Source organism: Salinivibrio sp. MA351, assembly GCF_001996065.1.
Classification (GTDB): domain Bacteria; phylum Pseudomonadota; class Gammaproteobacteria; order Enterobacterales; family Vibrionaceae; genus Salinivibrio; species Salinivibrio costicola.
The window spans coordinates 54,251-237,199 of the sequence record NZ_MUFG01000003.1 but is presented as its reverse complement, the minus strand read 5'-3'; the positions used below and the strand labels follow the sequence as shown (position 1 = coordinate 237,199).

General features: G+C 50.9%; 177 protein-coding genes, 3 tRNA genes, 2 rRNA genes, 3 pseudogenes and 1 riboswitch (1 of these 186 running past the window's edge). Of the genes and pseudogenes, 116 read left to right on the top strand and 69 right to left on the bottom strand.

The genetic code is table 11. The annotated features are described in order from the left end of the window. The 13 genes from BZG78_RS03660 to BZG78_RS03600 form a co-directional block, all read left to right on the top strand. Positions 1–134 (top strand): 23S ribosomal RNA (locus tag BZG78_RS03660); the annotation flags it as partial. Between the two features lie 115 nt (positions 135–249). After that, positions 250–365, top strand: a 5S ribosomal RNA gene (gene rrf, locus BZG78_RS03655). A 59-nt stretch (positions 366–424) separates the two neighbouring features. Further along, positions 425–501: transfer RNA gene (locus tag BZG78_RS03650), tRNA-Asp, on the top strand. Positions 502–623: 122 nt separating this feature from the next. Continuing rightward, positions 624–700 (top strand) — tRNA-Asp (locus BZG78_RS03645). Between the two features lie 145 nt (positions 701–845). Next, positions 846–922, top strand: a tRNA-Trp gene (locus BZG78_RS03640). Positions 923–1,066: 144 nt separating this feature from the next. Next, positions 1,067–1,447 carry a fluoride efflux transporter CrcB gene (gene crcB / locus BZG78_RS03635; RefSeq protein WP_021022180.1) on the top strand — a complete coding sequence of 127 codons (381 nt, stop codon included), beginning with the start codon at positions 1,067–1,069 and terminating at the stop codon, positions 1,445–1,447. A 55-nt stretch (positions 1,448–1,502) separates the two neighbouring features. Then, positions 1,503–1,602: riboswitch (TPP riboswitch) on the top strand. A gap of 94 nt (positions 1,603–1,696) precedes the next feature. Then, positions 1,697–3,673, top strand: coding sequence for a phosphomethylpyrimidine synthase ThiC (gene thiC, locus BZG78_RS03630; RefSeq protein ID WP_077660410.1), 1,977 nt, complete (start codon positions 1,697–1,699; stop codon positions 3,671–3,673). Then, a complete protein-coding gene (thiE, locus tag BZG78_RS03625) occupies positions 3,670–4,338 on the top strand; it encodes a thiamine phosphate synthase (RefSeq protein WP_077660409.1) in 669 nt (222 codons plus the stop codon). Before thiC ends, thiE begins: the two co-directional genes overlap by 4 nt. Continuing rightward, positions 4,322–5,089 carry a HesA/MoeB/ThiF family protein gene (locus BZG78_RS03620; RefSeq protein ID WP_077660408.1) on the top strand — a complete coding sequence of 256 codons (768 nt, stop codon included), beginning with the start codon at positions 4,322–4,324 and terminating at the stop codon, positions 5,087–5,089. The genes thiE and BZG78_RS03620 overlap by 17 nt, the downstream gene beginning before the upstream one ends. Then, positions 5,073–5,270, top strand: coding sequence for a sulfur carrier protein ThiS (thiS, locus tag BZG78_RS03615; RefSeq protein WP_077461846.1), 198 nt, complete (start codon positions 5,073–5,075; stop codon positions 5,268–5,270). The genes BZG78_RS03620 and thiS overlap by 17 nt, the downstream gene beginning before the upstream one ends. Before the next feature lie 2 nt (positions 5,271–5,272). Continuing rightward, a complete protein-coding gene (locus BZG78_RS03610; RefSeq protein ID WP_077660407.1) occupies positions 5,273–6,046 on the top strand; it encodes a thiazole synthase in 774 nt (257 codons plus the stop codon). Beyond that, the gene (gene thiH / locus BZG78_RS03605; RefSeq protein ID WP_077660406.1) at positions 6,046–7,197 is read left to right on the top strand and encodes a 2-iminoacetate synthase ThiH; all 1,152 of its coding nucleotides are present in this window, start codon (positions 6,046–6,048) and stop codon (positions 7,195–7,197) included. The genes BZG78_RS03610 and thiH overlap by 1 nt, the downstream gene beginning before the upstream one ends. A 13-nt stretch (positions 7,198–7,210) precedes the next feature. Then, on the top strand, positions 7,211–7,441 hold the full coding sequence (locus tag BZG78_RS03600; RefSeq protein WP_077660405.1) for a glutaredoxin family protein: 231 nt from the start codon (positions 7,211–7,213) through the stop codon (positions 7,439–7,441). Positions 7,442–7,495: 54 nt separating this feature from the next. Here BZG78_RS03600 and BZG78_RS03595 read toward each other — a convergent pair whose 3' ends face one another. Next, positions 7,496–9,283, bottom strand: coding sequence for an aminopeptidase P family protein (locus BZG78_RS03595; protein WP_077660404.1), 1,788 nt, complete (start codon positions 9,281–9,283; stop codon positions 7,496–7,498). A 63-nt stretch (positions 9,284–9,346) separates the two neighbouring features. Further along, positions 9,347–10,327 (bottom strand): LysR family transcriptional regulator, encoded by a 981-nt coding sequence (locus tag BZG78_RS03590; protein WP_077660403.1) that lies wholly within the window; start codon positions 10,325–10,327, stop codon positions 9,347–9,349. Positions 10,328–10,425: 98 nt separating this feature from the next. Here BZG78_RS03590 and BZG78_RS03585 point away from each other — a divergent pair, with 98 nt between their 5' ends. Both BZG78_RS03585 and BZG78_RS03580 read left to right on the top strand, forming a co-directional pair. Then, complete coding sequence (locus tag BZG78_RS03585; RefSeq protein ID WP_077660402.1) at positions 10,426–11,631, top strand: multidrug effflux MFS transporter; 1,206 nt, start codon at positions 10,426–10,428, stop codon at positions 11,629–11,631. A 206-nt stretch (positions 11,632–11,837) separates the two neighbouring features. Beyond that, positions 11,838–12,131, top strand: a complete 294-nt coding sequence (locus BZG78_RS03580) for a hypothetical protein (RefSeq protein WP_021022191.1) — start codon at positions 11,838–11,840, stop codon at positions 12,129–12,131. A gap of 83 nt (positions 12,132–12,214) precedes the next feature. On the opposite strand, the gene BZG78_RS03575 is transcribed toward BZG78_RS03580, so the two are convergent. Beyond that, complete coding sequence (locus BZG78_RS03575) at positions 12,215–13,120, bottom strand: DMT family transporter (RefSeq protein WP_021022192.1); 906 nt, start codon at positions 13,118–13,120, stop codon at positions 12,215–12,217. A 295-nt stretch (positions 13,121–13,415) separates the two neighbouring features. Between BZG78_RS03575 and rmuC the strand changes: the two are divergent. The 9 genes and pseudogenes from rmuC to hemB form a co-directional block, all read left to right on the top strand. Then, positions 13,416–14,789: pseudogene (gene rmuC, locus BZG78_RS03570) on the top strand (DNA recombination protein RmuC); the annotation flags it as partial. Positions 14,790–14,864: 75 nt separating this feature from the next. Then, positions 14,865–15,632: a bifunctional demethylmenaquinone methyltransferase/2-methoxy-6-polyprenyl-1,4-benzoquinol methylase UbiE gene (gene ubiE, locus BZG78_RS03565; protein WP_077461854.1), complete on the top strand. Its 768-nt coding sequence runs from the start codon at positions 14,865–14,867 to the stop codon at positions 15,630–15,632. A gap of 9 nt (positions 15,633–15,641) precedes the next feature. Continuing rightward, positions 15,642–16,256: an SCP2 domain-containing protein gene (locus BZG78_RS03560; protein ID WP_077461855.1), complete on the top strand. Its 615-nt coding sequence runs from the start codon at positions 15,642–15,644 to the stop codon at positions 16,254–16,256. Continuing rightward, the gene (ubiB, locus tag BZG78_RS03555; RefSeq protein WP_077660401.1) at positions 16,253–17,899 is read left to right on the top strand and encodes a ubiquinone biosynthesis regulatory protein kinase UbiB; all 1,647 of its coding nucleotides are present in this window, start codon (positions 16,253–16,255) and stop codon (positions 17,897–17,899) included. Before BZG78_RS03560 ends, ubiB begins: the two co-directional genes overlap by 4 nt. A gap of 53 nt (positions 17,900–17,952) precedes the next feature. Next, complete coding sequence (gene tatA / locus BZG78_RS03550; RefSeq protein ID WP_021022197.1) at positions 17,953–18,198, top strand: Sec-independent protein translocase subunit TatA; 246 nt, start codon at positions 17,953–17,955, stop codon at positions 18,196–18,198. A gap of 3 nt (positions 18,199–18,201) precedes the next feature. Then, entirely contained in the window at positions 18,202–18,582 is a 381-nt protein-coding gene (tatB, locus tag BZG78_RS03545; protein WP_077660400.1) for a Sec-independent protein translocase protein TatB, read from the top strand. A 39-nt stretch (positions 18,583–18,621) separates the two neighbouring features. After that, positions 18,622–19,374: a twin-arginine translocase subunit TatC gene (gene tatC, locus BZG78_RS03540; protein WP_021022199.1), complete on the top strand. Its 753-nt coding sequence runs from the start codon at positions 18,622–18,624 to the stop codon at positions 19,372–19,374. After that, the gene (locus BZG78_RS03535; RefSeq protein ID WP_077576398.1) at positions 19,371–20,153 is read left to right on the top strand and encodes a TatD family hydrolase; all 783 of its coding nucleotides are present in this window, start codon (positions 19,371–19,373) and stop codon (positions 20,151–20,153) included. The genes tatC and BZG78_RS03535 overlap by 4 nt, the downstream gene beginning before the upstream one ends. 69 nt (positions 20,154–20,222) lie before the next feature. Next, a complete protein-coding gene (gene hemB, locus BZG78_RS03530; RefSeq protein WP_021022201.1) occupies positions 20,223–21,275 on the top strand; it encodes a porphobilinogen synthase in 1,053 nt (350 codons plus the stop codon). A 78-nt stretch (positions 21,276–21,353) separates the two neighbouring features. Here the strand turns inward: hemB and asnC are convergent, their stop codons facing one another. Next, a complete protein-coding gene (asnC, locus tag BZG78_RS03525) occupies positions 21,354–21,815 on the bottom strand; it encodes a transcriptional regulator AsnC (protein WP_021022202.1) in 462 nt (153 codons plus the stop codon). A 128-nt stretch (positions 21,816–21,943) separates the two neighbouring features. On the opposite strand from asnC, the gene BZG78_RS03520 reads away from it, so the two are divergent. The 6 genes from BZG78_RS03520 to BZG78_RS03495 all read left to right on the top strand — a co-directional run bounded on the left by BZG78_RS03520 (position 21,944) and on the right by BZG78_RS03495 (position 28,089). Next, a complete protein-coding gene (locus BZG78_RS03520; RefSeq protein ID WP_242412978.1) occupies positions 21,944–25,093 on the top strand; it encodes a bifunctional diguanylate cyclase/phosphodiesterase in 3,150 nt (1,049 codons plus the stop codon). Positions 25,094–25,128: 35 nt separating this feature from the next. Beyond that, on the top strand, positions 25,129–25,908 hold the full coding sequence (locus tag BZG78_RS03515; RefSeq protein WP_077576397.1) for a class I SAM-dependent methyltransferase: 780 nt from the start codon (positions 25,129–25,131) through the stop codon (positions 25,906–25,908). Next, entirely contained in the window at positions 25,909–26,214 is a 306-nt protein-coding gene (locus tag BZG78_RS03510; RefSeq protein WP_077660399.1) for a hypothetical protein, read from the top strand. 339 nt (positions 26,215–26,553) lie between these two features. Further along, a complete protein-coding gene (locus BZG78_RS03505; RefSeq protein ID WP_077660398.1) occupies positions 26,554–26,907 on the top strand; it encodes an Hpt domain-containing protein in 354 nt (117 codons plus the stop codon). Positions 26,908–27,074: 167 nt separating this feature from the next. Beyond that, entirely contained in the window at positions 27,075–27,689 is a 615-nt protein-coding gene (locus tag BZG78_RS03500) for a RhiA (RefSeq protein WP_077660397.1), read from the top strand. Between the two features lie 25 nt (positions 27,690–27,714). After that, complete coding sequence (locus tag BZG78_RS03495) at positions 27,715–28,089, top strand: hypothetical protein (RefSeq protein ID WP_199877158.1); 375 nt, start codon at positions 27,715–27,717, stop codon at positions 28,087–28,089. Positions 28,090–28,120: 31 nt separating this feature from the next. Here the strand turns inward: BZG78_RS03495 and BZG78_RS03490 are convergent, their stop codons facing one another. Further along, the gene (locus tag BZG78_RS03490; protein ID WP_077660396.1) at positions 28,121–28,513 is read right to left on the bottom strand and encodes a hypothetical protein; all 393 of its coding nucleotides are present in this window, start codon (positions 28,511–28,513) and stop codon (positions 28,121–28,123) included. A gap of 316 nt (positions 28,514–28,829) precedes the next feature. Further along, a complete protein-coding gene (gene gorA / locus BZG78_RS03485; RefSeq protein WP_077660395.1) occupies positions 28,830–30,185 on the bottom strand; it encodes a glutathione-disulfide reductase in 1,356 nt (451 codons plus the stop codon). Between the two features lie 285 nt (positions 30,186–30,470). Here gorA and prlC point away from each other — a divergent pair, with 285 nt between their 5' ends. Then, positions 30,471–32,513: an oligopeptidase A gene (gene prlC, locus BZG78_RS03480; RefSeq protein ID WP_077461862.1), complete on the top strand. Its 2,043-nt coding sequence runs from the start codon at positions 30,471–30,473 to the stop codon at positions 32,511–32,513. Between the two features lie 73 nt (positions 32,514–32,586). Here the strand turns inward: prlC and gppA are convergent, their stop codons facing one another. After that, the gene (gppA, locus tag BZG78_RS03475) at positions 32,587–34,119 is read right to left on the bottom strand and encodes a guanosine-5'-triphosphate,3'-diphosphate diphosphatase (protein WP_077660394.1); all 1,533 of its coding nucleotides are present in this window, start codon (positions 34,117–34,119) and stop codon (positions 32,587–32,589) included. 29 nt (positions 34,120–34,148) lie between these two features. Further along, a complete protein-coding gene (rhlB, locus tag BZG78_RS03470; protein WP_077461864.1) occupies positions 34,149–35,459 on the bottom strand; it encodes an ATP-dependent RNA helicase RhlB in 1,311 nt (436 codons plus the stop codon). 112 nt (positions 35,460–35,571) lie between these two features. Between rhlB and trxA the strand changes: the two genes are divergently transcribed. The 5 genes from trxA (at position 35,572) to fre (ending at position 40,877) form a co-directional block, all read left to right on the top strand. Then, entirely contained in the window at positions 35,572–35,898 is a 327-nt protein-coding gene (gene trxA / locus BZG78_RS03465) for a thioredoxin TrxA (protein WP_021022211.1), read from the top strand. Positions 35,899–36,081: 183 nt separating this feature from the next. Then, positions 36,082–37,347 carry a transcription termination factor Rho gene (gene rho, locus BZG78_RS03460; RefSeq protein ID WP_021022212.1) on the top strand — a complete coding sequence of 422 codons (1,266 nt, stop codon included), beginning with the start codon at positions 36,082–36,084 and terminating at the stop codon, positions 37,345–37,347. A 136-nt stretch (positions 37,348–37,483) separates the two neighbouring features. Beyond that, entirely contained in the window at positions 37,484–38,503 is a 1,020-nt protein-coding gene (locus BZG78_RS03455; RefSeq protein ID WP_131826066.1) for a hypothetical protein, read from the top strand. Positions 38,504–38,577: 74 nt separating this feature from the next. Further along, entirely contained in the window at positions 38,578–40,047 is a 1,470-nt protein-coding gene (gene ubiD / locus BZG78_RS03450; RefSeq protein WP_077461866.1) for a 4-hydroxy-3-polyprenylbenzoate decarboxylase, read from the top strand. A 113-nt stretch (positions 40,048–40,160) separates the two neighbouring features. After that, positions 40,161–40,877, top strand: a complete 717-nt coding sequence (gene fre, locus BZG78_RS03445) for an NAD(P)H-flavin reductase (RefSeq protein ID WP_021022215.1) — start codon at positions 40,161–40,163, stop codon at positions 40,875–40,877. Positions 40,878–40,938: 61 nt separating this feature from the next. Here fre and BZG78_RS03440 read toward each other — a convergent pair whose 3' ends face one another. Both BZG78_RS03440 and BZG78_RS03435 read right to left on the bottom strand, forming a co-directional pair. Next, positions 40,939–41,844 (bottom strand): carboxylate/amino acid/amine transporter, encoded by a 906-nt coding sequence (locus tag BZG78_RS03440; protein ID WP_077660393.1) that lies wholly within the window; start codon positions 41,842–41,844, stop codon positions 40,939–40,941. A 143-nt stretch (positions 41,845–41,987) separates the two neighbouring features. Continuing rightward, positions 41,988–42,413, bottom strand: coding sequence for a universal stress protein (locus tag BZG78_RS03435; RefSeq protein ID WP_021022217.1), 426 nt, complete (start codon positions 42,411–42,413; stop codon positions 41,988–41,990). 221 nt (positions 42,414–42,634) lie between these two features. Between BZG78_RS03435 and ftnA the strand changes: the two genes are divergently transcribed. From ftnA to BZG78_RS03405, 6 genes are all read left to right on the top strand, one after another. Further along, positions 42,635–43,165 carry a non-heme ferritin gene (gene ftnA, locus BZG78_RS03430; RefSeq protein WP_021022218.1) on the top strand — a complete coding sequence of 177 codons (531 nt, stop codon included), beginning with the start codon at positions 42,635–42,637 and terminating at the stop codon, positions 43,163–43,165. Positions 43,166–43,215: 50 nt separating this feature from the next. Further along, a complete protein-coding gene (locus tag BZG78_RS03425) occupies positions 43,216–43,566 on the top strand; it encodes a universal stress protein UspB (RefSeq protein WP_028569577.1) in 351 nt (116 codons plus the stop codon). A gap of 100 nt (positions 43,567–43,666) precedes the next feature. Further along, positions 43,667–44,788 (top strand): mechanosensitive ion channel family protein, encoded by a 1,122-nt coding sequence (locus BZG78_RS03420; RefSeq protein WP_108743351.1) that lies wholly within the window; start codon positions 43,667–43,669, stop codon positions 44,786–44,788. A gap of 76 nt (positions 44,789–44,864) precedes the next feature. Further along, positions 44,865–46,049, top strand: a complete 1,185-nt coding sequence (locus tag BZG78_RS03415) for an NAD(P)/FAD-dependent oxidoreductase (RefSeq protein WP_077660392.1) — start codon at positions 44,865–44,867, stop codon at positions 46,047–46,049. Between the two features lie 132 nt (positions 46,050–46,181). Next, positions 46,182–47,513: an ATP-binding protein gene (locus BZG78_RS03410; RefSeq protein ID WP_077461867.1), complete on the top strand. Its 1,332-nt coding sequence runs from the start codon at positions 46,182–46,184 to the stop codon at positions 47,511–47,513. Positions 47,514–47,857: 344 nt separating this feature from the next. Beyond that, positions 47,858–49,738 (top strand): methyl-accepting chemotaxis protein, encoded by a 1,881-nt coding sequence (locus BZG78_RS03405; RefSeq protein ID WP_077660391.1) that lies wholly within the window; start codon positions 47,858–47,860, stop codon positions 49,736–49,738. A gap of 57 nt (positions 49,739–49,795) precedes the next feature. Here the strand turns inward: BZG78_RS03405 and BZG78_RS03400 are convergent, their stop codons facing one another. Further along, a complete protein-coding gene (locus tag BZG78_RS03400; protein WP_158011781.1) occupies positions 49,796–50,506 on the bottom strand; it encodes a tRNA-uridine aminocarboxypropyltransferase in 711 nt (236 codons plus the stop codon). Positions 50,507–50,564: 58 nt separating this feature from the next. After that, the gene (locus BZG78_RS03395; protein ID WP_077660389.1) at positions 50,565–51,596 is read right to left on the bottom strand and encodes a hypothetical protein; all 1,032 of its coding nucleotides are present in this window, start codon (positions 51,594–51,596) and stop codon (positions 50,565–50,567) included. Between the two features lie 93 nt (positions 51,597–51,689). Between BZG78_RS03395 and BZG78_RS03390 the strand changes: the two genes are divergently transcribed. Continuing rightward, positions 51,690–52,145 (top strand): EVE domain-containing protein, encoded by a 456-nt coding sequence (locus tag BZG78_RS03390; RefSeq protein WP_077660388.1) that lies wholly within the window; start codon positions 51,690–51,692, stop codon positions 52,143–52,145. A 41-nt stretch (positions 52,146–52,186) separates the two neighbouring features. Here BZG78_RS03390 and BZG78_RS03385 read toward each other — a convergent pair whose 3' ends face one another. The 3 genes from BZG78_RS03385 to BZG78_RS03375 all read right to left on the bottom strand — a co-directional run bounded on the left by BZG78_RS03385 (position 52,187) and on the right by BZG78_RS03375 (position 55,868). Further along, a complete protein-coding gene (locus BZG78_RS03385) occupies positions 52,187–52,990 on the bottom strand; it encodes a Cof-type HAD-IIB family hydrolase (protein ID WP_077461872.1) in 804 nt (267 codons plus the stop codon). A 135-nt stretch (positions 52,991–53,125) separates the two neighbouring features. Continuing rightward, the gene (locus BZG78_RS03380; RefSeq protein ID WP_077576388.1) at positions 53,126–54,148 is read right to left on the bottom strand and encodes an alpha/beta fold hydrolase; all 1,023 of its coding nucleotides are present in this window, start codon (positions 54,146–54,148) and stop codon (positions 53,126–53,128) included. A 121-nt stretch (positions 54,149–54,269) separates the two neighbouring features. Beyond that, on the bottom strand, positions 54,270–55,868 hold the full coding sequence (locus tag BZG78_RS03375; RefSeq protein WP_077660387.1) for an AbgT family transporter: 1,599 nt from the start codon (positions 55,866–55,868) through the stop codon (positions 54,270–54,272). Between the two features lie 249 nt (positions 55,869–56,117). Between BZG78_RS03375 and BZG78_RS03370 the strand changes: the two genes are divergently transcribed. From BZG78_RS03370 to BZG78_RS03355, 4 genes are all read left to right on the top strand, one after another. Beyond that, on the top strand, positions 56,118–57,128 hold the full coding sequence (locus tag BZG78_RS03370) for an acyltransferase (RefSeq protein WP_077660386.1): 1,011 nt from the start codon (positions 56,118–56,120) through the stop codon (positions 57,126–57,128). A 148-nt stretch (positions 57,129–57,276) separates the two neighbouring features. Continuing rightward, positions 57,277–57,636 carry a DUF4145 domain-containing protein gene (locus BZG78_RS03365; protein ID WP_077461876.1) on the top strand — a complete coding sequence of 120 codons (360 nt, stop codon included), beginning with the start codon at positions 57,277–57,279 and terminating at the stop codon, positions 57,634–57,636. Between the two features lie 139 nt (positions 57,637–57,775). Further along, complete coding sequence (locus tag BZG78_RS03360; RefSeq protein WP_021022231.1) at positions 57,776–58,411, top strand: lysoplasmalogenase; 636 nt, start codon at positions 57,776–57,778, stop codon at positions 58,409–58,411. Between the two features lie 2 nt (positions 58,412–58,413). Then, positions 58,414–58,713: a DUF2007 domain-containing protein gene (locus BZG78_RS03355; RefSeq protein ID WP_077660385.1), complete on the top strand. Its 300-nt coding sequence runs from the start codon at positions 58,414–58,416 to the stop codon at positions 58,711–58,713. A gap of 5 nt (positions 58,714–58,718) precedes the next feature. On the opposite strand, the gene BZG78_RS03350 is transcribed toward BZG78_RS03355, so the two are convergent. Both BZG78_RS03350 and rsmD read right to left on the bottom strand, forming a co-directional pair. Next, a complete protein-coding gene (locus BZG78_RS03350; protein ID WP_021022233.1) occupies positions 58,719–58,985 on the bottom strand; it encodes a DUF1145 domain-containing protein in 267 nt (88 codons plus the stop codon). A 27-nt stretch (positions 58,986–59,012) separates the two neighbouring features. Then, the gene (rsmD, locus tag BZG78_RS03345) at positions 59,013–59,627 is read right to left on the bottom strand and encodes a 16S rRNA (guanine(966)-N(2))-methyltransferase RsmD (protein ID WP_077660384.1); all 615 of its coding nucleotides are present in this window, start codon (positions 59,625–59,627) and stop codon (positions 59,013–59,015) included. Positions 59,628–59,714: 87 nt separating this feature from the next. Here rsmD and BZG78_RS15565 point away from each other — a divergent pair, with 87 nt between their 5' ends. The 9 genes from BZG78_RS15565 to BZG78_RS03305 all read left to right on the top strand — a co-directional run bounded on the left by BZG78_RS15565 (position 59,715) and on the right by BZG78_RS03305 (position 67,529). Beyond that, positions 59,715–60,041 carry a hypothetical protein gene (locus tag BZG78_RS15565; RefSeq protein WP_242412977.1) on the top strand — a complete coding sequence of 109 codons (327 nt, stop codon included), beginning with the start codon at positions 59,715–59,717 and terminating at the stop codon, positions 60,039–60,041. After that, positions 59,999–60,937, top strand: a complete 939-nt coding sequence (gene ftsY, locus BZG78_RS03340; protein ID WP_242412976.1) for a signal recognition particle-docking protein FtsY — start codon at positions 59,999–60,001, stop codon at positions 60,935–60,937. The genes BZG78_RS15565 and ftsY overlap by 43 nt, the downstream gene beginning before the upstream one ends. Positions 60,938–60,939: 2 nt before the next feature. Further along, a complete protein-coding gene (gene ftsE, locus BZG78_RS03335) occupies positions 60,940–61,608 on the top strand; it encodes a cell division ATP-binding protein FtsE (RefSeq protein WP_077576383.1) in 669 nt (222 codons plus the stop codon). Next, positions 61,601–62,536: a permease-like cell division protein FtsX gene (gene ftsX, locus BZG78_RS03330; RefSeq protein ID WP_077576382.1), complete on the top strand. Its 936-nt coding sequence runs from the start codon at positions 61,601–61,603 to the stop codon at positions 62,534–62,536. Before ftsE ends, ftsX begins: the two co-directional genes overlap by 8 nt. Before the next feature lie 120 nt (positions 62,537–62,656). Continuing rightward, positions 62,657–63,520 (top strand): RNA polymerase sigma factor RpoH, encoded by an 864-nt coding sequence (gene rpoH, locus BZG78_RS03325; protein ID WP_021022237.1) that lies wholly within the window; start codon positions 62,657–62,659, stop codon positions 63,518–63,520. 333 nt (positions 63,521–63,853) lie between these two features. Continuing rightward, the gene (gene glpE, locus BZG78_RS03320; RefSeq protein WP_021022239.1) at positions 63,854–64,192 is read left to right on the top strand and encodes a thiosulfate sulfurtransferase GlpE; all 339 of its coding nucleotides are present in this window, start codon (positions 63,854–63,856) and stop codon (positions 64,190–64,192) included. Between the two features lie 8 nt (positions 64,193–64,200). Beyond that, positions 64,201–65,031, top strand: coding sequence for a rhomboid family intramembrane serine protease GlpG (glpG, locus tag BZG78_RS03315; RefSeq protein ID WP_077660383.1), 831 nt, complete (start codon positions 64,201–64,203; stop codon positions 65,029–65,031). A 254-nt stretch (positions 65,032–65,285) separates the two neighbouring features. Then, on the top strand, positions 65,286–66,647 hold the full coding sequence (gene glpT, locus BZG78_RS03310; protein WP_077660382.1) for a glycerol-3-phosphate transporter: 1,362 nt from the start codon (positions 65,286–65,288) through the stop codon (positions 66,645–66,647). 87 nt (positions 66,648–66,734) lie between these two features. After that, positions 66,735–67,529 (top strand): DeoR/GlpR family transcriptional regulator, encoded by a 795-nt coding sequence (locus tag BZG78_RS03305; RefSeq protein WP_077461465.1) that lies wholly within the window; start codon positions 66,735–66,737, stop codon positions 67,527–67,529. Here BZG78_RS03305 and BZG78_RS03300 read toward each other — a convergent pair whose 3' ends face one another. Continuing rightward, positions 67,530–67,952 (bottom strand): flagellar basal body-associated protein FliL, encoded by a 423-nt coding sequence (locus BZG78_RS03300; RefSeq protein WP_077646474.1) that lies wholly within the window; start codon positions 67,950–67,952, stop codon positions 67,530–67,532. It abuts the gene before it with no gap. A gap of 157 nt (positions 67,953–68,109) precedes the next feature. Here BZG78_RS03300 and BZG78_RS03295 point away from each other — a divergent pair, with 157 nt between their 5' ends. Then, a complete protein-coding gene (locus tag BZG78_RS03295) occupies positions 68,110–68,652 on the top strand; it encodes a chorismate lyase (protein WP_077461467.1) in 543 nt (180 codons plus the stop codon). Beyond that, positions 68,649–69,503, top strand: coding sequence for a 4-hydroxybenzoate octaprenyltransferase (ubiA, locus tag BZG78_RS03290; protein WP_077461468.1), 855 nt, complete (start codon positions 68,649–68,651; stop codon positions 69,501–69,503). The genes BZG78_RS03295 and ubiA overlap by 4 nt, the downstream gene beginning before the upstream one ends. Positions 69,504–69,678: 175 nt before the next feature. Here the strand turns inward: ubiA and plsB are convergent, their stop codons facing one another. Further along, positions 69,679–72,129, bottom strand: a complete 2,451-nt coding sequence (gene plsB / locus BZG78_RS03285) for a glycerol-3-phosphate 1-O-acyltransferase PlsB (protein ID WP_077660381.1) — start codon at positions 72,127–72,129, stop codon at positions 69,679–69,681. 213 nt (positions 72,130–72,342) lie between these two features. Here plsB and lexA point away from each other — a divergent pair, with 213 nt between their 5' ends. The 6 genes from lexA to BZG78_RS03255 all read left to right on the top strand — a co-directional run bounded on the left by lexA (position 72,343) and on the right by BZG78_RS03255 (position 78,263). After that, the gene (lexA, locus tag BZG78_RS03280; RefSeq protein ID WP_025744361.1) at positions 72,343–72,969 is read left to right on the top strand and encodes a transcriptional repressor LexA; all 627 of its coding nucleotides are present in this window, start codon (positions 72,343–72,345) and stop codon (positions 72,967–72,969) included. A gap of 122 nt (positions 72,970–73,091) precedes the next feature. Beyond that, positions 73,092–73,886: a class I SAM-dependent methyltransferase gene (locus BZG78_RS03275; RefSeq protein WP_025744362.1), complete on the top strand. Its 795-nt coding sequence runs from the start codon at positions 73,092–73,094 to the stop codon at positions 73,884–73,886. A 256-nt stretch (positions 73,887–74,142) separates the two neighbouring features. After that, entirely contained in the window at positions 74,143–75,258 is a 1,116-nt protein-coding gene (gene coxB / locus BZG78_RS03270; protein ID WP_077576375.1) for a cytochrome c oxidase subunit II, read from the top strand. 9 nt (positions 75,259–75,267) lie between these two features. Next, on the top strand, positions 75,268–76,869 hold the full coding sequence (gene ctaD / locus BZG78_RS03265) for a cytochrome c oxidase subunit I (RefSeq protein WP_077461472.1): 1,602 nt from the start codon (positions 75,268–75,270) through the stop codon (positions 76,867–76,869). Further along, positions 76,859–77,386, top strand: coding sequence for a cytochrome c oxidase assembly protein (locus BZG78_RS03260; protein WP_077646476.1), 528 nt, complete (start codon positions 76,859–76,861; stop codon positions 77,384–77,386). The genes ctaD and BZG78_RS03260 overlap by 11 nt, the downstream gene beginning before the upstream one ends. Positions 77,387–77,396: 10 nt before the next feature. After that, a complete protein-coding gene (locus BZG78_RS03255; RefSeq protein WP_242412975.1) occupies positions 77,397–78,263 on the top strand; it encodes a cytochrome c oxidase subunit 3 in 867 nt (288 codons plus the stop codon). Position 78,264: 1 nt separating this feature from the next. Here BZG78_RS03255 and BZG78_RS03250 read toward each other — a convergent pair whose 3' ends face one another. Further along, complete coding sequence (locus tag BZG78_RS03250) at positions 78,265–78,471, bottom strand: DUF2909 domain-containing protein (protein ID WP_077660379.1); 207 nt, start codon at positions 78,469–78,471, stop codon at positions 78,265–78,267. Between the two features lie 45 nt (positions 78,472–78,516). Between BZG78_RS03250 and BZG78_RS03245 the strand changes: the two genes are divergently transcribed. The 4 genes from BZG78_RS03245 to cyoE are packed head-to-tail and all read left to right on the top strand — an operon-like array spanning position 78,517 to position 81,644. Next, the gene (locus BZG78_RS03245) at positions 78,517–79,224 is read left to right on the top strand and encodes an SURF1 family protein (protein ID WP_158011780.1); all 708 of its coding nucleotides are present in this window, start codon (positions 78,517–78,519) and stop codon (positions 79,222–79,224) included. Next, entirely contained in the window at positions 79,221–79,742 is a 522-nt protein-coding gene (locus BZG78_RS03240) for a hypothetical protein (protein ID WP_077660377.1), read from the top strand. The genes BZG78_RS03245 and BZG78_RS03240 overlap by 4 nt, the downstream gene beginning before the upstream one ends. A 2-nt stretch (positions 79,743–79,744) precedes the next feature. Continuing rightward, positions 79,745–80,767, top strand: coding sequence for a COX15/CtaA family protein (locus BZG78_RS03235; protein WP_077660376.1), 1,023 nt, complete (start codon positions 79,745–79,747; stop codon positions 80,765–80,767). Continuing rightward, positions 80,742–81,644 carry a heme o synthase gene (gene cyoE, locus BZG78_RS03230; RefSeq protein WP_077461479.1) on the top strand — a complete coding sequence of 301 codons (903 nt, stop codon included), beginning with the start codon at positions 80,742–80,744 and terminating at the stop codon, positions 81,642–81,644. The genes BZG78_RS03235 and cyoE overlap by 26 nt, the downstream gene beginning before the upstream one ends. 18 nt (positions 81,645–81,662) lie before the next feature. Here cyoE and BZG78_RS03225 read toward each other — a convergent pair whose 3' ends face one another. The 3 genes from BZG78_RS03225 to BZG78_RS03215 form a co-directional block, all read right to left on the bottom strand. Continuing rightward, the gene (locus BZG78_RS03225; protein ID WP_077461480.1) at positions 81,663–81,911 is read right to left on the bottom strand and encodes a DUF3862 domain-containing protein; all 249 of its coding nucleotides are present in this window, start codon (positions 81,909–81,911) and stop codon (positions 81,663–81,665) included. 75 nt (positions 81,912–81,986) lie between these two features. Then, positions 81,987–82,571, bottom strand: a complete 585-nt coding sequence (gene nfuA / locus BZG78_RS03220) for a Fe-S biogenesis protein NfuA (protein ID WP_077660413.1) — start codon at positions 82,569–82,571, stop codon at positions 81,987–81,989. 111 nt (positions 82,572–82,682) lie between these two features. Next, positions 82,683–83,399, bottom strand: coding sequence for a phosphoribosyltransferase family protein (locus BZG78_RS03215; protein WP_077660375.1), 717 nt, complete (start codon positions 83,397–83,399; stop codon positions 82,683–82,685). A gap of 38 nt (positions 83,400–83,437) precedes the next feature. On the opposite strand from BZG78_RS03215, the gene bioH reads away from it, so the two are divergent. The 3 genes from bioH to BZG78_RS03200 all read left to right on the top strand — a co-directional run bounded on the left by bioH (position 83,438) and on the right by BZG78_RS03200 (position 85,289). Further along, on the top strand, positions 83,438–84,217 hold the full coding sequence (gene bioH, locus BZG78_RS03210; RefSeq protein WP_077660374.1) for a pimeloyl-ACP methyl ester esterase BioH: 780 nt from the start codon (positions 83,438–83,440) through the stop codon (positions 84,215–84,217). Positions 84,218–84,316: 99 nt separating this feature from the next. Continuing rightward, a complete protein-coding gene (locus BZG78_RS03205) occupies positions 84,317–84,748 on the top strand; it encodes a hypothetical protein (RefSeq protein WP_077660373.1) in 432 nt (143 codons plus the stop codon). Positions 84,749–84,815: 67 nt separating this feature from the next. Beyond that, positions 84,816–85,289, top strand: coding sequence for a hypothetical protein (locus tag BZG78_RS03200; RefSeq protein ID WP_025744367.1), 474 nt, complete (start codon positions 84,816–84,818; stop codon positions 85,287–85,289). 164 nt (positions 85,290–85,453) lie between these two features. On the opposite strand, the gene BZG78_RS03195 is transcribed toward BZG78_RS03200, so the two are convergent. Together BZG78_RS03195 and greB are read right to left on the bottom strand one after the other, a co-directional pair. After that, positions 85,454–87,757, bottom strand: coding sequence for a Tex family protein (locus tag BZG78_RS03195; protein WP_077660372.1), 2,304 nt, complete (start codon positions 87,755–87,757; stop codon positions 85,454–85,456). Positions 87,758–87,802: 45 nt separating this feature from the next. Beyond that, entirely contained in the window at positions 87,803–88,294 is a 492-nt protein-coding gene (gene greB, locus BZG78_RS03190) for a transcription elongation factor GreB (RefSeq protein ID WP_077660371.1), read from the bottom strand. 221 nt (positions 88,295–88,515) lie between these two features. On the opposite strand from greB, the gene ompR reads away from it, so the two are divergent. Together ompR and envZ are read left to right on the top strand one after the other, a co-directional pair. Continuing rightward, positions 88,516–89,232: a two-component system response regulator OmpR gene (gene ompR, locus BZG78_RS03185; RefSeq protein WP_077461486.1), complete on the top strand. Its 717-nt coding sequence runs from the start codon at positions 88,516–88,518 to the stop codon at positions 89,230–89,232. A gap of 2 nt (positions 89,233–89,234) precedes the next feature. After that, on the top strand, positions 89,235–90,554 hold the full coding sequence (gene envZ / locus BZG78_RS03180; RefSeq protein WP_077660370.1) for a two-component system sensor histidine kinase EnvZ: 1,320 nt from the start codon (positions 89,235–89,237) through the stop codon (positions 90,552–90,554). Positions 90,555–90,571: 17 nt separating this feature from the next. Here envZ and recG read toward each other — a convergent pair whose 3' ends face one another. The 5 genes from recG to gmk form a co-directional block, all read right to left on the bottom strand. Further along, positions 90,572–92,650 (bottom strand): ATP-dependent DNA helicase RecG, encoded by a 2,079-nt coding sequence (gene recG, locus BZG78_RS03175; RefSeq protein WP_077660369.1) that lies wholly within the window; start codon positions 92,648–92,650, stop codon positions 90,572–90,574. A 37-nt stretch (positions 92,651–92,687) separates the two neighbouring features. Next, a complete protein-coding gene (gene trmH, locus BZG78_RS03170; RefSeq protein ID WP_025744372.1) occupies positions 92,688–93,389 on the bottom strand; it encodes a tRNA (guanosine(18)-2'-O)-methyltransferase TrmH in 702 nt (233 codons plus the stop codon). Positions 93,390–93,473: 84 nt separating this feature from the next. Further along, a complete protein-coding gene (gene spoT / locus BZG78_RS03165) occupies positions 93,474–95,573 on the bottom strand; it encodes a bifunctional GTP diphosphokinase/guanosine-3',5'-bis pyrophosphate 3'-pyrophosphohydrolase (RefSeq protein WP_077576361.1) in 2,100 nt (699 codons plus the stop codon). A gap of 27 nt (positions 95,574–95,600) precedes the next feature. Next, entirely contained in the window at positions 95,601–95,873 is a 273-nt protein-coding gene (gene rpoZ, locus BZG78_RS03160; RefSeq protein WP_077461490.1) for a DNA-directed RNA polymerase subunit omega, read from the bottom strand. A 114-nt stretch (positions 95,874–95,987) separates the two neighbouring features. Beyond that, the gene (gene gmk / locus BZG78_RS03155; RefSeq protein WP_025744374.1) at positions 95,988–96,611 is read right to left on the bottom strand and encodes a guanylate kinase; all 624 of its coding nucleotides are present in this window, start codon (positions 96,609–96,611) and stop codon (positions 95,988–95,990) included. A 304-nt stretch (positions 96,612–96,915) separates the two neighbouring features. Between gmk and BZG78_RS03150 the strand changes: the two genes are divergently transcribed. Then, positions 96,916–97,995 carry a glycerophosphodiester phosphodiesterase gene (locus BZG78_RS03150; protein WP_077660368.1) on the top strand — a complete coding sequence of 360 codons (1,080 nt, stop codon included), beginning with the start codon at positions 96,916–96,918 and terminating at the stop codon, positions 97,993–97,995. Between the two features lie 210 nt (positions 97,996–98,205). Here BZG78_RS03150 and BZG78_RS03145 read toward each other — a convergent pair whose 3' ends face one another. Continuing rightward, entirely contained in the window at positions 98,206–99,516 is a 1,311-nt protein-coding gene (locus BZG78_RS03145; protein WP_077660367.1) for an MATE family efflux transporter, read from the bottom strand. A gap of 679 nt (positions 99,517–100,195) precedes the next feature. On the opposite strand from BZG78_RS03145, the gene BZG78_RS03140 reads away from it, so the two are divergent. The 11 genes and pseudogenes from BZG78_RS03140 (at position 100,196) to rhuM (ending at position 113,092) form a co-directional block, all read left to right on the top strand. Beyond that, complete coding sequence (locus tag BZG78_RS03140; protein ID WP_077660366.1) at positions 100,196–101,221, top strand: ABC transporter permease subunit; 1,026 nt, start codon at positions 100,196–100,198, stop codon at positions 101,219–101,221. 1 nt (position 101,222) lies between these two features. Beyond that, the gene (locus BZG78_RS03135; RefSeq protein ID WP_077660365.1) at positions 101,223–102,266 is read left to right on the top strand and encodes an ABC transporter permease subunit; all 1,044 of its coding nucleotides are present in this window, start codon (positions 101,223–101,225) and stop codon (positions 102,264–102,266) included. 66 nt (positions 102,267–102,332) lie between these two features. Further along, positions 102,333–104,159 (top strand): extracellular solute-binding protein, encoded by a 1,827-nt coding sequence (locus BZG78_RS03130; protein ID WP_077660364.1) that lies wholly within the window; start codon positions 102,333–102,335, stop codon positions 104,157–104,159. An 8-nt stretch (positions 104,160–104,167) separates the two neighbouring features. Further along, positions 104,168–105,034, top strand: a complete 867-nt coding sequence (locus tag BZG78_RS03125; RefSeq protein ID WP_077660363.1) for an ABC transporter ATP-binding protein — start codon at positions 104,168–104,170, stop codon at positions 105,032–105,034. A gap of 15 nt (positions 105,035–105,049) precedes the next feature. Continuing rightward, positions 105,050–105,907 (top strand): ATP-binding cassette domain-containing protein, encoded by an 858-nt coding sequence (locus BZG78_RS03120; protein ID WP_077660362.1) that lies wholly within the window; start codon positions 105,050–105,052, stop codon positions 105,905–105,907. Between the two features lie 137 nt (positions 105,908–106,044). Continuing rightward, a pseudogene (locus tag BZG78_RS03115) lies at positions 106,045–106,167 on the top strand (XRE family transcriptional regulator); the annotation flags it as partial. A 6-nt stretch (positions 106,168–106,173) separates the two neighbouring features. Then, positions 106,174–106,314, top strand: a pseudogene (locus BZG78_RS15560) (type II toxin-antitoxin system HipA family toxin); the annotation flags it as partial. 44 nt (positions 106,315–106,358) lie between these two features. Continuing rightward, positions 106,359–107,363 (top strand): SEC-C domain-containing protein, encoded by a 1,005-nt coding sequence (locus BZG78_RS03110; RefSeq protein ID WP_077660361.1) that lies wholly within the window; start codon positions 106,359–106,361, stop codon positions 107,361–107,363. A gap of 9 nt (positions 107,364–107,372) precedes the next feature. Beyond that, positions 107,373–108,494: a hypothetical protein gene (locus BZG78_RS03105; RefSeq protein WP_077660360.1), complete on the top strand. Its 1,122-nt coding sequence runs from the start codon at positions 107,373–107,375 to the stop codon at positions 108,492–108,494. Between the two features lie 252 nt (positions 108,495–108,746). Further along, on the top strand, positions 108,747–111,887 hold the full coding sequence (locus BZG78_RS03100) for a DEAD/DEAH box helicase (protein WP_077660359.1): 3,141 nt from the start codon (positions 108,747–108,749) through the stop codon (positions 111,885–111,887). A 179-nt stretch (positions 111,888–112,066) separates the two neighbouring features. Next, positions 112,067–113,092, top strand: a complete 1,026-nt coding sequence (gene rhuM / locus BZG78_RS03095; protein WP_077576352.1) for a RhuM family protein — start codon at positions 112,067–112,069, stop codon at positions 113,090–113,092. Between the two features lie 111 nt (positions 113,093–113,203). Here the strand turns inward: rhuM and BZG78_RS03090 are convergent, their stop codons facing one another. After that, the gene (locus BZG78_RS03090) at positions 113,204–114,067 is read right to left on the bottom strand and encodes a YicC/YloC family endoribonuclease (RefSeq protein WP_077660358.1); all 864 of its coding nucleotides are present in this window, start codon (positions 114,065–114,067) and stop codon (positions 113,204–113,206) included. A 160-nt stretch (positions 114,068–114,227) separates the two neighbouring features. On the opposite strand from BZG78_RS03090, the gene rph reads away from it, so the two are divergent. Both rph and pyrE read left to right on the top strand, forming a co-directional pair. After that, complete coding sequence (gene rph / locus BZG78_RS03085; RefSeq protein ID WP_025744385.1) at positions 114,228–114,944, top strand: ribonuclease PH; 717 nt, start codon at positions 114,228–114,230, stop codon at positions 114,942–114,944. Between the two features lie 109 nt (positions 114,945–115,053). Continuing rightward, on the top strand, positions 115,054–115,695 hold the full coding sequence (gene pyrE / locus BZG78_RS03080; RefSeq protein WP_025744386.1) for an orotate phosphoribosyltransferase: 642 nt from the start codon (positions 115,054–115,056) through the stop codon (positions 115,693–115,695). A 105-nt stretch (positions 115,696–115,800) separates the two neighbouring features. Here pyrE and slmA read toward each other — a convergent pair whose 3' ends face one another. After that, positions 115,801–116,391: a nucleoid occlusion factor SlmA gene (slmA, locus tag BZG78_RS03075; RefSeq protein WP_025744387.1), complete on the bottom strand. Its 591-nt coding sequence runs from the start codon at positions 116,389–116,391 to the stop codon at positions 115,801–115,803. A gap of 203 nt (positions 116,392–116,594) precedes the next feature. After that, complete coding sequence (coaBC, locus tag BZG78_RS03070) at positions 116,595–117,839, bottom strand: bifunctional phosphopantothenoylcysteine decarboxylase/phosphopantothenate--cysteine ligase CoaBC (RefSeq protein ID WP_077660357.1); 1,245 nt, start codon at positions 117,837–117,839, stop codon at positions 116,595–116,597. A 245-nt stretch (positions 117,840–118,084) separates the two neighbouring features. Between coaBC and radC the strand changes: the two genes are divergently transcribed. From radC to mutM, 5 genes are all read left to right on the top strand, one after another. Beyond that, the gene (radC, locus tag BZG78_RS03065) at positions 118,085–118,768 is read left to right on the top strand and encodes a DNA repair protein RadC (RefSeq protein WP_077461507.1); all 684 of its coding nucleotides are present in this window, start codon (positions 118,085–118,087) and stop codon (positions 118,766–118,768) included. A gap of 185 nt (positions 118,769–118,953) precedes the next feature. Further along, positions 118,954–119,190, top strand: a complete 237-nt coding sequence (gene rpmB / locus BZG78_RS03060; protein WP_025673845.1) for a 50S ribosomal protein L28 — start codon at positions 118,954–118,956, stop codon at positions 119,188–119,190. A gap of 13 nt (positions 119,191–119,203) precedes the next feature. Then, positions 119,204–119,374: a 50S ribosomal protein L33 gene (rpmG, locus tag BZG78_RS03055; protein WP_025673846.1), complete on the top strand. Its 171-nt coding sequence runs from the start codon at positions 119,204–119,206 to the stop codon at positions 119,372–119,374. Positions 119,375–119,491: 117 nt separating this feature from the next. Beyond that, a complete protein-coding gene (locus BZG78_RS03050) occupies positions 119,492–119,971 on the top strand; it encodes a hypothetical protein (protein WP_077660356.1) in 480 nt (159 codons plus the stop codon). Positions 119,972–119,989: 18 nt separating this feature from the next. Continuing rightward, complete coding sequence (mutM, locus tag BZG78_RS03045; protein ID WP_077660355.1) at positions 119,990–120,805, top strand: bifunctional DNA-formamidopyrimidine glycosylase/DNA-(apurinic or apyrimidinic site) lyase; 816 nt, start codon at positions 119,990–119,992, stop codon at positions 120,803–120,805. Here the strand turns inward: mutM and coaD are convergent. Then, a complete protein-coding gene (gene coaD, locus BZG78_RS03040; RefSeq protein ID WP_025744211.1) occupies positions 120,797–121,303 on the bottom strand; it encodes a pantetheine-phosphate adenylyltransferase in 507 nt (168 codons plus the stop codon). The genes mutM and coaD overlap by 9 nt on opposite strands. Positions 121,304–121,457: 154 nt before the next feature. On the opposite strand from coaD, the gene BZG78_RS03035 reads away from it, so the two are divergent. After that, positions 121,458–122,174: a 3-deoxy-D-manno-octulosonic acid kinase gene (locus tag BZG78_RS03035; protein ID WP_077660354.1), complete on the top strand. Its 717-nt coding sequence runs from the start codon at positions 121,458–121,460 to the stop codon at positions 122,172–122,174. Positions 122,175–122,181: 7 nt separating this feature from the next. Here BZG78_RS03035 and waaA read toward each other — a convergent pair whose 3' ends face one another. Next, positions 122,182–123,441 carry a lipid IV(A) 3-deoxy-D-manno-octulosonic acid transferase gene (waaA, locus tag BZG78_RS03030; protein ID WP_077660353.1) on the bottom strand — a complete coding sequence of 420 codons (1,260 nt, stop codon included), beginning with the start codon at positions 123,439–123,441 and terminating at the stop codon, positions 122,182–122,184. A 163-nt stretch (positions 123,442–123,604) separates the two neighbouring features. On the opposite strand from waaA, the gene BZG78_RS03025 reads away from it, so the two are divergent. Then, a complete protein-coding gene (locus BZG78_RS03025; RefSeq protein ID WP_077660352.1) occupies positions 123,605–124,525 on the top strand; it encodes a hypothetical protein in 921 nt (306 codons plus the stop codon). On the opposite strand, the gene BZG78_RS03020 is transcribed toward BZG78_RS03025, so the two are convergent. The 8 genes from BZG78_RS03020 to rfaD form a co-directional block, all read right to left on the bottom strand. Then, complete coding sequence (locus tag BZG78_RS03020) at positions 124,509–125,552, bottom strand: glycosyltransferase family 4 protein (protein WP_077660351.1); 1,044 nt, start codon at positions 125,550–125,552, stop codon at positions 124,509–124,511. The genes BZG78_RS03025 and BZG78_RS03020 overlap by 17 nt on opposite strands. A gap of 2 nt (positions 125,553–125,554) precedes the next feature. Further along, a complete protein-coding gene (locus BZG78_RS03015; RefSeq protein WP_077660350.1) occupies positions 125,555–126,337 on the bottom strand; it encodes a glycosyltransferase family 2 protein in 783 nt (260 codons plus the stop codon). A gap of 18 nt (positions 126,338–126,355) precedes the next feature. Continuing rightward, the gene (locus tag BZG78_RS03010) at positions 126,356–126,748 is read right to left on the bottom strand and encodes a hypothetical protein (protein ID WP_077660349.1); all 393 of its coding nucleotides are present in this window, start codon (positions 126,746–126,748) and stop codon (positions 126,356–126,358) included. 74 nt (positions 126,749–126,822) lie between these two features. Continuing rightward, on the bottom strand, positions 126,823–127,992 hold the full coding sequence (locus tag BZG78_RS03005; protein WP_077660348.1) for a glycosyltransferase: 1,170 nt from the start codon (positions 127,990–127,992) through the stop codon (positions 126,823–126,825). Next, positions 127,992–129,320 (bottom strand): O-antigen ligase family protein, encoded by a 1,329-nt coding sequence (locus BZG78_RS03000; protein WP_077660347.1) that lies wholly within the window; start codon positions 129,318–129,320, stop codon positions 127,992–127,994. Before BZG78_RS03000 ends, BZG78_RS03005 begins: the two co-directional genes overlap by 1 nt. Further along, entirely contained in the window at positions 129,317–130,342 is a 1,026-nt protein-coding gene (waaF, locus tag BZG78_RS02995) for a lipopolysaccharide heptosyltransferase II (RefSeq protein WP_077660346.1), read from the bottom strand. The genes BZG78_RS03000 and waaF overlap by 4 nt, the downstream gene beginning before the upstream one ends. Beyond that, on the bottom strand, positions 130,339–131,319 hold the full coding sequence (gene lpxM, locus BZG78_RS02990) for a lauroyl-Kdo(2)-lipid IV(A) myristoyltransferase (protein WP_077660345.1): 981 nt from the start codon (positions 131,317–131,319) through the stop codon (positions 130,339–130,341). The genes waaF and lpxM overlap by 4 nt, the downstream gene beginning before the upstream one ends. Positions 131,320–131,372: 53 nt before the next feature. Continuing rightward, positions 131,373–132,317, bottom strand: coding sequence for an ADP-glyceromanno-heptose 6-epimerase (rfaD, locus tag BZG78_RS02985; protein ID WP_077660412.1), 945 nt, complete (start codon positions 132,315–132,317; stop codon positions 131,373–131,375). Between the two features lie 102 nt (positions 132,318–132,419). On the opposite strand from rfaD, the gene BZG78_RS02980 reads away from it, so the two are divergent. From BZG78_RS02980 to tdh, 3 genes are all read left to right on the top strand, one after another. Next, entirely contained in the window at positions 132,420–133,088 is a 669-nt protein-coding gene (locus tag BZG78_RS02980) for a TetR/AcrR family transcriptional regulator (protein WP_077660344.1), read from the top strand. A 194-nt stretch (positions 133,089–133,282) separates the two neighbouring features. Then, a complete protein-coding gene (locus tag BZG78_RS02975; protein ID WP_077660343.1) occupies positions 133,283–134,479 on the top strand; it encodes a glycine C-acetyltransferase in 1,197 nt (398 codons plus the stop codon). A 19-nt stretch (positions 134,480–134,498) separates the two neighbouring features. Beyond that, a complete protein-coding gene (gene tdh, locus BZG78_RS02970) occupies positions 134,499–135,527 on the top strand; it encodes an L-threonine 3-dehydrogenase (protein WP_108743352.1) in 1,029 nt (342 codons plus the stop codon). 93 nt (positions 135,528–135,620) lie between these two features. On the opposite strand, the gene BZG78_RS02965 is transcribed toward tdh, so the two are convergent. Next, positions 135,621–136,640: a peptidoglycan DD-metalloendopeptidase family protein gene (locus BZG78_RS02965; protein ID WP_241824088.1), complete on the bottom strand. Its 1,020-nt coding sequence runs from the start codon at positions 136,638–136,640 to the stop codon at positions 135,621–135,623. 121 nt (positions 136,641–136,761) lie between these two features. Continuing rightward, the gene (gpmM, locus tag BZG78_RS02960) at positions 136,762–138,300 is read right to left on the bottom strand and encodes a 2,3-bisphosphoglycerate-independent phosphoglycerate mutase (protein WP_077646515.1); all 1,539 of its coding nucleotides are present in this window, start codon (positions 138,298–138,300) and stop codon (positions 136,762–136,764) included. Positions 138,301–138,782: 482 nt separating this feature from the next. On the opposite strand from gpmM, the gene BZG78_RS02955 reads away from it, so the two are divergent. The 4 genes from BZG78_RS02955 to cysE all read left to right on the top strand — a co-directional run bounded on the left by BZG78_RS02955 (position 138,783) and on the right by cysE (position 141,805). Further along, positions 138,783–139,244, top strand: a complete 462-nt coding sequence (locus tag BZG78_RS02955) for a rhodanese-like domain-containing protein (protein WP_025744223.1) — start codon at positions 138,783–138,785, stop codon at positions 139,242–139,244. A 96-nt stretch (positions 139,245–139,340) separates the two neighbouring features. Beyond that, positions 139,341–139,823 carry a protein-export chaperone SecB gene (gene secB / locus BZG78_RS02950; RefSeq protein WP_025744224.1) on the top strand — a complete coding sequence of 161 codons (483 nt, stop codon included), beginning with the start codon at positions 139,341–139,343 and terminating at the stop codon, positions 139,821–139,823. 9 nt (positions 139,824–139,832) lie between these two features. Continuing rightward, positions 139,833–140,852 (top strand): NAD(P)H-dependent glycerol-3-phosphate dehydrogenase, encoded by a 1,020-nt coding sequence (gene gpsA, locus BZG78_RS02945; protein ID WP_025744225.1) that lies wholly within the window; start codon positions 139,833–139,835, stop codon positions 140,850–140,852. Between the two features lie 119 nt (positions 140,853–140,971). Further along, a complete protein-coding gene (gene cysE / locus BZG78_RS02940) occupies positions 140,972–141,805 on the top strand; it encodes a serine O-acetyltransferase (RefSeq protein ID WP_236719494.1) in 834 nt (277 codons plus the stop codon). A gap of 91 nt (positions 141,806–141,896) precedes the next feature. Here cysE and pfkA read toward each other — a convergent pair whose 3' ends face one another. The 3 genes from pfkA to BZG78_RS02925 form a co-directional block, all read right to left on the bottom strand. Next, positions 141,897–142,859 (bottom strand): 6-phosphofructokinase, encoded by a 963-nt coding sequence (gene pfkA, locus BZG78_RS02935; protein ID WP_025744227.1) that lies wholly within the window; start codon positions 142,857–142,859, stop codon positions 141,897–141,899. Positions 142,860–143,013: 154 nt separating this feature from the next. Then, on the bottom strand, positions 143,014–143,955 hold the full coding sequence (gene fieF, locus BZG78_RS02930) for a CDF family cation-efflux transporter FieF (protein ID WP_077660341.1): 942 nt from the start codon (positions 143,953–143,955) through the stop codon (positions 143,014–143,016). A gap of 75 nt (positions 143,956–144,030) precedes the next feature. Then, entirely contained in the window at positions 144,031–144,495 is a 465-nt protein-coding gene (locus BZG78_RS02925) for a Spy/CpxP family protein refolding chaperone (RefSeq protein ID WP_077660340.1), read from the bottom strand. A 161-nt stretch (positions 144,496–144,656) separates the two neighbouring features. On the opposite strand from BZG78_RS02925, the gene BZG78_RS02920 reads away from it, so the two are divergent. From BZG78_RS02920 to trmL, 3 genes are all read left to right on the top strand, one after another. After that, positions 144,657–145,352 carry a response regulator gene (locus BZG78_RS02920; RefSeq protein ID WP_077461523.1) on the top strand — a complete coding sequence of 232 codons (696 nt, stop codon included), beginning with the start codon at positions 144,657–144,659 and terminating at the stop codon, positions 145,350–145,352. Beyond that, positions 145,340–146,734: an ATP-binding protein gene (locus BZG78_RS02915; RefSeq protein WP_077660339.1), complete on the top strand. Its 1,395-nt coding sequence runs from the start codon at positions 145,340–145,342 to the stop codon at positions 146,732–146,734. Before BZG78_RS02920 ends, BZG78_RS02915 begins: the two co-directional genes overlap by 13 nt. A 62-nt stretch (positions 146,735–146,796) precedes the next feature. Beyond that, positions 146,797–147,258, top strand: coding sequence for a tRNA (uridine(34)/cytosine(34)/5-carboxymethylaminomethyluridine(34)-2'-O)-methyltransferase TrmL (trmL, locus tag BZG78_RS02910; RefSeq protein ID WP_077660338.1), 462 nt, complete (start codon positions 146,797–146,799; stop codon positions 147,256–147,258). 93 nt (positions 147,259–147,351) lie between these two features. Here trmL and tpiA read toward each other — a convergent pair whose 3' ends face one another. Continuing rightward, positions 147,352–148,119, bottom strand: coding sequence for a triose-phosphate isomerase (gene tpiA, locus BZG78_RS02905; protein ID WP_077660337.1), 768 nt, complete (start codon positions 148,117–148,119; stop codon positions 147,352–147,354). 208 nt (positions 148,120–148,327) lie between these two features. On the opposite strand from tpiA, the gene BZG78_RS02900 reads away from it, so the two are divergent. Beyond that, a complete protein-coding gene (locus BZG78_RS02900) occupies positions 148,328–148,744 on the top strand; it encodes a 5-carboxymethyl-2-hydroxymuconate Delta-isomerase (RefSeq protein ID WP_241827339.1) in 417 nt (138 codons plus the stop codon). 14 nt (positions 148,745–148,758) lie between these two features. On the opposite strand, the gene BZG78_RS02895 is transcribed toward BZG78_RS02900, so the two are convergent. The 4 genes from BZG78_RS02895 to glpX all read right to left on the bottom strand — a co-directional run bounded on the left by BZG78_RS02895 (position 148,759) and on the right by glpX (position 151,859). Then, positions 148,759–149,106 carry a DUF3135 domain-containing protein gene (locus BZG78_RS02895; protein WP_077577210.1) on the bottom strand — a complete coding sequence of 116 codons (348 nt, stop codon included), beginning with the start codon at positions 149,104–149,106 and terminating at the stop codon, positions 148,759–148,761. A gap of 237 nt (positions 149,107–149,343) precedes the next feature. Beyond that, complete coding sequence (locus BZG78_RS02890; protein ID WP_025744235.1) at positions 149,344–150,087, bottom strand: ferredoxin--NADP reductase; 744 nt, start codon at positions 150,085–150,087, stop codon at positions 149,344–149,346. 9 nt (positions 150,088–150,096) lie between these two features. Further along, positions 150,097–150,717 (bottom strand): metalloregulator ArsR/SmtB family transcription factor, encoded by a 621-nt coding sequence (locus tag BZG78_RS02885; RefSeq protein ID WP_077461527.1) that lies wholly within the window; start codon positions 150,715–150,717, stop codon positions 150,097–150,099. A 134-nt stretch (positions 150,718–150,851) separates the two neighbouring features. Continuing rightward, positions 150,852–151,859 (bottom strand): class II fructose-bisphosphatase, encoded by a 1,008-nt coding sequence (gene glpX, locus BZG78_RS02880; RefSeq protein WP_077660336.1) that lies wholly within the window; start codon positions 151,857–151,859, stop codon positions 150,852–150,854. A gap of 288 nt (positions 151,860–152,147) precedes the next feature. Between glpX and zapB the strand changes: the two genes are divergently transcribed. Continuing rightward, positions 152,148–152,390, top strand: coding sequence for a cell division protein ZapB (gene zapB / locus BZG78_RS02875; RefSeq protein WP_025744238.1), 243 nt, complete (start codon positions 152,148–152,150; stop codon positions 152,388–152,390). Positions 152,391–152,440: 50 nt separating this feature from the next. Here the strand turns inward: zapB and rraA are convergent, their stop codons facing one another. From rraA to priA, 7 genes are all read right to left on the bottom strand, one after another. Next, the gene (gene rraA / locus BZG78_RS02870) at positions 152,441–152,962 is read right to left on the bottom strand and encodes a ribonuclease E activity regulator RraA (RefSeq protein WP_025744239.1); all 522 of its coding nucleotides are present in this window, start codon (positions 152,960–152,962) and stop codon (positions 152,441–152,443) included. A 119-nt stretch (positions 152,963–153,081) separates the two neighbouring features. Then, positions 153,082–153,987 (bottom strand): 1,4-dihydroxy-2-naphthoate polyprenyltransferase, encoded by a 906-nt coding sequence (locus BZG78_RS02865; protein WP_077660335.1) that lies wholly within the window; start codon positions 153,985–153,987, stop codon positions 153,082–153,084. A 162-nt stretch (positions 153,988–154,149) separates the two neighbouring features. Beyond that, positions 154,150–155,481 carry an HslU--HslV peptidase ATPase subunit gene (gene hslU / locus BZG78_RS02860; RefSeq protein ID WP_025744240.1) on the bottom strand — a complete coding sequence of 444 codons (1,332 nt, stop codon included), beginning with the start codon at positions 155,479–155,481 and terminating at the stop codon, positions 154,150–154,152. A gap of 2 nt (positions 155,482–155,483) precedes the next feature. Further along, entirely contained in the window at positions 155,484–156,020 is a 537-nt protein-coding gene (gene hslV, locus BZG78_RS02855; RefSeq protein ID WP_077660334.1) for an ATP-dependent protease subunit HslV, read from the bottom strand. A 103-nt stretch (positions 156,021–156,123) separates the two neighbouring features. Next, positions 156,124–156,684 carry an SPOR domain-containing protein gene (locus tag BZG78_RS02850; RefSeq protein WP_077660333.1) on the bottom strand — a complete coding sequence of 187 codons (561 nt, stop codon included), beginning with the start codon at positions 156,682–156,684 and terminating at the stop codon, positions 156,124–156,126. Between the two features lie 71 nt (positions 156,685–156,755). Continuing rightward, complete coding sequence (gene cytR, locus BZG78_RS02845; protein WP_277918384.1) at positions 156,756–157,784, bottom strand: DNA-binding transcriptional regulator CytR; 1,029 nt, start codon at positions 157,782–157,784, stop codon at positions 156,756–156,758. Between the two features lie 151 nt (positions 157,785–157,935). Continuing rightward, positions 157,936–160,137, bottom strand: a complete 2,202-nt coding sequence (gene priA / locus BZG78_RS02840) for a primosomal protein N' (RefSeq protein ID WP_077660331.1) — start codon at positions 160,135–160,137, stop codon at positions 157,936–157,938. 217 nt (positions 160,138–160,354) lie between these two features. Here priA and rpmE point away from each other — a divergent pair, with 217 nt between their 5' ends. Together rpmE and BZG78_RS02830 are read left to right on the top strand one after the other, a co-directional pair. Further along, positions 160,355–160,570 carry a 50S ribosomal protein L31 gene (gene rpmE / locus BZG78_RS02835; RefSeq protein ID WP_077461534.1) on the top strand — a complete coding sequence of 72 codons (216 nt, stop codon included), beginning with the start codon at positions 160,355–160,357 and terminating at the stop codon, positions 160,568–160,570. 255 nt (positions 160,571–160,825) lie between these two features. Then, positions 160,826–162,070 (top strand): malic enzyme-like NAD(P)-binding protein, encoded by a 1,245-nt coding sequence (locus BZG78_RS02830; RefSeq protein ID WP_077461535.1) that lies wholly within the window; start codon positions 160,826–160,828, stop codon positions 162,068–162,070. An 83-nt stretch (positions 162,071–162,153) separates the two neighbouring features. Here BZG78_RS02830 and metJ read toward each other — a convergent pair whose 3' ends face one another. Beyond that, entirely contained in the window at positions 162,154–162,471 is a 318-nt protein-coding gene (gene metJ, locus BZG78_RS02825) for a met regulon transcriptional regulator MetJ (RefSeq protein ID WP_025673335.1), read from the bottom strand. A gap of 186 nt (positions 162,472–162,657) precedes the next feature. Between metJ and metB the strand changes: the two genes are divergently transcribed. From metB to metF, 3 genes are all read left to right on the top strand, one after another. After that, entirely contained in the window at positions 162,658–163,818 is a 1,161-nt protein-coding gene (gene metB, locus BZG78_RS02820; protein WP_077660330.1) for a cystathionine gamma-synthase, read from the top strand. Positions 163,819–163,893: 75 nt separating this feature from the next. Continuing rightward, positions 163,894–166,335, top strand: coding sequence for a bifunctional aspartate kinase/homoserine dehydrogenase II (locus BZG78_RS02815; RefSeq protein ID WP_077660329.1), 2,442 nt, complete (start codon positions 163,894–163,896; stop codon positions 166,333–166,335). Positions 166,336–166,616: 281 nt separating this feature from the next. Further along, positions 166,617–167,516 (top strand): methylenetetrahydrofolate reductase, encoded by a 900-nt coding sequence (gene metF / locus BZG78_RS02810; RefSeq protein WP_025744244.1) that lies wholly within the window; start codon positions 166,617–166,619, stop codon positions 167,514–167,516. Between the two features lie 96 nt (positions 167,517–167,612). Here metF and BZG78_RS02805 read toward each other — a convergent pair whose 3' ends face one another. The 3 genes from BZG78_RS02805 to ppc form a co-directional block, all read right to left on the bottom strand. Next, positions 167,613–168,161: a PadR family transcriptional regulator gene (locus BZG78_RS02805; RefSeq protein ID WP_077660328.1), complete on the bottom strand. Its 549-nt coding sequence runs from the start codon at positions 168,159–168,161 to the stop codon at positions 167,613–167,615. Positions 168,162–168,217: 56 nt separating this feature from the next. Further along, complete coding sequence (locus tag BZG78_RS02800; RefSeq protein WP_077660327.1) at positions 168,218–169,495, bottom strand: O-acetylhomoserine aminocarboxypropyltransferase/cysteine synthase; 1,278 nt, start codon at positions 169,493–169,495, stop codon at positions 168,218–168,220. 188 nt (positions 169,496–169,683) lie between these two features. Then, entirely contained in the window at positions 169,684–172,317 is a 2,634-nt protein-coding gene (ppc, locus tag BZG78_RS02795) for a phosphoenolpyruvate carboxylase (RefSeq protein WP_025744245.1), read from the bottom strand. Between the two features lie 541 nt (positions 172,318–172,858). On the opposite strand from ppc, the gene argC reads away from it, so the two are divergent. Genes argC through argH form a run of 4 tightly spaced genes read left to right on the top strand, consistent with a single transcriptional unit; the run spans position 172,859 to position 177,847 of the window. Then, a complete protein-coding gene (argC, locus tag BZG78_RS02790; RefSeq protein WP_077660326.1) occupies positions 172,859–173,869 on the top strand; it encodes an N-acetyl-gamma-glutamyl-phosphate reductase in 1,011 nt (336 codons plus the stop codon). A gap of 9 nt (positions 173,870–173,878) precedes the next feature. Further along, positions 173,879–174,658: an acetylglutamate kinase gene (gene argB / locus BZG78_RS02785; protein WP_077461542.1), complete on the top strand. Its 780-nt coding sequence runs from the start codon at positions 173,879–173,881 to the stop codon at positions 174,656–174,658. 55 nt (positions 174,659–174,713) lie between these two features. Then, on the top strand, positions 174,714–175,925 hold the full coding sequence (locus tag BZG78_RS02780) for an argininosuccinate synthase (protein WP_069361869.1): 1,212 nt from the start codon (positions 174,714–174,716) through the stop codon (positions 175,923–175,925). Positions 175,926–175,960: 35 nt separating this feature from the next. Next, entirely contained in the window at positions 175,961–177,847 is a 1,887-nt protein-coding gene (gene argH, locus BZG78_RS02775) for an argininosuccinate lyase (protein WP_077660325.1), read from the top strand. Positions 177,848–177,865: 18 nt separating this feature from the next. On the opposite strand, the gene BZG78_RS02770 is transcribed toward argH, so the two are convergent. From BZG78_RS02770 to BZG78_RS02760, 3 genes are all read right to left on the bottom strand, one after another. Further along, entirely contained in the window at positions 177,866–178,105 is a 240-nt protein-coding gene (locus BZG78_RS02770) for a DUF3624 domain-containing protein (protein WP_025744249.1), read from the bottom strand. Between the two features lie 162 nt (positions 178,106–178,267). Then, a complete protein-coding gene (locus BZG78_RS02765) occupies positions 178,268–179,719 on the bottom strand; it encodes a dihydrolipoyl dehydrogenase (protein WP_077660324.1) in 1,452 nt (483 codons plus the stop codon). 52 nt (positions 179,720–179,771) lie between these two features. Then, positions 179,772–180,503: a glutathione peroxidase gene (locus BZG78_RS02760; protein ID WP_077660323.1), complete on the bottom strand. Its 732-nt coding sequence runs from the start codon at positions 180,501–180,503 to the stop codon at positions 179,772–179,774. A 147-nt stretch (positions 180,504–180,650) separates the two neighbouring features. Between BZG78_RS02760 and oxyR the strand changes: the two genes are divergently transcribed. Then, a complete protein-coding gene (oxyR, locus tag BZG78_RS02755) occupies positions 180,651–181,559 on the top strand; it encodes a DNA-binding transcriptional regulator OxyR (protein ID WP_025744252.1) in 909 nt (302 codons plus the stop codon). A gap of 68 nt (positions 181,560–181,627) precedes the next feature. On the opposite strand, the gene BZG78_RS02750 is transcribed toward oxyR, so the two are convergent. Beyond that, positions 181,628–182,949 carry the 3' portion of a PBP1A family penicillin-binding protein gene (locus BZG78_RS02750; protein WP_077660322.1) on the bottom strand. 1,177 nt of this gene lie beyond the right edge of the window, so 1,322 of the gene's 2,499 nt are visible here — the last part of the coding sequence; its start codon lies beyond the right edge, outside the window; the stop codon is at positions 181,628–181,630.

Here is a 182,949-nt window from a genome sequence, read left to right as displayed (position 1 = left end):
CCCCGAGATGAGTCATCCCTAGAGCTTCGAGCTCTCTAAAGGGTTGTCGTAGACGACGACGTTGATAGGCAGGGTGTGTAAGCGCTGTGAGGCGTTGAGCTAACCTGTACTAATTGCCCGTGCGGCTTAACCATACAACACCCAAGAGGTTTTGGGTTGGACTCGAAATAAGCCAGTTGATTGTGGCGAGAACGAACAGCTTTCTAGATGACGTGTTTTGACTGAAAAGTGAAGACACACCAAATTTTGCTTGGCGACCATAGCGCTTTGGACCCACCTGACTCCATGCCGAACTCAGTAGTGAAACGAAGCAGCGCCGATGGTAGTGTGGGGTCTCCCCATGTGAGAGTAGGACATCGCCAGGCTTTAATTACAATTGATTAAAGCAAAGAGATATAAGCCTTTAGTCATACAGAATTGGTGCGGAGTGGTAGTTCAGTTGGTTAGAATACCGGCCTGTCACGCCGGGGGTCGCGGGTTCGAGTCCCGTCCACTCCGCCACTACTTAGAAACCCTAGCTGAAAAGCTGGGGTTTTTTGNTGTGAGAGTAGGACATCGCCAGGCTTTAATTACAATTGATTAAAGCAAAGAGATATAAGCCTTTAGTCATACAGAATTGGTGCGGAGTGGTAGTTCAGTTGGTTAGAATACCGGCCTGTCACGCCGGGGGTCGCGGGTTCGAGTCCCGTCCACTCCGCCACTACTTAGAAACCCTAGCTGAAAAGCTGGGGTTTTTTGTTATTGGACGACCAGACAGATCGCTTTATAAATAAGCGATTAAACGTTTGACTAGTAATTGATGGTGGTAATTTGTCGCGAGATCGCTACAATAGGCAACTATCTACAGGGGTATAGCTCCAACTGGCAGAGCAGCGGATTCCAAATCCGCGTGTTGGGGGTTCGAATCCCTCTACCCCTGCCAAATATTAAAGCATCGACATTGTCGGTGCTTTTTTTGTGTCTACTGTCTTTAGTAGTAACCACGCCTTTCTTCCTTTTTCTCCCTCCTGTTTCTTGTTCACATGTCGCGGTATGATGAGTTTTCACCAATCGAAAGGAGCACCCAGTGGTAAGCATATTGTGGGTAGGGCTTGGTGGCGCATTAGGGGCGTCCTCGCGTTTTTTAGTTTCAGAGTGGAGCGTCGCAGTGTTTGGTCGAGGATTCCCTTACGGCACCCTAATGGTTAATGTGCTGGGCTCATTAGCAATGGGCGTCTTTTTAGCGGCGATGAGCCAAGAGCTAATTGCCCCGGTCCCTTGGCGTCAACTGATTGCGATTGGCTTTTTAGGGGCTTTTACCACCTTCTCGACGTTCTCTGTCGATACCTTGATGCTGTTCCAACATGGAGAAACGGTGAAAGCCTTACTAAATGTTGGTTTGAATCTCGCCTTATGCCTCGGAGCGGCAGCGATGGGTGCTTGGCTGTTGGGACGTATTACCGGGTAATAGAAAACATCGCGTACGTCGCTTGTTGTTGCGGCGGTGATTTCTTATACTGGCGTTGAACTTGTCGGAGTGCCAATTGGCTGAGACCACATAAAGTGGGATCCGTTGAACCTGATCTGGTTAAGACCAGCGAAGGGAACAAGAGATGCTTCAGATCACAGACGCAACCCGTCTGCCATTTTGCTCACATCTCAAATTCAGCGTTTTCCGGCAAGCATTAATTCCCATAATGAACACCGGAGTAATGCTATGTCGACCCGTAAACAGGCCCGCCTTGAGGCCAAATCCTTTATCGATTCTCTTTCTGCGCAAACCTACCCCAACTCGGAAAAAGTCTATGTCGAGGGCTCGCGACCTGACATTCGCGTCGGGATGCGCGAGATCCATCTTTCCCCCACCTTTGTGGGCGGCAGCAAAGAAAAGCCTCAGTATGAAGACAATGAGTCCATTCGGGTTTATGACACATCAGGGCCTTATACCGACCCACAGAGTACTATCGATATTTACCAAGGCTTAGCGCCAGTGCGAAAAGCCTGGATCGATGAACGTGCCGATACGGAGTTTCTTGATGCGGTGAGCTCAGACTATGCGCAGACTCGCCTCAGTGATGAAACTTTAGATGATCTTCGCTTTAGTGCCTTACCATCTATCCGCCGCGCTAAACCTAATCAGTGTGTGACTCAACTGCATTACGCACGCCAAGGCATCATTACCCCAGAAATGGAATTTATCGCCATTCGCGAAAATATGGGGCGTCAGCAGTATTGTGAAGAGCAGCTGAACCGCCAGCACCCCGGGGAAAGCTTTGGTGCGGATTTGCCATCACAAATCACCCCCGAATTTGTGCGCCAAGAGATCGCCGAAGGGCGGGCGATTATTCCGGCTAACATTAATCACCCAGAAGCGGAGCCGATGATCATCGGGCGTAACTTCCTGGTGAAAGTGAATGCCAATATTGGTAACTCAGCGGTGAGCTCCTCAATAGAGGAAGAAACTGAAAAACTGGTATGGTCGACTCGTTGGGGTGCGGATACGGTGATGGATTTATCGACGGGCCGCAATATTCACGAAACCCGCGAGTGGATTTTACGTAATAGCCCAGTCCCGATTGGCACTGTGCCTATGTATCAGGCGCTTGAGAAAGTGAACGGCATTGCCGAAGACCTGACCTGGGAAGTGATGCGCGATACCTTGATAGAGCAAGCCGAGCAAGGGGTCGATTACTTTACCATTCACGCTGGGGTGCGTTTGCACTATGTGCCCATGACCGCCAATCGCGTGACTGGGATTGTCTCGCGCGGTGGATCGATTATCGCCAAATGGTGCTTGGCGCATCATCAAGAAAGTTTCCTGTATACCCATTTTCGCGAAATCTGCGAAATCTGTGCCGCTTACGACGTGTCTTTGTCGTTGGGCGATGGGCTGCGTCCCGGCTCAGTGGCAGACGCGAACGACGAAGCGCAATTCAGTGAGCTACGTACCCTGGGCGAGCTCACCAAGGTGGCATGGGAATACGATGTGCAGGTGATGATTGAAGGCCCTGGCCACGTGCCCATGCATATGATCAAAGAGAACATGGACGAGCAGCTCACCCATTGCCATGAAGCGCCTTTCTATACTCTCGGCCCGCTAACCACCGACATTGCTCCCGGTTACGATCATATTACCTCCGGCATTGGTGCGGCGATGATTGGCTGGTTTGGGTGTGCGATGCTCTGTTATGTCACGCCCAAAGAACATCTGGGTCTGCCCAATAAGGAGGATGTTAAAATTGGGCTTATCACCTACAAGCTTTGCGCGCATGCTGCGGACTTAGCTAAAGGACACCCGGGGGCGCAGGTGCGTGATAACGCCATTTCTAAAGCGCGCTTTGAATTCCGCTGGGAAGACCAGTTCAATCTATCCCTTGATCCGTTCACGGCACGCGCCTATCACGATGAAACACTGCCTCAAGAGTCGGGCAAGGTCGCACATTTTTGCTCGATGTGTGGACCGAAGTTCTGCTCCATGAAAATCAGCCAGGAAGTCCGGGACTACGCCAAAGAAAACGGCTATGCCGCCGCGGGTCAAGCGATTGATGTCGCTATGCTGGAAGACCCGTTAGCAGGCATGCAGCAAAAATCGCAAGAATTCCGAGAAAAGGGCAGTGAGCTCTACCTGCAAAAATCCCATCTTCAGCCACAACACGGTACTGAGGTGGAAGACAGCGACAAGGTGGGATCATGAGTTTGACTCCGTTTGCGCCTATGTCTGAAGGCGTAGGCCCATTATATCCGGTGGTGGACGATGTGGATTTGCTCGAACGCTTACTTTGTTTGGGGGTGAAAACTGTGCAACTGCGCGTGAAGCAGCCAGCGCATCCACAATTGGCGGATTGGATACAGCGCGCGGTGGCATTGGGCCGCGCGCACCATGCGCAGGTGTTTATCAACGATCACTGGCAGCTCGCGCTTGAAGCTGGCGCCTATGGCGTCCATCTAGGGCAACAAGACTTACGTGAGGCGGATCTTGACCGGCTTGCGCGGCAAGGGCTGCGTCTCGGTGTGTCGACGCGCAGTCCAGAACAGCTCGCTGCAGCGGTTGAACTCACGCCAAGCTATCTCGCCATCGGCCATATTTTTCCCACCACCACCAAACAGCTCGCCGAACCACCGCAAGGTATTTCAGCGTTAGCGCAGCAGGTGGCGACTGTGGAGGGCCGCTTCCCGACGGTGGCGATTGGCGGTATTGATCTCGACCGAGCTCCCGAGGTCTGGCGCACCGGTGTGGACGCCATTGCGGTAGTCCGCGCCGTGACGCAAGCGCCCGATTTAGCGGCGCGCATTGACGCGTTTAATCGCTGTCTGAATCCATCCAGACAGCAAGGAGAGTGTGATGCTATCGGACAGTGAATACCTGCGTTATAGCCGGCAAATTATGCTGCCAGAGGTCGGAGAGTGCGGGCAGCAGGCACTTAAAAAGGCGCACGTGTTGATGGTCGGTGCCGGTGGGCTTGGAACCACCGCGGGTCTCTATCTTGCAGGCGCTGGCGTGGGACAGTTAGCGATTGCTGACTCGGACCACATTGAGCTATCTAATTTGGCGCGTCAGGTGGCGTATCGGGATGAGCAAATCGGCACCGATAAAGCCGCAGCGCTAGCCGCTAACTTGGGCGCGCTGAACCCACATTGCCAGTGCCGGGCCATCAATGCCTATCTCGAGGATGAGCGCCTGGCGCTCGAAGTGGCGATGGCGGATGTGGTGCTTGATTGCAGTGATAATCTCGCCACTCGTCATGCGGTCAACCAAGTCTGTGTAGAGACTGGCACGCCGTTGGTGAGCGCGGCCGCGATTGGCTGGCAAGGCCAGTTATTGGTTTATCAACCGCATAGTGCATGTTATGCGTGCGCCTTTGCAGACGTGACGCCCTCTGAACCCACACGCTGCGCTGAAGCTGGGGTAATGGGACCTGTGGTCGGCATGATGGCCACTGCGCAAGCGCTTGAAGGGATAAAATTATTATTAGGGCAGGCGGTCGGTATCAATCGCTTGTCACGACTGGATGGACAAACCATGACATGGCAGCACTTTTCGCTGCCTGTTCATCCGCACTGTGCGGTTTGTCAGCCAAAGCGGGAGGTAAGCGATGCAGTTAACCATTAATGACACGCCTACAGAGGTCAATGCCACGACCGTCGCGCAACTGATTGAGGAGATGAAGGTGCCGGCCGAATCAGTCGCGGTCGCGCTAAATCAGACCATTATTGCGCGCGATGCTTGGTCATCCACGTCACTTGCCGCTGGCGATAGCTTGGCGGTCTTTCAAGCGATTGCCGGAGGATAATTATGTTAACCATTGCAGATACGACGTTTTCATCTCGGCTGTTAACCGGCACCGGCAAGTTTGCCAGTCGTAAGGTCATGGCCGAATCCCTGGCGGCCAGTGGTACTGAACTGGTCACCATGGCGCTAAAGCGAGTCGATGTGCATGCCACACAAGACGATATTTTAACCCCGCTGCGTGAGCTCGGTGTGCGCCTGCTGCCCAATACCTCGGGGGCGAAAAATGCGCAAGAAGCGGTGTTTGCCGCGCGTCTTGCTCGAGAAGCATTAGGAACGCCTTGGGTAAAGCTGGAAATTCACCCCGACCCTAAGTATCTGATGCCTGATCCGATTGAAACCCTTCAAGCGGCGAAAACGCTTGTAGATGAGGGGTTTGTGGTGCTGCCATATTGTCATGCCGATCCTGTGCTGTGTAAGCGTTTGGAAGAGGTGGGGTGCGCGGCGGTGATGCCCCTTGGCTCACCAATTGGCTCCAACCAAGGACTGGCCTCAATGGCGTTTCTCGACATCATTATTGAGCAAGCTCGCGTGCCGGTGATCATTGATGCCGGCATTGGTGCACCGTCAGATGCGGCGTTAGCGATGGAGCGCGGTGCCGATGCAGTTTTGGTCAACACCGCCATTGCCACGGCTGGCGATCCGATTGCCATGGGCGCGGCGTTTAAACAAGCGGTTGAAGCAGGACGCTGCGCGTATCGCGCTGGGCTGGCGGGCACACACAATCACGCCCACGCTTCTAGCCCCTTAACTGCGTTTCTTGACGCTAAGGAGGCGTGATGAGCTTTTCTGAGCGGTGGGCGGCACTCGATTGGGATCATCATCGCCTTTCGATTTACAGCAAAACGCGCCAAGATGTCGAGCGGGCGCTGGCTAAATCCTCGCGCAATTTGGACGATTTCGCTGCCCTGATCAGCCCAGCCGCTGAAGGGTATCTTGAGGCCATGGCTCAGCAATCTGCGGCGCTGACGCGGCAGCGTTTTGGCTACGCCATGGGGTTTTATATTCCGCTGTATCTCTCCAATTTGTGCGCCAACGTGTGTACCTATTGCGGTTTTTCGATGGAAAACCGAATCAAACGGCGCACGCTGGATGAAGCTGAGATCGCAGCCGAGTGTGAAGCGATCAAAAAAATGGGCTTTGACAGTGTGCTCTTGGTGACCGGTGAGCATGAAACCAAGGTAGGGCTCGAGTATTTTCTCCGCGCCTTACCGGTGGTGAAGCGATACTTTCATCATGTGGCGATGGAGGTGCAGCCGCTGGATACCGACGCGTATCGCGCCTTGGTGGCACAGGGTGTGGATGCGGTGATGGTTTACCAAGAAACCTACCACGCTCCAACTTATGGGGAACATCACAAGCGCGGCAATAAAACCGACTTTCACTACCGGCTGCAAACTCCAGACCGATTGGCGCAGGCAGGGGTCGATAAGATTGGTCTCGGCGCCTTGATTGGCCTTGAGGACTGGCGGACCGACAGCTTTTTTACCGCCCAGCATCTCGATTATCTGGAAAAGCAATACTGGCAAAGCCGCTATTCGCTATCTTTTCCGCGCTTACGTCCTTGCGCGGGGGCGTTACAGCCGAAATCGGTGATGACGGATAAGCAGCTGGTTCAGTTGATTTGTGCCTATCGGTTGTGGAATCCGCAGGTAGAGCTGTCGCTATCGACACGGGAGTCACCTCACTTTCGCGACAATGTGTTGCCGCTTGGTGTCACGAGCTTATCCGCGGCGTCAAAAACCCAACCGGGCGGTTATGCGAACCCTGAGCCACAATTAGAGCAGTTTGCCATCAGTGATGAACGGAGCGCGGCAGAGGTGGCCGCCAGCGTCCGTGCCCTCGGTTTTGAGGTGGTATGGAAAGATTGGGATAACATCTACGATATCGCGCGTCAGGTGCAAATGGCTTCACAAACGGCAGCGGGTTAGCGACAATGCGGGCATGAAACGTATTACTGTATATGTGGGCCCGCGCTGTCCTCACTGTGAGGCGGCCAAAGCTTACTTGGATAAAAAAGGGCTGCGTTATCGTGTTGTCGATACGGCCACGCCCAAAGGCAAGAAGCTGCTGGCAGCAACAGGCTCGCGGGGTGTCCCAGTGATTTGCATTGGCGATACCACCTTGCGCGGCTTTTCGCCCAAAGCGGTCGAGAAAGCCCTGAAAAGGGAATAAAAAAAGCGTCCAATCGGACGCTTTTTGTTTTTTTATACTTAGTGAAGACGCGACTTAACGGCTTAGCGGCGCGGTCGCTTGTTTTAACCAAGCTTGGTCTTGATCATCTAAAGATGGGCTAACTTCATCCCACACGGTTTGATGATAGCGATTCCACCACTGGATTTCCGCCTCGCTGAGCAAGCTCACATCGACCAAACGACGATCGATAGGCGCACGCGTGAGTGAGGCAAACCCGAGCATCGTCATGTCGCCCTCGGTGTGCTTTTCTTCAATCAACTCGAGGTTTTCAATCCGGATCCCAAACGCGTCGGCGCGATAGTAGCCCGGCTCGTTTGACACCACCATGCCCGGCAATAGCGCGACGCTATTGGGCGCTTTGGAAATGCGCTGCGGACCTTCGTGCACGTCCAAGAAATGCCCGACACCGTGACCGGTGCCATGGTCAAAATCATAGCCGTGTTGCCACAAATACTGGCGTGCTAAGGCATCAAGCTGGCTGCCTGAGGTGCCTTTCGGGAACAGCGCAGTGGCCAGCGCAATATGCCCTTTAAGCACGAGCGTGAAGGCCTTTTTGATCTCAGCGCTGCATTCGCCCACCGGCACGGTACGGGTAATGTCGGTGGTGCCGTCATAGTATTGGCCGCCTGAGTCCACCAAGTAGACGTTGTTGCTCTCAATCACGCTCGGTTTGGGCTGATTGTTGTGGTTATAGTGACACATGGCCGCATTGCCACCGGCGGCGGAAATGGTATCAAAGCTTAAGTCGACCAGTTGATCGTCTTGTTGGCGGAATTGATACAGGGTGTCTGCGAGCACAGCTTCATCAGGGCGTTCACCGGCGTCGACTTGACGGTCAAACCACGCCAAGAAGCGGGTTACGGCGACACCATCGCGCACATGACAGGCTTGCATACCGGCGATTTCTTGCGGGTTCTTGGCCGCTTTTTCAAGCGCACATGGGTCTTGAGCTTCCACCACGGTGACTTGCGCTTGTTGGAGCGTGTCCAGTGTCCACGCATTGGCACCGTTTGGGTCGACCAATACACGTTGGCCCGTCAGCGCTTGCAGGGCATCAACCATGCTGTCTGGGTGCGCGACGCTCACGCCTTGGCCGACGTGTGCGTCAAAGCCTTCGGGCAGACGCGCGGGGTCGATAAACACGGTCACGTCACCGGATTGCTTGATAATGGCTTGGGTCAGCACCACGGGCAAACGTGGGATATCGCGGCCACGGATGTTCAGTAGCCAACACACAGCATCCGGTTGGGTAAGTACCGCGGCATCAAGATTCTGATCGGCCAGCAGTTGGCCAATGGTTTGACGTTTATTTAAGCTGGCACGGCCGGTTTTATCTTCACCCAGTAAAATGGCGGGGCTATTAAGCGGTGCCGGGCGATCATCCCACAAGCTTTCAATCGGGTTTTGCTCGATGCTCACCAGCTCGAGAGCGCCATCCAGTGCGCGCTGGGTGCGCTTGTACCATGCGGCGCTATGCATGCGGGCATCGATAGCGAGCTTGGCACGTTTTGGTAATTGTTGTTGGGCCCATTGAACGGGGGGCTCATCAATCAAGTGGCAGTAGTCAAACAGGCCTGCAGGCACTTGTTTGCGTACTTGCACCACGTAGCGGCCATCAACAAAAATCGCCGCCTTGTCGCGGGTGATCACCGCCGCCCCTGCGGAGCCGGTAAAGCCGGTTGCCCAATGCAGGCGTTCGTTGTGCTCGGGCACATACTCACCAAGATATTCGTCTTCGTGGGGGATGAGTAGGGCGTCATAATCGTGTTGAGCTAGCCAGTGTCTTAGCTGCTCAACACGCTTGGTAAGGGTCGCGTCCATTATTCTTCCTTCTTTGTATGGGGTGAACTTGCCATGTTCGGCCACGCGTAAAAAACCAGTGGATTAGACCCTAGCGCGATGGGCGATAGGCTGCAATTTTGCCGGGCTAAACTGCTGACAGCGCGAAATAATTAAATCTTTCAGCCATTGGTGCCCCGGGTCATTTTCTTGATTTTGATGCCAAAACAAGGTGTACGCCATCGGCGGTATTGGCGTCGGTAACGGCCGTACCACCAAATTGAGCGACGCGGCAATATAATGCGCAAACTGGCTTGGTGAGGTAAACACCAGGTCGGTATAGGTACACAGGCTCGCCGCACTGTTAAAATCAGGCACGTACATGGCAATGTCACGCTCAATATTACGCTCTGCCAGTTTATAGTCCAACAACCAGCGATCATTTCCATCACATTTCACCTGTACATGTCGCAGTCCAAGATAACGCGCTTCATCCCATGGGCCCTTGAGTGCGGGGTGATCGGCGCGCATCAAGACACACTGGTGATCTTGGCAAAGCTCTTGGTAGCGCACACCCTTGGGCGGCATCAGGGTCAGCATGGCATCGGCGGGATTTAAATCTTTGCCGGTAATACCAAAGTCGATATTGCCACGGGCGAGACCATCAAAAGTGGTTTGATCCCAAGCGGCGGTATTGAGGGTGATCGATGGGGCGGCCTCTAACATGTCGCCAATAAATTGGGGCAGCAGTAATGGGTAGGCGCTTTCTACAAGCGCAAAGCGAAAACAGCGATCACTTAAGTGTGGCTGAAAATGGTCAGGTTCGGTCATCGCCGCGATATCATTGAGCAAAGCGCGTAATTTAGGTTGCAAGGTTTGTGCACGAACCGTGGGTTTTAAGCCGTGGGCGGCTCGAGTAAAAAGCGGATCGTTAAATTGCGATCTTAGCCGGGCCAGATTTTTACTCACCGCCGATTGACTTAAATGCAGGCGTTTGGCTGTGCCCGTGACATTGCACTCTTCTAAAAGTACATGCAAACACACCAATAAATTGAGGTCGGTACGTTGCAGTTGGTCCAAATCCATCTTTGGTATTCTCCTTGGGAATAACTGCTTTTACTATAAACCATTATGGTTCATATCCTGAAGCCACTATACTGCGTGCCTGTATAGAGGAGTAACCAATGACGCACACTGATTCACCGACATCAAATCGCTTACTGGTCGCCTTAATGGTGTTACTGGTGCTATTTAGCCCCATGGCGATTGATATTTACCTACCGGCACTATCGCATATGGCGGGTGACTTTAATGTGAGTCCCACTTTGGCTCAAGACACTGTGACCTGGTTTATGTTTAGCTTAGGTCTTGGTCAGCTGTTTGCGGGGCCGTTGGCAGATCGCTTTGGCCGTAAGCCTGTGGCTATTATTGGTATTTCGCTTTATGGCCTTAGCTCTTTGATGGCGTGGCTCGCCACCTCGATGGATATGATGCTGGTGGCGCGTTTGCTGCAAGGGTTTGGCGCGTGTGCAACCTCCGTGTGTGCCTTTGCCGCCGTCCGCGATCGTTTTGGTGCCGAACGCAGTGGCCATATGATTAGCTACTTAAATGGTGCGATTTGTTTTGTGCCGGCTCTAGCGCCTCTACTTGGTAGTTGGTTAACCCAGGTGTTTGACTGGCGTGCTAACTTCACCTTTATGCTCGGTTATGCGGTATTAGGGTTGGTGCTGGTTATCGTCTTTTTGCCCGAAACCCGACCATCGCATACTGATACCTCGGGCCGCTTATTCAGCTTACGCCGTTATTGGCAGGTGCTGCGTGTACCAACATTTACTTATCACATAACCCTTTGCATGTTGGCGATGGCGGTGATCCTCGCTTATGTCACCTCCGCACCTGTGCTGTTGATGGACAGATACGGTATCTCCATGAACAGTTTCACCTTTTGGTTTGGCGCCAATGCGGCGTTAAATATTGCCGCGGCAATGTTGGGGCCGCGTTATATGCAAAAGTTTGGTAGCCGCCGGGCATTAAATATTGGCCTTATGATGCTGGTGGGATCGGGCGGGTTGATGTTGGCGCTCAGCCCCATCGCTGCACCTTGGGCCTTTATGTTGCCGATCTTTACCTCTTCATTCGGCTTTGCTTGGGTGTTAGGCGCGTCAGCTGGAGCAGCATTAGCGCCGTTTTCGGACCGCGCGGGCACGGCCGCGGCATTGCTCGGGTTATTCCAGATGAGCGGGGCTGGGCTACTCGTGAGCTTAACCCAGCGTCTAGGCTTATCGGCCAGTGATTTGATGACGGTGCATATGTGGTTATTAGTGCCGGGTCTGATTATTTTATGGTCACCGAAAGGTAAGCAATGGCATGCCAAAATGGTAAAAAGCTAAATAATCAATAAAACAACGTCTCAGTTGGCAAACAATAATAAGACGTGCAAAACGCAGGGGTCTCGACAACCCATCATCCTTTTGCGCTGGCCTCGGCCAGCGTTTTTTTATTTTGCTAAACGTGCGTGGTTCAGAGTATATTTACTAAGCAAATCGAATTAACGCTCATTCCTTTTCGTTTTATATCCAAAGGTCAGTTATACACTATGTCATTATCGACAATCGAAATGGCGCGCGTCCTTGAACAACTTGAGGAATCGCCGGAAAAAATCATGTTTGGTAAATTATTGGTAGAGCTAGGCAGCCAAAGTGAAGAGCGTGTCCGTAGCGCCGCCCATCAAGTGCCGCTCAAATATTTACGCGAGCTGGTTTATCAATTTAATCACGTGATTGAAGATCGTCGTGCTGAGCGTATCGAGGAAATCACCCAAGGTTTGGAGCAAGATGGCCTGTCGGCTGACGAGCTATACCAATATATGATCCAGCGTAAGATGGGTTAATGCCGATTGACGCCGTGTAACGGGCGCCGTGCAACGGGCGCCGATCATTGTGAGCGGCATTGGCGACCCTTAAGCAATACAGATTACGCGCTCGCGGCAGGTTGTTTGCGCTTTTTCGGGGTACGCTGTTGGATCAGTAACCCCACTACAATAAAACTTAGCCCAACCAAGGTACTGATATGAATTGTCTCGCCAATAATGGTGGCCAGTAACACCAAGGAGATAAAAGGCGAAATAAAAATCAGATTACTGATCCGAGAGGTGTTCTGGGTATATTTCATCGCGCTCAGCCACAGCATAAAGGTTATTCCCATTTCGAATAGCCCGACATAACCGACTGCCAACCATCCTTGCCAAGGGATCCCTTCCCAAGTGCTTGTTAATCCAGCCAATAGCAAAGATACAGGCAGTGACAGAATAAAACAGAGTAAAATGCCGAGCACAGGATCAGCGCGATTTTTAGTATTAAGGACCCAAAAACCTGCCCACAATAACGTTGAGAGTAACGCCAAACCAATGCCAAGCGGGCTATCGAACTGGAGCGATAAAAGCTGGCCTTTGGTAGCGATCACAACCACGCCAAAATAGCCCAACGCCGCCGCAATCCAATCTTGACGACGAATCGTTTGGCCTAAAAACAATGCCGCCATTAATGTCAGAGTGATAGCCCAGCTGTAATTTAAAGGCTGGGCTAATGAAGCGGGCAACAGATCGTAAGCTTTAAAAAGCACCAAGTAGTAAATGAATGGATTAATCATCCCCAACACGCAATAGTAACCGGGTTGACGCCGAAAGGTCGGCCACAGCGCGTGAAGCTTTCCTTGCACAGCAGCAATAACGGTTAAAATCACCACTGACACCAAGCTGGCCGCTGCCAGCATTTGAATCGGTGTCATGTAGCTCAGGGTGATTTTGAATGCGGTTGCAACCGTTGACCATAGCAGTACAGCAGACAAGGCAAAGATCAGTGCCTTCCGTTCGTTATGCATGTTGCCTCCTTGCAAAGATGCCTGTCGTTCCAGGCAGTCTACGCCATTGAAACTGACTGAGATAGACTGGACATCTATCCAGTATCCCATTAGCCTTTGCTGACACTAATGACCGCACAATAGAGAACGTTTTATGCTTGATGGCTTGTCATTTTCCGCTTTACCTATTCTCACGTTTTGTTTTGGCGCTGTCAGTGCCCTTGGACTCGGTTATGGCCTACACCGACGTGTTATTGCGCAATACCAGCAATGGTATGAAACGCAATATGCGCAGCAACAAGCCAGTGCTGACATGCAACACCAACAACTGCAGCAGCAACTCGAACAACAGCAACACGAGTTAGATAGTTTGGATGTCGAGCGAGACCGCCTAACCCAGGAATTACGCCAGTATTATGGCAAGTTAACCTCTGCGAGCGAGAAACTCAGGCAACAGGAGCAACTGCGTCAGCATAATCACGACTTAAGCGACAAATTAGACTCCGTACGTGAGGAAAAGTCTGAACTGTTGGCAGAGTTGCGAGAAGTTAAAGCCAGCGCCGAGCAGCAGTTAAACGCGGCGAAGGAAAAACACGCACTGCTAGAAAACGCGGAGGAGCGATTACGCACCCAGTTTGAGCAACTTGCCAATCAAGTATTTGAGCAAAAAGTCCACTCGGTCGATGAGCAAAATAAAATGAGCTTAGAAAGCCTGCTTGGACCGCTTAAATCGCAGTTGGAAGGATTTAAGAAGCAGGTGACCGACAGCTTTGGCGAGCAAGCCAAAGAGCGCCATACCTTGATTCATGAAATCAAAAATCTACAACTATTAAACGCGGACATGACCCGTGAGGCCCATAACCTGACTCAGGCGCTAAAAGGCGATAATAAGCAACAAGGTAATTGGGGCGAAGTGGTCCTCGCGCGCATTTTAGAAGAGTCTGGCTTGCGAGAGGGGCGTGAGTACCAAACCCAAGTCAGCTTTGAAAATGAACAGGGCAAGCGCTATCAGCCGGATGTGGTGGTTAAGTTGCCACAAGAAAAAGATGTCGTCGTTGATGCCAAAATGGCCTTGGTCGCGTATGAACGCTATTACAACGCTGAGACACTGGCCGAACAAGATGCCGCGCTTAAAGAGCATGTCCAGGCAATTCGTCAGCATATTCGTGGTTTGGGTCGCAAAGATTATCATCAACTCCATGGAGTACGCTCACTGGATTACGTACTGATGTTTATTCCTGTTGAGCCGGCTTTTCAAGTCGCGGTTGAGGCGGATGCCAGTCTGATTCGGGACGCCATGGACAACAACATCATGCTAGTGAGCCCGACCACCTTGTTAGTGGCTCTCAGAACAATCAATAATTTATGGCGCTATGAATATCAAAATCAAAACGCCAAACAAATCGCCGAGAAGGCTAGCAAGCTTTATGACAAGGTGCGACTTTTTGTTAGCGATATGGAAGGGCTGGGCAGCGCGCTGGGTAAAGCCAGTGACAGTTATCAAGGAGCGATGAACAAACTTAGCCAAGGGCGCGGCAATATCTTGCGCCAAGCGGAGAGTTTTAAAGCCCTAGGTGTCGAGGTTAAACGCGATATAAGTCCGGCGCTGGCCAGTGTGGCCACGGAACCTGGACCGGGAGAGTCGGTCAATGTCATGCAGACGGACCCAGGCACCACCACGCAAGAATGAGAATAAACTGGGTTGCGCGCTTGGAGTCCGGATGGGCGATAAAGTAAACTGGAGCCAATATGTTAGGGGAATACAATGACAGAGAAAAATTCGCACCAGGACCAAGAAACGATTGATTTTGGCTACCAGAAAGTCAAACGCCAAGAAAAAGAAAGCCTCGTGGCTGATGTATTTCATTCGGTCGCCGCTAAATATGATCTGATGAATGATGTGATGTCGATGGGCATTCATCGGGTATGGAAGCGCTTCACCATTGACTGTAGTGGTGTACGCCCCGGACAAAAAGTGTTGGATTTAGCCGGCGGCACCGGTGATCTGACCGCCAAGTTTTCTCGCATCGTCGGTGAGCAAGGTGAGGTGGTACTCGCGGATATCAATAACTCGATGCTGAAAGTGGGTCGCGATAAGTTGCGCGATAAGGGTATTGTTGGCAACGTGAGCTATGTGCAGGCGAATGCCGAGCAGCTACCTTTTCCTGACGATCACTTTGACTGTATTACCATCGCGTTTGGGCTTCGTAATGTCACCGATAAAGATGCGGCGCTGCGCTCGATGTTTCGTGTACTCAAACCGGGAGGGCGCCTTCTGGTCCTAGAGTTTTCTAAACCGGTGGCGAAGCCGTTATCGAAAGTATACGACGCCTATTCGTTCCACATTTTACCTAAGATGGGGCAGCTCATTGTCAATGATCCAGATAGCTATCGTTATCTTGCTGAATCAATTCGTATGCACCCTGATCAAGAAACCTTGAAAGGCATGATGGAACAAGCCGGCTTTGAACAAGCCAGCTATTATAATCTCACCGGTGGCATTGTCGCGCTGCACCGTGGGTATAAATTTTAAGGAGCCGGTATGGCGTTTGACTCACTCGTGTGTGCAGGACTCGAGACCGCCTTAAATGGCGTGATTAATAAAGATGCAGATAGCCAGCGCCGTTTAGCGCGACTAAAAGGGCGCAGTATTGGCGTCACGCTGCAAGAATATAATCGACAGTGGGTCTTTGTTTTTGGCCAGCAGATCGATGTACTGAGCCATTACGAGGGAGAGCTTGATTGTGCACTATCCCTCTCGCTTTCTGCGTTGCCGCAGTTGCAGCAAAAAGCCAATCTTACTGCGTTAATAAAAGCCGATAAGCTGACACTTGATGGTGATATGGACGTGGCCCAGCAGTTTTCTCAATTGTTGAGCGGCATTCAGTTTGATGTCGCCGAATGGTTATCGCCTTATACCGGAGATGTGGTTGCCCATACCCTCGTCAGTCAGGCACAGCAGCGTTGGCAGCAATTACAACAACTGGCTCAGCGTCAGCAGCGCTATGCTGGGGAAGTGATCACCGAAGAGTGGCGCTTGGCGCCGGGGCCGTTAGAAGTGGCGGCATACAGTGATCAAGTGGATGAATTGCGCAGTGACGCGGCGCGGTTGGAAGCCAAGGTTAAGCAGTTAGTAGAACGGATGGAGTCCGCATGACACTCAGTGAGATTCGTCGCCTGTATTTTATTATTCGTACTTTGTTATTGTACGGTGTTGATGCCCTACTACCCAGGCAACCGCTGACTCGACTCGCCCATCTTGGGCGTAAATCGCTGTTTTGGCTTAAAAACCAACACCCAGACAAGCCTGTGGGTGAGCGCTTGCGTTTAGCGATGCAAAGTTTGGGGCCGGTATGGGTAAAGCTTGGGCAAATGATGTCGACCCGCCGCGATCTTTTTCCTGCTCATATCGCCAATGAACTCGCCCAGTTGCAAGATAAAGTCGCACCCTTTGATGGCCACAAAGCAAAAACGCAAATTGAAGCGTCACTGGGTGGGCCTCTGGAAACTTGGTTCAGTGATTTTGAGCCCAACCCATTAGCCTCTGCATCCATCGCACAAGTCCACACCGCGACATTAAAAGAAAATGGCCGTGAAGTGGTGATTAAGGTGATCCGTCCCGATATCTTGCCGGTTATTCAGGCCGACTTGCGTCTGATGTATCGCGTGGCACGGCTGGTGGCGCGTTTTCTCCCTGATGCACGTCGCTTAAAGCCGGTAGAAGTGATTCGCGAATATGAAAAAACCTTGCTTGATGAACTGGATTTAATGCGCGAAGCGGCGAATACCATTCAATTGCGTCGCAACTTTGAAAACGATCAAGCCTTGTATGTGCCCGAAGTGTTTAGTGACTATTGCCGCAAAGACGTGATGGTGTCTGAGCGCATTTACGGTATTCAAGTGTCAGATATCGACGCGCTTGAGGCGAACGGTACAGATATGAAGCTGCTCGCCGAGCGGGGGGTTGAAGTCTTTTTCACCCAGGTCTTCCGCGATAGTTTTTTCCATGCGGACATGCACCCAGGCAACGTATTTGTGTCGTATGAACACCCGCACGACCCGCAGTGGATTGGGCTTGATTGCGGTATTGTTGGTACGTTAAACCGCGATGATAAACGCTATCTAGCGGAAAACTTTATTGCCTTCTTTAACCGTGATTACCGCAAGGTCGCTGAGCTTCATGTCGATTCAGGTTGGGTGCCGCATGACACCAATGTCGACGATTTCGAATTTGCTATTCGTACCGTGTGCGAGCCGATTTTCGAAAAGCCGCTGTGTGAAATTTCGTTCGGTAATGTGTTATTAAACCTCTTCAACACCGCGCGCCGCTTTAATATGGAAGTGCAGCCACAGCTGGTCTTACTGCAAAAAACATTGCTCTATATTGAAGGGCTTGGACGTCAGCTTTATCCGCAACTTGATTTGTGGACCACAGCAAAGCCGTTTTTAGAGTCGTGGATGAAACAGCAAGTCGGACCGCAAGCGGTATGGGCGGCGGTCAAAGAGAAGGCACCGTTTTGGGCCGAAAAGCTGCCAGAAATCCCCGAGCTAATCTACGATGGCCTCCGCCAGGGGCGGCAAGTCAATCAGCGGTTAGACACCTACTATCAAAGCTATTTACAGACCAAACAGCGCCACTCGCGCGCCACATATCTACTGGGTATTGGTGCCACCTTACTACTGACTGCGACTATCTTGTATGCCAACCGGATCGATACACTACCGAGTGTTGCGACAGTGGGGGCGATCGTTTTCTGGTTGTGTGGCTGGCGACTTTGTAATAAAACCTGTAACAAATAGCAGTTACACTGCTGCGCACATAACATTAACCAAGCGGAATAAAGGGAACCGGTATGGGTGGAATTAGTATTTGGCAGCTGCTGATCATTGCAGTCATCGTGGTGTTATTGTTTGGCACCAAGAAGTTACGCAATATGGGTGGTGATTTGGGCTCTGCGGTAAAAGGGTTCAAAAAAGCGATGCATGATGACGAGGGTAAGCGCGCTGATCAAGATGCTGACTTCGAGCCAACGTCGCTTAATGAGCGTGCTGAACCGTCGAAAAGCGAAAAAACGCAAAAAGACAAAGAGCAGGTATAAGCCGTGTTTGATATTGGTTTCTGGGAGCTGGTACTGATTGCCGTCATTGGCCTTGTGGTGCTTGGCCCAGAGCGGCTGCCCATTGCGATACGTAATGTGTCACGTTGGGTGGGCGCGGCCAAGCGTATGGCAGGTTCGGTCCGTGACGAGCTCGAGCAAGAGCTCAAGATCAAAGAGTTGCAAGATAATTTGCACAAAGCCGAGCAAGCAGGGATGAAAAATCTCTCCCCTGAACTGCAAGAATCGGTGGAGACGCTGCGACAGCGAGCCGCCGATGTGCAGCATCCTTATGCGTCTTCGCCAACATCAACCACTGCAGCGCGTGATACCGAGAGTGCGGACACGGCCACCAGTCCCTCGTCCACCTCGTCGACCGATAAGTGATAACGAGCGACGCCTTATGTCTCTGATGAAAAAACCACTATGTCTTCTGTAAACGATTCTCAGCCACTCATCAGTCATCTGATGGAGCTCCGTAACCGCCTGCTTCGCGCCATCGTTGCCATCTTAGTGGTCTTTGCCGGGTTAGTATATTTTGCCAACGACATTTATAGCTTGGTCGCTCAGCCACTGATTGACAAGCTGCCTGAAGGGGCGAGCATGATTGCCACCGATGTGGCGTCGCCCTTTTTCACCCCCATCAAACTGACGCTGGTTATCTCGGTGTTTGTTGCCATCCCCGTGGTGCTTTACCAAATTTGGGCCTTTGTTGCCCCTGGCCTGTATAAGCATGAGCAGCGCTTGGTGATGCCGCTTTTGGTATCGAGCTCGTTGTTGTTTTATGCGGGCGTGGCGTTTGCCTACTGGGTGGTATTGCCCTTGGTGTTTGGCTTTTTTACCTCGATTGCGCCAGAAGGGGTACAGGTGGCAACGGATATTGCCAGTTATCTCGATTTCATTTTGGCTTTATTTCTAGCATTTGGTATTGCTTTTGAAATCCCTATTGCGATTATACTGCTGGTCTGGACGGGCGCGACAACCGCGAAAAGCTTGACCAGCAAGCGTCCGTATGTCGTGGTGGCGGCCTTTGTCGTTGGCATGATGTTGACCCCGCCCGATATGATTTCGCAAACCTTGCTCGCCATTCCTATGTGTTTGCTGTTCGAGCTGGGTGTGTTGCTGTCACGTTTTTATGTCCCGCGCGACGCATCGGCATCTGAAGAGGCCAATGAATGATTGATATTGGTGTCAATCTCACCAGCTCACGATTTGATAAAGACAGAGACGAGGTTGTTGCTCATGCGCAGCAAGCCGGCGTCTCTGGGATGATTTTTACCGGCACCAACGTTGAAGAAAGCCAAGCAGCGGCGGATTTAGCGGCGCGGTACCCTGGCTACGCCTATGCCACTGCCGGGGTGCATCCGCACGATGCCAAATCTGTCGATCCAGCCAATTTAACCATGATTCGGCAACTGGCGCAGCGCGCCGAGGTGGTGGCGATAGGGGAATGTGGCCTCGACTTTAACCGTGACTTTTCGCCGCGCCCGCAACAAGAAGCGGTCTTTGAGGCGCAACTCGCATTAGCCGCTGAGCAGTCAATGCCGGTATTTATGCATTGTCGGGAGGCTCATGACCGTTGGCTGGCGATATTGCGTCCTTGGTTAGACAAGTTGCCGGCGGCGGTACTGCACTGTTTTACCGGTGAGGATCAGGCACTGCGAGATTGCTTGGATGCCGGGTTATACATAGGTGTCACCGGTTGGCTCTGCGACGAACGGCGCGGACAGCAGCTTCAGCAACAGGTAAGCTGGCTGCCCGATGATCGCTTGATGATTGAAACGGATGCCCCGTATTTGCAGCCGCGCGATCTGCGCCCGCGGCCCAAACGTAGCCGTAATGAGCCCAAGTATTTACCGCATATTGCACAGGCGGTGGCGCAACTTCGCCAACAGCCTGTTGAACAAATTATTGATTGTACAATAAAAAATACCCAGCGCTGTTTCTCGATACAGTGAGGGGTGCATAGCGATAGCGAGGCAGTACGCTGCCCCAAAGCCCAGGTCTGCAACATTAAGGAGGATACCGTGGCCGTATCCATTCAAAGCGCCTTTCCTGCACGACGCCTGCGTCGTACACGCAAAACTGACTTTAGCCGCCGTTTGGTGGCAGAACATACACTCTCTGCCAATGATTTAATTTATCCGGTCTTCGTCCTGATGGGCAAAAACCGTCGCGAGCCAGTGGCTTCAATGCCAGGTATTGAACGACTGTCTATCGACTTGCTGTTACATGAAGCGGACTACCTTGCCAAATTGGGAGTGCCCGCGATCGCCCTGTTTCCGGTGATCCCCAAAGATGCTAAAACGCTCTGTGCATCGGAAGCCTTTAACCCGGAAGGGTTAGTGCCTCGTGCTGTGCGCCTGCTCAAAGAGCATGTGCCACAAATGGGCGTGATTACTGATGTGGCGCTTGACCCTTATACCATTCATGGTCAAGACGGTATTATCGACGACGACGGCTATGTAATGAATGAGCCAACCACTGAGGTACTGATCAAGCAAGCCCTGTCTCATGCCGAAGCTGGTGTCGATATTGTCGCCCCGTCGGATATGATGGACGGGCGAATTGGACGTATTCGCGAAGCGTTGGAAGCAAACGGCTATATTAATACCCAAATCATGGCATATTCAGCCAAGTATGCTTCCAACTACTACGGGCCTTTCCGTGATGCACTTGGTTCAGCAGCTAACCTTAAAGGCGGTAACAAAGCCAACTACCAAATGGATCCGGCCAATAGTGACGAAGCCCTCCATGAGGTTGCAATGGACATTGCTGAAGGTGCCGATACCGTGATGGTGAAGCCTGGAATGCCGTATTTGGACGTGGTGCGCCGAGTGAAAAGTGAGCTCAATGTGCCAACGTTTGCCTACCAAGTGTCTGGTGAGTATGCCATGCATAAAGTAGCGTTTGATAACGGTTGGCTGAAAGAGCGGGAAACGGTAATGGAATCACTTCTGTGCTTTAAGCGAGCGGGTGCGGATGGCATTTTAACCTACTTTGCCAAGCAAGTTGCCGAGTGGTTAGCCGAAGACGCGGGCGCGCCATTACCACCGCGGCCGGAAGATACCGTCGGCTAAATGACCACACAGTGTCTCTACGCCCTTGCCATTGGCAGGGGCGTTTTTTTAGTAAGGGCATGAATTACCCCACAAAATTCAAGGGATAACATTGCGGTTAATCGGGTTCTGTAGTGAGATCAGTGTCTCTGTCGATTGGACCTCATCGATGGCCTGCAGTTTATCAATCAATACAAACTGTAACTCCTCGATAGAGCGACACATCAGCTTCACGAAGATGTTATAGGCCCCTGTCGTATAGTAAGCTTCGACCACCTCATCGAGTTGGTTCAGCTTTTCTAGCGCGGAGTGGTAATCGCGCGCCGCTTTCAGATTGATACCAATAAAGCAGCACACGTCATAGCCGAGCTTTTTAGTATTTACCAATATCTCGGTGCCTTCGATAATGCCAGCGGCTTTCATCTTTTCGACACGAACGTGCACGGTGGCAGGACTGACATTAAATCGCTTTGCCATTTCTGCGTAAGGAACGCGTGCATCATCCAGTAAGGTAGAAAGAATTCGACGATCGAGGTCATCCAGTTTCGGCAATTCGTTCATTGTTTTCGTCTTTTTGTTATAGCGAGGTCTTGTTTTTCGTTAACACGATTGCTTGACCGTTCGGTTAACACCTAATGTAGGGTATCGCGTTGTTTAGTGCGATACCAATCAACCAACAGGAAGTAGATGTGGGGATCAAATACCTTTTAGGCGGTTTACTGTTCTGGGTAGCATTGAGTGTGAGCGCCGCACAAAAAAACGTGCTGGTGGTGCATTCCTATCATCCCAACTTCTTTTGGAACCAAGCTCTGGTCGAAGGACTCGATACTGCCACCGCGGGAGAAGACATTGCGTTTCAACATACTTATCTAGAAATTAAACGTTATCAGTCAGAGGCGTATCGAGAGCAACTCAAAAAACTCTATATCCAAAAGCTCGGGAACCATCAATTCGATGCGATCTTAACCACGGATAATGCCGCACTTTGGTTAATCCATCAGTTGCATGAATATGTCGGTGAAACGCCAGTTGTTTACGCGGGCCTGAATAACTTTGGTCGCCAGCATTATCCGTTGCTCCCTAAGCTAACCGGCGTCAAAGAGGAAGTGGATCTACCGCGCAACTTGGCGTTAATGAAGCGGTTGCACCCTGGTTTAGAGCGCGTTTATGTGTTGCTCGATAATACCTTCTCGAGTCGTCAATACTGGAATGTCGTGCAAGCGCAACTGGCCAGAAACGGTGATTCTGGCATCGACGTCGTGCGCCTTTCTGGTCTCACCTTTTCGGGACTACGCGATAGAATTCAAGCCATGCATGACGGTGAGGCCGTGTTTTATCTTTCCTATTTTAGGGATAGCAACGGACAATTTCTCGATAAACTCAGTGGTATCCGAACGCTCACTCACAATACGCCCGTGCCCATCTATGGTGCCATGAGTTTTATGCTCGGTCAGGGTGTGGTCGGCGGCGTGGTGATAGATGGTAAAAATCAAGGCTACCATCAAGGGAAGCTCCTTCTTAAGACCTTGAGTGGTCAGCTACCCGCCGAACGTGATGGGACCAATATCACCATGTTTGATTACCCGGCACTCAAGCGCTGGCAGTTAGATATTAGCGCGTTTGATGATGTGACGATCACCAATCAACCCGAACCAATATGGCAAACTCATCCGGTGGCTGTGCAAGCGGTCGCCTTGGCTGTTTTGGTACTGGGCAGCGTGATTGTCATGCTAGCCGCGAATATTCGTCAGCTTCGACGCAGTGAGGCATCGTTGATGCGTCACCGGGCGATGCTCAAAGGGGTGTTTGATCAAAGTAATCAACTGATCGCGTTGTTGGATCAAAATGGCATCGTCGTTTCAGGCAACACCAGCTTTTATCAGCTGATCACCGACAGGCAGGCGTATGGAGAGCGTCCTTTATGGCTGTGGCCAATTTGGCGTAATCCGGCAAGTTTGGAGCAACACCTAAAACAGATTGGAACCACCCAGCCAAAGCGGTTTGAATTATGTTTAAGCGAAGCCCACCGTGAAGTGATCTTGGACGTGGCAGTGAAAAGCTTTCCCGGTGAACGAGGCCAGCCACGCGTATTACTTGAAGCGCGAGATGTCACCCAACGCAAACAAACTGAAGAGAAGCTACAGCGCAGCGAAATTGAATATCGCATGCTCTATGAGCAACAACCCGTTATTTTGTTAACGGTGGACTACCAGGCGCGCATCCAGTCACTGAACCAATACGCCGCAGATTTATTCGGCCATGAAAAATCGTGCTTACTGGGCCATAAAATCACTGAGCTGTATGTGAGCGACCAGGCGCCACCCCATCGGATGATTAAACGGGATCAGCATAACCAAGAGCAAGTCTGGCGCCGTGAGATTCCGTATCGAGCCGGCAATGGACACACCTTATGGGTTCGAGAAACCATCCGCGCTATGCACAATCAAACCCAGCTAATGGTCGTGGGTGAAGATATTACCGCGCACCGAGAAATGGAAAACCAGCTGACCTATCAAGCGCATCATGACTATTTGACCGGTCTCTACAACCGTAGCTACTTTGAACAAAAACTGGCCGCGGCATTATTACAAGCTCGAGAAGATGATGAGTGCCATGCGATGTTCTATATCGATATGGACCAGTTTAAATTAATTAATGATACCGCGGGCCATGAAGCGGGGGATGAGGCGTTAAAACAAGTGGCTCAGATTATCCGTCAGCACTTGCCGGAAGGGGCGGTACTCTCACGCTTAGGTGGTGATGAGTTTGGCGTTATCGCGTATCATCACGCCGCGGAGCAGTCAGTGAACTGGGGAAGATCTTTGCTGGCGGTGCTTGCTGACAGTGAGTTCTTCTGGCATGGCAGCCGGATGCGCTTAGCGTGCTCGTTGGGGATTCGTCTGCTTGACCGTACCGCGGGTTCGCCTCAACAAGTTCATGCCCAAGCAGACACAGCGTGTTATGCCGCTAAAGATGAAGGCCGCAATCGACTCCACATTTATCACCCCGATGATGAAGAGCTGCAACGCCGAGAGCAAGAAATGGCTTATGTCAGCCATATTCATGAGGCGATCGCGCATGACCGCTTTGACATCTATGCACAACAAATTGTGGATATCCAATCAGATGAGCAAGACACGCTCTACATTGAAGCACTGGTCAGAATGCGCGACACCAAAGGCGGTTGGTTACCTCCTAGTATGTTTATTCCTGCCGCCGAACGCTACAGCATGGCGCATCAACTGGATACGGTGGTGGTAACCAAAACGCTTGCCTGGTTTGATGCGAATCCCGAGCAAATTGCGAAGTTGGGCAAGGTATCGATTAATCTATCGGGCCGGTCGATTACCCAAAGCGCGTTCGTTGCTTTTCTCCTTGATGCCATTAAACAGACCCAGGTTCCCAGCGAGTGCCTCTGCCTGGAGATCACGGAAACCGCGGCGATCAGTAATATGAGCAGTGCGATCGATCTGTTTTCTCAGCTTAAAGCACTGGGCTGTACCATCGCCTTAGACGATTTTGGTGCCGGCATTTCTTCGTTTGGCTATCTGAAGCGTTTACCGGTCGATATTATAAAAATTGACGGACAGTTTATCCGCGATATTGAGACTGATGAAACCGACTATGCCATGGTGAAAGCCATTCATGATTTAGCTAAGCAAATGGGAAAACAAACCGTGGCTGAATTTGTTGAAAACGCAGCTATCTTGGACAGAGTCAAAGCGCTTGGCATCGACTATGCCCAAGGTTATCACTTTAGTATCCCGGCGCCGTTGAGCGATCAGGTAAAAAAGTGGCGTCCCAGTCGTGAGACAGTGAAGGAAAAAAACCATCTCTGATATAATCGGACCAGCCCCAGCTGTGGAGATCCGATGTGCAACTCAGTTTGATTTGTGACGCTCTTGAAAAAGACGAAGAATTTGAAAGGCTAAAGTCGAAGTGGTCACTCACTCACGATCCTGATTCATCGTTTGCTCTGGTAATGACACAAACGCATCTTGAACTACGCAAGCGCGATGAACCTAAATTAGGGGCAGTGTTTGTTGACTTTGTGAGCGGTGCGGTCGCCCACCGTCGTAAATTTGGCGGGGGGAAAGGACAAGCGATAGCGAAAGCGGTTGGGCTCAATAAGGGGATCACCCCGCGCGTACTCGATGCCACCGCTGGACTGGGGCGCGATGCGTTCGTATTGGCGTCTTTAGGCTGCTCCGTGCAAATGATAGAAAGGCATCCGGTTGTTGCCGCCTTGCTTGATGATGGCTTACAGCGAGCCTATCAGGACCCCGATATTGGTGCATGGATGCAATCACGGATGACGTTATTGCATGCCAATAGTGAGCAAGCACTGACTGACATGGCAAACATGCCAGGTTTGGTGCGACCTGATGTGATTTACCTTGATCCCATGTATCCCCACAAGAAAAAAGCCGCCTTGGTGAAAAAAGAGATGCGCGTTTTTCAATCTTTAGTGGGGGCAGATAGCGATGCAGATGCCTTATTGCTGCCCGCACTTCAACTGGCACGCAGTCGCGTGGTGGTTAAGCGGCCGGATTATGCGACGCCGTTAGCGGATAGACCACCGCATTCGACCATCACCACCAAGAAAAACCGTTTTGATATGTACATTAACGCAGCGTTAGGCGCGGAGGCGTAAGTGGCCAAAGCTTTATGTAAATGGCGCCGAGGCGAGGTTGAAGCTAACCTATCCTCCTTGGCAATCATCACCACACCGCCACGCGTGGCTTGTAGTAAATGTGCGCGGGTCGCGAGTGAAAAAGGCTACGTCTGTCGTCCTATTTCGCTAGTGAGTGGTGAAGAAAAGAAAGCGAAGAAAGCGTCTGATCACGCCGCTAAAAAAGCTAAAAAAGCTAAAAAAGCCAAACAAAAAGCAGCCAAGAAAGACAAAAAGGGTAAAGCGGATAAAAAGGCCAGAAAGAAGGCTAAGTCGGATAAACCCTAAATCAATATAAACAGCGGACAAGCAAAAACTCCATGGCGTACCATGGAGTCTTTCAGACTTAATCGAGACCTTTTACCATCAATACGGTTAATAGTCCGGTGATGACTGAAACAATCAGACCGGAAACGATTAGCCAAGGCAACATATCCATCATGATTTGCACTCACTTCTGTTGTTATGATTTGGGGGAAAAGCGAGCATGATTGGACCTGAGTTTAACCACTATCTCAACAGGGTAAACGCAGCTGGTTAACCTTAGTAACAGCTAGAAACAAGATGACTACAAAGCATTCAAAAAGCCCATGTGGCGCATAGGTCTATCAGTACAAAGGATCCAACATGAGTGTCAATCAAGGAAAGGCCGACCTATCGGTTTGGGATAAAGAAGAAGCGTTAAGTCGGTTAATGGACAGTCCGGCGCTTCTTGACGAAGCCTGCCGTATTTTTGTTGAAGAAAGCGAGCAACAGCTTCCGATGATGGAAAGGCAGTTAGCGGAGGCTAATTACGCCGATTTAGTCCGTGAAGCGCATAAAATGAAAGGCAGTGCCAGTAATTTGGCCGCACTAGAGCTGTATCAGAACGCGTTGACACTAGAGCAAGCGGCCAAGCAAGGAGAAGCCGATCAAGCCACGGCGGCACTGGCGAGTCTTAAAGAAGGCTTGGCCCGCTTCTGTGCGCAGCTAACGTGTTAATCATGAAAAGCTTTTAGCATCAATCACTATTCGCTTCTTAAAAAGAGTGGCCTTATCAGCGACTCTTTTTATTCCTAGTGAATGCATTCCCTGTTATTCGTTTTCTAAAAATATTGCACTATTTCTCCTGAGCACAATACCGTGTTCGTTATCAATGGAGAAATATTATGTCTCAGCAATATAGCGTTAAATTCATTAATAACTCAGCAAATGAAGGTAATGTTGCCATTTTCCAAACCGTTCCTGATCAAAAAGCCTTAAATGTTTTTTCTTTGGCTTGGTTCAGTAAGTTTGTTAATCCGGCTGTTCATGAAACCTTTAAATGGAACATTGATTATTCCTTTGTGTGGTCTGACACTGGTGAAGTTAAACCTGGGGTGATTTTTGAAGGCGGTCAAGAAGTGACGGCTGACTTAGAAAAATCCAATACCATCGAGTTAGATTACAATGGTGGTTATCTGTTTGGTAATCCGTCATTTAGTGGAAAGGCTGGCTCACTTTATATCGACGAAAGCGCTAATGTTCCTATGAAGCAGGCAGCTGTCGGTATCGGTATGAGTAATGCAGGTACCTTTGTGAAACCCGCACAGCCTAATCTTCATCTGGAATTTGAACCGCACCCAACTTATTGGATTGTTTTTGGTAATTACCAACAAGGTGAGATTCTTGATATCGAAGAGATCACCAATGCTGTAGAAATTAAATTCGAGCCTAATGTTTATGACATGGTTGCGACGTTGAAACCGGATAATACCTGGTCTATTCAAACGGCAGAACAATAGTTATCTCAGTTAAGGAGAGATCTCTATGTCAATCTATATCTTGAGTGGAAAATCTTCATCTGGTAATGAAGATCAACGTGGTCCTTTTAGCCAACCGGAAGCAGAGAGTGATCTCGCTGAGTATTTAGAAGCCAACTGTGTCGCAAACATGAAGCAAAGTCTGAATGACGTAGTTGATGGGAAAGGTAAGGCAACGGGCAACTATACCTTTGGGGGACATGCTGTGCTGCATGCCTCCTCTGGGAATGGGCAGAAAAGTGTGAGTCTTTTTTACTATCAACATCAAGATGTTCAGTACATTATTGCTATGGGTGAGCACGCTAGCTCTTCGTCGTACAAACTAGTGTATTATGGCCAAACTGAAGGTGATTTTAAGTACAAAGCAAAGATCAACCTCTAAATAGAAAAAGGACCGCATATGCGGTCCTCTTTTATAGCGAGAGCTCTTTTTTTATATTTGTCACTTGTCGAATGCCGATATTAAATCGCTTCGCAATTTCTGAGCGAGATTCTCCTTTCTTTACATAGCGAGCAATTTGCTGGTTTCTGATTTGTCTTTCGATATGGTCAACGACTGGTATATCTATTGTAAGCCCACCCATTTCTTGACTCAGTGATTTAAGCGATTGGACGTTGAGTAATAAAGACAGCGATGAACGCTCTGGGTGTTTAGGTATGTATTTTGCGCGGCCACCGTAGGATTGTACTAGCCTATATGCTTCTTCGATACCAATTAAATGAATAAACTCTTGAAGCTGTAAAGGTAGTCTGTTTACGTCAATATCCTTAAGAGAGCATGCGTTATTATAAGAGAGGGTATGCATGATTTAATATCCTTTTCATATACATCGCTAAGCCAACTGGTGTATCTCTTTAGTAGACTACCCGTCTGGGTGACTGCACTGACTAAGTTCAGAAACACGTTTTATAGATGAAGAATCTCTTCCGAGACTGGGTCATCACATCAGCTCTTGGCGAGCGATTGCATAAGGAAGTCTTTCAAGGAGTATTGCACAAGGAGTATTGCGCTTAGGTATGAAGAAGTGATTTTCGAAAGAGTGCGGAAAGTTGCGCTTTTTGGTCGAATTGAAAGCGATAAACCGCACCAGAAAGCGCGGTTTATCGTAAATAAGAATTTGCTTAGCGCATGGTAACAAATTCTTCTGACCCGGTTGGGTGAATCGCAACCACGCTATCAAAGTCTGCCTTAGTGGCGCCCATTTTCATCGCCACCGCAAAGCCTTGAATCATCTCGTCGACCGTAAAGCCGATCCCGTGCAGGCCCACCACTTTTTCTTCATCGCCAACACACACCAGCTTCATTTTGCAGGGTTGACGGTGCTGAGTAACAGCGGTGTACATGGCCGCAAAGCTGGACGTGTAGACTTTTATATTGTCATCGCCATACTTGGCGCGTGCTTCTGGCTCATTCAAGCCAATGGTGCCGATTGGCGGGTGGCTAAATACCACGGTTGGCACCAACTCATAGTCCATTTTGGCATGTGTCTGGCCGTTAAATAGGCGCTCTGATAATAAACGTCCCGCCTTCACCGCAACAGGGGTGAGCTCAATGCCGCCATCCATGATATCGCCGACACAGTGAATATGTGGCACGCTGGTGGTTTGGTATGGGTCGACTTTGATGTAGCCATCTGCCGTGGTTTGAACATCCGTCGCACCCAGGTTGATTTTATCTGTGGTGGGGTGACGGCCAATTGCCCAAATCAAGGTGTCTGTATTGTGGGTGGTGCCGTTTTCAAATGATAGCGTCAGGCTGCCATCGTTCTCTTTGGTAACGGAAACCGGAACATGCTGGGTATGAAGGGTTGGCCCCTCTTTTTCCATTACCTCGACCAAGGTATCTGTCACCATAGGATCGAATGTCCGTAGTGGACGGTCTTTACGCACAAACAAGTGGGTGTCAGAGCCGAGCGCATGTAACACGCCTGCAATCTCCACCGCGATATAGCCGGCACCGACAACAGCCACCCGCTTAGGCTGCTCGGGGAGAGCAAAGAAGCCATCAGAATCGATGCCAAGTTCAGCGCCCGGAATTGTTGGAACAGTGGGCGTGCCACCGACCGCAATTAAGAAGTTATCGGCGGTGTAATGCTCACCATCAACCTCAACCGTGTTGTTGTCGACAAAGCGCGCAAACCCACGGATGACATCGATGTTGTTTTTATCTAAAACATTGTCGTAGGCCTTATGGATGCGGCCGATATAGGCTTCACGGTTATTAACCAGTGTTGACCAGTTAAAGCCTTTCACATCCACATCAAAACCGTAGTCTGACGCGTAGAGGTTAAGCGCTTCTGCGACTTGGGCGCCATGCCACATCACTTTTTTTGGCACACACCCTACGTTGACGCAGGTGCCGCCTAGGTGTTTTGCTTCAATAAGGGCGACTTTAGCACCGTGCATCGCGGCACGGTTGGCAGAGGCAATACCGCCACTACCGCCACCGATACAGATATAGTCGAAATGCTTCGCCATGTCTTTCTCCATCTTATAGGCACAGGGTGCCACTGGCTTTTATGTCGAGGTCAGCTTGTCCTGTTTGGTGGCGCTTGTAAAGCCACCCACTCTGACCTTCTGAGTATTAGCATACCAAACCGGCAGTGAGGCAGCAGTCTCAGAATCATTTTGTAACGCTCGCAATACAACTTGCTTGAGTCCAAAGGATTGAAAAGTCCCCCTCGAGACGGCATATACACCGTATTGTTTATATATTCCTAGGGCTCGCTTCGTGAGCACCTTATCAGCAAAAAGGAAGGCACTATGTCCAACCCGCTACTTCAATTTGAGGATTTACCTCCGTTTTCGGCGATTAAGCCTGAGCATGTTAAGCCGGCAGTGGAAGCCGCTATTGCTGACTGTCGCCAAGCTGTCGATGCCGCTGCAGGCACTGACCAAGCTAACTGGACCACTGTTTGCGTACCGGTGACTGAGGCCGAAGATCGGCTAGGCCGGATCTGGTCACCGGTCAGCCATATGAATGCGGTGGTCAATAGCCAGCCATTACGTGAAGCCTATGAAAGCTGCTTATCGTTATTATCTGAGTATTCAACATGGCGCGGGCAGCACAAAGGTTTGTATCAAGCATACAAAGCGATAAAAGAGAGCGCCGAATTTGAGACCCTAGAGATTGCTCAGCAAAAAGCCATCACCGATGCGCTGCAAGATTTTGAACTCTCGGGCATTGCCTTGCCGGTGGATCAGCAGCACCGATTTGGTGACATTCAAAAGCGTTTGTCTGAGCTTTCCTCTTCATTTAGCAATAATATACTTGATGCCACCATGGGATGGACCAAGTTGATTTCTGACGAGAGTGAACTCGCAGGTTTGCCTGAGTCCGCGCGCCAGGCGGCGAAAGCGCAAGCAGAGGCAAAATCGCAGCAAGGCTATTTATTTACCCTGGATGTCCCCTCGTACCTGCCTGTGATGATGTATTGCGATAATCGTGCACTACGTCAACAAATGTATGAAGCCTTTACCACGCGTGCTTCTGACCGCGGCCCGCAAGCGGGGCAGTGGGATAATTCCGAGCTGATGAATGAGTCGTTGCGCTTAAAATACGAACTGGCACGTTTGTTGGGCTTTAATAGCTACAGCGAACTGTCGTTGGCGACCAAGATGGCAGAAACACCAGACCAAGTGATGGGCTTTTTGAATGATTTGGTCGACAAAGCCCGCCCTCAAGGTGAACGCGAGTTTGCCGAAGTGAAGGCGTATGCCAAGCAAGAATTTGGCGTCGATACCCTTGAGCCTTGGGATATTCCGTATTACAGCGAGAAACTCAAGCAAGCGCGTTATACCATCTCCGATGAGGCACTCCGCCCTTACTTCCCTGAAGCGCGAGTGCTCAATGGTTTGTTCGAAGTGATGAAACGTGTGTTCGGTATGACGATTACCGAGCGTAAAGGAATCGACACGTGGCATGAAAGTGTGCGCTTTTATGACATTCATGACAGCCAAGGGACGCTGCGTGGCAGCTTCTATTTGGACTTATACGCGCGGGAGCATAAACGTGGTGGCGCGTGGATGGATGAATGCCGGGTGCGTCGTCGCAAAGCGAACGGTGAACTGCAAACACCGGTGGCGTACTTAACCTGTAACTTTAATCCGCCAGTGGGTGACGATCCGGCGTTGTTTACCCATGATGAAGTGGTCACCCTGTTCCACGAATTTGGTCATGGCATTCATCATATGCTGACGCAAATCGACGTGGCTGATGTCTCCGGCATTAATGGTGTGCCTTGGGATGCGGTAGAGTTGCCGAGTCAGTTTTTGGAAAACTGGTGCTGGGAGCAAGAGGCGCTGAGCTTTATTTCGGGGCATTACCAAACCGGAGAAGCGCTTCCTGAAGACATGCTGGAAAAAATGCTCGCGGCGAAAAACTTTAACTCAGCCATGGGAATGTTGCGTCAGCTCGAGTTTAGTTTGTTTGATTTCCGTCTATTCAGCGAGTTTGATCCGGATGTGGGCCCGCGGATCATGGAAACGCTAAATGCGGTGCGTGAGCAAGTCTCAGTGGTGCCGACGCCTGAATGGAACCGCTTTCCGCATGCTTTTGGGCATATCTTTGCGGGCGGATATAGTGCAGGTTATTACAGCTATAAATGGGCTGAAGTACTCTCGAGTGATGCCTATTCGCGTTTTGAAGAGGATGGGATCTTTAACCGTGACACCGGTGAAGACTTCTTAAACCATATTCTTAGCCGCGGGGGCAGTGAAGCACCGAAAGACTTGTTTGTTCGCTTTAGAGGTCGCGAGCCAAGCCCTGAGGCGTTATTGCGTCATAGTGGGATTGCAGCGGCTTAATTGCCCGCTGAGCTGATTGACAGCGCCAAGGATAAAAAGGCTCACACCATCAAGGTGTGGGCCTTTTGTTTTGCTAAAGGTGTGTGTGCGATAGAGCGTGAGCGTCTTGAGCGTGCACGACGAGTGGCTGTCCAAGGCTTGATTGACGCAGCGCCTCTTGCTCTAGTTCCGCGCGTAACAGTGGGCTAGCGTCAAGCAGTGTGGTATCTAACGCCAAAGTGAGTGCGTCGCCGTCAGCATTGAGTCCGATCATTGGCCGAACGCGACTGTCGCGACGATGGCATAAAATCACAGCTACGCGTAGTAGTCGGAGGAGACGGTTGGCACTGGTGGTGGACAAGGCATGTTGGCCATCAATGCATACCAGTTGTTCACGGTAATAGCGTAACAAGGTGGCAACCAGTTGTTTTTGTGCACGGGTAAAGCCAGGTAAATCGAGATGAGTAATTAAATATGCGGCATGGTCGCCATCATGTTTAAAGCCAATGCTCAACCCAATTTCGTGCACGCAGGCTGCCGCATGGAGCAGGCTACCGGCTTCCGGCTCTGGAATCCATGACGCGGGACATTGATGAAGTAATTCAAGTGCGGTCGCAGCCACATTGATCCCGTGGTCCTCATCAAGCTGATAACGGGATTGGATGCTAGCTATGGTGCGCGCACGAATATCACTGTGACGCATCGCGGTCATCATTTCGTACACCAAGCCTTCACGTAGCGCCCCGCCGGCGAGGGTCATGCGAGTAACCTCTAAACACTCAAAAATGGCAATCAAGATGGACAGACCACTTGGAAAAACCAAGGCGCGCTCGAGCGTTAACCCCTCAATATCCAGTGCGTCCATTTGCCCGCAGGCAATCGCTTGATCGCGCAGTCGGTGAAGCTTTTCCAAGGTGATCACTTCATCCATCCCTTGGGTCACCATAATTTCTTGCAGCGCTTGTACCGTGCCGCTGGCGCCAACACAACAATCCCACCCCAGTTCGCGATACTGAGCTACCAATGGGGTCAACTCTGCTTTCGCACCGGCGATCGCTTTCTCAAAAGCGGCTTGGTTGAGGACGCGATCGGCAAAGTAGTCTTCTAAAAAAGTCACACATCCCATATTAAGGCTTTGTAACAAGGTCGGTTCAAACTGCTCACCGATAATCAGCTCGGTGCTAGCCCCGCCAATATCGACGACCAAGCGTTTACCCGGGCCACCTGAGGTGTGCGCCACCCCTTGGTAAATGGTGCGCGCTTCTTCTTCGCCCGAGATAATCTCGATAGGGTAACCCAGTAAAGTATTTGCCTTGGCTAAAAAGGCATCAGCGTTACTGGCACGGCGCAGCGCAGCGGTCGCGACCACGCGAATATTGTCCGTGTTAAAGTCTTGCAAGCGTTCGGCGAACAGAGCCAAACAATCCCAGCCGCGTTGCATGGCTTCATCGCTGAGCTGTTGTTGGTTATCCATCCCAGCGGCGAGACGTACTTTTCGCTTTATTTTGGCAAGGGTTTGAACACTGCCGGCCACTTGGCGCACCACCAGCATATGAAAGCTGTTGGAGCCTAAATCAATCGCGGCGTACAGCGTCGGTGTTGATGTTGTATTTCCGTGACCACTCATGATGCGCTCTGACCTATGTTTCTTTTCTGTTATGCCGACTTTTGTGGACGGCGGCGCTGCCGGTTGCGGTTGTTGCTGCTGCCTTTATTATTGCTGCTGCCGCTCTTGTTGTTACTACGACGCTGCGTATTCGGGCGTTTAGCCATTTTCTTTGGCGGCGGCAGATCCTTCAATAGCGCGTTACGATCAAATTCGCTGACCGGAATACTGTGCTCAATGTACTCTTCAATCGCCGGTAAGTTTATCGCGTACTCTTCACAGGCAAAGCTAATTGAGCTGCCACTGGCGCCGGCTCGTCCTGTACGGCCAATGCGATGGACATAGTCTTGCGCATCATCGGGAAGGTCATAGTTAAAAACGTGGGTAACCAAAGGAATATGTAATCCACGTGCTGCCACATCGGTGGCAACGAGCAGGTCCAGTTCGCCGTTAGTAAACTGCTCTAAAATTTTAACCCGCTTTTTCTGAGGGACGTCGCCAGTGAGCAGACCTACGCGATGATTATCGGCGGCTAAATGGGCCCAAATGGATTCGCAGCGATGCTTGGTATTGGCAAAGATGATGGCGCGCTCGGGCCACTCTTCTTCAATGAGCGTTTGTAGCAGCGGCATTTTTTCTTTGTTGGATGGCTGGAACAACTCTTCTTTGATGCGATGGCCAGTAATTTGCTCTGGCTCCACTACCACGTGTTCAGGGTTAGTCATGTGTTCAAAGGCCAGCTCTTGTACACGATAGGACAAGGTCGCCGAAAACAGCATGTTTAAGCGCTGGTTGGGGGCCGGCATACGGTTAAACAAAAAGCGAATGTCTTTGATAAAGCCCAAATCAAACATACGGTCGGCTTCATCCAGCACCACTGCCTGAATGCTGTGCAAGTCGATAATTTTCTTTTTGTGGAAGTCGATGATACGACCACAGGTGCCGATTAATATATCAACCCCTTGTTCCAACGTTTGTTGCTGTTTATCGTAACCTTCACCACCATACGCGAGACCGGCGGTGATTGAGGTATTCGCCAAAAGCGGTTCAGCATCGTTATAGATCTGAATCGCCAACTCACGCGTAGGAGCTAATATGATGGCCCGCGGTTGATTTTGTTTACGCGATGCGGGGACATCGGTCGTGAGGAGGTGATGAAACGTCGCAGCGAGGAACGCCAGGGTCTTTCCTGTCCCTGTTTGCGCCTGCCCTGCAATGTCTTGGCCGGTGAGCAGGACCGGCAATGCCAATGCCTGGATAGGAGTACATTCAGTAAACCCCTTGGCATCCAAGCCTTTAAGAACATCGGCGTGCAAGCCGAGCTCGGCAAATTTCTGCTCTGTGATATGCGTCATTTTCATCCGGATAGAATATCAGCTTAGGCTTGCAATACGGAAGCGAATCCAGTCAAATAGTCCCATAATTTACTGGTCGCAATTTAGCCAGTAACTAAAACATGTATTGGAGTAAAAGATGAGCGACAAAATTATGCAGCTAACCGACGACAGCTTTGAGGCAGACGTTCTAAAAGCTGCAGGACCTGTTTTGGTTGATTTTTGGGCAGAATGGTGTGGTCCATGTAAAATGATTGCACCGATTTTGGACGAAATCGCCGAGGAGTATGCAGGTAAAGTCACCATCGGAAAACTGAACATTGACCAGAACGCAGGTACTCCGCCTAAGTTCGGCATCCGTGGTATCCCAACACTGCTACTCTTTAAAGATGGCAGCGTGGCAGCAACTAAAGTTGGTGCTGTGTCAAAAACTCAACTGAAAGAGTTTCTTGACGCTAACCTGTAATGTTAAAGTAACCGTCGCTGCCTCACAGCGGCGGTTGTTTTTCTGTCAACTAGACGATACCCCATTTAGGTGCTACCTTATTGCACGGAATTTGTACTTCTGTTCATCTCTCGAACATGCCACTGGTCTCGACACGCTAACTAATTTCAGACCTCAACTTTGACAAACAAGACACTCACCACTATGAATCTTACCGAACTGAAGACTCAACCCGTCTCGACGCTGGTTGCGCTTGGCGAAAGCATGGGACTTGAAAACCTGGCTCGCTTGCGTAAGCAGGACATTATTTTTTCGATCCTCAAACAGCACGCAAAAAGCGGTGAAGATATTTTTGGCAATGGCGCGCTGGAAATTCTTCAAGACGGGTTTGGCTTCTTGCGCAGCGCAGACAGCTCGTATTTGGCCGGCCCTGATGATATTTATGTCTCGCCCAGCCAAATCCGGCGCTTTAACCTGCGCACAGGCGATACCATCGCGGGTAAAATTCGGCCGCCGAAAGACGGCGAGCGCTACTTCGCGCTACTAAAAGTTAACCAAGTTAACAGCGACAAACCCGACAATGCCCGCAGTAAAATCCTTTTCGAAAACTTAACCCCATTACACGCGAGCGAGCGGATGGTGATGGAGCGCGGTAACGGCTCTACCGAAGACATCACCGCCCGTGTCCTCGACTTGGCTTCGCCTATCGGTAAAGGCCAACGTGGTTTGATTGTGGCACCGCCGAAAGCGGGTAAAACCATGTTGCTGCAAAATATTGCTCAAAGCATTGCGTTTAACCACCCTGATTGCGAACTGATGGTGCTTTTGATTGACGAGCGTCCGGAAGAAGTGACCGAGATGCAGCGTCTGGTTAAAGGGGAAGTGGTTGCCTCGACCTTTGATGAGCCAGCTAACCGACACGTGCAAGTTGCCGAAATGGTGATTGAGAAGGCAAAACGTCTGGTTGAACATAAAAAAGACGTGGTGATCTTGTTGGATTCGATCACGCGTTTAGCCCGCGCTTACAACACGGTTGTGCCATCATCGGGCAAAGTATTGACCGGTGGTGTGGATGCCAATGCTCTCCATCGTCCTAAGCGTTTCTTTGGTGCGGCGCGTAATGTGGAAGAAGGCGGGAGCCTGACTATCATTGCTACCGCGCTGGTGGATACGGGATCGAAGATGGATGAAGTGATCTACGAAGAATTTAAAGGGACAGGTAACATGGAACTGCACCTTTCGCGTAAGATTGCGGAAAAACGTGTTTTCCCTGCCATTGACTTCACCCGCTCAGGCACCCGCCGTGAAGAGCTACTTACCAAACCCGATGAACTGCAAAAGATGTGGATTTTAAGAAAGATCATGCATCCAATGGGCGAGTTTGAAGGGATGGAGTTCTTGATTGGTAAATTGGCGATGTCCAAAACCAATAATGAGTTCTTTGATGCCATGCGGCGACAAAACTCGTAACGGCTAACGCAATAGTGTTAAGCACTGCGCATTCGCAGTGCTTTTTTATTGCTCACCCAAGGCCCAGCTCGCACAATAGACGTGACCAAGGAAAGGTGGCGCCGAACGCGTGACACTGGGCATAGGATTGCAACGGATGGCAAGACGTTACTGTACGATACTGTTGGCTATAGGGCTTGGGATCATGAGCTTATCGAGCCCGGCGGCCTTGGCGGCTAATGCGCCAGCCGCGGATGGTCAGATCGTCACCCAAACCTTTATTGAACAGGTGTTAGATAACGCGAACACGGCTAAAGCCATGCGTACCATGTCTACTCTGCTCGCGAAAGACGATGTCGCTGCGCTCAAAGCGCATATTCGTCAGCTTCCGCCGCTCACACGTGAAGCGACACTCTACCGTTTACTCTCTTCACCCTTGCCACTGAACAACGATCATTGGCGACGTTATCTGGCTGAATTGAGTCAGCAACAACCCCATTTTTTGTTACGTCACCAGCAAGACGGCTATTGGGTCACGACCCCTGCCTTCCATTACGCGGCAGCAGCACGCCAACAGTTAAACCGTTATCGAGAGCAACAACTGACCCAAGAGTTAGGCATGTTACTCAGTTATCGCCAATTGGTGATTGCTGACTGGATTAAGCCATCTCAGCCGGGTTATCGACAACGCCGTGATGCATTGGTTGCGATGATTGATGAGTATGACAGCGATGGCTTAGCCTATTTGGTCGAACAATACCTCACTGATCCTACCTTAATGTGGCTACCAGATAACGCGATTTTGGCCGCACTTGCACAAGCGACGGACCGGCCGGCACTGTATGATCGTCTTTGGCGGCGCGGTACCGATCAATACAGCCTCAATGCACTGCATGCTTTGCGTCAACGAGCTAATGATGGGTTTGCGTTGCAACAAATGATGGCCGCCGCAGATAACCCATCTCTGCGTGGCCCCGCGATTCGACAACTGGCGAATCTTTCTCCATTACCCGCGCCAGTCGCTGACTTTTTGATGTCTCAGTTATCATTACGCCAAGGGCAGCAGGTGGCACAATTATTGGTCGAAGCTGGAAAAGATGAGTGGTTAAGTGGATTAGGTGACGAGCTTGGCCCCCTTGGCCGCCAGCACATTGCATCTGCGTTGTCGTCGCGCTAATGTCGACCCTTTACCGATCCGGATACCGGTTTACTTGGTATCATAGAGGCGTCCATTAACTCATTGAGCCTGATATGAAACTTTCCGATCTGCGCGATTTTATTGATTACCTTGAGGCCCAAGGTGAGCTTAAACGCATTACGCAGCCAGTGGATCCTGACCAAGAGATCACTGAGATATGCGACCGCACCCTAAGAGCAGGCGGGCCGGCCCTTCTGTTTGAAAATCCCATCGGGTATGACATGCCGGTATTAGCGAATCTGTTTGGCACCCCTAAGCGTGTGGCGCTCGGTATGGGCCGACACGATGTGCTTGAGCTACGTGAAGTCGGCAAACTGCTGGCCTACTTAAAAGAGCCTGAGCCCCCTAAAGGGTTTCGCGATGCGCTCGACAAGCTGCCTGTGTTTCGTCAGGTGTTAAATATGCCCGCCAAGACAGTCCGTCGTCCGCGTTGCCAAGAAGTTGTGCTTAGCGGCGATGACGTTGATTTGGATAAAATCCCAGTGATGCGCTGCTGGCCGGGCGATGTGGCGCCATTGCTGACGTGGGGGCTGACCATTACGCGCGGGCCGAATAAAAAGCGCCAAAACCTTGGTATTTATCGTCAGCAAAAAATCGGCAAAAACAAAGTGATTATGCGTTGGCTCGCACACCGCGGTGGCGCACTTGATTTGCATGACTGGATGCAAACCCATCCGGGTGAACCTTTTCCTATCAGCGTTGCTTATGGCGCGGATCCGGCCACCATTCTCGGCGCCGTCACCCCCGTGCCCGATACCCTATCTGAATATGCCTTTGCAGGGCTGTTGCGCGGCAGTAAAACCGAGGTGGCAAAGAGCATCAGTAACGATTTGGATGTGCCGGCGAGTGCCGAGATTGTGATGGAAGGGTATATCGATCCGAACGAATATGCTGACGAAGGGCCTTATGGCGATCATACTGGCTATTACAACGAAGTAGAGCGTCACCATGTATTCACTGTGACACATCTGACCATGCGCAAAAAGCCGATTTATCACAGCACCTACACGGGGCGGCCACCGGATGAGCCTGCCGTACTGGGTGTGGCCCTGAACGAAGTGTTTGTGCCCATTTTGCAAAAGCAGTTCCCAGAAATTGTCGACTTTTATTTGCCTCCGGAGGGTTGCTCGTACCGGATGGCGGTGGTCACCATGAAAAAACAATACCCAGGGCATGCGAAACGCGTGATGATGGGCGTGTGGTCTTTCTTGCGTCAGTTTATGTACACCAAGTTTGTGATAGTGTGTGACGACGATGTGAATGCGCGTGACTGGAATGATGTTATTTGGGCAATCACCACTCGCATGGATCCCGCGCGCGACACCGTGATGGTGGAAAATACACCGATTGATTCGCTCGACTTTGCGTCGCCAGTGGTTGGCGTTGGCTCGAAAATGGGGCTCGATGCCACCAATAAATGGCAAGGAGAAACCGCTCGCGAGTGGGGCACACCGATCGCGAAAGACCCGGATGTGGTCGCACGTGTCGATGCGATATGGGACGAATTAGGGATCTTAGACTAATCCGGTTGGTATGCGCTAGCATTCACCGTTAATGATAAAAACACAGCCTGAGGCGGTAGTGATACCGCCTCTCATAACCTCAACGGCTGTAGCAAAACGAACAGAGGAACAGAATGTCGATACTATGTGAAGTGACCGCCGTTGAGTCGCTGGCGTGTCACACTTACCGCATTGTCCTAAAGCCTCAGCAGGCGGTGAGCTATCACCCTGGGCAATATGTGATGGCGGTAATGGGCGAAAAAGATAAACGCCCGTTTTCACTGGCGAGTAGTCCATGTCGTCAAGACGGCGGTGAGCTCGAGCTCCATGTGGGCGCCGCCGATGAAAATCCGTTCGCGCTGGAAGTGGTTGAAAAAGCCAAAGCCGTGCTAGAAAGCGGTGAAGCGAGCTTTGAAATCACCGAACCGGCCGGCGATGCCTGGTTGCGTGAGAGTGAGCGTCCCTTGCTGTTGATTGCCGGCGGAACCGGTTTTTCGTATGTTCGCAGCATGGTCGATCACTGTATTAATCAAGGAATACAGTCTCCGATCTTTATTTATTGGGGGGCACGCAACCCGTGCCAGCTTTACGCGCATGACGAGCTGCAAGCACTGTCTGAATCGCATCGCAATATTACCTTTATGCCTGTGGTTGAACAGGCGGAAGGCGAATGGCGAGGCAAAGTAGGGAATGTATTAGAAGCGGTGATGGAAGATTTTGTTAGCCTCGGCGCGTACGATATCTATATTGCCGGGCGCTTTGAAATGGCAGGCGTGGCACGTGATATGTTCTGCAAAGAGCGCGGCGTGAGTCGTGATCATCTCTACTCAGACGCGTTTGCCTTTATCTGATTAGGGTTGGCTCTCGGGTAAATAAACAGGCAGGGGTTTCCCTGCCTGTTTTACGTTCGGGTTACTGAGGCTTTGGGGCGGCATTCCGTTGGGCGGCATTCCGTTGGGCGTCGACGCGGCGCTTGACCCAGGTTTGGTTAAACCACAGCGCGGCTAAAATCAGGACCCCGCCGCTGAGTAACGGCAAAATATCCGCGTCGCGGTTCCAAATCAGCACGTTCACCACAATGCCGGCTGGGATCAGCGCGTTGTTCATCACTGCGAGCGCCCCAGCATTGACCAGGGTTGCACCCTTATTCCAAAAGAAATAGCCCAGCCCTGACGCGATAGTGCCTAGATAAATCAACACTCCCCACTGGGTTGGCGTAGAAGGCAGATTGTCACTGTTTCCGAGCAAGGCGAAAGCTAGCACGCCCACCACTAAGGCGCCAAGATAAAACCAACCGAATACCGCATGCTGAGGTAGCTGAGTTTGCTCTTTCTCAATCAAGTATTTGTAACCAACCTGCCCAATCGCAAAGCACAAATTTGCACCTTGTACCACTAAAAAACCAACCAGAAAGTCCGGATTGACAGTGGCATAGCGGATCACTACGGCGCCAAGCACCGCGATGGCCGCGGTGAGCAGGTACCAAGCGCTGAACTGCCTTTTCAACGCATCGTAAATTAAGGTGACATAAAGCGGAGTAAAAACGGTAAACAACAGCACTTCTGGTACCGATAAGAATAAGAAGGACTGATAGAAGAAACAGTACATGATGCCAAGCTGAAACGCGCCGACTAACATCAATTTGGCGGCAAACGCCGGGCGCACTTGGCGAGGACGTAAGAAAGGTAAAAACACCAGTCCTGCCAGCACGATACGCATTAATACAGAAAAGTAGCTGTCGACTTGGCCGGCTAGATATACGCCAATTAAGCTAAACGAAAAGGCCCACAGCAGTGTCACGCCGCTAAGATACCCCATAACTCGGTTCCTTCGATAAAGAGAGTAAAAGGGCAGTGTACCGTTTCGCTTCTAGGACGCAATCGGTTCCCAGTCAGCGTATGGTTAAAAGCGCAGAAGGCAGAATGACCCGCCTTCTGTCGATAGTGATTAGCGAAGAGGGTTTAGTCGCGGATGGGCACCATCAAAAGATCAACGGGCGTTTTATTCAGCAGCTGTTTAGTTGACGACAACAACGAGCTCCAGAAATCTTGATGATGGCCGACGACCACCAAATCAATCCCCATGTTTTGAATCGACTCGGTGATCTCTTCCGCTAAATCACCGCTACTGACCAAGGTGTGTGTGACCGTGCTTTGTGCGTCGCTGGCCAGTTGATTGAGTTTTTGCTGGGCTTCTTCAATCACTCGGTTACGTGATTCGACTAAGTTAATATCAATCAGCCCGGTATAAAGCTCGGCATAATTGACGTCAATATGAACCAACGACAGTTGTGCGCCCAAGGCGAAGGCAAGTGCGTCAGCTTTCTTCAACAGTCTTTCACTGTCATCTGACAAATCAACCGCAACCAAAATATGCTTGTATGACATAGAGTTATCCTTTTTATGCGAGGTTGTAAACGCAGTTTAACCAGCTTGAGAGGCAAAATCCGTCACTGTGATCGCATTCCGATTAAGAATTCGACAATGAGGCGGGTCATAAATTCGATATAAGAATCGGTCACGCAGGACATTACCGGCGTAATCCGCTTGAAAACCGACGTGCTGCTGGTCAGAATGGCAGCTAACCCCCAATAAAGAGGACGTTTTATATGCTAGCACCTGCCATGGTTGACAGGCTCAATGAGCAGATCAATTTGGAGTTTTTCTCATCAAACCTATACTTACAAATGAGCGCTTGGTGTGAGGATCAGGGTTTCGAAGGCGCGGCAAAATTCTTACATAAGCACGCACAGGAAGAAATGCAGCATATGCAGCGCCTGTTTACGTATGTGAGTGAGACAGGGGCCATGCCTATCTTGGGGTCGATTGATGCACCGCGTCACGAATTTTCCTCGTTAGGTGAGGTGTTTCGCGAAACGTATCAGCATGAGCGCTTAATCACGGAAAAAATTAACAGCTTGGCGCATGCCGCGTTTACCACGCAAGACTACTCTACCTTTAACTTCTTGCAGTGGTATGTCGCGGAGCAACACGAAGAAGAGAAGTTGTTTAAAGGCGTACTCGATAAGATCGAGTTAGTCGGCGAAGATGGCAAGGCTCTGTTCTTTATCGACAAAGACTTGGCATCCATGGCAGTTGAAGAATCAACGTCAGTGATGGACAGCTCAGCGGGGCAGTAATTACGTAACCTCTCCCTCTGAAGCGCCATCCAGTGTAGTGAAGGGAGAGGATTATGAACGGTGATATCCTAATTGTGGCTGTGTTCACAGTGACAGTGATAAATATCGCACGCTATGTATCGTCATTGCGGGCATTGGTGGTGATGTTACGTGATGCCAACCCGTTGCTTTACCAGCAAATCTGTCGTCGTGAGAGCAACTTCTTCACTTTATCGCCCCAAGGCGATATCTCGCGACAAAAACGTTTATACCAATATATTCGCAGCCAAGAGTACCTTCATCATCACGATGCGGCATTTGTGGGTAAATGCAATAAGGTGCGTCATCTGTTCACGCTTAATGTTGCCCTGTCCGGTGCCTTACTCGCGACCTTTTTTCTTGTCGCTTTTGCGGGCTGGTAAACGGATAACCATCCTTTAGACAAAATGCTGACCTTGGTCAGCATTTTTTTTGTTAGTCTGACAAGCATAAACGCCTAGACACCGTAATCGTGAGGGAAGCATGCAAAGCCTAATCCAATGGTGGCAGTCACTCTATCAAGCCGCCGCGTGGGACTGGATCTCAGATATTGTCATTTTGATGGGGCTTGGAGCCGTCGTCTGGGCGATATGGCGTGTGTTGATGGGGCGCTTAAAGGCACTGGCAGAGCGCACGCAAACACGTTGGGATGATGTGTTGTGGCCCGCGATTGATACGCCATTTTCCCTCTTAATCTGGGGCTGGCCTGCGTTTCATGCGCTAGAAATTTTTCTTGATAATACCGCAGGTCACTTGAATTTAAGCTGGGTGAGTGTGATCAGAGAGCTGCTGGTCGTGTTCTTATTGATCTGGTTTTTGCTCCGAGTGGTCAACAGTGGTGAGCAGCTGTTATTTGACGAAGGGCGCCGTGATCACACCACGATTAACGCCATTGGTAACGTCTTACGCGCACTCGCCGTCTGCATTGGCGTGATTACGCTGCTACAAAGCCTGGGTGTCAGTGTCTCCGGGTTACTCACGGTTGGTGGTGTGGGGGGCTTAATTGTCGGTCTTGCCGCCAAAGATTTGCTCTCCAACTTCTTCGGTGGGGTGATGATCTACTTTGATCGGCCATTTAAAGTGGGCGACTGGGTGCGCTCCCCCGATCGCAACATTGAGGGCACGGTGGAAAAAATTGGTATTCGCATGACGGTAGTGCGCACCTTTGATTTGCGCCCTTTATACGTGCCCAACTCGGTATTCAGTAACGTAGTGGTGGAAAACCCCTCGCGGATGCTGAACCGTCGGATTTACGAAACCATTGGGCTGCGTTATCAAGACGCCGATAAAATCAGTACGGTAATTGATGATGTGTATGCGATGTTAGAAGCGCATGCAGATATTGAAACGCGGCAAACCTTGATTGTGAACTTCAACAGTTTTGGCCCGCATTCACTTGATTTCTTTATTTACACCTTCACCAAAACGGTCAACTGGCAGCGTTACCATCAGGTAAAACAAGACGTGTTATTAAAAGTGATTGAAATTATTCATCAGCATGGTGCGGATATTGCTCTTCCTACCCGCACGCTGCATATGGATCCGAATATGCTAGAGCAAGGTGCTGCTGCTATGAGGCCACCGCCAGATGCACAGGCGCGTTAAATCGCGCTTGCCGCTCACGTGCGGGCTGCTACAATGCCGCTCCCACAGGGTGAGCAGAGAATAAACAGGTAAGCGTGTGACTGAGTATGATGTAATTGTGATTGGTGCCGGTGCCGCCGGATTGATGTGTGCGGCACAAGCCGGCCAACGTGGCCGCCGCGTTTTGGTGGTGGACCATGCCAAAAAGCCGGGTCGCAAGATCCTGATCTCGGGCGGCGGGCGCTGCAATTTCACCAACTATGACGTCACCGCCAATAATTTCCTGTGTGAGAACCCGCACTTCGTCAAATCCGCATTGGCGCAATACAGCCAATGGGACTTTATTGGCCTGGTGGCGACCCATGGCGTGGCCTATCACGAGCGTGACCATGGCCAGTTGTTTTGTGATGACAGCGCCAAAGATATCGTTAACCTACTTTTGGCCGAATGCGACCAAGCCACCATCAATCAACGCTATCGCTGTGAAGTGCATGATATCGAGCAAGAAGAAGCTGGCTTTCGCCTCAAACTCAATGGTGAGCCGGTACGCTGCCAGTCTTTGGTAGTCGCCACGGGCGGCCTTTCCATGCCCAAGCTTGGTGCCACCCCCTTTGGTTACCAGCTTGCCGAGCAATTTGGTCTAAAAGTGCTGCCCACTCGCGCCGCCTTGGTGCCGTATACCTTGCACCAAGAGGACAAAACGCGCTTTGCCGATATTTCCGGGGTGTCGGTGCCATGTTCGATCACCACCGAGTCTGGCGTTTGCTTTAGCGAGAACCTGCTCTTTACCCACCGCGGCTTATCGGGACCGGCGGTGTTGCAAACCTCCTCGTTTTGGCAGCCGGGCGAAGCGGTCACCATCGATTTACTCCCCAGTGAGTCGCTAAAAGACGTGCTGGTGGCGATGCGTGATAAGCACCCCAACCAAACCTTAAAAACCTCACTGTCTCGCCTATTCCCCAAACGCTTGGTCGAGGTCTTGATTGCGCGCGATAGCTTGCCGGATAAACCGCTCAAGCAGCTCGATGACAAGCAGCTCGATCAGCTTCATTACTACTTTCACCAGTGGTCCATTGCCCCAAATGGCACTGAAGGTTACCGCACCGCAGAAGTGACGCTTGGTGGGGTGGATACCCACGCAATTTCCTCTAAAACTCTTGAAGCGCGAGATATTTCCGGGCTGTATTTTATCGGTGAAGTGCTTGATGTCACCGGCTGGCTCGGCGGCTATAACTTCCAATGGGCTTGGAGTTCCGGCTGGGTAGCCGGGCAGTATGTATAAAAAAACATGCTTGGATGCACATTATCTTACTGAATTTATTGCTTAATCGCTAATCACGTAGAGAATCTGCTGCGGGGTGGATAAAGGATGAAGACTCCCCGTTTTTCCTTAAGTAGAGCCAAGGAGTGGTGAGTGATTTCTTTTCTAAGCGTGAGAGAGATATGCCGTGGTGTATCGAATAAAAACACGCTCTATACGTTTCTATTTGTGCTGCTTCACCAGTCATCGATTGCTTTTTCTATTTTCGCCTCTGTGATGGTTTCAGGCTATATTCTTGAAATTAATCAACATTATGAAGCATTGAAGCTCTGGGTATTCCTCTACATTGTCGCGATGATTCTTCCCTATATAATCGGCTACTTTTCTGATGTGTATAAAGAAAAGTGGTTGTGTGAATCACTGAGTCGATTTTGGCAATCCGCGACTAAACGCTATCAATCTTGCACTGACAGTCGCACAGTCGACCATACGCTGGGCGTGTACGTTTCTCAGGGAAAGAGTGCGATTTCTGACTTTATTGGCTATGCCTTTTGGGGGATGTCGTCTGGGCTCAACTTCTTCCTGAGTCTGCTAATGATCACCGCTTTTATTGATTGGCGTTTTTTTGTCAGCGTTATGATCAGTGTGCTGCTTATCTTGGGGTTCAATAAACTCATTTCCTCGCATCTGGAAAATAACGCCGTCACCACCCATAAAGCGGGTTCATCACTGACGTCAACGTTATCGACTATCCATGACAATGTACATTTTGGTTCGTCGGTGAATGCATTGGCTTATCAAACGCGGTTCGAGGAAGGGAAAGCGAAATACTTAGGGCTGAGAATCAAAGAGGCTGTGTTTAGGTATAAGGCATTGTTGGTTTCTTCCTTGCTCGCGCTTGCGCCAACTTCCTGTGTATTACTGTTCATTTTTACGTCTAGCAGTGTCCCGATGGAGGTAAAGGTGGCGTCGATTGTTAACCTCACACGCATTTATCATCTTTTAAATTCTGCGTCGGATATTGTTAGCTTGTTAATCTCTTTTCCGTCTATCAAAGGCCAGCTGTCGGTGATGACGTGTTTTTCGAAAAATAAGCCGCTTTACCAGCCACAATGGAATATCGCGATCCTTAAAGATAACGAGAGCGTTGATACCGTGAACCTTGCTCAAGCGCAGGAGGGCCGTTTTCGCGTTGTTGGAGAAAACGGATCTGGAAAAACTTCTTTCTTAAGGCACCTCTGCGCCAAAAATGATTATCTCTACTTCAACCCGTCTAAGCGCTTACTGTGGCCTTGGGATGATTCAGCAATACTGTCTGATGGTATGTACTCCGCCAAGAGTATTCAGTGGTTACTGGAAAATAGCTCGGGCCACTTGATTCTGGATGAATGGGATGCGTTTCTCGACTCAGAGAATACGAAAAAGATAGGTGCGCTGATTGATTCATATGCAGATAGCCGAGTTATTATTGAGGTCCGCCAATAGGCCGCGTTTCTGTCGGTCTTGCGAGGAATCCCCAATCCTCAGATGCTTGCTTTTGTGTTATTTACAACAAACTGCATATCATAAGCGATGATTGGTTTATGTGATCTTGATTCTAACTCTTCTCTAGTTGACTGTTTTTTGTCTAAAAAATAGCAATCTTTCTTGCGCGCTGTTACATTAGCGCGCGCTTGCCATGTCGGATAAAAACTATCCGGCGCTGTGAACCCGCGATGCACTGGATGGGCTCGCGGTACCCTAGGGACGGGGTGACGGCTGTTCACTATTGCTACCTCGGTTATCGGGGAGTTTGGAATTAACCTGTCGTTGCTTTGAGAGCCGTTCCCATGCAGTTATCACTAAAACAAAAATTAATTGGGGCATGCTTATCTGCTGTATTGCTGATGGCCGCCTTTCTCACCTGGCTTGCGGTAAGCCAGATTCAAGCCCAAACCCAGTCGAGCATCTATAGCCGCGTCAGTGGTATCGCCGATGCGGCGACTGAATCGATCAGCGGTTGGGTGCAAATCCGTGCTGATATCACCAGCGCCTTTACCGATTACACCAGCAGTAGCCATCGTGTGAGCTATTTACAGCAAGCGCGCGAGGCCGGTGGGTTTGACGATATCTACTTTGGCACCCCTAAAGGTGCCATGTATCGCTCGCGCCCAGAGCGCAACCGCGATGATTATGACCCTCGCCTCCGCCCGTGGTACAAGCAAGCCGTGAGTGCAGGTAGCCCGATGATTACCACCGCCTACAGTGATGCGATTACCGGTGCGATGCTGGTGACCTTGGCCGAGCCGGTGCGTCGTAATGGCGAATTGATCGGTGTAGTGGGCGCAGATGTGTTGATTGACCAGTTGATCCGCGATGTGACCCAATTGAAAGTGGGCAAAAATGCGAACGCGATGTTGTTAGGCGCCGATGGCACTTTTCTCGCCCACAAAGACAAAGCACGCTTGCTAAAGCCGTATCGCAGCCTGTCTCCTGAGCTGAATGAAAACCGCGTACGTCAGGCGTTGGCACAGCAATCGCTAGTAGAATTGCCTGTCGATGGCGTTGATAAACTGTTTTATTTTGCCTCGGTTCCTAACACCGATTGGGTGCTGGCGATTGAACTGGATAAGCGCACCGAATACGCCAGCCAGGATGATGCCTTGTTCGATCTTATACTGACAGCCCTCGTTATCACCTTGTTGGTGGCCGGTGCCGTGACTTGGTTGATGCACGTGTTGTTCCGTGACTTGCTCAATGTGTCCGCCGCGCTAGAAGAAATTGCTTCCGGTGAAGGGGACTTAACCCAGCGCCTTGAGCCACACAGCAATGATGAAATTGGTAAACTGGCCAATAACTTCAACCGCTTTGTCGGCAACATGCACGCCATGGTGTCGCATTTGCGCCAGCTGTCTGGCTCGCTCAAGCAACAAGCCGAGCTGACCGCGGCGCAAGCGGAAGAGCGTTCCACCCGTATTGGTCATCAGCAAGATGAAATCAATATGGTGGCGACCGCTATCCATGAAATGGCCTCGGCGACCCAAGATATTGCCGGTAATGCGGATAATACTGCGCGGACCGCCCAAGAGACCGAAAGCGTCGCCAACGATGGTGGCCAGCAGGTAGAGAAAAGCAAACACGCTATCACCGAGTTGGCCCATGACGTCGAGGCGGCCACCGGTGTGATTGGTGAGTTGGATCAACACGCGCACAGCATCACGAGTATCTTATCGACCATTCAGAGTGTGGCCGAACAAACGAACTTGTTGGCGTTGAATGCCGCGATCGAAGCGGCGCGTGCGGGCGAGCAAGGCCGAGGCTTTGCGGTGGTGGCCGATGAGGTGCGTATTTTGAGTCAACGCACCCATGCCTCGACTACCGAAATCCAGCAAATGATTGATACCTTGCAGCAGGCGACCGGTAAAGCGGTGACTATGATGCAAAATAGCCAACAACGGGCACATGCCAGTGTCGATGAGGCGAGCGTTGCGCATGAAAGCCTGAGCCAAATTGTTGCGGCGGTGAGCCAAATTAGCGATATGGCCACCCAAATTGCCTCGGCGGCGGAAGAGCAGTCGAGCGTGACCTCGGAGATCACCCGCAACTCAGAGGGCATTCGCGATGTGTCTAATGAGTTATCGACTGAAGCCGATGAAGCCGCGCGTCAAGCTGCGACGTTATCCGAGCTTTCTCATAGCCTCGAGCAAGAGATCAGCCGCTTTAAGCTGTAACCTATAAACGACTTAAACGCCGAGCATGGCAGCGCGCTGTGCTCGGCGTTTTTTTGTTCATTCTTTTGGCGTCAGCACCTTGGCGGCGGGGAGAGGCTCGGTTTGATGATGGCGGTCGGCCTCGTAGCTCTCGATAAAGTGGGCAAGAAAATAGTCCAGCTGCGTGGCGGCATCCACGTCGCCTCGGCTTCGTAGTAATGCACTCACCGCTTCACTGGTACACAGGTGTCCCGGTGGCTGGTTGCGCCTGAGCGTATATTGCGAGGCGGCTGTCGACGGCAAACTGACCCGCGGCAGACGATTGAGCCATGGGCTTTTATTGAGTATTTTTCGCGCCTGCTGCCAAGTCGCATCCAGCACCACAAACTGTAACGGCGCGCGAGGCGCATTCGTGGCGGCTAACGTCTCCGCGCAAGAGACTGACCTATCCGCGCAAGAGACTAACCTATTCTCGCAAGAGACAGACCGAGCCGGGTCAGCGAAGAGTCTATCTGCCGGGATAGCATCATCACTGGGAAACAACAACCAAGGTGACACATCACCGCGTGCCCAGCTGTCGAGCAAGGCTTGCGGTGGTTGTTTGCGTTGCCAAATCTCTATCTGAGTGTGGGGCAGCGCTGCTTTAACCAGTTTGCCGGTGTTGGATTGGCGCGCCGCTTCGTTTTCGTGCATCACCAGCACGCATTGCAATTGGCTTTCAAGCGGCCAATAGCAGTGACAGATACAGTGATAGGTAAAACCGCATTGGCGGCAGAGCGAACGGGCCATGATTGTCTCCTTGGTTAATAGCGCGCTATTGTGCGCAAGCCCAGCCACGAATACCAGGTCATTGTTGTCTGCTGTCCGCGCCATCGACCTGACGCTTAAGTGTTAACCCTTCAGGGCCCAAAGGATACGTATTGCCATTAAATGTCTCTTCGGTTGCGGTTAAGGACAAGCCGTTGCGTTGATAAATACGCTCAGACACTACCATTTGTTCGCCGCTACGAGTGGTCAGTACTTGTACCTTATTGTTAGCGACCGGCTGCCAAACCCCGGTTTCTTTAGTCACGGCTTCCCCTTGCGGGTGATAGGTAGTGATGGCGCTGTGGTCAGGCAGTAACGTCAGTTGGGTGGTCAGTGTTGGTTGGCCCGAGTGCTGGCTAATCCCTTGATACTGGCCCGTCCAATGTTGGCTGGTGTCGGCTGAAGGCAAAACCGCGCAGCCTTGGAAGGTATTTTGGGCTGTTTTTAAACGAGCCTGCCAGCCATAAAGGGTGTGTTCGCTTTGTTGGCAGCCGTTGAGGGTGAGAGTGAGAACGGCCTCTTTACTGCTAAACTGTGCCTGTTCATCGTCCAACTGATAGTCGGATAGGGGAACCTCTTGGGTATCATTGTCACTTTCCCACGCTACATGTCCTTTTCCTACCGCGGCGGACCAAAGTTGGGGATCACTGCCTTCGGCCAGCACAGTATTACGCGGTTGAGCACAACCTTTTAGCTCACTTGTCAGCATGTTTAAGCGCGAAACGGTGACGGCGGCGGGGTAATCGGCACTAAAACCTCGGCGAGAGACAGGGGTGAAAAAACCTTCAAATTCGGCATAAACCGACGCCTCATGCTGGTCAAGTGCCGCGCGCTGTTCGCTGGTTAAATCGAGCCAGTACTGTTGTTGGCTGCCGCAGGGGGTAAAACTGGCTGTTTCGGGACTCACGGCGATGCGACCGCTTTGCATAAAAGGAATTGGCGACTGACTGAGTCCCGAGGCAACGACATCGCTACGGTACCCAAGCTCTATAGGGCCAGAAGATTGGCTACATCCCACCAAACTGAGCACACTCACAGCGGTAATCACGAACAGATGACGAGTGGATGGCACGATAAACTCCTTGTGATAAGCGATAGACAGACTTGCGCCGATTCAAGCTGGCGGGCAAGATTGCCATTAGGATTGGATGAAGAGCAAGCTAGCATGCGTTATTGGTTATTTAAAACCGAGCCAGATACGTTTTCCATAGACACCTTAAAGCAGCAAAAGGTTTCATGCTGGGAAGGGGTGCGCAATTATCAAGCACGAAATATGCTGCGTGATGAGGTGACGGTCGGTGATCAGGTGTTGATTTATCACTCATCCTGCAAGCACGTTGGGGTAGTCGGCGTGGCGACCGTGGTGCGTGCGTGTTATCCCGATCATACCCAGTTTGAGCCAGAAAGCGGCTATTTTGATCCGAAATCGACGCCACAGATACCGAGGTGGTTTATGGTGGATGTGGCCTATCAGCGTCATTTACCGTTAATTACCTTGGCTGAGATGAAAGGTAATCCGGCCCTGGCTGAGATGCCCTTGGTGAAAAAAGGCAACCGTCTAAGTGTGATGCCGGTGACGGGTACGCAATGGCAGGCCATCCTCGCCATGGTGGGGGAGTAACCACAGCGAGGCTGGCGCCAAAAGTAAGCCCAATGAAGCTGTCACTGATCCAATAAATGGGCTTTTAAATAGCGAGCGACGGCTTCGTCGGCATGGCTGCCAATGATTGCCTTGTCTGAAAGAGTCGCTTTTACCCGTGCTTGTGCCGTTGCCATCACCAGCCCTTGGCCGGCGGCATTCAGCATTTCGACATCATTCATGCCATCGCCAAACGCAATACAGTCACTGAGATTGAGCTGGTGGCGGCGGGCGACGGCCTCTAAGGCTGCGCCTTTTGACACCCCACTCCCCATGACTTCGAGACAGAAAGGGGTAGAGAAGGCAATGCTGACTTGATCCCCATACTGCTCAATAAATTGATGCTCATACTGCAGTAGGTAGTCATGATCATGGCGGATAAAGAAAATCTTGGCCACGTTATCAACCGGGGGATTATCGACGTCAAATTCACGGGCCTGGAACCCTGAGTCTTGATGGTAACGGGCGAGTTCTTCGTCCATTTTACTCAGTAGCCATTCATCATCACGGTATAAGTGAATGGTGACAGTTGCATCATCTTTGACGTCTTGAATCAGACTCGCGACGATAGCAGGGTCAACATTATGCTGGTAAACCAACTGGTTATCACTGTCGTGCACACGGGCGCCGTTCGAGGTGATCATGTAAGCTGGAATACCAACCGTTTCACGAATGCTAGCAACGTCGACATGATGGCGACCTGTCGCAAACACAAAGTGAATACCTTGCTGATGAAGGTGCTCCAGCACTTGCTTGGTATAGGGGGCGATACGATGCTCAGGCGTCAGCAAGGTACCGTCTAGATCAGAAGCGACAAGTTTGTACATCATGTCCTCATTAGTTTGGCGATCACAATCACAGTATCCTTTGAGTCTACTGCAACTCGCAGCGGTTAAAAAGGGAACACTATCACTGTTTGATTTCCGCTTTTAGTGACCCCATGGATGAGCCGAGAGCTTGCATTAGCGATCCTCGCATTGGCGATCAAAAAAGTCGCGTATCGCGGATAAAGCGGCAATACGATGGGTGTCGGTTTCAAACAGGATCTCATGCCGTGCCCCCGCAAAAAACTGCCATTGGCTGGGTTGATTGGCCTGTTGGCGTAAAAAATGAAATTGCGACATGGCTGGATTAGAGACGATTTGCTCGCCACCAGCTTGGCAGATAAATGTTGGCGTCGTTAATTGTGATGCGACCGCTAAGCATTGTTCGCCTGCGGCCATGCCTTCGGCAATCCAGCGCGCGCTCGGTCCACCGATTTGTAACTGGGGTTGGTTGATATATAGCTGGCGAAACCAGGCATAGCGTGCTCGCGAGTGAGTCAGGCGGTTTTGCTCAAACGGCACATGACGATAGCCCACTTGCCCCGGCCCAAAACGCGGTGGGTGTTGATAGCGTGCCATCGAGCGACAAAGCCAAGGCGCGATACGGCCGAGCCAGGGACTCACTTGTACGCCAAACATGGGCGCGGTCATGGCTAATCCTGCGAGCGCGTTCGGATACTGATGCGCATAGAGTGTGGCAACGGCGCCCCCCATCGAGTGACCTAGCATGAAGGTCTGATCATAATGACGATGGGCCCGAATGGTTTGCATGAAGGTCGCGAGATCGGTGACATAATCGTCAAAACGTTCAACATGTCCCAAATCGCGCGGTTTAATGACTAAACGCTCTGATAAACCTTGGCCGCGATGATCAAAGCTGTAAACGTCATAGCCCATTTGAAAGAGGTCATAAAAGATCTCTTGGTACTTCATTACGCTTTCAATGCGGCCATTTACCACCACGACTGCACGCGTGTGTTGTGGGTGCGTAAAGCTACACCAATGCAGACGCAAGCCACTTTCTCCATGGAAAAATCCATGCTCACGTTGCTGCCAAAAGGGCGTAATATTGTGTTTAAACGTCTCACTCAGTTGTGCCTCGCGGGCAAGAGAGTGAGCGTCGCAAGCCGGTTGGTCCTGACTGTCGGCAAGAGTTGTCATTTGTTGGCTACCATCATTGAGATAGCGTTACTATAACCGTCTTCGAGTAAGGATGAAAATCCCACTTAAGAGGGAAAAAAGGCAAGCGTGATCGGCTTGCCTGGTAAAGAATCAAAGACGATTATTGGTTAAAGTTGTAATACGTCTCAGCGCCCGGGCCGACCGGTAAACCGAGAACAAAAACCCACACATAGAACAAGATGCTCCACCCGACCATAAAGATCATCGAGTAAGGCAGCATGGTGGCTATTAAGGTACCAATCCCCAGGTTTTTCACATAGCGGCAAGCTACCGCCAAAATCAGCCCAAAGTAACTCATCATCGGAGTAATGATATTGGTGACCGAGTCACCGATACGATAAGCGGACTGGATGGTCTCTGGTGCATACCCCACCAACATTAACATCGGCACAAAAATCGGTGCGGTAATCGACCATTGTGCCGATGCAGATCCCACCGATAGGTTGATTAGACCGCACATTAAAATAAAGGCAAAGAATAACGCAGGGCCGGTTAAACCAATGGTTTGCAGAAAGTCTGCGCCGCCGACGGCAATCACTTGGCCGAAGTTGGTCCACTTAAAGAAGGCGACAAACTGAGCGGCGAAGAACACCAGTACGATGTACATCCCCATCGCACTCATCGATTTCGACATCGAGTCAATCACATCACGATCGTTGTTGATGGTACCAACCGTACGACCAAACACGATACCCGGTACCGCGAAGAACACCATGATAAAGGCGACAATCCCTTTCAAGAACGGAGATCCCGCCACGTCACCGGTCTCGGGATGACGCAGTGCTCCCCACTCTGGGACAATGGTGAGTGCTAAAATACCACTGACAATCAGCACCGCAATCCCCGCATTACGCAGGCCGCGTTTTTCGTCATCATTAAGCTTACTGGCCGAGGCCGCAGAAATGTCTTCAGACGCTTGGCTTTGGTCATAAGGTCCAAGCTTAGGCTCAACAATCTTATCGGTTATCCAGGCGCCGACAAAGGCAATAAAGAAGGTGGAGACAAACATAAAGTACCAGTTCATCTCTGGGCCCACGGTGTACTCGGGATCAATCATTTGTGCAGCAGATTCGGTGATCCCGGAGAGCAATGGGTCGACGGTACCCAGCAATAAGTTAGCTGAATAGCCGCCCGACACCCCGGCAAATGCTGCTGCCAAGCCGGCAAGTGGGTGGCGGCCTAACGAGTGAAAGATCATCGCCGCGAGCGGAATTAAGACCACATAACCGAGCTCTGAGGCGGTGTTAGAGATAATACCGGCAAAGACAATGGTAAAGGTGACGGTACGGCGAGAGGCGCCCATCACTAAACCACGCATTGATGCTGAGAGTAAGCCAGAGTGCTCGGCTACTGCGACACCCAACATAGCAACCAATACGGTGCCTAATGGCGCAAAGCCAGTAAAGTTTTTCACCAAATTGGTGACGATCATTTGCAAACCTTCGGCATTAAGCAGGCTTTGCACGTAGATCATGCCATCGGCGGCACGCCCGCTTGCGCCTTCTGGACGCGGATCCGCCACTGAAACATCAAAGTAACCGGCGACACCCGATGCCAGCAGAATGGCGACGCAGAAAATTGCGAATAAGGTCACAGGATGGGGTAATAAGTTGCCGAGCCACTCGACGGTATCGAGAAAACGCGTAAACAGCGTGCGTTTATGTGGGCCGCCCCGTTGCTCGGAGGTGTTTGAGTGCATGTCATTCGTCTCCATGTTAGTACTGCACTTCCCGTCAATGGGAAAGAAGGCCGGATGTTAATTGTTTTTTAAACCAAATATCAACATTAAATGCTAACTTTTAACGTAATAAGCCGATCTGCGTGCTAGTTATCGGCATAAAAATTGACATACTTGACTGTAATTTGTCGTGAATGAGCGTCTTTTGACGCCAATTTGGCGTATTATGAAGTTCGTCTTGTTCACTCAGATGGTTAAAGGTGTTAACAAATGCAACCAGCGCAACATCAAGGGCATATTGCGTATCTCGATGTACTTCGCGTGTTGGCCGCATTATTTGTGGTCGCGATTCATGTCTTGGGGCCGTATCGCACTGAAATTGGGCAGATCGCTTTATCAGATTGGAGCGTGGCGGTTGGACTCAATAGCGCCAGCCGCTGGGTGGTCCCTATATTTATTATGATTTCAGGGGTGTTGCTGTTGTCGTCCTCGCACCGGTTCACGCTTAGACACTTTATTCAGCGTCGGGTGATGAAAGTGGTGGTGCCTTTTGTGCTTTGGTCGCTATTGTTCGCGGGCTTATCTGGACTCACTGCTGAAGGCTTTTCTTGGCAGACGGTAGCGCAAACATTACACGCTGCGCCCGACCATGAGACCTATTATCACCTAGGTTTTTTTTACTATTACATCCCGCTGTTACTTTGGATTCCGATACTGCGTCCCATTGTCGCGCATTTATCGGCACCGGGCGTGGCGGCGGTGGGGCTTGCGTGGATGGGCGTCACCGCCTGGTATTTATCGGGCGCGCAGGGGTGGTGGCGGAATGACTTTATTCTTTATGGCGGTTATTTGTGGCTGGGGTTTTGGCTTCATTATTACCCACGCGCGCGGCCTCTTTGGTGGGTTTTAGGGTTACTCGCCGTGGGAATGACTGGATACCATGTGCTTGGTACCAGTATCCAATACCAGCGTTATATCACCGAAGGCTGGTTATCTTACACGACGATCAACACGGTACTGATCAGCGCCGCGGTCTTTTTGGCGGTTCGGCAGTGGCGGCAGGGACGAACCACACCATCATGGGTGGCCACGCTAAGTCGTTATAGCCTCGGCATTTATTTGATTCATCCGATTTTCCTTTGGCCGGTGCGTGCATACTGGCCCACTTTATCGCCATCGTGGCTATGGATCCCGGCTCTGACGATTTATGCGTTTGCAGGCGCGGCGTTGATAACGGCATTATTACAGCGTCAGCGCATCACCGCGTGGCTGGTTCCCTAGTGGATGACACTTTTTGCGATAAAAGCAGTCATAAGTAATTGAAAGCATGTATACGGAGTCAGATCCCAATCATGAAATCGCGTATCCCTAAAGGGCGTAAAAACCGTCATACTAGAAAGATGGCAGTGAGCCAGCAAGGAGAGAGATCATGGATGATGTAGCAGTGGTTATTAAGCACAGTAAGCGCCTAGAAAGCTTACTGCGCCAGCACTATCACGCGGAAGGGAAAGGGCTCCACCAGCTTATCGACAGCAGTCAAAAACGGCTTCCCCATGATGTGGTCAAAAAGCTGCGCTTCGTGGCGACCATTAGGAATAAAGTGGTGCATGAAGACGGTTACCAAGTCGATGATATGCGTAAATTTATATCGGTAAGCAAGTATTGTGAGTCGGAACTGGTACCGCGAAGCAACCGCTTAATATGGCGCCTTGCTGCTGCCCTTATTCTGCTGTTTACCGCCGGGGCGATAGGTTTTTACGCGCAAGTTTGGCCGCAGTGGAGCGGCTAACGAACGACTCGCCGCGACTGTCACCGCCTCGTTAACATTACGATTTTTTTAAACTGGATCTTATTCTTATCAAGGTACACTGGACATCTTCGCTAGCCTGCCTAGACTTGGCGTCCTTGTTGTGAAAGGAATGATAATCATGTGGAGCTGGTTCGCTGTCTGTTGTTCTGGACTGCTGCATATCTCCGCAGCCTACCGGGGCCCGCGTTGGCAGTTTTATCTTTTTAAACCGCTGACCATTGTGCTGCTGATGCTCATTGTTGGTGCACACCTTAGCGTCTCCCATTATGCGCAATGGGTATTCGTTGCACTATTACTGTCAGTGGTTGGTGATGTCTTTTTAATGCTACCCAAAGACAGATTTGTCCATGGGTTAACCAGCTTTTTATTCGCACATCTCGTTTATATATTTGCGTTCTGGGCGCAATTTGACGGCCACATGGTGTGGTGGTTACCCGCCATGCTCTCAGGCCTAGGGGTGATCGTCTTTCTTTTGCTACTTCCCAACCTTGGGCGTTTTGCCTTACCGGTTGCTATCTATATTGCCGTGATCACACAGATGGTATGGGCCGCAGGCGAGTACTGGTTGAACACCCATTCTCTCGCAGCAGGGATGGCGTTAGCGGGAGCAATATTATTCATGTTCTCAGATACGGTGCTTGCTTTTGCGCGTTTTAAAGGTGAGTTCCGTGCAGCACAAGCGATGGTGATGTCGAGTTACTTTGTGGCGCAAGCATTGATTAGCGCCTCGGTGGTGATCGCCCAAGGAGGATAACCATGGAGCAAGTCTATCAAGCGATGAACCTCTTAGAAGCACACAGCCTAAAAGGGTTACTGGTCAGCCACCAGATTGATTGTGTGTTAAAAGGTGAAACATTGAGTGCCGCGGTGGGAGAGCTACCCCCGGATGTTCAGGGGGTCACCTTGTGGGTCGAGCCAGAAAAGGTGATTCAGGCGCGGACGTTGCTACAGGAATACGAAGCCCAAAGTCACACCCATTGGATTTGCCAAGCATGCGGTGAAGAGAATGCCGGTAGCTTTGAACTATGCTGGCAGTGCCAGCATAGTCGCGAGTGATTGCGTTACACCATATACTTACGGCGAATATCGAGCAGCGCAAAGATCCCAAAAATCAGAATTGACCACTTCTCCCAGCGGCTCATGGCAACTTTATCGCCGAAGGCCCCTAAAAAGATCAGCATTTGTAAGCCGTGCATGACCAACAAAAAGCCCGTCATGATGTACAGTGCCATGGCGGCGACACCAGGAAAAGGATGGACAATATTGGCAATCAACACCAGCCACACAAAGGCGATGGCGGCTTTCGCCAATAAGATTAACACTTTCATAGTTTTTCTCTCACGGGTCTTGTTTGCTTAATGATCGGGTTGAGTAAAATATAACCGGTAGTTGACTTGTCCTGCGCGTTTTTCACGGTGACAGTGCCAATGCGCGGGGATCTGATAGGCCTCTAAATCACTCTCGGCTTCGACATAAACACAGGCGTTTGGCGCAAGCCAATGATTGGCGTCTAACGCGGCCAAGGTGTCCTCGAGTAGGCCTTGATGAAAAGGCGGATCGACAAACACAATATCATACGGACCGTCTTTGGGGGCGGTGGCAAGTAGGGCGAGCGCATCGCCGCAATCAATGTGTGCGTTTTGCGCCCCAAGGTGATCTACATTAGCCCGTAATTGTTTGGCTGCCGCGGGATGTTTCTCACAAAAATGGACCCAGCTTGCGCCACGAGAGAGCGCTTCAAAGCCGAGTCCGCCACTTCCTGCGAAAATATCGAGGCAGCGAGCCTCTGGCAAATAAGGCGCGAGCCAGTTAAAAACGGTTTCTTTCACCCTGTCAGTGGTGGGGCGGAGCCCTTGCGCGTCTTGTACCGCAAGCTTACGGCCACGCCAGCGGCCAGCAATAATACGGACAGACCCAACCCCACGAGAAGGGGTAGGCGATGAGGGTTTGCGGTTGGCGCGTTTAACCATAGATTTTTTGACCGTTAAGAAGGTGGTAGACTATGCCGATTCGGTATTGTGCCGCTGATTGTATCAAGCATGCTTTAGGATTTGCCAATGGCAGAAAAAAAGAAACGTGGATTTATGTCATGGTTGGGCTTGGGTCGTAAAAAAGACCAGGCACAGCCGGACCCAGAACAAGAATCATCAACGCATTCGCCAGACGTGGCGGACGATACGGTGGCGTCAGTGACGTCGACGGATACGTCTGTTGAAACTGCTTCACAAAATCAACAAGAAAGCAGCCAGAGCCAGAGCCAGAGCCAGAGCCAGAGCCAGAGCCAGAGCCAGAGCCAGAGCCAGAGCCAGAGCCAGAGCCAGAGCCAGAGCCAGAGCCAGCGGTGCGCGAAAAACCGCAACGTGAAGGCTTCTTTGCGCGGTTAAAACGTGGCCTGCAAAAAACCAAAACCAACCTCGGCTCCGGCTTCTTTAGCTTGTTTAGCGGCAAGAAAATCGATGAAGAGCTATTTGAAGAGCTTGAGGAACAGTTGCTGATCTCTGATGTAGGGATGGAAGCCACGACCAAAATCATTGATAACCTCACCGATAAGGCCAGCCGTCGCGATCTCAAAGATGGTGAAGCCCTGTACGGCATTCTCAAACAAGAAATGGCGCACATGCTGGAAAGCGTTGAGCAACCCTTGGTGCTGACGGATCAAAAGCCTTATGTGATCTTGATGGTTGGCGTTAATGGCGTGGGTAAAACGACCACGATCGGCAAAATGGCACGCCAATTTCAGGATCAAGGCAAATCGGTCATGTTAGCCGCCGGTGACACCTTCCGTGCTGCCGCCGTTGAACAACTGCAAGCTTGGGGTGAGCGTAACCACGTGCCCGTGATTGCCCAGCATACCGGCGCTGATAGCGCGTCTGTGCTTTATGATGCGATTGAAGCGGCCAAAGCACGAAATGTCGATGTGGTGATTGCCGATACCGCCGGACGCTTGCAAAACAAAGCCAACTTGATGGAAGAGCTACGCAAAATTGTCCGTGTGATGCAAAAACTGGACGTAGGTGCCCCGCACGAAGTGATGCTTACCCTTGATGCAGGCACCGGGCAAAATGCGATCAGTCAGGCCAAGTTATTTAATGAGATAGCACCGATCACCGGTATTACCCTCACTAAATTAGATGGCACCGCAAAAGGCGGGGTGATTTTTGCGGTGGCTGAACAATTTAATATTCCGATTCGCTATATTGGTGTCGGTGAAGGCATTGAAGATTTACGCACCTTTAACGCCAATGACTTTATCGAGGCGCTGTTTAGCCGGGAGGAATAACCGTGATCCAGTTTCAGCAAGTCAGCAAAGCCTATCGCGGGGGACGTCAGGCCTTACAAAAGGTTAATTTTGAATTGCCTAAAGGCGACATGGCCCTGCTCACGGGTCATTCAGGCGCAGGGAAGAGCACCTTGTTGAAACTAATTTGTGCCATTGAGCGTCCCAGTGATGGACATATTTATTTCAACGGCCACGATATATCGCGCCTCCCGCGTCAAGATATTCCCTTTTTGCGTCGTCATTTAGGGATTATCTTTCAAGATCATAAACTGCTGATGGACGCGACCGTGTTCGAAAATGTCGCCTTGCCCTTACGGATTGAGCAGCAGTCAGACAATGAAATCAAAAAGCGGGTTTCAGCCGCGCTCGATAAAGTTGGTTTGCTTGATAAAGCGCGTTGTAACCCCATACAACTGTCCGGTGGTGAGCAACAGCGGGTAGGGATTGCGCGTGCGGTGGTCAATCGTCCCCAAGTGCTGTTGGCTGATGAGCCGACCGGAAATTTAGATGCGGCGTTGTCTGCGCAAATTATGGAATTATTCCGTTTATTCAATCAAGTCGGGGTGACCATCTTGATGGCAACGCATGACACCAGCCTGCTCGAACAATACAACCATTTACGGCGCTTTGACCTTCAACACGGAAGCTTAGCGGAGGTGGGGCATGGCTGAATCATTTATTCAGACCCAGCAACGTCACGCATTGACGGCTTGGCGTGATCTTTTTCAGCGTCCGATGGGTAATTTACTCACGCTGATGGTGTTGGCCGTTGCCTTGTCTTTGCCGGCGACCTTCTATTTGCTAGCTAAAAATGTGGTCGCGGTAAGTGCGCAGTGGCAAAGCCCAGCAGAGATCAATGTTTTCTTGTCGCCGACACAATCTGAGCAACAGGGACAGGCGCTGGCGGACACACTGAAAACGTGGCCAGGTATTGATAGCGTCACCTATGTGTCACCGTCTGAAGGCATGACCGCGCTTAAAAAGCAGCGTGGCTTTCATCAAGCGGTCACTTTATTGGAGGACAATCCTCTTCCCAGCGTGATCGTGGTGGTTCCCAGGGGAGATGCTGACAATGACAGCACTCGGACACTGTCGGATCGCGCGAGTGGATTAGCAGAGCAATTAAGGCAACGGGATGAGGTCGCTGAAGTGCGGCTCGATACCGACTGGCTCGCGCGTCTTGATGCCATAAAGACCTTGGCGATGACGATGGCGTGGTTATTTTCTATTTTAATGCTGGCGGCTGTTGTTTTGCTGGTCGGGAATACGCTGCGCTTACAGGTCCTGCATCATCAACCCCGGATCCAGGTGATGAAAATGGTGGGCGCAACGGACAGTTTTATTCTGCGTCCCTATTTATATATGGGGGCTTGGCTGGGGAGCTTAGCCGCAGTCGTGGCCTGGATTCTCACAGCCATGAATACGTGGCTGATGGATGGTGCCGTCCACCAATTTGCACAGCTATATGACAAGCCCTTTACCCTCAGCGGACTGAGTTGGGATGAGTCTTTGCTATTATTGATGGGATCCGTTTTGCTTGGCGTAGGCGCTGCCTTGCTGGCGACGCGCCGTCACTTAAAAGAGATTGAACCTGTATAGGGGTAATACGGTCATAGAACAACGAGAGAGACATCAGGGCTTGCAGTTTTCCCCCGCTTGGGTATATTTTTGCATGCTTAATAGCAATTCGGTCTTCGACGATTCGGAAACGAGGTTTGAATGACAAAAGAGATGAACGCATTGGCACCGATTGTACAAGGTAACATCGATGGTTATCTGCAAGCGGTTAACAGCCACCCTATGCTCAGCGCGGAAGAGGAGCATTCGCTGGCCGAGCGTCTCCATTATCATGGTGATTTGGAGGCGGCAAAGTCGCTGATCTTATCTCACTTGCGTTTTGTTGTTCACATCGCCCGTGGATACACCGGATACGGCTTACCCATCGCGGATTTGGTTCAAGAAGGCAACATTGGCTTGATGAAGGCGGTCAAACGTTTCAACCCTGAAGTTGGCGTACGTCTGGTGTCATTTGCTGTCCATTGGATCAAAGCCGAAATTCACGAGTACGTATTACGTAACTGGCGTATCGTTAAAGTGGCAACGACCAAAGCGCAACGTAAGCTGTTTTTCAACTTACGTAAAAATAAGAAGCGCTTGGGTTGGTTTAATAACGACGAAGTGAATATGGTCGCGGAGCAACTTGGCGTTGAGGCGTCAGAAGTTCGTGAGATGGAAGCCCGTTTAGCGGCACAAGATCCGACCTTTGAAGCGCCCGCATCGGCAGACGATGAGCGTGAAAATGGCCCAATGGCGCCGGTTTACTACCTAGAGGACAAAAGCTCAGATATTGCCGAGTCTCTAGAGGCAGAAAACTGGGAAGCGCACGCTAATCGTCGCTTGGCGAATGCGTTATCAGGCTTGGATGAACGTAGTCAGCATATTGTTCGTGCTCGTTGGTTAGAGGACAATAAGGCAACGTTGCAAGACTTGGCAACGCATTATCAAGTCTCCGCAGAGCGTGTGCGACAACTAGAAAAAAATGCGATGAAGAAATTAAAGCAAGCCATTGGCGATGCGCTATAGCGCCTCCTGATCCTTGTATTGGTTTCGTGAAGAAAAACCGGCCCGTTGGCCGGTTTTTTTATGCCTGAAAACCAGGCGGTACTCATCATGATAGCAAGTTATGCACAGCTTATCCTGGATCCATACTATATGTAGTGAATCCTTAGCTACGATCATCGCTTATCAACGCAATTCACACCTTTGTCCACAAACGATCAAAAATCAAACAAAGCGAGTATTGCTAGGCAGGCGGGGTGAGACAAACTCAGGTACAATGCGGGTTCATCTCGAGGCGCACGCGATCCTCGTGTAACATCAGCTGGGAATAACTTTGTGAGTGGAGAGGTATAAGGTATGGATCAGTTCGCACATATCTCTGTGACCGATGCGTGGGAAATGCTGAACGATGATCAGCAAAATGCAGTATTAGTGGATATTCGTGATCCTCAAACCTTTCAGGTCGCGCATCCTCAAGAGGCCTATCACCTCACCAACGACACGCTGGTGGCGTTTATGGATCAGGTCGATTTTGATCAACCCGTCTTGGTGATGTGTTATCACGGGATCAGTAGCCAAGGGGCGGCACAGTATTTGATCAATCAAGGCTTCGATGCGGTTTATAGTGTCGATGGTGGGTTTGAAGCCTGGCATCGACAGTCACTGCCGACCGCATCAGGGATCGATATAAAATAGGACAGCCCATGCAAAAAATCGCGGTATTGCCCAATGCGCGCTTGGCACAAGCTTTTATCGATTACGCGGCCGCGCATGATGTTAGCCTTGAGCTCGCGCCAGAGCCAGACGCACACGTTGCGGTTTGGTTGATTAATGACGACGACAAAGCATGGGTCGACAACGAGCTTGAACGTTTTATTGCCGATCCAACACATAGTCGTTATCAAGCGGCGTCTTGGCAAGTTGCCGAGACGCGCCAAGCACGCTTTCACTACCCCTCAGCCCGATTATGGCAAACGGTAAAAGAGAAATCTGGCCCGGTTACCTTGAGTATCATGTTTATCTGTGTGGCCTTGTTTACGCTGATGACCCTCGGCGGCTTTGATGTGGTGGCGCGTCGTCTGCTGTTTCCTGCAGACAGCAGCCAACAATGGCAATTATGGCGTTTATTCAGCCATGCGCTGCTGCATTTTTCTGCCTTACACATCATCTTTAATTTGTTGTGGTGGTGGGTGCTCGGAGGTCGAATTGAGCGTCTCGATAGTAGCAGCAAGCTGGTGCAGATCTTTCTCTTTGCCGCACTTTTCTCAGGCTTAGGCCAATATTGGTTAGACGGCCCGTATTTTGGTGGGCTTTCCGGCGTGGTTTATGCGCTACTGGGCTATTTATGGTGGCTAACTTGGTTGGCTCCCGAGCGTGGATTAACCATCGAAACACCCTATGTGATCTTTATGCTGGCATGGCTTGTGATTGGATTTTTCCAGCCTATGGGCATGAACATCGCCAATATGGCGCATTTATTTGGCTTAATCATCGGTTGTGTCCTGGGTTTATGGGACGCAAAACGCCACGCTTGACTATCCGCTAACCCCTCGTTCATCGACAGATACCACTGTGCCCTAAAAAAAAGAGCAATGAATTGCTCTTTTTTTGTTCGAACGCATGCCTTTTTTGCGTTAGATCTATGTTTTTATGTTCGCTTTCACGGTTTTGGTTTTCATTTTGAGTAATTATTCCATTTGTTGAGCGAAATCGAAATTTTAGTTGCTCACTTGTTTGATTTTTATCTTTTTAATTAATCCATCGCGTACATCTTACTGAGGACCCTCCCATGTTTGGAATCTTTCGGCCGGCAGCTCACCGGCAAAGATTGCCAGAGTCACAGATCGGTGACACTTATACCCGACTGCGCTGGCAATTATTTTTTGGTATTTTTATCGGCTATGCCGGTTATTATCTGGTGCGTAAAAACTTTAGCTTGGCGATGCCGTTTCTGATTGATGAATATGGCTTTAGTCGCGGCGATCTAGGTGTCGCATTGGCGGCGGTATCCATCGCTTATGGTTTGTCCAAGTTCCTCATGGGCAGCGTGTCTGATCGCTCAAACCCAAGATATTTCTTAAGTGCCGGTCTGTTAATGTCATCACTGGTGATGTTCAGCTTTGGCTTTTTGCCATGGACGACAAGCAGTATTGCCATCATGTTTGTGCTGCTGTTTATCAATGGCTGGGTGCAAGGTATGGGCTGGCCGGCTTGTGGACGCACCATGGTGCACTGGTGGTCACGGAAAGAGCGTGGTGAGCTAGTCTCCGTCTGGAACGTTGCCCATAACATTGGTGGCGGACTGATTGGTCCTTTGTTCTTACTGGGTTTATGGCTGTTTAACGACGACTGGCGCGCTTCTTTCTATGTGCCGGCATTCTTTGCTGCGTTGGTCGCTGTCTTTATCTGGTTTACCTTGCGAGATACCCCACAATCGTGTGGCCTGCCGCCGATTGAAGAGTACAAAGACGATTATCCGGATAACTACGACGAAGAAGCATTTGAAAAAGAAATGTCTGCCAAAGACATCTTTGTTACCTACGTGATGAAAAACCGTCTGTTGTGGTATATCGCGATTGCCAATGCCTTTGTTTACTTGATTCGCTATGGCGTGCTCGATTGGGCGCCGGTTTACCTGGATGAAGCCAAAGGCTTTAGCGTGGATAAATCGTCTTGGGCCTACTTCTTATATGAATGGGCCGGTATCCCAGGCACACTGTTGTGCGGTTGGATGTCCGATAAGTTCTTTAAAGGGGCTCGTGCGCCAGCCGGGGTGCTATTTATGGTGCTGGTGACGGTCGCTGTGTTGGTGTATTGGTTTAACCCCGCCGGCAACCCGGGTATCGATATGGTGGCACTGGTTGCGATTGGCTTCTTAATTTATGGCCCCGTGATGCTCATTGGTCTGTATGCCTTGGAGCTTGCACCGAAAAAAGCGGCGGGTACCGCGGCAGGACTGACCGGGCTATTTGGTTACCTAGGTGGCGCGGTTGTCGCAAACATTGCTCTGGGTTATACCGTGGATCACTTTGGCTGGGACGGTGGCTTTATGCTGCTCACCGGTGGCTGTGGCTTGGCCATCTTCTTCTTGTGCCTTGCGTGGGTGGGAGAGCATCGTATGCGCCGTGACGCGGCTGTGCACGCTGCCTAAATGATCTGTCTTGGCATTGCCTAGTGGCTATGCGTAAACTAGGAAGCCCTCGTGATCGCGGGGGCTTTTTTTGTAAGGGGAGATGCAGTGAAGCAAAACAAACGTCATCAGCAAATCATTGATCTGGTTAAATCACAAGGATACGTGAGCACGGAAGACTTGGTTGAGCGCTTCAATGTCAGCCCACAAACGATTCGACGTGATCTCAATGAATTGGCAGCAGAAAATCAAATTCGCCGCCATCACGGTGGCGCCACCGTGCCCTCCAGCTCTGAAAACACCGCGTATGCGACCCGCAAAGTACTGCAACAACAGGAAAAAGACACCATCGCTCAGGCGCTGGTGCAGCATATTCCCGACGGCGCAACGTTATTTATTGATATTGGGACCACCCCAGAGGCGGTGGCGCGCGCATTGCTGGATCATCATAACTTACGGGTAGTCACCAATAACCTCAATGCGGCGGCGATCTTAATGCCGAAACAGGATTTTACGGTGATTATTGCCGGTGGTGAGGTACGCAATCGTGATGGTGGGATTGTGGGAGAGGCCACGCTCGATTTTGTCTCTCAGTTTCGACTCGACTTTGGCATCTTGGGGATCAGTGGTATTGACGATGATGGGTCATTACTGGACTTTGACTATCATGAGGTGCGGGTTAAAAAAGCCATTTTAGACAATAGCCGCTGTGTGATGTTGGCCGCTGACCATACTAAATTTGGCCGTAATGCGATGGTGAACTTAGGCAATATTACCCAACTGGATATGGTCTTTACCGATGTCACTCCGCCCGCGCAAATTCAGGAGATGTTAGCGGCACAAGGCAGCCACCTAGAGGTGATCAGCCATGCCGTCTCTGAGGATATGCCATCAGTTGGGTGATTACTGATAGAGGTACTTGGTAAATAAAAGGTCGGCCAGCATTCTGCGATTGGTTTCGGCAAGAAGAAGCGCGTTGACCTTTTCTAGGCATGCTTTGCGAATCGCTTCGCGTCCCGACAGCGACTTAATTTTGCTCGCGGTCTGTTGCGCCAAGGTTTCTATGATGACATCGCGGATAAGCGGCGAGTGGTATTCCAGCTCGCTGACCCACTTAGGGTCATCAACCATCAATTCAACTTTCACCTTGATAAAACCGAGCCGTGGGCCTTCGGTGACATAATTGGTGGTAATTTCAGGCTCTAAGGAAAAGTAACTGTACTTTGCTTGGTTGCCGTTACTGCCTTCTTCTTGTGCCTGGACGGCGGTACTGACCCATAACAACAGGCTCAGCAGTACCATCAATAGGGGTTGTCGTTTACTCATAGCTACCCAAAAATTCGGTTGATGATGTGATAGGAGTAGGCCGTGCGCATTCTCCAATCGCGGTCAGCCTGATACAATTACCCGCCGAGTATAGCAACATTGTCCGCCTCATAGGGGGACGGACAGGCGAATTTTGCGCGATGTGGCACAGGAAATAATGTCAGACTTAAATCATACCTATCTAGAGGCGCTGCAACAGGCACGCTGGGAGCGACCCGATATTGCGGCGTTAAAGCGCACCGCAAAAGGCAGCTGGTTGTTAGAATCACACTCCATGACGGCGCGACTTAAACGCCACTGTCAGGACTTCGATGTCGATGTGCTCCAGGTCTATCAACTGACGCCGGACAAATTGACCGATCATGAAACCGCTTTGATTGGCCCTGAGGCCTGTGTGGTACGGGAAGTCGTCCTCAAAGGTGACGGACAAGCTTGGCTCTGTGCGCGAACGCTAATGCCGGCTTCCACCTTAGAAGGACAGGGTGGCCACTTACACGCGCTGGGGACCGAACCACTGGGTCAGCATGTGTTTAAACAGCGGGCCTCTCGCCGCGATGCGATTGAAACCGCGCATGTCTCTTGCTTGTCACACCAGCTTTATGCCCGTCGCTCACGTCTTTGGCTCCATAATCGACCCATGTTAGTGGCCGAGCTCTTTTTGCCTCACTCGCCCTTATATGGCAAGGAGGCGCCTGCATGAGCACGAAATTGGCTGCTTATGGCCAGCTTGCACGTTTAGACCGTCCCATTGGAACCTTATTATTACTTTGGCCAACATTATGGGCGTTATTTTTAGCCGCCGATGGCATGCCGGCGTTGCTGACCCTGGTCGTATTTGTGCTCGGGGTGTATATGATGCGTGCTGCCGGCTGCGTGATCAACGATTATGCGGATCGCCACTTTGATGGTCACGTCAAACGCACCAAAGCGCGTCCTTTGCCCTCAGGGCGGATTGGCGAGAAAGAAGCGCTGGGTTTCTTTATTGCGCTAGTGTTAGGCGCATTTTTATTGGTATTAACCCAAAATACGCTCACCATTCAGCTCTCGTTTGTCGGGGTGGCGCTGGCGTTTATTTACCCGTTTATGAAGCGCTATACCCATCTTCCCCAGCTGGTGTTGGGGCTGGCGTTTAGCTGGGCGATCCCGATGGCGTTTGCCGCGGCACAAGGGGCACTCCCTCCGGTGATTTGGCTGCTATTTATGGCCAATATTTGCTGGACTATTGCTTACGACACCTTGTACGCCATGGTGGACCGCGATGATGATCTAAAGATTGGGATTAAATCGACCGCTATCTTGTTCGGACGTTGGGATAAAGCCGCGGTTGGTGTATTGCAGTTATTGACGCTTGCGCTATTGATGCTCGCCGGGCAATGGCTAGAGCTGGCGGCCGGTTACCAATGGAGCCTATTAGCGGCCTTTGCGCTATTTGTTTATCAACACTATCTTGCCCGTGAACGGGAACGCATGGCATGTTTTCAGGCTTTTTTAAACAATAACTATGTCGGTTTAGTGGTATTCATTGGTGTTTTGGCCGGTATTTACGGTTAATGTTGTCGCTCTTATCATCAACAACGAGACACTAAAAAGGCGCTTCTGAATGAAGCGCCTTTTTTTAAGTATCTAACTGTTTCTGGCCATCAAAGCTTTTTAATCAATATCTTATGTTAACCAAGAGCTTATGAAAACCACGAGCTTATGGGTACTACAAGCTGACGGTATCCTGTTAGCTATCATCAGGCTGGCTTTCATTCAGCGGCTGATTTAGCACGGCTTGAATTGTTAATTGCACTTCTGGTGAGATCAAACCACAGACAAAGTCATTTAAGGCCTGGATGCGCTCAGCATTGGCTTTGGCATCATCGTCTAAATAGCCTTGCTCGCGCAGGGTATCGATAAAGATGGTAAAGACCTGTTTATCGAAAAACTCAGGCGCATTGATACCATGCAAACGGCTGAGTCGTTGCGCTAACATTTGGCTGTGTTTTTCCAAATCGCGCTTATCAATGTGTGGCTGATGGGTGAACAAGGTCAAGGTAATGGCATAGCGCTGCAGGGTTTCGGCAATGGTACGGCCGAGTAATTGTAGCTCGCCGAGCTTGGCATTATTCATGGTGACTTTGTCGCCCTCACAGCACAACAAGGACTGCGCATGCATGGCATGTAAGAGTGCATCAAAGTAGCTGTCGAGTCCGGCATCATCAAAGCTCATAAAGAGTTCTGCTTTGAGCAAGGGATACAACTGCTGCACACAAGCCCGCAAGCCGGATTGACTGATGGTTTGGTGGGTTACCAGGATTTGTGCAATCAGTGATGGCAGTGCCACTAGGTGGATCACATTATTGCGATAGTAAGTCATTAAGATGGCTTGCTGGCGGTCAAGCGAAATGACTTCACCCATGGTGTCTTTCTCGACCACCAGTTTATTTAACGACAACGCATGCTCGACCAATTCTACCGGCGAGGCTTGTGGGACACTGCTACTGGTGGAATATGGGGCCTGAGTCAGTAGGCCTTGATAGACCGCAAGCTGTGCTTCTAAGGCTTCTCGGCTCAGGGCTCGTTGGCGCGAGGCGAGCAGCGCGGTCGCACAGAGGTTCAGCGCATTGGTCGCGGCGGCATCGTTGATATGGGTCATGACCTTGGTCGCTAACTCACCCACCACTGGGTTCATCCAAGCCGGCTTTTGAGGCTCCATTGGATCAATATAATCATGCCAATCTGGCACTTTCTCATTGAGGTGTTGATTGAGCGCAATCGGCTCACCGAAGTTGACATAGCCAAGGCCATAATTGCGCAACTTACGCACGATCCCGATTACCTGACCAAAGCTCTCTTTTTCTTTACGCTGGCCCTGTAGCTCTTTGGCATAAGTGTTCACTTCCATCACATGCTCGTAGCCGATATAGACAGGCACTAAGGTGATAGGACGCTGTTGCCCGCGCAGCATGGCTTGCAAGGTCATCGATAACATCCCCGTTTTGGCCGACAGTAAGCGACCAGTGCGCGAGCGCCCGCCTTCAGCGAAATATTCGACCGAATAACCGCGGGCAAACAACTCGGCCAAGTATTCACGAAAAACGGTGGAATATAAGCGATTGCCTTTAAAACTGCGGCGAATAAAAAAGGCGCCACCGCGACGGAAGAGCGGCCCGGCAGGGAAGAAGTTGAGGTTGACACCCGCGGCAATATGCGGCGGCACTAAGCCTTCTTTATACAGTACGTACGAGAGCAGCAAGTAATCCATGTGCGAGCGATGGCAAGGCACATAGACAATCTCGTGACCATCTTGTGCCAGCTGGCGAACCCGTTCGGCATTGTTAACATGAAGGCCTTGATACAGTTTATTCCAAAGCCAGGTTAGAATGCGGTCGCTGTATCGAATCAAACGATACGAAAAGTTTGCCGCAATCTCTTCCATCATGTCGACGGCTTCTTTACGAACTTTTTCAACTGACACATCACGGCTTTGTGCTTCATCGTGGACGACTTTGTCGATGGCCTTTGACGCCAGTAGGCGTTTGAAGAGCAAAGCACGATTAGGTAAGCGTGGGCCTGAAGCCGCGAGTTTTTGCCGCGAAAAGTGGATCATTGCCACTCGCGCCAGTTTATGGGCGATCGCCTGATCGGTGCCGTGTTTATCCGCCATATAGCGCAAGGATACCGCTTGGCTTAACCGCACCATGCCATCACGGCCACGCGTAAGGATGGTCCAGAATTTTTCTGGCCCATTCATTGCGTGCAGCGTTGCTTGGTGGCGTTGTGTTTCGTTACCCGGATCGCGTTGCCACAACACGGAAGCGGGAACCAGCTGGATATCCAATTCACTATCTTGACGATGTAAGCGCAGCAGATCTTGAAAATGCGCTAAGGAGCGTTTGGGCAAGTCTTGATCCGCGGAAAAGACCTTACGACCGTGACTAATAAAGACATAGCGCGGCAGTGTGGTATCGCCAATAATGAGGGGCTTTAATGGATCCGGTAATCCTTGACGTAAACAGGTTCGCCGTAGCGTTAATAAATCCGAATGAGACTGAAACGGCAACACGTACACAATAGGACGTGCGAGAGACAGGTTTAGCTGCTCGACCGGTTCAGAGGGGATACATTGGGTTTTTACCCAGGCAGAAAGCGGCAAATTCAATAGCTTGTAATAAATCTTTTGCCAGAGCGCCATGATTGTCAGTGCCTCAAATTCAAAATGCACGCCAAGGATAGCAGAAAATGGCTGCGAACTTGCAACCAAAGGCAGAGAATTGACGCGAGATTGCGCGCGTTTGAATCGGCTACCGACAATGAGATCCGCTTCTCGTGTCTATAATTAGTCCTTTTCAAGCCGTATGTTACTGGATATACTCACAGTTAACTGTATAAAAAGACAGGTAAGAGCATGAAGCCGTTAACCGCGAGACAGCAACAAATCTTCGAGCTGATTAAAACCCATATTGAAGACACAGGGATGCCCCCAACACGTGCCGAAATCGCCCGTCAGCTGGGGTTTCGCTCCGCGAACGCTGCCGAAGAGCATTTGAAAGCGTTGGCGCGCAAAGGCGTACTCGAGATTATTCCCGGGGCATCACGCGGTATTCGCTTAATTAGCGAAGAAGAAGTGGTGACGCCTGATGACCAAGGCTTGCCTTTAATTGGCCGTGTCGCGGCGGGTGAGCCCATCTTGGCACAAGAGCATGTTGAGAGCCTCTATCAGGTCGATCCAGCCTTGTTTAAGCCAAGTGCCGACTTTTTACTGCGAGTTAGCGGTATGAGCATGAAAGATATTGGCATTCTCGACGGTGACTTACTGGCGGTGCACAAAACACAAGATGTACATAATGGCCAAGTGGTCGTCGCGCGAGTGGATGACGATGTCACCGTCAAACGGCTAGAGAAGAAAGGGTCGAATGTTGTTCTTCATGCTGAAAACGATGAATTTATGCCGATCTCGGTGGATTTAACTGCACAATCACTGACGATTGAAGGTGTTGCTGTTGGTGTGATTCGCAATACCGACTGGATGTGATTTCCCACGTTGGCGGACATTGATGTCCGCCAATGGAATGCGGTTAAAAAAACATCTTTGCATTTCTCTACATTTAAACGATAATTATTATCATCCCTTGATTATCGTGTGTGGAGGTGTCCGTGCGTACGCAACAGCATTCTGTTCCCAGTAAGCTATTTAAGCCCATGTGGCTGCGCAGTCGTGAGAGCCTGACTGACAATGGCGTGATCTATGACCCCATGGCGGCCGCCGCATGTCAAGGGTGTGTCATGCAGCCCGAATGTGATTGGCACAATCTCGATCAAACCCAGCTTCTTTATGCCACGCTCACTAGCCAGTGTGATGCCATTGTTAAACAGTTTCTTGCTCAGCATCCCACGGCATGGATCATTAATGTTGGTGGTGGGTTAGATACCCGCTTTTATCGACTGGATAACGGCCGTTGTCGTTGGTTAGAAGTCGATGTTGACGAAACCTTGTTATGGCGAGAGCGTTTATTCCACACCAGTGAGCGTTTCCGGATGGTGCAAGGGTCGGTCAAACAGCTTGATTGGCTGGCGCAACTGGCGGTCCCTGCGGGTCATCCGACCATGTTAATTTGCGATCAAGCCTTACTTGAGTGCACCAACCAAGAAATTTCTGCATTTTGCCAGCATATTAGTCGCTATTTTCCGCAAGTTGAGGCCTGTTTAGTCTTAGCGGGAGATAAGTGCCATAGCCGGATCGGCCAGAAACTGGGGTGTGAATCTTATCAACATGGTTTTGCCGATCCGCGTATGGCGATCATTCAAGCCTTGCCCTGGGCCTGTCGGGTTGAAGAACACTCCCCACTTGATAAACCTTGCCCAAGGTGGCGTTTTTGGCAGCGCGCACTGGCGGCGATGCCGCGTTATCGTCTGCGTTTTACCCCGATGGTGTTGCATATTGAGATCTAGCGCGGCGCGGATGCCGCCTTTCGCTTTTCAGTCTGTGCTTAGCCTCACGATCTTTCTTTGTCTATTTTTTGTCCTTTGGGCAAACCTCTCCTAGATTGAATGTAAACAAAACGTTAATTTTTGTGATCGTGTGTATCGCGTTGTTTCCTTAACCTTTGCTTAAGCTGCGTGGGTTTAAGCAAAGGTGCAATGCATTCATGCCTGCGGGCAGGAGGGGGCCGTGTCGAGCTACCATAAACCAATACTGGCATCGGGAATGGCTTTGCTGCCTGGGCAAGTGCAGGCTGCCGAACGTGAAGGGTGGAACCTGACTCAAGGGGTCACGGCCATCAGTCAGCAGGTGTATGACCTGCATATGACGATTTTCTATATTTGCGTGGCGATAGGGGTATTGGTGTTCGGCGTAATGTTTTGGGCCATTATCCGCCATCGTAAATCCAAAGGCGCCAAGCCTGCTTCGTTTCATGAAAGTACCAAGGTAGAAATTGCGTGGACGCTCGTACCGTTTCTCATTTTGGTGGGTATGGCGATCCCCGCCACCCAAGTGCTACTCGATATGGAAGATACCACCAAGCCTGATTTAACCGTTCAAGTGACTGGCTCACAATGGAAGTGGCATTACCGCTACTTTGATCACGATGTTGCCTTTTTCTCCTTGCTTGCCTCTAGCCCTGAACAGATCCGCAACGAAAGACAAAAACGCGATAACTATTTGTTAGAAGTCGACCAACCCTTGGTGTTACCGGTGGGACGCAAGGTGCGCTTTTTGATCACGTCGCAAGATGTGATTCATTCTTGGTGGGTACCGGCCTTCGCGGTGAAAAAGGATGCCAATCCTGGGTTTATCAATGAGGCTTGGACCAAAATCGACAAACCCGGCATTTATCGTGGGCAGTGTGCCGAGCTGTGCGGTAAAGACCACGGTTTTATGCCGATTGTGGTGATCGCCAAGCCGCAAGAAGAATTTGATGCTTGGGTGCAAAAAACCGCACTCACTCAGCAACAAGCTCGCGAAGAAGAGCAACGCTTATTGGGGATGGAGATGCCGATGGATGAACTGATGGCGCTGGGCAAACAAGTGTATGACAGCCGCTGCGGCATGTGCCATCAAAGTGAAGGGCAAGGCATGCCTGGCGTATTCCCAGCGTTAGCGGATGCTGAGATTGCGACGCAACCAAATCGATTGGTTGATCATATCGATATTGTCGTCAACGGCAAAGCCGGCACCGCCATGCAAGCGTTTGGACCGCAATTGTCACTCAAAGAGTTAGCAGCGGTGGTGACGTACGAGCGCAATGCGTGGGGCAATGACACCGGCGAGACGGTACAAGCCGCTCAGGTTAACGCGGTGATGTCGGGCGAAGAGCTTTAGGAGCGCACTATGACAGATACAACGCCAGAATCCGTTCATGACGACCACCACCATAAACCGCGCGGCATCATGCGCTGGGTGCTGACCACTAACCACAAAGACATCGGCTCCATGTATCTGATTTTCAGCTTCACCATGTTTTTGCTGGGTGGCGCGATGGCAATGGTGATCCGTGCGGAATTATTCCAGCCCGGCCTGCAACTGATAGAGCCCAACTTTTTTAATCAAATGACCACGGTTCATGGTTTGATTATGGTGTTTGGCGCGGTCATGCCTGCCTTTACTGGGCTCGCTAACTGGATGGTGCCGATGATGATAGGGGCGCCGGATATGGCGCTGCCACGGATGAATAACTGGAGCTTTTGGATTCTGCCGTTTGCGTTTCTATTGTTGATCGGCTCGTTATTTATGGAAGGTGGCGGCCCCAACTTTGGCTGGACCTTCTACGCGCCACTGTCGACTACCTATAGCCCCGATAGCACCGGCTTATTTGTGTTTGCCCTACATATTATGGGGATCAGCTCCATTATGGGGGCGATCAATGTGATTGTGACAATTATCAATATGCGCGCGCCTGGCATGACCTATATGAAAATGCCGCTGTTTGTCTGGACCTGGCTGATAACCGCCTTTTTGCTGATTGCGGTGATGCCGGTATTAGCGGGAGCAGCGACCATGGTGCTGACCGATAAATACTTTGGCACCAGCTTTTTTGATGCGGCGGGGGGCGGTGATCCGGTTTTGTTCCAGCACATTTTCTGGTTCTTTGGTCACCCAGAAGTTTACATCATGATTTTGCCCAGTTTTGGCATTATCTCGGCCATCGTGCCGGCGTTCTCACGCAAACGGCTATTTGGTTACAGCTCCATGGTGTATGCCACCGCCTCGATTGCAGGATTAAGCTTTCTGGTATGGGCACATCATATGTTCACTACCGGGATGCCGGTGTTTGCCGAGCTGTTTTTCATGTTCTGTACCATGCTGATCTCGGTGCCGACTGGGGTCAAAGTGTTTAACTGGGTGGCGACCATGTGGCGAGGCTCGCTAACGTTTGAAGTGCCAATGCTGTTTGCGATTGCATTTATCGTCTTATTTACCATTGGCGGGTTTTCTGGGCTAATGTTGGCGATCACACCGGCTGATTTTCAGTACCACGACACCTACTTTGTGGTGGCGCACTTTCACTATGTTTTAGTCTCAGGGGCGGTGTTCTCGATCATGGCAGCCGCCTATTACTGGCTGCCTAAATGGACTGGGCATATGTTTAATGAAACCCTGGCACAGTGGCATTTTTGGTGCTCAGTGATTTCCGTCAATATTCTTTTTTTTCCGATGCATTTTCTCGGCCTCGCAGGCATGCCACGCCGGATCCCCGATTATGCCCTGCAGTTTGCCGACGTGAACGCCATTGTCAGCATTGGTGGCTTTGCCTTTGGTCTGTCGCAACTCATCTTTTTAGCCGTCGTCATTAAATGCGCGCGTGGTGGCGAGCCTGCTGCCGCTAAACCTTGGGAGGGGGCCGAAGGTCTGGAGTGGACCGTGCCATCGCCCGCGCCTTACCACACCTTTGAGACACCGCCGGATCTGGAGGAAGCGCGCTATGGTCACTAAATCAACGCGCTCCGCTCGTCGTCTACTGTTGCTCGCCGTGGGTATGTTTGGTTTTGCCTTTGCCTTAGTTCCGCTCTACGACGTGTTTTGCGACGTGACGGGCATTAATGGCAAAACGGATACCGAGGCGGCCGCATCCAGTGCTGGCATTAACCAAGATCGCTTGGTGACCATTGAATTTATTGCCTACATCAATCCGGGGATGCGTTGGACATTTGAGCCCCAAGTCAACCAGATGCAAGTGCACCCTGGTGCGACTCACACGATTAATTATCTTGCAACGAATAACGCACGCTATGACACCATTGGTCAAGCCGTACCCTCGGTCTCACCGGGGATAGCCGCGCAATACTTTAACAAGATTGAATGCTTTTGTTTTAACCGGCAGCCATTGCCACGTGGCGAGGACGCGGCGTTGCCCCTGGTGTTTTATGTGGATCCTGAGCTGCCGGATGACATTAACCATTTAACGCTGGCCTATACGCTGTTTGATGTCACCGCCAGTGCCAAGGAATAAGGAGGCGATCATGGCGACGCCTGAACGTTACTACGTCCCAGCGGCGAGTATATGGCCGATTGTCGGTGCGCTGGCGCTGTTTTTAATTGCGGCAGGGGCCGGTGCCACGGTAGGCGGCTTGTTTGGGGGATACGGCCCTTGGTTGTTGCTTGCGGGCACCGTACTGATTGTGGTGATGCTGACCGGCTGGTTTCGCGATGTGATCCGCGAATCCATGCAAGGCCTCTACTCGGCTCAAATGGACCGTTCTTTTCGCCAAGGAATGAGCTGGTTTATTTTTTCTGAGGTGATGTTTTTTGGTGCCTTCTTTGGTGCGCTCTTTTACGCCCGCTTTATCGCCGTACCTTGGCTAGGCGGGGCCAGCAATAATGCGATGACCGCGGCGGTATTGTGGCCGGATTTTGTTGCCCAGTGGCCACTGACTGTCACACCGGGCGGGATAGAAACCACGGCAATGCCCGCGATGGGGCTGCCCTTGCTTAACACGCTGATCCTCCTGACCTCGTCGGTCACGCTCCATATTGCCCATACTGCGATTGAAAAAAACCAACGCGGACGGCTGAAGGGATTTTTACTGGCGACCGTCTTACTTGGGGCGGTGTTTATGTTCTTTCAAGGCGAAGAGTATGTGCATGCCTATCAAGAAATGAACTTGCGCCTCGATTCAGGCGTGTATGGCAACACCTTCTACTTACTGACGGGCTTCCATGGTTTACACGTGACCTTGGGAACCTTAATGCTCTTGGTTATTTGGTTACGCGTGATGCGTGGACATTTTAGCCCTGAGCATCACTTTGGCTTTCAAGCCAGTGCGTGGTATTGGCACTTTGTGGATGTGGTGTGGCTGTGCTTGTTTGTGTTGGTTTACATTCTTTAACTCAGTATGGGCGCGGATTGGGGGCAACCCAGCCCATGGAGAGCGCAATCAGCAATAACACGAAGACAATCACGGAAAACAGCACCCGGCGACCGAGATAACGGGATAAAGGCACTGAATTATCGCCTTTTAATAACACGGGCAAGGCACGAAAGAGGTTAAACAAAATAAAAACCAGTAAACAAATCAGCATGGCTTTGATCAACATAAGCGCTCCTTCGCGCAATGGGTAAGTATGAAACAAGGACGACGAATGGGATTTCTGATATTGACTGTGGTTGTGGTCTTGCTGCTCGTCAAGTTAAGCCATTGGCAATGGACGCGTGGCGCGCAAAAAGCCCAACATCTGGCACGGTTTGACGCCAACCAAACACCACAATCACTCACAGGCTCGGTGCAAAAAGGGCAATACCTGGTGATCGATGGCCAGTTTCGCCTCGAGTTCGCCGTGTGGCTCGACAATCAGATCCACCAAGGCCGCGTAGGCTATCGCCTTTTTCTTCCTTTTATCCCAAGCCAGCAGCCATCGCAGTGGTGGTTGGTTGAATTGGGCTGGATGGCCGCGCCTGCGCTTCGTGCATTGCCGGACGTTCCCACGTTAGCATCGCGCTATCAGCTGTTCGGATTTGCTGACATACCGTCAAAGCGCGTTGTGCTTAAGCAACAGACGGAAACGCAAATCTGGCCGGTGCGGGTACAACGCATTGATTTACCCACATTGCAGGCACGACTACCCGCGCTAGAGGCGCAGTGGCTGATACGGGCAGAAAAACTGGTGGATGTGACAGCGCCGAGCCGGGATGCCTTGGCGCAAGCAGGGGTGAGGCCGGTGTGGCAGCCAGTGGTGATGCCGCCGACGAAGCACTATGGCTATGCCTTGCAATGGGCACTGATGGCTCTCGCAGTCGGTATCGGTGCGGGCATATGGTGGCACAAAACACAAAGGAAGGAGTGCGAATGAAAGGACGCATGCTTGTCGTGGCATTGATAGGGATCTTTATACTGCCGGTGGTGGTGGCCAAATTAGTGCTCGAGCAAAGTTGGTACCAAAAAGGTGTCACCAATTACGGCCAGTTTCTTGCTGAGCCAGCGACCTTGAATTGGTTACCCGAGCAAGGGCAGTGGCGGTTGATTTATCGGGTGCCAGAACAGTGTGACTTGGTGTGTGAGCAAGCCCTTTTTCAGTTAACGCAAATTCCTATTGCGGTGGGTAAAGAGCGCGATCGCGTCACTAGCGTGGCCCTGACAAGTACTGCACCGAAAGCGCCGGAGGTACTGACATGGCAAACTTTGACGACCGAGCAGGCGCAGGCATGGCAGCAGCAAGCATTTGATAAAAATACTATTTATCTTAGCGATCCGATGAACAATGTGGTGCTGGCCTATCCAGTCAGTGATGATAACACCCAGTGGATTGCGCAAGGTAAAGGCTTATTGCGCGATCTCAAACGGCTTCTCAAGTTGTCTAAGGTGGGCTAATTATGGCAACACGTCGCTACCAACTCGCCGTCTTATCGACACTGATACTGGCCGTGCTGGTGGTTGGGCTGGGCGCGTTTACCCGTTTAACTGAAGCCGGACTTGGCTGCCCTGATTGGCCCGGATGTTATGGCCACTTGGGCGTGCCCGACAGTGGAACTGCGCAATCGGTGGCGATGTTGCGGTTCCCCGACGCGCCCTTGGATGTGACAAAAGCGTGGAATGAAATGCTGCACCGCTATGTCGCAGGCACCTTAGCATTGGCTATTTTTGCGTTGACTTGGATAAGCTGGCGACGCTCCGATTATCGGGCGTTACGGCCGCTGACCACGCTGCTGAGTGTGGTGGTAGTCATGCAAGCGGCGCTCGGGATGTGGACGGTCACCTTAAGCTTAATGCCGGTGGTGGTGATGGCACATTTGCTCGGTGGCTTCACTACGGTGTGTTTGCTGGCTTGGCTTGCGGTGTTGGCAGGGGCAATCAAGCTGCCCGTTATGCAAATATCGCCGCCCGCACGCCGCGTGGGCAGTGTGGCAGTGGTCGCCGTGATCATACAGATAGGATTGGGCGGTTGGACCTCAGCAAATTATGCCGCCACGGTCTGTACGCAGTTACCCATCTGCGAAAGCCCTTGGTGGCAGCTTTTCACCCCCTCGGCGTTTAATCCTATCAGCCCTCACAGCGAGACCTACCAGTTTGGCGTACTGAATCATGCCGAGCGGGTGACCATTCATGCCACGCACCGTCTCGGCGCCATGGTGGTCACTGCCTTGGTGCTGGGCTGGGCATGGGTACTTTGGCATGCTGGCGCGCGCGCCGTTGGGCTTGGGGTGATTGTGGTTCTGGCCGTGCAAATCAGCCTGGGGGTGACCAATGTGGTCGCGCTCTTGCCCTTAAGTGTGGCGGTGGCGCATAACCTCGGTGGATTGTCGCTACTGGCCATATTACTGCTCTCCCGGTTTTTATGTCTTTCACCGTCGGCCCGACAAGGATCTCACCATGGCACAGTATCAACGCACCGCTAATGTATCGACGCCTGCTGGCGCTAATTGGCGTGATTATTACGAGCTCACCAAACCGCGCGTGGTTGCCATGCTGCTTCTCACCGCGCTGGTGGGGATGTGTTTAGCCACGCCCGGCTGGCCACCCTGGTCGGCGGTGCTGGTGGGATTATTTGGCATTGGCGCACAAGCCAGTGCTGCGGCGGTGTTTAATCACGTGATCGATTGGAAAATTGATACCAAAATGCAGCGTACTCGCCATCGTCCCGTTGCTGAAGGCCGTGTCAGTCAAGGCGCCGCTTTGGTGTTTGCGGTGGCACTGATGGTGAGCGGCTTTATTACCTGTTGGTGGCTGAATCCGCTCACCGCGTGGCTGACCTTTGCCAGCCTGGTGGGTTATGCGTTGGTATACACCCAGTGGCTTAAACCCGCGACACCGCAAAACATTGTCATTGGCGGTTTGGCCGGCGCAATGCCGCCACTACTTGGTTGGACGGCGGTGACAGGCGAGGTCCACGCGCATGCGCTGCTGCTGGTGATGATTATATTCACGTGGACGCCGCCCCACTTTTGGGCGCTGGCGATTCATCGGCGCCATGATTATGCCAAAGCCGATGTGCCGATGCTGCCCGTCACCCACGGGGTTCGCTTTACTCAGACCATGGTTTTGCTTTACACCTTATTGCTGGTGGTGGTGGGGATTTTCCCTTGGCTGACCGGGATGAGTGGTTGGCTATATCTGGTGGGCGCGACTGCCCTTAACCTCGCTTTTGTCGGCTATGCTTGGCGACTGAAAACCCAGTCGCAAAAAGGCATCGCGTGGCAGACTTTTAAGTTTTCGATATGGCATATCTTCGCGACCTTTGTGGTGCTGCTTGCCGACCACGCGTTGCGCTATTAAGTGGCGCTATTGGAGGGACTACTTAAGCCCTTTTGCCGACAGTACCGTGGCTTTGTCGGCGACAAACGAGACCTTAATGTGTTTGCCATCACCGCCCCACACGCAATGGGTTAATCCCATGGTGTCATCACATTGGCTTGGCTTGCCAACGTGAGCAACTACCACGTCATAACTCATGCCGACCTCCAACTGATCGTAGTTTTGCTTAGTCACTTTCGAGCAACCGGCGAGAAAGACGACCAAGACACAGGCAAAAAAGACGCGCATAACAATACCTCACTCACTGATGTGATCAAAAAACAGGCCTCATGGCCTGTTTTGCTATTAACGTGGTGGTGTCTATTAGTAGTAAGAGTGATCGCCCCGGGCGTGCTCGGTCACATCGCGCACACCGTGTAGCTCACCACTAAATTCAGCCAATAGCTGCTTTTCAATCCCTTCTTTCAAGGTTACATCCACCATGGAGCAACCGTTACACCCGCCACCAAATTGGAGGATAGCCACCGAATCATCAGTGATTTCAACCAGGTTCACATGGCCGCCATGGCTGGCAAGTTGTGGGTTTACCTGGCTTTGAATCACATAATCGACGCGCTCCATCAAAGGTGCATCATCGGCGACTTTACGCATTTTGGCGTTCGGTGCTTTCAGCGTGAGCTGCGAGCCCATTTTATCGGTGACAAAGTCGATCTCTGCTTCGTCGAGAAAAGGGAGACTCAGTTCGTCGATAAACGCAGAAAAACCGTTGAATTTTATCTCGGTATCACTGCTTTCTACCGCTTCCGGCGGACAGTATGAGACACCGCACTCTGCGTTTGGCGTGCCTGGATTGACAACAAACACGCGAATATGGGTGCCCTCGGGCTGCTGCTCAAGCAACTTCACAAAGTGGCTTTGTGCATTTTCTGAAATATTGACTTCTGACACGACAAATACCTGACTAATCCAGTGTGTTTTATACAGTGTACTCCGGTTTGCTTTGGCTATCACCCCTTGAACCATGTGGCTACTTTATGTGCAGGGGTAGCACGCTTACCGCTAGGGTAGATCGGTACGGGCCAAACAGTAAACATCGATCGTTTTTGCACCGGCTTTGCGCAGTAATCGACATAATTGCGATACCGTTTGTCCGGTGGTGACGACATCGTCGACGACAGCGACATGAGAAGCGGGGAGCGGGCCATGAAGAGCAAAAGCACCACGCAGATTATGTAACCTGTCTTGCCGACTGAGACCTTGTTGTGGCGCGGTATGTCGGGCGCGAGATAAGTACGTATCAACCACCCGAGTATCAAGTTTGTCGGCAAGTGCCCAAGCCAAGTGCAGGCTTTGATTAAACCCTCGTTGCCAACGACGTCGCCAATGCAGCGGCACCGGCAACAGCACCGGTGCGGGGGTGAGAATACGATCACTGAGCTGCTGGGCAAACGGCAACGCCAGCTCGAAGGCTCCTTGGTATTTGAACGCGTGAATTAACTGCGGGAGAGGATCATGATAGCCACTGATAGCAACCAAGCGGTCCCAAGCTAGCGGCTGGCTGAGGCAGGCGCCACATCGCGCTTGTGGTTGTGAAACAGGCAGTCCACAACACTGACAAAGCAAACACTGATGATGGGCATCCCAACACGCATCACAGCACAGAGAGTGATGGGCAGGCAAGGCGAGGTGGCAAACGGGACACTGTAAGGGCAAGAGTTTGCCTCGCCAGTGGGTCAGTACACGTGTAAAGCGCCGTGGCGCAATTGTTGATATCATAAGCGTCCTGAGTAAAAAGCAACCAAGGCAGTGTAAACATGGCGGAATGTGATTGGCAGTCGCACGGGCAAGGACCCGATCTGGTTCTCATTCATGGTTGGGGAATGAACAGCGCGGTGTGGTCATTAATCTTGCCGTACCTAACACCACACTTCCGGGTGCACTGTGTTGATTTACCCGGTTTTGGCTATAGCGCGGCACAACCAGGGCTTAATATCGAAGATCTGGCACAAGTTTTGCTTAAAGAATCACCAGTAGATGCCACTTGGATAGGCTGGTCGTTAGGTGGGTTAGTGGCAACACAAGCCGCGCTTTTATCGCCACAGCGTGTAACTGGATTGGTTACCATCGCCAGCTCACCCAAGTTTGTTGCCGAACCTGGGTGGCGAGGAATTAAACCTGGGGTGCTCAGTGACTTTGCTCGTCAGCTTGAGCGTGACTTTTCGCTGACAGTAGAGCGCTTTATGGCGCTGCAAGCGATGGGATCACCGACCGCGAAAAAAGACGTAAAAGCGCTTAAGCAAGCGGTATTTTCGCGGCCAACACCGGACCCTCGTGCGCTTGCGGATGGCTTAGCCATGTTAGCGGACACGGATTTGCGTCAGGGCTGTGGCGCTATCAAGGTGCCTTGGTTGAGAATGTATGGGCGGTTAGATGGTTTAGTGCCGGTGTCGGTGGCTGATGCGGTATCAACATTGGCTCCGGACTCACACAGTGAGGTCCTGACACACAGTGCTCACGCGCCGTTCGTGACCGAGCCTGAAGCGGTGGTAGACAAGCTAAAAGCCTTTTTAGGCAACAAGTTGCCGGCAACATAGCCAGTGCGGATCATTTTTTTGGTAGAATTGACTCAATCTTGTCACGGTTCTGCCGATAAGTTAACTATGTCACTTGTTTTGGCATAAGGAGAGACCATAATGAACGTAGGTAACGTTGGGCAGTCTCCGGCGTATCATCAAGCGATGAAGTCCAAAACGCCGGCACAGCCGCAGAAAAATGCGGACAAACAAGCTGAGCAGGTGTCCAAAGCCAATACTTTTAAGGATCACGTCGCAAAAGCGAATGGGGTCAAAGAAGGTGATAAACCCGCTTCGCCTCAAGCCGCAAAAAATAATGTTGACGCGAAAGGCGGCGCTGACGTGAAAGACGGCGCCAATGCTGGTGCGGTCGCTAAAGCCCAAGAGGGAAAAGAGCCGGAAGAAACGTCCGCCGTAAAGTCGTTTACCTACGGCGCATTGGGGATGGAGCATCCGGAGAAAGTCCAAGAAAGCGATGATTCATCGTACACTGCGGGTAAATTTGTGTCGGCCTTAGGTACAATAGGTACAATACTCGCGGTTATCGTCTAAACTGATAGAAAGACGACAAGGCCGCACTAACAATTAGGCCTTCAGCTGGTGTGGGAGGTAGCATCAGATGAACATATCGCCAGCCAGCGTCAGTATTCCAACTGTCGCGCCATCGGTGAACCCGCCAACGGAGCAAGTTGCGCGGGACAATCGCTTGCGCGAAAAAATCGTCCCTGCTAAGTCATCTCCCGAGCCCGACAATGGTAAAGCCCCTTCTGATCAAGATAAGCAGCTGGGACGTTCATCCTGGGATCCTGCCCAACATCCCAACTACTCGCTGGACTATCAGCGTGATTCATTAACGCATGCCGACTACGATGGCGCCAATATCGCAGGCCGTATCGATGCCATAGCACGCACGGATCCCAGTGAGCAAGCTCGCCAAGACAATGGCTACACGATGGGCTTAAAAATGCCCGAAGAAGTGTTAGAAAAAATTGAGCAGCTAAAACGGTTTGAGCAAACGCGTGCGGTAGTGGCGATGCGCTACCAGCAGGCAAGCGTGGCGAACATGCCCTCCGAAGTATTGATTGTTATTTAATGCGATCCAGACCTTAAGCCATGTCCTGATTAAGACAACATATAAAAAGCCCCGCCAGTATTGGCGGGGCCATTAGTGTCTAAATATGCCATTTGTTAGGCACTATTAGGTTAGCTCTAGAAACCTTTGACTTTAAGAGCGTTTGATTCCAGAAGCCTTTGACTTTAAGAGCGTTTGGCGCGCGCAAAGGCATCGGCCATGCTCCCTCCTAGGGAAGATGATGATTGCTGTTTGGGCGCCTTGCTTTCGCGCTGCTTAGTCGGCCTCGCTTTCGCGTTCGCTTCCGATACCTCGGGCGTATCATCAAGACGCATCGATAAGCCAATCCGTTTGCGCGCCACGTCCACTTCCATGACTTTAACTTTTACTACATCACCGGCTTTGACCACCTCACGTGGGTCGCTGACAAAGCGCGTCGACAGCGCAGAAATATGGACTAAACCGTCTTGATGAACACCTACGTCGACGAAAGCGCCAAAGTGAGTGACATTGGTCACCACACCTTCGAGCTGCATCCCAGGCTTCAAATCACTGATTTGATTAATGCCATCGGCAAAGGTCGCCGTTTTGAACTCTGGACGCGGATCGCGACCGGGTTTCGCAAGCTCACTCAGCACATCGGCGACAGTGATCGCCCCAAAGGTGTCATTGGCATAATCATTGGCGTTTAAACTTTGCAGTACGCCCCCGTTGCCGATTAATGCATCGACCGCTTTACCCGTCTTTTGGGCGATGTGTTTGACCAGTGGGTAGGTTTCTGGGTGAACGCCGGAGCGGTCGAGCGGATTGGTACCGTCCATGACGCGTAAAAATCCCGCGCACTGTTCATAGGCTTTGGGGCCTAAACGAGGTACTTTCAGCAAGGTTTTACGGTCGTTAAATCGACCATTTTCATCGCGAAAGGCAACAATGTTTTGCGCCATGGTTTGGCTAAGGCCTGCCACCCTGGTGAGCAGCGGCGCAGACGCGATATTGACATCGACCCCTACGGCGTTCACACAATCTTCCACCACCGCATCAAGCTTTTTGGCCAGTTGGTGTTGAGAGACATCATGCTGGTATTGGCCCACCCCAATCGACTTAGGATCAATTTTTACCAGCTCCGCCAAAGGATCTTGCAGACGACGGGCGATTGAGACGGCGCCACGGAGCGACACATCTAAGTCTGGAAACTCGTTAGCCGCTAGCTCAGAGGCTGAGTAAACCGAGGCACCGGCTTCGCTGACCATCACCGTTTGAATGCTTAAATCAGCCTGCTTGAGCAAGGTGGTCACAAAGCTTTCTGTCTCGCGAGAGGCAGTGCCATTGCCCACGGCAATCAAACTCACGTTATGGCTTTTAATAAAGCGGTGCAGCACTTTGCTTGCGCCGTCTATATCATGCCGAGGTGCGGTGGGATAAATGGTGGCGGTATCGAGGAGTTTGCCGGTGCCGTCAACCACGGCGACCTTACAGCCGGTACGCAGGCCTGGATCAATACCTAAGGTGCAGCGAGGACCTGCTGGCGCGGCCATCAATACATCTTTGAGGTTGGCGGCAAACACATCAATGGCATCGTTTTCTGCCCGCTCTTTGAGGTTAGCCATAAACTCAGTTTCTAGGTGCATCAAGATTTTGACCCGCCAGGCAAAGGCTATCACTTGTTGGCGCCAGCGGTCAGCCGGGGCGCTGCCCAAAGAAAGCTGATAATGCTGAGCGATCATGGTCTCGCACACGCTTTGCTTGCTTGCTGGATCTTGATCCGGATCGGCAATCAATGCCAGCTGTAATACGCCTTCGTTGCGGCCGCGCAACATGGCCAGCGCGCGGTGAGAAGGCACTTTGGCAATCGACTCTTGGTGATCAAAGTAGTCTTTAAACTTGGCACCGGCGTCTTCCTGACCAGCAACCACGGTGGCGCGCAGCACCGCATATTGCTTCAGGTATTGGCGTAGCGTTTCAAGCAGGCTGGCATCTTCGGCAAGACGCTCCATCATGATCGCGCGGGCACCATCCAGCGCCGCTTTGGTATCGGCCACGCCTTTATCAGGGGCCACAAATGGTGCGGCGGTGGTCTCAGGTGTTTGGGACGGATCGCGCCATAGTGTATCAGCAAGAGGCTCCAGCCCTGCTTCGATGGCAATCTGCCCTTTGGTCCGGCGTTTCGGTTTATAGGGAAGGTATAAATCTTCCAGTCGGTTTTTGCTCTCTGCGGCGACAATATCGCGGCGCAGCCCCTCGGTCAGCTTGCCTTGTTCGTCAATCGATTTGAGGATGGTGTCACGACGAGCGTCCAATTCGCGCAGATAGACCAAACGGGTCTCAAGGGTGCGTAACTGCGAATCGTCTAAACCTTGCGTGGCTTCTTTACGGTAGCGGGCGATAAAAGGGACAGTGTTTCCGTCGTCCAGCAGTGTCACCGCGGTGTTGACCTGGCCAGGCGCGACATTAAGCTCTTGGGCCAGGGTTTGGATAATCGATGTGTGCATGTGTTTCCTTTTCGTTCCCATCAAAGTCATCAAGATGAGTGATGCTCAGACTGAATCATTGCCTGGCTTGGGATAGGTGATAGTATTGATAAACCACTGTTTTTCGCCTTCCGGCGTTGACACCACGACGTCATCGTCGACCGCTTTTTTCAATAACGCGCGCGCCATGGGGGCATCAATCGAAATGTAGTCTTTGCGCTCATAAATTTCATCGGGACCGACAATGCGAAATTGCTTGGTGTCGCCGGCCTCGTTTTCAATCTCGACCCAGGCGCCAAAAAACACTCGGCCCTCTTGCTCGGGCGCATAATCGACAATGGTTAAGTCGTTCAGCCGCTTGCGCAGATAGCGGACACGGCGGTCGATTTGCCGCAACAGCCGTTTATTATAGGTGTAGTCCGCGTTTTCTGAACGATCCCCTAAACTGGCGGCCCAGCTGACAATTTTGGTCACTTCTGGACGTCGCTCGTGCCACAGGTAATCGTGCTCGGTTTTGAGCGCATTAAACCCTTCACGGGTCACCAATTTGGTTTTCACGTTACCTCTCCTTTCACTAGCCAACTGGCGTCGTGCGATATAACCTTGTTCAGGAAAGTACAAGAAGCGAGTGAGCTTGTCGAGGCAACACTCGGTAACAATTTACCGTACAGTTCTGTGCGGACAAACACTCGGCCTGGCGCACAACTGTGGCAAAATTCAATCAGATGACGGTAATAGCTGCTTGATGATTAGGCAGCGAACAGCATTGAGGGCGAAGCATGCAAGAGAACTATAAAATTCTAGTCGTGGATGATGATATGCGTCTGCGTTCACTGCTAGAGCGCTACCTGACCGAGCAAGGGTTTCAGGTACGAAGTGTCGCCAATGCCGAACAAATGGATCGATTATTGGCGCGTGAAGCCTTTAATCTTATGGTGCTTGATTTAATGCTCCCTGGGGAAGATGGCCTGTCGATATGCCGCCGCTTGCGCCAAGCCAATAATCAATTGCCCATTTTAATGCTGACGGCGAAAGGGGATGAAATTGACCGAATTGTCGGTTTGGAGGTCGGAGCCGACGATTACTTACCTAAGCCGTTTAACCCACGAGAATTACTGGCTCGGGTGCGTGCGGTTTTACGCCGTCAAACAATAGAAGCGCCTGGCGCGCCGAGTGCTGACTCCACCACGGTCACCTTTGGTGAGTTTCGTCTTAATTTGGGCACGCGTGAGATGTTTCGTAATGACGAACCGATGACACTCACCTCGGGGGAATTTGCAGTGCTCAAAGCCTTAGTGACCAATGCGCGTGAGCCGCTTTCTCGGGACAAACTCATGAACATGGCGCGTGGCCGCGAGTACTCAGCGATGGAGCGTTCGATTGATGTACAAATCTCCCGTTTACGCCGTATGGTCGAGGAGGATCCAAGCAAACCGCGTTATATCCAAACGGTGTGGGGACTCGGCTACGTGTTTGTGCCTGATGGTGAGGTGTAGCGATGCGGATGTCACCGCGGACGAGCTTCGCGCGAACCTTATTGATTTTGGCTGGCTTATTAATTGCCAGCCAAGTTTTTTCTTACCTGACCATTGTTAATTATGCGTTGCTGCCGAGCTTGCAGCAGTTCAATAAGATTTTAGCCTTTGAAGTCCGCTTGATGCTGGAAGAAGACTGGTATCTGAAAGATGGTGAAGTCCTTCATCTGGGTGAGCCGGTGCGCCGACAATTGCTGGAACAAATTGGGGTAACCCTCCATGCGCCAAGCAGTGAGCGCGCAAGCGCGTTCCAAGATGCGATGGAGATTGACTACTTAAGCGAACATATTAGCGAAGAGCTCGGAACAAAGACCCAAGTGCGCCTGGTCAGTGGCGAAGAAAGCTATGTGTTATGGCTGAAGTTTGAGGCCATTGATGATTTTTTAATGCGGATCCCCTTATCGGAGCTGCATCAAGATGACTTTGCGCCGCTGTTTCAATATAGCTTGGTGATTGCGTTGTTGGTGATTGCCGGCGGCTGGTTGTTTATTAAGATGCAAAACCGACCCCTGGTTGCGTTGGAGCGGGCCGCGCTCGATGTCGCCGATGGTCGCTTTCCTGATCCCGTCCCACCCCGGGGGGCGTCAGAAATTCAGGCGGTGACCGTGGCCTTTAATAAAATGTCAGCAGGGATACGTAAACTCGAAGAAGATCGCGCCTTGTTAATGGCGGGCGTCAGCCATGATTTACGCACGCCACTCACGCGCATTCGACTGGCGACTGAAATGATGTCATCCGACGATGCGTATTTGGCCGATAGCATCACCGAAGACACGGAAGAGTGTAATGAGATCATTAATCAATTCATGGATTATTTACGCGCGGTGCAACAGCAAGATCCGGATCCCGTTGATTTATCCACCATCTGTCGCGATGTAGCCAACCATCAGCAGTCAATGGGCGTTGATATTGTCTTGGACTTAGAATCGCTGCACGGTGATTTATATGCCAACTCGGTGGCGCTAAAACGGGCGGTTACCAACCTCGTGGTTAATGCGGTGCGTTATGGCAATGGCTGGGTAAGGCTGCGGTGTGGTAGCAATGCCGACCATACGTATCAATGGGTGGAAGTGGAAGATAATGGCTCGGGCATTGATGCGAGTCTCGAAAATACCTTGTTCCAGCCGTTTACTCGCGGCGATACGGCGCGGGGTAGCGAAGGAACAGGGCTAGGGCTTGCAATCGTGAAACGGATTGTTGAACAGCTTCATGGCGATATTCGTTTATCATCTCGGACCGAAGGCGGGCTGCGGATCCAAATGACGTTCCCGGTCGGTAAATAGGCCGCGTTAAGCGGCCATTAGGCGTTGGAATAGTGGGTTTTATGTCCCAACCAGCGGCGAATGATGGCCTGTGCATGTTTGGGGTAGTGCTGGTGCAAATGACTGGCCAGCTTTTGTACCTCGGGGATCAGCGCTTGGTCGCGGACTAAATCGGCAATTTTAAACTCAGCCAAACCGGTCTGGCGGGTGCCCAATAACTCGCCTGGCCCACGGATATCGAGATCGCGTTGAGCAATGACAAAGCCGTCATTGCTGTCTCGCAGTACGCCCAAGCGCTGAGTGGCTGTTGTCGACAAAGGGGCATGATAAAGCAGCACACAATGGCTGGCGACGGATCCACGACCGACACGGCCACGTAGCTGGTGGAGTTGTGCCAGCCCGAGTCGTTCAGGGTTTTCGATAATCATTAGGCTGGCGTTAGGGACATCGACGCCCACTTCAATGACAGTGGTTGCCACCAATAACTGCACCTCGCCTTGCTTAAAGGCATCCATTACTGCGTGTTTTTCCGCCGCTTTCATTCGGCCATGAACCAGGCCAATGGTCAGATTCGGTAACGCTTCTTTGAGTGCCGTAGTCGTATCTTCAGCGGCTTGCGCCTCTAAAGCGTCAGACTCTTCAATTAATGTGCATACCCAATAGGCTTGCCGACCATCACTGCAGGCGGCGTTGACCCGGGCAATAATGTCATCACGGCGCGTGTCCGGCACCGCAACGGTTTGAATCGGCGTGCGTCCTGGTGGCAATTCATCAATCACCGAGGTTTCTAAGTCGGCATAGGCGGTCATCGCCAAGGTGCGTGGAATAGGCGTAGCGGTCATGATCAACTGATGTGGATGCGCGCCCTGTTGCTCGCCTTTTTCACGCAAGGCAAGCCGTTGGTGGACACCAAACCGGTGTTGCTCGTCGATGATCACCAACGCCAAGCTTTTAAATTGGACACTGGCTTGAAATAACGCATGAGTACCGACCACCATTTGCGCCTCGCCGTCGGCGATGTGTGCCAAGGTTTGTGTCCGTGCCTTGCCTTTTAATTTGCCGGCAAGCCAGCCGACTTGGATACCTAGCGGCTCTAGCCATTGGGCAAAATTGGTGGCGTGTTGCTCGGCCAATAGCTCGGTCGGTGCCATTAACGCAACCTGATGGCCTTGCTCGATAGCTTGTAAGGCGGCGAGTACGGCGACCAAGGTTTTACCGGCGCCGACATCACCTTGGACTAAGCGCATCATCGGGAATGGTTTGGCTAAATCGGCACTGATCTCGCTAACCACTCGTGATTGTGCCCCTGTGGGAGAGAAGGGCAAATTGTCTAACAGGCGTTGTCCGAGCGAGTGACTCGGGGCGAGGGCGACCCCTTTCACTTGCTGTGCGTGATGACGAACTGACAGCATCGACAGGTGCTGGGCAAGGAGCTCTTCAATGATTAAGCGTCGCTGGGCGGGATGTTGGCCCGTTAATAAATCATCCAGTACCGTCTCTGGCGGAGGGCGGTGCAATAGGTGTAAGGCGTCACGCAAAGACAGCTGTCGATCGTACAAGCCTTCAGGGAGTAATTCTTCGACACCGCTTTTATCTAATAAAGCCAGCGCTTGGTCGGTGAGCTGACGTAGCGTCGCTTGGCGCAGCCCTTCGGTGGTCGGGTAGACCGGCGTCAGCGTTTCTTCCATCACCAACTCGGAGGGCTCGGAAAAGACTTGATACTCGGGGTGAATGATTTCTAGCCCGTGTTTGCCCCGTTTAAGTTCGCCATAGGCTTTCACCTGTTTGCCAACCGCCAAGCTATTTTTCATCGCGGCATTAAAATTGAAAAAGCGTAGCGTTAACGCGCCGCTGCCATCTTGCACCCGAACCGTGAGCATCCGGCGGCGGCCAAACACGGTGTCATTATGGGTGATTTCACCTTCGATGGTGGCATGCTGGCCAGGCAATAGACTGGCAACTGGCCACACTCGGGTGCGATCTTCATAGCGATACGGCAGATGAAACAACACGTCCTGCACCGTATGCAGGCCGATTTTAGCCAGCTTTTCAGCCATTTTACTGCCGACACCCTTAAAGGTATCGACGGTTACTGCGCTAAGCATGGAAGATTGCATCCGTTTCTTTATCCGTCAGGTTGAGCTTGCTAAGCGATTAACGCGCGTGTTTTGCCGCCTGCATGCTCGCCCACCATGTTTCGTCAGCAATAATTTGCCCATTGTCATCGAGTGGCGGATAAGGCAGCCCCTTTTGCTTGGCCACGCGGGCGAGCACCGGATGACCGCGCTCAAACAGGATGTGATGCACTTCATCGTCGGGCAAGCGTGTCTTCGCCAACTGGTACATGCCTGCCGCTTGGCGTTGGCGTTGCGCTTCGTACAAAATCAAGGCGCTAGCCACTGACACGTTCAGCGACTGTACCATACCCACCATTGGAATGAGGATGTCTTGATCGGCTTTATCGAGCGCTTCGCGACTGATGCCATGTTTTTCTTGGCCGAGGATAATGGCGGTTGGTCGGGTGTAATCAACCTCACGAAAGTCGATGGCCGTTTCCGATAGGTTAGTGACCAATACTTGCATGCCTTGCGCTTGCATGGCCTCAAAAGCATCCGCGGTCGTGTTATGGGTGACCACGTCAATCCAATTGCGTGAACCGGCAGATGTACCGCCTAAGGTCCGCATTTTGGTGCCTTCTGGCCATACCGCATGCATACGATGAATGCCCACCGCATCGGCAGTACGAATGATGGCAGAAATGTTATTGGGCTTGTGGACTTGCTCCATACACACAGTGAGATCAGGCTGGCGCTTTGCCAGCACCTGATGAATGCGTTCAAAGCGTTCAGGTGTCATGATTCAATTCCGTAAATGACAGACGAAAGACAAACGCGCCCACCAAAAGGGTGGGCGACAGACAATAATAATGTATCGCGACGATCAGTTCTTTTGGCGGCTGACCTTCACCACATTGGGCATCACCCGCAGGCGGCGCATAATGTTGGCGAGGTGCACCCGATCTTTGGTCGTTAATCGAACAAAGATAGTGTACAAGCGACCATCACGTTCTTCAGTGGAGAGCCCTTGGATATTGGAGCCCGTTGAGGCAATGGTGTTGGTTAAATCGGCCAACGCGCCTTGATGGTTTTGCATATCGACTCTGACGCGGGTACTGAACTCTTGCTCAAAATCATCCGCCCATTCCACCGGCATATACTTATCCGGCTCTTGGCGATGGCCGCGAATATTGGCACAGGTTTCACGGTGAATCACCAACCCCTTGCCGGGACTAACATGGGCAATGATAGGATCGCCTGGAATGGGGCGACAACAGTTGGCATAGGTCACTAGAATGCCATCGGCACCGCGAATCGGCATTTTACCTTCGGTAGGCGCGGCCGGGTCTTGATTCAGTAAGCGACGTGCTATCACCACGCTCATGAGTTCACCTAAACCAATCGAGGCGAGTAAGTCGTCGCTGGTTTTGAGCTTGAGATCGCTTAACACGGTATCGACTCGCGCGGCGTCGATGTCCGGCAAGTTTTGTTCCCCAAGCGCATGATTGAGTAAGCGGCGGCCTAAGGTCACCGACTCCTCCCGACGCATGGTTTTCAGTACCTGACGAATCTTGGTACGCGCCCGTGCCGTGACCACATAGTTAAGCCAAGCGGCATTGGGGCGCGCGCCTGGCGCAGTGATGATCTCGACGGTCTGGCCGTTTTTTAACGGCTGACTGAGCGGATAGGGCTGACGATTAACTCGCGCACCGACACAGGTATTGCCGACATCCGTATGCACTGCATAGGCAAAATCGACCGCGGTCGCATCGACCGGCAGCTCGACAATTCGCCCTTTCGGCGTAAAGACGTAAAGCTCATCGGGGAAAAGGTCCGACTTAACGCTTTCGATGAACTCAAAGGAGCTCCCGGCACTTTGTTGCAGCTCGATAATGTTTTGCATCCATCGTTGCGCCCGTTTTTGCGCGGTGGTCCCCGATGGACGATCGGAGCCGTTTTTATAAGCCCAGTGCGCCGCGACCCCTTTATCCGCCATTTGATCCATATCTTCGGTACGAATCTGCACTTCAACCGGGACACCGTGGGGGCCGATCATCGACGTATGCAGTGATTGATAGCCGTTCGCTTTGGGAACGGCGATATAATCTTTGACGCGGCTAGGGCGAGGCTTATAGAGGCTGTGCATTTGCCCCAGCACCCGATAACAGGTATCGAGATCGCGCACGATCACCCGAAATGCATACAAATCCATGATGGTATGGAAACGCTGCTCTTTGTTTCTCATCTTGTTGTAGATGGAATAGAGATTTTTTTCTCGGCCCAGTACACGGGCCTCAATGCCGGCATCTTCAAGCCGCCCTTCGATTTCCGCATGGATTTTTTGAATCATCTCTTTGCGGTTTCCCCGAGCTTGCGCAATCACTTTTTTGAGCACGCGATAGCGATTGGGGTAGAGGGCTTCAAAGCCCAGCTCTTCGAGCTCGACTTTTATATTATGGATACCTAAACGATGAGCGAGTGGGGCAAAAATCTCTAGGGTTTCGCGGGCAATACGACGCTTTTTATCCGGACGTAGGGCGCCGAGTGTGCGCATGTTATGAGTACGATCGCCGAGTTTGATCAAAATAACGCGAATGTCATGCGCCATGGCCATGACCATTTTGCGAAAGTTCTCGGCTTGGGCTTCTTTACGATCACGGAATTTGAGCTTGTCGAGCTTAGACACGCCGTCAACCAGTTCAGCCACCACATCACCAAAGCGCTGCTGCAGATCGTCTTTGGTCACCTCGGTGTCTTCAATGACATCGTGTAATAACGCCGCCATGAGGGTTTCACAATCCAAACGCATTTCTGCCAGGATCCGTGCTACCGCAATGGGGTGAATGATGTAAGGTTCGCCCGTTGAACGAGTCTGCCCGTCATGGGCATCCCGTGCTACTAGGTAAGCTTGCCGGAGCGCTTCAAGCTGTGACTCCGGCAAATATTGACTAGCAACTTCTTTCAGGCTATCAAATAGATACAAACGGCCTGCCCCTGATAAATGACGCGTTTAACGTTGACCAGAAATGGTGCTAACCGCTGCCATTTCGGCGGCTTCTTGCTCTTGCTTCTCTTGACGCTCGCGGGCGTCGAGTACTTCTTTGTTAATCAGTCCTTCTTCTACTTCGCGTAGAGAGAGCACAGTGTACTTGTCGTTTTCTTCTGCGACTAAGGCGTCTTTACCACCGGTTTGCATTTGGCGGGCGCGGCGAGCCGCAACCAGAACGAGATCGAAACGGTTACCAATTTTTTCAACGGCGTCTTGAACAGTTACGCGTGCCATGAAGGACTCCAGCTATGTAATAAACAGGTCATTAAAAATGACCGAAAAGTATACAAAAGGCCGCGACCTATTGCTAGCTTTGTGCTGCAATGCGGCCACGTCTCAATATTTGGGTTAGTCGGCCAGCAGGTCGTCGATCATTGTATGATATTTGCTGGCTTGCTTGGTTTGCCCCATCCGCTCTGCGCGGACGATGGCCTTAATATCCATTAATGCGACGTCAAAGTCATCATTAATAATCAGGTAATCATAATCAGCATAGTGAGAGATTTCCGAACGTGCCTCTTGCATGCGTGTGGCAATGACCTCATCACTGTCTTGGCCACGCGTTGTCAAGCGTCGTTCCAGCTCTTCACGGCTTGGCGGCAAAATAAAAATACTCTTACTTGCGGGCATTTGCTGACGAATTTGCTCGGCACCTTGCCAATCGATATCAAGAAAAATATCGACGCCATTGTTAAGCATTTTTTCAATCCAGACCCTGGACGTGCCGTAATAATTGCCGAATACCTCTGCATGCTCTAAAAAAGCACCTTGGTCGATTAAGGCCTTAAATGCTTCTACCTCAACAAAGTGATAATGCACGCCATCTTCTTCTCCCGGGCGCATGGCGCGGGTGGTGTGCGATACCGACACTTTCATGTCATAGCGAGGATTATCATTCAGTAGCGCTGAAATCAGGCTAGATTTGCCCGCGCCACTCGGGGCGGAAACAATGTAAAGCGTACCTTGGCTCATGGATTGATCACTTTCACTGGCTGATGCCCATCCGCAGTATAGCGTATGCGTATGGGAGTCGATCGACGAATAGATGTTTGTCTCCCGTGGGAGGCGCGCAGGGTAGCACGAACCTGTCGCAATTTGAACGGGATTAGTTGCAATCTCGGAGGGGAGTAGTGTGACTTGGTGTTATCAGCAATGCTTTTTCTCTTTAAATTAAGGTTTTGCTATGCTGTCTTGGTAATTGAACACATGTTTAATTATCGCCTATTTTTTCAACGACAGTAAGGAGTACCCGTTGAATACCTCATCGAAAAAAAATATGAGCGTGACCGTTGCCGCGCTCAGTGTCGCCAGTGCCTTTTCTTTTTCTTCTTTTGCTCAAGCCAGTGACACTGCGCTAAGCGACCAACTTGGCATTGCTGATCATGCGGTGATTGCTCACCGTGGTGATTCCTACAACGCGCCAGAATCCACGTTGCCAGCCTATCAGCTTGCGTGTGAAGTGGGCGCGGATTACCTCGAGCTGGACCTGCAGCGCACAAAAGACGGCAAACTGATCGCCGTGCATGACGATAACCTCAAGCGCAACACCAATATTGAGACAGTCTATCCTGAGCGTGCCAGTGATCCGGTTAACACCTTTACGTGGGCAGAGCTGGAAAAACTGGATGCCGGTAGCTGGTATAACCAAGCCTATCCCGAACGCGCACGCGAAAGCTTTCGTGGCTTGAAGTTGGTGACACTTGACCAGGTCCGAGAAATCGCCGAAGGCTGCGCCCATCAGCCAGGACTTTACATCGAGACCAAGGTGCCTGAATTCTTCCCTGGCATTGAAGAGGATTTGAAACAAGATTTAACCCAACACGGTTGGCTAGATAAGGACGCCAAGGGCAAAGTGATCCTGCAAACCTTCAATAAATCGAGCCTTGAAGCACTGCAAGATGTGATGCCGAATGTGCCAAAAATCTTGCTACTATGGGCAGGTGATGGCTATATTCCGACCAAAGATAGCGCACCGAAAGCGGATGACGAATCTTACGCCCAGTACTACGCGCGTCAGGAAGTAGCCTCGAAAGCGGACTACGCAGAGTGGCTCGATTACGCCAAACAAAACGGTGCCATCGGTGTAGGGCCTTCAGGTACCCAAGCCAACTTCGATGATGCCTGGTCAAGCCAATTTAGCTATATGGATCTGGCGAAGACCTGGATGGTGGACATGAGCCATGAAAAAGGCTTGCTGATGCACATGTACACTCTGGATGATCGCGAGGATATGATTCGCTACCGTGATCGCGGTGTGGATGGCTTCTTTACCAATCGTCCGAATATGGCGGTGAAAACGTTAACGGATAGCGACGGTAAAGACATTGAGGCAACCTTAACGCAACTGGGTTATTAACCCCGCGCGTTAATTGTATTTACCCTTTGAGCCCGCCTGTTATTAGCGGGCTTTTTCGTTGGGGGCAAACGCTAGATAGGGTTCGGTTCGGCTTATTTCGCTAAACAGACCCTCCGCGCCATGGATGGCGCGGCGGAGCCTCCAGGGATGGATTGACGGCGTGTCTGTGTGCGAACTGAGCCGGTGCCCCAAGGTTAACGTTTTGGCTATCTACTCGCTCGCCATGAGTTTAGCCAGCGTACGTCGGTACATGGCATAAGCCACCGCGCCCGCAAGTAGGTTACCGATTAAGGCACCGGCAAATAGGCCAAACAGCTCGCCAATTTGTGCCCCGAACCAAAGGCAGGGCAGGAAAAACGCAAATAGGCGGAGCGCAGAAATGGTTAGGGCGGTGTATGAGCGGCCTAATGCATTGGTAATTGACACCATCAACATACACACCCCCAGCGCGCCCAGGCTAAAGGGTACTAGCGTAAGATGAGTGTGCAAGATATCGGTAACTTGCTGATCGCTGGTCATCAAGTCGGCGAGGGGAGCGGCGGCAAGCCAAGTGACCACGGCGATCAGCAATTGAAAGCCGAGAATAAACTGACACGCTAACTTGACCAAATGGCGCACTTCGGTCAAATCGCCTTTACCCAGCAAACGACCCACCATAGGTGGCATCGACATGGTTAATGCCAGTACCGAGACAATCGCGAAAAACTCAAACCGCGAGCCCAGTGCCCAGGCGGCGACTGCCGCTGAGCCAAAACTCGCAAGTAACTTGGTCGCCAGCATCGATGAGACGGGTGGTAGCAGCTGACTAATCATCGCTGGCCCCATAATGTGACCAATCGATCCTATACTTTGCTTAACGTTGACGTCATGCCAGTCAAAAGAAACCCAACCTTTGCCGAGTACGCGAGGGGCGACAATGGCAATGCCAGCGCCAAAAGCAATCAGAGTGGCCACCGCTGCGCCATTGATGCCCCAATCGAGCCAAAAAATAAAGATAGGATCGAGGATAAGGTTTAATAAGCTGGTAACCACCATCATGGAGCCGGGCAACACTGTGTTGCCATTAGCGCGAGCCAAGCTATAGAAGAAGTAAAGCACCGCCCCTGTCCAGGCACTGACGAGCCAAATTTGCCAATAAGTATCAATCACCGGGAACACCTTGTCCGGCGCATCGAGTAACAGCAAGATCGGATGGCGCAAGGCATAGAGCAAGCCGGCAAACAATGCCACGCCTGTGGTGCCAATAAATAAAATCAGACCGCCTAATTGCTTGGCATAGCGACACTGATCGGCGCCGAGCGCGCGCGAGATCACTGCTGTGGTCGCAATGCCGAGGCCAACTTGCAACCCGATAATGATCATCTGAATCGGCAAGGTGAAACCTTGTGCGGCGAGCGGGAGTACACCCAATTGACCAATGAAGGCACTATCGACCAACTGAAAGCTCATCAGCGACAGCACACCAAACAGCATCGGTAGGGTGGTAGAGAAGAGGCGCTTGGCGCGAGAAACGGATTCCATCAGGCACTCTTTACATTAATAGGGTGAAAAAAGCCGAGCATTGGCATGCTCGGCATAGTCGCACCAATTGTAGAGGAATGCTAAAAATTACCAACCCCTAATAAATACGGTTATTCAGTGTCAGCGAGCCTGACCCTAGCGATGCGATGGACGTTCAGGGGGGCGACTGCACACAATCATTGGAGTTAGTGATTCATGCTGGTAGCTGTGGTTTTTAGTGAAACAAGTCACTATCTCTATTGCACTGATCCTGATGAATGAATATGAGATTGAGGGGGGAGCGGGAGGATGGCTGTCTGCTTATCAATGCAGGCGCTGTGGTGGATTATCGGTGCGTGCGATCACGAGAAGACACAAGGTTTCGGTGAAATGTCAGTTTTATTGCATTTTAAACCAAACCTTTTTGACTATTGATTGAAATATTTATTGCTTTTAGTGATAAGAAAGCTAGCACAACGCAGTATAAAAATAGCATGGCTTTCGCTGTTTTGTAGCAAAAAAATCACTTCTGACAGGCTGTTATCGTTGATCGTGACCAATATTCGAGATAAATATAGACCACATTATGTAAGTGTGTAATACGTATTGTTGCTTTCAGTGCTTAGGATGGCCAAGAGAGCACAACGGCAGGATCAATGACCTGCAAAAATATCAGACAGTTAACAGGGAGTAGTGGACTATGCTGTCGTACTTTATACGTCGGTTTCTTTTAGTGATACCGACGTTTCTTGGGATCACCATTTTGATCTTTGGTATCACCCGTCTTGTGCCGGGTGGGCCGGTCGAGCGAATGATGACGCAAATGCAGGCACAAGCCGATGGCGGCTCGAGCTTGCAACGTGCTGGTGACAGCTCGGCGTTATCGGACGATCAGATTGCCGAACTTAAGGCATTTTACGGCCTCGATAAACCTGTGCTAGAAGCCTATGTCGATTGGCTCGGTAAACTTGCCAACTTCGATTTGGGTGAATCAACCCGCTACTACGAGCCGGTCACCGACATGATCGCCGAGCGTCTGCCCGTCTCGTTGTTTTACGGCGGAATGACCTTCTTCATCAGTTATTTTATCTCTCTCCCGCTTGGCTATTACAAAGCCCTCAAGCACGGCTCGGTGTTTGATTCGTCCTCCTCAGTACTTATCTTTATTGGTTTTGCCCTGCCGGGTTATGTGGTGGGGGTCTTGCTGATCACCCTATTTAGTTATCACCTCGAATGGTTCCCGATGGGCGGCTTTGTTGGCGATGCCTACTATGACGCGACCAGTTTTTGGGAACGCGCCAAAGATGTGATGTGGCATGCGGTACTGCCGCTGATTTGTTATCTGATTGGGGATTTTGCCACCCTGACCATGACGATGAAAAACAACCTGATGGAAAACCTCTCCGCGGATTATATCCGCACCGCCATTGCCAAAGGGTTACCGTTTCGTTCGGCGGTACGCAAGCACGCGCTGCGCAATAGCTTGATCCCGATTGCTAGTCACTTTGGTAATTCCTTGCTGTTCTTTATGACGGGGGCGTTTTTGATTGAAGTCATTTTCAACATCAACGGCATCGGCTTACTTGGCTATGAATCGATTATGGAGCGTGACTATCCGGTGGTGATGGGGATTGTTGCCATCAATGCGCTATTACTGCTGGCGGGCAATATCATCTCTGATATCTGTGTTGCCTTGATTGACCCTCGCGTGAAGTTTGGATCTTGATATGTTGACGATGAGCCCTTTAACTCAAAAGAAAATCCGCAGTTTTAAGCAAATTAAACGTGGTTACTGGTCGTTTATGATCTTGACCACCATGTTGGTGCTGTCGCTATTTGCCGAGCTATTGATCAACAGTAAAGCGTTAATGGTCAAATACAACGGCGAGTATTACTTCCCGGTACTGAGTGATGTGTATTTGGCGAGTGATTTTGGTCAAGTGGGCACCAGCGAAGCCAACTATCGTCAACTCGCCAAAGCCTTTGAGGCACAAAGTGGCGACAATTATGTAGTCATGCCTCTGGTGCCGTGGAACCCGCTTGAGCAAGACTTTAGTGGCGACTTTCCGCCCACGGCGCCAAGTGCCGCAGACAAGCATTATCTCGGTACTGATGATATCGGCCGCGACATTCTCGCCCGCCTGGTATACGGCTTTCGTATTGCCATGGGCTTTGCGTTACTGACCATGGCTGCGTCTTATGCGATTGGCACCGCCGTGGGCTGTGCGATGGGATTTTGGGGCGGTAAGTTTGATTTGTTTTTCCAACGCTTTATCGAGGTTTGGTCTATGGTGCCGTTTTTGTACGTGATCATGATTCTAGTCTCGATTCTCCAACCCACGTTTGCCCTGTTTGTGGGGATTAACGTGCTATTCGGCTGGATGGCGATTACCTGGTATATGCGCACCATGACGTACAAAGAATCGTCGCGTGATTATGTGATGGCGGCGCGTGCATTGGGTGCCTCTACTAGCCGGATCCTGTTTCGCCATATTTTGCCCAACACCATGGTGATGATTGTGACCTTGGCGCCCTTTACCATCGCCCTCAATATTACCGCGTTAACGGCGCTGGATTATCTCGGTTTGGGGCTGATGCCACCGACGCCAAGTTGGGGCGAGCTGTTACAGCAAGGTAAATCAAATCTGGATGCGCCATGGATTGTTGCCTCTGTGGTGTCGTCTCTGGTGTTGGTGTTGGTGATGGTGACCTTTATTGGGGAAGCGGTCCGAGCCGCGTTTGATCCGAAAAAGTTCACCCGTTATGACTGATTTTAAATACAACCAGCAATTTTTAAATATAACAAGCAATGTGTGCATCAAGATAAGGACATCACGATGAAAAAACTGATCCTTGCTACCTCCGTTTCCCTGTTTAGCCTTAGCGGCTGGGCGGCGGAATTGCCTGAAAATCTCAATTGGCAAACTAACTGGGATGCCCCCAAAATCGGGTCTCCCGACGCCAAGCGCGGGGGTACACTGCGTACCCATTTGCAGAGTTTTCCGCAGACATTACGCACTGTGGGGCCGGATTCAAACTCAGGCCTGCGCAGTTACTTTCTTGATGAAATGCCCTCACTGGTAAAGCGCCACCCAGATACACTGGAATGGATCCCGGACTTGGCCAACGAGTGGGCCTATGGTGACGATAACAAAACCATCTATTTTAAGCTCAACCCTGAGGCGACCTGGTCAGATGGCGAGCCAATGACCGCCGATGATTTTGTGTTTATGATGCAGTTTTATCGCTCTAAAGACATTGTTGCCCCTTGGTATAACGACTATTACACCAACACCATTGGTAGCGTGGAGAAAATCGACGCGCATACTGTGGCCATATCGAGTGCAATAGAGAAAAACCAAGAAGAGTTAATGTATACCTTAGGAAGCTTAATTCCGCGCCCTGCGCATTTTTACGCTAATCCGCGCAAAGATGAAAACCAAGACGGCATTGCTGATGACTATGTGCGCCGCTATAACTTTAAGGCCGAGCCCACCATGGGGCCTTATGAGCTGGGCCGTGTGCAAAAAGGACGCCGACTCACCTTTAATCATGTAGACGATTGGTGGGGTTATACCAACCCCTATTACCAAAATCGCTACAATGTTGAGCGTATTCGAATGCGCGTGATCCGCGATAACGACATTGCCATGAAGCATTTTGAAAAGGGCAATTTGGATGTGTTCGATTTGGTTCTTCCAGATATCTGGCATGAAAAAACCCAATCTGAACCTTATAAAAAAGGCTATATCACCAAGTTCTGGGGGTATAACGAAGTGCCGGTTGGCGCGGGCGGTTTGTGGATGAACTCGGCCATGCCAATGCTGGATGACATTAATGTGCGCAAAGGGATTCTCTATGCCACCGATTTTGACGGCATGATTGAAAAAATCACCCGTGGCGATTACTCGCGTAAACCGCATGCAATGGGCTTTGGTCATGGTGAATACGACAATGACGGTGCGACGCCACCACCGTTTGATCCTAAAAAAGCGATCAGCCATTTCGAACAAGCCGGCTTTGACCAGGTTGGCGCCGATGGTATTCGCGTCAATGACAAAGGCGAGCGTTTAAGCTTCGCGATTACTTATGGGTATCAGCAGCACACACCACGCATTGCTTACTTAAAAGAGCAGGCCAAGCAAGCAGGGCTGGAATTTACTATTAACTTGGTCGATGGCTCATCGGCGTTTAAATACGTACTCGAGAAAAAGCATCAGTTGGCCTTTCTTAATATGGGTACCTCGGAAATCCCGGCCTATTGGGAGTACTTCCACTCGGATAACGCTAATAAAACGCAAACAAACAACCACTCTAACTACAGCTCACCGGCATTGGATAAGCTGATCATGGCCTATAAAAGCGAGTTTGATACGGCGAAAAAGTATCAGCTGTCGCATCAAATCCGCACCAAAATCTCAGAGGCCAGTGTGATTGTACCGGGGTACATGGTGCCGTATGTGCGTCAAGGTTTTTGGCGTTATGTGCAAATCCCAGATAACGCGATGACCAAGCGCACCGAAAACATGGTCACCAGCGGCCGCGTGATGGGCTTTGGCACCTTCTGGATTGATGAAGCGATGAAAGACGCCACCGAAGAGGCCATGGACGACGATAAAGCCTTTGAGCCGGTGACCATCATTGATGACAGATACAAGCTGTAGAGGCGCTTATGACCCAGGATGTCATTCTTTCGGTTAAGGATTTGACCGTTAATTTTACCACTGACGATGGCCCCCGTGAGGTACTTCACGGGGTGAGCTTTGAAGTAAAAGCCGGGCGCACGCTCGGCTTGGTGGGAGAGTCGGGCAGTGGCAAAAGTGTTACTGCGATGTCAATTATGGGCTTGCTGCCTAAACCCTATGGGCAAGTGACCGGCGGCGAGATTCTGTATCGCGGGACAGACTTGGTGACCCTGCCCGCCAAAGAGCGCTATGCAATGCGCGGTAATCGGATCTCGATTATCTTTCAAGACCCAATGACGGCGCTGAACCCTGTGCATACCATTGGTCGGCAAATCAATGAAGTCTTGATGTTGCACCGCCCGGAGCTGGATAAAAAAGCGCGCGCGGCATGTGCGCTCGACATGCTGGCCAAGGTGAAAATCCCGATGCCAGAAAAGCGATTGAACGAGTACCCGCATAACCTGTCCGGGGGGATGCGTCAACGGGTCATGATTGCCATGGCACTGGCCTGTAAGCCCGATATCTTGATATGTGATGAGCCAACCACCGCCCTAGATGTGACGGTGCAGGCCTCGATTTTAGATTTGATTAACGAGCTGCAAGAAGAAACCGGCATGGCGGTGATTTTTATCACCCACGATCTGGGCGTGGTCGCCGAGGTGTGTGACGACGTGGCGGTGATGTACGATGGCCAAATTCGCGAACGGGCCGATATTTTTACTTTATTTGACAACCCCGCCCATCCGTATACCAAGCGTTTGCTGGGATTAATGCCAGGGCGTCACCATCAACCCAAGCAGATGATTGATATTCGTCCGTTGGAAGACTTTGATGCCGCGCCATCATCGACATAGTTGCAGGAGAACGAGATGAGCAAGGAAGTCCTCAGAGTAGAAAATCTGAAGCAGTATTTTGTCTCCGGCAAAGGCCTGCTTCGTCAAGGCTATACCATTAAAGCCGTCGATGGCGTATCGCTCTCGGTGTCACAAGGCGAAACGCTCGGGCTGGTCGGTGAGTCGGGATGTGGCAAAAGCACCCTTGGCCGTACCATGCTTAAGCTGTTTGAGCCTACCGAAGGGAAAATCTTCTTTGAAGGTAAAGACATCACCCCGTTGTCGCCACGTCAGATGCGGCCTCTGCGTAAAGATATGCAGATTGTCTTTCAAGACCCGCTCGAGTCGCTCAACCAGCGTCATACCATCGGCGGGATCTTAGAAGAGCCCTTTATCATTCACAATATTGGCACCGCGAAAGAGCGTCGCCAGTGGGTGCTTGAGCTATTAGATAAAGTCGGCTTGCCCCACGATGCGGTTAACCGCTATCCGCATGAGTTTTCGGGCGGTCAGCGCCAGCGGATTGGTATTGCGCGGGCGATTGCCCTTAAACCGAAACTGCTGATTTGTGACGAGTCGGTCTCCGCCTTGGATGTGTCGGTGCAGGCACAAATTCTTAATCTGTTGTTGAAACTCCAGCAAGAGATGAACTTGGCGATGATTTTTATCTCGCACGACTTATCGGTGGTCCGTCATATCTCCGATAAGGTGGCGGTGATGTACTTTGGTCATGTGGTAGAAGAGGGGCCGACCGAAACCGTCTACCACCAGCCGCAGCACGAGTACACCCAAACGCTACTCTCTGCCATTCCGATCACCCATCCTAAATACCGCAAACACAAGCGCCGTGCCGAGCAACCGGTGGCCGAAAAAAAGCCTGAAGCGGTGAGTTAAGTACACGCCCAGGCCCCTCTGGTAAAAATGAGGTAACCCCCAGTAGTTGGATATCCAACATCGGGGGTGCTTCATCAGCAAAAGCTTGATGGAAGATATGGGGTGGTGGATATAATAGTAGCCAATGGTCATTGAAGATGAATTTAACCTTACTGGATGATACCGATGTAAGCCAAGCCTATGCAGCTTATTTGCGGGCGTTGCGTCAGCGCGCAAAACTGTCACGAGCGGCACTGGCAAAGCGAAGCTGCGTGCCTGCCTGAACGATTCAAAAGCTTACTGTCACCCGTACGTTAAGTTCAGGAGAGCAGGTTGCTGTAGGGATCTTGGCTCAGAATCGGCAAGGTGTTTTTTTTCAGTACACAGACGGCTATTTGCAGCAGTTTGGCAATTTATCACCGTTTACAGGAAAATACCGCGCTGTTTCTATAACAAATAAGAGGGGACAGTAATGAAGCTCGGTCGCAACGATCCTTGCCATTGTGGCAGTGGTAAAAAATTCAAACGGTGTTGTATGGACGGTGTGTCTAAGCAACATGCGCAAGTTGTTGATGACGCAGAAACCATACTGGCGAATAACCCAGGTATGAGTATCGATGAACTCAATGCTGTGTTACAGCGCCAAGTGCAGGATCGCAATAATCAACCTCATCCCGATTTTTGTGGTGTGACACCCACGCAAATGACCAATTGGCTTTATGCGCCGTTTGATCAATTACAGTGGGTGACGATCACGACACCCGCCGATCTTTCCGCCAGCCCAGTGATGCGATATTTGGCTCTGATGCTTGAACATGCGATGGCGCAAGGCGGTGCTTTTAAAGCAACCAGCAAAGGCAACTTACCGGCTAAATTGGTCAAACAAGCCAGTGAATTATTGCCTGAGTTTTCAGTTTCTCAATTCCAACGCAACATTAGTATCAGCGAGTTTGCTGGGTTTAACGAAGACAAATTCAATGCCTTGCACTATACCCGCGTGCTGGCCGAAATTAGCGGTATTATCTACCGACGCAGCGGCCGTTATCATGTGAAAAAAGCGGCGCAAAAACAGTATCAAGACATGGGCGTGCAAGCCTTTTTTAAGCCGATGCTGGCGGCTGCAACCGGCAAATATAACTGGGCGTATTTAGATAGCTTTGAATACGATGTTGATTTGCGCACCTTTTGGGTATTCATGTTGTGGCGCATACAAGCGCATCACAGCGTCGATCAGCTTACTCAAGAAGTGATGGTTGCTTTTCCTGATGTGTTAAAGGCGTTCCCAACGGACGATTACGCCCCGCCGGAAGCGTTGTTAAGCGGACTTATCGAAACGCGATTTATTGAGCGCTTTTTGCAGTTTTGGGGATTTGTGACGATGGATCCAAGGCGTTTTATAAACGGCGAACCCATTGCGCTCACCGCTCAGACTCAGCCGCTGTTAGAACAAACCTTTCAATTCCACATTAACGTATAGCAGGGCATCGTGAGCGAATATCAATACTATAAATTTGAGCGCTTAGATGGGTATTTAGACAGCACCGCGCGCCAAGCACTCAGAGCCATTTCACGCCGAGCCGATATCACGGCAACGTCTTTCCAGGTGGTTTACAACTTTAGCGATCTAAAGGCTAAGGCATATGAGATCATGCTAAAGCACTTCGATATCGGTTTTTACTATGCCAACTGGGGCTCGGTTGATGCCTACATCAAACTACCTGCCGGGACCATACCCGATGCCATGCTTGGGTTATCGAACGATGGTTTTAAGGTTCGTCAAACCGATGAGTGGCAATTGCTCACTTTCTCTATCGAAGAGTATGGTGCGTATTTTGATGATGAAGATGCTGACGATTTTTTCCAGCATTTACCCGGTTTACGCAATCAGTTAATCCAAGGTGACTGGCGGCTTATGTACTTAGCGTGGCTCCAAGCGGTAGATGACGATGATGAGCTTGACGCGATACCGTTAATCCAATTCGATTTTGAGCGCCTTAGCGAAGGATTACAGGCTTTTGCTGCGCTGTATGCGATTCCCTTACCTTGGGTTAAAGCGCTTATGATGGTGCTGAATGAACAGCCCAGTCACTCAGCCAAACACACCCAGTTGCAGTTTGAAGATTGGCTCAAAACGCTCACGGAAGCGGAGAAAAACACACTATTACGCACGTTGTTTGAGCAAGGCCAATTAACTCGTCACCAAGCCGTAGCGCTGACGCGAAAAGAACCAGCCAACAAAGACGAAACCTATCAGTATTGGTTAAACCCCGACCTCGTGGCTCCCTATATTGCAACCGCACAACGACAGTTTGAGCAACAACAAGCCGAGGCACTTGCAAAAAAACTAGCCATTGAAAAAGCAGAAAAAGAACAAGCCTTAATAGATCTCTACAACCAGCGTGACCATTACTGGCAGCAAGCGCACGAGCAAGCGGATCGCACTTGCCCCACTGGCTATGATGCGGCATCACGCTATTTGCATCAGCTCTTTGAGGCCTATCAGCTTCACGATAATGCTGCGTCCTTTGATCAGCGGTTTAAGCGCTTTATAGCAGCTAATAGCCGTCGTAAAGCATTATTAAATCGCTTGAGTGATTTGCTTAAATGATTGGGTCCACCCCAGGCAGACCCAGTGTTGTTAGCAAAAAATATCGTTGAGTTTTGATTGGTTGAAAGCCTTTATGCCCGCCTTTAGGTCTACACATTGTTACCTGTGAAGTCACTTTGTGTAGACCTCAGACGAGAATGTGACTTAACTCTTTGTTGCTATTGTTTGAAAAGTATAGAAAAGTGATCCTTTCATAGCGCCTACAACCCGTGGTTTGTAAGGTGATGCAGGCTTATAGCGTGGAAGGAAAAAATGCAGCAGGTCGGAATTTATGAGCAGCTGGTAACGCAGCTTATTGAGAGCCGTATTGATCGAGAGCGATTCTATGTTGGCGAGCGGACGCTTACCAGCAACGAGGCGTCAGTTTGGTTGTCTCGCTTTTTATCGCATGTTTTGCACCATGTGCTCGACGCCGTGCCTGCCAGTGACGATCGCCTAGCGCAGCAAATCACACTATCCAACCAATTCTTGCTGTGGCTGAAAACCCAGATCCACGATAAAGACATTATCGACGATAACCTGCTCGCGAGTCAGGGGAAAATCCTGACGGCCCTTTATGAGTTTGAAAACCCGATAGCATCTGATTTAGCGCGCTATGTGCAAGATATTTTCCCACTCACCGGCTTAACGCAGAGTGAGCTTTTTTGTGGCAGTAATGCGGGTCTTTCATTGGAGTCAGAGCTGAAAAGAGAGATTTTATCCGCAGACAAAATCTATTGGTTGGTATCATTCATCAAGTGGGCGGGGATAAGAATTTTCCGTAAAGAGCTGGAAGCCTTTACTCGCAGTGGTCGCGAGTTAAAGGTCATCACCACGTCATACATGGGCGCGACAGATGCGAAAGCGGTGGAGTACTTAGCCAGCTTACCCAATACCGAGGTGAAGTTAAGCTACAATACCGAGCGCGAGCGCCTGCATGCAAAAAGCTATTTGTTTTTACGCGAGACCGGCTATCACACCGGTTATATCGGATCGTCAAACCTCTCTCACTCTGCACTGACGAATGGGTTGGAGTGGAATCTCAAAATTACCTCGCAAGAAATTCCCCACATTATCAATAAATCACACAGCACCTTTGAAACGTATTGGGCGTCGAATGAATTTGAACGATTTGACGGAGATGCAAAAAGTACCGAAAAACTGAATCAAGCCCTTCGGCAGCAGCGCGGTGGCGAAGAAGATGGTACTACGTTTTTCTTCGATCTCTCTCCTTTCCCTCACCAGAAGGAGATTTTGGAGCAGCTGACGGTTGAGCGTCAGACGCATCAACGTTTTCGCAACTTAGTGGTGGCGGCAACAGGCACTGGTAAGACACTGATCTCTGCGTTTGATTTCGCCCGTTTTTTGAAAAAACACCCTGATGCCAACTTTTTATTTGTGGCTCATCGTGAAGAAATCCTTAAGCAGGCGCGTGCGGCCTATCGAGGCTTATTACGTAACAGTACCTTTGGCGAGCTGTGGGTCGGTGGTCACACGCCAGATCATTACCGCCAGTTGTTTGTCTCGATTCAAACATTGAACAACCAGCTCGATACGCTCAACTTGACGGCCGATTACTATGACTACATTGTGATTGATGAAGTGCATCATATTGCTGCGAGCAGTTATCGAGCGGTTTTGCACTACTTTTCGCCGTCAGTACTACTGGGTCTGACGGCGACACCCGAGCGTCACGATGGCGGCGATATTCTCGCGGATTTTGGTGGCGTTATTGCGGCTGAGATTCGGCTGCCAGAGGCGATTAATCGTCGTCATCTTTGCCCATTCCAATATTTTGGTATTGATGATGATACCGATCTACGGACCATTCCTTGGCAGCGTGGCCGCTATGATATTGCACAGCTGACCAACCTCTATACCTCCAACCAAGCGCGGGTGGATAAGATATTACTCAGCATGAACGAGATCATCACGGATCTTAGCCGTATGAAAGCACTCGCTTTTTGTGTGAGTAAAGAACACGCTCAATACATGGCTCAACAGTTTTCACTGCAAGGGCTGAAGGCGGATGTGTTGACCAGCGACAATCGGCATGAACGCCAGCGAAAGCAGCAATCGCTGCGCGCCGGTGAGATCAATGTGCTTTGTGTGGTTGATATTTTCAACGAGGGGGTCGATATCCCTGAAGTGGATACCTTATTGTTTCTGCGTCCCACCGAGAGTTTAACCATTTTCCTTCAGCAGCTAGGCCGCGGTTTACGGTTAGCCGAGGGCAAAGAGTGCTGTACCGTCCTGGACTTTGTCGGTCATTCGCGTCCCGAGTATGACTTTGCAAACAAGTTTCGGGCGCTGGTGGGCAAGAGCGCTCGAGCGATTAACCATGAAATTGAACAAGGCTTTCCCCATGCGCCTTTGGGCTGTCGCATTGAGCTTACTAAGCGCACCCAAGAAATGGTCTTGGATAACATCCGCAAAGCGTCGTTAAAGCTAAGGCCCTTAGTGGCAATGGTTCGGCAATATCCTCAGCACACCCACCTGCCGCTGACGCTAGCGAATTTCCTAACCTTGTATCCGTATATTGATTTGAACGAACTATACAAGCGAGGCTGTTGGTCAGAATTGGTGTTCAAAGCAGATCTGCTGGTCAATGATTCTTCTGTTGATGAAAGTGCACTTAAAACAATCAAGAAGGCGATTTTTCAGCGGATTTTAACCACGGATGATCATGCGTATCTACAGTTTTTAAAGCAGCTTTGCCAAACAGATTTTGCGCCTGATACGGGTAGCGAACGGCATCGACTTATGTGCCATTATGATGTTTGGCAACAAACAGGGCCAGCTCTTGGCTTTTCATCCATTGCGCAAAGCTTTGCCGCGTTAAGGCGGCTGGGCATCAAAGCAGAATTAATGGATGTGGTGAACTGGAAACTGTCACAAACCAAGCACGAGCAGTTAAGGATGGACGATTTGCCTGATGTGCCATTACGGCTTCATGCTCGATATGCGCGTGAGCAAATTCTAGTTGGGTTTGGCGCTACCACCTTGGAGCGGCAGCCACCTGCACGAGAGGGGCTCTATGCGCTTAAAGATCAAAACATCGAACTGTTATTTGTCACCTTGGATAAAAATGAAAAGCAATTTTCCCCGACGACCATGTATCACGATTATGCGATCAACGCATCACGCTTTCACTGGCAGTCGCAAAACAGCTCGCGCCCTGATAAAGGCCGAGGCAAAGATTACATTCAACATCAAAAGATAGGGAAGCGCCTGTTTTTGTTTGTACGTGAGCAAACGAAGGATGAATTCGGGCGTACCATGGGGTTTGTGAATTTTGGCGAAGTGAATTATATCTCGCACACCGGATCTCAGCCGATGGATATTACGTGGGAGCTAGCCACTCCGATGCCAAACTTTATGTGGCAGCAGGCGGCGAAGTTGGCAGTAGGCTAGTCGAGATGGCAGTGGCATTGGGTGACCAACGTGCCACATCGCCCAATGAAAAATTCGATGAAACTTACAACCCTAACTCGCCTAGAGAGTGTGACTACGTTTGCTGAGGTCGATGAAGCCTACAAAGGGGCAGTGGTGTGACTAAGGGAGTTCTATCAATGATGCAGAAGGTGAAATGAATGACAGAGCATATCCCTCAAGCTCCACAAGGAGAGTTTGTTTTCTTCACTAGTGCAGACGGTCAAACTCGTGTTGAGTGCCGTTTTGAATCCGATACATTGTGGTTATCTCAAGCCATGATTGGTGAGTTGTACGGGAAAGCCAAAGCAACTATCAGTGAACATATAAAAAATATCTTTACTGAAGGTGAATTGGACGAAAATGCAGTTGTTCGGTTATACCGAACAACTGCTTCGGACGGGAAATCATACAATGTACAATATTTCAGCCTGCCCTTAGTTATCGCGGTGGGCTATCGAGTTCGCTCACAACGTGGTACTCAATTTCGCCAATGGGCTACGCAAACGCTCCAAGAATACCTCATTAAAGGCTTCGTAATGGATGACGAGCGCTTAAAAAATCCGCCTGTTGGGTCGTCTGCTGTTCCAGACTATTTTGATGAGATGCTGGAACGCATTCGCGACATTAGAGCCAGCGAACGACGAGTTTATCTGAGGGTGAAAGAGATCTTCACAATGGCGGCGGACTATGAGCCATCCAATCAGGAGACTAATCGTTTTTTTCAAATCATTCAGAATAAACTGCATTATGCTTGTACGCATATGACCGCTGCTGAGCTTATCGCTAGCCGTGTGGATGCCAGCAAACCAGACATGGGGTTAACCAGTTACAAAGGTGACGAAGTACGTAGGACAGACGTGACCGTTGCCAAAAACTATCTGCGTGAGAACGAAATCAAGGAACTGAATCGTATTGTTAATATGTGGCTTGACTTTGCTGAAGACCAAGCTCTTCGCCGAAAACAGGTTTTCTTGCAAGATTGGGCGGATAAACTGGATCAGTTCTTAAGTTTTAACGACCGAGAGGTTCTAAGCGGCGCTGGAAAAATATCCAAAAAAGCAGCCGATGATAAGGCGAAATTGGAGTTTGAACATTTCGCAGAACAACGCCGTCGTTTAAAAGAGGCTGAGGGCGAAAAGGTCAACATTGCTGCGCTCAAGGCTGCGCTCAAAAAAGGCAAATAGCTGTATTAGAGATGTCACTCGTAGCGACGAGCATGGCAGCTCTCAAGAAACAACAAAGCCCATTCTTAAAATGGGCTTTGCCTGAACCACACTCAAACGATTATTTAGTGATTACTCAATATTCTGGATCTGCTCGCGCATTTGCTCGATAAGCACTTTGAGCTCGACGCCGGAGGCGGTGATTTCGGTGCTGATTGATTTGGAGGCCAGGGTGTTGGCTTCGCGGTTGAACTCTTGCATCATAAAGTCCAAGCGTCGGCCGCAGGCGCCGCCTTTTTTGAGGGTTTTGCGCGCTTCTGAAACGTGTGAGTCGAGGCGGTCTAACTCTTCGGCCACATCGACTTTTTGTGCCAGCATCACCATTTCTTGCTCAACGCGAGCTGGGTCGAGCTCTACTTTGGCTTCTTCAAAACGTGTGGTTAAACGTTCACGCTGCCACTCAATCACGGTGGGCATTTTTTCGCGCACTTTGATTACTTCAGCGCTAATCGCATCCAATCGCTGCTCAATCAGCACTTTCATGTTGTCGCCTTCGCTGGCCCGGGCCGCCACAAAAGCCTCTAGCCCTTCATCTAAACCGGCGAGTAATACACGGTGCAACTCATCGGTATCTTGCTCCGGCGCTTCCATCACGCCCGGCCAGTTTAATACCTGAAACGGGTTAATGTTGCCTTCGCCCGCGGTATCTTTGACCCACTGTGCGGCGTCAATGACTTGTTTGGCCAAGCCTTCGTTGATGGTGAGTTTGTCTTGGCTTGCCTGGGAGGTGTCAAAACGCAGGTTACATTCCACTTTGCCGCGGGCGAGGCGCTTACGGAAACGCTCGCGCACCACAGGCTCGAGGCTACGTAACTGCTCAGGCATGCGGATATAGGTTTCAAGGTAGCGCTGGTTGACGGAGCGGATTTCCCAAACCGCGTTGCCCCAATCGCCCTTGAGTTCTTGTCGCGCGTAGGCGGTCATACTGTGGATCATGTGTACCTGCTTTTGTGTGCTAAGAGTGAATAATGAAGAGTATACGCATCTGCTCTTCTTGCGTCAGCTGTCTTGAACGGCAAGGCGGACAGGGATCGCAAGCGAGCAGATAAACACGTATAATCGCCATCACATTTTTCAGTCAATGAAGGTAACTTGCATGCGCCCAAGTGGAAGAGCACTCGACCAAATTCGTCCCGTTAGCTTTACCCGCGGTTTTACGGCCCACGCAGAAGGCTCTGTGTTGGTATGCTTTGGTGATACCAAGGTGATTTGTAATGCCACGATCGAAGAGGGCGTGCCACGCTTTTTGAAAGGCAAGGGCCAAGGTTGGGTGACCGCCGAGTATGGCATGTTGCCACGTGCGACCCACACCCGTAATCGCCGTGAAGCGTCAAACGGTAAGCAGGGTGGCCGCACGGTAGAAATCCAACGTTTGATTGGCCGCAGTTTGCGCGCCGCGGTCGATTTAAAAGCATTGGGTGAGCGCACCATTACGGTTGACTGTGATGTGATTCAAGCCGACGGCGGCACACGTACGGCGTCCATTTCGGGGGCGAGTGTGGCACTGGCGGACGCGCTTAATGCGTTAGTGCGTAACGGCAAGCTTGCTGCGAATCCAATGCGTGGCCACGTGGCTGCGGTGTCGGTGGGCATTTATCAACAAACGCCGATTTGCGATCTCGAGTATGTGGAAGACTCAGCGGCAGATACCGACATGAATGTGGTGATGCTCGAAGATGGCCGCATGATTGAGGTGCAAGGCACGGCAGAAGCTGAGCCGTTTACTCCCGATGAGCTCAATGCCATGTTGGCACTGGCCAGTAAGGGCATTGATGACATTGTCGTCGCGCAAAAATCGGCCCTGGCCGAATAATCCTATTGCAATGGCTCCCATCTTGGGGGCTATTTTTTTATCTATTAACCTGAGATGGGCGCGCGTCGCGAACGCCCGATAATAATCACAGACAGCAAGAGAGGACTGCATGAAAGCCTATCAGCGCCAGTTTATTGAGTTTGCCCTTGAGCGGCAGGTTTTGAAGTTTGGCGAATTTACCTTGAAGTCGGGGCGTAAGAGCCCGTACTTTTTTAATGCGGGGTTGTTTAATACCGGGCGCGATTTGGCAAAACTGGGTGAATTTTATGCCGCGGCGTTGATGGATGCAGGCATAAATTATGATGTGCTGTTTGGTCCGGCGTATAAAGGGATCCCCATTGCGACCACCACAGCGGTGGCGCTCGCGGCGCATCATGATGTGGATACGCCATATTGTTTTAACCGCAAAGAGGCTAAAGACCACGGCGAAGGTGGCAACTTGGTAGGCAGTGCACTCGCAGGTCGAGTAATGTTAGTGGACGATGTGATTACCGCCGGCACCGCGATTCGCGAGTCCATGACACTGATTCAGGCGCAAGGCGCACAACTGGCGGGTGTCTTGGTGGCAATTGATCGCCAAGAGCGCGGCCAAGGTGAGTTATCGGCGATCCAAGAAGTGGAGCGTGACTTTGGTTGCCAAGTCGTCTCTATCATTAGTTTGTCTGATTTAGTCGCTTACTTAGAACAAAGCCAAGCGGATCCAGCGCAGTTAGCCGCGGTGAAAGGGTACCAAGCGAACTACGGCATTTAAGCAACGTGCATGCAGCTGGCTAGCGTTATAGATGTAGCCAGTTGCATTGCGCTCGTTGAACGACGCCCATTGCATTGCGCCCATTTGCGTTGCAGCCAACACCGCTCATTGCAATTGATTGGTCAGCAGTTGCCAGTATTGTTCAAAATTCGCGGTTGGCAGCTGCTTAAACGATGAGCGTACGTAACGACAAAAGCCGCCTTCCACTTGGCTAATAAGCTGACTGGCAAGCACGGCTTCATCTAAAGGAAAGCCCTTTCCTTCGCGCAAGCGACGCTCACGTAATACTTGCTTGAGCTGTGCTTCAACGCGCTCGAAAAGCTGGTTGATGCGCGCTTGTAGCCTGTCTTGCTCAAACATCAGCGCATGGCCTGTCATGATGCGTGTCAGCCCTGGGTTACGTTCACCAAACACCAGCAATAATTGCAGAATCAACTTGAGACGAACCAAGGTGTCCTTTTCTTCTTCAATAATGAGGTTGATGCGGGATAAGAGCGAGTCTTCGATAAATTCAATCAAGCCCTCAAACATACGTGCTTTACTGGGAAAATGACGATAAAGCGCGGCCTCTGACACCCCGACTTGCTCGGCGAGCTTGGCGGTGGTGATGCGCTGGCTGCCTTGGGTTGACTCCAGCATCTGCGCGAGCGCTTGGAGGATCTCTTCGCGGCGATTACTTTTTTTCGGGGCTGCCATGGATGCGATTCCTTTGTCTTTTTATCTATCACACTGGCGACGTTTAAAGGAGGCATCATGGAGAGGTGCCGCCGAGTGTGACGCTTTCCTCTTATCTTAGCGACGAGGTCTCTGTATTAAAAGCAAAAAGCGTGGCCATGGCGCACGCTTTTGAACTTGTTTTTCACCCGGAGCTAAGGGCTCCGGTGTGCTGGGCTTCTCCCTTATTCTTTTATCGATCGTTGCAAATAGCGCGTGTGAATGTGTGCTATTACGCTACGCGCTAACGTCGGTTTATCCGCAAGGGGGAGCGCTTTGTCACCGTCAGACCAGAATAGGTGCAGGGCATTATGATCACTGTTAAAGCCTTGATCGGCGTGAGACACATCATTTGCGCAAATCATATCGAGCTTTTTGCGGGTGAGTTTATCACGTGCGTAGGCTGCAACATCCTGGGTTTCGGCGGCAAAACCGACCGTAAATGGACGGTGCTGGGTTAAGTTGGCGACCGAGGCAATAATATCGGGGTTTTTCACCATGGTAACGGTCATCGTGTCTTTATCTGCCTGCTTTTTCATCTTCTGCTCGGCCATCGTTTGTGGACGGTAGTCAGCGACCGCGGCACAGCCGATAAAGACATCGTGCTCGGTGATAGAGGCATGCACAGCATCATGCATTTGTTGGGCTGTGGTGACATCCACGCGCGTGACACCGGTGGGCGTGCTTAATGCAACCGGACCGGAAATCAAGGTCACTTCGGCACCCAAACTGGCGGCGGCCTCGGCCAAAGCATAGCCCATTTTTCCAGAGCTGTGATTCGACAAATAGCGAACCGGATCCAGGGCTTCTCGGGTTGGCCCGGCGGTAATCATTACCCGTTTATTGGTGAGCGGTTTTGGGCCGGCCCAGTGTTCACACTCTGCCACTAAGGCCAGTGGCTCAAGCATACGGCCTGGCCCCACATCGCCACAGGCTTGGGCACCGCTGTCCGGACCCCAAATAAGGCAACCGCGCGTGCGTAGGGCCTGTATATTCGCTTGGGTAGCGTGAGCGCGATACATTTGCTGATTCATCGCCGGGGCAATCGCAATCGGTGCATCGGTGGCCAAGCACACCGTGGTGAGCAAATCATTCCCCATCCCAGCGTGAATACGGGCAATTAAATCGGCGGTAGCGGGGGCAATCAATACTAAATCAGCCCATTTCGCTAACTCGATATGCCCCATTGAGGCCTCAGCAGCTGGATCGAGCAAGCTATCAGATACCGGATGGCCTGAGACCGCTTGCAGGGTTAACGGTGTGATAAATTCTTTAGCGGCGCGTGTCATTACCACTTTGACAGTGGCACCTCGCTCGATCAGGCGACGGGTCAAATCGGCACACTTATAGGCGGCAATTCCACCGCCCATGCCAAGCAGAATACGTTTACCTGCCAGCGTTTGGGCTGGCTGTGTTGAAGAATTGGCCATAATGCTCTGTGTGTTTGTGCTTGAATAGCGAAACCATACCATAATCCGCCGCGCAAAAAGTGTGTTAGCGCAAAGGAAAGCGCGTGGGATGTGAGCCAAGTAGAATGCGATCTAAGCACTGAGCGGTTGAAACCCTTGAGTGCTTATCAAGGGAAAATCGCGAGCGAGCCGCAGTTCCGCTCGAAAAGGATTGTGCGAGATCCCTCGCGTGTCTTAACTGGCGACAAAATCAAAGAGGGATAATAATGAGCTTAAAAACTTTGCCCTTGGATTGTCGTCCAAGGGAGCGTCTATTAGCACGTGGGGCGGACAGTTTATCGGATGCTGAGTTACTGGCGATATTTTTACGCACCGGTGTCACAGGGATGAGTGCGGTTGCGCTGGCTGATCATCTATTAACGGACTTTGGTTCGTTGCGTGCGCTGATGGGAGCCGATCAAACGGCGTTTTGTCAGCGTAAGGGGTTAGGCAGTGCGAAATACGCGCAACTGCAAGCGGTACTGGAGCTCAGCCGTCGTTATTTAAAAGAGACGTTAAGTAAAACGGATGCCCTGACCAGCCCCGATCATACTCGGCGTTACCTCTCGACGTTACTGCGCGATCGGCCACGTGAAGCCTTCTATGTGTTATTTCTCGATAACCAACACCGAGTGATTGCCGATGAGCAATTATTTGAAGGGACCCACAATGCCGCCAGTGTTTATCCGCGAGAAATTGTTCGCCGTGCATTAGAGCTTCATGCCGCTGCGTTAATTTTGGCACATAATCATCCTTCTGGGGTCGCTGAACCGAGCCAAGCGGACCGACATATCACTGATAAAATCGCCAATGCCTTGTCATTAGTGGATGTACGCGTGTTAGATCATCTGGTGGTCGGGGACGGAGATGTGGTATCGTTCGCTGAACGAGGTTGGTTGTTATCCTCCTAAGGATCGCCTTTGGCGAAAAAAACGATCAAAAAGCGCATAAAAGGATCTGCTCGGGACTTGAGCAATGTGAATTCAGTTAGTATAATGCGCCACCTTTGATAGCCTTGACCTTCGACCTGACCTTAACGTTGCAGGACTGGCGGACAAGGTTGATATCGAGCCGAAACGATTTTGGAGAGACTTTCATGTCACGAGTATGCCAAGTAACTGGCAAGCGTCCTGTAGTTGGTAACAACCGCTCTCACGCTAAGAACGCCACCAAGCGTCGTTTTCTGCCGAACCTGCAAACTCATCGTTTCTGGGTAGAAGGCGAAAAACGCTTCGTTAAACTGCGCCTATCCACTAAAGGTATGCGCATCATCGACAAAAAAGGCATCGAGTCTGTATTGACAGATATGCGTGCCCGCGGTGAGAAAGTATAAGAGGAATTAGAGAATGGCTAAAAGCGGCGTTCGTGAGAAGATTCGTCTAGTATCCTCAGCGGGTACTGGTCACTTCTACACCACAGACAAGAACAAACGTAACATGCCTAGCAAATTCGAGATCAAGAAATTTGATCCTGTAGTTCGCAAGCACGTTATGTATAAAGAAGCCAAAATCAAGTAATTTGATCGATGCTTTGATAAAAGACCCAGCTTCGGCTGGGTTTTTTTATAACTAAAATCCGTCAGTGTTTGGGTATATACTGCGATAAATACGTACAGCGGCCTTGGGTGAGAAAACATGAAGCTAAAACGGCAGACGTGGAACAACATCCTGATTTTTTCAGTCGTGATTTTTTTTGGCTTAATGCTATTGCCCGATTATTTACGTTATCAGCGCCAATCAAATGCCATGCCTGAAGGCGTCATTGCGCTGGTGGACTCACGCAGTGAGGTGTTATCACTGCGCTTTGCGCATTTAACGCTCACCCGTACCTTGGATGGCTGGCAAACGGATAAGCCGTTAGTGATCAGCCCAACCGAGCTGGCTCAGCGGTGGCTAGGGTTGGCAGGCACCCAAGTTGATGAAGCAACCTTACAGTCACTGCGCCCACAACTTACCGCTCCCCGTACGCTCGAGTTGACCCGGAGTCCAGACAAAGAGCCGATCCGTATTACTTATTATCAGCAGCCCCAATTTTGGTTGATGCAAAATGAGCAGGGGCAATGGCTGGCGGTGTCTGTTGATCGTCGGTATCTTTTCCCGCTAACTAAATCGTGATAATCCAGAGCCATCTCTATGCCAGAATTACCGGAAGTAGAAGTGAGCCGTTTAGGCATCATACCGTATGTCGAAGGGCAAACGGTGACCGATATTACCATTCGTCAGCCAAAGTTACGTTGGCCGATTCCCGATGCGCTACAACAACTTAAAGGGCAGGTTATCCGCCGGGTTACCCGTCGGGCCAAGTATCTGTTGTTAGAAACCGATGTCGGGGCGGCGATTATCCATTTGGGGATGTCAGGCAGTTTGCGGGTGCTACCGACGTCACTGGCGCCCGAGAAGCACGATCATGTCGATGTGACACTCAGTAATGGGCGCTTACTGCGTTATCATGATCCACGCCGCTTTGGCGCCTGGCTGTGGCAAGACGGTGAGACGCCCCATACCGTTTTGGGTAAATTGGGCCCCGAGCCATTAACCGATGCCTTCGACCCTGACTACCTGTTAGCCAAAGCAACAGGGAAAAAAATGGCGATGAAGAGCTTTATTATGGATAACTCGGTGGTGGTTGGGGTGGGGAATATTTACGCCAACGAATCGTTATTTTGTGCGGGGATTCATCCTAAGCGACCCGCGGGCAGTCTCTCGGCGACTGAGGCGGCGTGCTTGGTGAACGAAATTAAAACCGTTCTCGCAGCCGCCATCACTCAAGGAGGAACCACGCTTAAAGATTTTACGCAAGCGGATGGTAAAGCCGGTTATTTCGCCCAAGCGCTGCGTGTTTATGGTAAATCCGGTCAGCCTTGTCCGGCTTGTGACGCTGTGCTTGAGCGTATCGTCATTGGACAGCGGGCAACGGTATTTTGCCCGCAATGCCAGCCTTTAGGATGAAGGCGTTGCCTGCAGCTTGTCTTTCAGAGCGTTGAGTACCTCGTGGTGCACAAATTCTCGCGTGTCTCCCCCGTGCAAAGCCACTTCTTTGACGAGAGTGGAAGAGATAAAAGAGTGTTCCTCCGACGGGGTTAAAAAGACACTCTCTAGCTCGGGCATTAAACGCCGGTTCATGTTGGCCAACTGAAACTCATACTCAAAGTCTGATACGGCACGCAAACCACGGACCAAAATGTTGGCTTGGTACTGTTTGGCAAAGTTGACCAGTAATCCTGAGAACCCAACCACGGAGACATTGGATAAGTGCGCGGTGACCGTTTGCGTCAGGGCGACGCGTTCATTCAGATCAAAAAGCGGTTGTTTGCTTGGACTGGCGGCAATGCCCACAATCACATCGTCAAACATTCGTGCCGCGCGTTCAATCAGATCCAAGTGACCGTTGGTGATCGGATCAAATGTGCCCGGGTAAATCACGCGGGTATGTTGTTTTTGTGTCACTGGCTTATCCTTAAAAACGTGTATTGGGAAGAGGTTATCAAATCCTTGTTCTGCGCGCATTGTTCTGACTCTCTTGCGTGCCCTTGCCTGTGATTCTAACCGCGAGCAAGGTACACTGATGTGCGCCAGCGTCAGTGCGTAAACAGGAAAAACCGTGAGTGTAGAAGTCGAGCAACGCGAAAACGAGTGCATCTGGTACGATCCTACCTTGGTGGTCGGGGAGCCGCGCCAGTATTTTGATATTCATTTTTGGCACCAACAGGCTGCCGTCACCGGCTCGGCCAAAGGGCGAGGGATAACCTTTTTTGTCCGTGGCCCGAAAATGGAGATGGCACTGCGGCATTATTATCGCGGCGGCCTGTTCGGCAAATTGGTGAAAGACCAATACTGGTTTACGGGCTGGGAGGAAACGCGCTGCGGTGCGGAGTTGCGCTTATTGGCTTATTTGCGCGAGAAAAAACTCCCTGTACCGCGTCCCGTCGCTGCTCGTGCGGTAAAGACAGGCCGTACCTATCGTGCCGATATCTTGGTAGAAAAAGTCCCAGGAGCCCGTGACTTGGTGGCGATATTAAGCGAAAACAGCTTGCTAGCTCACGATTATCACGCCATTGGCCGCTTGGTGCGTCGTTTACATGATGCCGGCGTGTGCCATTCTGATCTGAATATCCATAATATTCTTCGTGATAGAAAAGGCAAACTGTGGCTGATTGATTTTGATAAGTGCCAACAGCGTGAAGGTGAGCAATGGAAAGAAGACAACTTAGCACGCTTGCATCGCTCTTTTAAAAAAGAAAAAGAGAAGCGCCAAATCCGCTGGCAGCCCGAGGATTGGGCTGCGGTCTTAAAAGGTTACAATCATATTCGAAAGTAGTCGCCACTCAGTGCGAGTGTCGAAGCCAAGGGGTGAGTGCTTGTAAGGTTCGCTCAACGGCGCCACGGTTTTCTTCGACCACCGCCAAACCGGCTTTTCCTGCTTGCGCTGCCAGTGGCGGTGCATTAAAGAAAGCGCCAATCTTTGCCGCGAGATCTTGGCTATCGTTACATACTTGCAGTGCGCCTGCGTCTATTAAAGCATCACCAATGACTTGGAAGTTATAGTAACTGGGTCCGGTTAATAAGGGTTTGCTGAGCGCAGCGGGCTCTAACAGATTATGACCGCCAACTTTGGCGCCTAAAAAACTCCCTGCCATGACAACCACATCTGCACTGGCGAGATACATCATCATCTCACCCATGGTATCGCCAAGGTACACTTGCGTGCTCGTGGTAAGCGTCTCGCCCTGAGTATGTCTTTGTATACTGAGGCCCTGAGCCGCGACTTGTTGCGAGACATCATCAAAGCGCTCAGGGTGGCGAGGGACCATAATCAATAAAGCATCCGGATAATCACGTAGCAAAATACTGTGGGCGGCTAACATGATGGCATCTTCGCCTGCATGGGTGCTGGCCGCTATCCAGCAAGGGCGTTCACCGCGAGCGTCACGAAGCGCAGCGCCTAAATCAGGATTTACCGCCTTGATATCAAACTTCACCGACCCAACTGCGCTTAGTTTTTCTGCGGGGACCCCCAGTGCGGCAAAACGTGCTTTATCAGTGGTATGCTGACACAGTATGAGATCGATATGCTGACTCATGGCACGAAAGAGCGGCGCAATTTTTTGATAATGGTGGCATGCCTTTTCAGAAAGCCTCGCATTAATGATCGTAATGGGAACACCGGCACGACCGACATGATGCAAAGTATTGGGCCAAAGCTCGGTCTCCATGATCACGCATAGCCTTGGAGATACTGCACGTAAAAAACCACGAATCGCAAACGGAAAATCGACAGGCATATAGCGATGGTTCACACCTTTGATGCGCATTGCCTGCTCGGCCCCAGTGGCTGTAGTGGTGGTGATGAGGATAGGAACATCGGGATAAGCTTGTTGCAGTGCACTGATCACCGGTTTGGCGGCGAGGACTTCCCCTACGGAAACCGCATGCAACCAAATCGGCGCCCCCTCAACGTTGGGTGTGCGACCAAAGTGCTCTTGCCAGCGCTCCCCCACCGCCGGCTTACCGGGCCGTTTACGATAAAGCCCGACAAGCAAAAAAGGGGCAGCAAGCGTGAGTAATAATGTGTATAACCAGCGCACAGGGAAACTCCTATTGATAAATAGTTTCCATAATAACGACTTGATTGGAATTTGTTGATATTTGATTGTCGGTAATAGCTCACGCCTTGACACTTGGGTCTGATAATCAATTACTAAATTATGCTAGAGTTAGCGCCATTTAGCAGCGAATTACAGCAATAACATGGGAATATTAAAAAAAATAGAGAAAAGCATCAGAGAGCGTAAGCAGCGCCATCGCAACCAAAGGGACATTGAAAGTATTTTCGCGACGCGTCTTCGCCAAGAACAACTTCACCAGCAGATGCTTACTGATACAAGCTCCTTGGTTTCCGATCACTCGTATTTTGATACGCCGTTAGTTGTTAGCTTGACCTCGTTTGCTGAAAAGGTGCATGAGGTCTACCTTGTCGTCGAGTCCTTGGCGCAGCAGACGTGCCCACCAAACCGAATTATTCTTTGGCTCGACGAAAAGGAATACAGTGATGTTAATCTACCTCATTCTCTAAAAAGACAATGTGAGCGTGGGCTGGAGGTGAGGTATTGCGACAATATCAAGTCGTATAAAAAGATCATTCCCACACTGAAACTAGCACCAGAGGCCTATATCTTAACCGTCGATGACGATGTTATGTATCCGCACAGCATGATTGAGGGGTTAATTCGCGCTTGCCACCGTCACCCTGGTTATATTTATGGTCATCGCGGGCACAAGATAACCACCAGTGCTGGAGAGCTCCGCCCCTATAAGCGCTGGCGATACTGCGCTAGCCTGTCAGCGCCGAGCCACCATTTGATGCTCACTGGCTGCGAGGGGATATTATATCCGCCGCAATCGCTTCATCCTGATGTGCTTGATCAGTCACTATTCATGCAGCTCGCCCCGAGCGCAGACGACTTGTGGCTAAAAGTTATGGCAATCCGCCAAGGCAGCCTGTGCATGAAAGTGCCATATAGCGATCCATCGCTGGCTTTAAAACGGCATCGTGCCATTGGATTAGCGCAGACCAACATTCGCCAAGGCGGTAACGATAGACAGCTCAAGATGCTGCTTGACCATTACCCCAAGGTCAAACAAGCATTATTAGCTAACGAAGCTCAGTGATGATTTTTTGATAGAGCGTTTGATAAGTCAGCGCGGTTTGGGAAATATCACATGTCACTGCTTGTTGTTGGCTACCAGCAATAAGGTGCGCCTGAAGCGCGTCTTGCTGTGTGATGTCCTCGATACGTTGCGCCAACTGGTTGGCATTGCCCGGTTCAATCAGATGCCCAGTGACACCATGCTCAATGATATCAGGTATCCCGCCAGCACGCGTTGCAACAACAGGGAGCCCGGCTGCCATCGCTTCTAAAATGACCGAGCCTAAGCCTTCTGAATAGGAAGGATGGACGAGTAAATCGGCCGCTGCGAACCAATCGCCCATATTCGTTTGTTTACCAGCAAAGTGAACGTTGCTGAGCCCTTTCGCTTGAAGCTCTAACGCTTCACGCTCTTTACCATCACCAAGCAAACAAAACTGGATGTTGGGCGATGTGTTAGCCAGTAACCGTGCCGCTTTTATCGTGACATCAAAGCCTTTATGCGCATACATATTGGCGGCATGAATCACTAAGAACTTCCTATGAAATTGCGCTTTGATTTTCTCAACCTTATCTTGCGATACAGGGTAGGTGACAGGAGAGCTAGGAATTTTGACTAACTTGGCATCAGGGTAATGTTTTTCTAGTTGATGGATAATCTCCGAACTCAAACCGACCAGGGCACTCGCTTTGCGGTATGCAAGTTGAGATAACCACTTTTTCTTTAAAGGATTATCAATGCGGCGTGTCACGATATAGGGCACATTATGTAATAAGCGCTGGAGCAATGCCCAATAAATCGCTCGGCCTTCGTGGACATGGACCAGATCACATGTTGCGGTGATTGAGCGCTCATGTCGTCGAGTATAGTGCTTACAAAGCACTAATTGGCATTGTTCTAACGCGCGAATTTCATCAGCGAGCTGGCTTTTGGGGTTTACCACTACGGTGAGTCGATAACCCATTGCGAGCTGTTGTTTAATCAGTGTGAGCGTTTGTCGCTCACCGCCGCTAAAACCAGAAGCGAGATTAACGTGGCAAATGTGCATGATCACCACACCTTATTGAAGTCTTCGTTTTCTAACACTTTTGGATCGCGTTGGAACTCGAGTAATTTGGCATATTTCAGATAACTATTTACCGCAGAGCTGAGTGCGACTGTCATACCATCGACTCCACCCAAAAAGCCGCGCTGAAAAATATACTTACGAATAAAGGCGTTGAGGCCATGCACAAAAGGAGAAAACGCGTTGGCACGTTTTCCTTTTTGGTACATAATTTTAGCTGCTCTCCCGCTAAAGTTGCGTCCCGGCTTGGCGAAAAGCTGTCCGATATTATCAAAAGAGTAGTGAATCAGGTCACAATCTAGCGGCTTAGAATTGCTGGCTTGCACAGCGGCATGCTGTTTTACTTCTGCAAAGCGAGTTTTGGTTTTATCGTACAGGCGAATACAGTAATCAGGATACCAACCACACTGTTTGATCCACCGGCTACCAATATGGTTACGGCGACGGAAGGCGAAAGCATCATGTGATGTATTAGCTAAATCGAGCCCTTGGATCTGTTTAACTGCTTCATCAGTCAGGCGTTCATCCGCATCTATGCTCAGGATCCACTGGTTTTCAGTGTGCGCCAATCCCATATTTTTTTGGATACCATCGCCAAGGTAAGGTTGGATAACGACGGTGGCGCCGAGCTCTTCCGCAATTGCTGTTGTCTTGTCGGCGCTTTGTGAGTCAACAATCACGATGTCAGAACACACTTGCTGTAGCGACTCGATACAAGCTTTAATGTTTTTTTCTTCGTTGAGCGTAATAACGACGCCTGTGATCATGATGTTACCTTTAGCGGATTAAGTAAGTATAGTCGGCTTAGCTGTGACAACTGTCGATTTTGCCTGGATGTCTCTGGAGATAACAGCATTGGCACCAATGATAGCACCGTGGCTGATTGTTAGATCCCCTGCTATCACCGCACCAGCAAAAATGGTTACATTTTTTTCGATTTTTGGCATTAACTCTTTTCCTGACTTAAGAGGCGAAGAGCCAATCGTTACATTTTGATGAATTTTAACGTTTTCATCGATCACAACGTTTTTTCCCAGAGTAATCCCAACTGGATGTGGGAAAATACAGCTAGAGTGAATTTTTACTCCTGGCTCTATGTCGCATCCGTATTTGTAGAGAATCCGACGTTGCCAGTGTTGTGCGAGCCTTCTCTTTCCTTTGAAATGGAAGTAGTTCATAACTTCTATATCATATTTGATTTTCTTTGGAGGAGATGAACGCGTAAAACACTTTACGATTCGGTTAATCAATTTTATACCCTCAAATACAAAGACTTATACGCAGACACAATGGCTTCTTGGCTAAACTCAGAGAGTTTGGCCTGGACGTACTCATTTTCAGAATCTGTCCATCGATAAGATATAGCCTGGAACATTTTATTCGCCATGGAGTTTTTGTCTTGGTCACATAGGTAGCGCTCTAATTCTCCAGACATAATCTGTCTCACTCCACCTTCGGAGTCCGTGCAAACGATGCGAGTATTGCAGGCTAAGGCTTCGAGTAGAACCATTCCCAGCCCTTCAAACCGTGAGCTGAGCACAAATAAATCGGCTTGCTTGAACCAAGAAAAGGGATTCTTGCGGGCGCCTTTAAAGAAAACACGATCCTCGATACCGAGTTGTTTGACTCGTGCTTCAATATTTTCCCTGTCTTTGCCATCGCCCACAATGACAAGATCATGCGTGACATGATGCTCTGTAATTAACTGGGAGTAAGCATCCACTAACAGGGTGAAATTCTTCACTTGAGTGAGGCGTCCCAAGCCGAGTATAAACGGTCGAGGATGCATGTCTGGCTCGTCCTTCTTTGCTTGTTTACGGATATAAGTCGCGTTATTAGGGTTACTGATCACCTGAGAGTGAGAGGGAGAGAGTGCGTACTGCTGTTTAAGTGTTTGAAAGCTATCATGAGCGCCATCAGAGACACAAACAATGTTCTTGTGATCAAAGAGTGCGTGATAAACCCGATTTGAAAATGCACCGTAATGTCTGGGTTTTATAATGTTTTCACAGACGTAGACAAAGCGCCGATCTTGAAGAGGCCAAAGTTGCTCGAAGGTGCCTTGTCCGCGAAAAATGATTAAATCAAACTTGCCTTTCTCAGCCTCTAGCTTTTTAAGCTTTTGTTGAAACAAATAGCCAGTCAAATAAGCAAATAATAGCGGGAATGATTTACTCACCACGCTATTAACAAGTTTACAGAGTAGGTAGTAAAGCGCGCCAATCCCTGTCATCAGTGCTGATTTTTTTAGGTTAAACAGCTGAACGTCTACCTTTTCGTTAGGCTGAATGTCGATGGAGCGATCTTTTAAGTAAATAAGCGTCGCCTCATGTCCTTGAGCAGCAAATGCTTCTGCAAGGTTAACAGCGACACGCTCCATACCGCCGAGTTTTAAGCAGTTGACAACTACAGCAATACGCATCAGTCATTATCTCTTTTGAGTAGCTTTACTTGAGTAAGACTGTATACAACTCCTGAGATAATCACAAAGCTAAACACACCATAGCTCCGACTGTTAAATGTTTCGAACCCATTGATGATAAACCAAAAGAGGTAGAAACATAGCGTAAGAATGAGCGTCCACTGAGGCGTCATACCAACTTGATAGCCTTTGTAGGCCTTCATACAAGGCAGAATATACAATGCTAAAACAAGTGAGAAACCGATAATGCCGTATGCGACCATTAATTCAATGTGATTGCTATGTAAATGAGAAAGATCTTTTAAAGAACCACTCGTGCTGTTTTTTAACGCCATTAGTTTATCTGATGAAGTAATGACATGCTTGATCCCATTTTCACCCAGACCCAAGATAGGATATTCAGCAATACTTTTTGAAGCGTCAAGCCATGAGTTGATGCGTATTCCGATACTTGTCATTGGAATATTATCCAAGTTACCGGAGACTATCTTTGCTAGGACCGACTGCTCTTTCAATGCTCGCTGTTGAATATAATCTGATTGCGAGATAGATAGAAAAAGCAATACGACAATTGAATAGCTAAAAAACACAGACTTTTTTGATTTAATAACTCCTGACAGCATGAGTATCAACGGCAACATAAACATAACCGCACCTATGGCAAGCCAAACTTGGCGAGATTGGCTGACGATAGCAAGCACAACCGAAAAGGAAAGTGCGATCACTAAAAGTAGACTCAATACACTTTTCATCGTAAAGCTTATTTTTGTAGGCTTGATTGCAAAAAATAATCCAAAGCAAACTAAGACGACGGTTCCTGCAAACATGGAGGTGAATTGCGCGTTTTTTAAGCCAAAATCAACACGTCTAAGTTGGAAGGCTAACTCTAATTGCTGGCGGAAATCACTTTGTGTAACACAAGCAATAAAAACTCCGATTGCAAAAAGCACCAGTGTCGTAATAGCTGCTTTATTATTACCTTGGAGCACTAAGCCAATTGGTATAAATATAAATAATTTCGCCAATCTATCAAAGTGCGGATAATCATTCGCAAGTTGCGGAAGATGAATGGTGCTATTCAGCCAACTCAAGCCCTGTATAGCCATGATTCCAACGAATATCCAAAAAAAGATATCTTTTTTGAGAAGGTGTCGGTGGGTCACTAATAATGGCACACTCAGTGTGAAAAAGAATGCACGAAATAGCTCGCCAGCATCTGGAAACGCAATGGCAGTCAGAGCATAACCAAAAAGAAAAAAACGTACTAACTTATAGAAGCGTTTATCATCAATAAAGTTAAAAAATGATGGGACTATGGCTTGGTTCATTGGAGAATCCTAGTTACTACTTGGTCAGGGTCCAAATCCTTTAAACACTTCAAATGCCCAAGTGGACATTCGCGTTGAAAGCAGGGGCGACATTCAATATCTGTATGCACAATGTCGACCTTACTGGTTAAAGGCGGCGTGTAATCGGGGGACGTCGAGCCATAAATGGCAATGACCTGGCAGTTGACCGCCGCGGCGATGTGCATCAAGCCGGAGTCATTACTGACGACGGTTTGGCAAGCGCCTAATAGATCAACAGCCTCAATTAAATTGGTTTTACCCGCTAACACATGAATATTCGGTGCGTTGTCGGCAAGGGCGGCAATTTTTTCACAGGTGTCGATATCTTTGGCTGAGCCAAACAGCCAAACTTGAAACCCCTTAGCATGCATCTGGCGAGCGACCTCGGCATAGTGTTGCTCAGGCCACTTTTTGGCTGGGCCGAACTCGGCACCCGGGCAAAGACCCACGATGGGTCTATCTTGGTTTAAGCCTAGCTTAGTGATCACAGCCGCTTGTGCGTCAGGATCAATGGTTAATTCAGGTTTTGGTAGGCCTTCAAGGCCGCCGAGTGAGACCGAACTTTGCATCGTGGCGCGTGGGTGTGCCAGGGCAACATAGCGCTCAACCATATATTGAAACGCTTTTTTATTGGGACGCAGGTCGTTGAGCAAACCATAACGCATTTCACCTTTCCAACCGGTACGTGTTGGGATCCCAGCAAACCAAGGGATCAGCGCCGATTTGGCGGAATTAGGCAATACATAGGCATGGTCATAGCCATGTTTTGCTAAGCATTTACCTAATTGGTAGCGCTTACCGAGTGCAAATTCTCCATGGCCCAGTGGCATGTCGATACTGCGATTAACTTCTGGCATACGCGCCAAAATAGGGGCGCACCATCCAGGCGCCATCACGTCAATGGTGGCGTCAGGGTGTTGTTGTTTGATGGCTTTATACAGTGATTGCGACATCACCATATCGCCGACCCAAGACGGGCCAATGACGAGTACTCGTGTCATGATGCCCGTTTCCTTTTTGCCTCTTGGTAGATATTGCGGCCGTCTTCGCGTGTGCGGAGCAGCTGTAGGATCCACATGTATTGATCGTATTGACCCTCGAGCATGGTTTCGATGTGTTGGTTCATCATGTGGGCGTCCGTTTTGCTATCACCGGTTGGAAACTCGCTAAATGCTGGATGGATGGTAATGACAAACCGGCCGGTTTTGGCATCAAAGCCAGATAGCACAGGCACGATATTCGAACGCGTGACTTTGCTCAACTTGCCGAGACTTGGCAGTGTCGCCTTGGTTGTTGAGAAAAAAGGAACAAACTCACTGCTCTCATCACGCATATCTTCATCGGGCAGGTAATAGCCCAAGAAGCCTCGTTTAACCGCACGAATAAAAGGTTTAATCCCTGCTTCTCGTTCGTAGCAGTTACCACCATATTGTACTCGTTGGCGGTGCATCAGCCAGTCGAGGAGACCGTTTTTTTGTCGTTTTGAGAAGGCAGCGACAGGTAAGCCCTGTGAGGCAAATAAAATCGCCGCCGCATCAATCGCCCAGGTATGGGGGACAAACAAGATCACCGGCTCACCATGATCGGTGTGGCGGGTAATATGCTCCATGCCAATGACATCACAGTGCTGTTGAAACCACTGACGACCACGTAACGTAATCAGTGGAAAACTGAGTAAAAACGCTCCTGCGGTTGTTAGCGTCTCGACCAAGATCGCTTCGCGTGCTTGCTTTGATTGCTCTGGAAAGCAGGCTTCAAGGTTGAGCCATGCATTCAAAATCGTGCCTTTTTTCTTTTTCACCAGCTTGCGTGCTACCCATTGGGCAAAGCGATACTTTGCTCGCGCAGGCACCAACAAACAGATTGGCAAGGCAGCCAATAACATCAGCCAGGTGCCCCAATATTTCGGTGCGAGGAAGGCACGCGAAAATTCGGGGTTATAGGCATTTGGATCGTAATCGGGTCGCTGTTTTGTCATTATTCGATTTTCTCATACGCCAAGCGTCACGGCTTGGCGTAAACATCATTATATTAGCGATTGATTTCAGCCAGATAGGCGGCAACACCTTCAGCCACAGTCTTAAAGGAAGCGGTATATCCGGCTTCACGAACCTTGGTCAAATCGGCCTGCGTGTAAGCTTGATAGCGGCCTTTTAAGTGATCGGGGAACGGCACCTCTTCAATTTCCCCTTGATCGTGAAACGCGATGACGGCGTTGGCGACGGCGCTAAACGGTTCGGCACGGCCAGTACCACAGTTAAAAATGCCGGAGATTTGTTGCTGCCAGAACCAGATATTCATTTGACACACGTCGCCAACATAGACGAAATCACGCTTAAAGGTGTCACTGCCTTCAAACAGCTTCGGGTTTTCACCGTTTAAGATTTGCTGGTTCAGGTGGTAAGCAACGGACGCCATGCTGCCTTTGTGCTGCTCACGAGGGCCGTAAACGTTGAAGTAACGAAAACCGGTGATCGGTGGCAGTGTTTCACCGTGTGCCTTGGCATCGTCTTGCACGCGACGGACATAATTATCAAACTGCTGCTTCGAGTAGCCGTAAACATTCAGCGCGCCTTCATACTCTGGCGCTTCAATGAAGTCACTGTCGCGGCCGCCATAAGTAGCCGCTGACGAGGCGTATAAAAACGGAATGTCACGGTCAATGCAGTAATGCAATAGCTCTTTAGAATATTCATAGTTATTGAGCATCATGTACTTGCCGTCCCACTCGGTGGTCGCTGAGCAAGCACCTTGGTGGAAAATCGCTTCGATAGGCCCGAAGTTCTCACCGGCCATGATTTGGGTAAGAAAGTCTTCCTTATCCATGTAATCAGCAATATCCAAATCAACCAGGTTAACGAATTTGGTGCCGTCTTTAAGGTTATCGACGACAACGATGTCACGATAGCCTTGCTCGTTAAGTGCTTTTACTAAGTTGCTACCGATCATGCCGGCACCACCAGTCACAAAAATCATATCGTTACCTAATTCATCGTTGCAGGCGACAGACGCCGTCGCCATTATTGTTGACTGTGATAGTATGGTTACGCATCAACCGGGCAGAGGACTGAACCATACATGAAAACCCAAGACCGAATTATCCATGCTGCACTGGCTTTATTCAATCAACACGGTGAGCCAAATATTACCACGAATCATATTGCGGCTGATCTTGGGATAAGCCCGGGAAACCTTTATTACCACTTTCGTAATAAAGAGGCGATTATACACAGCATTTTTGATCAATACGCGCAAGATCTCGCCCTTGCTTTTGATCCTAGTCAGCCTCAAGAAGATACCCAAGCGCTGTTGCAACATTATCTCGATGCAACGTTCAGTTTGATGTGGCGCTACCGCTTTTTTTACGCCAATCTGCCCGATATTCTGCGTCGCGATGAAGCGCTACAGCATAAGTACCTCGATGCACAACAACATCTTCAAACCAACCTGATGACTATTTTGCAGCATTACAGCCATGCGGGGTGGTTGAATCTGAGTGAGAGTGGGTTGGCTGCCGTGGGCGAAACCTTGAAGCAGGTCGCGTCAAGCTGGATTTTCTACCAAAGTGCGCAAGCGCCACAAACACATATTCATGCCGGTGTGATCTACAAAGGCGTTTTACAGATGTTGGCGTTGCTACATCCGCTGACTTCCTCGCAAGGGCAAACCGCTATCGCTGCATTAATGGACCACTATCAGCAGCAATTGGTTCGCCAAGATATACGCGCACTGGATACCTTAAATTAACCGGTCCAACGTCGTTTATTGTGTTTTGCGCGATATTCCGCCAGCCTAAAGCGGAATACACGATATGAATCACTGTCTCGTGCGGGTTATTGGCACAAACCTAATGAACGTGCCATGATAGCAGCCAATCATTCGCCGTACAGAAACTGTGCGGCGGCCTTCCAAAAGTAATCATCACCAGCATGGAGATTGCGATGACGGCTGCCTTCTATCAGCAAATACGTCATCAGCTTGAGCAAGTAAAAGCTGATGGCTTGTACAAAAGTGAACGCCTTATTACTTCCCCGCAATCGGCCAGTGTGGCCGTTAATCATGAGCAACAGGTGCTCAATTTCTGCGCGAATAACTATCTAGGATTAGCCAATCATCCTGCTTTGGTTGAGGCTGCCAAAGCGGGGATGGATGAGCATGGCTTTGGCATGGCGTCAGTGCGCTTTATTTGTGGCACGCAAGACGCCCATAAAACTCTTGAGGGTAAACTATCTGACTTTTTGGGCATGGAAGATACGATTTTGTATTCGTCATGCTTTGATGCGAATACCGGCTTGTTTGAAACTATCCTGGGGCCTGATGATGCTATTGTCTCAGATGCGTTGAACCATGCATCGATCATTGATGGGGTGCGTTTATGTAAAGCGAAGCGGTTCCGGTACGCCAACAACGATATGGACGAGCTGGAAGCCCAACTTAAAGCCGCGAAAGCAGCCAATGTGGCGAATATCTTGATTGTCACCGACGGCGTTTTCTCGATGGATGGCGTGGTCGCTAACTTGCCCGCAGTGTGCGATCTGGCTGAGCAGTATGGCGCGCTGGTGATGGTGGATGACTCCCACGCTGTGGGCTTTATGGGCGATCATGGCCGTGGTACCCACGAATACCACCAAGTCATGGACCGCGTTGATATCATCACTGGGACCTTGGGTAAAGCCATGGGGGGAGCCTCGGGTGGCTATACATCGGGTAAAAAAGAAGTGATCGATTGGTTGCGTCAACGTTCACGCCCTTATCTGTTCTCGAATTCACTGGCACCGGCGATTGTGTCGGCCTCTATTCGCGTGCTCGATATGCTGGCGGAAAGTGACCATTTGCGCGCACAGCTATGGGATAACAGCGCACATTTCCGAGCTCGTATGACTGAGGCAGGTTTCACGCTAGCAGGCGCGGATCATGCCATTATTCCGGTGATGCTGGGAGATGCCAAAGTCGCGAGTGAGTTTGCCGAACGTATGATGCAAGAAGGCGTCTATGTAGTGGGCTTCTCTTATCCGGTGGTGCCGAAAGGGCAAGCACGTATTCGCACTCAAATGTCAGCCGCACACACGCGTGAGCAACTGGACCGCGCGATTGATGCTTTCATCAAAGTCGGTAAAGAAATGCAACTGATTGGGTAATCGTATGACACAAACAAGCATGAAAGCCCTGGCGAAGCTAAAAGCCGAGCCCGGTATTTGGATGACGGAGGCGGCGCTGCCTGAGCTTGGGCATAACGATCTACTGATCAAAATCCGCAAAACCGCCATCTGCGGTACCGACGTTCATATTTATAAGTGGGATGAGTGGTCGCAAAACACCATTCCGGTTCCCATGGTGGTCGGTCACGAATATGTGGGTGAAGTGGTTGGGATTGGACAAGAAGTCAAAGGCTTCGCCATCGGTGATCGCGTCTCCGGAGAAGGTCACATTACCTGTGGTCACTGCCGTAATTGCCGCGGCGGACGCACGCACCTTTGCCGTAATACCGAAGGGGTCGGGGTCAATCGTCCTGGGGCGTTTGCGGAATATTTAGTGATCCCGGCGTTTAATGCCTTCAAAATTCCAGCGGAAATTTCGGACGATTTAGCCTCGATCTTTGACCCATTTGGCAATGCGGTGCACACCGCGTTATCGTTTGATCTGGTCGGCGAAGACGTGCTAATCACAGGAGCCGGCCCGATTGGTATTATGGCTGCGGCGGTTGCGCGTCATGTGGGCGCAAGACATGTGGTGATCACTGATGTGAATGAGTACCGTTTGGATCTGGCGCGTAAAATGGGTGTAACCCGTGCTGTGAATGTTGCCGATACCTCACTGGAATCGGTGATGGCGGAGCTTGGGATGACCGAAGGCTTTGACGTTGGCATGGAAATGTCGGGCGTCCCTGCCGCTTTTAATAGCATGTTGTCGGCCATGAACCATGGCGGCAATATTGCCTTGCTCGGGATCCCACCGAGCGATATGGGCATTGATTGGAATCAAGTGATCTTTAAAGGCTTGGTGATCAAAGGCATCTATGGTCGCGAAATGTTCGAGACTTGGTACAAGATGGCCTCCTTGATTCAATCAGGGTTGGATTTAACCCCCATCATTACCCACCATTACCACGTAGATGACTTTCAAGAAGGCTTTGAGATGATGTGCTCAGGGCAATCTGGCAAGGTGATCCTCGACTGGCAGGGCTAATGTAAGAGACCTATAACGCCATATGACCGGGTGATTGAAGGCTCACCAGGCGCTTGGCAATATTGACAGCGCTCACCCATGGGGTGGGCGTTTTTAATCCAACCAAGGAACTGGGTTAGTGGTATTGCCTTTACGACGAATCTCGAAATATAGCGATGGTGTTGATTGTCCGCCACTGTCGCCAACTAAGGCAATCGGTTCACCGGCGGTCACTGTGTCGCCGACGTCTTTGAGTAATGCTTGATTATAGCCGTACAAGCTCATATCCCCCTTGCCATGATCGACGGCAATCAATAGCCCGTAGCCACGTAGCCAACTGGATAGCACCACTTTTCCTGCATGCGCCGCTTTCACTTCCGTGCCACGCTTGGCATCAATCACGATGCCATTCCAAGTCACTTCGCCGGATTGGCGCTCGCCAAAGCGGTGAAGGAGTTTACCTTGGGCGGGCCAAGTGAGTTTTCCTTTGGCGTCACTAATGCCTGCCATATTGACCTGAGCGCGTCGTGCCGCCTCGGCGATTTGTTCTTGCAAGCGCTGCTTATTGGCTTTGAGCTCGGCTAAATATGCGCTGTCACTGGCAATCTTGGCACGAATTTGTTTCGCCGTTTGGCTTTGTGCGTTTTGCTCAGTCTCAAGCTCACGCTTTTTATCGGTTAACTCAGCCACGAGCTGCGTTTGTTTGTCCCGCTGCTGTTTGAGCTGGTGAGCGGTGAGCTGATAATCGGTACGGGTAGCGGCGAGTGACTCAATCGTTTGTTGCATTGTGCCTGCAACGATTTCGGCATAGCGCGTTAAACGGTCAAGGGTGGCTGGCGATTCTTGGCTGAGCAGTCGTTTGAGTTGATCGTGTTTGCCTTGACGATATTGCGCATCGATAAGCTCGCCCAGTTGGGCTTGTTGGGCGATCATTTCCTGCTTTAATCGCGCTTGTTGTTGCGTCAGCTGGGTAATGTCGGTATCTGTTTCTTGCAGGCTAGCTTGCGCTTGGCGGATGCGCCTGGACAATGTGTCAATCCGTTTAGATTGCGCTTTTAAGTCGCGCTGAAGTGCATTGAGTTTTTTATTGTGCGCGGCCAGCTGTGATTGTTGGCGGGCAATCTCATCGCTCACGCCCTCAAGTTGTGAGTTAGCGTGCACAGACCCTGTGAATAGACACAGAAAAACGCCAGTGCATAATGCACTGGCGCGGAGGGTTTGACCTAGGCGTGTTCGTTTCTCCCGCATGGGGAGATTATTTCAGATCGAACAGAGGCTTGCCAGTCATCTCTTCAGGAATCGGCATATCGGACAATGCCAACATGGTCGGTGCCAGATCAGACAGCTTACCGCCTTCTTTCAAGGTCACTGGTTTGCTACCGACATACATCAGTGGGACTGGTAAGTTGGTGTGTGCGGTATATGCACCGCCCGTTTCCTCGTTAACCATCATTTCAGCGTTACCGTGGTCGGCGGTGATCAGCATTTGACCGTCCACTTCTTTAATCGCTTCTAGCACGCGACCGATACAGCCATCGACAGCTTCACACGCTTGGACAGCAGCCTCGTAGACGCCCGTATGACCGACCATATCACCGTTCGGGTAGTTACAGATGATCATATCGAACTTGCCGGACTTAATCGCATCAACCAGTTTATCCGTTAGCTCTTCAGAGCTCATTTCGGGTTGTAGATCGTAAGTGGCCACTTTGGGTGACGCCACCAAAGAGCGCTCTTCGCCTTCAAATACGGTTTCCATACCACCGTTGAAGAAGAAAGTGACGTGCGCGTATTTCTCAGTTTCTGAAATACGTAGCTGGGTTTTACCGGTTTTCGATAGCCATTCACCCAAGGTGTTTGACAGGCTTGTCGGTGGGAAAGCCACCGTCGTATCGATATCGGCTGCGTATTCGGTCAGCATGACAAAGTCGGACAGTTCGGCATACTTCTTACGCGCAAACCCATCAAACTCAGGCATAAAGGCACGAGTCATTTCGCGCGCCCGGTCGGCACGGAAGTTCATGAAAATGACTGCGTCGCCGTCGTTGATGGTCGCTTTGTTGTCACCCTCACGGAAGATTTCCGTTGGGGCGACAAACTCGTCATTTTCTTCACGCGCATACGCCGCTTCGAGGCCTTCAACCGCACTCGTTGCGCTATGCTCGCCTTGCGCCAAGGTCAACAAATCGTAAGCTCGCTCTACACGATCCCAGTTGTTGTCACGGTCCATCGCGTAGTAGCGACCCACCAGTGAGGCCGTACGTCCTTTGCCTAGCTTGGCAAAAAGGGCGTCAAAACGCTCAAGTGAGGCTTTTGCGCTACGTGGTGGCGTATCACGACCATCCAAGAAGGCGTGCAGATAGATTTGATCCGCACCACGCTCAGCGGCCAACTCAACCATGGCCGCAATGTGGTCTTCATGGCTATGAACGCCACCTGGTGACATCAGACCCATGATATGAACGGCTTTGCCTTTATCCACGGCTTTATCGACCGCGGCAGTGAGTGCGGGGGTCTGGTTAAAGTCGCCATCGGCGATGGATTTGGTGATACGGGTGAGTTCTTGATACACCACGCGGCCAGCACCGATATTCACGTGACCGACTTCTGAGTTACCCATTTGCCCATCAGGCAGGCCAACGTCAAAACCGGATGCTGAAATCAAGGTGCTATTGTCAGCCATCAGGCTGTCGATAACCGGCGTGTTAGCATTGGTGATGGCATTATCGCTTTGTGGGTCACGATAGCCCCAGCCATCGAGAATCACCAGTGCAAGTGGTTTTTTCGCAGACATATTACGTCCTCTTAATTCAAGCTAAAGACTGACATTGGATGCCACTGACATTGGATGTCATGGAGCAGCCACTGAGGCTTGAGGCCAGATTTGAGGCTAGCATCAGGCCTCAGTGGTGCAGTGTGCGTAATTTTACAACATTTTACGCAAGGATACGTAGGCTAAGATCAATTATTCCAGCTGATAAGTTAACCAGCAAGGGTTGCATGGCTTGCCTTCTACCCTTGACTCCCCTCATTATGGCGAAGATTGTCGGTATACGCGAATGGCTTCACTCGATGTCTGCGATTGATGAAACCTTCTTTCTTTTTAACATATTAAGGGAAGCGAAAATTTATCATTCGATCACCGTGAGTGAGCAAGCGCGCGATTTCGTCTTGGTAGGCTGTAAAACCCTGACGAGCAGGTTATACTCGACACCATTTTCACCCCTTGATGGACTCTCGCCTCGCGGGACAAACAAGCAGTATAGAGCAAAGGTTATGCAGGAATATATCGATTTTGTCTCCAACAACATGATTCTGACACTGGTCTGGGTTGGCTTAGCTGCCACCTTGTTGATGTCGCTGATCAAACAGAAAACCGCCGCATACAAAGTGGTGGCTCCGAACGATGCCGCGATCCTGAACAACCGTGAAAATGGGGTGTTTGTGGATATTCGCAGTCATGACGAGTTTCGTGCGGGCCATATCACGGGTGCAATCAACGTATTGCCCAGTGAAATTAAATCGCACTCATTTGGCGAACTTGAAAAACATAAAACTGACCCCATCATCGTAGTATGCAAGACCGGTCAAACCGCGGCTGACAGTGCGAATCAACTCGCCAAAGCGGGTTTTGAGTCTGTGTATGTGCTCAAAGATGGCTTGACCTCGTGGAACGATGCCAAAATGCCACTGGTCCGCGCCAAAAGCGGCAAAGGCAAAAGCAAAAAGAAAAAGTGATCCCTCACTCAAATCTCGAGCGACTGCATGACGCAGTGGCTCGCATTTTTTAATGTGCCCGGCACATAAGCAACTAGTTAGAAAGGACGAACCACCATGGCTGAAGCAGAAAACAACCAACAAGCCGAGCAAAACTTTGCTATCCAACGTGTTTTTCTTAAAGACGTGTCTTTTGAGGCGCCAAATTCACCTGACGTTTTTCAGCAAGACTGGGCACCTGACGTTAACTTAGATTTAGACACGCAAAGCCGCGAGCTGGGTGAAGGCATTTACGAGGTTGTTCTGCGTCTAACCGTGACCGTGAAAAACCAAGAGAGCAGTGCGTTCTTGTGCGAAGTACAACAAGGCGGCATCTTCTCGGTTACCGGCATGGATGCGCCGCAATTAGCGCATTGCCTCGGCGCTTTTTGCCCGAATATTCTTTTCCCTTACGCGCGTGAAACGATTTCTAGCTTGGTCGTTAAAGGGACGTTCCCACAGCTTAACCTTGCACCGGTAAACTTTGATGCCTTGTTCATGAACTACCTGCAACAGCAGGCGGACGCGAAATCTGGCGAAGAAGAAGACGCGCAAGCCTAAGGGGTCATTATGACAGATCTTGCTCCCACTCAAGACGCCGCGATTGTTGTATTGGGCGCTGGCTCGTACGGCACTGCCTTAGCGATCTCACTGGCGAGAAATGGTGCCAACGTTGTGTTATGGGGGCACGATCCACGTCATCTTGCGCAGTTGGAAATTGACCGTGCTAACCAGGCTTTTTTACCAGGCGTCGCCTTTCCAGACTCGCTGGTGCTTTGTGCCGATTTGTCCGTGGCGGTGAATGCCAGTCGTGATTTATTGGTGGTGGTGCCCAGCCACGTCTTTGGTCAAGTGCTCGGCCAGATCCGGCCCTACTTACGCGCGGATTCTCGCGTTTGCTGGGCCACAAAAGGGCTAGAACCGGAAACCGGACGCCTGTTGCAAGAAGTCGCGCGTGAACAACTGGGTGATTCGCGCTCGCTGGCGGTACTCTCGGGTCCCACTTTCGCTAAAGAGCTGGCGGCTGGCATGCCGACGGCGATTTCTGTTTCCTCGCCTGACCCCGAGTTTGTGCGTGATTTGCAAGAGACGATTCATTGCCAGCAGAGTTTCCGCGTTTACGGCAATCATGATTTTATCGGCATGCAATTAGGTGGCGCGGTAAAAAACGTGATTGCGATTGGGGCTGGGATTTCTGATGGTATCGGGTTTGGCGCCAATGCGCGCACGGCTCTGATTACGCGTGGCTTGGCGGAAATGACGCGCTTGGGTGAAGCGCTAGGCGCATCGCGAGAGACCTTTATGGGCATGGCCGGTTTAGGTGATCTGGTTTTAACCTGCACCGATAATCAATCGCGTAATCGCCGCTTTGGGCTGGCGCTTGGCCAAGGTGAAGGCGTGCAAGCGGCGCAGGATAATATCGGTCAAGTGGTTGAGGGCTTTCGCAATACCAAAGAGGTGTGGGCCCTGGCGCAGCGCGCTGGGGTTGAAATGCCGATTGTGGAGCAAATTTATCAAGTTTTATATCAGGGTAAATTGGCGCATCACGCTGCTCGAGACTTGCTGGCCCGCGATAAAAAATCCGAATAACGGCAACGTGTATCAGCATATAAATAGGCGCGCGGGGTGAGAACCGCGCGTTTTTTTTATACACTGGCACGGTAGGGGAACGTCCCAGTTGCCGGTGATTTTTGATAAGGATGAAGGCAGTGAATCAGGCTAAAAAAGAATGCCAACAGAACCGTGTGTGGCAAGCGGTAAAAACAGAAGCACGCGAACACTCAGAGCGCGAGCCCATGTTGGCCAGCTTTTACCATGCCACAATTATCAAGCACGATAATCTCGCCAGTGCCCTGAGCTATATTTTGGCCAATAAATTGTCGACGCCGTCGATGCCGTCGATGGCGGTGCGAGAAGTGATTGAAGAAGTGTATGCCAATGATGCGTCGGTGGCTGAATCGGCTGCCTGCGATATTTGTGCCACGGTAGAGCGGGATCCTGCGGTGGAACTGTACTCCACGCCCTTACTGTACCTAAAAGGATTTCATGCCTTGCAAGGCTTCCGTGTGGCAAATTGGCTGTGGCACCAAGGTCGCAAAGAGTTAGCGACGTACCTACAAAACCAAATTTCAGTGACCAGCCAAGTGGATGTTCATCCGGCGGCCACTATCGGACGTGGGATCATGTTTGACCACGCCACGGGGATCGTGATCGGTGAGACGGCGGTGATCGAAGATAATGTTTCTATCTTGCAAGATGTTACTCTCGGCGGGACCGGAAAAGAAGGCGGTGATCGCCATCCGAAAATTCGGACCGGTGTGATGATCGGCGCCGGTGCGAAAATCCTTGGCAATATCGATATTGGCGAGGGCGCGAAAATTGGATCATGCTCTGTGGTGCTCAACCCTGTACCGCCGCACACCACGGTGGCGGGCGTGCCGGCTAAAATCGTTGGGCGCCCGAGTTCACACATGCCCTCACTGGATATGGATCAAGAGTTTAACGGCTCACACAAAACGTTTATTTCGGGGGACGGCATATAACTGCTTTGACGCCAATCCACAAAAAAAAACGGAACCGCACGGTTCCGTTTTTTGATCGCCATGCGCTAATCAGCGCAATATCGCGAGCGGCTTAGAACAGTTTTTCTGCCACTTCGTAAAGATCATCACGGAATGGGCGCTTCATGTTTTCAATGGCATCAATGATGTCATGGTGAACCATTTTGTCATTTTGAATCCCGACACAGCGTCCGCCTTCGCCGTTTTGCAGCAGGTCGACCGCATAGGCACCCATGCGCGAAGCAAGGATACGGTCAAATGCACCGGGCTGACCGCCACGCTGAATGTGGCCCAAAATGGTCGCACGTGTTTCGCGGCCAGTTTCGGTTTCGATGAACTTCGCTAGTTCATTAGCATCGGTCATTAGCTCTGTAATGGCGATGATCGCGTGCTTTTTACCCTTGTAAATGCCTTCTTTCACTTTGGCAAGCAGCTTGTCTTTATCAAGACCAATTTCCGGTGTGATGATGTATTCACAGCCGCCAGCAATCGACGCCATTAAGGTCAAGTCACCGCAGTGGCGCCCCATGACTTCGACAATAGAGATCCGCTGATGCGACGAGGAGGTGTCACGCAAACGGTCGATAGCGTCGATCACTGTGTTCATCGCGGTCATATAGCCAATGGTATAATCGGTACCGGCGACGTCGTTATCAATGGTGCCTGGCAGGCCAATACAAGGATAGCCCATCTCAGTCAGTTTTTTCGCGCCCATGAACGACCCGTCACCACCGATAACCACCAGCGCATCAATGCCGTGCATTTTTAGATTTTGAATGGCTTGCTCACGTACTTTTTCGTCAGCAAACTCGGGGAAGCGAGCTGAACCTAAAAAGGTTCCGCCGCGGTTAATCACGTCAGATACGCTTGTTCGGTTTAGGCGTTCGATACGGTTTTGATGCAAGCCAAGAAACCCGTCATAAATACCGTAAACTTCTAATCCTTCGCTCAATGCGCTGCGAACCACACCGCGAATCGCTGCGTTCATACCTGGCGCATCACCGCCACTGGTCAAAACACCAATTTTTCTAACCATGGTTACCCTCTGACTGTTCGTCACTTATTTCGTGCCGATTGCGGAAATGGCAACCTGCTTGCCCCAGTGAACCCGCAATGACGCTTGCTTAAACTGTAATTTTCCTACTTCTGTAATAGTATTACAATTACTGTAGAAAAAAAGTTGATACATGTCAGCCCGGTGAGCTTTTGTTCAGCCTCTCATCAAGGCTTTTGTTTTCCTTGCCACCACCTGTTTCCCTTGCCACCACCGATTTTGGGTCTTGATGAATCATGACATCCGCACCGGGAAAGGCGACCAGCAGCCTATCTTCTACGGCATCTGCAAGGGTATGTGCATCCACTAAGGGTAGCTCGTCATCAAGCTCTATGTGTAGTTGGATAAATTTTGTCATACCGGCTTGGCGCGTACGCAGTTGGTGAATACCATGAACGCCGACGACAGAACTGGAAAGTACCGCGATTTTCTCTTGCTCTTCAAGCGGTAACTGCCTATCAAGCAGTGATTGGACCGCCTCGTACGCCATTTTGACAGCTTGAGATAGGATAAAAACACTAATGCCGATGGCAAACCAAGCGTCAGCTTGCGTCCAGCCGTACCAACTCAATGCCAAGGCGACGATGATCGCAATATTCATTAATAAATCGGATTGATAGTGAAGTGCATCGGCAGCAATGGCTGGGCTGGCCGTTTTGCGAATCACCCATTTTTGGAATAAGACTAACCCTAGCGTAATCACGGTGGCACCTGCACTGACAGCAACGCCAAGCTCTGGCGATGCAATCGGCACTGGCTTGAACAAACGTTCAAGGCCACTGAGGAGCAAGAAAGAGGCTGATCCGACGATAAAGGTGGATTGCGCGAGTGCGGCGAGGGACTCGGCTTTGCCGTGCCCGAAACTATGTTCACTATCAGCAGGTTGAACGGCGTACCGCACCACAATTAAATTGGTCAACGAGGCCAGTAGATCGAGCAGTGAATCGACAAATGAGGCCAGCACACTGACCGATCCTGTCAGCCACCATGCAATCAATTTGGCCAGAAGTAAGGTGGTCGCTACCGCGGTGGCTGCCCACGCGGCGGCCTCGACCCAGAAAGCATATTGTTTTTTCATAAAAAAGGGCTGTGTAGTGAAACGCAACCCTTAGTATATAGACTGTTGACCCGATGCGTATGACACGACGCAGATTTATCGTGAACAATTGCCTCGACGATCATGGTGGCCTTGGCCGCGCTTGCCTTTTTCTTTATCCCAACCGCCGTGTCGGCGTTGGTCATGCATCTTATCTAAGAAGATTTCTTGCTGCTCTGGCGTCAACACTTGCATCATGGCATGCATGTGGCGAGCGCGCTCGATCCCTTGGCCGTGCATTTGTCGGCCATGTTGTGGCATGGCATTGAATAGCTCGGTGGCCGCCGCTTCATCAAATTCAGGTTGAGTTAGCAGTGCCCCCATTTGCTGCCGGAATCCGTCACGCGCCTGGAGACGTTGATCGCGGTAAGTGTCGCGAAGGGTGTCGAGTTGTGATTGTTGTGCTTCCGTTAAGTCAAGATCCTGCCAGATCCCGCGGTTGGTGTCGTTACCGAACTGAGGTGCAGCAAGGGTGGGAATCGCAATGAGCGCGGCGGCTAAGCCAAGGGTTAAACGTTTCATCCTGTCTCTCCATCATTGAGTAGGTACACGTTTAGATTACCCCTTGGGATGTAAAGTCACGTTATGCGATGTAAAGATGGGTAAAGTCATGCCTGTGCCGATGTCGCTGTGATAAAAAGATTGTATTCAGCGTCACTGAATTGAGGAGAGGGTCACGGGCGATGCAGCAGGTTCTAATTATTGACGATGACACCGAATTGACCGCACTGCTTGGTGAGTTGCTGTCATTGGAAGGGTTTTCGGTTCGCTGCGCGGACAATGGACAAATGGGCTTAGCAATGGCGAGTGAATTACCGCCAGATATTATTTTGCTCGATGTCATGATGCCGGTCTTAAATGGCATGGAAACGTTACGGCAACTCCGCGCCACGTCACATGTTGCGATTTTGATGTTGACCGCACGAGGAGAAGAGGTAGACCGCGTGATGGGCTTAGAGCTTGGGGCGGATGATTACCTGGCCAAACCGTTTAGTGATCGAGAGCTTCTAGCAAGAATGCGGGCGATTTTACGACGCACTCGCTTACCGGACCCCGAGCCGCCGACCCAAGCGCAAGAGCCTGTTTTAGCCCATGACGATGTGTGCGTTTACCCGCATCGGTTGGAAACAGTATGCCAAGGCGAGACGGTCGATCTGACCGGCATGGAGACAGAAATGTTGGCGTGCTTGCTGGCGCACCCGGGTGAAGTGGTGAGTAAAGCCCACTTGAGTGAGCAGGTGTTAGGTAAGCGTTTGATGCCCTTTGACCGTGCCGTGGATGTGCACATTTCCAATTTGCGCAAAAAGTTACCTGAACGTGCTGATGCTAAACCAAGAATCAAAACGCTGCGAGGAAAGGGGTATTTATGGGTCGACTAGCCAGCGTGCGCCAAACCCTGTCGCGTGTTCCTTTTTTCTCCAGTTTGTATGGTCGGGTTTTCGTGATTTTTTGGCTCACATTATTACTGGTATTAGCGGCGGTCATTTGGGCCCAGCGTGGCGATCCGCGATCGCTGCACCCAGTGCCGGCCGCGGAGCAAGCACGTATTGCTGCTCAAATAAATCAGTTAGTGAACATCGCGACGACACGCGACATACCGATAGCCACGCTCGTTGCCAGACATAATCAGCGTCGTGGTCATCGCCACAGTCGGGCAGCGAACACCCTTTACTGGGTCCCTAAATCGGCCCGGATTGACGATTTACCGACCGAGTTACGTCGCTTTATGGCTCAAACCAATGAGACAGAGCAGCCGATGCAACGCTTGGTGCGTCGCGCCATGCTCGCCGGTCCTTTTTCTGTGAGTACGGATAACGCGCAAGGCAATCTTTATCATGCCCGTCGTTGGCAGCCTCGTCTTCCTTTCGTGTTGAAAATACTGGAAACGCCGCAGCATTTGTTGCTAGTCACTATGTTGGTCAGTACTCCCCTGTTGCTTTGGTTGGCCTATACACTGACGCGTCCGGCGCGGCGGTTTGAGGCGGCAAGTCGTCGTGTCGCCAACGGCGATTTAGTGCCGGATCCTGCGTTAGAGTGCGGCCCGAGAGAATTCAGTGAGGCTGGGAAGGGATTTAATCATATGGTTACGGCGCTCAATCAAATGGTGACCGGACAACAGCAACTGGTGTCGGATATTTCTCATGAGTTACGGTCACCGCTGACGCGCTTACAAATGGCACGCGCCTTGGCGGAGCGTGAATTAGGACACAGTGATAGCTTGGCCAGGATTGAGCGGGAAGCGGGGCAGCTTGAAGCCTTAATTGCGGAGCTGCTTACGTTGTCAAAACTGCAAGCGCAAGGGCAGCTTGAGCGCGCGTCGATCAGTGCGGATGTGTTGTGGCAGTCGGTGGTGGACGATGCGAGTTTCGAAGCGAATCAACAAGGCAAATCGATCACGATAACGCCATGGCCGTCGGTCACATTGAGTGTTAATTCGCGCCTAGCTTGTAGCGCGTTGGAAAACGTACTAAGAAACGCGATCCGTTATGCGTACCTAGGTATCGATATCACCACATTCATTGATGATACCATGCTGGTCATTCAGGTTGCCGATGATGGTCCGGGAGTGCCAGAGAGCATGTTGACCGATATCTTTCGGCCTTTTTATCGTGTCTCTGCCGCCCGAGAGCGGCAATCTGGCGGCTCTGGGCTAGGGCTTGCGATCACCGCGCAAGCGGTACAACAGCATGGCGGGCAGGTCCTGGCTCACAATCGACCGCAAGGCGGGTTGGTCGTCACACTTCGCTGGCCGGTGCATTAATATTGCGCTGGTTTCCCGCGGTTGCGACAATAACGGCTTATTTCTCACTGTGGTAACTGACCATGTTTGACATTGCGCTTTATGAGCCAGAAATTGCGCCTAATACGGGCAATATTATTCGATTATGTGCTAACTGTGGCGCTAACTTGCACTTGATTGAGCCGTTAGGCTTCGATTTGGAAGAAAAGAAGGTACGCCGTGCGGGGTTGGATTATCATGACTTGGCGCGGGTGACGCGACATGCGAATTATGCCGCCTTCATTGATGCCATGGCGGGACGTCGGATCTTTGCTTGTACAACCAAAGCGACGCAATATCATACTCAGGCAACATTTGCGCCTAGCGACGTGCTGTTGTTTGGCCCTGAAACACGGGGGCTACCGCAGGATCTTATTCAGGCACTGCCGGACACGCAGCGTTTGCGTATCCCGATGCAGCCAGATGCACGCAGCCTCAACTTATCCAATGCAGTGGCAATTATTGGCTACGAAGCCTGGCGTCAGTTAGGTTTTGAAGGCGCATAGCGAACAGACTGACAGACAAAAAACGCCCCCTACCAATAGGGGGCGTTTTTATTCGCGAGCGCGTTGCTATTGGCTATTTAACCGCACAACGAATTACGCTTTTTTCGCTTCACCGGCGGCTTTCGCGATTGCAGCAAAGCCTGCAGCGTCAAGCGCGGCACCGCCAACCAAGGCGCCGTCGATATCCGGCATCGCGAACAGCTCTGCGGCATTTCCAGCTTTGACCGAACCGCCGTACTGGATGACCACATTGCTTGCGACGTCTTCGCTGTAAGACGCAATGTGCTTACGGATGGCAGCATGAATGTCTTGCGCTTGCTGAGCGGTTGCCGCTTTACCGGTGCCGATTGCCCAGATTGGCTCATAAGCAATGATCGCACCGTTTAGCGCCTCAACGCCTTGAGATTGGATCACAGCGTCAAGCTGGCGAGAACACACCGCCAGGGTTTCGCCCGCTTCGTTTTGTGCGTCAGACTCACCGATACAAAGTACTGGTGTGAGGCCATTTTCTTTCAAGAAAGCGAATTTTTTCGCCACAAACTCGTCAGATTCTTGGTGATATTCACGGCGCTCTGAGTGGCCGATAATAATATGGGTTGCACCAAAATCTTTCAGCATGTCGGCAGAGATATCACCGGTGAATGCACCGCTATTGTTGGTATCAACGTTTTGCGCACCCAACTTAATGGCGCTGTCAGCCAGCAGTTGTTCGGCTTGTGCCAGATACATCACCGGTGGTGCGACGGCAACGTCAACGCCTTCAACGTCTTTGAGTTCAGCATTAAGGCCGTTAAGCAGTTCAGTGACCATGGCTTTGCTGCCATTGAGTTTCCAGTTACCCATTACCAATGGACGGCGCATAGGAGTTCCTCCGCGGTTTAGTTGATTTGAAGTCAAAAGATGTAAAGAAGGTAGTCTATTGTAGCGCGGCCTTCTCTGTTTAAAATCATAGAATGGCGAGAATGTCCTCGTTTTTACCCGTTTTGCGGGCAAAAGGGAACCTTCAGGTAGTAAAATTTCATCATTATTGCGTCAATGGGGCGGCCAAAGTGTGACAGAGGTGCTCGTGATGGCGACTATCTTGCGGCATGATGCAGGTTTGTGTTTTCAACGGAGTGAAACAATGCCTCATTTGGTGATGGAATACACCGACGCGTTAGCAGAGCGTGTGAACATTGATCAGCTGGTGGATGATCTGCACCAAGCGGCGATCGCGACCGATTGTTTTGACCCTGACGCGCTGAAATCTCGCGCTGTTCCATGCGCCGTTTGGCGTGTCGGCGCGCAAGCCGATCGCGGTGAGTTTGTGCATGTCGAGTTTCGCTTACTGGCTGGACGCAGTGATCAACAAAAACAGCAAATCAGTGACGCATTAACCGGGCCGCTGCGTGAGCATGCAGGCCATGTCACCAGCCTAACGGTGGAAGTCCGTGACATGGATACCACCAGTTATCGCAAGTGGGTCGGCCCCAATCATGCACTATAGGGGTTTAATCCGGTTTATCTCGATTGAGTTGGCGATGTGGGGGCGTTGGCTGTTTGTCCCACTTTAAATTCCATGATGTCCGCTTGGTGGCTGCGCAAGGCGTCTGGGTTGGTAAACGCAGTCGAAAAGCGCGAATACTGACGAGTCAGTGCTTGGAAGAGCATCATGTTGACGTGTAATGGATTTTTACCATGATCAATCATACGATTAATATGGCTTAACATGGCATGGAGCTGTGGCTGAGTGGCGTGGGACGCATTGGCGATCACCTCTTCGCTCATCTTAAGCCGTAATGTTTCTAGCGCACGAGGGTCAGTCTGGGCCAACGCCGCTAACTCATCAAAAGAAGGAAGGGTCTTCATCGCATACTCCTTACGCGTCGTCGGCCGCGTGGCCATGTTACCAAAGCGTTAAAGTAACTATGAGTCGAGGTTTGCCAGGGATCAAACTTGCGCTGTCTGGCTAAGCTGGCGCCGTGGATAGAGAGGTGGACGACGTATTGAGTAATTAATTGAATCAACGTCGTTTTTCTGGGGTTATTTTTGTGGATAAAAATGCCCCGCTTTACCGTATGCGTATCAGCAAAGCAGGGGGAGGAATTACCAGTAATGCTCAGTGGTCACATTCCCGGGCTTGCGGCGTAAGTTTTTACTGAGGCCTTTTCCTTCCAGCAGTGTTTTCACTTCTTTTACCATGGCTGGGTTGCCACATAACATCACCTGGCTGTGCTCGGAGGTCAGAGGCAGACCAACCACGCGTTCGAGCAATCCGTCTTCGAGCGCGTGTGTTACCCTACCTGATAAGGCGCCAGCTATAGGTTCGCGACTAACAAAAGGCTGAACCACCAGTTGGTCAGGGTATTTTTCTGCCAGTGCGTTAATGCGTGCTTGATAGGTTAAATCGGCAGCAAAACGTACCGCATGGACCAAGATAATTTTGCGAAAACGTGACCAGACATCGCCTTGCTCCATCAGCGAAATATAAGGGCCGATGGCTGTCCCCGTGGCAAACATCCAAAGGTGTTGACCTTGTGGTACTTCATCTAGAGTAAAGTAGCCGGCTGGATCTTGGGTAATCATCACGTTATCACCCGGCTCGAGCGCGTGAAGGCGTGGTGACATTAGGCCGTCAGCCACACGTGTCGCATACACTTCTAAGTATTTACTTTGTGGAGGATTCACAAACGAATAGGCGCGCTGGATCAGTTTGCCATCGATCTCCATCCCTAGCTTTGTGAATTGGCCTGCCGTAAAGGGCGCGACAGGGGCGGATAACACCAGGCTGAAGAGATCCTTCGTCCAATGTTGGTTCTCCACGACATCAGCCTTGATCCAAGTGGCCATATTACCTCCTCACGTTTTATCTCCAATGCGATAAGTGCAGCGATGCTGTCCTGAAACAATGTGTTCTTCACGTTCCACCCGATAGCGGTCGCCCAGTAAGTGTCGAAATAACTGGATTTCTGAGCGACATAGCGCAGGACAGGTTTTCGCTGCTTGACAGATAGGGCAGTGATGTTCAATCAACATATAGTCAGCGCCGTCTCGATGGAGCTCAGCCATATACCCCTCGCTCTCTCTAAGATACGCCAAGGTTTGCAATTTAGCCTCTAAATTATCGCAATCTTTGAGCGCATCTTGGTATTGGGCGAAGGTGGCCGCTTCACGTTGGGCGATCACTTTTGCGACCCCTTGGTCGCCAAAAACCTCTTGCACCGAATCGATCAAGGTGACGGATAAATCATGATGACTATCCGCAAACCGTCGGTGTCCGGTGGCGGTTAAAGACCAGTGGCGAGTGGGCCGGCCAACTTTGGCGCGGATATCTTCAAAATCCACCAAGCCATCACGCTCAAGGCTTTGTAAATGCTGACGCACGCCCATGGTGGTCATATTCAGGTTATCCGCTAAGACTTTTGCACTGACACGGCCTTCGCGCTTTATGGTGTCTAAAATGCGGTCAGTGGATTTCATCGTCCGGACCTCGATTACCCCAATTGCAAATGTGCGAACGCATACTCACAATTAAATAAAGTAAAGTATTTATAAAAGGGTAATCGAAATCAATGGATTTGACCAGTCAGAGGCTGCACTCATCAATGTGAAGATTATAAGATGTGCGGTTTGATCGCTTCATCTTTACGGCTTAAATAGTGGGTCGAGCGAATACGGCGAATGGTCCGACATTGGCCACGTACCACCAGGGTTTCTGTCGTGGCCAGCTCGCCCTGTCGGCTGATCCCATCAAGTAGGTCGCCTTTGGTGATGCCGGTCGCGGCGAAGACAACATTATCGCTACTGGCCATCTGTGACAGCGTGAGGACTTGGTGGGCTTGAATCCCCATTTGTTGACACCGGGCCAGCTCTTGCTCTCCGTAAACACGGTTTTCTGGGGTGTCACCTTTCACATCGTGTCGAGGGAGCAAACGGCCTTGCATGTCCCCGCCTAGTGCACGGATCACGGCCGCAGAGACGACCCCCTCTGGCGCCCCGCCGATCCCAACCATGACATCCACTTCACTTTCTGGCATGCAGGTTAGAATAGAAGCAGCTACATCACCATCTGGAAAGGCGAATACTCGGATCCCTTGCGCTTGCATACTGGCAATAATGGCATCATGACGAGGTTTTGCTAAGGTGGCGACGACGAGGGTGTCGAGGGTTTTTCCGAGCGCAATGGCGACATTCTTGAGGTTTTCAAGCAGGGGCTTATTGAGGTCAATCACACCTTTGGCGCCAGGCCCCACCACTAATTTTTCCATGTACATATCTGGCGCTTTTAAAAAGCTGCCCTTTTCTCCAGCGGCCAGCACTGCCAAGGCATTGGCCTGACCCATTGCTGTCATGCGTGTGCCTTCAATCGGATCAACGGCAATATCAACCGCTTCACCGCCCAAGCCGACTTGCTCGCCAATATATAGCATGGGGGCATCGTCGATTTCCCCTTCACCGATGACGACTTCACCGTCAATCTCGGTCAGGTTTAGCAAGGTACGCATTACCTCAACCGCTGCGCCATCGGCTGCGTTTTTGTCCCCTCTTCCCAACCACTTATAACCCGCGAGAGCGGCGCCTTCGGTGACGCGAGAAAAAGCCAATGCGAGATCACGTTTCATGAGTACTCCGGAATGTCAGCCACATTAAGACAGGCGTTAGCCTAATTTGCGCGCAGTTTACCAGAAATAGAAAACGTTTGCGTGACGAGTGCGGCGGTGATTTTTATCTTCGCAGTGCGATAGTTGGCGAAGTCGCTGCATTTTTGCGCACTTGTCCATGCATAGGTAGTGAGAATAGTGGCAGTCTGACACCACCTGAGTACAATAAAGTCGGGGTGCACACCTGTTGCACGGGTTACTGCCGGATAAGCAGTAACGGGATCAATCGTCAGAAATAAGGTGGCCTTGATGTCATTGGAAGTATTAGAACAACTCGAAGCTAAAGTACAAATGGCGGTGGATACGATTTCGCTGCTACAAATGGAAATCGAAGAGCTCAAAGAAAAGAACGGGTCGCTGGAGCAAGATGCAGTGGCTGAAAAAGAAAGCCGTGAGCAATTAGCGCAAGAAAACGCCAAGTTAAAAGAAGAGCAAGAAGCTTGGCAGAATCGTATCCGTAGCTTACTCGGTAAGATCGAGAGCGTTGAATAAACCAAAAACAGAGCCGATGGGCTCTGTTTTTTATCGGTCAACTTACGCTACTAATCCTCGTCGAGATCATCGTCTTCTTCGTCGACTTCAGTGATGCTGAGCGGATCCGGCGATAAGATGACGCCAGTGGTGTCCGCATAGACATGGTCATCCGGCAAAAAGGTGACGCCGCCAAAGTTCACGGGGACGTCGGTTTCACCGGTACCTTGTTCATCAGCGCCCACAGGGATAGAGGCCAAGGCCTGGATACCTATGTCGATTTCATCGATGGTATCCACGTCGCGCACGCAGCCATAGACAATCATGCCAGCCCAGTCGTTATCTGCCGCGAGCTGTGCAATCTCGCCATCAATTAAGGCGCGACGTAACGAGCCACCGCCATCGATCAACATAATTCGCTGCTCGCCGTCTTGCTCGGCCATCTCGCGAATTAAGCCTGTATCTTCGAAGCATTTTACCGTGGTAATTTGGCCACCAAACGAGCTGCGGCCCCCATAAGAGCTAAACATTGGCTCCACGACATCCACTTGGTCGAGGTACATGTCGCATAGTTCCGAGGTATTGTATTCCATAGTCTAACTTCTTGTTGAGGCAGAAAAAGGCTGGCAAGCTTGCGCTGCCAACATGGCAAGTCCAAGTATAACGGGGCAATAAGGGTTTGCAATGACAAAGCGGCTAATCTGTGTCTTTATTAGACTAACAGCATCCCAGTCATAAATAGCCCATTAGTCACTAAGGCGCAGCGCACCATGTTGCCCATCATTGGCCGAAGCGCGTTCGCATTCGCCGTTTGATAGACTTCGCGTCCGTGGCGAACCAATAAGGGCACACTCGCCAAGAACAACCATCCCAGCCAAGCTTGTAAGGTCAACGCGGCAAATAATGAGTAACAAACAATCGCACCGGCAAGTAGGATGACATGGTACTGCCGGCCTCGCTCGGGACCCAAGCGCACGACCAGGGTGTGTTTGCCACAAGCACGATCATTATCAATGTCTCGTAAGTTGTTGATGTTGAGCACGCCGACAGCCAGCAATCCGCATGCTGTCGCAGGCAAGATCACTAGCGAGTCAATCTGTCCAACTTGCAAATAGTAGGTCCCGGCGACGCCTAGCCAACCAAAAAACATCAGCACCGATAAATCACCGAGGCCTCGATAGCCGTAAGGTTTATTGCCGACGGTATAGGTGATCGAAGCGACGATGGCCATCAGGCCGAGCAATAAAAAGCTAATAATATCGGTGGGCTGTTGGCAGGCAATCGCGATCAGTCCGCCGCCACTTAACACGGTGAGGGCAATATTGAAGGCCAGGGCGCGGCGCATGGTGGCGAGGCTCACTTTGCCCGATTGGATGGCACGCATCGGACCTAAACGAGTCATGTTGTCCGTGCCTTTTATCGCATCCCCGTAGTCATTAGCAAGATTAGAGAGGATTTGTAAGAATAAAGCGGTGATCAGCGCCATGACACTGATAGACCAAGAGAGGTTGCCTTGCGCTGCGGCGACCGCACTCCCTGATAAAATGGATGTCACGGCCAAAGGCAGCGTTTTGGGTCGCGCAGCATCAAGCCAAATAGCGAGCGTAGGGTGCAGCATAGCGATCCTCGAGACGAAAAAACGATGTCGCTATTATTACGCAAGCAGCACAAGGAGTAACGAGTTCGCGACTGAAATCCTGCTTCCTATTGCGCCAGCTCAAGTTTTGATGCAAAAAGGGCAGCGTTTGCTGCCCTAAGTTCGATAGTTGACGTGTCGTGACTACAGGATAAACCGACTTAAGTCTTCGTCATCTACCAGCTCTTCGAGGTGGCTACGGACGTATTCTGCGTCAACCACAACCTGTTGACCGGCGCGTTCACTGGCTTCGTATGAGACATCTTCCATCAGTCGCTCCATCAAGGTATGCAGACGACGCGCACCGATGTTTTCGGTTTTCTCATTGACTCGCCACGCCGCGGAAGCCAGCTCATCAATACCGCTTGGCTCAAAGCTCAAGTCAATCTCCTCGGTTTTGAGTAGTGCCGAGTATTGCTGGGTCAGTGAGGCGTTCGGCTCGGTAAGAATCCGTTTGAAGTCATTGGTTGACAATGCTTCTAGCTCGACGCGGATCGGGAGACGGCCTTGTAGTTCCGGGATCAAGTCTGACGGACGTGAGACCTGAAATGCACCAGAGGCAATAAACAGGATATGATCGGTTTTGATCATGCCATGCTTGGTTGAGACCGTACTGCCTTCAACTAACGGTAAGAGATCACGCTGTACACCTTCACGTGATACATCGCCACCACTGGTGTTACCCGACTTACAAATCTTATCGATTTCATCCACGAACACGATGCCATTGTTTTCCACCATGTGGATGGCTTGCTCTTTGATTTCTTCTTGATTGACCAGCTTAGCCGCTTCTTCTTCGGTCAGCGCCTTCATTGCGTCTTTGATTTTCATCTTACGCTTTTTAGTGCTGTTGCCGGCAAGGTTTTGGAACATCCCTTGCAGCTGATTGGTCATTTCTTCCATGCCCGGTGGTGACATGATTTCTACGCCCATTTGCGGCGCCGCAACATCGACTTCCACTTCTTTGTCGTCAAGTTTACCTTCGCGTAATTTTTTACGGAAGCTTTGGCGTGTTGACGAATCTTCTTGGGTCGCTTCGTTTTGGCCCCATGCATCACGCGCTGGAGGCAGCAAGATGTCGAGGATACGATCTTCCGCTTGTTCTTCGGCGCGGAATTTGACTTTTTCCATCGCCTGCTGCTGGGTCAGATTCATCGCCACATCCGCAAGATCACGAATAATGGTTTCGACTTCTTTACCCACATAGCCGACTTCGGTGAATTTGGTCGCTTCTACCTTAATAAAAGGCGCATTAGCTAATCGCGCAAGACGACGTGCAATTTCGGTTTTACCGACACCGGTGGGGCCAATCATCAAGATGTTTTTCGGGGTCACTTCCGCACGCAAGTCTTCTGGCAGTTGCATACGGCGCCAGCGGTTTCGCAGTGCGATCGCCACCGCACGTTTGGCATTGTCTTGACCAATAATATGGCGGTCAAGTTCGTGCACGATTTCGCGTGGAGTCATTTCAGACATCACTAATCCTGTTTATTACTCTCGAGTTCTTCAACCGTGTGTTGTTGGTTTGTAAACACACATATATCACCGGCGATGGTTAGCGCTTTCTCTGCAATCTCGCGGGCGTCTAACTCGGTGTTTTCTAACATGGCAATGGCGGCGGCTTGCGCATAGTTACCGCCTGAGCCAATAGCAATTAGATCGCGCTCGGGCTCAACCACATCACCATTACCGGTAATGATTAAGGAAGCGGTTTCATCCGCGACAGCCAGTAGGGCTTCAAGGCGACGCAGCGCGCGATCGGTTCGCCATTCTTTGGCAAGCTCAACGGCTGCTTTGGTTAGGTGCCCTTGGTGGAGCTCAAGCTTACGCTCAAAGCGCTCAAATAAGGTAAAGGCATCTGCGGTACCGCCAGCAAAACCAGCAAGTACTTGGCCGTTATACAAGCGACGAACTTTTCGCGCATTACCTTTCATTACGGTATTGCCGAGCGATACTTGACCATCGCCAGCAATAACCACTTTACCTTCGCGACGGACGGAGACGATTGTAGTCACGGGAACCTCTTTGTTTGTGTCTGGTGCACCAGATGGGTGATTAATCTAGATGGTTGGGTTTTGACGCTGACTTTTCAAGGGGAGAGGGTCATACTTTCCCGCCTCACCATTCCCAGTACCAAATAGCACAAGGCTCGATGCCTGCTCGTTGGAGCATGTTCCGGTCACGCTCTGCCTGACGTTTGTGCGTGTAGGGCCCTAGTACAACTCGGTGCCAAGTGCCTTTTTCCCCTTGGCTTATCTTGATTTGGCTTTCTAGCCCTTGAAACGCAATGATCGCTTTACGCTCATTAGCCTGCCCCTGGCTACGGTAAGCACCGCATTGCATGAGGTAAGGACGGGTCGATTGTGGCAGCGCTTTGGCTTTCACTTCCACTTCTTTACTCTCCAGCTCTTCGATGTAACTCCACTTTTCTTTGGGTTTTTTCGGTAGACTTTCTACCTGGCTTTGCGTGGCCGGTTGCGTGTGAGACACGGGGGGAGAAGGGGGTGTCGGTGTATCGGTTTTGCTCAACCAATACAGGCCATAAGCAAACGCACCCACTAAGACGACAGCAAGCAGCGCCCATTTAAATGGGAATCCAGCCCGCGTCTTGGTCGGTTGGCGGCGAGTATTTTTTTTACGCGGCGCTTTACCACGTTTAACGTAATCACGAGTTGCCACAGCAAATAATCAAATTAAGAAGCCAGTAAAGGGCTCATATTACTGGCTTGAGCCCGTGCTGACTAGTCTTACTACCGAGACGGAGGGGCGACACTCTCACGGATCACCAGCTTGGCGTCCAAAAGCCGGGAGCCGGGGTTCACTTCTCGTCCTTGTAACGTGTTTAGCAGCATCAACATGGCTTGGCGGCCAATGTCATAGCGAGGCTGCGAAACGGTCGTGAGTGGTGGATCGCAATACTCGGCGAATTGGATATCATCAAAGCCAACAATGGAGATATCTTGCGGGACCCGCATGCCTAAACGTTTCGCTTGTTGCATCGCGCCGACGGCCATGACATCGCAGTGACAGAATACCGCAGTGGGTGGCTCAGGCAGTGAGAGCAAGTTGGTGATGGCACGCGCTCCGGAGGCAAAACTAAAGTCACCGACGACGCTATACGCTGGATTGATGGTGATCCCCGCTCGATGTAACGCTTGCTGATACCCTTGTGAGCGGAACTGCGTTAATGCTGTCTCCGGCACGCCGGTAATGTTAGCAATCCGAGTATGGCCGACTTGGGTGAGATAATTAACCGCTTCAAAGGCAGCGGTAAGGTTATCGATATGAACCGTCGGTAATTCCAGATCGGGCGCATATTCACAGGCCATGACCAGTGGCGGTAAGTTTTTTTGCTCAGGCTTGCTGACATCAAAAGGGACGTCGGAGCCAAGCAGCAGCATGCCATCCGCTTGTTTAGTAAACACCAGATTGACGAATGAATTTTCACGGTGGTGTTGCTGGGCACTGTCACCCAGTAGAACCAGGTAGCCATGCTCCATGGCGGCTTCTTCAATGCCGCGAATAATCTCACTGAAGTAGGGATCACAAATGTCCGGTACAATAGCGACGATGGTTTTTGATTCATTGCGACGCAAGTTACGCGCAAGTGAATTAGGGGAATAACCAGCTTCAACCACAGCATGTTCAACTTTTTTACGCGTGCTGGCTGACACCTTCTCTGGGTTCATCAGCGCGCGCGATACCGTTGCTGTGGATACACCGGCAATGTGGGCAACGTCCTTCATTGTCGCCATAATGACAGTCCTCTTGTTATCTATATTGTGAGATCAAACAGTTATTAGCTCATCTGACCTGTTTTCTTAGCCAATTGCGGCCCTATTTTACCTATGCTTGTCCAATTTAAACACGGACAAGCTAACACTTATTGCAATGAAAGTGTGACTTGTGTCGACTTACGGCAAGGGAGTATTAAGAAAGGTCTTGCGGCTCGACATCTAAAGACCAACGTACTTTGCGCGAAAGGAGTAATTGATGAATTGCAGGAAGAGCCACCGTTAGCCACTGCTGCATCACTTTTCGACTTGGGGCTTGGATTAATAATTGCCAGCGATAACGGCCCGCGCGTTTGGCCATCGCTGCGGGCATAGGGCCCATGATATGGCTTTCATCGTGTTGAATGGGGGAGGCAGCGAGCGTTTGACGTACTTGTTGTAAAAACTGCTGCACACTGTTTTCTTCATGGCCTTCGGCGCGAAATAAACTTAAGAACGTATAGGGCGGAAGCCAAGCTTGGCGGCGTTCAGTGAGCGCCGACTCCGCAAAGGCTTGATAGCCTTTGTGCACCAGCGATTGGATCAGGCTATGCTCGGGATGGTGCGTTTGTAATAGCACCGTCCCTGGCTTGCTGGCGCGACCGGCGCGGCCGGCGACTTGCACCATCAGTTGCGCCAACCGTTCAGGCGCGCGAAAGTCGTTACTAAACAAGGCACCGTCGACATCAACTAACGCCACTAGGGTGACATTGGGAAAATGATGGCCCTTAGCGAGCATTTGTGTGCCCAGTAGAATCTGATATTCGCCCTTTTCTATGCCATTAAGGTAGGTTTCCAAGCTGCCCTTACGGCGGGTATTGTCGCGATCAATACGCACGGTTTTATACTCAGGAAAGAGCTCGCCCAACTGGCTTTCAAGCTGCTCGGTGCCCACGCCGACACTGATTAACTGGGTGGAGCCACAATCGTGACACTGGTGCGGAACGGGTTTTTGGTGGCCACAATGATGACAACGCAATTCTTGCTGTTGCTGGTGAAGGGTGTAGTAAGCATCACAACGTTGACAATTCGCGAGCCAGCCACACTCATGGCACATCATGGCGGGCGCATAGCCACGGCGATTTAAAAACAACATGACCTGATTACCTTGTTGCAGGTGCTGGCGCATTTCGGCGATCAGCGGCGCGGATAATCCAGCGTCGAGGTAATGGCCCTTAATATCGAGTATTCCCTGACGTGCGGTCACCGCATTTCCTGGACGCTGAGTCAGCTTGAGGTACTGATATTTACCGGTTTTTGCGTTATACAAGCTTTCCAAAGAGGGGGTGGCAGAACCGAGTATTACCGGCACTTTTTCTTCATGACCACGCATAACCGCTAAGTCTCGGGCATGATAACGAAAGCTATCTTGCTGTTTATACGAGGGGTCATGCTCTTCGTCAATAATGATGATGCCTAAATTAGCCATCGGCGTGAACAGGGCAGACCGTGTACCAATGACGATTGCTGCTTGATTCTCGCGCGCGGCCAACCAGGCTTTTAGTCGATCGTTATCATTTAAGCCTGAATGCATCACGGTTACCGGGACATGAAAGCGGCGCTCAAACCGGCGAATGGTTTGTGGGGTGAGGCCGATTTCTGGTACCAAAATTAAGGCTTGTTCACCGCGAGCAAGCACAGGTTCGAGCACGTTTAGGTAGACCTCTGTCTTCCCTGAACCGGTGATCCCCTCGAGTAAAGCACAAGCAAAGCCGTCATTGGCATTGATGGTGGCAACCGCCATCGCCTGTTCATGGTTGAGTGCCGGTTTGTCTTCGGTGACGGCAAAATGCGGTTGCCAGGCTTGAGCGTTTAGCGGTGGTGTGTAGGGGGCTATCCAACCTTTTTCGGCCAGGGTTTTTAGCACTGGTGCGCCGATGTCTTGTTCGATCAAGTCGGCATGGGTGGCAGGGCCGTGTGTGAGCAACTGCAATACCCGAGCTTGTTTAGGGGCACGGCTCAGGCCCGAGAGGGGTTGGTTTTGTCCTGACTCGGTAATTTGCCACCATTTTTGCTGTTGTAATGCCGCAGGGCGTCCTTTTCGAAGCAGGGTTGGCATCACAGCGCCCATCGCATCCCCTAGCGGATGATGATAAAAGCGGCTTGCCCAGTGGAGTAAATGATAGACGCCGGGCGTCCAAACCGGTTGGGTATCCAATACGGCATCGAGCACCTTGAGTTGGCTCGCGTCCACACTGGCGGTTGCGGATAAGCCGGTGACAATGCCAACCTTGTGCTGGCGGCCAAAGGGCACTTTTACCCGCCCACCGATGATGGGGTGTTGATTCTCACCGATTCGGTAATCAAAAGTTTTCGCTAACGGGACCGGTAGGGCCACCTGAGCAAACTGTTCCATCACAACATCTTATTGACCAGAAGGGGGCTCAGTGTAACGGTTCGCCTTCGGTTGGCAAAGCCTTGTTGTACGGTGACGCGGCGTGGTGATTGCACAAAAAAGTTGCGAAACCGAGGGGGCTTGATTAGAATTGCGCGCCTTAGAAAATATTTGTTAACGACGTGTGGTGCCCGGCTTAGGATCGGGAGAGCGACACGGCCTTTAAAATGAGGTTATCCCTATGAAAGCTGGTATCCATCCAGAGTACAAAGCCGTCACAGCAAAATGCTCTTGCGGTAACGAATTTGCGTTCAGCACAACCCTAGGTAAAAACATCAACCTAGACGTGTGTGACAAATGTCACCCATTCTACACCGGTAAGCAGCGTATCCTTGATGCTGGTGGCCGTGTTGATCGCTTTAAGAAACGTTTCGGTGCCCTTAGCAGCAAAAAATAAGCAGCTATTGACCGAATATAGAGAAGGGACGCATCAGCGTCCCTTTTTTTGATCGTATCGTCCTAGTATTCGGACAACAGGTCCGAGCATCATCGCGAATACGGCGTTAGTACTGGTGGACGTTTCCCCGCTGCGTTACCATCTTTACCCTTATACAAACCTTTCCTGTGTGGTTTGTAGAGTGTCTGGCTAATATCGGTCATCCTTCCCTGCCGGTATTGGTTACCCCTTCACGATAATAACTAGGAAAATGACATGTCGGACGATAAACGCCAGCAAGCGCTGGATTATCATGCATACCCTACACCCGGAAAAATCTCTGTCGAACTCAGTAAGCCTGCTGATTCAGCGGCGGATCTTGCTCTCGCCTACAGCCCAGGCGTTGCTGAACCTGTGCGTGAAATAGCCCAAGATGCGGATGCCGTATATCGCTATACCGGTAAAGGCAATATGGTTGCGGTGATCTCAAACGGCACCGCGATTTTGGGGTTAGGGAATTTAGGGCCGATGGCGTCAAAGCCTGTCATGGAAGGCAAAGCGTTATTGTTCAAGCGTTTTGCCGGCTTGGACTCGATCGACATTGAAGTTAAACACCGCACCATCGATGAGTTTGTTGATACCGTAGCCAATATTGCTGACACCTTTGGCGGTATCAACCTTGAAGATATCAAAGCCCCAGATTGTTTTGAGATCGAAAAGCAGCTGATTGAACGCTGTGAAGTGCCTGTCTTCCATGATGATCAACATGGTACCGCGATTGTCACTGCTGCGGGGATGCTTAACGCGCTCGAGTTGCAAGGCAAAGATATTGGTGAAGCCACCATCGTGTGTCTCGGTGCGGGTGCCGCTGCGGTGGCCTGTATGGAGCTATTGATTAAATGTGGCGCCCAGCGCGAAAAGATTTACATGCTGGATCGCAAAGGGGTGATTCACACCCGTCGTGATGACATTAACAAGTATAAGCAGTTGTTTGCCAATAACACGGATAAGCGTACCCTCGAAGATGTGATTGAAGGTGCGGATCTCTTTGTTGGCGTATCAGGCCCGGATTTGCTCTCGCCTGAGGCATTAAAACTGATGGCTGATAAGCCTGTCGTGTTTGCCTGCTCAAACCCAGATCCTGAAATTAACCCAGAGGTTGCGCACCAAGTCCGGGATGATCTGATCATTGGAACGGGGCGTTCGGATTACCCGAATCAGGTGAATAACGTCTTGTGTTTTCCGTTTATTTTCCGGGGAGCATTAGATGTGCGTGCCAGTGAAATTAATGATGCGATGAAGTTGGCCGCCGTTGAAGCGATTCGTGGTTTGGCGAAAGAGCCTGTACCACAATCTGTCTTGGATGCCGCGGGCTTGTCTTCACTCAGTTTTGGCCCGGATTACATCATTCCCAAGCCGATGGATGCCCGTTTACTGCCCAAGGTAGCACGTGCCGTGGCGCTTGCGGCCGTCGAAACCGGCGTAGCCCGTATTGAGATGCCAGACAACTATATGTTGTAAAGAAAACATGCTGTAAAGAAAACATGTTGTAATTAGAAAACAGTGTCTTACCATAAAAAAACCGCCGATGGCGGTTTTTTTGTTTAGTATTCACTGTCGTCAAACTCAATACCTAACTCTTCCATGATCCGACGTGCCTCGGCAGGAATGCTATCGGGTTTATCCTTACGGATGTCGTCATCGGTTGGCAGAGGCTGCCCGGTATAGGCATGTAAAAATGCCTCACACAATAGCTCACTGTTGGTCGCATGACGCAGGTTATGAACCTGACGGCGAGTGCGCTCATCAGTAAGAATTTTTAATACTTTAAGTGGGATAGAGACGGTGATCTTCTTTACCTGCTCTTTCTTTTTACCATGTTCGGCATACGGATTAATGTAATCGCCGTTCCACTGCGCCATGTCTCACCTATCTTGATTATGGAATACCCAGAATGATGCTGCGGAGATTTTAGCTATATTAACCGCCACATGCAAAGGTGTTTAGACGTCTAGAAGTGTTGACGTCCTAAAAGTACAGAGGTAAGGTAGTATGATGACGACTGGATCACGTAAATCGTGCCAGCGCAACAAGAGCAAGGATGAACCATGACAGGTAAAAAAACCGACACCATTGCCGTTCGAACAGGAATTGGCACTGACACGCAACATCATGCGGTTGTGCCGCCTTTGTATTTATCAACCAACTATCGTTTTCCTGCTTTTGGCGACGTTCCCACTTATGATTATGCCCGTGGGGGCAATCCAACTCGAGCTCAGTTAGAGCAAGCGTTAACGGAACTGGAGGGCGGAGCCGGTGCCGTGGTGACGAACTGTGGGATGGCAGCCATTAACTTGGTGTTGTCTTTACTGGATGCAGGGGATCATATTGTTGCACCGCACGACTGTTATGGTGGTACCTATCGCTTGTTAGAGTCACGCGCCAAGCAAGGGATTTGGCAGGTCAGTTTTGTCGATCAATCTGATCACCAGGCGTTAACCGCTGCGCTGGCAAAACAGCCGAAACTGGTGTTAGTTGAAACACCCTCTAATCCGCTATTGCGTGTGGTCGATATTGCTAAAATCTGCCAACAGGCCCACCAAGTGGGGGCATGGGTGGTGGTCGATAACACCTTTTTATCGCCAGCACTCCAACAGCCTTTTTCACTGGGTGCGGACATCATCGTGCATTCCACTACTAAATTTATTAATGGTCACTCTGATATTGTCGGTGGCGCTGTAGTGGCGAAGACGCCTGAATTGGCTGCAACATTAGCGTGGTGGGGCAACTGCTTGGGCGCGACAGGCAACGCCTTTGACAGTTATATGACATTGCGAGGGTTGCGTACCTTGGGCGCTCGGGTTAAACAACATCAGCAAAATACGCAAGCGGTATTAACCTATTTGCAAACAGTCCCTGCGGTGCGGCAACTCTACTATCCCGGTTTGGCGACACATCCAGGCCATGAGATTGCCGCCCGTCAGCAGTTTGGATTTGGTAGTATGCTCAGCCTCGAGCTGGACACGGACTCCGCTGGGATCGCACGTTTTATTGAAGGCTTATCTTTATTTGCGCTTGCCGAGTCGCTGGGCGGGGTAGAAAGTCTGGTCACGCATCCAGGGTCAATGACCCATCGTGCGATGAGTGATGACGCGCAAGCCGAGGCTGGCATTACCCCGACGTTGTTGCGTTTTTCTATTGGACTAGAAGACGCAGAAGACTTAGTGGCCGATTTGGCGCATGCCTTCGCCCATTTAGCTAACCAGTAAAACCGATTGCTATAGGTGTTGCTGTCATAGCACGCCGCTTTATTGATATTTATTGAGACCAAGAGAGACCTCGCCATGCACGCGCAACCGATGGACACCGCCCCCGAATCACAACGCCAATTGCATAAATTTGGTGGCAGCAGTTTAGCGAGCCCAGATTGTTATCGCCGTGTGGTCGATGTGCTGACGGGGCATGCAAAGGCGCACGACTTAATTGTGGTCTCTGCGGCGGGGAAAACGACCAATCAGCTCATTGCTTGGCTCGCTCAACTGGGCAAAGATGGCCGGTTGGCGCATGAGACCTTGCAAGGCGTTCGTGCCTTTCAGCAAGACTTGATTGAAAATCTGATCAACGGTGATCACAAACAACAGTTGGTTGATGCCTTATCTGCTGACATCGCGACGCTCGCGTCGCTCGGGGAGACAGCGCTGAGCGACAGCGTACAAGCCGATGTGCAAGGGTTCGGAGAGGTTTGGTCGGCGCGTTTATTAGCCGCGCTGCTTAATCAGCAGTGTCGTCAGGCGGTGATGTTGGACTCGCGCCACTGTTTACGCGCGGAACGTGCGGCTCAACCCGAGGTCGATCGCGGCGCATCATGGCCACTATTACGGCAGCAACTTTCTCAGCACACGCAATCTCACGTCGTGATTACGGGATTTATGGCGCAAAATCAAGCTGGGGAAACCGTGCTTTTGGGGCGTAACGGGTCAGATTATTCGGCCACGGTACTCGGTGCGTTAGCGGGGGTCCGCCGCGTGACTATATGGAGTGATGTTGCCGGTGTATACAGTGCGGATCCACGCCATGTCGAGAATGCTTGCTTGTTACCCTTAATCCGATTGGATGAAGCAGGCGAATTGGCACGCTTGGCGGCACCCGTGCTTCATAGCCGTACTTTACAGCCAGTGGCGCAAAGTGCGACCGATCTGACCTTACGTTGTACCCAGGCCCCCGACAGTGGCTCGACCCATATAGAGCGTGTACTGGCTACCGGACGCGGGGCAAAAATCATTACATCTTTGGATGATGTGTGTCTATTGCAGTTTGATGTCGCCCGCGGGCAAGATTTTCAGGCAATTAAACAAGAGTTGAGCCGTATCCTCTCTCAGCTGAAAGTGCAACCACTGGCGACGGATTATCAAGATGATCAGTATCGTATCTTACTGGCCTTTACGGCGGAGGTCGTGGCCTCGGTCATGGCCCAGATCCAGGATGCCGGGCTATCCGCGGAGTTGAAGCTGCGCGAAGGGTTTAATATGGTTGCTGCCGTCGGAGCCGGCGTGGTCAATAATCCCGTGCACTGTCATGGTTTTTATCAGCAGCTGAAGTCACAGCCTGTAGAGTTTATCAGTGAATCTGCATCTGGACTGAGCATGGTGGCGATTTTGCGTCAGGTGCATACGCCTGCCCTTGTGGCCAGCTTACATGATGCGCTGTTCCAAGCCCAACGTCGCATTGGCTTGGTGTTGGTAGGAAAAGGAAACATTGGCGCGCGTTGGCTCAGCTTGTTTGCCGAGCAAAAATCGCACCTCGAAAAGCGCCATGGCAAGGAGGTGTCGCTGATTTCTGTGGTAGATAGTCGTAATCAATGGTTAGATTTTGCTGGCATCGATCCAATGCAGATCAGGGATGACTTTGATGACAATGGCACGCCATACTTTGATGATGAATGGTTAACACGCTTATTGAATCATCCTTATGATGATGTGGTGATTTTGGATGTCACTGCCAATACCTCACTGGCAGCTCTCTATCCGCGTCTCGCCGAGCATGGTTTTCATTTAATCTCCGCCAACAAAGAAGCCGGCGCGGCACCGGCCGAACAATACCATGCGATTCAACATGCGTTTGCAAAAACGGGGCGCCATTGGTTATATAACGCCACGGTAGGCGCTGGGCTGCCGATTAACTATGCGGTTCAAGACTTACGTGAAAGCGGTGATCATATCCTCGCACTCTCAGGGATCTTTTCCGGCACGTTATCCTGGCTTTTTTTGCAATTCACCGGCGAGGTCCCGTTCAGTGCTTTACTTGAACAGGCATGGCAGCAAGGGCTAACTGAACCTGATCCGCGTGACGATCTGTCGGGTGCCGACGTGGTGCGTAAATTAGTGATTCTCGCAAGAGAGGCGGGCCTGTCATTGGAGCCCGAGCAGGTCAAGGTTGAGTCACTGATACCGCCAGCGCTGCAATCTTTGTCGTTAGATGCGTTTCTCGATAACGCCCATCAAATGGATGCGTGTTTACAGGAGCGATTGGAAAAAGCGCAGCAAGATCGCGCCGTGTTGCGCTATGTGGCGCGTCTAGAAGCCAATGGTAATGCGCAGGTGAGCTTAGAAACCTTACCGAGTGAGCATCCGCTGGCGCATCTACTGCCCTGTGATAATGTGTTTGCGATTGAAAGCCAATGGTATCGTGAAAATCCATTAGTGATCCGCGGACCGGGGGCGGGGCGGGATGTCACTGCTGGGGCGATACAATCTGATCTGAATCGCTTAATTGGGCGTCTTCACTAATGTCCTTTTAGTAAACGTGATCTTCGCAAACGTGAAAGCTGTCTTACTCCACATAAGACAGCTTTTTTTTATCTGAAGATCACGTTATATGACGCGCTTTTGGCTGCTGCTCTCGGTGGCTTCCTGCATGTTGACTATCTTCATAATACTATGAGTTCTTTTCATGGCTGAGATCGTTGACATTTCACCCAGATAACGACAACATTTAGACATATGGACGTCTAAACGTATAAACCAAAAACGCACATCATCGCGAATAAAACCGGTTGCAGGGAGAGGGTATGAGCTATACGCACGCAGGCCACATTGATGCACTTAATCAGAATATTGCCGACTTAGACGGTGATATTAACGTCTCATTTGAGTTTTTTCCGCCCAGCACGCCCAGTATGGAAGAAACCCTCTGGAATTCCGTGCATCGCCTCAAAGGGCTTAAACCTAAGTTTATGTCAGTGACTTATGGCGCCAATTCTGGTGAGCGTGATCGCACCCATGACATCGTGAAAAGTATTCATGATCAAACGGGGGTCGCGGCGGCGCCCCATCTAACCTGTATCGATGCCACTGAAGATGAGCTGCGCCATATTGCCCGTGACTACTGGCAAAATGGTATTCGTGACATTGTGGCTTTGCGCGGAGACTTACCGTCGCCGGAGAAAAAGCCGACTATGTATGCGGCGGACTTGGTGCGGTTGCTCAAAGAAGAACATGACTTTGATATTTCTGTCGCCGCTTATCCTGAAGTGCACCCGGAAGCGAAAAGTGCGCAAGCGGACCTCATTAATCTGAAACGGAAAGTCGATGCCGGTGCCAGTCGTGCCATTACCCAGTTTTTCTTTGATGTGGAAAGCTACCTACGTTTTCGTGACCGCTGTGTGGCGGCGGGGATTGATGTCGAGATTGTGCCGGGGATTTTGCCCGTCTCCAACTTTAAGCAGGCTTCTCGGTTTGCGCAAATGACGCATGTGCGTGTCCCACAGTGGATGCACAAACAGTATCAAGGTCTTGAGGATGACCCTGTGACCCGGCAGATGGTCGGTGCTTCGATTGCTATCGATATGGTGCGCGTACTCAGCCGTGAAGGGGTAAAAGATTTTCATTTTTATACCCTCAACCGGGCCGAATTGACCTATGCACTTTGCCATACTTTGGGGGTTCGCCCATTGGCTGTCGCACCTTAGCTAAACCGCTAAACCGCTAAACCGGTTTACCTTGAGCCAAAAAAAGCGCCCCGTTTCGTGGGGCGCCTAGGTTGCGAGTTGTGTTTATTGTTTTGATTAGGCGCTGGCCGCCAGCATCGTAAGCTCATCGCGCACTTCTTGCGCCCAGGCCATCCAAGCGCGACGTTGATGAATGCTGCGTCGTAATGCTAATCGCATGAGGCGTTGCTGTTGCGTTAATGATGTGGATTGACCGTAATCACGCTGCTCAAGCAGAGCATAATGATTAAGTAGTTGTTGTGATTCCGCAATCAAGTTATTGATATGCTCGAGCATCGGCGCGGGATCCAAGACCTCACAGCTGAGTAGGCGTGCGACGTACTCGTCGCGAGGCGGGGCCAGCTTAGGCGCTTGGATAAACCACGCCTCTAACACCTCGGTGCCGACAGGGGTGATAGCATAGACTTTTCTATCTGGTTTGCCGACTTGCGGCTCAAGTCGATAGGTCACAGCGCCTCGCTCGGCGAGCTTAGTCAGTTCACGATATACCTGTTGATGGCTGGCTTTCCACACATTACTGATAGTGGTAGAAAACGCCTTGGTAATATCATAACCCGTGGCTTCGCAGTTGCTGAGTACCGTCAGTATGACATGGGGAAGTGACATCTTTTATATCCACATTTATTTATGACAATCGGTTCGCATGAGTCGCCTATCTCGGGCTATTTTACTGCACTCAATGCTTGTTCAAGGTCGGCAATGATGTCATCAATATGCTCAATGCCGACACAAAGACGGATCATTTCTGGGGTCACCCCGGCTTTCGCTTGCTCTTGCTCATTCAGTTGACGATGGGTGGTAGAGGCGGGATGGCAAGCAAGTGACTTAGCATCACCAATATTGACCAGGCGTTTAAATACATTCAGCGCATCATAAAACTGTACCCCCTCATCAAAGCCACCTTTTAAGCCGAAAGACAGCAGTGATGCGGGCAGTCCACCGCGGATAAGCGACTGGGCACGTTGGTAATGAGGATGATTTTGTTGACCGGCATAGTTCACCCATGCCACCGCTGAATGACTGGCAAGGTAATCCGCCACCGCTTTGGCATTCTCGCAGTGACGCTCCATACGCAGGCTCAAGGTTTCGAGACCTTGCATCAACATAAAGGCGTTCATCGGCGATAAGGCGGCGCCGCTGTTACGTAAAGGCACGGTACGCGCGCGGGCAATAAATGCCGCCGGACCAAAGGTATCGCTATAGACCACGCCGTGATACGCCGGCTCGGGCTGTGAAAATTGCGGGAAGCGGGCTTGATGTGCCACCCAATCAAAGGTGCCGCCATCAACGATCATACCGCCTAGGGTGGTGCCATGGCCGCCAATGTATTTGGTTAGCGAGTGCACCACGATATCGGCGCCATGTTCAATCGGTTTGCATAGCACGGGCGTGGCCACGGTATTGTCGACCACCAAAGGGACACCGTGCGCGTGGGCAACCTTGGCAAGACCGGGGATATCGGCAATATTGCCGGCCGGATTACCAACTGATTCGCAATACACCGCTTTGGTATTGGCATCAATCAGCGCTTCAATCGCACTGGCGTCGTCACTTTGGGCAAAACGTACTTCAATGCCTTGTTCGGGGAGCATATGAGCAAACAAGGTATAGGTGCCGCCGTAAAGCTGTGGTGTGGCGACAATGTTATCACCGGCCTTGGCCAGGGTTTGGATTGCATAGGTAATTGCCGCGGCGCCAGCACTGACGCATAGGCCTGCGATACCGCCCTCTAATGCCGCCACACGTTGTTCTAATACATCGTTGGTGGGATTCATGATCCGCGAATAGATATTGCCCGGCACATCGAGGTTAAACAGATCAGCACCATGTTGGGCGTTATCAAACTCATAGGCGACGGTTTGATAGATGGGGGTAGCGACTGATTTGGTGGTCGGATCGGTCTGATAACCGTGATGAATCGAGAGGGTTTCGTCTTTCATGGCAATTCCTTTGCGTTTTCCTTTGCGTTGTTAAATCGCGTCACCGCGACCTTCCATAGTAATAATACTATCAATGTAACAGCAAGCCTTAGACGTGGCTATGGATAAAAAATCTCGCGTGTGCGTCGGTTTCTATTTGCTTGCTTGATACAAAAAAAAGCCGCACCAGAGGGTACGGCTTGGGTCGATTAGCCGGTGTTACGCAGGCCTGCGGCAATGCCCGCGATGGAGATCATCAAGGCATCGTCAAGCGACTGATCGTCCTCTTCACATTGCCGTGTACGGTATAACAGCTCAGCTTGCAGCATATTCAGTGGCTCGACGTAAATATTACGTAAGCGAATCGCCTCAGCGCCCCATGGGTTTTGCTCCATCAGGTTATCGCTGTTTTCCACCGCCAAAATCACTTGAATGTCTTGGCGTAATTGATCGCGGAGTGATTCACCCAAAGGCCAGAGGCTTTCATCGACCAAACGCTGATCATAGTATTTGGCAATATCGAGGTTGGTTTTGGTAAACACCATCTCCAGCATGCCAAGCCGGGTGGAGAAGAATGGCCACTCACGACACATTTCTTCTAGCTGGGCTTTATGGCCTTTGGAAATGGCATGATCGATCGCTTGTCCAGCGCCTAGCCAAGCCGGAAGTAAGAGGCGATTTTGACTCCAGGCGAAAATCCAAGGAATTGCCCGTAAGCTTTCCACCCCGCCTTGCGGGTTGCGCTTAGAAGGGCGTGAGCCCAGTGGTAACTTACCGAGCTCAAGCTCTGGTGTGGTGGAGCGGAAGTAAGGCACAAATTGCTCATGGCCGCGAACCACATCGCGATAGGCTTGGCAAGAAATGTCACTCAAGGTATCCATCAGCGCACGCCACTCTTGTTTGGGCTCTGGTGGCGGTAGCAGGTTAGCTTCCAAAATGGCGCTGGTGTAGAGGTTCAAACTGTTGACCGCGACATCGGGCAGCCCCAGTTTAAAGCGGATCATCTCGCCTTGTTCGGTCACACGGAGGCCACCTTTTAAACTACGAGGGGGCTGTGACAACAAGGCGGCATGGGCGGGCGCACCGCCACGGCCTACGGTGCCGCCACGGCCATGGAAGAGAGTTAGATCAACCCCTTGGTCATCGCATAAGTTGACCAGTGCTTCCATGGCGCGATATTGCGCCCAACCGGCTGCCATCACCCCGGCATCTTTAGCTGAGTCCGAATAGCCTATCATCACCATTTGGAAGTTCTGAGTAAAGCCACGGTACCAATCAATCGCCATGAGCTCGCCAATGACTGATTCCGCGTTGTTCAGGTCGTCCAAGGTTTCGAATAACGGGCACACATCCATGCGGAATGGGCAGCCGGCTTCTTGGAGTATCAAATGTACCGCCAGCACGTCCGAGGCGGTCCTCGCCATTGAAATCACATAGGCACCAAGCGCTTCACGCGGCTGCTGGGCAATCACCCGGCAGGTGTCGATCACTTCTTTGACGTCATCCGACGGGGTCCAATCACGGGGTAATAGCGGCCGTTTCGAGGACAATTCACGGATCAAGAAGGCTTGTTTGTCTTGCTCGCTCCATTGCGCGTAATCGCCCATCCCCAAATAGCGGGTCACTTCTGAGAGCACATCGGCATGACGAGTGCTTTCTTGGCGAATATCGAGCTTGATTAAGTGAACGCCAAAACATTGCACGCAGCGAAGCAAATCAAGCAACTTGCCGTCGGCAATAATGCCCATGCCGCATTGGTGGAGTGACTGATAACACGCCAGTAATGGCTGCCACAGCTGCTGGGTGTCGGTCAGAATGCCCTGTGATGACGTGCGTTCGCCTTTCAGCTTGGCATCTAAATAACTTAATGTGTGATTGAGCTGACTGCGCAGCGTTTTCAAGATCGCGCGATACGGTTCGTGCGCCTCGCCGGCCATCTCGCGCACGGTGTCATCACACTGAGTCATCGACAGTTCGCTGATCAGATCTTGCACATCACGCAAATACAGGTCGGCGGCTTTCCAGCGTGAAAGCAGCATCACTTCACGGGTGACCTCGCTGGTGACATACGGGTTGCCGTCGCGATCGCCGCCCATCCAAGAGGAAATTTGTACTGGCTTGGCATCAATGGGCAAGTTGATGTCTAAGTGGCTCTCAAGCTGCTGATCGAATTGGCGTAAAAATGCGGGCACTGCTTGCCATAATGAATTTTCAATCACCGCGAAGCCCCACTTGGCCTCGTCGAGCGGTGTCGGGCGCTCTTGGCGAATCACATCGGTATGCCAGGCTTGTGCAATCAACTGTTCAAGGCGTTTCTCGGTTTTGGCTCGCTCGTCGGCGCCTAAATAGTCGCTCAGCTCGAGTTTGGATAAGCATTTATTGATTTGCACCAAGTTATGAATGGTGGTGCGGCGCGCAATTTCAGTGGGGTGCGCGGTCAGGACTAACTCAATTTTTAAATCGGCGATCGCCTTCTGCGCGTCATTGGCATCAATCTCACCTTGGCTGACGCGTCGGAGCAGGTTATCAATCGCATCGGGGCTACACTCATGGGTGTCAGATTGGCGCGACACCGTATGGTATTGCTCAGCAATATTAGTCAGATTCAAAAATTGGCTAAAGGCGCGGGCGACCGGAAGCAGTTGGTCTGCGGGTAAGTTTTGCAGCACGGTTTTCAGCTTAGCATGATCATCCTGATTACCTGCTGCAGCCGATTTTGAGAGCTGACGAATTTCCTCAACTTTTTCTAAAAGTGCGGGGCCATGGGCATCTTCAATGGTGTTGCCCAGCAGATGGCCAAGCATACTGACGTTACTTTTTAAGGCAGAGTACTTTTCGTTCATAGCGTATCCATTCTGTAACAAAGTTACATCCTACTGTGACTGTAAAGACCCAATCTAGCGAATGTTGCGTGATCGGGTCAACTTAACCGCAAGTTAGCGCGAAAACTGGCTACCGGATTTGATGCTTATCATAGAGCCACCTCAAAAGATGAAAAAAAGTTTCAGCTTTCATGTTTGCTAGCTTCTAGAGGGTCTCTCCGCGCTCGTCATCGTGGGATTTTGTCGTAAATGACGACCGTGTTATTTGCATGGTTAGATAGAATTATTGCTCTAATATGAATAAATAGAGATTAAAAGTGATTTTTTACGCTTTTTGGGGTTGACGGGTAAACGGGAATGCGATAAAAAATAACCATTCACTATTTATGAATAAAAATATTTTATAAGACGAGTCGACCATGATACTAGGNATACTAGGTACCGCCAAACACAATATCCTTGCCCTTCGACGACGCTAGCCTGCTTTGCGTGGCTATCCGCTACGCCCTCGATACTCTGCTGCCCCGCAGCACGCCTTAAATATCCATAAAGAGAGACACCCATGACACTTAACACCATTATTGTCGGTGCCAGTGGCTACACAGGAGCCGAGCTTGTCGCCCTTGTCCATCGCCATCCGCAATTGCACTTGGCCGGTTTATATGTCTCGGCAGGCAGTGAAGACGCTAATCGTCCTGTGAGCGCGTTGCACGGGCAACTGCGTGGCGTGGTGGATATGCCACTGATGCCATTGTCCTCGCCACAGGATGTCGCCAAGCAAGCTGATGTGGTGTTTTTAGCCACCGCGCATGCGGTCAGTCATGAATTGGCGCCGGTTTTTCTGGCTCAAGGTTGCGTGGTGTTTGATTTGTCGGGGGCGTATCGGGTCAATCAAGCCGATTTTTATCCCGAACACTACGGTTTTGCGCACCAATCGCCGACATGGCTGGCGCAAGCCGTGTATGGCTTGGCCGAGTGGCAGGGTGAGGCATTGCAAGCAGCGCAGCTAGTCGCCGTACCTGGGTGTTACCCCACCGCCAGTCAATTAGCGCTCAAACCTGTGCTGGATGCAGGCTTGTTGGATAAACAAATGTGGCCGGTGATCAATGCCACTAGCGGCGTGACGGGCGCGGGGCGCAAAGCGAGTCTGACCAACAGTTTTTGCGAAGTGAGCCTGCATGCCTACGGGGTGTTTTCTCACCGTCATCAGCCAGAGATTGCCGCACACCTAGATACGCCGGTGATTTTCACCCCGCACCTTGGCAGCTACAAACGCGGCATTCTTGCCACCATTACCGCCAAATTAGCGCCAGGTGTTAGTGAGGCGGAGGTGGGGCAGGCACTCTCTCACGCCTATCAAAAGGCGCCTTTGGTACGGGTGCTTCCTGCCGGTGAGGTGGCCAAGCTACACGCGGTGCAACATACCGGCTTTTGCGATATTGGCTATCAGGCCGCGCATGGGCATCTGATCCTTACCAGTGCGATTGATAATTTACTTAAAGGCGCGGCCAGCCAAGCCGTGCAGTGTTTAAACCTGAAGTTTGGCTTTGCCGAAACTACCGCGATTGTCTAGGAGAAACGGATGAAAACGCCATTAGTGATTAAATTAGGCGGCGCGGCACTGAGCTGCAGCGAGACCCTCGCCAAGGTTTTCGGCGCGATCAATACCTATCGCAGTGAGGCGGAGCGCCCGTTAGTGCTGGTGCATGGTGGCGGTTACTTGGTCGATGATCTGCTCAAAAAGCTCAACCTCACCAGTGTCAAAAACCAAGGCTTACGGGTCACGCCCGCCGACCAGATTGATTATGTCACCGGTGCGTTGGCAGGGACAGCAAACAAGTTGCTGTTAGCCCAAGCACGTAAAGCAAACATTAAAAGCTGTGGCTTGAGCTTGGCCGACGGTGGCCTGTGTCAGGTCAGCCAGCTGGACCCTGAGCTGGGTGCGGTGGGAGAAGCCAGCGCCGGCGATCCCAGCCTGCTGCAGGCGGTACTGGCCGCTGATTGTGTCCCCATTATTAGCTCGATTGGCATCAGTGACCAAGGTGAGCTGATGAACGTTAATGCCGATCAAGCAGCGGTCGCGGTGGCTACCACCCTCGGGGCGGAGCTAGTGCTGCTGTCGGATGTCAGTGGTGTATTGGATGGCAAAGGCCATCTACTGCCCTGTTTGACCGAGCTGGATGCGCAACACCTGATAGAAAAAGGCGTGATCACCGATGGCATGGTGGTCAAGGTCAACGCGGCGTTTGCCGCCGCCCGCGAACTGGGTAAACCGGTGGAGATTGCCACTTGGCGTTACCCAGAAAAACTCACCCAATTATTCGATGGCCAGCAAATCGGCACCCGGTTTAGCGCCAGTTAATAAGACGTATAACGACGCTACTCAAACCGTCGCATCATGATTTAAGGAGAGCAAGATGAGCAAAGTCAACAAAGTGGTACTGGCCTATTCGGGTGGATTGGATACCTCGGCCATCATTCCCTGGCTAAAAGAAAACTATGACTGTGAAGTCGTCGCCTTTGTCGCCGACGTCGGTCAAGGCGAACAAGAGCTCGAAGGCATTGAGCAAAAAGCGCTCGCTTCGGGGGCATCACAGTGTTTTATCGCCGATCTAAAACACGAAATGGTAGCGGATTATATTTATCCCAGCCTGAAAACCGGTGCGGTGTATGAAGGCAAGTACCTACTTGGCACCTCGATGGCGCGTCCTATCATTGCCAAAGCGCAGGTCGCGTGCGCCCTCGAGGTCGGCGCGGATGCGCTTTGCCACGGCTGTACCGGAAAGGGGAACGATCAAGTCCGTTTTGAGAGCACCTTCTCCGCGCTGGCGCCGCAGCTGAAAGTGATTGCGCCTTGGCGTGAGTGGGATCTCACCAGTCGTGAAGCCCTGCTCGATTACTTGGCCGCCCGTGATATTCCGTGCACGGCGAGCCTTGAGAAAATCTATTCACGTGATGCCAATGCTTGGCACGTCTCAACCGAAGGCGGCGTGTTAGAAGATACCTGGACGGCGGCCAACCAAGATTGCTGGGTATGGACTGTCGCGCCGGAAGAGGCGCCCAATACGCCCGAGTTTGTCACCTTGGGAGTACAAAGCGGGGAAGTGGTCTCGGTCGATGGTGAATCCATGTCGCCTTATGACGTGCTAACGCTATTGAATGACAAAGGTGCCGAACATGGCGTGGGACGGATTGATATCGTTGAGAACCGTTTGGTGGGGATGAAATCCCGCGGCTGCTACGAAACCCCGGGTGGCACCATCATCATGGAAGCGCTGCGCGGCGTTGAACAATTGGTGCTAGATAAAGAGAGTTATCAGTTCCGTGAGGAGCTCGGTTTAAAAGCCTCTCACCTGATTTATGATGGGCGTTGGTTTACGCCACTTTGTCAGTCGATTGTTGCCGCTGCCAATTCCCTTGCCGCGCCGGTAACGGGCGAGGTGGTGATCAAACTCTATAAAGGGCAAGCGACGGTGGTACAAAAGCGCTCGACCAATAGCTTGTACTCGGAAGACTTTGCCACTTTTGGTGATGATGACGTCTACGATCACAGCCACGCCGAAGGCTTTATCCGTTTGTATTCGCTGTCGAGCCGGATTCGGACACTGAACAAACAAAAACAATCCTAATTAAAAAAGCATCGTGAGCAGTAAGGAGAGACAGCATGGCATTATGGGGCGGACGCTTTAGTCAAGCAGCAGACAAACGGTTTCAAGCGTTTAATGATTCGCTGCGCTTTGACTATCGCTTAGCAGAGCAAGACATTGTGGGCTCCATTGCTTGGTCGAAAGCCTTGCGTTCAGTGGGCGTGCTGAGTGAAGACGAGCAACAGCAATTAGAGCTCGCACTTAACGAGCTCAAGTTGTCGGTGATGGAAAACCCTGAGCAGATCTTAAACTCAGAGGCTGAAGACATTCACAGCTGGGTCGAGCAGCAACTGATCGATAAAGTCGGGGATTTGGGCAAAAAGCTGCATACCGGACGCTCACGCAACGATCAGGTGGCCACGGATCTCAAGCTGTGGTGTCGCCAGCAGGGGCAGCAAATCTTGCTGTCTCTCGATAAGCTTCAGCAGCAGCTGGTGGATGTGGCGGGTCAGCACCATGGTACCGTGCTGCCTGGCTACACCCACTTGCAGCGTGCACAACCGGTGACCTTTGCCCATTGGTGTCTGGCCTATCTGGAGATGTTTGAGCGTGATACCACGCGTTTGCAAGATGCGCTTAGTCGCCTAGATACCTGCCCGTTAGGATCTGGGGCGCTGGCAGGCACCGCGTACCCGATTGATCGCGATGCCTTGGCACAAAACCTGGGATTTAGACGGGCCACCCGTAATAGTTTGGATTCGGTCTCGGACCGCGATCATGTGATGGAGATGATGTCTGCTGCATCCATGTCGATGTTGCATCTGTCACGGATGGCCGAAGACATGATCTTCTATAACTCGGGCGAGTCCGGGTTTATCGAGCTGGCCGATACCGTCACCTCAGGCTCGTCGCTGATGCCACAGAAAAAAAACCCCGATGCGTTAGAACTGATACGTGGTCGAACGGGTCGGGTGTATGGTTCCTTGTCGGCAATGATGATGACAGTGAAAGCCTTGCCGCTGGCCTACAACAAGGACATGCAAGAAGACAAAGAAGGGCTATTCGATGCCATGGACACCTGGCATGACTGCTTAGACATGGCGGCCCTGTGCTTTGAAGGCATCACCATCCATAAAGACAAAACCTTGCAAGCGGCGCAGCAAGGTCATGCCAATGCGACCGAGCTGGCCGATTATTTGGTGAGCAAAGGGATCCCGTTCCGTGAAGCGCACCATATTGTTGGCGTGGCGGTGGTGTCAGCCATTGAGCAAGGGTGTGCGCTGGAAGCGCTGCCGCTAGAAACCTTGCAGCAATTCTCGCCGGTGATTGAAGATGATGTGTATGCCATGCTCACGATTGAATCCTGCCTGGCCCAGCGTCGGGCACTCGGTGGGGTGGCGCCTGAGCAGGTCAGCTTTGCTATTCAAGAAGCGCAAAAGCGCTTGGATAAGCGCTTTACCCCCAAAGTCACGGTACGCTCGGCAAGACTCACCGACCTCGATACCATTGAAGGCATGGTGGTGTATTGGGCGAAATTGGGGGAGAACTTACCGCGCGACCGTCATGAATTAGTGCGCAATATTGGCCTGTTTGCGGTATCTGAGCATCAAGGGGATTTGACCGGTTGCGGATCGCTGTATATTTACGACTCAGGGCTGGCAGAAATTCGCTCCTTAGGGGTTGAAGCGGGCTGGCAGCGCCAAGGTCACGGTACGGCATTGATGATGCACTTGATTAAAAAAGCCAAGCAAATGGCGATCGAGCAAGTCTTTGTCCTCACCCGGGTGCCCGAGTTTTTCACCCAATTAGGCTTTACCCCAGTGTCGAAATCGCAATTGCCAGAGAAAGTGATGAAAGATTGTGAAATCTGTCCGCGCTTTCATGCCTGTGACGAAGTGGCTCTGACCTATAACATTACGGGGCCGGCGACGATCTCGACCTTCTCACATGCAGCGGTTGAGTAAAAAAAGTGTGGGGCGGCTTTAGGGCCGCTTTCTGTTGCGCCGAAACGGATAAATCAGCAAATGAAGCAGCAGCAGTGCGCTGGCACTGCCAGCGGCGAACAGTAATGCGATCGATTCAACTTGCCGTGGCGTGTCGGCATAGGCCCACCACCAAAACGGCCAAAGTATGGCAGAAATGACAGCAAGTTGGGTCATACAACGCGTGCAGCGTCCTAACTTCTGCTTCCAAATGCCAGATTGACAATATTTACAAGCCATATGGGCTCTCTTGGTCAGTGAGGGCGATACGCCATTGTGGCGCAGTGAGTCGTTGGATACAAAAAAGCCCTCCGCGAAGGAGGGCAAAAGGTAAGCAAGTGCTTGGGGAAGCAACAGGCATTGCCTGTAAAGCGCCGAGAGTTCGGCGAAAAGGACAGTGAATTAGCAGCCTGGGCCGCAATCCATGCAGTGTTTGATCATCTCTGGGCCGAGTTTGAGTTTGGCGTTGACATCACGCAGTGCGGTACGTACCCCTTCTTCAATCACTGGGTGATAAAAGGGCATATCCAACATTTGCGAAATGGTCATTTGGTTTTGGTGAGCCCAGGCGAGTAAGTGCGCTAAGTGCTCGGCGTTCGGCCCAATCATTTCTGCGCCCAAGAAACGCCCTGTGCCTTGCTCGGCATAAACATGCAATAAGCCTTTATTGCGTAGCATGACCCGTGAGCGACCTTGTCCCTCAAAGGAAACCACACCGATTTCAAAACAGCCACATGGGCCGAGACGATCGGTAATTGCTTTATAGCTTTCGCCCACCATCGCAATTTGTGGATCGGAGAAGACCGCGGATAGCTTGCTACGGCGTAGTCCCGCACGGATATCTTTGCCGCGCCCCGCGTTGTCACCGGCAATTCTGGCTTGGTCAGCCGCTTCGTGCAGCAGTGGAATTTGGTTGTTAGCATCACCGGCAATAAAAATATGCGCTGCGGTGGTTTGCAGGGTGTAGCTATCGGCCACTGGGACACCGCGTGCGTCCACTTTGATGCTCGTCGCGTCAAGGTTAAGTTTGTCGACATTGGGGCGACGACCGGTGGCGGCGACCACGTAATCAACCCAACGCAACTGGCTCTCGCCGTTTTTGTCGCGGTAACGGATTTGGACCTTATCACCTTCACGGATCATCTCTTCAACCTTGGCATCGGCATCGAGATAAAACTCCTCGCTGAAGGTTTTATCCGCATATGCCATGATGTCTGGGTCGGTGAGTGGACCCACTTGGCCGCCGACGCCAAACATAGTCATCTCGACACCGAGGCGGTGTAACGCTTGACCCAGTTCAAGGCCAATCACGCCCGGACCAAACACGGCAACCGATTCAGGTAAGTCATCCCATTCGAAAATATCATCGTTGACCACCAAACGATCACCGAGGTGATTCCAGGCCTCTGGCCAGCTCGGACGTGAGCCGGTCGCAATCACAATTCGGTCAGCATGGATAGTGGTGTGATCGTCAACCATCAAGGTATGATCATCGACAAAACGTGCATAGCCATCGATTTTGTCTTGAGCGGGGATGTCGTCGACACTTTCCAATACAAAGCCGACAAAGCGATCACGCTCGCGTTTAACCCGATCCATTACCTCACGACCATTTATCTCGGTACTTCCGCCTGGGTAGACACCAAAACCGGGCGCTTTATCGATATGGTGCGCCGCTTCGGCGGCCGCAATTAACAGTTTGGATGGCATGCAGCCAACACGTGCACAGGTGGTGCCATACGGGCCGCCTTCAATCATCACCACGCTATCTGCCTGTGCTTTTGCCGCGCGATAGGCACCGAGTCCGGCGGTCCCGCCACCAATCACAGCCACATCAACCGTTAATGTTTTCATTGCTTTCTCCTGGGAAAATAACGGGCGGCAAGGCTGCCGCCCAAACAGCGGATTACTGGTTTAGGTAAGTGTCGAGCTCTTCGCTGCCACCGATGTGACGGCCACCGATAAATACTTGTGGCACCGTGGCACGGCCGGTGACTGCGCGTAAAGAGACCGTGGTGGCATCTTTACCGAGGATAATTTCTTCGAACTGAAGTCCTTCATCGATCAGTGCTTGTTTTGCTTTGGCACAGAATGGGCAGCCTGGCTTGCTAAACACGGTGATCGAATCTTGCAGTTTATGCTCAGGAGCAATATAGCCCAGCATGGTGTCGGCATCAGAGACCTTGAACGGGTCACCTGGTTCGTTTGGCTCAACAAACATTTTTTCGACCACGCCGTTTTTCACCAGCATGCTGTAGCGCCATGAGCGTTTGCCAAAGCCAAGATCATTTTTGTCAACCAGCATGTCCATGCCATCGGTGAATTCACCGTTACCATCAGGTAGCACATGGATGTTGTCAGCATCTTGGTCGGCTTTCCATGCGTTCATTACAAAGGTGTCATTGACCGAGACACAAACGATGTCATCAACGCCGTGTTGTTGAAAGACAGGGTACAGCTCGTTATAGCGTGGCAGATGCGAAGAAGAACACGTCGGGGTGAACGCGCCTGGCAGACTGAACACAATGACGGTTTTGTTGGCAAAGATGTCATCGCTGGTGACGTCTTTCCACTGATCGCCTTCGCGAGTGCGGAAGGTTACTTGTGGTACTGACTGGCCTTCTTTGGTTGCTGTCATGAATCGTTCCTTTTGTTTTCAATTAAAGTTGTTAAGCGAGAAGTGACTCGCTGTGTTTTGATGGGTCTAGTATTGCTAAATAAGATTGATAGCTCTAATCGCTTGATGCTATGGTTTTGATAGTTATCCCCTATAGAAGAGACAACGATGAACATTCGTGACTTGGAGTATTTGGTTGCGTTGGCTGAACACCGACATTTTCGCAAAGCCGCTGAGGCTTGCTTTGTCAGCCAGCCGACCTTGAGTGGCCAAATTCGTAAACTGGAGGATGAACTCGGCGTCAGCTTACTTGAGCGTACCAGTCGTCGGGTTTTGTTCACCGATGCCGGTATGAGGTTAGTACAGCAAGCACGTAACGTATTGCGGGAAGTCACAATTTTAACCGAATTGGCCAGTGAGCAAGGTGAAAGTATGACCGGCCCCCTACATATTGGCTTTATTCCCACCGTGGGGCCGTATCTATTACCCAAAATCATTCCGATGCTGCGAGATTGTTTCCCAGATTTAGAGCTGTTTATTCATGAGGGACAAACCCAGCAACTGGTTCAGCAATTGGAAGAAGGCAAGCTCGATTGCGTTATCTTGGCCTCTGTCGAAGAAACACAGCACCTTAAAGAGCTGCCACTCTATGATGAACCGATGTTGCTTGCGGTCAACGAAAAGCACCGGTTGGCGGAATGTGCTGAAGTTGCGCTTGATGTGTTAGACGGGGAAACCTTGTTGATGCTGGGCGATGGCCACTGTTTGCGCGATCAAGCCATGGGCTTTTGTTTTAAAGTCGGTGCGCAAGAGGATCAACGTTTCCGCGCGACCAGCCTAGAAACGTTACGCAACATGGTGGCCGCAGGAAGTGGGATTACCTTATTGCCTCAGCTGTCCGTGCCTGCCGATAAACGCGATGGTGTGGTGTATATCCCCATTACGTCACCGACACCGTCGCGACAAATCACGCTCGATTATCGCCCTGGCTCGCCGTTACGAGGACGATATGAACAGCTTGCGGACGCCATTGGTGGCCAGATGACCGCGATAATGAGCGGCTTAAATCACCGCTAACACAAGATACTGGCATTGAGGTGACAACGCCCACGGATGTGGGCGTTGTGGTTTAAGCGTTTATCGAGTTAAAACAAGGATTCCGTGCTGGACTCGTAAATGTTGCCATCAGACTGATCCGATACATATTCTGTCGGCTCGGTGCCTTTGATAAAGTACTCAAACATCGAGGTATGATCGGTTTTTCTTGTCAGCAGTCCGGTCTCGCGATCGATCCGTACTTTGACTATGCCGGACGGCACCACTTTATTTTGCTCTGGCACATCCGCAAGAGCATGCTGCATAAAGTCAATCCAAGCAGGTTCTGCGGTTTTCGCGCCAGATTCCGCCCCATAAATCGGTTGGCGCTCGTCGCCTAAATTAGCATTACGAGTGGTGCGACCGAGTTCACGCGAATGATCATCAAAGCCAACCCAAACCGTGGTGACGATACCTGGGCCATAACCAGTGTACCAAGTGTCTTTGGAGTCATTGGTGGTCCCGGTTTTACCGCCGATATCGCGACGTTTGAGCGCTTGAGCGCGCCAGCCCGTGCCGTTCCAACCTGTGCCATAACGCCAATCGCCGCCGCCCCAAATGTTGCTTTGCATCATTTCGCGCACCAAGAACGCATTTTGTTCATCAATCACTTGCTTGGCATTGCGCGGTGTTGGTTGGTCACTGCCATTGTCCGTCAATAAGTTTTGCTCATTAAACGGGTCAGCTTTTTCCGGTTTGCGCTCACAGTGGTCGCATATAACCGGTGGGTTGGCACGATAAATTTCCTCACCGAAGGGCGTTTCTACCCGATCGATGATGAAAGGCCCCATAAAGTAGCCACCATTGGCAAATACGCTAAACCCTTGTGCCATTTCAACCGGCGTTAAGCTACCTGCGCCGAGTGCAATGGCTTCGGCGCGAGGGAGGTCATCACGTTTAAAGCCAAAGCGAGTCAGATAATCTAAGGTATCGTCCAAGCCAACACGACGGAGGACACGCACAGCCATCACGTTTTTCGATTGTGCCAGTCCAAGGCGAGCACGTAGTGGCCCTTCATAACGTGGCGGCGAGTTTTTCGGACGCCATGCCACGCCTTGACTGCGATCCCAGCGGTTGATGGGCGCGTCATTGATAAGGCTGGCTAGCGTCATTCCCTCATTGACTGCGGCGGAGTAAATAAAGGGCTTAATACTCGAACCCACTTGGCGAACCGACTGGGTGGCACGATTAAATTTGCTATGCACAAAGTTAAATCCACCCACTAAGGCTTTGATCGCCCCCGTGGTGGGGGACATGGATACTAAGGCGGTATTGGCGTTGGGCACTTGTGCCAAATGCCAGCTGTCATTGACGCGACGAATAAACACTTGTTGGCCACTGGCGAGGAACGCATCAGCGCGTTTAGGGGCCG

What these genes read in the sequence shown, in the direction of transcription:
- BZG78_RS03575 (WP_021022192.1), bottom strand. Translation starts at nt 13,120, where the DNA reads ATGCATAACGAACGGAAGGCACTGATCTTTGCCTTGTCTGCTGTACTG.
- BZG78_RS02915 (WP_077660339.1), top strand. Translation starts at nt 145,340, where the DNA reads ATGGGTCGACTAGCCAGCGTGCGCCAAACCCTGTCGCGTGTTCCTTTT.
- BZG78_RS03355 (WP_077660385.1), top strand. Translation starts at nt 58,414, where the DNA reads ATGGAGCAAGTCTATCAAGCGATGAACCTCTTAGAAGCACACAGCCTA.
- rhlB (WP_077461864.1), bottom strand. Translation starts at nt 35,459, where the DNA reads ATGAAAATGACGCATATCACAGAGCAGAAATTTGCCGAGCTCGGCTTG.
- BZG78_RS03300 (WP_077646474.1), bottom strand. Translation starts at nt 67,952, where the DNA reads ATGAGTAAACGACAACCCCTATTGATGGTACTGCTGAGCCTGTTGTTA.
- BZG78_RS02955 (WP_025744223.1), top strand. Translation starts at nt 138,783, where the DNA reads ATGCAGGAATATATCGATTTTGTCTCCAACAACATGATTCTGACACTG.
- tatA (WP_021022197.1), top strand. Translation starts at nt 17,953, where the DNA reads ATGGGTGGAATTAGTATTTGGCAGCTGCTGATCATTGCAGTCATCGTG.
- BZG78_RS03595 (WP_077660404.1), bottom strand. Translation starts at nt 9,283, where the DNA reads ATGGACGCGACCCTTACCAAGCGTGTTGAGCAGCTAAGACACTGGCTA.
- BZG78_RS03380 (WP_077576388.1), bottom strand. Translation starts at nt 54,148, where the DNA reads ATGACAACTCTTGCCGACAGTCAGGACCAACCGGCTTGCGACGCTCAC.
- rhuM (WP_077576352.1), top strand. Translation starts at nt 112,067, where the DNA reads ATGACAGAGCATATCCCTCAAGCTCCACAAGGAGAGTTTGTTTTCTTC.
- ompR (WP_077461486.1), top strand. Translation starts at nt 88,516, where the DNA reads ATGCAAGAGAACTATAAAATTCTAGTCGTGGATGATGATATGCGTCTG.
- BZG78_RS03590 (WP_077660403.1), bottom strand. Translation starts at nt 10,327, where the DNA reads ATGGATTTGGACCAACTGCAACGTACCGACCTCAATTTATTGGTGTGT.
- BZG78_RS02900 (WP_241827339.1), top strand. Translation starts at nt 148,328, where the DNA reads ATGGCGACTATCTTGCGGCATGATGCAGGTTTGTGTTTTCAACGGAGT.
- ubiA (WP_077461468.1), top strand. Translation starts at nt 68,649, where the DNA reads ATGAGCACGAAATTGGCTGCTTATGGCCAGCTTGCACGTTTAGACCGT.
- BZG78_RS03250 (WP_077660379.1), bottom strand. Translation starts at nt 78,471, where the DNA reads ATGTTGATCAAAGCCATGCTGATTTGTTTACTGGTTTTTATTTTGTTT.
- BZG78_RS03440 (WP_077660393.1), bottom strand. Translation starts at nt 41,844, where the DNA reads ATGGGGTATCTTAGCGGCGTGACACTGCTGTGGGCCTTTTCGTTTAGC.
- BZG78_RS02815 (WP_077660329.1), top strand. Translation starts at nt 163,894, where the DNA reads ATGCACGCGCAACCGATGGACACCGCCCCCGAATCACAACGCCAATTG.
- BZG78_RS03100 (WP_077660359.1), top strand. Translation starts at nt 108,747, where the DNA reads ATGCAGCAGGTCGGAATTTATGAGCAGCTGGTAACGCAGCTTATTGAG.
- BZG78_RS02805 (WP_077660328.1), bottom strand. Translation starts at nt 168,161, where the DNA reads ATGTCACTTCCCCATGTCATACTGACGGTACTCAGCAACTGCGAAGCC.
- BZG78_RS03205 (WP_077660373.1), top strand. Translation starts at nt 84,317, where the DNA reads ATGAACGTAGGTAACGTTGGGCAGTCTCCGGCGTATCATCAAGCGATG.
- BZG78_RS02765 (WP_077660324.1), bottom strand. Translation starts at nt 179,719, where the DNA reads ATGAAAACATTAACGGTTGATGTGGCTGTGATTGGTGGCGGGACCGCC.
- BZG78_RS03110 (WP_077660361.1), top strand. Translation starts at nt 106,359, where the DNA reads ATGAAGCTCGGTCGCAACGATCCTTGCCATTGTGGCAGTGGTAAAAAA.
- pfkA (WP_025744227.1), bottom strand. Translation starts at nt 142,859, where the DNA reads ATGGTTAGAAAAATTGGTGTTTTGACCAGTGGCGGTGATGCGCCAGGT.
- trmL (WP_077660338.1), top strand. Translation starts at nt 146,797, where the DNA reads ATGTTTGACATTGCGCTTTATGAGCCAGAAATTGCGCCTAATACGGGC.
- BZG78_RS03495 (WP_199877158.1), top strand. Translation starts at nt 27,715, where the DNA reads ATGTCAATCTATATCTTGAGTGGAAAATCTTCATCTGGTAATGAAGAT.
- ubiE (WP_077461854.1), top strand. Translation starts at nt 14,865, where the DNA reads ATGACAGAGAAAAATTCGCACCAGGACCAAGAAACGATTGATTTTGGC.
- BZG78_RS03260 (WP_077646476.1), top strand. Translation starts at nt 76,859, where the DNA reads ATGGTCACTAAATCAACGCGCTCCGCTCGTCGTCTACTGTTGCTCGCC.
- argC (WP_077660326.1), top strand. Translation starts at nt 172,859, where the DNA reads ATGACACTTAACACCATTATTGTCGGTGCCAGTGGCTACACAGGAGCC.
- gmk (WP_025744374.1), bottom strand. Translation starts at nt 96,611, where the DNA reads ATGAGCCAAGGTACGCTTTACATTGTTTCCGCCCCGAGTGGCGCGGGC.
- BZG78_RS02760 (WP_077660323.1), bottom strand. Translation starts at nt 180,503, where the DNA reads ATGACAGCAACCAAAGAAGGCCAGTCAGTACCACAAGTAACCTTCCGC.
- BZG78_RS02885 (WP_077461527.1), bottom strand. Translation starts at nt 150,717, where the DNA reads ATGAAATCCACTGACCGCATTTTAGACACCATAAAGCGCGAAGGCCGT.
- BZG78_RS03150 (WP_077660368.1), top strand. Translation starts at nt 96,916, where the DNA reads ATGAGCGTGACCGTTGCCGCGCTCAGTGTCGCCAGTGCCTTTTCTTTT.
- BZG78_RS03135 (WP_077660365.1), top strand. Translation starts at nt 101,223, where the DNA reads ATGTTGACGATGAGCCCTTTAACTCAAAAGAAAATCCGCAGTTTTAAG.
- BZG78_RS03610 (WP_077660407.1), top strand. Translation starts at nt 5,273, where the DNA reads ATGTTAACCATTGCAGATACGACGTTTTCATCTCGGCTGTTAACCGGC.
- tdh (WP_108743352.1), top strand. Translation starts at nt 134,499, where the DNA reads ATGAAAGCCCTGGCGAAGCTAAAAGCCGAGCCCGGTATTTGGATGACG.
- prlC (WP_077461862.1), top strand. Translation starts at nt 30,471, where the DNA reads ATGTCCAACCCGCTACTTCAATTTGAGGATTTACCTCCGTTTTCGGCG.
- BZG78_RS03505 (WP_077660398.1), top strand. Translation starts at nt 26,554, where the DNA reads ATGAGTGTCAATCAAGGAAAGGCCGACCTATCGGTTTGGGATAAAGAA.
- BZG78_RS03010 (WP_077660349.1), bottom strand. Translation starts at nt 126,748, where the DNA reads ATGAACTACTTCCATTTCAAAGGAAAGAGAAGGCTCGCACAACACTGG.
- BZG78_RS03580 (WP_021022191.1), top strand. Translation starts at nt 11,838, where the DNA reads ATGTCATTATCGACAATCGAAATGGCGCGCGTCCTTGAACAACTTGAG.
- fieF (WP_077660341.1), bottom strand. Translation starts at nt 143,955, where the DNA reads ATGAAAAAACAATATGCTTTCTGGGTCGAGGCCGCCGCGTGGGCAGCC.
- ubiB (WP_077660401.1), top strand. Translation starts at nt 16,253, where the DNA reads ATGACACTCAGTGAGATTCGTCGCCTGTATTTTATTATTCGTACTTTG.
- envZ (WP_077660370.1), top strand. Translation starts at nt 89,235, where the DNA reads ATGCGGATGTCACCGCGGACGAGCTTCGCGCGAACCTTATTGATTTTG.
- BZG78_RS03195 (WP_077660372.1), bottom strand. Translation starts at nt 87,757, where the DNA reads ATGCACACATCGATTATCCAAACCCTGGCCCAAGAGCTTAATGTCGCG.
- rraA (WP_025744239.1), bottom strand. Translation starts at nt 152,962, where the DNA reads ATGGAATACAATACCTCGGAACTATGCGACATGTACCTCGACCAAGTG.
- argH (WP_077660325.1), top strand. Translation starts at nt 175,961, where the DNA reads ATGGCATTATGGGGCGGACGCTTTAGTCAAGCAGCAGACAAACGGTTT.
- gppA (WP_077660394.1), bottom strand. Translation starts at nt 34,119, where the DNA reads ATGAGTGGTCACGGAAATACAACATCAACACCGACGCTGTACGCCGCG.
- BZG78_RS02830 (WP_077461535.1), top strand. Translation starts at nt 160,826, where the DNA reads ATGTCGGACGATAAACGCCAGCAAGCGCTGGATTATCATGCATACCCT.
- BZG78_RS03140 (WP_077660366.1), top strand. Translation starts at nt 100,196, where the DNA reads ATGCTGTCGTACTTTATACGTCGGTTTCTTTTAGTGATACCGACGTTT.
- BZG78_RS02920 (WP_077461523.1), top strand. Translation starts at nt 144,657, where the DNA reads ATGCAGCAGGTTCTAATTATTGACGATGACACCGAATTGACCGCACTG.
- BZG78_RS03240 (WP_077660377.1), top strand. Translation starts at nt 79,221, where the DNA reads ATGAAAGGACGCATGCTTGTCGTGGCATTGATAGGGATCTTTATACTG.
- BZG78_RS02925 (WP_077660340.1), bottom strand. Translation starts at nt 144,495, where the DNA reads ATGAAACGTTTAACCCTTGGCTTAGCCGCCGCGCTCATTGCGATTCCC.
- fre (WP_021022215.1), top strand. Translation starts at nt 40,161, where the DNA reads ATGTCGATACTATGTGAAGTGACCGCCGTTGAGTCGCTGGCGTGTCAC.
- BZG78_RS03020 (WP_077660351.1), bottom strand. Translation starts at nt 125,552, where the DNA reads ATGCACATTTGCCACGTTAATCTCGCTTCTGGTTTTAGCGGCGGTGAG.
- glpX (WP_077660336.1), bottom strand. Translation starts at nt 151,859, where the DNA reads ATGAAACGTGATCTCGCATTGGCTTTTTCTCGCGTCACCGAAGGCGCC.
- BZG78_RS03215 (WP_077660375.1), bottom strand. Translation starts at nt 83,399, where the DNA reads ATGATATCAACAATTGCGCCACGGCGCTTTACACGTGTACTGACCCAC.
- rpmE (WP_077461534.1), top strand. Translation starts at nt 160,355, where the DNA reads ATGAAAGCTGGTATCCATCCAGAGTACAAAGCCGTCACAGCAAAATGC.
- BZG78_RS03500 (WP_077660397.1), top strand. Translation starts at nt 27,075, where the DNA reads ATGTCTCAGCAATATAGCGTTAAATTCATTAATAACTCAGCAAATGAA.
- BZG78_RS03490 (WP_077660396.1), bottom strand. Translation starts at nt 28,513, where the DNA reads ATGCATACCCTCTCTTATAATAACGCATGCTCTCTTAAGGATATTGAC.
- BZG78_RS03015 (WP_077660350.1), bottom strand. Translation starts at nt 126,337, where the DNA reads ATGATCACAGGCGTCGTTATTACGCTCAACGAAGAAAAAAACATTAAA.
- coaBC (WP_077660357.1), bottom strand. Translation starts at nt 117,839, where the DNA reads ATGGCCAATTCTTCAACACAGCCAGCCCAAACGCTGGCAGGTAAACGT.
- ppc (WP_025744245.1), bottom strand. Translation starts at nt 172,317, where the DNA reads ATGAACGAAAAGTACTCTGCCTTAAAAAGTAACGTCAGTATGCTTGGC.
- cyoE (WP_077461479.1), top strand. Translation starts at nt 80,742, where the DNA reads ATGGCACAGTATCAACGCACCGCTAATGTATCGACGCCTGCTGGCGCT.
- rfaD (WP_077660412.1), bottom strand. Translation starts at nt 132,317, where the DNA reads ATGATTTTTGTGACTGGTGGTGCCGGCATGATCGGTAGCAACTTAGTA.
- BZG78_RS03435 (WP_021022217.1), bottom strand. Translation starts at nt 42,413, where the DNA reads ATGTCATACAAGCATATTTTGGTTGCGGTTGATTTGTCAGATGACAGT.
- BZG78_RS15565 (WP_242412977.1), top strand. Translation starts at nt 59,715, where the DNA reads ATGGCAGAAAAAAAGAAACGTGGATTTATGTCATGGTTGGGCTTGGGT.
- gpmM (WP_077646515.1), bottom strand. Translation starts at nt 138,300, where the DNA reads ATGTCTGCGAAAAAACCACTTGCACTGGTGATTCTCGATGGCTGGGGC.
- tpiA (WP_077660337.1), bottom strand. Translation starts at nt 148,119, where the DNA reads ATGCGCCGTCCATTGGTAATGGGTAACTGGAAACTCAATGGCAGCAAA.
- rho (WP_021022212.1), top strand. Translation starts at nt 36,082, where the DNA reads ATGAATCTTACCGAACTGAAGACTCAACCCGTCTCGACGCTGGTTGCG.
- glpT (WP_077660382.1), top strand. Translation starts at nt 65,286, where the DNA reads ATGTTTGGAATCTTTCGGCCGGCAGCTCACCGGCAAAGATTGCCAGAG.
- BZG78_RS03390 (WP_077660388.1), top strand. Translation starts at nt 51,690, where the DNA reads ATGCGTTATTGGTTATTTAAAACCGAGCCAGATACGTTTTCCATAGAC.
- trxA (WP_021022211.1), top strand. Translation starts at nt 35,572, where the DNA reads ATGAGCGACAAAATTATGCAGCTAACCGACGACAGCTTTGAGGCAGAC.
- metB (WP_077660330.1), top strand. Translation starts at nt 162,658, where the DNA reads ATGACAGGTAAAAAAACCGACACCATTGCCGTTCGAACAGGAATTGGC.
- argB (WP_077461542.1), top strand. Translation starts at nt 173,879, where the DNA reads ATGAAAACGCCATTAGTGATTAAATTAGGCGGCGCGGCACTGAGCTGC.
- BZG78_RS02800 (WP_077660327.1), bottom strand. Translation starts at nt 169,495, where the DNA reads ATGAAAGACGAAACCCTCTCGATTCATCACGGTTATCAGACCGATCCG.
- bioH (WP_077660374.1), top strand. Translation starts at nt 83,438, where the DNA reads ATGGCGGAATGTGATTGGCAGTCGCACGGGCAAGGACCCGATCTGGTT.
- BZG78_RS03620 (WP_077660408.1), top strand. Translation starts at nt 4,322, where the DNA reads ATGCTATCGGACAGTGAATACCTGCGTTATAGCCGGCAAATTATGCTG.
- thiC (WP_077660410.1), top strand. Translation starts at nt 1,697, where the DNA reads ATGTCGACCCGTAAACAGGCCCGCCTTGAGGCCAAATCCTTTATCGAT.
- BZG78_RS03125 (WP_077660363.1), top strand. Translation starts at nt 104,168, where the DNA reads ATGACCCAGGATGTCATTCTTTCGGTTAAGGATTTGACCGTTAATTTT.
- hslU (WP_025744240.1), bottom strand. Translation starts at nt 155,481, where the DNA reads ATGTCTGAAATGACTCCACGCGAAATCGTGCACGAACTTGACCGCCAT.
- ctaD (WP_077461472.1), top strand. Translation starts at nt 75,268, where the DNA reads ATGACAGATACAACGCCAGAATCCGTTCATGACGACCACCACCATAAA.
- glpG (WP_077660383.1), top strand. Translation starts at nt 64,201, where the DNA reads ATGCAAAAAATCGCGGTATTGCCCAATGCGCGCTTGGCACAAGCTTTT.
- BZG78_RS03025 (WP_077660352.1), top strand. Translation starts at nt 123,605, where the DNA reads ATGGGAATATTAAAAAAAATAGAGAAAAGCATCAGAGAGCGTAAGCAG.
- BZG78_RS03600 (WP_077660405.1), top strand. Translation starts at nt 7,211, where the DNA reads ATGAAACGTATTACTGTATATGTGGGCCCGCGCTGTCCTCACTGTGAG.
- ftsX (WP_077576382.1), top strand. Translation starts at nt 61,601, where the DNA reads ATGGCTGAATCATTTATTCAGACCCAGCAACGTCACGCATTGACGGCT.
- coxB (WP_077576375.1), top strand. Translation starts at nt 74,143, where the DNA reads ATGGCTTTGCTGCCTGGGCAAGTGCAGGCTGCCGAACGTGAAGGGTGG.
- BZG78_RS03405 (WP_077660391.1), top strand. Translation starts at nt 47,858, where the DNA reads ATGCAGTTATCACTAAAACAAAAATTAATTGGGGCATGCTTATCTGCT.
- gorA (WP_077660395.1), bottom strand. Translation starts at nt 30,185, where the DNA reads ATGGCGAAGCATTTCGACTATATCTGTATCGGTGGCGGTAGTGGCGGT.
- gpsA (WP_025744225.1), top strand. Translation starts at nt 139,833, where the DNA reads ATGACAGATCTTGCTCCCACTCAAGACGCCGCGATTGTTGTATTGGGC.
- BZG78_RS03420 (WP_108743351.1), top strand. Translation starts at nt 43,667, where the DNA reads ATGCAAAGCCTAATCCAATGGTGGCAGTCACTCTATCAAGCCGCCGCG.
- BZG78_RS02975 (WP_077660343.1), top strand. Translation starts at nt 133,283, where the DNA reads ATGACGGCTGCCTTCTATCAGCAAATACGTCATCAGCTTGAGCAAGTA.
- BZG78_RS03455 (WP_131826066.1), top strand. Translation starts at nt 37,484, where the DNA reads ATGGCAAGACGTTACTGTACGATACTGTTGGCTATAGGGCTTGGGATC.
- BZG78_RS03005 (WP_077660348.1), bottom strand. Translation starts at nt 127,992, where the DNA reads ATGCGTATTGCTGTAGTTGTCAACTGCTTAAAACTCGGCGGTATGGAG.
- BZG78_RS03350 (WP_021022233.1), bottom strand. Translation starts at nt 58,985, where the DNA reads ATGAAAGTGTTAATCTTATTGGCGAAAGCCGCCATCGCCTTTGTGTGG.
- trmH (WP_025744372.1), bottom strand. Translation starts at nt 93,389, where the DNA reads ATGACACCTGAACGCTTTGAACGCATTCATCAGGTGCTGGCAAAGCGC.
- BZG78_RS03370 (WP_077660386.1), top strand. Translation starts at nt 56,118, where the DNA reads ATGCAACCAGCGCAACATCAAGGGCATATTGCGTATCTCGATGTACTT.
- rpmG (WP_025673846.1), top strand. Translation starts at nt 119,204, where the DNA reads ATGGCTAAAAGCGGCGTTCGTGAGAAGATTCGTCTAGTATCCTCAGCG.
- rpmB (WP_025673845.1), top strand. Translation starts at nt 118,954, where the DNA reads ATGTCACGAGTATGCCAAGTAACTGGCAAGCGTCCTGTAGTTGGTAAC.
- BZG78_RS03400 (WP_158011781.1), bottom strand. Translation starts at nt 50,506, where the DNA reads ATGGCCCGTTCGCTCTGCCGCCAATGCGGTTTTACCTATCACTGTATC.
- BZG78_RS03090 (WP_077660358.1), bottom strand. Translation starts at nt 114,067, where the DNA reads ATGATCCACAGTATGACCGCCTACGCGCGACAAGAACTCAAGGGCGAT.
- metJ (WP_025673335.1), bottom strand. Translation starts at nt 162,471, where the DNA reads ATGGCGCAGTGGAACGGCGATTACATTAATCCGTATGCCGAACATGGT.
- pyrE (WP_025744386.1), top strand. Translation starts at nt 115,054, where the DNA reads ATGAAAGCCTATCAGCGCCAGTTTATTGAGTTTGCCCTTGAGCGGCAG.
- recG (WP_077660369.1), bottom strand. Translation starts at nt 92,650, where the DNA reads ATGCAATCTTCCATGCTTAGCGCAGTAACCGTCGATACCTTTAAGGGT.
- BZG78_RS03365 (WP_077461876.1), top strand. Translation starts at nt 57,277, where the DNA reads ATGGATGATGTAGCAGTGGTTATTAAGCACAGTAAGCGCCTAGAAAGC.
- BZG78_RS02980 (WP_077660344.1), top strand. Translation starts at nt 132,420, where the DNA reads ATGAAAACCCAAGACCGAATTATCCATGCTGCACTGGCTTTATTCAAT.
- BZG78_RS03000 (WP_077660347.1), bottom strand. Translation starts at nt 129,320, where the DNA reads ATGAACCAAGCCATAGTCCCATCATTTTTTAACTTTATTGATGATAAA.
- BZG78_RS03385 (WP_077461872.1), bottom strand. Translation starts at nt 52,990, where the DNA reads ATGTACAAACTTGTCGCTTCTGATCTAGACGGTACCTTGCTGACGCCT.
- BZG78_RS03130 (WP_077660364.1), top strand. Translation starts at nt 102,333, where the DNA reads ATGAAAAAACTGATCCTTGCTACCTCCGTTTCCCTGTTTAGCCTTAGC.
- BZG78_RS02895 (WP_077577210.1), bottom strand. Translation starts at nt 149,106, where the DNA reads ATGAAGACCCTTCCTTCTTTTGATGAGTTAGCGGCGTTGGCCCAGACT.
- BZG78_RS02890 (WP_025744235.1), bottom strand. Translation starts at nt 150,087, where the DNA reads ATGGCCACTTGGATCAAGGCTGATGTCGTGGAGAACCAACATTGGACG.
- BZG78_RS03235 (WP_077660376.1), top strand. Translation starts at nt 79,745, where the DNA reads ATGGCAACACGTCGCTACCAACTCGCCGTCTTATCGACACTGATACTG.
- mutM (WP_077660355.1), top strand. Translation starts at nt 119,990, where the DNA reads ATGCCAGAATTACCGGAAGTAGAAGTGAGCCGTTTAGGCATCATACCG.
- BZG78_RS03245 (WP_158011780.1), top strand. Translation starts at nt 78,517, where the DNA reads ATGGGATTTCTGATATTGACTGTGGTTGTGGTCTTGCTGCTCGTCAAG.
- rpoH (WP_021022237.1), top strand. Translation starts at nt 62,657, where the DNA reads ATGACAAAAGAGATGAACGCATTGGCACCGATTGTACAAGGTAACATC.
- BZG78_RS03225 (WP_077461480.1), bottom strand. Translation starts at nt 81,911, where the DNA reads ATGCGCGTCTTTTTTGCCTGTGTCTTGGTCGTCTTTCTCGCCGGTTGC.
- BZG78_RS03255 (WP_242412975.1), top strand. Translation starts at nt 77,397, where the DNA reads ATGGCGACGCCTGAACGTTACTACGTCCCAGCGGCGAGTATATGGCCG.
- BZG78_RS02865 (WP_077660335.1), bottom strand. Translation starts at nt 153,987, where the DNA reads ATGCTGCACCCTACGCTCGCTATTTGGCTTGATGCTGCGCGACCCAAA.
- asnC (WP_021022202.1), bottom strand. Translation starts at nt 21,815, where the DNA reads ATGAACGAATTGCCGAAACTGGATGACCTCGATCGTCGAATTCTTTCT.
- tatC (WP_021022199.1), top strand. Translation starts at nt 18,622, where the DNA reads ATGTCTTCTGTAAACGATTCTCAGCCACTCATCAGTCATCTGATGGAG.
- glpE (WP_021022239.1), top strand. Translation starts at nt 63,854, where the DNA reads ATGGATCAGTTCGCACATATCTCTGTGACCGATGCGTGGGAAATGCTG.
- BZG78_RS03585 (WP_077660402.1), top strand. Translation starts at nt 10,426, where the DNA reads ATGACGCACACTGATTCACCGACATCAAATCGCTTACTGGTCGCCTTA.
- oxyR (WP_025744252.1), top strand. Translation starts at nt 180,651, where the DNA reads ATGAACATTCGTGACTTGGAGTATTTGGTTGCGTTGGCTGAACACCGA.
- ubiD (WP_077461866.1), top strand. Translation starts at nt 38,578, where the DNA reads ATGAAACTTTCCGATCTGCGCGATTTTATTGATTACCTTGAGGCCCAA.
- thiS (WP_077461846.1), top strand. Translation starts at nt 5,073, where the DNA reads ATGCAGTTAACCATTAATGACACGCCTACAGAGGTCAATGCCACGACC.
- slmA (WP_025744387.1), bottom strand. Translation starts at nt 116,391, where the DNA reads ATGGCAGCCCCGAAAAAAAGTAATCGCCGCGAAGAGATCCTCCAAGCG.
- ftnA (WP_021022218.1), top strand. Translation starts at nt 42,635, where the DNA reads ATGCTAGCACCTGCCATGGTTGACAGGCTCAATGAGCAGATCAATTTG.
- BZG78_RS03535 (WP_077576398.1), top strand. Translation starts at nt 19,371, where the DNA reads ATGATTGATATTGGTGTCAATCTCACCAGCTCACGATTTGATAAAGAC.
- BZG78_RS03295 (WP_077461467.1), top strand. Translation starts at nt 68,110, where the DNA reads ATGTCAGACTTAAATCATACCTATCTAGAGGCGCTGCAACAGGCACGC.
- BZG78_RS03360 (WP_021022231.1), top strand. Translation starts at nt 57,776, where the DNA reads ATGTGGAGCTGGTTCGCTGTCTGTTGTTCTGGACTGCTGCATATCTCC.
- BZG78_RS02780 (WP_069361869.1), top strand. Translation starts at nt 174,714, where the DNA reads ATGAGCAAAGTCAACAAAGTGGTACTGGCCTATTCGGGTGGATTGGAT.
- secB (WP_025744224.1), top strand. Translation starts at nt 139,341, where the DNA reads ATGGCTGAAGCAGAAAACAACCAACAAGCCGAGCAAAACTTTGCTATC.
- zapB (WP_025744238.1), top strand. Translation starts at nt 152,148, where the DNA reads ATGTCATTGGAAGTATTAGAACAACTCGAAGCTAAAGTACAAATGGCG.
- rpoZ (WP_077461490.1), bottom strand. Translation starts at nt 95,873, where the DNA reads ATGGCACGCGTAACTGTTCAAGACGCCGTTGAAAAAATTGGTAACCGT.
- BZG78_RS03050 (WP_077660356.1), top strand. Translation starts at nt 119,492, where the DNA reads ATGAAGCTAAAACGGCAGACGTGGAACAACATCCTGATTTTTTCAGTC.
- rsmD (WP_077660384.1), bottom strand. Translation starts at nt 59,627, where the DNA reads ATGGTTAAACGCGCCAACCGCAAACCCTCATCGCCTACCCCTTCTCGT.
- BZG78_RS03120 (WP_077660362.1), top strand. Translation starts at nt 105,050, where the DNA reads ATGAGCAAGGAAGTCCTCAGAGTAGAAAATCTGAAGCAGTATTTTGTC.
- BZG78_RS03375 (WP_077660387.1), bottom strand. Translation starts at nt 55,868, where the DNA reads ATGCACTCAAACACCTCCGAGCAACGGGGCGGCCCACATAAACGCACG.
- radC (WP_077461507.1), top strand. Translation starts at nt 118,085, where the DNA reads ATGAGCTTAAAAACTTTGCCCTTGGATTGTCGTCCAAGGGAGCGTCTA.
- thiE (WP_077660409.1), top strand. Translation starts at nt 3,670, where the DNA reads ATGAGTTTGACTCCGTTTGCGCCTATGTCTGAAGGCGTAGGCCCATTA.
- plsB (WP_077660381.1), bottom strand. Translation starts at nt 72,129, where the DNA reads ATGGCGCTCTGGCAAAAGATTTATTACAAGCTATTGAATTTGCCGCTT.
- BZG78_RS03560 (WP_077461855.1), top strand. Translation starts at nt 15,642, where the DNA reads ATGGCGTTTGACTCACTCGTGTGTGCAGGACTCGAGACCGCCTTAAAT.
- lpxM (WP_077660345.1), bottom strand. Translation starts at nt 131,319, where the DNA reads ATGACAAAACAGCGACCCGATTACGATCCAAATGCCTATAACCCCGAA.
- lexA (WP_025744361.1), top strand. Translation starts at nt 72,343, where the DNA reads ATGAAGCCGTTAACCGCGAGACAGCAACAAATCTTCGAGCTGATTAAA.
- thiH (WP_077660406.1), top strand. Translation starts at nt 6,046, where the DNA reads ATGAGCTTTTCTGAGCGGTGGGCGGCACTCGATTGGGATCATCATCGC.
- metF (WP_025744244.1), top strand. Translation starts at nt 166,617, where the DNA reads ATGAGCTATACGCACGCAGGCCACATTGATGCACTTAATCAGAATATT.
- rph (WP_025744385.1), top strand. Translation starts at nt 114,228, where the DNA reads ATGCGCCCAAGTGGAAGAGCACTCGACCAAATTCGTCCCGTTAGCTTT.
- BZG78_RS03200 (WP_025744367.1), top strand. Translation starts at nt 84,816, where the DNA reads ATGAACATATCGCCAGCCAGCGTCAGTATTCCAACTGTCGCGCCATCG.
- BZG78_RS03145 (WP_077660367.1), bottom strand. Translation starts at nt 99,516, where the DNA reads ATGGAATCCGTTTCTCGCGCCAAGCGCCTCTTCTCTACCACCCTACCG.
- BZG78_RS02770 (WP_025744249.1), bottom strand. Translation starts at nt 178,105, where the DNA reads ATGGCTTGTAAATATTGTCAATCTGGCATTTGGAAGCAGAAGTTAGGA.
- waaF (WP_077660346.1), bottom strand. Translation starts at nt 130,342, where the DNA reads ATGACACGAGTACTCGTCATTGGCCCGTCTTGGGTCGGCGATATGGTG.